201 protein-coding genes, 5 tRNA genes and 5 pseudogenes (2 of these 211 running past the window's edge) are annotated in these 228024 nt (G+C 71.3%); 78 read left to right on the top strand and 133 right to left on the bottom strand.

What is annotated here, in order from left to right; translation table 11 throughout:
* From O1G22_RS28200 to leuS, 4 genes are all read right to left on the bottom strand, one after another.
* On the bottom strand, positions 1-1112 hold the 5' portion of the coding sequence (locus O1G22_RS28200) for a ComEA family DNA-binding protein (RefSeq protein ID WP_270083879.1). It extends 13 nt beyond the left edge of the window; only the first 1112 of its 1125 coding nucleotides appear in the window; it begins with the start codon at positions 1110-1112; the stop codon falls past the left edge of the window.
* 102 nt (positions 1113-1214) lie between these two features.
* On the bottom strand, positions 1215-2060 hold the full coding sequence (locus O1G22_RS28195; RefSeq protein WP_270083878.1) for a DegV family protein: 846 nt from the start codon (positions 2058-2060) through the stop codon (positions 1215-1217).
* A 71-nt stretch (positions 2061-2131) separates the two neighbouring features.
* Positions 2132-2866, bottom strand: coding sequence for a hypothetical protein (locus O1G22_RS28190; protein WP_270083877.1), 735 nt, complete (start codon positions 2864-2866; stop codon positions 2132-2134).
* Between the two features lie 129 nt (positions 2867-2995).
* Positions 2996-5872, bottom strand: a complete 2877-nt coding sequence (gene leuS, locus O1G22_RS28185) for a leucine--tRNA ligase (protein ID WP_270083876.1) — start codon at positions 5870-5872, stop codon at positions 2996-2998.
* 435 nt (positions 5873-6307) lie between these two features.
* On the opposite strand from leuS, the gene O1G22_RS28180 reads away from it, so the two are divergent.
* Positions 6308-7585, top strand: a complete 1278-nt coding sequence (locus tag O1G22_RS28180) for a ferric reductase-like transmembrane domain-containing protein (RefSeq protein ID WP_270083875.1) — start codon at positions 6308-6310, stop codon at positions 7583-7585.
* On the top strand, positions 7582-9192 hold the full coding sequence (locus O1G22_RS28175) for an NADH-quinone oxidoreductase subunit NuoF family protein (RefSeq protein ID WP_270083874.1): 1611 nt from the start codon (positions 7582-7584) through the stop codon (positions 9190-9192). Before O1G22_RS28180 ends, O1G22_RS28175 begins: the two co-directional genes overlap by 4 nt.
* A 119-nt stretch (positions 9193-9311) precedes the next feature.
* On the opposite strand, the gene O1G22_RS28170 is transcribed toward O1G22_RS28175, so the two are convergent.
* The 10 genes from O1G22_RS28170 to O1G22_RS28125 all read right to left on the bottom strand — a co-directional run bounded on the left by O1G22_RS28170 (position 9312) and on the right by O1G22_RS28125 (position 14528).
* Positions 9312-9384, bottom strand: a tRNA-Ala gene (locus tag O1G22_RS28170).
* Between the two features lie 127 nt (positions 9385-9511).
* Positions 9512-9745: a hypothetical protein gene (locus O1G22_RS28165; RefSeq protein ID WP_006136074.1), complete on the bottom strand. Its 234-nt coding sequence runs from the start codon at positions 9743-9745 to the stop codon at positions 9512-9514.
* 3 nt (positions 9746-9748) lie between these two features.
* A complete protein-coding gene (locus O1G22_RS28160) occupies positions 9749-9922 on the bottom strand; it encodes a hypothetical protein (protein ID WP_225100930.1) in 174 nt (57 codons plus the stop codon).
* 237 nt (positions 9923-10159) lie between these two features.
* Positions 10160-10232 (bottom strand) — tRNA-Ala (locus O1G22_RS28155).
* A gap of 116 nt (positions 10233-10348) precedes the next feature.
* Positions 10349-11017 (bottom strand): histidine phosphatase family protein, encoded by a 669-nt coding sequence (locus O1G22_RS28150; protein ID WP_225100929.1) that lies wholly within the window; start codon positions 11015-11017, stop codon positions 10349-10351.
* On the bottom strand, positions 11017-11460 hold the full coding sequence (rsfS, locus tag O1G22_RS28145; RefSeq protein WP_225100928.1) for a ribosome silencing factor: 444 nt from the start codon (positions 11458-11460) through the stop codon (positions 11017-11019). The genes O1G22_RS28150 and rsfS overlap by 1 nt, the downstream gene beginning before the upstream one ends.
* 103 nt (positions 11461-11563) lie before the next feature.
* Complete coding sequence (locus tag O1G22_RS28140; RefSeq protein ID WP_270083873.1) at positions 11564-13297, bottom strand: LCP family glycopolymer transferase; 1734 nt, start codon at positions 13295-13297, stop codon at positions 11564-11566.
* Positions 13298-13313: 16 nt separating this feature from the next.
* Positions 13314-14009, bottom strand: a complete 696-nt coding sequence (gene nadD, locus O1G22_RS28135) for a nicotinate-nucleotide adenylyltransferase (protein ID WP_270083872.1) — start codon at positions 14007-14009, stop codon at positions 13314-13316.
* 56 nt (positions 14010-14065) lie between these two features.
* Positions 14066-14221, bottom strand: a complete 156-nt coding sequence (locus O1G22_RS28130; protein ID WP_270083871.1) for a hypothetical protein — start codon at positions 14219-14221, stop codon at positions 14066-14068.
* Between the two features lie 142 nt (positions 14222-14363).
* Positions 14364-14528, bottom strand: coding sequence for a hypothetical protein (locus O1G22_RS28125; protein WP_270083870.1), 165 nt, complete (start codon positions 14526-14528; stop codon positions 14364-14366).
* A gap of 102 nt (positions 14529-14630) precedes the next feature.
* Between O1G22_RS28125 and O1G22_RS28120 the strand changes: the two genes are divergently transcribed.
* A complete protein-coding gene (locus O1G22_RS28120; protein ID WP_270083869.1) occupies positions 14631-15710 on the top strand; it encodes a M48 family metallopeptidase in 1080 nt (359 codons plus the stop codon).
* Between the two features lie 26 nt (positions 15711-15736).
* Here the strand turns inward: O1G22_RS28120 and O1G22_RS28115 are convergent, their stop codons facing one another.
* From O1G22_RS28115 to O1G22_RS28025, 19 genes and pseudogenes are all read right to left on the bottom strand, one after another.
* Positions 15737-16807 (bottom strand): SCO2583 family membrane protein, encoded by a 1071-nt coding sequence (locus tag O1G22_RS28115; protein ID WP_270083868.1) that lies wholly within the window; start codon positions 16805-16807, stop codon positions 15737-15739.
* 90 nt (positions 16808-16897) lie between these two features.
* A complete protein-coding gene (locus tag O1G22_RS28110) occupies positions 16898-17470 on the bottom strand; it encodes an SCO2584 family spore wall biosynthesis protein (protein WP_487416682.1) in 573 nt (190 codons plus the stop codon).
* Positions 17471-17611: 141 nt separating this feature from the next.
* Positions 17612-18898: a glutamate-5-semialdehyde dehydrogenase gene (locus O1G22_RS28105; protein WP_225100920.1), complete on the bottom strand. Its 1287-nt coding sequence runs from the start codon at positions 18896-18898 to the stop codon at positions 17612-17614.
* An 88-nt stretch (positions 18899-18986) separates the two neighbouring features.
* The gene (locus tag O1G22_RS28100) at positions 18987-19412 is read right to left on the bottom strand and encodes a hypothetical protein (RefSeq protein WP_270083866.1); all 426 of its coding nucleotides are present in this window, start codon (positions 19410-19412) and stop codon (positions 18987-18989) included.
* 120 nt (positions 19413-19532) lie between these two features.
* Positions 19533-20639, bottom strand: coding sequence for a glutamate 5-kinase (proB, locus tag O1G22_RS28095; protein WP_270086566.1), 1107 nt, complete (start codon positions 20637-20639; stop codon positions 19533-19535).
* Positions 20640-21162: 523 nt separating this feature from the next.
* Entirely contained in the window at positions 21163-22611 is a 1449-nt protein-coding gene (gene obgE / locus O1G22_RS28090) for a GTPase ObgE (protein ID WP_270083865.1), read from the bottom strand.
* Positions 22612-22782: 171 nt separating this feature from the next.
* Positions 22783-23037: a 50S ribosomal protein L27 gene (gene rpmA, locus O1G22_RS28085; protein ID WP_030605064.1), complete on the bottom strand. Its 255-nt coding sequence runs from the start codon at positions 23035-23037 to the stop codon at positions 22783-22785.
* 14 nt (positions 23038-23051) lie between these two features.
* A complete protein-coding gene (gene rplU / locus O1G22_RS28080) occupies positions 23052-23372 on the bottom strand; it encodes a 50S ribosomal protein L21 (RefSeq protein ID WP_028422127.1) in 321 nt (106 codons plus the stop codon).
* A gap of 463 nt (positions 23373-23835) precedes the next feature.
* The gene (locus tag O1G22_RS28075) at positions 23836-28236 is read right to left on the bottom strand and encodes an Rne/Rng family ribonuclease (protein WP_270083864.1); all 4401 of its coding nucleotides are present in this window, start codon (positions 28234-28236) and stop codon (positions 23836-23838) included.
* A 262-nt stretch (positions 28237-28498) separates the two neighbouring features.
* Positions 28499-29284, bottom strand: a complete 786-nt coding sequence (locus O1G22_RS28070) for a TIGR03936 family radical SAM-associated protein (RefSeq protein ID WP_225100916.1) — start codon at positions 29282-29284, stop codon at positions 28499-28501.
* Between the two features lie 46 nt (positions 29285-29330).
* Positions 29331-30266 carry a hypothetical protein gene (locus tag O1G22_RS28065; RefSeq protein ID WP_270083863.1) on the bottom strand — a complete coding sequence of 312 codons (936 nt, stop codon included), beginning with the start codon at positions 30264-30266 and terminating at the stop codon, positions 29331-29333.
* Between the two features lie 74 nt (positions 30267-30340).
* Entirely contained in the window at positions 30341-30868 is a 528-nt protein-coding gene (locus tag O1G22_RS28060; RefSeq protein ID WP_270083862.1) for a peptidylprolyl isomerase, read from the bottom strand.
* A 542-nt stretch (positions 30869-31410) separates the two neighbouring features.
* Positions 31411-33957 (bottom strand): amino acid permease, encoded by a 2547-nt coding sequence (locus O1G22_RS28055; protein ID WP_428986514.1) that lies wholly within the window; start codon positions 33955-33957, stop codon positions 31411-31413.
* 378 nt (positions 33958-34335) lie between these two features.
* Positions 34336-34689: a hypothetical protein gene (locus tag O1G22_RS28050; RefSeq protein WP_270083860.1), complete on the bottom strand. Its 354-nt coding sequence runs from the start codon at positions 34687-34689 to the stop codon at positions 34336-34338.
* 152 nt (positions 34690-34841) lie between these two features.
* Positions 34842-35171, bottom strand: a pseudogene (locus O1G22_RS28045) (RHS repeat domain-containing protein); the annotation flags it as partial.
* Positions 35172-35183: 12 nt separating this feature from the next.
* Entirely contained in the window at positions 35184-35699 is a 516-nt protein-coding gene (locus tag O1G22_RS28040; protein WP_270083859.1) for a hypothetical protein, read from the bottom strand.
* A gap of 240 nt (positions 35700-35939) precedes the next feature.
* Entirely contained in the window at positions 35940-37274 is a 1335-nt protein-coding gene (locus O1G22_RS28035; RefSeq protein WP_270083858.1) for a Dyp-type peroxidase, read from the bottom strand.
* A gap of 31 nt (positions 37275-37305) precedes the next feature.
* The gene (locus O1G22_RS28030; protein WP_270083857.1) at positions 37306-38319 is read right to left on the bottom strand and encodes a hypothetical protein; all 1014 of its coding nucleotides are present in this window, start codon (positions 38317-38319) and stop codon (positions 37306-37308) included.
* Positions 38320-38331: 12 nt separating this feature from the next.
* Positions 38332-38865, bottom strand: a complete 534-nt coding sequence (locus tag O1G22_RS28025) for a hypothetical protein (RefSeq protein WP_270083856.1) — start codon at positions 38863-38865, stop codon at positions 38332-38334.
* Between the two features lie 500 nt (positions 38866-39365).
* Between O1G22_RS28025 and O1G22_RS28020 the strand changes: the two genes are divergently transcribed.
* Together O1G22_RS28020 and O1G22_RS28015 are read left to right on the top strand one after the other, a co-directional pair.
* Positions 39366-39812, top strand: coding sequence for a hypothetical protein (locus O1G22_RS28020; protein WP_270086565.1), 447 nt, complete (start codon positions 39366-39368; stop codon positions 39810-39812).
* 372 nt (positions 39813-40184) lie between these two features.
* Entirely contained in the window at positions 40185-42035 is a 1851-nt protein-coding gene (locus O1G22_RS28015) for a hypothetical protein (RefSeq protein WP_270083855.1), read from the top strand.
* Between the two features lie 36 nt (positions 42036-42071).
* Here the strand turns inward: O1G22_RS28015 and O1G22_RS28010 are convergent, their stop codons facing one another.
* The 13 genes from O1G22_RS28010 to O1G22_RS27950 all read right to left on the bottom strand — a co-directional run bounded on the left by O1G22_RS28010 (position 42072) and on the right by O1G22_RS27950 (position 61334).
* Complete coding sequence (locus O1G22_RS28010) at positions 42072-43709, bottom strand: alpha/beta fold hydrolase (protein WP_428986411.1); 1638 nt, start codon at positions 43707-43709, stop codon at positions 42072-42074.
* Positions 43710-43721: 12 nt separating this feature from the next.
* A complete protein-coding gene (locus O1G22_RS28005; protein ID WP_270083853.1) occupies positions 43722-45407 on the bottom strand; it encodes an alpha/beta fold hydrolase in 1686 nt (561 codons plus the stop codon).
* Between the two features lie 511 nt (positions 45408-45918).
* Positions 45919-47880: a TIGR03960 family B12-binding radical SAM protein gene (locus O1G22_RS28000; RefSeq protein ID WP_270083852.1), complete on the bottom strand. Its 1962-nt coding sequence runs from the start codon at positions 47878-47880 to the stop codon at positions 45919-45921.
* 70 nt (positions 47881-47950) lie between these two features.
* Complete coding sequence (locus tag O1G22_RS27995) at positions 47951-49453, bottom strand: CYTH and CHAD domain-containing protein (RefSeq protein ID WP_270083851.1); 1503 nt, start codon at positions 49451-49453, stop codon at positions 47951-47953.
* 91 nt (positions 49454-49544) lie between these two features.
* Positions 49545-50738, bottom strand: a complete 1194-nt coding sequence (rodA, locus tag O1G22_RS27990) for a rod shape-determining protein RodA (protein WP_270083850.1) — start codon at positions 50736-50738, stop codon at positions 49545-49547.
* On the bottom strand, positions 50735-52993 hold the full coding sequence (mrdA, locus tag O1G22_RS27985) for a penicillin-binding protein 2 (protein ID WP_270083849.1): 2259 nt from the start codon (positions 52991-52993) through the stop codon (positions 50735-50737). Before mrdA ends, rodA begins: the two co-directional genes overlap by 4 nt.
* A gap of 155 nt (positions 52994-53148) precedes the next feature.
* Positions 53149-53826: a rod shape-determining protein MreD gene (mreD, locus tag O1G22_RS27980; RefSeq protein ID WP_270083848.1), complete on the bottom strand. Its 678-nt coding sequence runs from the start codon at positions 53824-53826 to the stop codon at positions 53149-53151.
* A gap of 14 nt (positions 53827-53840) precedes the next feature.
* Positions 53841-54782, bottom strand: coding sequence for a rod shape-determining protein MreC (gene mreC, locus O1G22_RS27975; protein WP_270083847.1), 942 nt, complete (start codon positions 54780-54782; stop codon positions 53841-53843).
* 182 nt (positions 54783-54964) lie between these two features.
* On the bottom strand, positions 54965-55984 hold the full coding sequence (locus tag O1G22_RS27970; protein WP_225100898.1) for a rod shape-determining protein: 1020 nt from the start codon (positions 55982-55984) through the stop codon (positions 54965-54967).
* 311 nt (positions 55985-56295) lie between these two features.
* Positions 56296-56709, bottom strand: coding sequence for a nucleoside-diphosphate kinase (gene ndk / locus O1G22_RS27965; protein ID WP_225100897.1), 414 nt, complete (start codon positions 56707-56709; stop codon positions 56296-56298).
* A gap of 54 nt (positions 56710-56763) precedes the next feature.
* Positions 56764-57096 carry a DUF4233 domain-containing protein gene (locus O1G22_RS27960; RefSeq protein WP_270083846.1) on the bottom strand — a complete coding sequence of 111 codons (333 nt, stop codon included), beginning with the start codon at positions 57094-57096 and terminating at the stop codon, positions 56764-56766.
* Positions 57097-57106: 10 nt separating this feature from the next.
* On the bottom strand, positions 57107-58621 hold the full coding sequence (gene folC / locus O1G22_RS27955; RefSeq protein WP_270083845.1) for a bifunctional tetrahydrofolate synthase/dihydrofolate synthase: 1515 nt from the start codon (positions 58619-58621) through the stop codon (positions 57107-57109).
* Positions 58622-58709: 88 nt separating this feature from the next.
* On the bottom strand, positions 58710-61334 hold the full coding sequence (locus tag O1G22_RS27950; protein ID WP_270083844.1) for a valine--tRNA ligase: 2625 nt from the start codon (positions 61332-61334) through the stop codon (positions 58710-58712).
* Positions 61335-61471: 137 nt separating this feature from the next.
* On the opposite strand from O1G22_RS27950, the gene O1G22_RS27945 reads away from it, so the two are divergent.
* Positions 61472-62476, top strand: a complete 1005-nt coding sequence (locus tag O1G22_RS27945) for a hypothetical protein (RefSeq protein WP_270083843.1) — start codon at positions 61472-61474, stop codon at positions 62474-62476.
* Between the two features lie 79 nt (positions 62477-62555).
* On the opposite strand, the gene clpX is transcribed toward O1G22_RS27945, so the two are convergent.
* The 5 genes from clpX to O1G22_RS27920 form a co-directional block, all read right to left on the bottom strand.
* Complete coding sequence (clpX, locus tag O1G22_RS27940) at positions 62556-63842, bottom strand: ATP-dependent Clp protease ATP-binding subunit ClpX (protein WP_225100891.1); 1287 nt, start codon at positions 63840-63842, stop codon at positions 62556-62558.
* A 171-nt stretch (positions 63843-64013) separates the two neighbouring features.
* Positions 64014-64679, bottom strand: coding sequence for an ATP-dependent Clp protease proteolytic subunit (locus tag O1G22_RS27935; RefSeq protein WP_225100890.1), 666 nt, complete (start codon positions 64677-64679; stop codon positions 64014-64016).
* A gap of 67 nt (positions 64680-64746) precedes the next feature.
* Entirely contained in the window at positions 64747-65352 is a 606-nt protein-coding gene (locus O1G22_RS27930) for an ATP-dependent Clp protease proteolytic subunit (RefSeq protein WP_270086564.1), read from the bottom strand.
* A 379-nt stretch (positions 65353-65731) separates the two neighbouring features.
* Positions 65732-67111, bottom strand: a complete 1380-nt coding sequence (gene tig / locus O1G22_RS27925) for a trigger factor (RefSeq protein WP_270083842.1) — start codon at positions 67109-67111, stop codon at positions 65732-65734.
* Between the two features lie 178 nt (positions 67112-67289).
* Positions 67290-67366 (bottom strand) — tRNA-Pro (locus tag O1G22_RS27920).
* Between the two features lie 171 nt (positions 67367-67537).
* Here O1G22_RS27920 and O1G22_RS27915 point away from each other — a divergent pair.
* Both O1G22_RS27915 and O1G22_RS27910 read left to right on the top strand, forming a co-directional pair.
* A tRNA-Gly gene (locus tag O1G22_RS27915) sits at positions 67538-67608 on the top strand.
* A gap of 473 nt (positions 67609-68081) precedes the next feature.
* Positions 68082-68492, top strand: coding sequence for a hypothetical protein (locus tag O1G22_RS27910; protein ID WP_270083841.1), 411 nt, complete (start codon positions 68082-68084; stop codon positions 68490-68492).
* Between the two features lie 422 nt (positions 68493-68914).
* On the opposite strand, the gene O1G22_RS27905 is transcribed toward O1G22_RS27910, so the two are convergent.
* On the bottom strand, positions 68915-69109 hold the full coding sequence (locus O1G22_RS27905; protein WP_270083840.1) for a hypothetical protein: 195 nt from the start codon (positions 69107-69109) through the stop codon (positions 68915-68917).
* A gap of 307 nt (positions 69110-69416) precedes the next feature.
* The gene (locus O1G22_RS27900) at positions 69417-69884 is read right to left on the bottom strand and encodes an HD domain-containing protein (protein ID WP_270083839.1); all 468 of its coding nucleotides are present in this window, start codon (positions 69882-69884) and stop codon (positions 69417-69419) included.
* A gap of 114 nt (positions 69885-69998) precedes the next feature.
* Here O1G22_RS27900 and O1G22_RS27895 point away from each other — a divergent pair, with 114 nt between their 5' ends.
* The gene (locus tag O1G22_RS27895) at positions 69999-70649 is read left to right on the top strand and encodes a GNAT family N-acetyltransferase (protein ID WP_270083838.1); all 651 of its coding nucleotides are present in this window, start codon (positions 69999-70001) and stop codon (positions 70647-70649) included.
* Between the two features lie 19 nt (positions 70650-70668).
* On the opposite strand, the gene O1G22_RS27890 is transcribed toward O1G22_RS27895, so the two are convergent.
* Entirely contained in the window at positions 70669-71841 is a 1173-nt protein-coding gene (locus O1G22_RS27890; protein WP_270083837.1) for a PP2C family protein-serine/threonine phosphatase, read from the bottom strand.
* A 175-nt stretch (positions 71842-72016) separates the two neighbouring features.
* Between O1G22_RS27890 and O1G22_RS27885 the strand changes: the two genes are divergently transcribed.
* Positions 72017-73267 carry a GNAT family N-acetyltransferase gene (locus O1G22_RS27885; protein ID WP_270083836.1) on the top strand — a complete coding sequence of 417 codons (1251 nt, stop codon included), beginning with the start codon at positions 72017-72019 and terminating at the stop codon, positions 73265-73267.
* Position 73268: 1 nt separating this feature from the next.
* Here the strand turns inward: O1G22_RS27885 and O1G22_RS27880 are convergent, their stop codons facing one another.
* Entirely contained in the window at positions 73269-74078 is an 810-nt protein-coding gene (locus tag O1G22_RS27880) for an Fpg/Nei family DNA glycosylase (protein WP_270083835.1), read from the bottom strand.
* A gap of 104 nt (positions 74079-74182) precedes the next feature.
* Positions 74183-74668 carry a ribose-5-phosphate isomerase gene (locus O1G22_RS27875; protein ID WP_270083834.1) on the bottom strand — a complete coding sequence of 162 codons (486 nt, stop codon included), beginning with the start codon at positions 74666-74668 and terminating at the stop codon, positions 74183-74185.
* Between the two features lie 214 nt (positions 74669-74882).
* Here O1G22_RS27875 and O1G22_RS27870 point away from each other — a divergent pair, with 214 nt between their 5' ends.
* Both O1G22_RS27870 and O1G22_RS27865 read left to right on the top strand, forming a co-directional pair.
* The gene (locus O1G22_RS27870) at positions 74883-76310 is read left to right on the top strand and encodes an amino acid permease (RefSeq protein ID WP_270083833.1); all 1428 of its coding nucleotides are present in this window, start codon (positions 74883-74885) and stop codon (positions 76308-76310) included.
* Positions 76311-76386: 76 nt separating this feature from the next.
* Positions 76387-77709, top strand: a complete 1323-nt coding sequence (locus O1G22_RS27865) for an FAD-binding oxidoreductase (protein WP_270083832.1) — start codon at positions 76387-76389, stop codon at positions 77707-77709.
* On the opposite strand, the gene O1G22_RS27860 is transcribed toward O1G22_RS27865, so the two are convergent.
* A complete protein-coding gene (locus O1G22_RS27860) occupies positions 77706-78287 on the bottom strand; it encodes a biotin transporter BioY (protein ID WP_270083831.1) in 582 nt (193 codons plus the stop codon). The genes O1G22_RS27865 and O1G22_RS27860 overlap by 4 nt on opposite strands.
* 427 nt (positions 78288-78714) lie before the next feature.
* Here O1G22_RS27860 and O1G22_RS27855 point away from each other — a divergent pair, with 427 nt between their 5' ends.
* The 9 genes and pseudogenes from O1G22_RS27855 (at position 78715) to O1G22_RS27815 (ending at position 87166) form a co-directional block, all read left to right on the top strand.
* Positions 78715-79914, top strand: a complete 1200-nt coding sequence (locus O1G22_RS27855; protein WP_270083830.1) for an ROK family transcriptional regulator — start codon at positions 78715-78717, stop codon at positions 79912-79914.
* 207 nt (positions 79915-80121) lie between these two features.
* Positions 80122-81165, top strand: coding sequence for an ABC transporter substrate-binding protein (locus tag O1G22_RS27850; RefSeq protein ID WP_270083829.1), 1044 nt, complete (start codon positions 80122-80124; stop codon positions 81163-81165).
* A complete protein-coding gene (locus O1G22_RS27845) occupies positions 81162-82007 on the top strand; it encodes an ABC transporter permease (protein ID WP_270083828.1) in 846 nt (281 codons plus the stop codon). Before O1G22_RS27850 ends, O1G22_RS27845 begins: the two co-directional genes overlap by 4 nt.
* Positions 81983-82717, top strand: a complete 735-nt coding sequence (locus tag O1G22_RS27840; protein WP_270083827.1) for an ABC transporter ATP-binding protein — start codon at positions 81983-81985, stop codon at positions 82715-82717. The genes O1G22_RS27845 and O1G22_RS27840 overlap by 25 nt, the downstream gene beginning before the upstream one ends.
* Positions 82714-84048, top strand: a pseudogene (locus tag O1G22_RS27835) (LLM class flavin-dependent oxidoreductase); the annotation flags it as partial. The gene O1G22_RS27840 and the pseudogene O1G22_RS27835, both read left to right, overlap by 4 nt.
* Before the next feature lie 30 nt (positions 84049-84078).
* Positions 84079-84975 (top strand): TauD/TfdA dioxygenase family protein, encoded by an 897-nt coding sequence (locus tag O1G22_RS27830; RefSeq protein ID WP_270086563.1) that lies wholly within the window; start codon positions 84079-84081, stop codon positions 84973-84975.
* A 121-nt stretch (positions 84976-85096) separates the two neighbouring features.
* Positions 85097-86494: an amino acid permease gene (locus tag O1G22_RS27825; protein ID WP_270083826.1), complete on the top strand. Its 1398-nt coding sequence runs from the start codon at positions 85097-85099 to the stop codon at positions 86492-86494.
* A gap of 5 nt (positions 86495-86499) precedes the next feature.
* A pseudogene (locus O1G22_RS27820) lies at positions 86500-86619 on the top strand (superoxide dismutase); the annotation flags it as partial.
* A 112-nt stretch (positions 86620-86731) separates the two neighbouring features.
* Positions 86732-87166, top strand: a complete 435-nt coding sequence (locus tag O1G22_RS27815) for a DUF3887 domain-containing protein (RefSeq protein WP_270083825.1) — start codon at positions 86732-86734, stop codon at positions 87164-87166.
* Positions 87167-87201: 35 nt separating this feature from the next.
* Here O1G22_RS27815 and O1G22_RS27810 read toward each other — a convergent pair whose 3' ends face one another.
* A complete protein-coding gene (locus tag O1G22_RS27810; RefSeq protein ID WP_225100867.1) occupies positions 87202-87852 on the bottom strand; it encodes a mycothiol-dependent nitroreductase Rv2466c family protein in 651 nt (216 codons plus the stop codon).
* A 136-nt stretch (positions 87853-87988) separates the two neighbouring features.
* Between O1G22_RS27810 and pepN (O1G22_RS27805) the strand changes: the two genes are divergently transcribed.
* The 4 genes and pseudogenes from pepN (O1G22_RS27805) to O1G22_RS27790 form a co-directional block, all read left to right on the top strand.
* A complete protein-coding gene (pepN, locus tag O1G22_RS27805; RefSeq protein ID WP_270083824.1) occupies positions 87989-90595 on the top strand; it encodes an aminopeptidase N in 2607 nt (868 codons plus the stop codon).
* A gap of 194 nt (positions 90596-90789) precedes the next feature.
* Positions 90790-91830, top strand: coding sequence for a hypothetical protein (locus O1G22_RS27800; protein ID WP_270083823.1), 1041 nt, complete (start codon positions 90790-90792; stop codon positions 91828-91830).
* Between the two features lie 161 nt (positions 91831-91991).
* Complete coding sequence (locus tag O1G22_RS27795; protein WP_270083822.1) at positions 91992-92801, top strand: SGNH/GDSL hydrolase family protein; 810 nt, start codon at positions 91992-91994, stop codon at positions 92799-92801.
* 56 nt (positions 92802-92857) lie between these two features.
* Positions 92858-93226: pseudogene (locus O1G22_RS27790) on the top strand (GNAT family N-acetyltransferase); the annotation flags it as partial.
* On the opposite strand, the gene O1G22_RS27785 reads toward O1G22_RS27790, so the two are convergent.
* From O1G22_RS27785 to O1G22_RS27760, 6 genes are all read right to left on the bottom strand, one after another.
* A complete protein-coding gene (locus tag O1G22_RS27785) occupies positions 93176-94567 on the bottom strand; it encodes a glycosyltransferase (RefSeq protein WP_428986410.1) in 1392 nt (463 codons plus the stop codon). The pseudogene O1G22_RS27790 and the gene O1G22_RS27785 sit on opposite strands and share 51 nt — an antisense overlap.
* 127 nt (positions 94568-94694) lie before the next feature.
* Entirely contained in the window at positions 94695-95825 is a 1131-nt protein-coding gene (locus O1G22_RS27780) for a serine hydrolase domain-containing protein (RefSeq protein ID WP_270083821.1), read from the bottom strand.
* 106 nt (positions 95826-95931) lie between these two features.
* Positions 95932-97692, bottom strand: coding sequence for a TIGR03767 family metallophosphoesterase (locus O1G22_RS27775; protein WP_270083820.1), 1761 nt, complete (start codon positions 97690-97692; stop codon positions 95932-95934).
* A gap of 211 nt (positions 97693-97903) precedes the next feature.
* The gene (locus O1G22_RS27770) at positions 97904-98368 is read right to left on the bottom strand and encodes an NUDIX hydrolase (protein ID WP_270083819.1); all 465 of its coding nucleotides are present in this window, start codon (positions 98366-98368) and stop codon (positions 97904-97906) included.
* 9 nt (positions 98369-98377) lie between these two features.
* Positions 98378-99265 (bottom strand): pyridoxamine 5'-phosphate oxidase family protein, encoded by an 888-nt coding sequence (locus O1G22_RS27765; protein ID WP_270083818.1) that lies wholly within the window; start codon positions 99263-99265, stop codon positions 98378-98380.
* Positions 99266-99268: 3 nt separating this feature from the next.
* Positions 99269-99715 (bottom strand): VOC family protein, encoded by a 447-nt coding sequence (locus O1G22_RS27760; protein WP_270083817.1) that lies wholly within the window; start codon positions 99713-99715, stop codon positions 99269-99271.
* 135 nt (positions 99716-99850) lie between these two features.
* Here O1G22_RS27760 and O1G22_RS27755 point away from each other — a divergent pair, with 135 nt between their 5' ends.
* Positions 99851-100393 (top strand): CGNR zinc finger domain-containing protein, encoded by a 543-nt coding sequence (locus tag O1G22_RS27755; RefSeq protein ID WP_270083816.1) that lies wholly within the window; start codon positions 99851-99853, stop codon positions 100391-100393.
* A gap of 276 nt (positions 100394-100669) precedes the next feature.
* Here the strand turns inward: O1G22_RS27755 and O1G22_RS27750 are convergent, their stop codons facing one another.
* Both O1G22_RS27750 and O1G22_RS27745 read right to left on the bottom strand, forming a co-directional pair.
* Positions 100670-101173, bottom strand: a complete 504-nt coding sequence (locus O1G22_RS27750) for a hypothetical protein (RefSeq protein WP_270086702.1) — start codon at positions 101171-101173, stop codon at positions 100670-100672.
* A gap of 601 nt (positions 101174-101774) precedes the next feature.
* On the bottom strand, positions 101775-102257 hold the full coding sequence (locus tag O1G22_RS27745) for an RNA polymerase sigma factor (RefSeq protein WP_270083815.1): 483 nt from the start codon (positions 102255-102257) through the stop codon (positions 101775-101777).
* 307 nt (positions 102258-102564) lie between these two features.
* On the opposite strand from O1G22_RS27745, the gene O1G22_RS27740 reads away from it, so the two are divergent.
* A complete protein-coding gene (locus tag O1G22_RS27740; RefSeq protein ID WP_270083814.1) occupies positions 102565-103584 on the top strand; it encodes an aspartate-semialdehyde dehydrogenase in 1020 nt (339 codons plus the stop codon).
* An 85-nt stretch (positions 103585-103669) separates the two neighbouring features.
* Positions 103670-104557 carry a hypothetical protein gene (locus O1G22_RS27735; protein WP_270083813.1) on the top strand — a complete coding sequence of 296 codons (888 nt, stop codon included), beginning with the start codon at positions 103670-103672 and terminating at the stop codon, positions 104555-104557.
* On the opposite strand, the gene O1G22_RS27730 is transcribed toward O1G22_RS27735, so the two are convergent.
* Positions 104554-105030, bottom strand: coding sequence for a DUF1203 domain-containing protein (locus tag O1G22_RS27730; RefSeq protein ID WP_270083812.1), 477 nt, complete (start codon positions 105028-105030; stop codon positions 104554-104556). The two genes, O1G22_RS27735 and O1G22_RS27730, sit on opposite strands and share 4 nt — an antisense overlap.
* Before the next feature lie 112 nt (positions 105031-105142).
* Between O1G22_RS27730 and pepN (O1G22_RS27725) the strand changes: the two genes are divergently transcribed.
* The gene (pepN, locus tag O1G22_RS27725) at positions 105143-107719 is read left to right on the top strand and encodes an aminopeptidase N (RefSeq protein ID WP_270083811.1); all 2577 of its coding nucleotides are present in this window, start codon (positions 105143-105145) and stop codon (positions 107717-107719) included.
* A gap of 67 nt (positions 107720-107786) precedes the next feature.
* Here the strand turns inward: pepN (O1G22_RS27725) and O1G22_RS27720 are convergent, their stop codons facing one another.
* The 5 genes from O1G22_RS27720 to O1G22_RS27700 form a co-directional block, all read right to left on the bottom strand.
* The gene (locus O1G22_RS27720; protein ID WP_270083810.1) at positions 107787-108500 is read right to left on the bottom strand and encodes a type 1 glutamine amidotransferase; all 714 of its coding nucleotides are present in this window, start codon (positions 108498-108500) and stop codon (positions 107787-107789) included.
* A gap of 64 nt (positions 108501-108564) precedes the next feature.
* Complete coding sequence (locus O1G22_RS27715; RefSeq protein ID WP_270083809.1) at positions 108565-109494, bottom strand: LysR family transcriptional regulator; 930 nt, start codon at positions 109492-109494, stop codon at positions 108565-108567.
* A 16-nt stretch (positions 109495-109510) separates the two neighbouring features.
* Positions 109511-110416, bottom strand: a complete 906-nt coding sequence (locus O1G22_RS27710; RefSeq protein WP_270083808.1) for a DMT family transporter — start codon at positions 110414-110416, stop codon at positions 109511-109513.
* A gap of 33 nt (positions 110417-110449) precedes the next feature.
* Positions 110450-111403, bottom strand: coding sequence for an EamA family transporter (locus tag O1G22_RS27705; RefSeq protein ID WP_270083807.1), 954 nt, complete (start codon positions 111401-111403; stop codon positions 110450-110452).
* Positions 111400-112725 (bottom strand): MFS transporter, encoded by a 1326-nt coding sequence (locus O1G22_RS27700; protein ID WP_270083806.1) that lies wholly within the window; start codon positions 112723-112725, stop codon positions 111400-111402. The genes O1G22_RS27705 and O1G22_RS27700 overlap by 4 nt, the downstream gene beginning before the upstream one ends.
* A 121-nt stretch (positions 112726-112846) precedes the next feature.
* On the opposite strand from O1G22_RS27700, the gene O1G22_RS27695 reads away from it, so the two are divergent.
* Positions 112847-113353 carry a MarR family winged helix-turn-helix transcriptional regulator gene (locus O1G22_RS27695; RefSeq protein ID WP_270083805.1) on the top strand — a complete coding sequence of 169 codons (507 nt, stop codon included), beginning with the start codon at positions 112847-112849 and terminating at the stop codon, positions 113351-113353.
* Here the strand turns inward: O1G22_RS27695 and O1G22_RS27690 are convergent.
* Positions 113350-114795 (bottom strand): FAD-dependent monooxygenase, encoded by a 1446-nt coding sequence (locus O1G22_RS27690; RefSeq protein WP_270083804.1) that lies wholly within the window; start codon positions 114793-114795, stop codon positions 113350-113352. The genes O1G22_RS27695 and O1G22_RS27690 overlap by 4 nt on opposite strands.
* A 128-nt stretch (positions 114796-114923) precedes the next feature.
* On the opposite strand from O1G22_RS27690, the gene O1G22_RS27685 reads away from it, so the two are divergent.
* Complete coding sequence (locus O1G22_RS27685) at positions 114924-115556, top strand: TetR/AcrR family transcriptional regulator (protein WP_270083803.1); 633 nt, start codon at positions 114924-114926, stop codon at positions 115554-115556.
* Positions 115557-115750: 194 nt separating this feature from the next.
* Here O1G22_RS27685 and O1G22_RS27680 read toward each other — a convergent pair whose 3' ends face one another.
* Genes O1G22_RS27680 through O1G22_RS27670 form a run of 3 tightly spaced genes read right to left on the bottom strand, consistent with a single transcriptional unit; the run spans position 115751 to position 118442 of the window.
* Positions 115751-116029, bottom strand: coding sequence for a hypothetical protein (locus O1G22_RS27680; RefSeq protein WP_270083802.1), 279 nt, complete (start codon positions 116027-116029; stop codon positions 115751-115753).
* 58 nt (positions 116030-116087) lie between these two features.
* Positions 116088-118196, bottom strand: a complete 2109-nt coding sequence (gene malQ / locus O1G22_RS27675) for a 4-alpha-glucanotransferase (RefSeq protein ID WP_270083801.1) — start codon at positions 118194-118196, stop codon at positions 116088-116090.
* A complete protein-coding gene (locus tag O1G22_RS27670) occupies positions 118197-118442 on the bottom strand; it encodes a hypothetical protein (RefSeq protein ID WP_270083800.1) in 246 nt (81 codons plus the stop codon). It abuts the gene before it with no gap.
* 342 nt (positions 118443-118784) lie between these two features.
* Between O1G22_RS27670 and O1G22_RS27665 the strand changes: the two genes are divergently transcribed.
* The 4 genes from O1G22_RS27665 to O1G22_RS27650 all read left to right on the top strand — a co-directional run bounded on the left by O1G22_RS27665 (position 118785) and on the right by O1G22_RS27650 (position 121870).
* Positions 118785-119204 carry a hypothetical protein gene (locus O1G22_RS27665; protein WP_270083799.1) on the top strand — a complete coding sequence of 140 codons (420 nt, stop codon included), beginning with the start codon at positions 118785-118787 and terminating at the stop codon, positions 119202-119204.
* A 283-nt stretch (positions 119205-119487) separates the two neighbouring features.
* Positions 119488-120555: a hypothetical protein gene (locus O1G22_RS27660; protein WP_270083798.1), complete on the top strand. Its 1068-nt coding sequence runs from the start codon at positions 119488-119490 to the stop codon at positions 120553-120555.
* The gene (locus tag O1G22_RS27655; protein ID WP_270083797.1) at positions 120534-121130 is read left to right on the top strand and encodes a hypothetical protein; all 597 of its coding nucleotides are present in this window, start codon (positions 120534-120536) and stop codon (positions 121128-121130) included. Before O1G22_RS27660 ends, O1G22_RS27655 begins: the two co-directional genes overlap by 22 nt.
* Positions 121127-121870, top strand: a complete 744-nt coding sequence (locus tag O1G22_RS27650) for an ATP-binding cassette domain-containing protein (RefSeq protein ID WP_270083796.1) — start codon at positions 121127-121129, stop codon at positions 121868-121870. The genes O1G22_RS27655 and O1G22_RS27650 overlap by 4 nt, the downstream gene beginning before the upstream one ends.
* A 91-nt stretch (positions 121871-121961) precedes the next feature.
* Here the strand turns inward: O1G22_RS27650 and O1G22_RS27645 are convergent, their stop codons facing one another.
* Positions 121962-122498, bottom strand: a complete 537-nt coding sequence (locus O1G22_RS27645) for an HNH endonuclease (protein WP_225101471.1) — start codon at positions 122496-122498, stop codon at positions 121962-121964.
* Positions 122499-122833: 335 nt separating this feature from the next.
* Here O1G22_RS27645 and O1G22_RS27640 point away from each other — a divergent pair, with 335 nt between their 5' ends.
* From O1G22_RS27640 to O1G22_RS27570, 15 genes are all read left to right on the top strand, one after another.
* Positions 122834-123940: a mechanosensitive ion channel family protein gene (locus tag O1G22_RS27640; protein ID WP_270083795.1), complete on the top strand. Its 1107-nt coding sequence runs from the start codon at positions 122834-122836 to the stop codon at positions 123938-123940.
* A gap of 133 nt (positions 123941-124073) precedes the next feature.
* Positions 124074-124694 carry a Uma2 family endonuclease gene (locus tag O1G22_RS27635; RefSeq protein WP_270083794.1) on the top strand — a complete coding sequence of 207 codons (621 nt, stop codon included), beginning with the start codon at positions 124074-124076 and terminating at the stop codon, positions 124692-124694.
* Positions 124695-124897: 203 nt separating this feature from the next.
* Positions 124898-126109 carry an ROK family transcriptional regulator gene (locus O1G22_RS27630; protein WP_270083793.1) on the top strand — a complete coding sequence of 404 codons (1212 nt, stop codon included), beginning with the start codon at positions 124898-124900 and terminating at the stop codon, positions 126107-126109.
* Between the two features lie 50 nt (positions 126110-126159).
* The gene (locus O1G22_RS27625) at positions 126160-127503 is read left to right on the top strand and encodes an ABC transporter substrate-binding protein (RefSeq protein ID WP_270083792.1); all 1344 of its coding nucleotides are present in this window, start codon (positions 126160-126162) and stop codon (positions 127501-127503) included.
* Positions 127503-128471, top strand: a complete 969-nt coding sequence (locus O1G22_RS27620; RefSeq protein WP_270083791.1) for a carbohydrate ABC transporter permease — start codon at positions 127503-127505, stop codon at positions 128469-128471. The genes O1G22_RS27625 and O1G22_RS27620 overlap by 1 nt, the downstream gene beginning before the upstream one ends.
* Positions 128472-128474: 3 nt before the next feature.
* Positions 128475-129368 carry a carbohydrate ABC transporter permease gene (locus O1G22_RS27615; RefSeq protein WP_270083790.1) on the top strand — a complete coding sequence of 298 codons (894 nt, stop codon included), beginning with the start codon at positions 128475-128477 and terminating at the stop codon, positions 129366-129368.
* Between the two features lie 7 nt (positions 129369-129375).
* A complete protein-coding gene (locus O1G22_RS27610) occupies positions 129376-130641 on the top strand; it encodes a 6-phospho-beta-glucosidase (protein ID WP_270083789.1) in 1266 nt (421 codons plus the stop codon).
* Positions 130632-131615: an N-acetylglucosamine kinase gene (locus tag O1G22_RS27605; protein WP_270083788.1), complete on the top strand. Its 984-nt coding sequence runs from the start codon at positions 130632-130634 to the stop codon at positions 131613-131615. The genes O1G22_RS27610 and O1G22_RS27605 overlap by 10 nt, the downstream gene beginning before the upstream one ends.
* A 220-nt stretch (positions 131616-131835) precedes the next feature.
* Positions 131836-133227: a hypothetical protein gene (locus O1G22_RS27600; RefSeq protein WP_428986513.1), complete on the top strand. Its 1392-nt coding sequence runs from the start codon at positions 131836-131838 to the stop codon at positions 133225-133227.
* 14 nt (positions 133228-133241) lie between these two features.
* The gene (locus tag O1G22_RS27595) at positions 133242-134273 is read left to right on the top strand and encodes a glutamate ABC transporter substrate-binding protein (protein ID WP_270083786.1); all 1032 of its coding nucleotides are present in this window, start codon (positions 133242-133244) and stop codon (positions 134271-134273) included.
* Positions 134274-134327: 54 nt separating this feature from the next.
* The gene (locus O1G22_RS27590) at positions 134328-135608 is read left to right on the top strand and encodes a coiled-coil domain-containing protein (protein ID WP_270083785.1); all 1281 of its coding nucleotides are present in this window, start codon (positions 134328-134330) and stop codon (positions 135606-135608) included.
* The gene (locus O1G22_RS27585) at positions 135605-138055 is read left to right on the top strand and encodes a serine/threonine-protein kinase (RefSeq protein ID WP_270083784.1); all 2451 of its coding nucleotides are present in this window, start codon (positions 135605-135607) and stop codon (positions 138053-138055) included. Before O1G22_RS27590 ends, O1G22_RS27585 begins: the two co-directional genes overlap by 4 nt.
* 3 nt (positions 138056-138058) lie before the next feature.
* Complete coding sequence (locus O1G22_RS27580; RefSeq protein ID WP_270083783.1) at positions 138059-139441, top strand: PP2C family protein-serine/threonine phosphatase; 1383 nt, start codon at positions 138059-138061, stop codon at positions 139439-139441.
* A gap of 101 nt (positions 139442-139542) precedes the next feature.
* Entirely contained in the window at positions 139543-140919 is a 1377-nt protein-coding gene (locus O1G22_RS27575; protein ID WP_270083782.1) for a vWA domain-containing protein, read from the top strand.
* A gap of 33 nt (positions 140920-140952) precedes the next feature.
* The gene (locus tag O1G22_RS27570) at positions 140953-142653 is read left to right on the top strand and encodes an FHA domain-containing protein (RefSeq protein ID WP_270083781.1); all 1701 of its coding nucleotides are present in this window, start codon (positions 140953-140955) and stop codon (positions 142651-142653) included.
* A gap of 16 nt (positions 142654-142669) precedes the next feature.
* Here the strand turns inward: O1G22_RS27570 and O1G22_RS27565 are convergent, their stop codons facing one another.
* Complete coding sequence (locus tag O1G22_RS27565) at positions 142670-143650, bottom strand: methyltransferase domain-containing protein (protein ID WP_270083780.1); 981 nt, start codon at positions 143648-143650, stop codon at positions 142670-142672.
* Positions 143651-143813: 163 nt separating this feature from the next.
* On the opposite strand from O1G22_RS27565, the gene O1G22_RS27560 reads away from it, so the two are divergent.
* Positions 143814-144218, top strand: a complete 405-nt coding sequence (locus tag O1G22_RS27560; RefSeq protein ID WP_270083779.1) for a globin — start codon at positions 143814-143816, stop codon at positions 144216-144218.
* Between the two features lie 81 nt (positions 144219-144299).
* Here the strand turns inward: O1G22_RS27560 and O1G22_RS27555 are convergent, their stop codons facing one another.
* The 5 genes from O1G22_RS27555 to O1G22_RS27535 form a co-directional block, all read right to left on the bottom strand.
* The gene (locus tag O1G22_RS27555; RefSeq protein WP_270083778.1) at positions 144300-144977 is read right to left on the bottom strand and encodes a DUF8185 domain-containing protein; all 678 of its coding nucleotides are present in this window, start codon (positions 144975-144977) and stop codon (positions 144300-144302) included.
* On the bottom strand, positions 144974-145396 hold the full coding sequence (locus O1G22_RS27550; RefSeq protein ID WP_270083777.1) for an acyl-CoA thioesterase: 423 nt from the start codon (positions 145394-145396) through the stop codon (positions 144974-144976). The genes O1G22_RS27555 and O1G22_RS27550 overlap by 4 nt, the downstream gene beginning before the upstream one ends.
* 6 nt (positions 145397-145402) lie before the next feature.
* Entirely contained in the window at positions 145403-147067 is a 1665-nt protein-coding gene (ettA, locus tag O1G22_RS27545) for an energy-dependent translational throttle protein EttA (protein ID WP_270083776.1), read from the bottom strand.
* 629 nt (positions 147068-147696) lie between these two features.
* Positions 147697-147897 carry a ribosomal protein L7/L12 gene (locus O1G22_RS27540; protein ID WP_270083775.1) on the bottom strand — a complete coding sequence of 67 codons (201 nt, stop codon included), beginning with the start codon at positions 147895-147897 and terminating at the stop codon, positions 147697-147699.
* A 970-nt stretch (positions 147898-148867) separates the two neighbouring features.
* On the bottom strand, positions 148868-149884 hold the full coding sequence (locus O1G22_RS27535; protein WP_270083774.1) for a hypothetical protein: 1017 nt from the start codon (positions 149882-149884) through the stop codon (positions 148868-148870).
* Between O1G22_RS27535 and O1G22_RS27530 the strand changes: the two genes are divergently transcribed.
* Positions 149877-151057, top strand: a protein-coding gene (locus O1G22_RS27530) for an IS3 family transposase (RefSeq protein ID WP_270083773.1) whose coding sequence is annotated in 2 segments (ribosomal slippage) — positions 149877-150161 and positions 150164-151057 — 1179 coding nt in all. Because the reading frame shifts where the segments join, the coding sequence is not laid out codon by codon here. The two genes, O1G22_RS27535 and O1G22_RS27530, sit on opposite strands and share 8 nt — an antisense overlap.
* A gap of 1257 nt (positions 151058-152314) precedes the next feature.
* A pseudogene (locus tag O1G22_RS27525) lies at positions 152315-152854 on the top strand (transposase family protein); the annotation flags it as partial.
* Between the two features lie 357 nt (positions 152855-153211).
* Here O1G22_RS27525 and O1G22_RS27520 read toward each other — a convergent pair.
* The 4 genes from O1G22_RS27520 to O1G22_RS27505 form a co-directional block, all read right to left on the bottom strand.
* Positions 153212-154618, bottom strand: a complete 1407-nt coding sequence (locus tag O1G22_RS27520) for a Cys-Gln thioester bond-forming surface protein (protein ID WP_270083772.1) — start codon at positions 154616-154618, stop codon at positions 153212-153214.
* A 261-nt stretch (positions 154619-154879) separates the two neighbouring features.
* Positions 154880-155368, bottom strand: coding sequence for a single-stranded DNA-binding protein (locus tag O1G22_RS27515; protein ID WP_270083771.1), 489 nt, complete (start codon positions 155366-155368; stop codon positions 154880-154882).
* 277 nt (positions 155369-155645) lie between these two features.
* On the bottom strand, positions 155646-157571 hold the full coding sequence (locus O1G22_RS27510; protein WP_428986512.1) for a YfjP family GTPase: 1926 nt from the start codon (positions 157569-157571) through the stop codon (positions 155646-155648).
* A gap of 639 nt (positions 157572-158210) precedes the next feature.
* On the bottom strand, positions 158211-159818 hold the full coding sequence (locus O1G22_RS27505; protein ID WP_270083770.1) for a dynamin family protein: 1608 nt from the start codon (positions 159816-159818) through the stop codon (positions 158211-158213).
* 273 nt (positions 159819-160091) lie between these two features.
* Between O1G22_RS27505 and O1G22_RS27500 the strand changes: the two genes are divergently transcribed.
* A tRNA-Arg gene (locus O1G22_RS27500) sits at positions 160092-160164 on the top strand.
* 180 nt (positions 160165-160344) lie between these two features.
* Here the strand turns inward: O1G22_RS27500 and O1G22_RS27495 are convergent.
* Both O1G22_RS27495 and O1G22_RS27490 read right to left on the bottom strand, forming a co-directional pair.
* Positions 160345-160449, bottom strand: a complete 105-nt coding sequence (locus O1G22_RS27495) for an integrase (RefSeq protein ID WP_270083769.1) — start codon at positions 160447-160449, stop codon at positions 160345-160347.
* A gap of 452 nt (positions 160450-160901) precedes the next feature.
* Positions 160902-161042: a hypothetical protein gene (locus O1G22_RS27490; protein WP_270083768.1), complete on the bottom strand. Its 141-nt coding sequence runs from the start codon at positions 161040-161042 to the stop codon at positions 160902-160904.
* 380 nt (positions 161043-161422) lie between these two features.
* Between O1G22_RS27490 and O1G22_RS27485 the strand changes: the two genes are divergently transcribed.
* Positions 161423-161797 (top strand): hypothetical protein, encoded by a 375-nt coding sequence (locus tag O1G22_RS27485; RefSeq protein WP_270083767.1) that lies wholly within the window; start codon positions 161423-161425, stop codon positions 161795-161797.
* A 249-nt stretch (positions 161798-162046) separates the two neighbouring features.
* Here O1G22_RS27485 and O1G22_RS27480 read toward each other — a convergent pair whose 3' ends face one another.
* A complete protein-coding gene (locus tag O1G22_RS27480; protein WP_270083766.1) occupies positions 162047-162343 on the bottom strand; it encodes a GYD domain-containing protein in 297 nt (98 codons plus the stop codon).
* An 870-nt stretch (positions 162344-163213) separates the two neighbouring features.
* Between O1G22_RS27480 and O1G22_RS27475 the strand changes: the two genes are divergently transcribed.
* Positions 163214-163474 carry a hypothetical protein gene (locus O1G22_RS27475; RefSeq protein WP_270083765.1) on the top strand — a complete coding sequence of 87 codons (261 nt, stop codon included), beginning with the start codon at positions 163214-163216 and terminating at the stop codon, positions 163472-163474.
* A 69-nt stretch (positions 163475-163543) separates the two neighbouring features.
* Here the strand turns inward: O1G22_RS27475 and O1G22_RS27470 are convergent, their stop codons facing one another.
* From O1G22_RS27470 to O1G22_RS27380, 19 genes are all read right to left on the bottom strand, one after another.
* Complete coding sequence (locus tag O1G22_RS27470) at positions 163544-164065, bottom strand: SRPBCC family protein (RefSeq protein ID WP_270083764.1); 522 nt, start codon at positions 164063-164065, stop codon at positions 163544-163546.
* Between the two features lie 63 nt (positions 164066-164128).
* Positions 164129-164824 carry a 4'-phosphopantetheinyl transferase family protein gene (locus O1G22_RS27465; RefSeq protein WP_270083763.1) on the bottom strand — a complete coding sequence of 232 codons (696 nt, stop codon included), beginning with the start codon at positions 164822-164824 and terminating at the stop codon, positions 164129-164131.
* Between the two features lie 95 nt (positions 164825-164919).
* Entirely contained in the window at positions 164920-166749 is a 1830-nt protein-coding gene (locus tag O1G22_RS27460; protein WP_270083762.1) for an ATP-binding protein, read from the bottom strand.
* Between the two features lie 37 nt (positions 166750-166786).
* Positions 166787-166954: a hypothetical protein gene (locus O1G22_RS27455; RefSeq protein ID WP_270083761.1), complete on the bottom strand. Its 168-nt coding sequence runs from the start codon at positions 166952-166954 to the stop codon at positions 166787-166789.
* A gap of 49 nt (positions 166955-167003) precedes the next feature.
* Complete coding sequence (locus tag O1G22_RS27450) at positions 167004-167213, bottom strand: acyl-CoA carboxylase subunit epsilon (RefSeq protein ID WP_225096438.1); 210 nt, start codon at positions 167211-167213, stop codon at positions 167004-167006.
* Between the two features lie 43 nt (positions 167214-167256).
* Positions 167257-168801: an acyl-CoA carboxylase subunit beta gene (locus tag O1G22_RS27445; protein WP_270083760.1), complete on the bottom strand. Its 1545-nt coding sequence runs from the start codon at positions 168799-168801 to the stop codon at positions 167257-167259.
* Positions 168802-168837: 36 nt separating this feature from the next.
* Complete coding sequence (locus O1G22_RS27440; protein WP_270083759.1) at positions 168838-169818, bottom strand: ACP S-malonyltransferase; 981 nt, start codon at positions 169816-169818, stop codon at positions 168838-168840.
* A gap of 97 nt (positions 169819-169915) precedes the next feature.
* Positions 169916-170416, bottom strand: a complete 501-nt coding sequence (locus tag O1G22_RS27435) for a 3-hydroxyacyl-ACP dehydratase FabZ family protein (protein WP_270083758.1) — start codon at positions 170414-170416, stop codon at positions 169916-169918.
* Positions 170413-170817 carry a 3-hydroxyacyl-ACP dehydratase FabZ family protein gene (locus tag O1G22_RS27430; RefSeq protein ID WP_225096434.1) on the bottom strand — a complete coding sequence of 135 codons (405 nt, stop codon included), beginning with the start codon at positions 170815-170817 and terminating at the stop codon, positions 170413-170415. Before O1G22_RS27430 ends, O1G22_RS27435 begins: the two co-directional genes overlap by 4 nt.
* The gene (locus O1G22_RS27425; protein WP_270083757.1) at positions 170817-171530 is read right to left on the bottom strand and encodes an SDR family oxidoreductase; all 714 of its coding nucleotides are present in this window, start codon (positions 171528-171530) and stop codon (positions 170817-170819) included. The genes O1G22_RS27430 and O1G22_RS27425 overlap by 1 nt, the downstream gene beginning before the upstream one ends.
* On the bottom strand, positions 171527-172264 hold the full coding sequence (locus O1G22_RS27420; RefSeq protein ID WP_270083756.1) for an HAD family hydrolase: 738 nt from the start codon (positions 172262-172264) through the stop codon (positions 171527-171529). Before O1G22_RS27420 ends, O1G22_RS27425 begins: the two co-directional genes overlap by 4 nt.
* Positions 172264-173223 carry an AfsA-related hotdog domain-containing protein gene (locus tag O1G22_RS27415; protein ID WP_270083755.1) on the bottom strand — a complete coding sequence of 320 codons (960 nt, stop codon included), beginning with the start codon at positions 173221-173223 and terminating at the stop codon, positions 172264-172266. The genes O1G22_RS27420 and O1G22_RS27415 overlap by 1 nt, the downstream gene beginning before the upstream one ends.
* The gene (locus O1G22_RS27410; RefSeq protein WP_270083754.1) at positions 173220-174308 is read right to left on the bottom strand and encodes a beta-ketoacyl synthase N-terminal-like domain-containing protein; all 1089 of its coding nucleotides are present in this window, start codon (positions 174306-174308) and stop codon (positions 173220-173222) included. The genes O1G22_RS27415 and O1G22_RS27410 overlap by 4 nt, the downstream gene beginning before the upstream one ends.
* Positions 174305-175561, bottom strand: coding sequence for a beta-ketoacyl-[acyl-carrier-protein] synthase family protein (locus tag O1G22_RS27405; RefSeq protein WP_270083753.1), 1257 nt, complete (start codon positions 175559-175561; stop codon positions 174305-174307). Before O1G22_RS27405 ends, O1G22_RS27410 begins: the two co-directional genes overlap by 4 nt.
* Entirely contained in the window at positions 175558-175839 is a 282-nt protein-coding gene (locus O1G22_RS27400) for an acyl carrier protein (protein ID WP_225096428.1), read from the bottom strand. The genes O1G22_RS27405 and O1G22_RS27400 overlap by 4 nt, the downstream gene beginning before the upstream one ends.
* Positions 175840-175889: 50 nt before the next feature.
* The gene (locus tag O1G22_RS27395) at positions 175890-176927 is read right to left on the bottom strand and encodes a ketoacyl-ACP synthase III family protein (protein WP_270083752.1); all 1038 of its coding nucleotides are present in this window, start codon (positions 176925-176927) and stop codon (positions 175890-175892) included.
* A 1-nt stretch (position 176928) separates the two neighbouring features.
* Positions 176929-178308, bottom strand: coding sequence for an MFS transporter (locus O1G22_RS27390; RefSeq protein WP_270083751.1), 1380 nt, complete (start codon positions 178306-178308; stop codon positions 176929-176931).
* Between the two features lie 78 nt (positions 178309-178386).
* Positions 178387-178746: an acyl-CoA thioesterase gene (locus O1G22_RS27385; protein ID WP_270086560.1), complete on the bottom strand. Its 360-nt coding sequence runs from the start codon at positions 178744-178746 to the stop codon at positions 178387-178389.
* Positions 178747-178790: 44 nt separating this feature from the next.
* Positions 178791-179999, bottom strand: a complete 1209-nt coding sequence (locus tag O1G22_RS27380) for a serine hydrolase domain-containing protein (protein WP_270083750.1) — start codon at positions 179997-179999, stop codon at positions 178791-178793.
* Between the two features lie 179 nt (positions 180000-180178).
* Here O1G22_RS27380 and O1G22_RS27375 point away from each other — a divergent pair, with 179 nt between their 5' ends.
* The gene (locus O1G22_RS27375; protein ID WP_270083749.1) at positions 180179-180703 is read left to right on the top strand and encodes a cysteine hydrolase family protein; all 525 of its coding nucleotides are present in this window, start codon (positions 180179-180181) and stop codon (positions 180701-180703) included.
* On the opposite strand, the gene O1G22_RS27370 is transcribed toward O1G22_RS27375, so the two are convergent.
* Positions 180690-181085 carry a PPOX class F420-dependent oxidoreductase gene (locus O1G22_RS27370; RefSeq protein WP_225096422.1) on the bottom strand — a complete coding sequence of 132 codons (396 nt, stop codon included), beginning with the start codon at positions 181083-181085 and terminating at the stop codon, positions 180690-180692. The genes O1G22_RS27375 and O1G22_RS27370 overlap by 14 nt on opposite strands.
* Positions 181086-181135: 50 nt before the next feature.
* Complete coding sequence (locus tag O1G22_RS27365; RefSeq protein ID WP_270083748.1) at positions 181136-182581, bottom strand: FAD-dependent monooxygenase; 1446 nt, start codon at positions 182579-182581, stop codon at positions 181136-181138.
* A gap of 194 nt (positions 182582-182775) precedes the next feature.
* Here O1G22_RS27365 and O1G22_RS27360 point away from each other — a divergent pair, with 194 nt between their 5' ends.
* Positions 182776-183726, top strand: coding sequence for a UbiA family prenyltransferase (locus O1G22_RS27360; protein WP_270083747.1), 951 nt, complete (start codon positions 182776-182778; stop codon positions 183724-183726).
* A gap of 267 nt (positions 183727-183993) precedes the next feature.
* Here the strand turns inward: O1G22_RS27360 and O1G22_RS27355 are convergent, their stop codons facing one another.
* On the bottom strand, positions 183994-184698 hold the full coding sequence (locus tag O1G22_RS27355) for a helix-turn-helix transcriptional regulator (RefSeq protein WP_225096419.1): 705 nt from the start codon (positions 184696-184698) through the stop codon (positions 183994-183996).
* Between the two features lie 250 nt (positions 184699-184948).
* Between O1G22_RS27355 and O1G22_RS27350 the strand changes: the two genes are divergently transcribed.
* Both O1G22_RS27350 and O1G22_RS27345 read left to right on the top strand, forming a co-directional pair.
* On the top strand, positions 184949-185908 hold the full coding sequence (locus O1G22_RS27350; RefSeq protein WP_270083746.1) for a D-2-hydroxyacid dehydrogenase family protein: 960 nt from the start codon (positions 184949-184951) through the stop codon (positions 185906-185908).
* Between the two features lie 130 nt (positions 185909-186038).
* Entirely contained in the window at positions 186039-186377 is a 339-nt protein-coding gene (locus O1G22_RS27345) for a chaplin (protein ID WP_270083745.1), read from the top strand.
* Positions 186378-186460: 83 nt separating this feature from the next.
* Here O1G22_RS27345 and O1G22_RS27340 read toward each other — a convergent pair whose 3' ends face one another.
* The 8 genes from O1G22_RS27340 to O1G22_RS27305 all read right to left on the bottom strand — a co-directional run bounded on the left by O1G22_RS27340 (position 186461) and on the right by O1G22_RS27305 (position 191704).
* Positions 186461-187327 (bottom strand): tyrosinase family protein, encoded by an 867-nt coding sequence (locus O1G22_RS27340; RefSeq protein WP_270083744.1) that lies wholly within the window; start codon positions 187325-187327, stop codon positions 186461-186463.
* Positions 187311-187811, bottom strand: a complete 501-nt coding sequence (locus O1G22_RS27335) for a tyrosinase family oxidase copper chaperone (RefSeq protein ID WP_270083743.1) — start codon at positions 187809-187811, stop codon at positions 187311-187313. The genes O1G22_RS27340 and O1G22_RS27335 overlap by 17 nt, the downstream gene beginning before the upstream one ends.
* Positions 187812-187930: 119 nt before the next feature.
* The gene (locus tag O1G22_RS27330) at positions 187931-188446 is read right to left on the bottom strand and encodes a hypothetical protein (RefSeq protein WP_270083742.1); all 516 of its coding nucleotides are present in this window, start codon (positions 188444-188446) and stop codon (positions 187931-187933) included.
* A gap of 142 nt (positions 188447-188588) precedes the next feature.
* Complete coding sequence (locus tag O1G22_RS27325) at positions 188589-189173, bottom strand: vitamin K epoxide reductase family protein (protein ID WP_270083741.1); 585 nt, start codon at positions 189171-189173, stop codon at positions 188589-188591.
* Positions 189173-189664, bottom strand: coding sequence for a DUF5949 family protein (locus O1G22_RS27320; protein WP_270083740.1), 492 nt, complete (start codon positions 189662-189664; stop codon positions 189173-189175). Before O1G22_RS27320 ends, O1G22_RS27325 begins: the two co-directional genes overlap by 1 nt.
* 129 nt (positions 189665-189793) lie before the next feature.
* Positions 189794-190084 carry a hypothetical protein gene (locus O1G22_RS27315; RefSeq protein ID WP_270083739.1) on the bottom strand — a complete coding sequence of 97 codons (291 nt, stop codon included), beginning with the start codon at positions 190082-190084 and terminating at the stop codon, positions 189794-189796.
* 170 nt (positions 190085-190254) lie between these two features.
* Positions 190255-191292 carry a hypothetical protein gene (locus O1G22_RS27310; protein ID WP_270083738.1) on the bottom strand — a complete coding sequence of 346 codons (1038 nt, stop codon included), beginning with the start codon at positions 191290-191292 and terminating at the stop codon, positions 190255-190257.
* A gap of 172 nt (positions 191293-191464) precedes the next feature.
* Entirely contained in the window at positions 191465-191704 is a 240-nt protein-coding gene (locus O1G22_RS27305; RefSeq protein ID WP_270083737.1) for a chaplin, read from the bottom strand.
* Positions 191705-191921: 217 nt separating this feature from the next.
* Between O1G22_RS27305 and O1G22_RS27300 the strand changes: the two genes are divergently transcribed.
* The 9 genes from O1G22_RS27300 to O1G22_RS27260 all read left to right on the top strand — a co-directional run bounded on the left by O1G22_RS27300 (position 191922) and on the right by O1G22_RS27260 (position 203104).
* Positions 191922-192992 (top strand): DUF3344 domain-containing protein, encoded by a 1071-nt coding sequence (locus O1G22_RS27300; protein WP_270083736.1) that lies wholly within the window; start codon positions 191922-191924, stop codon positions 192990-192992.
* A gap of 52 nt (positions 192993-193044) precedes the next feature.
* Positions 193045-194196 (top strand): glycosyltransferase, encoded by a 1152-nt coding sequence (locus O1G22_RS27295; protein ID WP_270083735.1) that lies wholly within the window; start codon positions 193045-193047, stop codon positions 194194-194196.
* Complete coding sequence (locus O1G22_RS27290; RefSeq protein ID WP_270083734.1) at positions 194193-195626, top strand: exopolysaccharide biosynthesis polyprenyl glycosylphosphotransferase; 1434 nt, start codon at positions 194193-194195, stop codon at positions 195624-195626. The genes O1G22_RS27295 and O1G22_RS27290 overlap by 4 nt, the downstream gene beginning before the upstream one ends.
* A gap of 3 nt (positions 195627-195629) precedes the next feature.
* Positions 195630-196994, top strand: a complete 1365-nt coding sequence (locus O1G22_RS27285; RefSeq protein ID WP_270083733.1) for an O-antigen ligase family protein — start codon at positions 195630-195632, stop codon at positions 196992-196994.
* A 319-nt stretch (positions 196995-197313) separates the two neighbouring features.
* On the top strand, positions 197314-199347 hold the full coding sequence (gene murJ, locus O1G22_RS27280) for a murein biosynthesis integral membrane protein MurJ (RefSeq protein WP_428986409.1): 2034 nt from the start codon (positions 197314-197316) through the stop codon (positions 199345-199347).
* A gap of 52 nt (positions 199348-199399) precedes the next feature.
* Positions 199400-200092 (top strand): polysaccharide deacetylase family protein, encoded by a 693-nt coding sequence (locus tag O1G22_RS27275; RefSeq protein WP_428986511.1) that lies wholly within the window; start codon positions 199400-199402, stop codon positions 200090-200092.
* Positions 200089-201342, top strand: coding sequence for a glycosyltransferase (locus O1G22_RS27270; RefSeq protein ID WP_270083731.1), 1254 nt, complete (start codon positions 200089-200091; stop codon positions 201340-201342). The genes O1G22_RS27275 and O1G22_RS27270 overlap by 4 nt, the downstream gene beginning before the upstream one ends.
* Complete coding sequence (locus tag O1G22_RS27265; protein WP_270083730.1) at positions 201339-201986, top strand: YveK family protein; 648 nt, start codon at positions 201339-201341, stop codon at positions 201984-201986. The genes O1G22_RS27270 and O1G22_RS27265 overlap by 4 nt, the downstream gene beginning before the upstream one ends.
* Positions 201983-203104, top strand: a complete 1122-nt coding sequence (locus O1G22_RS27260) for a GNAT family N-acetyltransferase (RefSeq protein ID WP_270083729.1) — start codon at positions 201983-201985, stop codon at positions 203102-203104. The genes O1G22_RS27265 and O1G22_RS27260 overlap by 4 nt, the downstream gene beginning before the upstream one ends.
* On the opposite strand, the gene O1G22_RS27255 is transcribed toward O1G22_RS27260, so the two are convergent.
* Positions 203101-204402: a glycoside hydrolase family 26 protein gene (locus O1G22_RS27255; protein ID WP_270083728.1), complete on the bottom strand. Its 1302-nt coding sequence runs from the start codon at positions 204400-204402 to the stop codon at positions 203101-203103. The two genes, O1G22_RS27260 and O1G22_RS27255, sit on opposite strands and share 4 nt — an antisense overlap.
* A gap of 132 nt (positions 204403-204534) precedes the next feature.
* Here O1G22_RS27255 and O1G22_RS27250 point away from each other — a divergent pair, with 132 nt between their 5' ends.
* Entirely contained in the window at positions 204535-205902 is a 1368-nt protein-coding gene (locus tag O1G22_RS27250; protein ID WP_270083727.1) for a carboxylate--amine ligase, read from the top strand.
* Positions 205902-207161, top strand: a complete 1260-nt coding sequence (locus O1G22_RS27245) for an NAD(P)-binding domain-containing protein (RefSeq protein WP_270083726.1) — start codon at positions 205902-205904, stop codon at positions 207159-207161. The genes O1G22_RS27250 and O1G22_RS27245 overlap by 1 nt, the downstream gene beginning before the upstream one ends.
* Before the next feature lie 42 nt (positions 207162-207203).
* Here O1G22_RS27245 and O1G22_RS27240 read toward each other — a convergent pair whose 3' ends face one another.
* From O1G22_RS27240 to O1G22_RS27230, 3 genes are all read right to left on the bottom strand, one after another.
* The gene (locus O1G22_RS27240) at positions 207204-208154 is read right to left on the bottom strand and encodes a chaplin (RefSeq protein ID WP_270083725.1); all 951 of its coding nucleotides are present in this window, start codon (positions 208152-208154) and stop codon (positions 207204-207206) included.
* A 117-nt stretch (positions 208155-208271) separates the two neighbouring features.
* On the bottom strand, positions 208272-208499 hold the full coding sequence (locus O1G22_RS27235) for a chaplin (protein ID WP_270083724.1): 228 nt from the start codon (positions 208497-208499) through the stop codon (positions 208272-208274).
* A 292-nt stretch (positions 208500-208791) separates the two neighbouring features.
* On the bottom strand, positions 208792-209205 hold the full coding sequence (locus O1G22_RS27230) for a rodlin (RefSeq protein ID WP_270083723.1): 414 nt from the start codon (positions 209203-209205) through the stop codon (positions 208792-208794).
* A 261-nt stretch (positions 209206-209466) separates the two neighbouring features.
* On the opposite strand from O1G22_RS27230, the gene O1G22_RS27225 reads away from it, so the two are divergent.
* Together O1G22_RS27225 and O1G22_RS27220 are read left to right on the top strand one after the other, a co-directional pair.
* A complete protein-coding gene (locus O1G22_RS27225; RefSeq protein ID WP_270083722.1) occupies positions 209467-209880 on the top strand; it encodes a rodlin in 414 nt (137 codons plus the stop codon).
* Positions 209881-210104: 224 nt separating this feature from the next.
* Positions 210105-210515, top strand: a complete 411-nt coding sequence (locus tag O1G22_RS27220) for a rodlin (RefSeq protein WP_270083721.1) — start codon at positions 210105-210107, stop codon at positions 210513-210515.
* Positions 210516-210613: 98 nt separating this feature from the next.
* Here the strand turns inward: O1G22_RS27220 and O1G22_RS27215 are convergent, their stop codons facing one another.
* The 8 genes from O1G22_RS27215 to iolC all read right to left on the bottom strand — a co-directional run bounded on the left by O1G22_RS27215 (position 210614) and on the right by iolC (position 222085).
* Positions 210614-211465, bottom strand: a complete 852-nt coding sequence (locus tag O1G22_RS27215) for an ABC transporter permease (RefSeq protein ID WP_270083720.1) — start codon at positions 211463-211465, stop codon at positions 210614-210616.
* Entirely contained in the window at positions 211462-214116 is a 2655-nt protein-coding gene (locus tag O1G22_RS27210) for an alpha/beta fold hydrolase (RefSeq protein WP_270083719.1), read from the bottom strand. Before O1G22_RS27210 ends, O1G22_RS27215 begins: the two co-directional genes overlap by 4 nt.
* Positions 214117-214236: 120 nt before the next feature.
* Entirely contained in the window at positions 214237-215655 is a 1419-nt protein-coding gene (locus tag O1G22_RS27205) for an APC family permease (protein WP_270083718.1), read from the bottom strand.
* Between the two features lie 306 nt (positions 215656-215961).
* Positions 215962-217464 carry a CoA-acylating methylmalonate-semialdehyde dehydrogenase gene (gene mmsA / locus O1G22_RS27200; RefSeq protein ID WP_270083717.1) on the bottom strand — a complete coding sequence of 501 codons (1503 nt, stop codon included), beginning with the start codon at positions 217462-217464 and terminating at the stop codon, positions 215962-215964.
* 17 nt (positions 217465-217481) lie between these two features.
* Positions 217482-219362, bottom strand: coding sequence for a 3D-(3,5/4)-trihydroxycyclohexane-1,2-dione acylhydrolase (decyclizing) (gene iolD, locus O1G22_RS27195; RefSeq protein WP_270083716.1), 1881 nt, complete (start codon positions 219360-219362; stop codon positions 217482-217484).
* Positions 219359-220183 (bottom strand): 5-deoxy-glucuronate isomerase, encoded by an 825-nt coding sequence (gene iolB / locus O1G22_RS27190; RefSeq protein WP_270083715.1) that lies wholly within the window; start codon positions 220181-220183, stop codon positions 219359-219361. Before iolB ends, iolD begins: the two co-directional genes overlap by 4 nt.
* Before the next feature lie 7 nt (positions 220184-220190).
* Positions 220191-221051: a Cgl0159 family (beta/alpha)8-fold protein gene (locus O1G22_RS27185; RefSeq protein ID WP_428986510.1), complete on the bottom strand. Its 861-nt coding sequence runs from the start codon at positions 221049-221051 to the stop codon at positions 220191-220193.
* Positions 221052-221134: 83 nt separating this feature from the next.
* Positions 221135-222085, bottom strand: a complete 951-nt coding sequence (iolC, locus tag O1G22_RS27180; RefSeq protein WP_270086558.1) for a 5-dehydro-2-deoxygluconokinase — start codon at positions 222083-222085, stop codon at positions 221135-221137.
* Positions 222086-222210: 125 nt separating this feature from the next.
* Between iolC and O1G22_RS27175 the strand changes: the two genes are divergently transcribed.
* Together O1G22_RS27175 and O1G22_RS27170 are read left to right on the top strand one after the other, a co-directional pair.
* Positions 222211-223128: a sugar phosphate isomerase/epimerase family protein gene (locus O1G22_RS27175; protein ID WP_270083713.1), complete on the top strand. Its 918-nt coding sequence runs from the start codon at positions 222211-222213 to the stop codon at positions 223126-223128.
* Positions 223129-223342: 214 nt separating this feature from the next.
* Positions 223343-223540, top strand: coding sequence for a helix-turn-helix transcriptional regulator (locus O1G22_RS27170; RefSeq protein WP_225096398.1), 198 nt, complete (start codon positions 223343-223345; stop codon positions 223538-223540).
* Between the two features lie 6 nt (positions 223541-223546).
* Here the strand turns inward: O1G22_RS27170 and O1G22_RS27165 are convergent, their stop codons facing one another.
* Positions 223547-224590: a zinc-dependent alcohol dehydrogenase family protein gene (locus tag O1G22_RS27165; RefSeq protein ID WP_270083712.1), complete on the bottom strand. Its 1044-nt coding sequence runs from the start codon at positions 224588-224590 to the stop codon at positions 223547-223549.
* A 278-nt stretch (positions 224591-224868) separates the two neighbouring features.
* Between O1G22_RS27165 and O1G22_RS27160 the strand changes: the two genes are divergently transcribed.
* The 3 genes from O1G22_RS27160 to O1G22_RS27150 all read left to right on the top strand — a co-directional run.
* The gene (locus O1G22_RS27160) at positions 224869-225819 is read left to right on the top strand and encodes a PrsW family intramembrane metalloprotease (protein WP_270083711.1); all 951 of its coding nucleotides are present in this window, start codon (positions 224869-224871) and stop codon (positions 225817-225819) included.
* A 93-nt stretch (positions 225820-225912) separates the two neighbouring features.
* Entirely contained in the window at positions 225913-226152 is a 240-nt protein-coding gene (locus tag O1G22_RS27155) for a heavy-metal-associated domain-containing protein (protein ID WP_270083710.1), read from the top strand.
* Positions 226153-226237: 85 nt separating this feature from the next.
* Positions 226238-228024 carry the 5' portion of a heavy metal translocating P-type ATPase gene (locus tag O1G22_RS27150; protein WP_270083709.1) on the top strand. It continues 535 nt past the right edge of the window, so the window shows 1787 of its 2322 coding nt (coding positions 1-1787); its start codon is at positions 226238-226240; its stop codon lies beyond the right edge, outside the window.

Raw genomic sequence — 228024 nt, 5'->3', positions numbered from 1 at the left:
AGCTCGCGCAGATCGCTGAAACGGCGGTCGCCGATGCCGTTGACCTCACGCAGCTCGTCCACCGAGCGGAAACCGCCGTGTTGCGTGCGGTAGTCGACGATGTGCCGGGCCAGTACCGGACCGACGCCGGGCAGGCTGTCCAGTTGGTCCGCCGTCGCCGTGTTGAGGGAGAGCGGCGTCGTGGGGCCGGCGCCCGCTGCTCCGGAGGCCGTCGTGTTCATCGGTCCGGGCGGAGCCACCGCTCCGGCCGGCGCGCCGACGACGACCTGTTCGCCGTCGACCAGGAAGCGAGCCCGGTTGAGACCTTCGGTGCTCACGCCCGGACGGACACCGCCCGCCGCGCGCAGCGCGTCGGCCACCCGGGAGCCGGCCGGCAGCCGCCGGATCCCCGGCTGACGAACCTTGCCGCTGACGTCCACGACGATCTCCCCGCCCGGCACCGCCGAGGCAGGCGCACTCGCGCCGGACTTGGTGTTCGCACCCTTCTTGTCGTACGGCAGCTCGGCACGCACCACCTGAGGCGCCCGCACGGTTTCGGTCCGGGCGTTCCAGAAGTGCAGTACCGCGAACGCGGCGGCGGCCACGAGCACCACGGCGAGGGCCACGACTCCGCGCCGCTCCACGCCACACCGGGCCTGCAACCACACCGGCATCCGCTCCCGCAACGCCAGCGCGGCCCGCTCCCGCCGGCCCGGACCGGCGAGGTCCGGCGCCTCCAACGGGCGTGCGGGCTCCGTCGGTTCGGGTTCTGCTTCGGCTTCGGTCGTCGCGGTCGCCGCCGTCCTCGCCTGAATCAGCCTTGTCTCCGGACTCAGCCCTGTCGCCGGACTCAGCCCTGTCGCCGGACCCGTCTCCGTCGCCGTGGCCGCCGTCGCGATCGCGGTGCGCCTGTCCCCGTCCGGCGGGCCGTTGTCCGACTCCCGCCTTCGCAGGGCTCGTTCGCCGAAGAGAAGTTCCGCTCGGCGGCGCAGTTCCTCGGACTGGTCCGGCGGGCGACGACGGGTCCGGCCGTGTTCGGTGTCACGGCGGTGCCGAACTCGCCCGTCCGAGGCGGGCGCACGCCCGGGCCCGCTGCCGGCGGAGGCGATGCGTGTACGTGATCGAAGTGCCATGCGACGAGGATGGAACATCTCGCCGAATCGCGATGATCTTGGTCAATTCCCGGGTATTACCGCCCGGTTGTGGAAAACTCCGCCACCCGCACGAGTGAACGATCAGCGGGGCGAAACCACCGCTCCCAGCAGCCCCGGCCCGGTGTGCGCGCCGATCACCGCTCCGACCTCGCTCACATGCAGCTCGGCCAGGCCCGGCACCCGTGCCCGCAGCCGGTCGGCCAGCGCGGCGGCACGCTCGGGGGCGGCCAGGTGGTGGACGGCGATGTCGACCTCCGCGCTGCCCGCCCGCTCGGCCGTCAGCTCCTCCAGGCGTGCGATGGCCTTGGACGCCGTGCGGACTTTTTCCAGCAGCTCGATACGGCCGCCGTCGAGTTGGAGCAGGGGTTTGACGGCGAGCGCGGAGCCGAGGAGGGCCTGGGCGGCTCCGATGCGGCCGCCGCGACGCAGATAGTCGAGGGTGTCGACGTAGAAGTAGGCGGACGTGCCCTCGGCGCGCTTCTCGGCGGCCGTGACGGCCTCGTCCATCGTGCCGCCGGACTCCGCGGTCTCGGCCGCGGCCAGCGCGCAGAAGCCGAGGGCCATCGCGACCATCCCGGTGTCCACCACCCGCACCGGCACCGGTGCCTCGCGCGCCGCGAGGACCGCCGCGTCGTAGGTGCCGGACAGCTCCGCGGACAGGTGCAGCGAGACGATGCCGCTCGCGCCGGACTCGGCGACCCTGCGGTAGGTCTCGGCGAACACTTCGGGGCTCGGCCGGGAGGTCGTGACGGGACGGCGCTTCTGCAACGCCTGGGCCAGCGAGCGGGTGGAGATCTCGGTGCCCTCTTCGAGCGCCTCGTCGCCGAGGACGACGGTCAGCGGTACCGCGGTGATGTCGTGACGCTCCATCGCCCGTGGCGGCAAGTAGGCCGTTGAATCGGTGACGATCGCGACATGACGGGACATGAGCTGGAGGTTACCTGCCGTAGCGCGCGGACGGCAGCCCGCCCCCGCGGTCCGGGAACGGAGCGGTCCGCTCAGGCGGTGCTCTCGGGGCGCGGTTTCTTCTGCCAGGGGTAGGCGGGGCGCGCCGACGGCGGCGTGATCGCCTGCGTGCCGGGCTTCTCGGCGGGGCGGGAGCCGGGCGTCCATGACGGGGGGCGCTGCGCCGCCGGGCCCTCGGGGTCGGCGGCGTCGGGCCATTGCGGGGGCGTCCGTTCGGGACCGGCCGGGGTCCAGTGGCGCAGGGCGTCGGCCTCGATGTCGATCTGGTCGCTGAGCGCGCCGAGGTCGTCGTCGGTGAAGCGACGGGCCCGGTCGCGGACGGCCCAGCGCAGGGAGTCGGCGGACTTGGTGATCCGCTCGGTGCGCTCGCGCAGCTCGGGCAGCCGGGCGCGGACCTCGGCCCGGTCGGGCTCGGACTCCAGGCGCCTGAGGTCGGCGTCCAGCTGGTGTCCGTGTGCGCTGAGCCGCTCGAAGAGGCCGAGGGACTCCTTGAGCGACTCGTCCTCGGCGACGCCCGTGCGCAGCGCGTCCTGCGTGGCGCGCATGGACGTGCGCAGCGTGAGCCGCAGCTGGGCGATCTCGGCGGCCGGGCCGAGCTTGGCGAAGGTCTTCGCGCGCAGGGTGTGGTCCTCCACCGTGCGCCGGGCCTGCTCGATCGTGCGGTCCACGCCGCGCTTGGCGGCGCCGACCGCCTTCACCGTGGCGTATGCGCCGAGGCCGATGAAGACCAGGAAGAGCAGGGCGAACACGGCGATGACTGCTTCCATGACGCTCCTCCTCGGACCGGTGCGGCACTCGCCGCTGCGCTTTCCACGGTAAACGCGGCGGGCAGGCCCGGAGTTCCGGAAGAACCCCGAGCCTGCCCCGAATCTGCCCGTAGGGGACGCCGGCGAGCGTCAGCCCGTGACGATGTTCACCAGCTTCGGCGCGCGCACGATCACCTTGCGGATGTCCGCGCCGCCCAGCGCCCGGACGACGCCCTCGTCGGCCAGCGCCACCTTCTCCAGCTCCTCCTCGGAGATGGCCGGCGGCACCTCCAGGCGGGCCTTGACCTTGCCCTTGATCTGCACGACGCAGGTGACGGTCTCGTCGACGACGTAACTCGGGTCGGCGACCGGGAAGTCCTGGTGGACGACCGAGTCGGTGTGGCCCAGCTTGCGCCACAGCTCCTCGGCGATGTGCGGGGCCAGCGGGGCCACCATCAGCACCAGCGGCTCGGCGACCGAGCGCGGCAGCGCTCCACCGGCCTTGGTCAGGTGGTTGTTCAGCTCGGTGACCTTGGCGATGGCGGTGTTGAAGCGCAGGCCCTCCAGGTCCTGGCCGACACCGTCGATGGCCTTGTGCAGGGCCCGCAGCGTGTCCTCGACGGGCGCGGCGTCGACCACTGTGACCTCGCCGGTGTTCTCGTCGACGATGTTGCGCCACAGCCGCTGCAGCAGCCGGAACTGTCCGACCACCGCGCGCGTGTCCCACGGGCGGGAGACGTCCAGCGGGCCCATCGCCATCTCGTACAGGCGCAGGGTGTCGGCGCCGTACTCGGCGGCGATCTCGTCCGGGGTGACCGCGTTCTTCAGGGACTTGCCCATCTTGCCCAGCAGACGGGTGACCTGCTCGCCCTGGTAGTAGTAGGCGCCGTCGCGCTCCTCCACCTCGGCGGCCGGCACCGCGATGCCACGGCTGTCGCGGTAGACGTAGGCCTGGATCATGCCCTGGTTGAACAGCTTGTGGAACGGCTCCGCGGAGGAGACGTGGCCCAGGTCGTACAGCACCTTGGACCAGAAGCGCGCGTACAGCAGGTGCAGCACTGCGTGCTCGGCGCCGCCGACGTACAGGTCGACACCGCCGTGCGGCCGGCCCTCGCGCGGGCCCATCCAGTACTGCTCGATCCCGGGGTCGACCAGCTGCCGGTCGTTGTGCGGGTCCAGGTAGCGGAACTCGTACCAGCAGGAACCGGCCCAGTTGGGCATGGTGTTGGTCTCGCGGCGGTACTTCTTCGGCCCGTCGCCCAGGTCCAGGGTGACGTTGACCCATTCCTCGTTGCGCGACAGCGGCGTCTCGGGCTGGGTGTCCGCGTCGTCCGGGTCGAAGGTGCGCGGGCTGTAGTCCTCGACCTCGGGCAGCTCCAGCGGCAGCATCGACTCGGGCAGCGCGTGGGCGACGCCGTCCTCGTCGTAGACGATCGGGAAGGGCTCGCCCCAGTAGCGCTGCCGGCTGAACAGCCAGTCACGCAGCCGGAAGTTGACGGTGCCCTCGCCGATGCCCTTGCCCGCCAGCCACTCGGTGATGCGGGCCTTGGCCTCGGCGACGCCCAGGCCGTCCAGCGAGATCTCGTCGTTGGACGAGTTGATGATCTTCGCGTCGTACGACCCGAAGGCGTTCTCCCAGGTCGAGGTGTCGGTGCCGCGGCCGTCGGTCGGCTCGACGATGCAGTGGACCGGCAGCTCGAAGGCGCGCGCGAACTCGAAGTCGCGCTGGTCGCCCGCCGGGACGGCCATGATCGCGCCGGTGCCGTAGCCCATCAGCACGTAGTCGGCGATGAACACGGGGATCCGCTCGCCGTTGACGGGGTTGGTCGCGTAGGCGCCGATGAAGACGCCGGTCTTGTCCTTGGCCTCGGCCTGCCGCTCGACGTCGGACTTCGAGGCGGCCTGCGCGCGATAGGCGGCGACGGCCTCGGCCGGGCTGGCGTGGCCGCCGGTCCACACCGTGTGCGTGCCCTCGGGCCAGGCCTCGGGGGTGAACTTGTCGACCAGCGGGTGCTCGGGCGCCAGCACCATGTAGGTCGCGCCGAACAGGGTGTCCGGGCGGGTGGTGAAGACCGTGATGCGCTCGCCGTCGATCGGGAAGTCGACGCGGGCGCCCTCGCTGCGGCCGATCCAGTTGCGCTGCTGCAGCTTGATGGCCTCGGGCCAGTCCAGCTCCTCCAGGTCCTCCAGCAGCCGGTCGGCGTAGGCGGTGATGCGCATGTTCCACTGGCGCAGCTTGGCCTTGAAGACCGGGTAGTTGCCGCGCTCGGAGCGGCCGTCGGCGGTGACCTCCTCGTTGGCCAGCACGGTGCCCAGGCCCGGGCACCAGTTCACGGGCGCGTCGGAGGCGTAGGCCAGGCGGTACTCGCCCAGGATGTCGGCGCGCTCGCCGGTGCTCAGCTCGTTCCACGCGCGCGCGTGGTCACCGGGTACGGCGCGCTCGCCGCTCTCGAACTGGGCGATCAGCTCGGAGATCGGGCGGGCCTTGCGGGCCTCGCCGTCGTACCAGGAGTTGAAGATCTGCAGGAAGATCCACTGGGTCCACTTGTAGTAGTCCGGGTCGATCGTGGCGAAGGACCGGCGCCTGTCGTGGCCCAGGCCCAGCCGGCGCAGCTGGGCCTTCATGTTCTCGATGTTGGCCTCGGTGGAGACACGCGGGTGCGTGCCGGTCTGCACGGCGTACTGCTCGGCGGGCAGGCCGAAGGCGTCGAAGCCCAGGGTGTGCAGGACGTTGTGGCCGGTCATGCGCTGGAACCGGGCGTAGACGTCGGTGGCGATGTAGCCCAGGGGGTGGCCGACGTGCAGGCCCGCACCGGAGGGGTACGGGAACATGTCCATGATGAACTTCTTGGGCCGGGCGGCCACCGCGGGGTCACCGGCCAGGTCGCCCGTGGGGTTCGGCGCCGCGTAGGTGCCGTCGGCGTCCCAGAAGTCCTGCCAGCGTGCCTCGATCTCGGCTGCCATGGCGGCCGTGTAGCGGTGCGGCGCGGCCACCTCGGACGTGGCAGCGGGGTTCGTCTCGCTCATGATCCTCAAAGCTCCATCGATCGTCTCTGCCTGCGGCTGACATTCAAAGAAACGAAAAATCCCCTCACACAGGAGGGGACGCCGCGCCGATGCCGACCTCACGGGTACGACCGGGGTCGGTACTGATCAGCGCGGCCCGCTAAGCAGAAGGCGTACGGCACGCATGGCGCTAGGGTACCGCAGGCCCTGAGCGAGCCGCGACGGCCTTGAGCAAGCCGCGACGCGCGTCCGTATCCCTTGTGGACATGCCAGGAGTCCGGCCCGGAACTGAACTGAAGTCAAGAAATACATCGCGTACCGTCCACTAAGGGACACCGCCCAGTCATATTGCCCGTTGATAACAACGCAATAACTGAAACCGCGTACCGATCGGTATGGCGCCGCTTAGAGTTCGGCAGCGGGACCGCTTTCCCGAAACTGCTCGGAGTTGCCCCCATGAACCCTCGTCGTAGTACCAGCTCACTCCCCAAACCGGGCCGCTCGGCCTATGGGGTGGCGACCGCCGTCGCCCTGCTGCTGATACCCGTGGTCGTACTGGTCGGAGGCGGCCCGGTCCGCGACTTCCTGAACTTCGGCGCGGGCGTGCTGTCGCTGGTCTCGCTCAGCTGCTCGGTGATCTGGGGCCTGTTCGCCCAGGACCGGATCTTCCTGAACATCCGGCAGCGGATCGTCGGCCAGGCGGTTCACCGCACTCTGGGAATCGCCTCGATCGCGTTCCTCCTGCTGCACATCGTCACGAAGGTCGCGCTCGGGCACGCGCCCGCGATCGCCGCGATCATTCCGTTCTCGCTCGGCGTCACCGGAATCGGCGGCCTGATCGGACTGGGCTCGGTGGCGGGTCTGCTGATGATCTTCGTGGGTGTCACGGGCGCCCTGCGCAGCAATTTCGCCACCCCGGCCCCGGTCGCCGCCCGCTGGCGCGCGATGCACATGCTGGCCTACCCGGCCTGGTGTGCGGCGCTGATCCACGGCCTGTACGCGGGCCGCGCGGCCAAGCCGTTCTTCGTGATCTCCTACGGCCTGTCGCTGCTGGGGGTGATGGCCGCCCTCGCGCTGCGCTCCGCCCCGCGCCCGGTCAAGCGCAAGGTCGCCGACCGCCTGGTGGCCCTGTTCGGCAGCTCGGAGCGGCCCGGCTTCGAGGAGCTGGACGCGAGCCGCTCCCGGATGGCCGAGTCGGCGTCCGCGGGCTTCGAGCGCCGGCGCGAGCCCGAGGCGGCGCCCGCCCCCGCCGCGCCGCTGTACCAGTCGCCCGTGACCCCCGGGGCGCAGCCCGCGTCGGGCTTCGCGGCCGCCTACCGCGCGGTCTCCCCGCGCGGCGGCGCCCAGCAGCCGTTCGCGGCCGGCCAGACCGCCCGCATGGACCTGCCGCTGGACCTGCAGGCCACGGAGGCCATCCCGCGCGTCGACGGCCCGTCCAGCACCTCGGGCAGCTGGCCGATCCCGTCCCCGCCGCCGGTCGGCGAGGCCCCGCCGTCCGCGTACGACCCGCTCCAGGACACCGGATACACCATCCCGGTCTATGGCAATCCGGGCACGTCCGGATACGGCGGAAGTGACATGTACGACACCGGTGAGACAAACGGCCGCTATGGCACGTACAACGCCAGTGACACGTACAACAACGGTCCCGCTGCCGAAACGCTGCCCGGCGCGTCCTTCGACGCACCGGGTTCGGGCGAATCCTGGAACACGCCGTCCGGAGGCTTTAAGTGAACGAGGCCCTGCCCGACGTCCCCGAGGTCCGCGTCGTCGGCCTTCCCCAGCTCACGTCGGGCTTCGACCTCGTGGAACGTCTCGACCTGCCCATGCACCTGAAGGTGCACGGGCCGCTCGACCCCCTGGGCGGCGAACAGCTCGCGCAGCTCGCCGAGAGCATCAACCTCAAGGGCCGCGGCGGTGCGGGCTTCCCCTTCCACAAGAAGCTGCGCTCGGTCGCCGAGTCGGCGATCAAGCGCGGGGTGCGGCCGGTCGTCGTGGTCAACGGCAGCGAGGACGAGCCGGCCTGCCGCAAGGACACGGTGCTGATCAACCGCGCCCCGCACCTGATCCTGGACGGCGCGCTGCTGTGCGCGGAGGCGCTCGGCGCGCGCACACTCGTGATCGGCGTCACGCGCGAGTCCACGCAGCGCTCCATGGAGGCCGCTCTCGCCGAACGCGGGCTGAGCAACAGCCGTAGATCGGCGCTACGCGCGTGGGTGCAGCGCAACCCGGTGCGCATGGTCACCGGCGCCGCCGCCTCGCTGATCCGCTCGGTCGACGGCGGCCCCGCGATCCCGCCCGGCCGCAAGATCAGCGCCTCGCAGAGCGGTGTCGGCGGCGCGCCCACGCTGCTGTCGAACGCCGAGACGTTCGCCCAGCTGGCCATCGCCGCCCGCATCGGCCCCGAGCGCTACGGCAACACCGGCCTGTACGACGAGCCGGGCACCGTCATGCTCACGGTGTCCGGCGCGGTGGCCCGCCCGATGGTGCTGGAGGTCCCCACGGGTGTGCCGCTGCGCTACGTGCTCCAGCTGGCGGGCGCCCCGCCGGTGCCGCAGGGCGTGCTGACCGGCGGCTACCACGGCAAGTGGATCGACGCGGCGACGGTCAACGAGGCGATCGTCTCGCGCAACTCTCTGGATGCGGTGGGCGGTTCGCTGGGCGCGGGCGCGATCCTGCCGATCAGCCAGGAGACCTGCCCGCTGGGCGAGTCGCTACGGGTGGCGCAGTGGCTGGCCGAGGAGAGCGCCGGCCAGTGCGGCCCCTGCTACCTCGGGCTGCCCGCCGCCGCGCGCGGGATGGAAGACATCCTCAACGGCGGCGGACCGGCCGCCCTGGAGGCGCTGAAGCAGGTCGCGAAGAACGTCAAGCGCCGCGGCGCGTGCTCGCATCCGGACGGCTCGGCGATGTTCCTGGAGTCGACCATCAAGGCGTTCACCGACGACCTGGCAGCCCATGTCCTCGGAAACGGCTGCGGACGGCCCGTGGAGGGCGTTCTGCCGCTCTTCGAGGGGGGCAGGGCCCCGACGGGCATCCCGGGCGGCGGAGAGCCCGAGGAGACCGGCGCGAGCCGCCAGAAGATCTACGTCGACTGGACGCTGTGCCGGGGCCACGGGCTGTGCGCCGACATCCTGCCCGAGGTGTTCGAACTCGGCGCCGACGGGTTCCCGACGGTCGCCCAGGCGCAGGTGCCGCGCTACGCGGAGGCCAAGGCGCTGCGCGCGGTGCGCCGCTGTCCGGCGCTCGCCCTGCGCCTCGAAGAGGACACGCGCGGACAGGCGCCGTCGCGCAACCTTCCGGTCCTCTCCCAGGGCCGCGGCCGGCGGGCGCTGGGCCGCTGAGACACGTCGAGGGGTGCCCCCCCCGGGACCGGGTGGGGCACCCCTCGACGTTCGGACGCCACTCGCGCACAACACGCCGAAGGCGGACCATCCTCGGGATGATCCGCCTTCGACTTCTGTGGAGCTAAGGAGAATTGAACTCCTGACCTCCTGCATGCCATGCAGGCGCTCTACCAACTGAGCTATAGCCCCTTGTTCTGTTGTTTCGCCCGGTTCCCCTGGCGACGTCGTAAACATTACAGGGCCGGGGCCGTAGCGCAAAATCGGTTTCAGGTTCACACAGGTACGTGCGCCTATGTCCGGTTTCGCGCTGGAGCTGTCAGGCCGTCACGAAGGAGTAGAACCGCTTGAGCGTGCAGTGCTCTTCGAGGAGGCGGCCGTAGATCGGTTCGCCCTCCAATTCCCGGTACGTCTCGATCGGGTCGCCTTTTATGATCAGCGCCCGTGCGCATTCCTCGCACCAGTACTGGTAGTCGGGATTGATCGGCTCCATGTCGCGGACAATCGGCGTACCGCTCCCGCACCAGTCGCACTTTCGCCTGTGTGCACCCATCGATCAGCTCCAGCTGTGGCCGCAGGCCGTGCACACGTAGGAGATTCCGCCGTTGTCGCCGAGGACTTGGGCGACATGCGCGGAACCGCAGGAAGGGCAGAGCAGCCGGGTGGTCGTGTTCCGTATCAACGCCGCACCGAGGAGGTCGCCGCCCTCCCCAAGGATGCTCGCAGGCATCGCTACTCCCTCCCGTCGGGCCGCGTCCCCTTCCGGCCGTTTGATTCTGCCACGGCCGGAGCAATACGGTCAGCGACGCCTCAGTACCAGTCCGGACACGGCTGCCGCCGCCGCTGTGCAGAGGTATACGCGCGCGGGGCCCCGACCGACTCAAGCCGCATGCAGAAGATCCCGCCCCCTGGTGGGGACGGGATCTTCATCACCGATCTCTGACGACTCAACCGAGTCATCGATCAGTGGAGCTAAGGAGAATTGAACTCCTGACCTCCTGCATGCCATGCAGGCGCTCTACCAACTGAGCTATAGCCCCTTGCCACGCGGCGGAACCGCATGGTGTCTCGCTTCCCGCTCGGCGGGGCGAACAAGAAGAACTTTAGCCTGTGACCTGCCAGAAAGTGAAATCCGGGGTCCGGGAGGGGTGACGGGTCAGGTGTCGTCGCCGAGGACGGGCTCCGGAAGGGTGCCCGCGTTGTGCTCCAGCAGGCGCCAGCCGCGGGCGCCTTCGCCGAGCACGGACCAGCAGCAGTTGGACAGACCGCCGAGGCTCTCCCAGTGCCGGGCCTCCAGCCCGAGGAGCCGGCCGATGGTGGTGCGGATGGTGCCGCCGTGGCTGACGACGACGAGCGTGCCGTCCTCGGGCAGCTTCTCGGCGTGCCGCAGGACGACGGGCGCGGCCCGGTCGGCGACCTCGGTCTCCAGCTCGCCGCCGCCGCGGCGGACCGGCTCGCCGCGCTTCCAGGCGGCGTACTCCTCGCCGTGGCGGGCGATGATCTCCTCGTGCGTCAGCCCCTGCCACACGCCCGCGTAGGTCTCGCGCAGATTCTCCTCGCGCGTGATGTCGAGGCCGGTGAGGGTGGCCAGCTCGGCGGCCGTGTCCGCCGCCCGCTGCAGGTCGGAGGAGACGATCGCGTCCGGCTTCAGGGACGCCAGCAGCCGGGCGGCACGGCGGGCCTGGCCGATGCCGGTCTCGGTCAACGCGACGTCCGTGCTGCCCTGGAAGCGGCGCTCGACGTTCCAGGCGGTCTGGCCGTGCCGCCACAGGATGATGCGGCGGCCCCGGCTCCTGCGGTCGGTGACCTCACCGGTGGCGCTCATCACCACTCCCCGCCGGGCTCCGCGGCGGCCTCCTGGGCCTGCAGCTCGGCGTGCTCCTTCGCCTTGCCGCGGGTGGCCTTGGCGTCGGCGGGCAGCTCCAGCTCGGGGCAGTCCTTCCACAGCCGCTCCAGGGCGTAGAAGACCCGCTCCTCGCTGTGCTGGACATGGACGACGATGTCGACGTAGTCGAGCAGGACCCAGCGGGCCTCGCGGTCGCCCTCGCGGCGCACCGGCTTGGCGCCGAGTTCCTTCAGCAGGCGCTCCTCGATCTCGTCGACGATGGCCTTGACCTGGCGGTCGTTCGGCGCGGAGGCCAGCAGGAAGGCGTCCGTGATCGACAGCACGTCGCTGACGTCGTAGGCGATGACGTCGTGGGCGAGCTTGTCGGCCGCCGCCTGGGCGGCGGTGTTGATGAGCTCAAGGGAACGGTTCGTGGCGGTCACTACGAAGCTTTCGGTCGGCGGACTTTTGCCATCAAGGGTCTCACGGACCGCACGGGGCACCCCACGTGATTAAAGGATCGCGCAGGGTGCCCCGTGTCCCTCGTCAGGAGGCGGACGGCTTGTAGTCCTGGCCGAGGACCACCGAGACGTCGGCGCCGGAGGAGACCGTGCCCTTGGCCACGGAGCCCGCCGGCAGGCCGAGGGTCTTGGCGACCTCGGTGGCGTTCGCCTTGTCGGAGGCATTCACGTAGAGCACCTTCGAGGCGGCCTGGGTGCCGGACGCGGTGCCGCCCTCCAGGAAGGTGAAGCCGCCGTTGAGAAGCACCACGCGGGCCTTCTCGGTGTCGTCCTTCACACCGGTGGCGTTCTGCACCGAGACCCGGACCGCGGAACCGGCGGGGCTCTTCGCGGTGCCGCCGAGGATGTCCTTCACCACGCTGTCGCTGGTCTGTGCACTCAGGGTGCCGTCCGTCTGCACGGGCAGCAGGGCGGTCTTGTACTGGCCGCTCTTGGCGAGGTCGGCGAGCTTGGCGAGGAAGGCGCCGAGGTCCTTGTCGGTGAGCGGCGGGTCGAGGATCTGCGCCAGGGTCTGCACGGTGGTGATCGCCGAGGACGGGTCGGAGGACAGCTTGCGCAGCACGCCCTGCATGACCTGCCCGAACCGCTCCAGCTGGGCGTTCTCGTTCTCGCCGGAGGCGCGGTAGGTGGCGTAGGCGACGGCCATCTTGCCGCTGAGGGTCTGCTGGCTGCCCTTGTGGACGAGCGGCTCGGTGCCCTTCTTCTTGGCGTCCGGGTCGGGCACGTCCGTGTTGGTGTCGATGTCGATGTTGCCGACCAGGTCGACGAGGTTCTGCAGATACGGGGTGTCGAGGCGCCAGGTGCCCTGGATGCTGGTGCCGAGGACGGTGTCGAGCTGGTCGCGGGTGCCCGAGGAGCCGTCGTCGTCCACCGACTTGGCGAGGGTCGTGGTGGCGCCCGAGTCGTCGCTCAGGGCGAGGTTGTTGGGCAGCAGCACGGTGCTGCCCTGTTTGGTGGTGGTGTTGTCGACCAGCAGTGCCGTGGAGGTGCCGCCCTTGTCGGTGTTGTGCAGGTGGACGACGATCACGTCGCGTTTCTGGGCGCCGACGGGCGTGGCCGCGCCGGGCTTGGCGGCCGCGGAGGACAGGCCGGGCAGCTTTCCGGCGTACCAGAGGTAGCCGACGCCGCCGGCCGCGACGAGCGCGAGGACCACGACCAGGGCGATCAGCCGGCTGCGGGCGCGGCGCTTGGCCTCCTCGCGGCGCTCGGTGCGGTTCTCGGTGAAGTTCAGCCAGTCGATGACGTCCTCGGAGTCGCCGTCCGGCTCCTCGACGAAGGCGAACTGCTCGGTGCGGTAGTCCCGTTCACCCTCGCCTCGGGCTTCCCCGGACCGCTGCCCCTCGCCCCGCGGCTGCTCCGCCGGGCCGGCCTGCTGCGGGATGTAGGCGGTCTGCCCGGCGACGCGGGGCTGCTGCCCGCTGGTCGCGGCCTGCCCGTAGGGGTCGTAGCCGGCGGGGTGCTGGGTGCCGGTCCCGGTCCCGTAGGGGTTGTACGGGCTCTGGGCCGCGTAGGGGTCGTACGCCTGCTGCTGCCCGGAGTCGTAGGAGGGCACCGGCGGCTGCTGGCCGGTGGCGTACGGGTCGTAGCCGTAGCCCTGCTGCTGGGTGTATGGGTCGTAGGCCGGCCGGGGGGTCTGCTGTGTCTGCGGTGCCTGCTGTGCCGGGACCTGTTGGTACACGGGCCGGCCGTACTCGTCGTAGCCGACGATCTCGTACGGGTCGGCGCCGTAGCCGTCACCCGCGTCGTATCGGTCGTTCACCGGTGCCCCTCTCGGCTCACTCGCCGCGGTACAGCTCGCGCTTGTCGATGTAGCGCACGACTCCGTCCGGCACCATGTACCAGATGGGGTCTCCCTTGGCGACTCTCGCGCGGCAGTCCGTGGAGGAGATGGCGAGCGCCGGCACCTCCACGAGGGAGACGCCGCCCTCCGGCAGGCCGGGGTCGGTCAGGTGGTGGCCGGGGCGGGTGACGCCGATGAAGTGCGCCAGGGAGAACAGCTCCTCGCTGTCGCGCCAGGTCAGCAGCTGGGCGAGGGCGTCGGCGCCGGTGATGAAGAACAGGTCGGTGTCGGGGTTGAGGGCCCTGAGGTCGCGCAGGGTGTCCACGGTGTAGGTAGGGCCGCCGCGGTCGATGTCGATGCGGCTGACGGAGAACTGGGGGTTCTCGGCGGTCGCGATGACCGTCATCAGATAGCGGTCCTCGGCCGGGGAGACCTTGCGGTGGGACTTCTGCCACGGCTGGCCGGTGGGCACGAACACCACCTCGTCCAGCTGGAACTGCGCGGCGACCTCACTGGCCGCCACGAGGTGCCCGTGGTGGATCGGGTCAAACGTTCCGCCCATGACGCCCAGGCGTCGCTTGCCCGTGTGCACGGGGCCGCCGAACGGCCGGTACCGCGCATGCTGCGCCCTGTCGTCGGCACTCTCGCGGCCGTCGTACGCCGGACCGGTAGGCATGTCCTGCTCTCCCATGCGTGCAGACCCTACCGGCCCGGCCTCGGGCGTCCCGCCGGGGACGGGGTGCCGGCTCAGCGGTCGCGGTTGAAGCGGGTGGTGATCCACAGCAGGAGCAGCAGGATGATGAAGGCGCCTCCGCCGGTGACCAGCGGGTTGAGGCTGTCGTGGTGACCGCCCCCGGCTTCGGCGAGGGTGACCGTCTGGGCTGCGGCGCTGTGAAGGCTCATCTTCGGCAGGACCTAACGCGTGTGGGCGGGATAAAGATGTCGGCTCATCGTATGCGGGCGGCCTGTCGGCGATCACCCCGACTCCGCCGTTGGGACCCGGAGGGAAGTGCGTCCGGGTCCGGCGGGGAACTTTCGCCGGCCCTCAGTCGTCCTTCCGCTTGTAGCCACGCAGCAGGAACCAGGCGGTCAGCGCGCAGCCCAGCACCATCACGATCAGCACGATACGGAGCAGGTTCCCCGTCCCGTGCTGCTGGACGGCGCTCGCGGCGGCCTCGGTCAGCCGGACGGCTGCGGGGTGGTGATCCATCGGTGGACTCCTTCGGCTGTACTGCCCGTCCACGGTATCTCCGCCTAGGCTGGGCCCTGCCTCGGGGGCACAGTGGGCACTCACACGCACTTGGGGGAAGACATGTCCGACGACGGCCGGCAGGACACGGGGCACGAGCGCGTGCCGAGCAGGCAGCGCAAACGTTTCCCGGGGATCTCCTCGCGCACCTATGAGCATCCGGCGGACCGCTCGGCCCTGGTCGCGCTGCGCAAGCTGAGCGGTTTCGACACGGTCTTCAAGGCGCTCAGCGGGCTGCTGCCGGAGCGGAGCCTGAGACTGCTGTTCCTGTCCGACTCGGTGCGCGTCTCCGAGCGGCAGTTCCAGCATCTGCACGACATGCTGCTGGACGCCTGTTACATCCTGGACCTGGAGAAGGTCCCGCCGATGTACGTCAACCAGGACCCGCAGCCGAACGCGATGTGCATCGGCCTGGACGAGCCGATCATCGTGGTGACCACGGGGCTCGTGGAGCTTCTCGACGAGGAGGAGATGCGCGCGGTCGTCGGCCACGAGGTGGGTCACGCGCTGTCCGGCCACTCGGTGTACCGCACGATCCTGCTGTTCCTGACCAACCTCGCGCTGAAGGTCGCCTGGATCCCGCTGGGCAACGTGGCGATCATGGCGATCATCACGGCCCTCCGGGAGTGGTTCCGCAAGTCGGAGCTGTCCGCGGACCGCGCGGGTCTGCTGGTGGGGCAGGACGTACAGGCCTCGATGCGCGGCCTGATGAAGATCGCGGGTGGCAACCATCTGCACGAGATGAACGTGGACGCCTTCCTGGAGCAGGCCGAGGAGTACGACGCCGCGGGCGATCTGCGCGACTCGGTGCTGAAGATCCTGAACGTGCTGCCCCGCTCGCACCCGTTCGCCGCCGTGCGGGCGGCCGAGCTGAAGAAGTGGTCCGAGTCCCGGGACTTCCAGCGGATCATGGACGGTCACTACACGCGCCGCGACGAGGACAAGGACGCCTCGGTCAGCGACTCCTTCCGCGAGTCGGCGGCCGCGTACGCCAGCGATGTGAAGGGCTCCAAGGACCCGCTGATGAAGCTGGTCTCGGACCTCGCGGGCGGCGCGGGCGAGTTCGGCGGCCGGGTACGGCGCGGCTTCGACGGCTTCCGCAGCCCGCCGCCGGCGCAGGAGGGGCCGCAGGACACGGAGTGACCCCTACTCTGCACTGAGAACGCCGCTCACACCTTCGGCTGAGCCCCGGCGGCCAGCGTCCCGCAGAGCGCCGCCGGGCTGTCCGTCGCGAAGGGGTCGGTGCCCGCGGGGGCGCCGGTGCGGGCCGTCTGGCCGGCCAGCAGGGGCCGAAGGTACGAGGTGGAGTCCTCGGCGCAGGCGAGGGGGCCCGCCTGGATGTACGACGTGAGCAGCTGGACCTGGTGGGTGCGCAGGTCGTCGCGGGTGAAGCGGAACGTCAGCGCGCGGCGGACGGTGAACAGGGAGACCTGCGCCCCGGCCGGGGCTCCTGCGGGGCGCAGCGCGTAGACCAGGGTGTGGTCGGCGCTGACCTCCAGCGTGTCCGGGTCCGCCTCGACGGCCTGCAGATCGCCCTGGACGCGGATCCGGTCGTCGGCGAGCTGGGTGCGGGCGGGGTCGAGGCGTATCAGCCAGCCGGTGGGGGCGTGCCGGCCGTCGGCCGCCGGGTGGGCGAAGCTCTGGTCGAACTGGTCGAGCTGGACGGCGTCGAGCAGGGCGCGGGCGGGTGCGGTCTGGCGGCCGGTCAGCACCTCGGGGTAGAGGGCGGAGCGCACGATGTAGTCCTTGGCGATGATGAGGGCGGCCACGACCTGGCTGTCGGAGAAGTGCGCGGTGCCGCGCGCGGCCGGCAGCGGTATGCCCTCGGCGCCGATGTCGAACTGGGCGGCGGGGCTGTGGGCGTACAGGGTCTCAGCGTCGGCGGCGCCGGGCACGCCGCTCGTCGGGGTGAGCGGGATCACCGTCATCCGCAGGGGCTCGGCGGCGCTCTGGGCCTGCGGGGTGCCGTAGGGATGACGGACGCTCATGTAGACGGCGGTGCCCAGGGCGACGGCGACCAGCACGACGAGGACCAGCAGTTGCCGGGTCAGTCCGCGCTGCAGGGAGGGGCGTCGGCGTACGGCCGGCGTGTGGTCGGCCATCCGCTCCTCGGCGGAGTACTCCTGGAGGCGGGCAGCGCGGACGAACGACTCGTCGAACACGACGGATCGATACTCGTCCTCGCCACCTGCGGGGCCGCCCTCGGGTGTCCCCTCCGGTGGGTCTCCTGGCCCGCCCATACTTTCAGAGTAGGTCTCAGGGGCCTCGGGTAAACGCCCTGGTACACGACAACTTCTGACAGGTACTCAGCAAGGGTTGCGCGGGCGTGTTCAGGGGGTGCGCGGCACGGCGGAGGCGACCGGCCGGTCCGTGTCGGCGGAGACGGAGGGGGCGGCGGCGCTGCCCTGTTCCACGCCGGTCGAGGCGGGTGCCGGCACCCGTTCGCGGGTGCCGGAGGAGCCGCCCCGGTAGACGGCGGCGAAGGCCAGCGCGACCATGCCTATGCCCATCACGACGGCGAGCACCCAGGCCACGGGGCGGTGCCAGCGGACCTGTCTGCCGTGGCCGCCGAAGGGGCCGTGACCGTCGTCGAGGACGTAGATGTCGTCCAGCTCGTCGTCGTCACGATCTTGGCCGAGATCGGTCCCCTCGGGGGCGTATTTGCCGTCGTAGCGCTCGGCGCGGGCGCGGGCGCGGCGGGCCTCCGCCTCGGAGGCCTCGGCTCTGGCCTGCGCGGCAGCCAGGAGGCGTTCCACAGCGGTCGGTTCATGGACCGTGGCCGCCTGTACGAAGGCCTCGTCGAAGACCACGGAGGCGAACTCTTCGTCCGACACCCCGTGGTCGTGGTCGTCGTCGGGCTCCCAGCCGTCAGGGAACGGCGTGCCCCCCACGTCCTCCGGCACGCATCCAGAGTAGACCTGGGGGGTCAATTTGGGCAGACGGTATGGAAATTCATCCGCCTGTTGAGACGATTTCCGGACGCCACCCGGACGCTGCCCGGACACCGGGGCATTCAGCCGAACGGGTGAATTTCGGCGGCGGGCTCAGGGACGTACGTGCCCGTCGCCGGTGACGATGTACTTCGTGCTGGTCAGCTCCGGCAGGCCCATCGGGCCGCGGGCGTGCAGCTTCTGGGTGGAGATGCCGATCTCGGCGCCGAAGCCGAACTGACCGCCGTCGGTGAACCGGGTGGAGGCGTTCACGGCGACGGTGGTGGAGTCGACCAGCTGGGTGAAGCGGCGGGCGGCCTGCTGGGAGGTGGTGACGATCGCCTCGGTGTGGCCGGAGGTCCACAGCCGGATGTGCTCGACGGCCCTGTCCAGCGAGTCCACCACCGCCGCGGCGATGTCGTAGGAGAGGTACTCGGTCTCCCAGTCCTCGGCCACGGCCTCCACGAGCGTCGCCTTGGAGTCCTTGCCGTAGACCATGACCCGCTCGTCGGCGTGCACGGTGACGCCGGCCTCGGCGAGGGCGTCCAGGGCGCGCGGCAGGAACTCGGCGGCGATGTCCTGGTGCACCAGGAGGGTCTCGGCGGCGTTGCAGACGCTGACCCGCTGGGCCTTGGAGTTGATCAGGATGTCGATGGCCATGTCGATGTCGGCGTGGGCGTCGACGTAGACGTGGCAGTTGCCGGTGCCGGTCTCGATCACGGGGACGGTGGACTCGCTGACCACGGTCTGGATCAGGGAGGCGCCGCCGCGCGGGATGAGGACGTCGACCAGGCCGCGGGCCCGCATCAGCTCGCGCACGGAGTCACGGCTCTCGCCGGGCACGAGCTGTACGGCGTCGGCGGGCAGCCCGGCGCCGCCGACGGCGTCACGGATGACCCGGACGAGGGCGGTGTTGGACTCGTACGCGGAGGCGGAGCCGCGCAGCAGGACGGCGTTGCCGGACTTCAGGCAGAGGGCGGCGGCGTCGACGGTGACGTTCGGCCGGGCCTCGTAGATGATGCCGACGACGCCGAGCGGGACGCGGACCTGGCGCAGGTCGATGCCGTTGGGGAGGGTGGAGCCGCGGACGACCTCGCCGACCGGGTCGGGCAGCTTCGCGACGTCCCGGACGTCGGAGGCGATGGCGCGGACCCTCTCGGGGGTGAGGGTGAGCCGGTCGACGACGGACTCGCTGGTGCCGTTCTCGCGGGCCTTGGCCACGTCCTTGGCGTTGGCCTCGACGATCTCGCTCGTCCGGACCTCCAGGGCGTCGGCGATGGCGAGCAGCGCGTCGTCCTTCACGGCGCGCGGCAGCGGCGCGAGGTCGGCGGCGGCGGCCTTGGCACGGTAGGCGGCCTGGGTGACCGGGGACATCGAGTCGTACGGCGAGAGCGTGGTCATGCAGGAAGGGTAGTGCGCGGTGCGGAGCGGTTCAGCGTACGTCCCACACCGCGAGATGAAACCCCCCGATAACGGACCCTGTACAGGCTCAGAAGGGGTGGACCCCTACGGGTGTCGCGGGTGGCGGGCCGTAGCCCTCGGCGATGCGGTGGTGGTAGGTCTCGCGGTCGATGACCTCCAGGCCCACGATCTCCCAGGGCGGCAGGCCGGCGCTCTGCCGGTGCTCGCCCCACAGGCGCAGGGCGACGGCCGCGGCGTCGTGCAGGTCGCGGGCCTCCTCCCAGTACCGGATCTCGGCGTGGTCGGTCGCGTATCTGCTGGTCAGGAGGAAGGGGTGGTCGTGGGCCAGCTGTTCCAGGGCCCGGCGCAGGTCGGGCAGGGGGACCTGCGCCCCGGAGACGCTCAGGGTGACGTGCCACAGCCGGGGCAGGTCTTTCGGCTCCTCGTAGGTGCCCCCGGCCGCGACGCTCGTCAGGCCACCGCGGGATGCCACCCCAGGGCGCGCTCGTCTCACGACGGCCTCCTCAACCCAGCGCTCGGAAACATGCCACGAGACAAAGTTGAGCAGGCCGTATCGCTCTGCGGGGCGGTTTTACGGAACGTCCCCCACCGGGGGCTGTCGTTATGCCCCGTTTTACGAGTGCAGGAGCACCAGGTCGTCCCTGTGTACGACCTCGCGTTCGTACGCCGCGCCGAGCTCGCGGGCCAGCTCCCGGGTCGAACGCCCGATCAGCCGGGGGATCTCCTTGGCGTCGAAGCTGACGAGGCCCCGGGCCACCGCGCGGCCGGCCGCGTCCCGCAGCTCGACGGGGTCGCCCGCGCTGAACTCGCCCTCCACGCCGGCGATCCCGGCGGGCAGCAGCGACTTGCGGCCCTTGACCACGGCCTCGACGGCCCCGTCGTCCAGGATCAGCGCGCCCTGCGGGGCGGAGGCGTGCTGGAGCCACAGCAGCCGGCCGCCGGAGCGCTTGCCGGTGGGGTGGAAGTAGGTGCCGGTGTCGCCGCCGCTCAGCGCCTCCGCCGCGTGCACGGCGGAGGTGAGGACGACGGGGATGCCGGCGGCGGCCGCGATCCGGGCGGCCTCGACCTTGGTGACCATGCCGCCGGTGCCGACGCCGGCCTTGCCCGCGCTGCCGATCTCGATGCCCGTGAGGTCTTCCGGACCCTTCACTTCCGCTATCCGTGAGGTGCCGGGCTTGCTGGGGTCGCCGTCGTAGACGCCGTCGATGTCGGACAAGAGAACCAGCAGGTCGGCGTGGACGAGGTGGGCGACGAGGGCGGCGAGGCGGTCGTTGTCGCCGAAGCGGATCTCGTCGGTGGCGACGGTGTCGTTCTCGTTGACGATCGGGAAGGCGCCCATCGCGAGCAGCTTGTCGAGGGTGCGGGAGGCGTTGCGGTGATGGGCGCGGCGGCTCATGTCGTCGCTGGTGAGCAGGACCTGGCCGACGCGGACGCCGTAGCGGGCGAAGGAGGCGGTGTAGCGGGCGACGAGCAGGCCCTGGCCGACGCTGGCGGCGGCCTGCTGGCGGGCGAGGTCCTTGGGCCGGCGGCGCAGACCGAGCGGCGCGAGCCCGGCGGCGATGGCACCGGACGACACGAGGACGATCTCCCGCTCTCCGCCGCTGCGGATCTTGGCGAGCACGTCGACCAGCGCGTCGACGCGGTCGGCGTCCAGGCCGCCGGCGGCAGTGGTCAGCGAGGAGGAGCCCACCTTGACGACGATCCTGCGGGCCTCGCCCACGGCCTGCCTTGCCCTTGCCACCTTGCCCTCTGTTCCCTCGTGTCCCGCGCGGGATTCCGGCTGCCTGTGCGGCAATCTACGCGAAGTGGATCGGCTCGCGCGCGCCGGTCCAGCCTCCGGACACGCGCTGGGTAGCCACGCACTCACAGTCAGCGCACAGCGGGGGCCGGTACACGGGAGGGCCGGCTCCGAGACCGGCCCTCGCTCAAGACGCCCTCCTCGTGCCAGGCCGGCCACCGCCGCGTCGAACCGGCCGATCGGCTTCGGCTCGTCCGGGCCCGGCAGAGAGCGCCTGAGCTCGGTGCGGCCGGCCGCCGGCGGGCGCCCGCACCGAGCGCGCACGGCGTCCAGCAGGCCGCCCAGCTCGGCGGGCAGTCCATTACCCCGGACGTTGCCGGAGACCGCCCGGTGGCAGCCCCAGCCGGGATCAAGCCGCCGCAGCGAGGGCGGCGGCTGTCGTCAGGCCCCGGTCCAGTCGTAGAACGGTCCAGTCGTAGACACCGGGCCAGTCGTAGACCCTGGTCTACTCGAACGGGTCGAAGTCGTCGTACTCGCGCAGCGACTCGTCCCGCTCGGCCTGCTTGTCCTTGCGGCGCTGGGCGGCCGGCCGGGGCGCCTCGAAGCGGTGGTCCTCGCCGCGTCGGCCGAGCATCTCGGCACCGGCCGTCAGGGTCGGCTCCCAGTCGAAGACGACCGCGTTCTCCTCGGGGCCGATGGCGACACCGTCGCCGGCCCGGGCGCCCGACTTCATCAACTGCTCCTCGACGCCGAGGCGGTTGAGCCGGTCGGCGAGGTAGCCGACGGCCTCGTCGTTGTTGAAGTCGGTCTGGCGGACCCAGCGTTCGGGCTTCTCGCCGCGCACCCGGAACACAGGCTCGCCGTCGACCTCCTCGCGGGTGACTGTGAAGCCCGCGTCGTCCACGGCCTTGGGCCGGATGACGATCCGCGTCGCCTCCTCCTTCGGCTTAGCGGCACGCGCCGCGCCGACCAGCTCACCGAGCGCGAAGGACAGCTCGCGCAGCCCGATGTGGGCGACGGCCGACACCTCGAAGACGCGGTAGCCGCGCGCCTCCAGGTCGGGGCGGACCATCTCGGCGAGGTCCTTGCCGTCCGGCACGTCGACCTTGTTCAGGACGACGATCCGGGGCCGGTTGCCGAGGCCGCCGTACTGGCGCAGCTCCTCCTCGATGACGTCGAGGTCGGAGACCGGGTCGCGGTCGGACTCCAGGGTCGCGGTGTCCAGCACGTGCACCAGCACACTGCATCGCTCCACATGCCGCAGGAACTCCAGGCCGAGGCCCTTGCCCTGGCTGGCGCCGGGGATCAGTCCGGGCACGTCGGCGATGGTGTACACGGTCGAACCGGCCGTGACGACACCGAGGTTGGGCACGAGGGTCGTGAACGGGTAGTCGGCGATCTTCGGCTTGGCCGCGCTGAGCACGGAGATCAGCGAGGACTTGCCGGCGCTCGGGTAGCCGACGAGCGCCACGTCGGCGACGGTCTTCAGCTCCAGGACGACGTCCTGCAGATCACCGGGCTCGCCGAGCAGCGCGAAGCCGGGCGCCTTGCGGCGGGCGGAGGCCAGCGCGGCATTCCCGAGACCTCCGCGGCCGCCCTGCGCGGCGATGTACGACGTGCCGTGGCCGACGAGGTCGGCGAGCACGTTGCCCGCCCTGTCGAGGACGACCGTGCCGTCCGGGACCGGCAGGACCAGGTCCTGGCCGTCCTTGCCGGCGCGGTTGCCGCCCTCGCCGGGCTTGCCGTTGGTGGCCTTGCGGTGCGGCGAGTAGTGGTAGTCGAGAAGCGTGGTCACGGACTGGTCGACGGTGAGGATGACATCACCGCCGCGCCCGCCGTTGCCGCCGTCCGGGCCGCCGAGCGGCTTGAACTTCTCACGGTGGACGGAGGCACAGCCGTGACCTCCGTTACCCGCGGCGACGTGCAGTTCGACGCGGTCCACGAAGGTGGTCATGGTTCAGTGCCTCCTGGGGGTCCCCGGCCGAAGGTCGGGGGGTACGGATGTTTCTCTCTTCAACACGCTTAACACGCGAAAGGCGGACCCGCCTTCCCGACCGGGAAGTGAGGTCCGCCTCGCGAAAGCGTTCGGTGCTGAATCAGCCCTTGATCAGGTCGATCAGGTGGTTCAGGCGACCGGAACGATGTTCACGACCTTGCGGCCACGGTGGGTACCGAACTCCACCGCACCGGCCTGGAGGGCGAACAGCGTGTCGTCGCCGCCACGGCCGACACCGGCGCCGGGGTGGAAGTGGGTGCCGCGCTGGCGGACCAGGATCTCACCCGCGCTGACGACCTGACCGCCGAAGCGCTTCACGCCGAGTCGCTGGGCGTTGGAGTCGCGACCGTTCCGGGTGGACGATGCGCCCTTCTTGTGTGCCATTGCTCAGTCCCTCTTTACTTCGCGGCCGTCGGGATGGACGTGACCTTGATCGCCGTGTACTGCTGACGGTGACCCTGGCGACGGCGGTAGCCGGTCTTGTTCTTGTAGCGCAGAATGTCGATCTTCTGGCCCTTGTGGTGGTCCACGACCTCGGCCTGGACCTTGATGCCGGCCAGCACCCACGGGTCGCTGGTCACGGAGTCGCCGTCGACAACGAGCAGGGTCGAGAGCTCGACCGTGTCGCCAACCTTGGCAGTGGAAATCTTGTCAACCTCAACGATGTCGCCGACAGCAACCTTGTGCTGGCGACCACCGCTGCGCACGATGGCGTACACGCGGATCTCTCTTTCGCTCGTTCAGAACCGGCACCCCCGCAGGCCAGCCGCCCCACAACACAGGGGCGACCTCTCCCGGCCCGCCTTGCGCCCGGGAGGAAGAGGTTTACGGGGATGTGGCGTGCTCAGTGACACGCCGACGGTCAAGGTTACGGGGCCCGGCCGAGGGGGTCAAACCGGGCCCAGCGGGTGTGGGGCCGGTCACGTGGACCCGACCGCACCGGTGTACGGCCGCCGGTCGCAGGGAGCCGGTCCCAGCTGTCCCCACCGGTGTGTCGGCGGTCACGCACGACCGCCTCGGTGTACGGCCGGTCGCACGGAGCCGGTCCCACCGGTGCGATGGCGGTCGCACGGAGCCACCCCCAGCTGTCCCCACCGGTGTGTCGGCGGTCACGCGAAGCCGGTCCCACCGGTTCCCGGCGGTGTGCGGCCGGTCGGGTCGGACCGGCCGCACACCCGGGCGTCAGCCCTCGTCGGCGACGGTGGCGGAGACCGTGGTGGTCTTCTTCGCCGTCGCCTTCGCGGCGGCCGTCTTGACGGTCTTGGCCGCCTTCTTGGCCGTCGTCTTCTTCGCGGCCGTCGTCTTCTTCGCGGCCGTCTTCTTGGCCGCGGTCTTCTTGACGGCGGCCTTCTTCACCGCGGCCTTCTTGGCGGTCTTGCGGGCCGCCTTCTTGGCCGGAGCGGCCTCCTCGGCCGGAGCCTCGGCCGGCGCTTCGGCCGCGGGCGCCTCGGCCGTCTCCTCCGCCGGGGCCGACGGGACGACCACGACGGCCGTCTCCTCGGACGCGGTCGGCGCGGTGGCCTTGCGCACGGCGCGCCGGCGCGGGCGGGCCGGGGCGGCGGCCTCGGCGGGCGCCTCCTCGACCGGCGCCGGCACCGCGGCCTCCGGCTCGGGCTGGGCCACCGGCGCCTCGGCCACGGGCGCGGCCTCGGACACCGTCACCACGGCCGCCTCGGCCCCCGCCGGGGAGCCGGCCGGCGCCGACGCCTTGCGGGTCGCACGACGGCGCGTACGGCCCTTGGGCGCGGCCTCCTCGACGGCCTCGGTCTCGGCCGACGCCGCCAGGACGGCCTGGGCCTCGACGGCCGACGGCTCGGCGACGGGCACCTCGGCGACCGTCTCCACGGCCGTGACCTCCGGGGCGACCGGCGCCACGGTGGTCTCCTCCGCCGGCGCCTCGGCAACCGGCTCGGCGACAGCCTCGGTCTTCTCAGCCCGCTCGGCCCGCGCGGTCCTCTCGGCCCGGGGAGCCCGCTCCGCCTTCGGCGCGCCCGCCGGAGCCGACGCCCGGCGGCTCGCCCGGCGCCGCGTACGGCCACGGGTGGCCGCCGCCTCCGCCTCGGCGACGCTGCTGTACAGCTCCTCGTCGGGGGCGAAGTCGGGCGCGGGCAGCGCGACCGGCACGGCGGCCGCCGCGGCCACCTCGGCAACGGTCTCCACCTCGGGCTCGACGGCCTCACCGGTCTCCACGGCCACGACGGCGGCCTCGTGCACATGCTCGGCGGCGTGCTCGTGCACGTCACCGGCCTTGCCACGCTTCTTGCGCTTGCCGCCACCGCCGACGGCGGCGCTCGGCTGCTCCATGTGCACGATGACACCGCGGCCGTTGCAGTGGACACAGGTCTCGGAGAAGGACTCCAGCAGACCCTGGCCCACCCGCTTGCGGGTCATCTGGACCAGGCCCAGCGAGGTGACCTCGGCCACCTGATGCTTCGTACGGTCCCGGCCCAGGCACTCCAGCAGGCGCCGCAGCACCAGGTCGCGGTTGGACTCCAGGACCATGTCGATGAAGTCGATGACGACGATGCCGCCCAGGTCGCGCAGCCGCAGCTGACGCACGATCTCCTCGGCCGCCTCCAGGTTGTTCCTGGTCACGGTCTCTTCGAGGTTGCCGCCCTGACCGGTGAACTTGCCGGTGTTGACGTCGATCACGACCATGGCCTCGGTCTTGTCGATCACCAGCGAACCACCGCTCGGCAGCCAGACCTTGCGGTCCAGCGCCTTGGCGAGCTGCTCGTCGATCCGGTACGTGGCGAAGACGTCGACCTCGGAGGTCCACCTCGACAGCCGGTCGGCGAGGTCCGGCGCGACGTGCGAGACGTACCCGTGGATGGTCTGCCAGGCGTCGTCACCGCTGACGATGACCTTGGAGAAGTCCTCGTTGAAGATGTCACGCACGACCCGGACGGTCATGTCCGGCTCGCCGTACAGCAGCGTCGGCGCGTTGCCGTTCTTGGCCTTCTTCTGGATGTCCTCCCACTGCGCCTGCAGCCGCTCGACGTCCCGGCGCAGCTCCTCCTCGCTCGCGCCCTCGGCGGCGGTGCGCACGATGACGCCCGCGTCCTCGGGGACGATCTTCTTGAGGATGGTCTTCAGCCGGGCCCGCTCGGTGTCGGGCAGCTTGCGGCTGATGCCGGTCATGGAGCCCTCGGGGACGTACACGAGGTAGCGGCCCGGGAGGGAGACCTGGCTGGTCAGCCGCGCGCCCTTGTGCCCGATCGGGTCCTTGGTCACCTGGACGAGCACGGACTGCCCGGACTTGAGGGCGGACTCGATGCGCCGCGGCCCATTGGCCATGCCCAGCGCCTCGAAGTTGACCTCACCGGCGTAGAGCACGGCGTTGCGGCCCTTGCCGATGTCGATGAAGGCGGCCTCCATCGACGGCAGCACGTTCTGGACCTTGCCCAGGTAGACGTTGCCGACGTACGAGGTCGACTGCTCCTTGTTGACGTAGTGCTCGACGAGCACCCCGTCCTCCAGGACGCCGATCTGCGTGCGCTCGCCGTACTGGCGCACGACCATCACGCGCTCGACGGCCTCACGGCGGGCCAGGAACTCGGCCTCGGTGATGATCGGCACACGTCGGCGGCCCTGCTCGCGGCCTTCGCGACGGCGCTGCTTCTTGGCCTCCAGACGCGTCGAGCCCTTGATGGACTGCACCTCGTCGGACGGCTCGCTGGGCTTGCGCGGCTCGCGGACCTTGACGACCGTACGCTCCGGATCGCCCTCGCCGGGCTCGGTGTCGAGGGCGGTGTCACCGGCGCGACGACGGCGGCGACGGCGCCGGCGGCTGCTGGAGCTGGAGCCGACGGCCTCGTCGCCACCCGCCTCCTCGGCGTCCTCTTCCTCCTGCTCGGCGGTGTCCTCGGCGTCCTGCGCGGCCTGTTCGGCGGCCAGTTCGTCGGCCTCGCCCTCGATGCCTTCGCCCTCGGCGGCCTCACCGCGACGGCGGCGCCGGCCGCCCCTGCGGCGCCGGCGACGGGAGCCGGACTCCTCGAAGCCCTCGGCGCCCTCGGTCTCGTCGGCCTCCTCGCCCTCGGCGAGGTCCTCGACGGACTCGGCGGCCTCCTCGGCTTCCTCCGTCTCCTCCTCCACGGCGGCGGTCTCGACGGCCTGCGGCTCCTCGGCACCGCCCCGGCGGCGCCGACGGCGGCGCGAGCCGGTCTCGGCACGCTCCTCCGCGTACTCCTCCGTCTCCTCCGCCCCGGCGGCCTCGGCAGCAGCCTCGGCGGCGGCGCGCTGCGGGGTCTGGAACCTCGGCTCGGTGAACACCGGCGCCTGGAAGACGGCGACGGCGGGCCGGGCGGGCCGGCGCGGCGCCTCGGCCTCAACGGCCTCGGGCTCTTCGGCCTGAGCGGCCCGCGGGGGCTCGGAGAACCCGGACGCGGCACGCACCACCCGGCGCCGGGCACGACGCGGAGCGGCCTCCTCGGCGGGGGCCGCAGTGGTCTCGGTCCGCGGCTCCTGGGCAGCGGTGGCGGGCTCGGTGGTGTGCGTGGTGACGGGAACCTCCGGGGTGTGCGCCTGGGCGGCGACCGGTTCGGCGGCGACCGGGGCTTCCGCTGCGGCGGACTCGACGGGCGCGGACACCCGGCGGACGGCCCGGCGGCGAGTACGACGCGGAGCGGCCTCCTCGGCGGCACCGCTCACCTCGGCGGCAGCGGCGGCCTCGGCCGCGGGGGCTTCAGCCGCGGGGGCTTCGGCGGCGGCAGGAGCCTCCGCGGGAGCGGACTCGACAGTCTGGGGCGCACCGGCGGGCGCGGATGCGCGGCGGGTCGCACGACGGCGCGTACGCGCGGCGGGAGCGGCTTCTTCGGCAGCGGGCGTCTCGACGACGGGCTGCTCCTCGGCCGTACCGGACACGGCGGTGGCCTGGACCACGGGCTCGGCGGCCTCGGCGGCCGTGGGAGCACCGGCGGGCGCGGACGCGCGACGCGCGACACGGCGACGCGGACGAGCCGCGGGCGCGGCTTCGGCTTCGGCGACGGGCTCGGCTTCAGCGGTCCCCTCGGCCGCTACGGCCGGGGAAGCCTCTTCGGTGGCGGTGGCAGCCGGCGCGGAAACGGTGCGGGTGGCCCGGCGGCGGACGCGGCGCGGCGCGGCCTCCTCGCCGACGACGACCTCGCCGCCCTCGGCCGCGGCGGCGGGCTGCTCGGTCTCGGCGACGGCGGGCGCGGCCGGAACGGCGGTCTCGACAGCCGGTGCGGCGGTCTCGACAGCGGGAACGGCGGTCTCGACGGCAGCAGGCGCTCCCGCCGGGGCGGACGCCCGACGCGTGGCGCGGCGGCGCGGACGGCCGGCGGCCGGAGCCGGCTCGGCGGCAGGCGCCTGAGCAGCGACCTCAGCGGTCTCGGTGACCTCCGCGCCCTCGACGGCCTCTTCGCCGGTCTCGGCGACAAGGGTCTCGTCGGCCTCGGCGTCCTCTTCCGCCGGTATGGCCGGAAGGGTCACCTCGGCGGGTGCCTCGGCCGCAGCGGGCGGGCCCGCCGGGCGGGAGGCGGCACGGCGACGCCTGCGCGGCGGCAGGGTGTCGCTGGGAGTGTTCAGTTCGGAACCCACTACGGGTTCGGTCGGTTCGAGCATGCGGGCGTTTCTCCCGTCAGGCTCCCGGGCGCCGCGCCTGGTCCGGCGACGGCCTCGAAGGGCCGTCCGCCGTTGACGTCCGCGGCCCGCGCGATGCGCGATGGCCGCCGTCCGGGGCGCGGGCGCCGCACGGGAGCACTCTGTGTCCTGTCTCGCCGGTTCCGTACGCCTTGTCGGTACGGCCTGGCGAAAGTCTTCTGGTCGGTGCGCTGCCCGACCCAGGTGGCTCCCGAGTACGAGGGCGGCGCTACGACGTCCGTCCTTACGCGGAACCTTCCGGCGTCGGCGCCGTCGCGGCGGCAGCCGGTGCGGCCATGAGGGCCCCGGTTGCCTCGCGGTCGGGCGCGAGCGGGTCGGTCACCGTGCCGGTCTCTTCATCGAGCAGCCCCTGCGCCAGCCTGGTCACCGCTGCGGGGACCGGCGGCGCCAGGTCGGCCACGGCGCGGAGACCGGACAGGACGTCGTCGGGTCGTACGGCAGGCGTCACGTGCCGAACAACCAGCCGCAGTATCGCACAGGGCTGGTCGCTCGGCCTATCAGCCTGCGAACTGTGTGTTTCTGTTGTTTCCAGGCTCACCACGGCCGGGCGGGCATCGAAGGTGCGCACACCGTTCTTGGTCATGCGCTGCACCTCGACGGTCTCGGCCCCGTTGAAGGCCTCGACCGCGCGCCCGGCGTCGGCGGGGTCCACGCCGTCCAGCCGCAGCTCCCATACGGAGGCCGTCAGCCGGTCGGCGAGGCCCGAGGTCCGCGCCTCGACCGCGTCGACGATGTCGAGCCCGGTGGGCAGCGACTCGTCGAGCAGAACCCTCAGCTTCTCCGGATCCCGCGCCTGGGTGAGCGCGATCTCCAGATACTCCGCCTCACTGCCCGTGCCGGTGGGTGCGGCATTGGCATACGACACCTTCGGGTGCGGCGTGAACCCGGCCGAGTACGCCATGGGCACCTCGGCGCGGCGCAGCGCACGCTCGAAGGCGCGCTGGAAGTCTCGGTGGCTGGTGAACCTCAGGCGGCCGCGCTTGGTGTAGCGCAGTCGGATGCGCTGCACCGCGGGTGCGGGCGGCGGGCCTTCGGGCTGTCGCTTGCCCAGTGTCCTAGTCCTTCGTGAGAGCGGTCGTACTGCTACCAAGAGTACGTGCAGCGGGCTCCTGAGGTTCCCGCCGGTCCACCGCGACCGGTTGCCGGGGTTCGCCGAACAGCATCCGCCGTACGTCGGCCCGGGCCTGCCGGACCACGTCCCGGGCGCTGGTCAACGCGCCGCGGACGGCCCGTCCCACCGCACGCGCGCCCTGCGCGGCGGGCCGCAGGACGACATCGCGGACGACGTGCCCGACGGGCGTGAGAATGCTCCGGTACACCCAGCGCACGGGCTCCACGAAGATCCACCGGAAGGAGGTCGCGAGCACCCGCCCGACCGCCCGCGAGATCCGCCCGGCGATCCGCCACGCATGCCCGAGTGCCTCCCCCACTTCCCGCGCGACGACGGCGAGCACCCGCCCGACAGGCGTGAGCACCCAGCGCCACAGCGCGAGGGCGGGCAGTACGAACAGCACGCGCACCACCCAGTACAGGGCGAGGCCGATGCCGGTGGCGAGGGGTGCGAGGACGCGGGTGTACAGCCACCGCGCGGGCACGACGAACAGATACCTGCCCAGCCAGGCGAGGGCGCGCCCGACGGGGGTGAGCACGTAGCGGTAGAGCCATTGGGCCGGTACGACGACGAGTACGCGCGCGAGCCGGCCGATCACCGTGCCGCCAGGCACGAGCACATACCGCCAGAGAGCCACGACGGGCCGGACGAACAGGACCCGCCCGGCCCACGCCAGGACCCGTCCGGCCCACGCCAGGGCCCGCCCGAGCGGTCGCAGGAGGGCGTCCAGCAGAAACCGTCCGGCGACGACGAGCACGTCCCACACCATCCGCACCGGCACGACCAGCACGAGTACGACGATCCGCACCGGGACACGGATCGCGACGACAAGACACCCTTCGGGCTGCCGGGGCTGGGGCGACGGCTTCTGCGGTTCCATACCTGTCAGGACGCCCCCCGCCCCGGCTGCGGATTCCGCTCCCGGGTTGCGATGGCGTCACGGCGGCTCAGCGCTCAGCGGGTCTCGATGACCACCGAATCGATGCGGACGTCGTTCACAGGCCGGTCCGTTCGCGGGTTGGTCGGCGTCCCCACGATGGCGTCGACGACCTTCTTGCTGTTGTCGTCGGCCACCTCCCCGAAGATGGTGTGCTTGCCGGTGAGCCAGGTGGTCGGGCCCACGGTGATGAAGAACTGGGACCCGTTCGTCCCCGGCCCGGCGTTGGCCATGGCCAGCAGGTAGGGCTTGGTGAAGGCCAGGTCGGGATGGAATTCGTCGGCGAACGTGTACCCCGGCCCGCCCGTGCCGTTGCCCAGCGGGTCACCGCCCTGGATCATGAAGCCGCTGATGACCCGGTGGAAGACCGTGCCGTCGTACAGCGGGTCTGTGGTCTTCTGGCCCGTCTCGGGATGGACCCACTCCCGCTCGCCCTTCGCCAGTTCGACGAAGTTCTTCACCGTCTTCGGCGCATGGTCCGGGAGGAGCCGGATCACGATGTCACCCTGACTGGTCTTCAGCGTCGCGTACAGCTGCTCTGCCACGTCTTGCCCTCTCTGCCTGGTCGTCACATGATCGTGACACGAGCCCGTGTGCCGTATCCGCAGTTGACGGCACGCACGACGGCATTACCGCCGAACGAGTGACTGGTGCTCCGGGGCCGGATCATGACGGGGCGTCAGGGACGGCTGGGGGTGAGTTCGGGGTGATCCCTGATGGCTGGGGAGCCGGGGTGCCGGATTCTCGTGGGTATGACCTTCGAGCCGATTTCCGCCCGCCCTACGACCGCCTCCCGGGCACCCGGGCGACGCCGCCGGGCATGGGCCGTGCTGACGTCCGCCGCTGCCACAGCCGTGCTCGTCGGTGCGGCAGCGCCGGCGCCGGCCACGCCTGCCCCGCATCCGGCGTCCGCACGCCGGTCCGACGTCCCCCCGCAGCCCGAGCTGAACGCCCCGCCGCCTGACGTACTCCTTCAACCCCATCACCGGTGGAGGCAACGACATAGCCCTGGTCAACCAGATCCTCACCGCGGCCTACGCCCCGCCCCAGGTGAACCGGCAGCGGTTCCGCTGCATCAACCGGCCCGTCAGGCGCCGCCGCTCTGCTGCACGTCCTGCTCGGTCCAGATTGTCTTGCCGGCGTGGGTGTAGCGCGTACCCCAGCGATGGGTCATCTGGGCGATGATGAACAAACCCCGTCCTCCCTCCTCATCGCTGGCGGCGTACCGCAGATTGGGCGAGGTGTGGCCGGTGTCGGAGACCTCGCAGATCAGGCTCCGGTCGCGGATCAGGCGTACCTGGATCGGGCCGCCGACGTAGCGAATGGCGTTGGTGACCAGTTCGCTGACGATGAGCTCCGTGGTGAACGCCAGATCGTCCAGCCCCCAGTCACCGAGCTGCTTGCCGGCGGCGGTGCGGATGGCGGCCACCGCCGCCGGGTCCGGGACGACCGCCCACTCGGCGAACCGGTTCCGGTCGAGCAGCCGCGTGCGGACCAGGAGCAGTGTCGCGTCCACGTCCACCGCCCCGGGCAGCAGGGTGGTCACCGCCCTGTCGCACAGCGCCTCCAAAGACGCCCGGTCGCCGGCCAGGACGCGGGACAGCTGCGCGAGCCCGGCGTCACGGTCGTCGGCCGACTGGAGAAGGCCGGCCGTGAAGAGGACGAGGAGACTGCCCGGCGCGAGGTCCAGGTCCATGCTCTGGTAGGGCAGGCCGCCGATTCCCAGGGGCGGCCCGACGGGCAGCTCCGGATAGTCGACGACACCCGTGTGCGCCTGGACGACCGCCAGCACGGGCTCCCCGGCCCGCGCGAGGCTGCACTTCCCCGAGACGGGGTCGTACACCGCGTACAGGCAGCTCACGCCGAGGGCCGCGTCGGCGCGCGGCTTCCGATGGCCCGGGCCTCGGCCGGCTGCTCCGGCCTCGTGCGTCTGCTCCACCAGGTCGGCCAGGCGGGACAGCAGCTCGTCCGGGCTCAGATCCAGTCGGGCCAGCACGCGCACACCCGTACACAGGCGTCCCATGGTGGCCGCGGCACGCATGCCGTGACCGAGCACGTCCCCGACGACGAGGCCGACCCGGGTTCCCGACAGGGGAATGACGTCGTACCAGTCGCCGCCCACCCCGGACCCGCTGTCGGCGGGCAGGTAGCGGCTCGCCGAGTCGACGGCGGCGTGCTGCGGCAGGTGGCGCGGAAGCAGGCTCCGCTGGAGTTTGAGGGCCACGGTGTGGCCACGGGTGACCAGTGGCATCAGCAGGAGACCGATCAGCAGGGCGCCCAGGCCCAGGACGGTGACCCCGCCCGTCCTGCCGATCAGCGGGAGGTCGACGGCGGTCGTGCCGTACTCGGGGTTCGCATAGACGACGAAGGCGGCGTAGAGGAACAGCAAGGCCATGATCAGCCCGCCGAGCCCCGGCAGTACGCCCTTGAAAACCAGGTCCTTGGCGCTGCGGGTGAGGATCTTGCGGTGGTACCAGAGGCAGGCGAAGCCGGTCACTGCGTACTGGAACGCGATCGCGAGACCGACCGAGTCGATCGAGTCGGCCAGGATGTTCCGGCTGTACGACGCCAGCAGGACGAACACGGCGACCGAGACCGCTCCCATGCCGATCGTGCCCCAGGTCGGAGTGAGAAACCTGCGGTGGACCCGGGCGAACCGGGAGGGGAGCGCCTTGTGGACCGCCATGGAGAAGACGGTCCTGGCGAGGGGCAGGATGGTGGTCTCGGCGGAGGCCAGCGCGGAGGTCAGCACCATCAGGATCAGCAGTCTCGACAGGAGCAACCCGGTGTTGTCGCTCCCGAACACGGCCTCGCCCAGCCCGGAGAGCACATCGTCCGAGTTGTGCGCGTTGCCGAGCCCGATACCCGAGGTGCCGACGCCGGCGAACGCCTGTGCAGAAGTGGACACCAGCCCGTAGATGACCAGGAGCAGCACGGTGGACGTGACCGCGGCACGCCCGGGGATGCGCGTACTGTCGACAGTTTCCTCGTTGACCGAGAACGCGGTGTCCCAGCCCCAGTAGATGAAGACCCCTGCGAGGATGCCCGAGGTCAGGGCCCGTGCCGAGGGCACCTCGAACGGGTTGAACCAGGAGGCGGAAACATGGATCGCCGTCGGGGGCGGGTCGGTGTAGACCCTGACCAGCGCCGCGACGGCGAAGAGGATCAGCATCACCGCTTCCAGGCAGAGCAGCCAGCGCTGGACGGTCACCGAGAACTCGATGCCGACGTAACAGATCGCGGTCAGCACGGCGATCCAGACGATGCCCGCCATGGTCGTCCACAGCCGGTTCTCCGCCAGTCCGTCCAGGCCCACCAGCCGGAAGCCGTAGGCAGCGGCGATCTGGGCGAGGTTCGCCATGACGACGATGTCGGCGACGATGAGGCCCCAGCCGCCCATCCAGCCGACGCGCGGTCCGAAGGCGCGTGTGGCCCAGGTGAAGGTGGTCCCGCAGTCGGCGTTGCTCGCGTTCAACTCCCGGAAGGCGTACGCGACCAGGAGCATCGGGATGAACGCCAGCATGGTGACGATCGGGGCCTGCAGTCCGACCCCCGCCACGATGACGCCCAGCGTGGCGGCCATGCTGTACGCCGGGCCTGCGGAGGCGAGGCCCATGGCCACCGAGGAGAACATGCCCAGGGCGTCGCTCTTGAGCCCCTTCCGGCCGGCCCCCGTCCCGGGAGCGGGGCGGTCGGCGGGCACGGCGCCGCCAAAGTGCCTCACACTTGATTGCAACGCCGGGCACTTGCCTCCGCAACAGCGCGGGGGCGGCAGCGCCGTCGCCGGACAGCGCGGAGGGCGGGCGCCGGCGCCACGGGCAACCGACGCTCGGCCCCCTCGACGCGTGCGGCGCCGGCCGTGCACAGCAGCCACAGCAGCTCAAGGGACCCGAAGAAGAGCGCCGCCGACAGGACGTGACGTACCCGCTGCGCGTACGCCTCGGAGGAACCCTCGGCGACATCGACGGTGAAGACCACCAGACCGGCGGGGCCGACTCGGCTGCCGCCCGGATCAGCTCCGACCCGGCTCGGCCGACACCCCGTCCCAGGTGAACCGGTAGCGGTTCCGCTCCCGGTCGAACGTGACACCGATGTCGACGCCGCCGACGCCGTAGTTCTGCTGCAGGCACTCGATGACAGCCGCGGCGGCGACTTCCTCCTGGTAGTCCGTGAGCATGGGTACGTCCCAGTCGTCCACCCGTACCAGCAGGGCGTCGGCTCCGCCGCTCAGGGTGTCGAGTTGCCCGGCCACCAGTCCGAGGCCGAACGCCATCCACTTCTCGTCCGCCGGCATGATCCCCTGCGGAGGCAGCCACCAGACGCCTGAGCCGTCGATTCTGCGCGCCTCATGCGGGGGATCGTCCACGGGCCGGACGTCAAGGGTGACGCGGGCGACGAGCCCCCACGGACCGCTACACCTCTCGTACATGTACCTGACTGCCACGAGTGGGCCTTTCCTGTCACCCTGTCGACGAGTTCGCGCGGCGCGCCGACCAGGTTGGGGACGATCGCGCAGGCGAAATCCACGCGTTCGACGACAGTGTCGCCGTCGGCGGCGAGGCGGAGCTTCGCGCTACGACGGTCGAGCGGGTCGTAGACGGCCGAGCGGGTCGTAGGTGTAGCGCCGGCGGGCGCCGTCCGGAGTGGTCACCTGGACGAGCCGGGCCTCCGCGTCCCACACGTAGCGCCAGGTCCCCGGCTTGCGCGACAGCCGCGTCTTCTGGCGCAGGGTAATCCGCCCCAGGGCGTCGTGCTCGTAGCGGACGTTCCCGGCGCGGGTGATCCGGGGCCGGTGTGGACGCGCTCGCCGGTGGCCTCCTGTCCGGGGTGCGGGGCGGGCCAGGAGGCCGGGTGGCGCTGTCACCCTTCGCCGTGGTCGCTGATCACCCGGAAGCTGCCCACGACACCGTCGTCACCGAAGACGGCCCACTGGCCGAACATGCCCTCGTGGCCGAATGCGCCCTCGTGGCCGGTACGGGTCACAGTGCCGTAGGTGTCGCCGTGGGGGCCCACGGTGGTGACCGGAGCACCGTTGTCGCAGGTGTAGCCCCGGAAGACCTCGACGGTCTTGCGGCTGTCGTTGAACACACTGAAGCTGCTGGAGCCGGTCGCAGTGATGCAGCCATCGCCGGAGGCGGAGTACGTACGTTCGTTGAAGTAGATCTTTCCGTCTGGCTCATGGCCGTAGTCGCGTCCACCACCTTCGCGGCCCTCGTTCTTCTCTCCGCCTGCGCTCCTGCCGCCCACGGGAGCCGCGGGAGCCGCGGGAGGAGCGGCTCGGTGCACCGGCCGGGCCGCGTGGTGGGGAGCAGGGGACGCGGGAGTGGATCCGAGGGCCGAGGCGTAGGTGATGCCGGCGGCCACCAGGACGGTCACGCCTACTCCCGTGCCGACCACAGCAAAGGTACGCGGAGACATGTTGCTTCTCTCTGTCGCACGGACGTCGGCCGGGCGACCGACCTGCGATGAACGTACCGACAGCCCCGATCACCGGCATTTCGGGCAAGTCTCTGGTGTGACGGCTCGCGTCCGAACGGGTAACGGGCAGCGCCCAGGAACGTGACGTTGAGAGCACCGACGCCTTCGGACGGGACCGCGTCGCGCGTTGCCGTCCTGTCAGTCGTGAAGGTCGCCGAGCCAGCGCAGCGCGCTCAGGCTCGGCAGGAAGCAGTATTCGCCGCCCCGGGTGACGACGAACTGCGGCAGTGCCGCAAGGCGCCGTCGCAGCGGCCGGCGCGGAATGGTGAAGCCAGTGACACCGTCCTGGGACCCGGTGACGGGGTCCTTGGCGCTGCCCGCACCGAAGAAGACGCTGTCGTTCATCCACTCCGACTGGACGAACTCGAACTGCCGGCCCAGGTGCGCGCCGATGAAAGCGAACATCAGTCCGCGGTCGGCACCGTCGTCCTCCATGACGCCGTCGGGCAGGGGCGGGCCGTAGACGGCACCCCGTCTGATCATGCGGTGCAGCCGCACCTCTCCGGCCACCGAGGCGTCACGGGGGTTGGCGCGGCGGATATGACAGCCGCCGGGTGTGGTGAAGCCCGCCGGGTCGTCACGCTCGTACAGGAACGTGTTACGGCGGTGCGGGTCGGCCCCGAGCCGGGGATCGTCCGACTGCGGCGCCAGCGCCAAGGGGGCTCCGCTGCGCCAGCGCCCCATGATCTTGGCGGCGATCAGTTCCTCGTCCGCGGGGTCGGTGGCGTTGTCCTTCAGGTAACGCCGGAATTCGGCGACCTTCTGGTGCAGTTTGCGGAAGACGGCGTAGCTGCCGTTGCGCCCCAGTACGGGTGGCTGCGGTGTCCGGGTGCCGCCGAGCTCGTCCGGGTAGCCGAGGACGAACTCGCCTGCCTTCAGGGGGATTTCCAGTTGGTTGGATCCGGCGATACCGCTGCCTTCGACGGCGGGATGGCTGACACCGTCCAGGTAGCCGAAGTGCTCTTTCTCGGTGGGCAGGGCGTAACAGTCCTGCCGCCAGATCGCTGTCACGCCCGGGAGGCGGTCGTAGGCCGGGCGCGCCCGGTCGACAGCCTCCTGCAGGTGCAGCGGGTCGGGCGCGACCGCTGCGATCACCACGTGGACGTCGGGGCTGCCCAGCGGTGTCTCCCAGTTCTCCGGCGCGCTCGCGCCCTCATCGCCCAGGGCTGTGGCGCGGGCAGCCATCCCCTGGCGGAACTCCCACGCGAAGGTGTCCAGAGACGAATCCGGCACGCCGAGTGCCGCCAGGCCGGAACAGGTCACCGCGACACTGACCCAGGTCTCCCCCAGCGGGCTGACCGGGTCCGTCACGGACGTCACCGCCGCGGCCGACCTGCGCATCAACTCCCGTCCCTGGGCCCGGTCGTCGATGCGGAAGGCGAGGTAGGCCGCGGCGTAGGGAGTCGGTCTGGGGCTGAGCACCCCGCGCTGAATGTCGTCCAGTTCCAGCTCGACGTCCGCGGCCTCGCTCATGGCCGGCCTCCCTCAGGTGCTCCTCGCGGTATTACTTCGAGACGAGGTTGCGCCAGAAATTCCGCAGGCTGTCGTCGCCGCCGAACAAGGTGCTGAAGATCGTCGAGTCCGCCAGCAGCACGTCGGCCGCCCGGTCACCGCTCGGAGGCATCCACAGGAACATGTTGAACTCGGTGTTGCCCGCTTCGGTGAAGGGATGCGGCCGGGAGGTGTCTATCGGCTGCCTGGCCAGCACGTGGACGGCGTCCGGCTCGTCGCTCGTGACGTCGTAGTGCGGCAGATGCATATGGAAGTTGAAGGTACTCACCCCGTCCAGCCAGCCCTTGGCGTCCAGGTCCCTGGCCGTGGACAGGGGAGCGATCTGGTTGCCCTCACGCGTCGCGGGGCGCAGGCCGTAGCGGTTCATGACCGGCACGTCCAGGCCCTTCATCACGTCCCTGACGTACGTGGCGAACCGCTGCTGCCGGGGGACCAGCGGATCCCCGTGGTGGCGGTACTCCATCTCCCGTACGGACAGATCGTCCGACGCTCCCACATCGTGGTGCGGCCCCAGGACGAGACGGGCGTCCTCCCGGGCGATGAAGGCCCGCAGGGCCTCGATCTCTCCCGGCTGAGCCTCCTGACCGGTGACCATGTGGTCCAGCCCGAACACGAACAGGACGTCCGTGTCGGCCAGCACCCGTTCATCGAGGGGCGTGTAGAAGCCCGCCTGATCGACGCGCTGGTACACCGGGACGGGATGCCCGGTCACCTCCTCGACGAACTCCTGGAACGGCACCCAGGCACGGAAGAACAGCTCCAGAGAGCCCGCGATGCCCTGCAGGAACCGACCGGGATCCGACCACTGCGGATCTTCGTAGGCCGGCCACGCCACCCGCCTGACCTCGGTCATCGTGGAGAAGCGGTTGTCCAGCCCGGCGACGTCCCGGCCCGCCTCGGCCGGATAGCTCCACGAGACGTAGATACTCACCCGGCGCCGGCCGGGGGTGTACTCCCGCGGGACGTGGTTCTGGTTGTACGTCCGCGCCGTCCTGACCTCGCTCATCTCAGCAAGCCCTCACTGAAGCTGGTCGAGCATGTCCGACAGGGCGCTCTTGATCCGCAGAGCCTTCTTGATCTCGTCTGCCGACACGTACGGATACTCTCCGTACTCGATGAAGCTCGGACACTGATGCTCGCGCACGAACCTGACGAACGCCTCGGGGTTGGTCCGCCAGTCCTCGGGGAACCCTTCGAGGTTCTCGAAGACCGTGGTCACCCCCGCCTTCCTGAACAGTGCGATGGCGTCCTCGGTGTACTTGTCGAAATCGGTGTCGAAGATCCCCTGATACATGAACCGCGTGTCGTCGTCGAAGAGCACCCAGCGCAGGTAGTGCAGCTTCAGCGGCGCGAGCAGATACGGATCTTGCTCCAGCGCCTTGGCCAGCGTGTAGCCGTACTCGCGTACCGCGTCGGCTCGGCCCGGCTTGACGTTCGCGATCACCGTGAACCCGTAGCACGCCGGGGTCTTCGGGAAGACGGGCCCGTACTTCCCTTGTTCGAGATGCCCGGTCTCCTTGGGGATGACGGCTGCCTGCGGCTTGATCTCCATGCCTGTTCCTCCCGCCAGCCCGTGGTCGGAACCCGCTCATATCGTCCCACGCAGCCTCTGAATGTTCCTGGTGAGCGGCACGCTGTCGAACACCGATGGGCCCCGCTCCCAACCGGGGAGGAGGCCCAACCGTCGTGCCCGAGCCGCGAACTGACCCTCGGACCCACTCCACCTCGGAGACGATCTGCGAGCCGCCGCCTCCAGGGCCGGGCAGCGGCGTCCGAGAGCTGCCAGCGGTGGTGCGCTGTGCCGAAAGGGTTCAGCATGAAGAGGGCAGCGATATCACAAGCCACACGGTGATCACCGGTATCACCAGCCACACGGTGTTCATGCGGTGGGACTGGTCATCGTCACGATTCAGAGCGCCTTCCCCGCCGCTGCCTGAGCTGGTTCCCTGGTTGGGCGCTTTCCGAGCAGACGTTCACTGAGTGTGCCTGGCGGGCCGGTTGTGTGCAGACCAGTCCACGACCACAAGGGTTGCGGGGCCGAGGAAGATCGTGATGACGACAGAAGCTGAGCTGCTCAAGACCGACGATCAGAAGCTTGAGGAACTGTTTCGCAGGAGTCCGGCCGGAGAGATCCCGAAAGGCCCGATGGAAGGCCGGGCGATCTTCCCCGGTGCAGGGCCCGAAGGGGCGTGGCTGCTCGCCGGCCTGGTGCATCTGTTCGGGTGGCGCGGCAAGGTTTTCAGCCCGGACGGCTACCTCAGCAACCGGCTCACACCGATGGACATCCTCTCCATCGTCGCCATGGTCGCTCCCGGCCCGAGCCTCCTGGACGACCAGGAGTGCATCGTCATCGACTACTCCAACACGTCCCTGGTGTTCGGGGGCGTGCGCGATGAGATCCGCCAGGTCGGCCCGCACCTGTACTTGGGTCTGATCTGGCTGTCCGGCCGCAAGGTCGGATGGTTCACGCTGCGTGACCCGAACAACGCCGAAACATAGGGCGGATGACGCCGACACCCCGACACCCCGACACCCCGACGCCCCGACGCCCCGACGCCCTGGTCACGATCACACAGAGCGCGCGCCCCGCCCTCTACGGCACGGCGCCCTGCGAACGCTCAGCAAGACCCGTCGGCGCGTCAGACGTCCGGCCTGTGGGCGGAGGTTCTGCACCGTGCCGCATGACGAAAGGCCCCGATCTTGCTTCCCCTCACCATTCGCCTCCGCAGAGCAACACGGCGATTCTCGTGCGGCGTTGGAAGGACGGAGTTCTCGCGGCACCGCTCAGGCATCGCCCTCGCGGCATCGGGCACCTTGGCCCTGGCTCTGACGGGACTTCCCTCAGCCACGCCCCCCAGCACACCGGCCCCGTTGCACGGAACAGTCACCAGCGCGGGAAAGCCGCTGCCCCACGCCACCATCACCCTCTTCGCCGGTGACCGGCAAGGCGTCCGGACGCTGGGGCACGCCACGACCGACGCCAACGGAGCCTTCCAGATCCGGCCCGGCCGGGGCACGGCTTCCGTGCTGTACGTCGAAGCCGCACCCCAGGGCGACAGGTCGTTGCGTCTGCGCTCCGTCGTGGGATTCGGCCCCGGAGGCGGCGTCGCCCAGCACTCCGAATCCGCGGTCACGGTGAACGAGTTCACCACCGTCGCCGCCACGTACGCACTGGCCCAGTTCACCGACCAGCATGGCGTGAGCGGGCCGAGCCCCGGCCTGGAGAATGCCGCGGCCACGTCCTACAACCTCGCCGACCCGGCAACGGGCAAGCCCGGCAAGGTCGTCACCGACCAGAACAACGGCAGCAAGAACGACACCCTGGCCACCCTGGGCACCCTGGCGAACCTTGTCTCGCTCTGCGCACCGGGAGCGGACACCGGGCGATGTCACGACATGCTGCACCTGGCAACTCCGCAGCGCGGCAGCGCTCCCGGTGACACGGCGGGGGCGGTGCTCAACCTCGCCCGTAACCCGAGGCTGGCCACCAGCAAGCTGTACGCCCTCGCCGGAGCTGCGCACACCTACAGCCCTGCGCTCACCGCGGCCCCGGCGGCCTGGGTTCTGGCGCTGCACTACACCGCTCCGAAGGTCTACGCCCCCGGCCGGATCGCCGTCGACGCCAAGGGCAACATCTGGGCCGCCGACAACTGGCTGCCCGGGACGCGAAACCCCAGCCCCTATGTCACCGTGCAGGACCCCGTGGGCAACCCGATTTTCAACAGCCCCATCAGCGGTGGCGGCATGAAGGCGGGCGCCTGGGGCCTCGCCATCGACCATCAGGGCTCCGTCTGGGTGCCCAGCTACGCCGGCGACGCCATGGCGAAATACTCGCCGTCCGGGAAACCGCTGTCACCCAGCACGGGATTCAAGAACGGCGACCTGAACCACCCCCAGGGCACTGCGGTCGACCAGAAGGGCAACATCTGGATCGCCAATTTCTACGGCCTCAAGGGCAACCCCGGCAAGGGAAGCGTGATCGTCTACCCCCACGGTGACCCCGCCAAGGCGATCACCATCACCGGTGGCGGACTCGACCACCCGTTCGCCCTCCAGATCGACGGCTACGGCCGGGCCTGGGTCTCCAACGCCCGCTTCAACGGGGCGAAACTCCTGGACACGCGCGTACCCAAGGGGCACGCGGGCGGAAGCGTCACCGTCATCGGTCCCGACTTCAAACCGACCTCGTTCTCCCCCATCAAAGACGCCTCACTCGACTGGCCACTCGGACTCGCCGTCGACTCCAAGAACAACGTGTGGGTGCCCAGCTTCGTCAGCAACTCGGTCACCGAACTCGGGCCCGACGGCACGGTCACAGGCGTACACAAACTGCCCACGGCCATCGCACCCTGGTCCATAGCCATCGACGGATCCGACCGCGTATGGGTCGCCGGCTTCGGCGCCCCCTCCGTCTCCGTCCTGTGCGGAGTGAACACCGGCGCCTGCCCGGCCGGTTCCTCCACCGGCTCCGTGCTGTCACCGCCCGACGGCTTCCGGAGCCCATCCATCCAGCACCTCACCGCCGTCCAGCTCGACCAGTCCGGCAACGTCTGGCTGGCCAACAACTGGTCCAAACTCGCCCCACCCACCGGCGGCAACGGCCTGGTCGAACTCATCGGCGTCGCCACACCCGTCTGCACGCCCCTGAACCCCCTACCGGCCCGCCCGACAGCCACCGGCACAACCGCCTGCCCAACCCAGACCAGCGTCCAGTCCAGATGACCATGGCCCACGCGTATCGCCATCGAGTGCCAAAAGTCAGGAACGTCCCGTAACTCGGCCGGGTTGAACCCTCCACGCCGCCAGGCCCATGGACTCACGCGCCGGGGCGATCTCGAACTTCGGGGGCTTGAGGTCCTTGAGGCAGCCGGTGTTCGGGGACGTCGGGGTGTCGAAGAAGGAGAGGGCGATGGACTGGGCGCACTTCGACTTGGCGAAGACCACGTGGGGTTCGTATGGGACCGTGACGACGGTGGCCCGGGGCAGGGTGCGAGCCACGTACGGGCCGTTGTCGGCGCCGGTCTGGGAGTCGAAGCCACCCGACAGGGCGAGGGTGGGAATGTCGCTCCGTGTGACGTCCCGTACCGGGCGTGGGGCAGCGGGAACGCGCCAGGCTTCGCAGTCCGACCGGAGAAAGGTGAGCTGCGGGGCCTGGGCCAGGACCGAGCGGGGGAACGTCGGGAACGTTGCCTGGCCGCCCCGCGCGGCTTCCGCCTCGGTCTCGTACGGCACCCACTGGCTGCAGAAGACGCCGTAGGCGAGACCGTGGGAGATCCGGCCGAAGATCTGCGGGTTGATCCTGCCGCTCGCCCACTGTTCGGCGATCCGCTGCGGTTTGCCGTGGGCCAGCTCGTCGATGGAACGGGGGACGCTGGGGGCCACGTGGGTGGCGGACGTCATCCAGTTGACCAGCGCTCCGCCGTCCAGTACCACCTTGACCGGTTTGGGGCTGCCGGGGGGCGTGACGGTGGTGGTGACCGGCTTGGATTCCAGGTCGCGGACCAGGCGATCGAAAGTGGCGGACAGGTTCGGGTAGCGGCGGTTGCAGGCGGGCTGCTCCGCGCAGGCCTTGAACAGGCCGTCGAAGCCCTGCTTGGCACTGCTCCAGGCCAGTGCCGATCCAGCCCGGGACGGTGGCAGGATGCCGTCGATGCCGACCGAGCGGATTCCCTCCGGGTGATCGCGCATGTAGACGAGAGCCAGGTGGGTGCCGTAGGAGATGCCGTAGACGTTCCAGTGCGGGATGTTCAGCGTCCGGCGCAGGTCGGCGTAGTCGGCCGCGCTCTCGATGTCGTTGTAGGCGGCGAGATCGACGCCGCGGTCGGCCAGTCGGTCGCGGCAGCTACGGGTCGCCGCGACGTGTCGGCGCTCGGTGGTCCGGGCGTCGTAGACGAGGCCGACGACACGTGCGTTGAACTCGTCGATGGTGCGGCACGTGAGGACCGGGTCGGCCGAGTACGTTCCCCGCTGGGACATGAAGATCACATCCCGGTCGCGGTTCAGACCGCCGTCGATGGCCATCTTGGCCTCGCCCACGGCGTCGTCGCCGGGTCCGCCGGCGAGCCACACGATCGGGTCGCGCTTCGGGTTTCCGACCGCCGCCGGGACGATCGCGACCCCCAGGGTGATCCTCCGGCTGTTCGCCTTGGCACGGTTCTCAGGCACGCTGAGCGTTCCGCACCGGGCCCCTTTCAACACGGCTGTCGGCTCCGGCGTCTTCGGGCAGGGACCCGGCTCGAAGCGGGCGTCGCCCACAGTGCGGGCGACCGTGCCGCTCGCTCCGCCGGGCGTCTCCTCTTGCGGGCTCGCCGGCGCCGCCAGTAGACCGGTGACAAGGATCCCGGTCGCCGCTGCGACCGACCTGGTACGCAACCGTCGCACGTGTGGCCCTGCCATCTGTCCTCCCGGTCACTTCGGGGTGATCGTGAACGGTTCCCATCTCAGGCTCGCCACGCAGCCGGTGTCGGGCGCGGTCGGGCGGGTGAAGAAGGATGCCAGCACTTTCTGGGCGCAGGGCGACTGCGGGACCACCCAGTGCCCGATCCCGGGCACCTCGACGGTCGTCGAGCGTGGCAGCGTGCGGGCCGTCTTCTGCGCCCAGCTCGCCCCGGTCTTCATGTCGAACGTCCCGTTGAGAAAGAGCGTCGGCACCGAGCTGACGGGAGCGACCCGCTGTGTGGCGGTGCGGTCCGGGACGTTCCAGAGGCGGCACACCTGGTTCTGGAAGGTCAGTTGAGGCGCCTGGGCCAGGACGGAGTCGGGCCAGTCGGGGAAGGCCCGGCGGCCCGCGTTCAACACGTCGGACGCCGGGTGACCCGGCACCCACTCACTGCACACCACCGAATTCGTCAGACCGTAGGCCATCTGACCGACGACCTGGACCGAGCCGGAGGCGCGGGCCCGGGCGAAGCGCTCAGGATGTCCGCGGCCGAGTTCCTCGATCGCCGCCGGCACATCTACGAGCGGGATCGCCTTGGCGACCAGCACGTTCACCAGTGCGCCGCCGTCGAGGACGACCTTCACGGGGTCTCCGCCCTGTGGTGGTCGGACATTCAGTGTCAGGGGCTTGACCTCCAGCTTGGTCACCTGCTCGTTCAGGGTGCGCGCGAGGTTCGGGTAGCGGCTCTTGCAGCGGGGCTCGGCTGCGCAGGCTTTGAAGAGGTTGTCGAGGCCTTCCTTGGCGCCGGCCCAGGCGAACGGCAGGGAGACGGACTGCGGAGGGGTGAAGGAGTCGAGCGCCACCGCGCGGATTCCCTGGAGGTGCAGGCGCAGGTAGGTCGTAGCCAGGTCACTGCCGTAGGAGTGGCCGTAGACGTTCCACTGCTTGATGCCGAGCGCCGTGCGCAGGTCGGCGAAGTCGGCGGCGTTCTCGGTGCTGTTGTAGGCACTCAGGTCGATTCCGCCGGACGTCAGGTGGTCCCGGCACCGCTTCACCGCCTTGAGCATGAGCTGTTCAGTCTGCGGCGCATAGGAGGGAAGCCCCACGGACTTGGCGTAGAAGCCGTCCAGCTCCGGGCAGGCGAGGTTGGGCTTGTCGTACAGATTGCCGCGCTGGGCCATGATGATCAGGTCGCGATCCCGGTTCAGGCCGGAGTCGACCAGGAAAGGGATGTCGCCGAACGTTTCGCCACCGGGGCCGCCCGACATGAACACGACGGGGTCCTGGGCCGGCTTCGCCGAGGTGGCCGGGATGACCGCCACGGCCAGCCGGATGGTCCGGCCCCTGGGACGTGCACGGCTCTCCGGAACCTCCAGGACACCGCACCGGGCGGTGGTCAGCGCTTTGATCGGTTCAGGTGTCCGGGGGCAGGGGCCCGGCAGGAAGCGGGACGCGTCGGTCGTGCCGGGCCCGGTGACATCGCCGGGAATGGTGTGCCGTGATGCGGCGCCCGCCGACACCGGGCCGAGTACTGCCAGAAGGGCCAGCGCCGCCCCGGCAGCTGCCGCCCCGTTACGGAGGCCATGCTCTGCCATATGATCCTGTTCCTCTGCCGAATCGACGGCTGCCTCCCCGGGCGACGCCGCGGCGATCTTGGCGGAACGCGCGTAATTGACGGTACCGGGTGGTCCGAAGACGTGCATGCCGACGGCCACCGGCTGATCCCCGCGGAGGGCTCGTAGCAGCTCGGCGGATAGCGGGTGTGGTCGACCGCACGGCCTTGGCCCATCCAAGTGTGGGCGGGCGTCGGCGCAGTCGGGGTGGAGCGGGCCGACGCAGGAGCGGCGCCGGGGGGAGCCCACCCGGCGGAGCAGAGCGCAACCGGGTGCTTGAATCCAGTGCAAGCAGTTGTCACTCAGCTGAGTTGAAGGCCTTACAGATCCAATCGAGTCGGCCCCTGCCACCGCACACCCACGAGCCCTCATCCCATCAGGAAAGGAGGCTCGGGGGTCGACCCCTCCCGCAAGCCGGCATGTCCCTCAGACCCACTCCGCCTCGAAAACGATGTACGGGGTACTTCCAGGACCCGGCAACAGCGTCCGAGAGGACGCCATCGGCACCGGCGAGCAAGGGACAGAAGCGCCGACCGCAGCCAGCGCAACTGCCACCTCCTCCTCGCTCACCCCCGCCAGCGCCTCGGTCACCCGATCGAGTGCCTCGCCCGCCTCAGTGCGCGTGACCGCTCGAAGCCGGCGCCGGACCGGCGTTCTTGACCGTCAACGGCAGCAGCTTCTTGCCTGTGGGGCCGATCTGGATATGGGTGTCCATCTGCGGACAGACACCACAATCGAAGCACGGCGTCCAGCGGCAGTCCTCGACCTCTGTCTCGTCGAGGGCGTCCTGCCAGTCCTCCCAGAGCCAGTCCTTGTCCAGGCCGGAGTCGAGGTGGTCCCAGGGCAGGACCTCCTCGTAGCTGCGCTCGCGGGTGGTGTACCAGTCGACGTCGATGCCGAACGGAGCCAGCGCCTTGTCGGCGCAGGCCATCCAGCGGTTGTAGGAGAAGTGCTCGCGCCAGCCGTCGAAGCGGCCGCCGTCGTCGTAGACCGCGCGGATGACCGCGCCGGTGCGGCGGTCGCCGCGGGAGAGGAGGCCTTCGACGATGCCCGGCTTGCCGTCGTGGTAGCGGAAGCCGATCGAGCGGCCGTACTTCTTGTCGCCGCGAATCTTGTCCCGGAGCTTGGCCAGGCGCGCGTCCGTCTCCTCCGCCGAGAGCTGCGGGGCCCACTGGAAGGGAGTGTGGGGCTTGGGGACGAAGCCGCCGATCGAGACCGTGCAGCGGATATCGTTCGAGCCCGAGACCTCGCGGCCCTTCTGGATGACGTGCGTCGCCATGTCGGCGATCTGGAGGACGTCGTCGTCGGTCTCGGTGGGGAGGCCGCACATGAAGTACAGCTTCACCTGGCGCCAGCCGTTGCCGTAGGCCGTCGCGACCGTCCGGATGAGGTCCTCTTCCGAGACCATCTTGTTGATGACCTTGCGCATGCGCTCCGAGCCGCCTTCGGGAGCGAAGGTCAGGCCGGAGCGGCGGCCGTTGCGCGTCAGTTCGTTGGCCAGGTCGACGTTGAACGCGTCGACCCGGGTGGAGGGGAGAGACAGGCCGATCTTGTCGTCCTCGTACCTGTCCGCCAGGCCCTTGGCGATGTCGCCGATCTCCGAGTGGTCCGCCGAGGACAGGGAGAGGAGGCCCACCTCCTCGAAGCCCGTCGCCTTCAGGCCCTTGTCGACCATCTCGCCGATGCCCGTGATCGACCGCTCGCGCACCGGGCGGGTGATCATGCCCGCCTGGCAGAAGCGGCAGCCGCGCGTGCAGCCGCGGAAGATCTCCACCGACATGCGCTCATGGACCGTCTCGGCCAGGGGGACGAGGGGCTGCTTGGGGTACGGCCACTCGTCCAGGTCCATCACGGTGTGCTTGCTGACCCGCCAGGGGACACCGCTCTTGTTCGGTACGACGCGGGCGATACGGCCGTCCGGCAGGTACTCGACGTCGTAGAACGCCGGGATGTAGACCCCGCCGGTCCTCGCCAGGCGGAAGAGGACCTCCTCGCGGCCGCCCGGGCGGCCTTCGGCCTTCCACTCACGGATGATCTTCGTCATGTCGAGGACGGCCTGCTCGCCGTCGCCGATGATCGCCGCGTCGATGAAGTCCGCGATCGGCTCGGGGTTGAAGGCCGCGTGGCCGCCCGCCAGGACGATCGGGTCGTCGAGGCCGCGGTCCTTGGACTCCAGGGGGATGCCCGCCAGGTCCAGCGCCGTCAGCATGTTGGTGTAGCCCAGCTCCGTGGAGAAGGACAGGCCGAACACGTCGAAGGCCTTCACCGGGCGGTGGGTGTCGACCGTGAACTGCGGGACGCGGTGCTCGCGCATCAGCGCCTCCAGGTCCGGCCACACGCTGTAGGTGCGCTCGGCGAGGACGCCCTCCTGCTCGTTGAGCACCTCGTAGAGGATCATGACGCCCTGGTTGGGCAGGCCGACCTCGTACGCGTCCGGGTACATGAGGGCCCAGCGGACGTCGCAGCTGTCCCACTCCTTGACGGTGGAGTTCAGCTCGCCGCCCACGTACTGGATCGGCTTCTGCACATGCGGGAGCAGGGCTTCGAGCTGCGGGAACACCGACTCGACAGACATCGGGGGAACCTTTGTGAGCTGACAGGGGTGACCATCAAGCCTAACCCGCCCGGAGGGCAGACCCGCACGCTCAGCCGGACGCCCGCTGCGTGATCTCCCGCCACAGCGCCGGCAGCTCCGCCTCCGCGGCCGCCGCCCGCGCCTCCTCCCTGCCGTACAGCAGCCCGTAGGTGAACGTGCTCTCCCCCGCCGCGTGCGCCACCGCGGACAGCTCCAGCAGGGTCAGGCGGGCCATGACGCTGTCCTGGTGGTCGCCGAGGAGTGTGGTCAGGGTCTTCATGGACGCGGTGAGCGCGCGGGCGGGTTCGCCGAGGGCCTTCGTCGCCGCCTCGGCCGCGTACCGGGTGCGCTTGGCCTTCTTGCGGGCCTCGTGCACGGCGGCGTCGCGTTCCTTGCCGGGTGGGGCACCCAGGGCCTCCTCGACCAGGGCGGACAGGGTCGCCAGGTCCTTGCGTACGGCCTTGCCGAGCACCTTCTCCGGCCGCTTGCCGCCCGCTTTCCGCAGCGGCGGGTCGGCGAGGAGCCTGTCCAGTGTGTCCAGCAGGGTCAGATAGCGGCGTGAGTCCAGGACGCCGGCCAGATGGCTTTGCGCGCTGCCGTGCCCGGTCTCGGACCAGGACACGAGGCGTTCGCGGACCGGGCCGGTGATCAGGGCGGGCGGGACGGTGTCGAGGGCGGTCGTCAGGCGCTCGGCCAGCACTTCCTGGTCGCGGCCGACCCCCAGCTCGCCGGCGAGCCATTTCAGCTCCACGCCGATGGGGTCGGTGACGGTCCGGTCGAGGACCGGGCGGAAGCTGCGCAGGGTGCTGCGGGCGCGGCGGGTGGCGACCCGCATGCGGTGCACCGCGTCGGGCACGTCACGGCGGACGGCGGGGTCGAGTTCGACCAGCACATCGCGTTGGGCGCGGAGGTAGGCGAGGACGTGGTCGCCTGCCGTCACCGGCCGCGTCGGCTTGTCCTTCCTGCGGCGCTTGCGGCCGGCCGTCTGCTCCAGGGCCCGGGCGAGCTTCGACGGCGAGCGCGAGGGGTGGACGCCCGCTCTGCGCAGCCGCTTCTCCACCAGGTCCAGGAAGGCGGGGTCGCCGCCGTCGGCCAGCTCCACCTCGATCTCGGTCCACTGGGCGGCACCGCCCTTGCCGCCGAGCCGCTCGGCGGTCACGGCGTCCACGCTCGCCTCGGCCAGCAGCACGCCGTCGGCGTCGACCAGGTGGCGCACATCGCGGGCGGAGCGGAGGCGGACCAGCGGAATCAGCTCGGTGTCCCGGACGCGGGAGCGGACCAGGGCGGCGATCTCCTCGGGGACGGTGTCGGAGAGCGGGGCGCGGATCTCGTCGCGGATTCCGGGGGCGACCGGGAACTTCAGATGCCAGCCGGCGTCCGCGCCGCCGGTGCGGCGGCGCAGGGTGAGGGAGTCGGCGGCCAGGCGTTCGTCGGCGGTGTCGTAGTACGTGGCGTCGAGTTCGACCACGCCCTTGTCGAGTACGGCCGTCACTCCGCCGACGCCGGTCAGGTCGGGCAGGCCGCTGTCGTCGGATTCGTACTTGCGCTCGATCTCGCGTTTCTCATCCGCCATGAACCGAATCTAGTGCGAAGCGGGCCGATCCGGCAGGGGCCGTTCCGGGTGAACGGCGAGAAAACGCCGGTCGAGGACCCGGAGAACGGCCTCACGCGGACATGGGTCTCTGCACCTTGATCGACTGCAGCAGCCCCACCGCCACCCACACCGCGAACATCGACGAGCCGCCGTACGACACGAATGGCAGCGGCAGACCGGTGACCGGCATGATGCCGAGGGTCATGCCGATGTTCTCGAAGGACTGGAAGGCGAACCAGGCGACGATCCCGGCGGCCACCACCGTGCCGTACAGCTCGGTGGAGTCGCGGGCGATGCGGCAGGCCCGCCACAGGATGAGCCCGATCAGCGCGATGATCAGGCCCGCGCCGGCGAAGCCCAGTTCCTCTCCGGCGACCGTGAACACGAAGTCCGTCTGCTGCTCCGGCACGAACTGGCCGGTGGTCTGCGAGCCGTGGAAGAGGCCTTGCCCCATCAGGCCGCCGGAGCCGATGGCGATCCGGGCCTGATTGGTGTTGTAGCCGACGCCCGCCGGGTCCAGGTTCGGGTTGGCGAAGGCGGCGAAGCGGTTGATCTGGTACTGGTCCAGGATGTGCAGCTGCCAGATGGCGATGCAGCCGGCCACGCCGACGGTGAGCAGGCCGAAGACCCAGCGGTTGGAGGCGCCGGAGGCGAGCAGGACGCCCAGGATGATGGCCACCATGGCGAGCACCGAGCCGAGGTCCGGCATGAGCAGCAGGACCAGGCAGGGCACGGCCGCGAGGCCCAGGGACTGGGCCACGGTCCGGTGGTCCGGGTACGGCTTGTCGCCCGCGTCCACCCGTGTGGCCAGCAGCATCGCCATGCCGAGGATGATCGCGATCTTGAGGAACTCGGCGGGCTGGATCGAGAAGCCGCCGATCACGATCCAGTTGCGCTGGCCGTTGATGGTCGCGCCGAGTGGGGTGAGCACCACCAGCGCCAGCAGGACCGACAGGCCGTAGAGGACCGGCACGGCGTTGCGCAGGGCGCGGTGGCCCAGCCAGATCGTGGCGGTCATCAGGGCGAAGCCGATGCCGAGGTTCATCAGATGGCGTTCGAGGAAGTAGTACGGGTCGCCCTGGTTGATCTCCGTGCGGTTGCGGGTCGCCGAGAACACCAGCAGCGAGCCCAGCAGGGACAGCGCGAGGGCGGCCAGCAGTATCGGCCAGTCGAGCCGGCGGGCCAGCGAGTCGCGGGCGAAGATCCTGGTCCAGCCGGCCCGCGCCGGGCCGTACCCGGAGACGGAGAAGCTGTTGCCGGTCATGAGGGCATCCTCCGGCTCCCGCGCCTGGGAATCCTGCGTGGCCTCCTGCGGGTGTTGCGGTTGCCCGTCGTGGGCGAGGGCGAGGTGGCGGGCTGCTGGTCGGTGCCGTTGCTGGGGTTGTTCTGCTGCGAGGCCTCGGCGTCCTTGCCCGGGTCGCCGGTGATCTTCGGGGCGGCGATCGTGCCGTCCGTGCGGACCTTCGGCAGGGTCTTCTGCGGTTCGGGCAGCAGCGCCTTCCTGGTGTCGATGGAGCCGTCTCCCTGGACGCCGTAGAGCGCGCTGTAGATGTTGCGCACGGCCTCACCGGCGGACCCGGAACCCGTACCGGCCTGGGAGATCGTCATGATCACCGAGTAGTCCTTGGAGTACGTGGCCAGCCAGCCGGTGGTCTGCTTGCCGTAGACCTCCGCCGTACCGGTCTTGCCGTGCAGCGTGATCTTATCCTGCGGCCAGCCGTTGAACTTCCACGCCGCCGTACCGCGCGTGATGACGCCCGCGAAGGCGTCGTCCATGCCCTTGAGGGTGGCCTGGGTGACCGGCAGTTTGCGCGCCACCTTGGGCTTGATCTCCTGGACGGTCTTGCCGTCGGGGCTGATGATCGCCTTGCCGATCGTCGGGACGTACTCGGTGCCGCCGTTGGCGACCGCGCCGTAGATCATCGCCTCCTGGATCGGCGTGACGAGTGTGTCGCCCTGGCCGATGGAGTAGTTGATCTCGTCACCCTCGCGCATCTTGTTGCCTTCGAGGCAGTTCTCGTAGGCGATCTTCTCGACGTAACTGCCGTCCTTCTTGCCGGACTTGCACCAGGCGTCCTTGTTGGCCTTCCAGTAGTCGAGCTTCCACTGGCGGTCGGGGACGCGGCCGCGGACCTCGTTGGGCAGGTCGATGCCGGTCTCCTTGCCGAGGCCGAACTGGTGGGCGGTCTTGAAGAACCAGTCCTTCGGCTGGCCCTTCTTGGGGTTGATGCCGCCGTCCTTCTTCCACTCGTTGTCGCCGAGGCCGTAGAAGACGGTGTCGCAGGAGACCTCCAGGGCGCGGCCCAGGGAGATGTCGCCGAAGTTCTCGCCCTCGAAGTTCTTGAAGACCTGGCCGCCGACGGAGTAGGAGCTGGTGCAGGGGTAGCCGCCGTCCCAGGCGTAGCCGGCGTTGACCGCGGCGGCCGTGGAGACCACCTTGAACGTCGAACCGGGGGCTGCCTGACCCTGTATGGCCCTGTTGAGCAGCGGGTAGTCGGAGTCCTTGCCGGTGAGGGCCTTGTAGTCCTTGGCGGAGATGCCGCCCACCCACACGTTCGGATCGTAGGTCGGCGCCGAGGCCATCGCGACGATCCGGCCGGTCTTGGCCTCCATCACCACGACGGCACCGGAGTCGGCCTTGAAGTTCTCACCGGTGTTCTTGTCGAACTGCTGGCGGGCGGCCTTCATGGCCTTGTCCAGCTCGTACTCGGCGACGCGCTGCACCCGGGAGTCGATGCTGGTGACCAGATTGGAACCCGACTCGGAGGGGGTGGACTTGGCCTTGCCGATGACCCGGCCGAGGTTGTCCACCTCGTAGCGGGTCACGCCGGCCTTGCCGCGCAGGTCCTTGTCGTACTCGCGCTCCAGGCCGGAGCGGCCGACCATGTCGGAGCGCAGATAGGGCGAGTCGGTGTCCTTGGCCTTCTGGATCTCGGCGTCGGTGACGGGCGAGAGATAGCCGAGCACCTGCGCGGTGTTGGAGTTGCCCGGGCCGGGATAGCGGCGCACGGCCTCGGGCTCGGCGCTGATGCCGGGGAAGTCCTCGGAGGCCTCGCGGATCTGCAGGGCCTGCTTGGGTGTGGCCTTGTCGGTGATCGGGATCGGCTGGTACGGCGAGCCGTTCCAGCACGGCTGGGGCGTCTTCGCGTCGCACAGCCGGACCTTCTGCATGACCTCGTCGGGCTTCATGCCGAGGACGCCGGCCAGCTTGGTGAGGACGGCCTTGCCGTCGTCCTTCTGCTTGAGCAGGTCGGTGCGGGAGGCGGAGACGACCAGGCGGGTCTCGTTGTCCGCGAGGGGCACGCCCCGGGCGTCCAGGATGTCACCGCGCACGGCGGGGTCGACGACCTGCTGGACGTGGTTGCCCGACGCCTCCTTCTGGTACTGCGCGCCCTCGCGGATCTGCAGATACCACAGGCGGCCGCCGAGGGTGCCGAGGAGGGAGAGGACGAGGATCTGGATCACGACGAGCCTGATCTGGACCCGTGGGGTCCGACCGGTCTCGGGGATGTTGGTCACTGCGGCTGTCTCCCCCTCTCAGAGCACTGATGCGGATGCGCGTACGAATGATGAACGACCAGCCTGTGAACCCGCGTTCCGCGAAAGCTGACCCGTTCGGGTGAACTCCGCGGGCCCCACAGGTGCTTGACCGTGCGGCACGGCGACCTGACCCCTCACAGCCGCTTGACCCCCTTGATCCGGCCGACCCGGGCCGAGCGGGTGCGGGCCTTGGCCTTCAGGGCGCCGAGGCCGCCGCGCTGGTCGCCGATGCGCAGGCCGGTGCCCGAGGAGAGCCAGCCGGAGGAGATGTCCGTGGCCTTGGCGGCGGGGCCGGACTCGGTCAGCGGGTCGTTGTCGGAGCGGCGGGCCAGCCACATGATCACGGGGACCACGAACGGGGCGAGCAGCAGGTCGTACAGGGCGGCCGAGATGAGCAGGCCGGGCAGGCCGACATGGCGGGCGGCGGTGTCCCCGACCAGGGCGCCCACGCCCGCGTACAGCAGCGTGGAGCCGATCGCGGCGGCGACCACGACGGCCATCGGACCGGTCGCCGACTTCAGCCGGCCGTGGTCCGGCTTGATCAGGCCGGCGAAGTAGCCGGTGACGCACAGCACGAGCGCGTAGCGGCCGGCCGCGTGGTCGGCGGGCGGGGCGAGGTCGGCGAGCAGGCCGGCGCCGAAGCCGACGAGGGCGCCGCCGACATGGCCGTACACCATGGCGAGGCCGAGGACGGTGAGCAGCAGCAGGTCGGGGACGGCGCCCGGCAGATGCAGGCGGGCGAGGACGCTCACCTGGATCACCAGGGCCACGACGACCAGCGCGCTGGAGAGCAGGATCCGGTTGAGGCGCATGGGGAAGTCAGCTCCTAGTGCTGCTGGCCGGTCGAGTCGGTCGCGTTGGCCGAGGGGGTCACCGTGACGGTGACGGTCGGCGTCGGGGTCGGCTTGGACTGGGCCGGGAGCACGGTGTCCCGCGGGTCCTTCTTCGGGGCCTCGACGACCACACCGACGATGTCGAGCTTGGTGAAGCTGACGTACGGGGTGACGTAGAGGGTGCGGGTCAGGCCGCCGCCGGAGGGGTCGACCCGGGAGACCACGCCGACCGGGACACCCGGCACGAACGGGCGGTCGTTCTGCGAGCCGAAGGTGACGAGCCGGTCGCCCTTGTGCACCTCCGCCTTGCCGTTGAGCAGTTCCACGCGCAGCGGGCGGTCGCCCTGGCCGGAGGCGAAGCCGAGTTCGTCGCTGCCCTCCATGCGGGTGCCGACGGTGAAGTCGGGGTCGTTGGCGAGCAGCACGGTGGAGGTGTCCGGGCCGACGGTGGTGACACGGCCGACCAGTCCGTCCCCGTTGAGCACGGTCATGTCGCGCTTGATGCCGTCGTTGGCGCCGACGTCGATGGTGACGGTCCAGGAGAAACCCTGCGCCGACCCTATGGCGACGACCTGGGCGCCCTTGATGCCGTACTGGCCCTCGCCCGCGATCTTCAGCATCTTGTCGAGCTGGTTCAGCCGGCTGCGGTTGCGGTCGTCGCTGCCGAGCTTCGCCTTGAGGGCCGCGTTCTCCTTCTCCAGCGCGGCCAGCCGGCTGTGCCGGCTGCCGGAGTCACGGATCGCGGAGACCGCGTTGCCGACGGGGTCGACCGCCGAGGACAGCCCGTTCTCGACGGGCCCGAACACCGCGGCCGCGGCCTGCCGGGCGCCGTCGACCGGGGAGTTCCGGCCCCCTCGGATATCCACCGTGATCAGTGCGAACGCGATGGCGATCAGCAGGACCAGGAGCAGCCGGCTCTCTTTCGTGTCCCTCACGTGCGGCGGCCGTGCCCTTCCTCGATAGGAATTCGAAGAGCCCCTGCGCGGCGCGGTAGCGAACCCGGCACGGTACGCGAAACGCACACCGAAGGGACCCATTTGTGGGAGCTTATGCCTCTATATCAACGATCCGCCGCACGAGAGGAGAACGTCTCGTACGGCGGAATCGAAGAGTTGCGTCATCTGCGCGGAGCCGCGTCCAGCACCTGCTGGAGCGCCTCGAACTCCTCGACGCACTTGCCGGAACCGAGCGCGACGCTGTCCAGCGGGTCCTCGGCGATGTGGATCGGCATGCCGGTCTCCCGGCGCAGCCGCTCGTCGAGGCCGCGCAGCAGGGCTCCGCCGCCGGTCAGAACGATTCCTCGGTCCATGATGTCGCCGGACAGCTCCGGCGGGCACTTGTCGAGGGTCGTCTTGACCGCGTCCACGATCGCGTTGACCGGTTCCTCGATCGCCTTGCGGACCTCGGCGGCCGAGATGACGACGGTCTTGGGCAACCCGGACACCAGGTCCCGGCCGCGCACTTCGGTGTGCTCGTCAGCGTCGAGGTCGTACGCCGAACCGATCGTGATCTTGATCTGCTCGGCCGTGCGCTCACCCAGCAGAAGGCTGTACTCCTTCTTGATGTACTGGATGATCGCGTTGTCCAGTTCGTCGCCCGCGACGCGGATGGACTGGGCGGTGACGATGCCGCCGAGCGAGATGACCGCGACCTCCGTGGTGCCGCCGCCGATGTCCACCACCATGTTGCCCGTGGCCTCGTGGACCGGCAGGCCGGAGCCGATGGCCGCGGCCATGGGCTCCTCGATGATGTGCACCTGGCGGGCGCCGGCCTGGGTGGACGCCTCGATCACGGCGCGGCGCTCGACGCCCGTGATGCCCGAGGGCACACAGACGACGACCCGCGGCCGGGCGAGATACCGCCGCTTGTGGATCTTCAGGATGAAGTAGCGGAGCATCCGCTCGGTGATCTCGAAGTCGGCGATCACGCCGTCCTTCAGCGGACGCACGGCCACGATGTTGCCCGGCGTCCGGCCGATCATCTTCTTCGCTTCGGCACCGACCGCGAGGATCCCACCCGTGTTGGTGTTGATCGCGACGACGGACGGCTCGTTGAGTACGATCCCGCGACCCCTGACGTACACCAGCGTGTTGGCGGTCCCGAGGTCGACAGCCATGTCACGGCCGATGAACGACATTGAGTTCCCCATCCGGATTCATCTGGCCTTCCTGTGCTTTTGAGGGCATATCAGGTCGGCGAGGCGGGTGCTGTGACGTGAAGGCTTCCATCGTAAACGCGCCTGCACGGCCACTGCGCGAGGGTCTCCGCCATTGTCACCAGATGGCGGGCCGCCTCGCCTGTGGAGACGGTCCATCGGAGGCACGCGTTCCCCCGATCGGCAAGGCATATGCCAAGGGACGGCCGGAAATGTACGGCCGTCCCTGGTCAGGCGCCGCCGCATACGGCTGACGCCCCCTCAGAAAAATTGGCGAAACCTCCGCCCGGGATTCATGCCCGGCCGGGGAAGAAGATCTTCACCTCGCGCTCGGCGGACTCCTCGGAGTCGGAGGCGTGGATCAGGTTCTCGCGGACGATCACGCCGAAGTCACCGCGGATGGAGCCGGGCGCGGCGGCGATCGGGTCCGTCGGACCGGCGAGCGCGCGCACGCCCTCGATGACCCGCTCGCCCTCGACGATCAGCGCGACGACCGGGCCGGAGGACATGAACTCCACCAGCGGCTCGTAGAAGGGCTTGCCGACGTGCTCGCCGTAGTGCTGCTCCAGCGTGGCGCGGTCCAGGGTGCGCAGCTCCAGCGCGGTGATCTGCCAGCCGGCCTTGCGCTCGATACGGCCGATGATCTCGCCGGTCAGGCCACGACGGACGGCGTCGGGCTTGAGCAGGACGAGGGTGCGCTGGGTCACGAGGTACTCCTTACGACTGACATGTGCGGTGGCACGAGGTTACAAGAGGCGTGCTCAGCCCTCTGCGGCGAATCTGGCCTTCGCCTCGTCCACCTTCCGGCCGAAGTGCACCGACGCCCACCACAGGCCCGCGAAGACCGCGCCCATGAAGTACATGGTCGGGACGAAGACACCGGAGGCGATCAGCGCGATCTGCAGCGCCCAGCCGAGGGCCACCCCGCCGGGACGCGTCACCATCGCGCACATCAGCACGCACAGCAGCATCGCGACACCGCTGACCAGCCACACCGTCGACACCGACAGGCTCGGGTCCTTCATGGCGACCAGTCCGGCGAAGCCGATGATGAAGAACTCGCCGATCAAGGTCGAGGAGCACAGCGTACGCATCGTAGGAGCCTCAGCCCTTCCCCAGCAGCAGCCGGGCCTCGCCGACCGTGATGACAGAACCGGTGACCAGCACGCCGCCGCCCGCGAACTCGCCCTCCTCCTCGGCCAGCGTGATCGCGGCCTCCAGGGCGTCCGGCAGCCGCGGCTCGACCTGCACCCGCTCCTCGCCGAACACCTCGACGGCGATCCCGGCCAGCTCGTCCGCGTCCATGGCCCGCGCGGTGGAGTTCTGGGTGACGACGACCTCGGCGAAGATCGGCTCGAAGGCCTCCAGCAGCCCCCGTACGTTCTTGTCGCCGCTCGCGCCGACCACACCGATCAGCCGCGTGAAGTCGAACGCCTCCTGGACCGCCTCCGCGGTCGCCACGGCGCCCGCCGGGTTGTGCGCGGCGTCCAGCACGACGGTCGGGGAGCGCCGTACGATCTCCAGCCGGCCCGGGGAGGACACGGCCGCGAAGGCCTTGCGGACGGTGTCGATGTCCAGCCGCTCCGCGCGCGCGGCGCCGACGCCGAAGAACGCCTCCACGGCGGCGAGCGCGACGGCCGCGTTGTGCGCCTGGTGGGCGCCGTGCAGCGGGAGGTACACCTCCTCGTACTCACCGCCGAGGCCGCGCAGGGTGAGCAGCTGCCCGCCGACGGCGACCTGCCGCGCCACGACCCCGAACTCCAGCCCCTCACGGGCCACGGTCGCGTCGACCTCCACGGCCTTCTTCAGCAGCACCTGCGCCGCGTCGACCGGCTGCTGGGACAGGATCACGGTCGCGCCCTGCTTGATGATCCCGCCCTTCTCGCCCGCGATCTCCGCGGGCGTCTCACCGAGCCGGTCGGTGTGGTCCAGGTCGATGGGCGTGACCACGGCGACGTCGGCGTCGATGACGTTCGTGGCGTCCCAGGAGCCGCCCATGCCGACCTCGACGACGGCCACGTCGATCGGGGCGTCCGCGAAGGCGGCGTACGCCATGCCCGTGAGCACCTCGAAGAAGGACAGCCGGTACTCCTGCGCGGCATCGACCATCTCGACGTACGGCTTGATGTCCTGGTACGTCTCGATGAACCGCTCGGCGGAGATCGGGGCGCCGTCCAGGCTGATGCGCTCGGTGATCGACTGCACGTGGGGGCTGGTGTAGCGGCCGGTGCGCAGCTCGAAGGCGCCGAAGAGGGCCTCGATCATGCGGGCGGTGGAGGTCTTGCCGTTCGTGCCCGTGATGTGGATCGAGGGGTACGAGCGCTGCGGCTCGCCCAGCACGTCCATCAGCGCGGAGATGCGGGCGACCGAGGGCTCCAGCTTGGTCTCGCCCCAGCGGGTGGCCAGCTCCGCCTCAACCTCGCGGAGAGCCTTGTCGACCTCTGGGTCCTCCGGTCGCCCGGGTACGTCTGCCTGCGGCGGGCCGCCCTGGGTACGCAGGGTGCGGCTGCCGGCCTCGATCACCGCGAGGTCGGGGTCGCGGGTGGTTTCGGCCTCGATGAGTTCGTCGAAGCTGTCGAGGGGGTCGGGCTGGTCGTTTTCGTGCGGGAGGTCGCTCACAGGGCCAGTCTACGGAGGCCCGGTGACATGGGTAGGCGAAGGCCCCCGGAGCTGTACGGCTCCGGGGGCCTGCGTCACGCACGACCGTTTACGCCGGCGGCAGCTTCTCCAGCTGGGCCGTGATGCGGGCGATGTCCTCCTCGGCCTTGGAAAGACGCGTGCGGATCTTGTCCACCACGTTCTCCGGGGCCTTGGCCAGGAAGGCCTCGTTGCCGAGCTTGGCGGTGGCCTGGGCCTTCTCCTTCTCGGCGGCGGCCAGATCCTTCGCGAGGCGCTTGCGCTCGGCCGCCACGTCGATCGTGCCGGAGAGGTCGAGGGCGACCTCGGCGCCGGCGACCGGGAGGGTGGCCGTGGCGGTGAAGTTCTCGCCCTCCGGCTGGAGGCGCAGGAGCTGGCGGATGGCGGCCTCGTGCGGGGCGAGGGCCGTACCGTCCAGGGTCAGGCGGGCCGGGACCCGCTGGCCGGGCTGGAGGCCCTGGTCGGCGCGGAAGCGGCGGACCTCGGTGATGACCGACTGGAGCGACTCGATCTCCCGCTCGGCCGCCTGGTCACGGAAGCCACTGTCCTGCGGCCAGTCGGCGATGACGAGCGACTCGCCGCCCGTCAGCGTCGTCCACAGGGTCTCCGTGACGAACGGGACGACCGGGTGGAGGAGCTTCAGCGTGACGTCCAGGACCTCGCCCAGGACGCGCTTGCTGACCTCGGCCGGCTCGCCGCCCGCCTGGAACGTCGTCTTGGACAGCTCGACGTACCAGTCGAAGACCTCGTCCCACGCGAAGTGGAACAGGGCGTCGGACAGCTTGGCGAACTGGAAGTCCTCGTAGTACGCGTCGACTTCGGCGACGACCGAGTTCAGGCGCGAGAGGATCCAGCGGTCGGTCGCCGACATCCGCGACGCGTCCGGCAGTTCGCCCTCCACCGTCGCGCCGTTCATCAGCGCGAAGCGGGTGGCGTTCCAGATCTTGTTGGCGAAGTTGCGGGAGCCCTGGACCCAGTCCTCGCCGATCGGGACGTCGACGCCCGGGTTGGCGCCACGGGCCAGGGTGAACCGGAGCGCGTCGCTGCCGTACTTGTCCATCCAGTCCAGCGGGTTGACCGCGTTGCCGAAGGACTTCGACATCTTCTTGCCGAACTGGTCGCGGACCATGCCGTGCAGGGCGATGGTGTGGAACGGCGGAGTGCCGTCCATCGCGTACAGGCCGAACATCATCATCCGGGCGACCCAGAAGAAGAGGATGTCGTAGCCCGTGACCAGGACGGAGTTCGGGTAGAACTTCGCGAGCGACTCGGTCTGCTCGGGCCAGCCGAGGGTGGAGAACGGCCACAGGCCGGAGGAGAACCAGGTGTCGAGGACGTCGGTGTCCTGGTGCCAGCCCTCGCCGGTCGGGGCCTCGTCGTCGGGGCCGACGCAGACGACCTCGCCGTTCGGGCCGTACCACACCGGGATCCGGTGGCCCCACCACAACTGCCGCGAGATGCACCAGTCATGAAGGTTGTCGACCCAGTCGAAGTAGCGCTTCTCCATCTCCTGCGGATGGATCTTGACCTTGCCCTCGCGGACGGCGTCCCCGGCGGCCTTCGCGAGCGGGCCGACCTTGACCCACCACTGCATCGACAGGCGCGGCTCGATGGTGGTCTTGCAGCGCGAGCAGTGGCCGACGGAGTGGACGTACGGCCGCTTCTCGGCGACGATCCGGCCCTCGGCGCGCAGCGCGGCGACGATCGCCGAGCGGGCCTCCAGGCGGTCCATGCCCTGGAAGGGGCCGTGGACGGTGATGACGGCGTGCTCGTCCATGACCGTGATGGACGGCAGGTCGTGACGCTGGCCGATCTCGAAGTCGTTCGGGTCGTGCGCCGGGGTGACCTTGACGGCGCCGGTGCCGAACTCGGGGTCGACGTGCTCGTCGGCGACGACCGGGATGGAACGGTCGGTCAGCGGGAGCCTGATGAGCTTGCCGACGAGGTGCTTGTAGCGCTCGTCCTCGGGATGGACGGCGACGGCCGTGTCACCGAGCATCGTCTCGGCGCGGGTGGTGGCGACGACGACGGAGTCGTCCCCGTCGCCGTACTTCAGCGAGACCAGCTCGCCGTCGTCGTCCTGGTACTCCACCTCGATGTCCGAGATGGCCGTCAGACAGCGCGGGCACCAGTTGATGATGCGCTCGGCGCGGTAGATCAGCTCGTCGTCGTAGAGGCGCTTGAAGATGGTCTGAACGGCCTGCGAGAGCCCCTCGTCCATGGTGAAGCGCTCACGCGACCAGGCGACGCCGTCACCGAGGCGGCGCATCTGCCCGGAGATCTGCCCGCCGGACTCGCCCTTCCACTGCCAGACGCGCTCGACGAACGCCTCACGGCCGAGGTCGTGCCGGGACTTGCCCTCCTTGCCCAGCTCGCGCTCGACGACGTTCTGCGTGGCGATACCGGCGTGGTCCATGCCGGGCTGCCACAGCGTCTCGTAGCCCTGCATGCGCTTACGGCGGGTCAGGGCGTCGATGAGGGTGTGCTCGAAGGCGTGGCCCAGGTGCAGGCTGCCGGTGACGTTCGGCGGCGGGATGACGATCGTGTACGGAGGCTTGTCGCTCTTGGCGTCCGCCTCGAAGTAACCGCGCTCTACCCAGCGCTCGTACAGCGGGCCCTCTACATCGGCCGGCGCGTACTGGGTCGGCAGTTCGGAGTCGGGCGCGGGTGGCTGCTGCTGAGCGTTCTCGGTCACGGGGGTCAGTTTAGAGGTGTCACGGGGTGGTCCCGAAACGCGTTTGTTCTGTAACGGTACGGCCCCCGGTGCCATGCGTTTCCTATGGCTGGTTCAGGATGTGTGGAACACATAAGCATCTGGAGGGGAACCCAGAGATGAGCAACAACCAGCCGGGCCCGTACGGCCAGCCGCCCCAGCAGCCGGGTCCCTACGGCCAGCCGGGGCAGCCTGGTCCGTACGGACAGCCGGGGCCCTACGGCCAGCCGGGCCAGCCGGGCCCGTACGGCCAGCAGCCGCAGGCTCCGCAGCCCGGCTACGGCTACCCCCAGCAGGCCCCGCCGGCCGCCCCGCCGCAGCCGGGTTACGGCTACCCGCAGCAGGGCGTACCGCAGCAGCCGAACCCGTACGGCCAGCAGCCGGGCCCCTACGGGCAGCAGCAGCCGTACGGCATGCCGCAGGCGCCGCAGGCGGGCGGTGGCAAGAAGAAGACCGGCCTGATCATCGTCGCGGTGGCCGTGGTGGCGGCCGTGGCCGTGGGCGCGTACTTCGTGATCGGCGGGGGCGGCAGCAGCGTGGCGGACGACGGACCGCACAAGCTGGTCGCACCGCAGCAGGTGATCAACGGGACCTACACGAAGTCCGCCGACTCCGGGTCCTCATCCGACACCCTGACCGACTCCGACCGCGCGGACTTCAAGAAGTGGGGGGTGGACAACCCCACGCAGGTGACCGGCGTCTACGAGAGCGGCACGGGGCTCACCAAGAAGGGCCTCAACTTCAAGGGCGTGTACGGGACCATCAAGGACCCCGAGGCGGTCATCGACGCCATGTTCGCCAAGGCCAAGGCGGGGTCCGAGAAGGATCAGAGCAGCTCCGACTTCAAGGGCAAGCTGATCGGCAGCCCCCAGACCGTCAACCCGGCGGGCCTGTCCAACGGCATCATGAAGTGCCAGATCGCTCAGCTGGACACCACCGGCTCCGGCGAATCCGGGGTGCCGAAGACCTTGAAGATGCCCGTGTGCATCTGGGGTGACCACAGCACCGTCGCCCTGGTCACGGCGTACAGCGTCGCTTCCATCGCCTCCGGTGACGGCGGCTCGATCGACGACACGGCGGGGATCGCGGCCAAGCTCCGCAACGACGTGCGTGTGAAGGCCTGACGCCCGCAACTCCAGCACGGAACACGAAGGGGCCCCGGTCGGACGACCGGGGCCCCTTCGCCGTCGTATGCCCTGGGCGTTACGCCGACTTCTGCTCGCCGGACCCCCGCCCCCGGGCATCCCGCGGGATCAGGGTCGGGTTGACGTTGGAGAGGACCACGTCGGCCGTGATGACCACGCGGGCCACGTCCTTGCGGGACGGGACCTCGTACATCACGCCCTGGAGGACCTCCTCCATGATGGCGCGCAGGCCGCGGGCGCCGGTCTGGCGGAGGATGGCCTGGTCGGCGATGGCCTCCAGGGCCTCGCGCTCGAAGTCCAGCTCCACACCGTCGAGTTCGAAGAGGCGCTGGTACTGCTTGACGAGCGCGTTGCGGGGTTCGACAAGGATCTTGAGGAGCGCTTCGCGGTCCAGGTTGTGGACCGAGGTGATCACCGGCAGGCGGCCGATGAACTCGGGGATCATGCCGAACTTGACGAGGTCCTCCGGCATGACGTCCTCGAAGACGTCCTTGGACTCCAGCTCCCGCTTGGACAGGATCGTGGCGCCGAAGCCGATGCCCTTCGCGCCGGCCCGCGCCTCGATGATCTTCTCCAGGCCGGCGAAGGCACCGCCCACGATGAACAGGACGTTCGTCGTGTCGATCTGGATGAACTCCTGGTGCGGGTGCTTGCGGCCGCCCTGGGGCGGGACCGAGGCCGTGGTCCCTTCGAGGATCTTGAGCAGGGCCTGCTGGACGCCCTCGCCCGAGACGTCGCGGGTGATCGAGGGGTTCTCGCTCTTCCTCGCCACCTTGTCGATCTCGTCGATGTAGATGATCCCGGTTTCGGCCTTCTTCACGTCGTAGTCGGCCGCCTGGATCAGCTTCAGCAGGATGTTCTCGACGTCCTCGCCGACGTAGCCCGCCTCCGTGAGCGCCGTGGCGTCGGCGATCGCGAAGGGCACGTTCAGCATGCGTGCCAGGGTCTGCGCGAGGAGGGTCTTGCCGGAGCCCGTGGGGCCCAGCAGGAGGATGTTGGACTTCGCCAGCTCGATGGCGTCGTCACGGCCGCTCGCGCCGCCGTTCTCGCCCGCCTGGACCCGCTTGTAGTGGTTGTACACCGCGACGGAGAGGGCCTTCTTCGCCGCCTCCTGGCCGACCACATAGCCTTCGAGGAACTCGTAGATCTCGCGGGGCTTGGGCAGCTCCTCCCAGCGCACCTCGCTGGTCTCCGCGAGCTCTTCCTCGATGATCTCGTTGCAGAGATCGATGCACTCGTCGCAGATGTACACACCGGGCCCTGCGATGAGCTTCTTGACCTGCTTCTGGCTCTTGCCGCAGAACGAGCACTTGAGCAGATCGCCGCCGTCACCGATGCGTGCCACGGTGTGCTTCCCCTTCGCCTGGGAGCCGCCTGGACGCTTTCGAATCCAGCGGCTCCTGGTGCTGCCTTATGTCCGACGGTACCTTGCCGGGCCCGGTGTTAGGGCCCCCCTTGGCAGGGTTCACTTTGACGTGCGCCCTGCCAAGGGGGGCCGGGAATCCTGCGCTCCGGGTCAGCGGACCGCGGAGTTGTTCAGCTTGCGGGTGGAGATGATCTGGTCGACGAGGCCGTACTCCAGCGCCTCCTCGGCCGTGAGGATCTTGTCGCGCTCGATGTCCTCGCGGATCTTCTCGATCGGCTGGTTCGAGTGCTTGGCCAGCATGTTCTCCAGCTGCTCACGCATCCGGGTGAACTCGTTGGCGATGATCTCCAGGTCGGAGAGCTGACCGCGGCCGGTCGAGCCCGCCGGCTGGTGGATCAGGACGCGCGAGTTCGGCAGCGCCATGCGCTTGCCCGGGGTGCCGGCGGCGAGCAGGATGGCCGCGGCGGAGGCCGCCTGGCCCATGCAGACCGTCTGGATGTCGGGCTTCACGAACTGCATCGTGTCGTAGATCGCCGTGAGGGCGGTCATGTCGCCGCCGGGGCTGTTGATGTAGATCGAGATGTCCCGGTCCGGGTCCATCGACTCCAGGCACAGCAGCTGCGCCATGACGTCGTTGGCGGAGGCGTCGTCGATCTGGACGCCCAGGAAGATCACGCGCTCCTCGAAGAGCTTCGCGTACGGGTCGTACTCGCGGATGCCCTGGGAGGTGCGCTCGACGAAGCGCGGGATGACGTAGCGGTTGTCGGGCCGGGGCCCTTCGTACATGCCGCTGGCGGCGCCGGGGAAGTTGCTCATGGGGTTCACCGTCCTGGTGGCGTTCGGGGGGCTGGGGTCTCGGCGGTGCGTGGCGTGGCCGGGCCGGTCAGGCACCGGTGCCGCCGCCTCCCGGAACACCCGAGGCGTGCGTGATGATCTCGTCAATGAGACCGTACTCCTTGGCCTCTTCCGGGGTGAACCAGCGGTCGCGGTCCGCGTCGCGGAGGATCGTCTCGACGGACTGGCCGGAGTGCAGCGCGGTCAGCTCGGTCATGGTCTTCTTGGTGCGCAGCAGGTACTGGGCCTGGATCTTGATGTCCGAGACCGTACCGCCCAGGCCCGCGGAGCCCTGGTGCATCATGATGTCCGTGTGCGGCAGGGAGAAGCGCTTGCCGGCGGTGCCGCCGGTGAGCAGGAACTGGCCCATCGAGGCCGCCATGCCCATGCCGATCGTCACCACGTCGTTCGGGATGTACTGCATGGTGTCGTAGATCGCCATGCCGGCCGTCACCGAGCCGCCGGGGCTGTTGATGTAGAGGTAGATGTCCTTGTCGGGGTCGGCCGCAAGGAGCAGCAGCTGCGCGGTGATCTTGTTGGCGATGTCGTCGTCAACCTGCTGGCCGAGGAAGATGATCCGCTCGCCGAGCAGCCGGTTGTAGACCTGGTCGCCGAGGCCACCACCGATGGAAGGCTCGCCGGCGGCGGCGGGCATCAGATTCGTCACGTATCCACCTGCTCGTCTACGACGGCGCCGGGCCGTCTCATTGTTCTGCCTTTCATGGACCCTAACGCGATGGTCCCCTCGGAGAATCCCGCAGATGACGGTGTTCGCCGGGGGCGTAGCGCTCCGCCGGGGGGCCGGGTGCGGTTCCGGGGAGGGTGGTTCGGCTGCCGTCGGGCTGCGGGTGCGTGGGGTTGTTCGCTCCCCCAAGTTCCCGACTTCGCCCGAACCCGGGCCCCATCGCGACGGAGCCGCACATCGATACAGCCCGCGCCCCTCGGGTCGGCTGCCCCTCGCGGAGACGACGCAGGCCCCCGGGAGACACTCCCAGGGGCCTGTGTACGCGCTTCAGAGGCGCCGTGGGGCCCGCTCAGCCCTCGGCGTTCTCCTCGGAGGTCTCGGAGGCCTCCGGCGCCTCGGCGGCCTCGGTCTCCTCCTCCTCGTCGTCCAGGTCGACGATCTCGCCGTTGGTGTCCTTGACCGTGGCCTTCTCGACCACGACGGCCAGGGCCTTGCCCCGGGCGACCTCGCCGACCAGGAGCGGCACCTGGCCACCCTCGACGACGGCCTGGGCGAACTGGTCGGGGGACATGCCGGAGGAGGCCGCGCGGCGCATGAGGTGCTCGGTGAGCTCCTCCTGGCTGACGTTGAGCTTCTCCTGCTTGACCAGCTCGTCGAGGACGAACTGGGTCTTGATGCCCTTGACCGCGGCCTCGCGGGTCTCGGTCTCGAACTCCTCGGCGGTCTTGTCCTGGATCTCCAGGTACTTGTCGAGGGTCAGGCCCATCTGGGCGAGCTGGTGGTGCTCCAGGTTGTGCTTGCGGGTGTTGATCTCGTCCTCAAGCAGCTTCTCCGGGACCGGGACCTCGACCAGCTCCAGCAGCTTCTCCAGGACGCGCTCCTGGGCCTGGGTGGCCTGGTCGAACTGCTTCATGTTGGCCAGGCGCTTGCGGCTGTCGGCCTTCAGCTCGTCCAGGGTGTCGAACTCGGAGGCGAGCTGCGCGAACTCGTCGTCCAGCGCGGGCAGTTCACGGGCGGCGACCTGGGTGACCTTGACGGTGACCTCGGCCTCCTTGCCCGCGGCGGAGCCGCCCTTCAGCTCGGAGGTGAAGGTGGCCTCCTCGCCGGCGGACTTGCCCGTGACGGCCTCGTCGATGCCGTCGAGCAGCTCGCCGGAGCCGATGGTGTAGGAGACGCCGTTGGCGATGCCGTCCTCCAGCACCTCGCCGTCGACCTTGGCCTCCAGGTCGACCGTGACGACGTCGCCGTCCTCGGCGGCGCGCTCGACCGGCGAGGTGGAGGCGAAGCGCTCACGGAGCTGCTCGACCGACTTCTCGACGTCCTCGTCGGTGACCTCGACGGCGTCGACCTCGACCTCGATGCCGGAGTAGTCCGGGATCTCCAGGGCCGGGCGGATGTCGACCTCGGCGGTGAAGTTCAGCGTCTCGCCGTCCTTCAGCTCGGTGATGTCGACCTCGGGCTGGCCCAGCGGGCTGAGCTCGGCCTCGTTGACCGCTTCGGTGTAGAACTTCGGGAGCGCGTCGTTGACCGCCTCCTCCAGCACCGCACCGCGGCCGAACCGCTGGTCGATGACGCGGGCCGGGATCTTGCCCTTGCGGAAGCCCTTCACCGTGACCTGCTGGTTGATCTTCTTGTACGCCGCGTCGAGGCTGTCCTTGAGCTCCTCGAAGGGCACCTCGACAGTGAGCCGAACCCGGGTCGGGTTCAGGGTCTCCACGGCGCTCTTCACGGTTCGGTCTCCTTGTGGCTGACTTCTTGGATTCTGCCGGAGCCAGACAGGTCCGGCGGATTCGCCGCCCGGAGGAGTCCGTAGGCCGTGAGGGCCGGGGCACACGGGCGCGCAGCTTGCATAGTAACCGCAGCCGCTCAGCGCCCCAAAAGGCGATCATCACGGTGACGTGAGTCGGTGGTCGGGGTGGCGGGATTTGAACCCACGGCCTTCCGCTCCCAAAGCGGACGCGCTACCAAGCTGCGCCACACCCCGTCTGGTGCGACACGTAGGGTACATGCCCGGGACGCTCGCGTCGGCCGTATTCTCCTCGGCGATGCGCGCGAGGGCGCGTGGCGACTCCCGGGGCGAACTCGTTGGCCTCGGCGCCGGGCGACCCGCTACGATGCCTCCAGTGCCGCGGTCACCGACCTGCGGCGCGCTGCTGCGGGCGTAGCTCAATGGTAGAGCCCTAGTCTTCCAAACTAGCTACGCGGGTTCGATTCCCGTCGCCCGCTCTGATTGCCGAAGGCCCAGGTAAGAGGTTGGTTTCCTCTCCCTGGGCCTTCAGCCGTTCCAGGGACCGATCAGCCCTCCGTGCCCCAGCTCCGTCACCGAGCCGCGCACCCGGATCATGCCCGTGCTGCGCACCCTCTTCGCAGTCACGGGAAAGAAAGATCTGGTGCGGGCTGCATGCCAAGAAGGGCAATCGGCTCTGCAGGCGACCTATGCCGTTATGGCGATGCACAGAGGATCCCCGGCAGAGCCGAGGAGTGATCGAACTCCTCAAGGACGTGTCGCAGGTTCGAATCCTGCCGGGGGCACCAGGCGAAAGGCCCCGCACCGATCACGGTCGCGGGCCTTCTCCATCCGTCTCTGACGCCGACGGAGTTGCCTTCCAGTGGCCGTCACGGGTCCCGACGCCGGCATCAGGCCACCAGCGCACTATGTTGAACGCGTTCAAATCTGGGGCTCGGACAGGGGGACGGGGATGGCGACGGAGATGGGAGCCGCCCGCAGGCTTGGTTTCATCCTGGGGCGAATGGGGCGGTGTGCGCTTACCTACGTGCTCCTCCACACCGCAGCGTGGGTGGCCATCTCGCAGACCGTCTGGTGGAAAGAGGGCTTCCTGGAGATCATGACGCTGGGGATGGGCATGCTGCTGATCATCGGTATTCCCACCCTGTTCATCGCCGTTTTCGCGGTCTGGGTCCACAACCAGATGGAGACGGTCCGGTTCCGTGTGCTCCTTGCCCTTCCGCTGATCGTCTGCGCTTGGCCGCTCCTTGCGAGCAGCGCCGGCGAACCTCTGGTGTTCCAGGTCATGGCTCAGATCGCATTCGCGGCACTGATCCCCACGCCGTTCTTCCCCTCGGGGTGGCTCGAAGAGGCCGCGCGATGAATCCCGGCACTCCCTGATCGCCAAATGAGGCTAAATCGCGACCTACTGGGACCCCATCAGGTTCGCCCACACTCGGGCACATGGGGGCGACGCGGGATGGTGACCAGTCCACATGTCTGCGCTGCGGAGAGACCGGCGGCTGCGTACGCGAGCGCGGGCGGATCAGCCTCATAAGGACGTCCCAGAGGCCTTCAGATGGCGTTTGACGAGACTTCCGGCCGATCCCTCATCCCGGCCGATATCGTGGCCGTACGGGTCCGCGGAATCGATCCGTTGCCGAGCGAACCGGTGGTGCCGGCTCACAGAATGATGTGCGTCCCCGAGTGGGGTGAGCCGTAGATCAGGCAGCAGCGACCGGCGCGCATGCACCGTCGCCCGCTCCGATCCCTCCAGAGGCCCGGCCTCCGCGGTCTGCGCCGGGGTCAGAACTTGATCGAGTCTATGGACTGGGCTATCGAGTCCAGGAAGCGGTTGATCGACGGGGCCATGCCCGTCGAGGCGAGGAAGAAGCCGAAGAGGGCGGCGATGACGGCCGGGCCCGCCTTGATGTTGCCCCCGCGGATCATGACCACGAGGATGATCGCCAACAGCAGCACCACAGACAGTGAAATGGCCACAACTGATCACACCCTAGGTCGGTCCGCTCTCCCGGCCCGGAGGTACGGTCCGCGCACCCCCCGCCAGAACCATCGTGCCACCAACCGGGCCGCCGTATGCGACCCGTGACACAACGTCGGGGATACGTCAGGGATACGACGTAGGGCATCGCAGCCGTACGGGTGCGGTACCGGCGGTGCTCCGCACGGCGATTCGGCGGGCTCGTGCGCGACTTCCCATGGAATTGCGCGCGTTCGTTTCCGCCCCCAGGACGTGATCGGGTGCCGGGCCGCGAAGAAGGAGCGCGAGCGTGGGCCGAGCGCCCGCTCACCCCTGTCCGAGACCGAGGAGTGCGCGCATGCCGGCGTACTTCTCGGTCAGCCGCTTCCGGGTCGGCTCGTCCAGGACCGCCAGCCGTCGTGGGTCGGCGTTGTGCGCGAGGTCGGCCTCCTTCACCAGCCGGGCGCCCGGGGTGTCGAGGATCCGCCGCGCGTACGCCTCCGGTTCCTCCCCCGCCCGCTTGGTGAGGGCGTCCACGATGGCCTTGGTGCGCGGGGTCAGGGCGGCCGCCGCCAGCCACTCCCGGGTGAGCGCGTCGTCCTCCACGGCGTCGTGCAGCCAGGCCGCCGCGATCTGCTCGGCGTCCCCGCCCCGGGCACGCACGCCCGCGGCGACAGCGGCGAGGTGCTCGGCGTACGGCCGCCCCGCCTTGTCGGTCTGGCCCTGGTGCGCGGCACGGGCGAGGGTCTCGACCTCGGCGAGCGTGAGCAGGGGCGTGGCTTCGGGCGTGGGCATGGACCGTGTCATCGCCCCAGTGTCCCCCGTCCACCGCTGAAAAACCCCGCCTTCAGCCCGATCTGCGTAATAATCACTTACGCCGGTCACTCATTACATCGCCTGGAGGCCGCCTTGCCGTTCGAGAGCACCGAAGACGCCGTACGAGCCTGGGTCCACGGGTGGGTCGTATCCCGCGGAGCCGCCGAACCGGCGGATCAGCCCTGGGGATTCACCGTCGAGGTCGGGCAGCCCAAGGAGGTCGCCCGGCATGTCCTGACCGCCGCCGACGAGGCGACCGTGCGGAAGCTGGCCGAGAGCAGCCCCGCCGGTGTCGCGCTGAAGGCGTGCGTTCCGGCACCGGTGCTGGCGGCGTGGCTGCCGGACGGGTGGCGGCTGCTGGACGGTCACGACTCCCTCATGGCCGTCTCCCTCGGCCGCCTCGCGGCTCCGCCCGCGCCGGCCGACGGCTACCGGCTGAGCCGCTGGCACCGGGCCGGGGTCACCCGGGTGCTGGTGCGGGCCGCCGACGGGGGCTTCGCGGCGCGTGGGCAGATCGCCGTCGCCGGGGCCACCGCCACCGTCGACCAGGTGGAGACCGATCCGGCCCACCGGCGCCGGGGGCTCGGGCGTGTGGTGATGGGGGCGCTCGCCGAGGCCGGGGCCGCGCAGGGCGCGAGGGCCGCGGTGCTGGGCGCCACCGCGCAGGGACGGGCGCTGTACGAGAGCCTGGGCTGGCGCGTGCTCGCCCCGCTGAGTGCCGCCGCGATACGAACCGACGGCTGAGGGCACCGGCGAGGACGGCTCAGCGGGGCGAGGCGGTTGCCTGGCGGCAGATCAGGAGGAGGGCGCGGTCGTCGTTGACGTCCTTCGCCACCGCCTCGATCAGATGCCAGGCGGCGCCGTGGAAGCCGCCGGCGACATAGCGGTCGGCCTCGCCGGTGAGCCGGTCTATGCCCTCGACGATGTCCCGGTCGGAGGTCTCCACCAGGCCGTCCGTGAAGAGCATCAGGACGTCGCCCGGACGCAGCGAGCCCTTCACGGGATCGAACTGGGCACCGTCGTACACCCCGAGCAGCGGGCCCTCGGCGGCCTTCGCCTCCCAGCGTCCGCTGCCGGCTGAGAGCTGGAGCCCCGGCGGATGGCCGGCGGTGTACAGCTCGTAGTCCCCGGAGTCCAGGTCCAGGACGAGGTGGATGGAGGTGGCGAAGCCCTCGTCCCAGTCCTGGCGCAGGAGGTAGCCGTTCGCGGCGGGGAGGAAGGCGTGCGGGGGCAGGGAGCCGAGCAGGCCGCCGAAGGCGCCGGACAGGAGCAGGGCGCGGGAGCCCGCGTCCATGCCCTTGCCGGAGACGTCCGTGAGCACGACCTCCAGGGTGCGGCCGCCGTTCGTACGGGCCGCGACGACGAAGTCGCCGGAGAAGGACTGGCCGCCGGCCGGCCGCAGTGCCATCTCCTGGTGCCAGCCCTGCGGCAGTTTGGGCAGCTTGCTCTGTACCCGGATCCGCTCGCGCAGGTCGAACAGCATGGTGCCGCCGCGCCGCCAGGGCACGCCGACCCGGCTGCGGAACTGGGCCGTGAGCAGGCCGAAGAAGCCGCAGGCCGCCACGACGAGGACCACGCCGGGGGTCACGCGCGACGGCCCTTCCGTGTACGGGCCGAGGCGTACCGACTCCACGATCAGGGCCGTGGCCCCGGCCGCGTACAGGCCGAGCAGGCTCGCCGGGCGCAGCAGCAGGCCGCCGGCGATGATCGGCAGCACCAGGGTGGCCGGGGAGCACCACACCGAGTCGACCAGGGTCATGCCCATGAGGACGGGGATGGTCAGCAGCAGTCCGGCGAAGGCGATCCAGTCGGAGCCGTCGCCGCGGAAGTAGTCCACGGCGCTTCTGCGCAGGCCGGTGCGGACCCGGTGCCACTGCATCTTCCACCGGGCCGTGAACGTCTCGGCCTTCGCGCGCCGCTCTCGTCCTGCTGCCATCAGTTCGGGACCCTATCCATCGGACCGGCTGCTTGGCACGGGAGGTCCCACTTGTCCCCCGTGCGGGGCTGCACTTCACAGCCGGTCCTCACAGTGAACGGCACGCGCGGCCGCCGCGCTGCCGCCCCGGACAAATTCGCTGGCTCGTCCCGCACCGCCTTGATAGGCATGGCTCATGGGGACAGAGCGGACTGAAAGCCCTTCCGAGTTGACGGTGTTGCGGCCGGCGGACTTCGACCGCTGGTGGGACGGCCTGATCCGGGCCTTCGGCGGGGTCGCCGCGGGCGAGGAGCGCGAACTGGACCGCTCGCTCACGGAGTTCGACCGCTCGCTGGCCGTCCGGGACGGGGACGAGATCGTCGGTACGGCGGGGGCGTTCAGCTTCCGGATGACCGTGCCGGGCGGGGCCGGGGTGCCCGCCGCGGGGGTCACCATGGTGAGCGTGGCCGCGACGCACCGGCGGCGCGGGGTGCTGACCTCGATGATGCGGCGCCAGCTGGACGACGTGCGGGAGTGGGGCGAGCCGCTGGCGGTGCTGACCGCCTCCGAGCCGGCGATCTACGGCCGTTTCGGATACGCCGCCGCGATCCACCAGCTGCACGCCGAGATCGACACGAGCCGCGTGACCCTGGACGTGCCGGCCGGCACCGACGACGTACGACTGCGGTACGCGAATCCGGCCGACGTGCTCGCCGAGTGCGAGGCGGTGTTCGCGGAGCTGGTGCCGCGGCGGCCCGGCATGCTGGCCCGGCAGCCCGGCTGGGAGCGGGTGGGGCTGCTCGACCCGGAGAGCGAGCGGGACGGGGCGTCGGCCCTGCAGTGCGTGGTCGCCGAGCGGGAGGGGCGGGTCACGGGGTACGCCCGGTTCCGTACCAAGCTGGGCTGGTCGCCGAGCGGACACGACGGCACGGTGTCGCTGGACGACCTCGCCGCCCTCGATCCCGCGAGCGACGCGGCGCTGTGGCGGTTCCTGTTCGGCATCGACCTGATGTCGACGCTGCGGACGGTACGGGGGCGGCCGCTCGACGACGCCTGGCAGCACCTGGTCTCCGACATCCGGCGCTGCCGGACGCGGGTGCGGGACATGGGGTACGTCCGTCTCGTCGACGTCGGTACGGCGCTCGCGGCGCGCACCTATCAGGCGCCGGTGGACGTGGTGTTGGAGGTGGACGACGCCTTCTGCCCCTGGAACGCGGGGCGTTGGCGGCTGAGCGGGGACGCCAAGGGGGCGTCCTGCGAGCGTACGACGGATGCAGCCGAGCTCGCCCTGTCCGTACGGGAGCTGGGCGCGGCCTATCTCGGCGGGGTGACCCTGCTGTCGCTGGCGGCGGCCGGGCGGGTGCGGGAGCTGCGGCCGGGCGCGCTGGCGGCGGCGTCGGTGGCGTTCGGCTCACCGGTGGCCGCGTGGCTGCCGCACAGCTTCTAGATCACCGCTGCTGACAGCCGGGGCACCAGAAGAGGTTGCGGGCGGCGAGATCGGCGGTGCGGATCTCGTCGCCGCAGATGTGGCAGGACTGGGTGGCCCGGCGGTAGACGTACACCTCGCCGCCGTGGTCGTCCACGCGGGGTGGCCGGCCCATGGCTTCCGGGGTGTGCTCGGGCCGGACGGTGTCGATGCGATTGTTCCTGACGCCCTCGCGCATCAGCGCGACGAGATCGCCCCAGAGGGCGTCCCACTCGCTGGGGGTGACGTCCTTGCCCGCCCGGTACGGGTCGATGCCGTGCCGGAAGAGGACCTCGGCGCGGTAGACGTTGCCGACGCCGGCGACGATCTTCTGGTCCATCAGCAGGGCGGCGATCGTCGTACGGCTGCGGGAGATCCTCCGGTACGCGGCGCTCGGCTCGGCGTCCTCGCGCAGCGGGTCGGGGCCGAGGCGGTCGTGTATGGCGCGCTTCTCCTCGTCCGTGATCAGCGCGCAGGTCGTCGGGCCGCGCAGGTCGACGTAGGCCGTGTCGTTGACGAGGCGGAGGCGGACGGTGTCGGTGGGCGGGGGTGCGGGGGTGCCGCCGAAGCCGACCTTGCCGAAGAGGCCGAGGTGGATGTGGACCCAGTCGGTGTCGCGGAAGCGGAGGAAGAGGTGCTTGCCGTGGGCCTCGGTGGCCGTGAGCTCCGCGCGGTCCAGGAGGGCGGCGGCGTCGGAGAACTTGCCCTGCGGGCTGCTGACGCGGGGAGCGGTCCCCTGGAATCGCCGGGCGTAGTCCTGCGCCAGCCGATGGATGGTGTGCCCTTCCGGCAACGCTGAGCTGTCCTTTCGTACCTGTCGCCCGCTCGTACCGATCGCCCGCCCGCCCGCCTGACTCGGCGAGTGGGCGGGCGGGCCAGGCCGGGGCCGGGCCCGGGCTAGTCCTGCGGGTGGTGGGCCGGGATCGGGGGGAGGTCGCCGGTCGTCTCGTACGCCGAGAGCATGTCGATGCGGCGGATGTGGCGCTCGTCACCCGAGAAGGGGGTGTTGAGGAAGGTCTCGACGAACTTCGTCGCCTCCTCCTGCGTGTGCATGCGCGCGCCCACCGCCACCACGTTGGCGTTGTTGTGCTGGCGGCCCAGCGACGCGGTCTCCTCGCTCCAGGCCAGCGCCGCCCGCACGCCCTTGACCTTGTTCGCGGCGATCTGCTCCCCGTTGCCGGAGCCGCCGATCACGATGCCGAGGGACTCGGGGTCCGCGGCCGTACGCTCCGCCGCACGGAGGCAGAAGGGCGGGTAGTCGTCCTGGGCGTCGTAGATGTGCGGCCCGCAGTCGACGGGCTCGTGGCCCGCCGTCTTGAGCCACTCGACGAGGTGGTTCTTGAGTTCGTAGCCCGCATGGTCGGAGCCGAGATACACGCGCATGCCATGAGTGTGACACGCCTGATCCAGGGCAGCAGCCTCGGGTGTCGGCGCATGAGAGACGGCCTGAAACTGTGAGGGAGACCATAGAACCTCAAGGGAACCTCAAGTAACGATCCCGTTTCAGAGGTTCCCGAATCCGTTCGCCTCGGATTCACTGGACCGACTCGTACACCGCTCGTGCGAGCCGCTCCACCTGGCGTAAAGGAAACCGTCCATGACCCCTGGTTCGGGCCTCCAAGCAGGACTCAAGAACCGCCACCTGACGATGATCGCGATCGGTGGTGTGATCGGAGCCGGCCTCTTCGTCGGTTCCAAGGCCGGTATCGCTACCGCGGGACCGGGCATCCTCCTGTCGTACGCACTCGTCGGCACGCTCGTCGTCCTCGTGATGCGGATGCTGGGCGAGATGTCCGCCGCAAACCCCACCTCCGGCTCCTTCTCCGCGCACGCCGACCGTGCCCTCGGCAGCTGGGCCGGCTTCTCCATCGGCTGGCTGTACTGGTTCTTCTGGGTCGTCGTGCTGGCCGTCGAGGCCACCGCCGGCGCCGGGATCCTCGCGAGCTGGGTCCCGGCCGTCCCCCAGTGGGGCTGGGCGCTCATCGTGATGACCGTGCTCACCGCGACCAACCTGGTCTCCGTCGGCTCCTACGGCGAGTTCGAGTTCTGGTTCGCCGGGATCAAGGTCGTGGCGATCGGCGCGTTCATCGTCGTCGGCCTGCTCGCCATTTTCGGCGTGCTGCCGGGTGTGCACGCCGACAAGGCGTCCTTCGGCAATCTGACGAGCCACGACGGTTTCCTGCCGCACGGTCCCGGCTCCATCCTCACCGGTGTGCTGCTCGTCGTCTTCTCCTTCATGGGCAGCGAGATCGCGACCCTGGCGGCCGGCGAGTCGGAGGACCCGCAGCGCGCGGTCACCAAGTCCACCAACAGCATCATCTGGCGGATCGGCGTCTTCTACCTCGGCTCGATCCTCGTCGTCGTCTCGTTGCTGCCGTGGAACGACCCCTCCATCAAGAAGGAGGGCTCCTACGTCGCCGCGCTGGACTCGCTCGGCATCGCGCACGCCGGCGAGATCATGAACGTGATCGTGCTGACGTCGGTGCTGTCCTGTCTCAACTCCGGCCTCTACACGGCCTCCCGCATGGCGTTCTCGCTGGGCGAGCGCGGTGACGCCCCGAAGGTCTTCGCCCGCACCACCGCCCGCGGTGTGCCGATGGCGGCGATCCTGGCGTCGGTCGTCTTCGGCTTCGTGGCGGTCTTCTTCAACTACGCCTACCCGGACACCGTCTTCCTCTTCCTGGTCAACTCCTCCGGGGCGGTGGCCCTGTTCGTGTGGCTGGTCATCTGCTTCTCGCAGCTGCGGATGCGGAGGATCATCCTGCGGGAGGCGCCGGAGAAGCTCGTCGTGAAGATGTGGCTGTACCCGTACCTGACCTGGATCACGGCCGCCTTCATCGTCTTCGTCCTCGGCTACATGCTGACGGACACGGAGGGCGCGAGCAGCGGCCGTACGACCGTGCTGCTGTCGGTCGGGGTGGCCGCGGTCGTGGTCGTGATCGCCCTGGTGAAGCAGAAGGTCGAGGCGGGCCGTGGGGCGGGCGCGCCCGCCGTCGAGGCGGCCGAGAAGGTCACCACCGGCTGAGGCGGCGGACCGAACCGCGCGACATGGCCGCATAGCCTGACGGAACCTGTCAGGATATGCGGCCATGGTGCATTCCATGACCTACACGGACGACGAGCCGGATCCGCCCTTCCTGCGTCCCGGAGAGACCGGCTACGACGACGAACGCGCCGGTTTCCAGCTCGGTTTCACCCAGCGGCCCGCGCTGATCGCACCGGTCCGATCGACGGCCGGCGTGGTCGCCGCCGTACGTCACGCGGCCGCCGCGGGCCTGCCCGTCGGGGTGCAGGCGAGCGGGCACGGGCTGCCCGGGGGCTCCGCGGGCGGGCTGCTCGTCTCCACCCGGCGGATGGACGGGGTCCGCGTCGATCCCGAGGCTCGTACCGTGCGCGTGCAGGCGGGGGTGCGCTGGGGGCAGGTGGCCGCGGCGGCCGAGCCGTACGGGCTGGCGCCGCTCAACGGATCCGCCCCCGGCGTGGGCGCGGTGTCGTACACCCTGGGCGGCGGACTCGGCATCCTGGCCCGCGAGTTCGGGTACGCGGCCGACCATGTGCGGTGGCTGGAGCTCGTCACCGCCGACGGCGAGCCACGCCGGGTCGCCCCGGACTCCGACCCCGAGCTGTACTGGGCGCTGCTCGGCGCCGGGCACACCCTCGGTGTCGTCACGGAGCTGGAGATCGGGCTCGTCCCGGTGCGCACGCTGTACGGCGGTTCGCTCGCCTTCGACGGGCGGGTGGTGGACCCGGCGGCCGTGCTGGAGGCGTACGAGGCCTGGACGCGGACCGTGCCGGACGGGCTGACCTCGTCCTTCGCCGCCGTACCGTACCCGGATCTGCCCGCGCTGCCCCCGCATCTGCGCGGTACGTACGTCGTCTCGGTCCGGGTCGCCTACACGGGTGACGACGGGGAGGCGCTCGTCGCTCCGCTGCGACGGCTCGGGCCGGTGCTGTCGGACTCGCTGCGCGTGATGCCGTACGCCGAGAGCCACACCATCCACAGCGATCCGGACACCCCGCACGCCTACTACGGCGACAGCGCTGTGCTGGCGAACCTGGACGTCGGGCGGGCCGGTGAGCTGCTGCGGATGACCGGGCCGGGCGCGGCGGACGCGATGTGCGTCGTGCAGATCAACCATCTCGGCGGGGCGCTCGCCCGGCCGGCGCCGAACGCGGTGCCGTGGCGTGCGGGCCGGTTCCTGGTGCGGCTGCTGACCGTCGGGGAGCGGGAGCCGGCGCGGGCGCTGCTGGACCCGGCGTTCGCGCTGCTGGCCGAGGACACCCTCGGGCGGTCGCTCAACTTCGCCTTCGGGGCGGGCGACCGGAGTGCGGGGCTGTACGACCCCGATACGGCGAAGAGGCTCGCCCGGGTCAAGGAACAGTACGACCCGGCGAACCTCTTCCGCAGGAACTACGGCGTCTAACGCTTGTTCGCGAACTTCCAGGCGGTGGGCAGCGCGCCCATCGCCAGGGCGGCCTTGAGGGCGTCGCCGATCAGGTACGGGGTGAGGCCGGCGGCGACGGCCTGGGAGGCGGACAGGTGGGCCGCCAGGGCGAGGTACGGCACGCCGACCGCGTAGATGATCGCCTCGCCGAGGATCATCGCGCCCGCCATGCGCCACGGGGAGCGGTCGGCGCCGCGCCGGGCCAGGGCGCCGACGGCCGCCGAGGCGAGCAGCATGCCGATGATGTAGCCGAAGGAGACCATGCCGGCACCGGAGGCGCCGCCCGCGAACCACGGCACCCCGGCCACGCCGGCGAGCGCGTACAGCGCGAGCGAGAGGAAGCCGCGGCGGGCGCCGAGCGTGGTGCCGACGAGCAGCGCGGCGAAGGTCTGGCCGGTCACCGGCACCGGGGAGTGCGGCACCGGGACGGCCACCTGGGCCGCGATGCCGGTGAGCACGGCGCCGCCGATGACGAGGGCCGCGTCGCGGACGCGGGACGCGGGGAGCAGGTCGGCGAGGACTGCGCCGGGGCGCGCGACTGCGGTGGCGGTGCTCATGGGGACTCCGCGGGTGACGGGGACATGCTGGGACACGGTGACGCTATCCCAGCCGACCCGGGCCGATCACCGTCAGCGCTCGACAAATGACGGAACGAGGGCTTGGTGGGCTTCAGACAAACAGTGTGGGTTACACCGATCGGGGCGTGACACTGGTCACTGAGGCAGGGACGCGCAGCTCACTCGATGGGGGCGCCGGGGGACTGTGGGGTCCGACCAAATGAATCCTGGTCGTCTGGTCGGATTCACCTTTCCTGCCCTACCCTTCCAGCCATGGTTGCCCAGGCCCGGTTCCTCACCTCGCGTCGCTACGTCGACCTGCGACGCCAGGGCACGGCCACCTGTCGCCGCACGGGGTAGGGGCGGGCTCTTCGGCACGCTCCGCCTTCCGAGACGTGTCGGCCCCGTTCCTCAAGGACGGTTCTCCATGCCCCGTACCGCGGTGTCCACCCTTGACTCGCCCGTTCCGCGTGCCGCCGACAGCGACCGGCGGCGCACCAGCGCCAGTGTCGTCCTGCGGTCCGTGCTGGAGCACGGACCGGTGGCGCGCAGCACCATCGCCCGGCTGACCGGGTTGTCGCCGGCGTCGGTGACCGAGCACTGTGCGCGGCTCGCCGGGCTCGGCCTGATCCGGGAGTCCGCGGCGCCGCGCCGCTCGAACGGGGTCGGCCGGCCGCATGTCCCCGTCGACCTGGACGAGGCGGGCTTCCTGGTCGGCGGGGTGCATGTGGCCGTGCCGTACACGACGGTCGCGCTGCTGGATCTGCGCGGCCGGGTGGTGGCCCGGCGCGAGCTGAAGCACGAACACACCGAGCCCGGCCGGGTGCTGGCGCGGGCGGCCGAGGGGCTCGCGGGGCTGCTCGCCGAGGTGCCGGGCCGCCGGGCGCTCGGGGTCGGGGTGGCCGTCGGCGGCTGGGTGGACCGGGAGACGGGCAGCGTGGTCGAGCACGAGCTGCTGGGCTGGCGGGAGGTGCCGGTGCGGGAGCTGCTCGGCGCCCGCACCGGGCTGCCGGTCCATGTGGACGGGCACGCGCGGGCGTTGGTGAACGGGGAGCGGTTGTTCGGGCGGGCCCGGGGCAGCGGGAGCGTGCTGCATCTGTTCGTGGGCAATGTGGTCGACGCGGCCTTCGCCACCCATGACGAGGTGCACCACGGGCCGCGTTCGGCGGCCGGGGCGATCGCTCATCTGCCGGTGCCGGGCGGCACCGAACCGTGCCCGTGCGGCCGCACCGGCTGCCTTCAGGCGGAGCTGAGCGAGCGGACGTTGTGCCGGCGGGCCCGGGCGGCCGGGGTGATCGACTCGGTGAATCCGATGCATGTGGTGGCCGCGGCGGCGGCCGGGGACGCGGTGGCCCGGCGACTGCTGGTGGAGCGGGCCCGGATGACCGGGCGGGCCGCCGGGCTGCTGCTGGACGTGCTCAATCCGGAGACCGTCGTCGTCACCGAGGTCGGGATCATCCACTTCGAGGACTGCCTCGCCGCACTCAGGGAAGCGGCGGGAATACGGCGTGCTGCGGCCGTCATGCCGACGAGTTTCCCGGATTCCGTGCTGGCGGTGGCGGGCGGTTCGGTGGCGCTCGACGTGCTGTACCGGGATCCGCTGGGCGCGTCACCTGAGGGTATTTAATTCAGAAACTCCGAATGTTGACAGGAATCAGTCGCGGACAGGAACATCCTGGTCATGAGCCTTCTTACGAGCTGTCGCACCCTTTGTTGCTGACGCGTTGCCGCGCGTGAAGCGCGTGTTTCCGGCTCACTGCTCTTCTCTTTCGTCCGGCCTGTGACTCCGGAATTCCTCCTGCCTTCCCCCTCTTTTCCTTCGGGGAGATCTCGCATGCACCGTCGTGTTTTTCTCACTTCTTTGCTGGGCACGTCCGCCGCGGCCGTGGGCCTCAGCGGCTGCGCCAAGGGCGATGCCTCCGCCGCCGTCAAGGGCGCCGCCACCAAGCCGCTCGCCGACAAGGTCCCGGCTGGGACCAGTCTGAAGATCGCCTCCTATCTGGGGCAGCAGCAGCTGCAGTTCAGGCTGGCGAAGCTGCCCGAGCTGCCGTTCACCGTGTCGAACTGGCTGAACATCGGCGCCGGTCCGGATGTCATCAACGCCTTCCGTGCGGGGTCCCTGGACCTCGCCAACAATGCGGGCATCCCGCCGATCCAGGCGCACTACCAGGGCTACGCCGCGAAGATCGTGGCGATCGACATCACCCGCAAACCCAACTACCTCTTCGCCACCAGGCCCGGCAGCGACATCCACACCGTCGACGACTTCAAGGGCAAGCGGCTCGCCTTCTCGCAGGGCCAGGCGCAGGGTGTCGTCCTGCTGCGCGCCCTGAAGCAGGCGGGCCTGAAGTACGACGACGTGAAGCTGGTCCCGCTGACCAGCAACCAGTTCTTCACCGCCCTGCAGTCCGGGCAGGTCGACGTGGCCCCGCTCGCCATCAGCCAGGCCCCCGCCTATCTGAAGCAGTACGCGGCGAAGGGCGCCCGGAGCATCCCCACCGACGTCGTCGACCTGCTCAATCTGCTGTGGGCCCCGCAGTCCGTGCTGAACGACCCCGCGAAGGCCGCCGCGATCGCCGCGTACATCCCGCAGTGGGCCCAGGGCCAGGTGTGGACGTACGAGCACCCGGACGTGTGGAACGAGGAGTTCTACGTCAAGACGCAGAACCTGACCCTCCAGCAGGCGCAGGGCATCTCCAAGCTCGCCAACAAGCCGCTGTTCCCGCCCAGTTGGGGCGAGGCGATCACGTGGGAGCAGGAGACGGCCGACCTGCTCGCCGAGGGCGGCTTCGTGAAGAAGTTCGACGTCTCCTCGCTCTTCGACCACCGCTTCGAGGCGATCGCCGCCCGGGCCGTACCCGAGGAGTACCGGAAATGACCGCCGTGACCACGACGACCGCCGTCCCGGCAGCCCGGGCCGGAGAACTTCCCCAGGTCCGGCGGCGCCGCCGGCTCTCCCCCGGCCGCCGGCTGCCCGCCGCCCGGCTGGTCGGCCCGCTCGTCGTCCTCGCCCTGTGGGCCGCCGCCTCCGCCGCCGGAACCCTCGACACGGGTGCCATCCCGGCGCCCTGGACGGTGCTGCGCACGGCCGGTCATCTGTGGACCGACGGCACGCTGCCCACCGACGTCCTGACCTCCCTGAAGCGGGCCGGGTACGGCTTCGCGATCGGCCTGGCCGCCGGGGTGCTGCTCGCGCTCGTCTCCGGGCTCAGCCGGACCGGGGAGGCGCTGATCGACGGGACCGTGCAGCTCAACCGGGCGATCCCGACCCTCGGACTCATCCCGCTGTTCATCCTCTGGCTGGGCATCGGCGAGACGTTCAAGGTCGCCATCATCGCGATCGTCGTCTACATCCCGGTCTATCTGAACACCCATGCCGCGCTGGCCGGCATCGACAGCCGGTATGTCGAACTCGCCGAGGTGCAGGGCCTGTCGAGGCTCTCCTTCGTCCGGCAGGTCGTGATCCCCGGCGCGCTGCCCGGATTCTTCGTGGGACTCCGGCTCGGCGTGACCAGCTCCTGGCTGGGCCTGGTGGTGCTGGAGCAGATCAACGCCACCAGCGGCCTCGGCTATCTGATGTTCCAGGCGCAGAACTACGGCCGGACCGACGTGATCCTGGTCGGTCTGCTGATCTACGGCGTCTTCGGCCTGGTCTCCGACAGCGCGGTCCGGATCGTCGAACGGAGGGTGCTGTCGTGGCGCCGCACACTGAGCAGCTGACCCGGCCCGCCGTACAACTCGCCGGTCTTACAAGGTCGTTCGGCGACCGTACGGTCCTCGACGGCATCGATCTCGAACTGCCCGCCGGACAGTTCACGGCCCTGCTCGGGCACAGCGGCTCGGGCAAGTCCACGCTGCTGCGGGCGATCGCCGGGCTGGACCACGGGGTCGCGGGCGGCGGGCGGCTCACCGCGCCGGAGCGCGTCTCGGTCGTCTTCCAGGACTCCCGGCTGCTGCCCTGGCGCCGGGTGCTGGACAACGTGCTGCTGGGCACGGACGGCACAGACGCCGAGGAACGGGGCCGGGCCGCGCTGGCGGAGGTCGGGCTGAAGGGGCGCGAGCGGGCCTGGCCGGGCGAGCTGTCCGGCGGCGAGGCCCAGCGGGCCGCACTGGCCCGCTCCCTGGTCCGCGAGCCCGAACTGCTGCTGGCCGACGAGCCGTTCGGCGCTCTGGACGCGCTGACCCGGATCAAGATGCACAACCTGCTGCGCGACCTCTGGCAGCGCCACCGCCCGTCCGTGCTGCTGGTCACCCACGACGTGGACGAGGCGATCGTGCTCGCCGACCGTGTCCTCGTCCTCGACCGGGGCCGCATCGGCCTCGACCTGACCATCGACCACCCCCACCCTCGCTCCTACCGCGAGCCGGTGCTGGGCGAATACCGCGAGCGGCTGCTGGCCGCGCTGGGCGTCACGGAGGACCACGCATGACGGAGAGACGACTCCACCTCAACGCGTTCCTGATGAACACCGGGCATCACGAGGCCTCCTGGCGGCTGCCGGAGAGCGATCCGTACGCGCACGTCGATCTGCGCCACTACGTGCGGCTCGCCGAGATCGCCGAGCGCGGCACCTTCGACTCGCTCTTCCTCGCCGACGGCCCCCAGCTGTGGGGCAACCTCGCGCAGCGCCCGGCCGGCGCCCTGGAACCGCTGACCCTGCTGACCGCGCTGGCGACGGCCACCGAGCACATCGGCCTGATCGCCACCGCATCCACGTCCTACAACTCGCCCTACAACCTGGCCCGCACGTTCGCCTCGCTGGACATCATCAGCGGCGGCCGGGCCGGGTGGAACATCGTCACCACGGCGGGCGCCGAGGCCGCCCGGAACTTCGGGCTCGACGCCGAGCCGGCGCACGCGGAGCGGTACGCCCGCGCGGCCGAGTTCCTCGACGTGGCTCTGAAGTTGTGGGACAGCTGGGAGGACGACGCGATCGTCGCCGACAAGGCGGCCGGCGTCTGGGGCGACGACAGCAAGATCCATCCGCCCCGGCACCGAGGCACGTACTTCGGCGTCGCCGGTGCCCTCAACGTCCCGCGCACACCCCAGGGGTACCCGCTGCTCGTGCAGGCGGGGTCCAGCGAGGACGGCAAGGCCTTCGCGGCCCGGTACGCGGAGGCGGTCTTCACCGCGCAGCAGACCCTCGCCGACGCCCAGGCCTTCTACGCCGACCTCAAGTCCCGTACGGAGCGGGCGGGCCGGAACCCCGAGCACCTCAAGGTGCTGCCCGGGATCGTGCCCGTACTCGGCTCGACGGAGGTCGAGGCGCGGGCGGCGGAGCGGCTGCTGGAGGACCACATCGTGTACGACCACGGGGTGGCCAGGCTGGAGAGCCTGTTGCAACTGCCTTCCGGAACCCTGGAGTTGGATGCCCGGCTCCCCGCCGAGCTGCCGCCCGAGTCCGCGATCGAGGGCGCCAAGAGCCGCTACACGCTCGTGGTCGAGCTGGCCCGGCGCGAGCGGCTCACCGTCCGGCAGCTGATCGGGCGGCTCGGCGGCGGGCGCGGCCATCTCACCTTCGCCGGGACGCCCGAGCAGGTCGCCGACCAGATCGAGACCTGGTTCACGCAAGGAGCCGCCGACGGCTTCAACATCATGCCCGCCGTGCTGCCCTCGGGCCTCGACGCCTTCGTCGAGCACGTCGTACCGCTCCTGCGCGCCCGCGGCCTGTTCCGCACGGAGTACGACGGCCGCCGCACCCTCCGCGAGCGCTACGGCCTCCCCCGCCCCGCCAACCAGTACCTGACCCCGGCCCCCGCCCTCGTCCGACCTCATCCGAAAGGAACTGCCATGTCCATCGAGATCACCAAGGTCACCGCCCGCATCGGCGCCCGCGTATCCGGCGTCGACATCACCCGGCCCCTCGCCCCGGAGGAGGTCACCGCGATCCGTGAGGCGCTGGGCGTCCACAAGGCGCTCGTCTTCGAGGCGGGCGATCTGGACGACGCCGGCCAGCAGGCCTTCGCCCGCCACTTCGGCGACCTGACCACCGCGCATCCGACGGTCGGCGCGGTCGACGGCGCGCCGAACGTGCTGCCCGTGGACAGCGAGCGGGGCCGGGCCAACCACTGGCACACCGATGTCACCTTCGTCCTCAACCCGCCGCAGGCCAGCACCCTGCGCTCGCTCACGATCCCGCCGTACGGCGGCGAGACCCTGATCGCGAACGCGGCCGCCGCCTACCGCGATCTGCCCGAGCCGCTGCGCCGCTTCGCCGACACCCTGTGGGCCGAGCACACCAACGACTACGACTACGCGGTGCCGGACGAGGAGGTCGACGAGGAGCGGGCGGCCCAGCGCGCCCAGTTCACGTCCATCACGTACCGCACCGCGCACCCGGTGGTCCGCGTCCACCCGCTGACCGGCGAACGCGGCCTGTTCATCGGCGGGTTCGCGCAGCGGATCGTGGGCCTGTCCACCGGCGAGTCCCGCAAGGTGCTCGACCTCCTCCAGGCGTACGTCACCCGCCCGGAGAACGTCCTGCGCCACCGCTGGGCGGAGCGCGAGCTGGTCCTGTTCGACAACCGGATCACCCAGCACTACGCGATCGACAACTACGACGGACAGCCGCGCCGGCTGCACCGGGTGACCGTCGCCGGTGACGTCCCGGTGGGCATCGAGGGCAAGGAGAGCTACTCGATCGAGGGCGACGCCTCGCACTACACACCCGTACTCGCGGCCGCGTAACCGATCATTCACCCTGCGTACGACAGGTGTCCGGATAGTGGGCGGCTCGTCGGCCTGAGCGGACGGGCCGCCCACACTGGCGGGGTTTTTACCCACCCATGACAGGGGGAGAGCCGCGCCCATGCCCGCACCGGAACCGACGACCGAGACGCCGCCCCAGCAACAGCCACAGGACGGCGCCTCCCTCTCGCACGGCCTCAAGCAGCGCCATCTGTCGATGATCGCCCTCGGCGGGGTGATCGGCGCGGGCCTGTTCGTCGGCTCGGGTGCGGGCATCGCCGCCGCCGGCCCGTCGATCGTGATCGCCTACACGGTCTCCGGCCTGCTGGTGATGCTGGTGATGCGGATGCTGGGCGAGATGTCGGCCGCGTACCCGTCCTCGGGCTCCTTCTCGGCGCACGCCGAGCGGGCGATCGGCCCCTGGGCGGGCTTCGCCGCCGGCTGGTCCTTCTGGATCCTGCTGTGCACGGCCGTCGGCCTGGAGGGCATCGGCGCGGCCCACATCGTCTCCGGCTGGGTGCCCGGCACGCCCGAGTGGCTGTGGGTGGCGCTGTTCATGGTCGTCTTCTGCGGCACGAACCTGGCCGCCGTCCGTAACTTCGGCGAGTTCGAGTTCTGGTTCGCCACGCTGAAGGTCGGCGCGATCTCCCTCTTCCTGGTCCTCGGCGTGCTGGCCATCGCAGGCGTCCTGCCCGGCACGGACGCGCCCGGCACCGCCAACCTGTCCGACTTCTTCCCGCACGGCAGCAACGGCCTGATCATCGGCCTGCTCGCGTCCGTCTTCGCCTACGGCGGCCTGGAGACGGTCACCATCGCGGCGGCCGAGTCGGAGAACCCGGTGCGGGGCGTGGCGTCCGCCGTCCGCACGGCCATGTGGCGCATCGCCCTCTTCTACATCGGCTCGATGGCGGTCGTGGTCACCCTGGTCCCGTGGAACTCGGCGGAGGTCGTCGCCAAGGGCCCGTACGTCGCCACGCTCGACCACCTGGGCATCTCCGGCGCGGGCCGGCTGATGAACGTGGTCGTCCTGGTCGCCCTGCTCTCCGCGATGAACGCCAACATCTACGGTGCCTCGCGCATCGCCTACTCCCTGGTCGACCGCGGCCAGGGCCCGAAGGCGCTGGCGAAGCTGTCCGGCGGGGTCCCGCGCATCGCGGTCCTGACCTCCTCCGTGCTGGGCTTCGTGTGCGTGCTGCTCAGCTACTGGCGGCCGGACGACATCTTCAAGTGGCTGCTGAACATGATCGGCGCGGTCATCCTGGTCGTCTGGATCTTCATCGCGGTCTCCCAGCTCCTGCTGCGCCGCCGCATCGAACGCGAGAGCCCCGAGAAGCTGGTCGTGCGCATGTGGGCGTTCCCGGTCCTCACCTGGGTCGCCCTGGCGGGCATGGCCGCGATCTTCGTCCTGATGGCCCGCGAGGCGGACACCCGGGTGCAGCTGTACTTCACCGGCGGGATGACGGCGGCCCTGGCGGCCGTGGGGTACGGATGGCAGAAGGTGCGGGCCAAGAGCGGCTGACGCCCACGCTGGAGCAGCCGGCGAAGGCGCGGGACAAGGAGAGCTGGGGCTCGGTCAACGGGCTGGAGAAGAACCTGGCCTTCCATCTCCCCGGGCACATCCTGCACAGCATCCGCTGGCAGAACCCTTCACGACGGCAGGCGGAGGAACGGAGAGGCCCGTGAGGACGTGACTCACGGGCCTCTCCGCTCGTCCGCCCGGCAGGCGAGGGACGGGCGCGGGGCGCACGATGAACGTATGTCTGCCAACGACATCGCACCCGGCGGCAAGCGGCGACTCGTCCGGGCTGTGGCCACGCTGGCGCTGGCCGCATCCGCACTCCTGCCGGCCGCCGGTTACGCACCGGCCGCGCCTCAGGACGACGCGATCGCCCTGCAGACGCTCAATGACATCGTCAAGGGCGACTACACCGCCGCCACCGCCCACTTCGACGCCACCGTGCGCAGGCAGCTGCCGCCGGAGGCACTGAAGCAGGCATGGAGCAACTACCAGGAGCAGTTCGGGCGTTACATGTCCCACCAGCGACCCGAGGACGCCAAGGCCGACGGGTTCACCGTGGTCAGCGTGCCCCTTCGCCTGGAGCGCGGGCCCGGTGAGTTCCGCGTGAGCTTCGACAACGGCGGCGCCGTCTCCGGCCTGTTCTTCCTCAGGCCCGGCGTGCCGCTCTCGTAGTCACCGGTCTCGCATCCGGACCCGCCCGCCACGGGCTACAGGTTGCTGAAGTCCGGCCCCTGGGTCCGGGTCCGCTTGATCTCGTAGAAGCCCGGCACCGACGCCACCGCGAGCGTGCCGTCCCACAGGCGGGCCGCCTCCTCGCCCTTCGGGGCGGGGGTGACGACCGGGCCGAAGAAGGCGATCTGCTCGCCGTCGGCGCCCGGGACCGCGATGACAGGGGTACCGACCTCCTGGCCGACCTTGTCGATGCCCTCCTTGTGGGAGGCGCGCAGCTCGGCGTCGAACTCGAAGTCCGTCTGCTCGGCGTACTCGATCAGCTCGGCGGGCAGGCCGACGTCCGCGAGGGCGCCGGCGATGGCCTCCAGGGTCGGGCCCTCGCCGTTGTTGTGGATGCGGGTGCCGAGCGCCGTGTAGAGCGGGCCGAGGATGTCCTCGCCGTGCTTCTGCCAGGCGGCGGTGACCACGCGGACCGGCTGCCACGCCTTGGTCGCGAGCATGTCCCGGTACTGCTCGGGCAGCTCGTCCAGCTTGTCCTCGTTGAGGACGGCGAGGCTCATGATGTGCCAGCGGACCTCGATGTCGCGGACCTTCTCGACCTCCAGCACCCACCGGGAGGTCATCCAGGCCCAGGGGCACAGCGGGTCGAACCAGAAGTCGACGGGGGTCTTGCCGGACTCGGACATGGTTCTCCTCAGGGAACGACTCTTTTGAAACGTCAACGACAGCCGCGCGGCCATGATTCCCTGCTGCCCGCTGTCAGGGGCACATGGCAGGATCGGCCCTGTCCATATGCCGAACACCACCCGAGGAGTGCCGCCCGTGCCCGGTGAGAATCTGTCCCGCGACGAGGCCAGGGAGCGGGCCGCCCTGCTGTCGGTCGACGGATACGACGTGTTCCTGGACCTCCGGTCCGCCGTCGGCGAGGGGGACGGCGAGCCGCGCACGTTCCGCTCGGTGACCACGATCCGCTTCCGCAGCAACGAGCCGGGCGCCACGACCTTCGCCGACCTGATCGCACCGAGCGTGACGTCGGTGTCGCTCAACGGGCGGGACCTGGACCCGGGCGAGGTCTTCGACGGCGCGCGGATCACGCTGGAGGACCTGGCGGCGGAGAACGAGCTGGTGGTGGACGCCCAGTGCGCCTACTCCCGCACCGGTGAGGGCCTGCACCGCTTCGTCGACCCCGAGGACGGCGAGGTCTACCTCTACACCCAGTACGAGCCGGCCGACGCCCGCCGCGTCTTCGCGAACTTCGAGCAGCCGGACCTGAAGGCGCCGTACCGCTTCGAGGTCCAGGCGCCCGAGGGCTGGACGGCGTGGAGCAACGGCGCGGGCGAACTGGCCGACGGGGTGTGGAAGTTCGCCGAGACCAAGCCCATCTCGACATACATCACCTGTGTTGTGGCGGGGCCGTACCACTACGTCACCGACTCCTACACCCGTACCTTCGAGGACGGTACGAAGCTGGAGATCCCGCTCGGCGCGATGTGCCGCAAGGGGCTGGCTCCGCACTTCGACGCGGACGACGTCTTCCTGATCACCAAGCAGGGCCTGGACTTCTTCCACGACCACTTCGACTACCCGTACCCGTTCGGGAAGTACGACCAGGCCTTCGTGCCGGAGTACAACCTGGGCGCGATGGAGAACCCGGGGCTGGTGACCTTCCGCGAGGAGTACATCTTCCGCGGGAAGGTGACGCAGGCGTCGTACGAGGCGCGGGCCAACGTCGTCCTGCACGAGATGGCGCACATGTGGTTCGGCGACCTGGTCACCATGGAGTGGTGGGACGACCTGTGGCTGAAGGAGTCCTTCGCGGACTTCATGGGCTCGTTCGCGAACGTGGGCGCGACCCGCTTCACCGGCGCCTGGATCACCTTCGCCAACCGCCGCAAGGCATGGGCGTACCGCGCGGACCAGCTGCCGTCCACGCATCCGATCACGGCGGACATCCGTGATCTGCAGGACGCCAAGCTGAATTTCGACGGCATCACCTACGCCAAGGGCGCCTCGGTGCTGAAGCAGCTGGGGGCGTACGTCGGCCAGGAGGCGTTCCTGGAGGGCGCCCGCCGGTACTTCAAGCGGCACGCGTACGGCAACACACGCCTCGGCGACCTGCTGTCGGTGCTGGGCGAGACCAGCGGCCGGGACATGTCGGCGTGGGCCGGCTCCTGGCTCCAGACGGCCGGGGTGAACTCGCTGACCCCGCAGGTACTGCTGGACGCCGACAGCGGCCGGGTCGCCGAGCTCGCGGTCGTGCAGGAAGCCCCGGAATCCCACCCCGAGCTGCGTCCGCACCGGATCGCCGTGGGTCTGTACCGGCGTACGCCCGAGGGCTCCCTCGAACGGTACGGGCGCGTGGAGACGGACGTGGAGGGCCCGCGTACGGTCGTCGCGGAGCTGGCGGGTGCCGAGGCGCCGGACCTGGTGCTGGTCAACGACGACGACCTGACGTACTGCAAGATCCGCTTCGACGCGACCTCGCTGGACACCCTGCGCACGCACCTGGGCGCCCTGACGGATCCCCTCGCCCGGGCCCTGTGCTGGTCGGCGCTGTGGAACATGACGCGGGACGCGCTGCTGCCGGCGCGGGACTTCGTCGCCCTGGTGCTGACGTTCGCGGGCCGGGAGTCGGACATCGGTGTGCTGCAGATGCTGCACGCGTGGGCGGAGTCGGCGCTGACCCACTATGCGGCGCCCGAGTGGCGGACGGCCGGCGGTGAGCTGCTGGCGGAAGGTGCGCTGCGGGAGCTGCGGGCGGCCGAGCCGGGCAGCGAGCACCAGCTGGCCTGGGCTCGGTTCTTCGCGCGCGTGGCCTCCGCCGAGCCGGACCTGAAGCTGCTGACGGACCTGCTGGACGGCACGTCGGCGATCGACGGGCTGGTGGTGGACCAGGAGCTGCGCTGGGCGTTCCTGGAACCGCTGACCGCGCACGGCGCGGCCGACGAGTCGGTGCTGGCGGCCGAACTGGCCCGGGACGACACGGCGTCCGGCAAGCGTCACCAGGTCCGCTGCCTCGCGGCCCGCCCGTCGGCGGCGGTCAAGGCGCAGGCGTGGGCGCAGGTCGTGGAGTCCGACGTGCTGTCGAACGCCCTGGTGGAGGCGACGATCGCGGGCTTCGACCAGGCCTCGCAGCGGGAGCTGACGGCGCCGTACGCCGAGAAGTACTTCGCGGTGATCGAGCGGGTGTGGGCCGAGCGGTCGATCCAGATCGGCATGGACGTCGTACGGGGCCTGTTCCCGGGGTACCAGGACCGGCCGGAGACGCTGGCGGCGACGGACGCGTGGCTGGCGGAGCACGCGGACGCGGCGCCGGCGCTGCGCCGCCTCGTGCTGGAGGCACGGGACGACCTGGCGCGGGCACTGCGCGCACAGGAGTGCGATGCGACGGCCGGCCCGGCGGCCGACGGCAGCCGAGCTTTGGCCTGAGTTTGCCCGGTAGGTGACCGTTACGAAATTCGGTCAAACATAGCCGTAACCCCTGGTCCACCCCGTTCGGACCAGGGGTTTTCGCTGCCTACTCGGCATCCGAACACCTGACCTTTAGTCCCGTCTTGTCCGCATTCCTCAACGGCCGTGTAACAGCGGTTAAAGGAGGGACGGGGCGCGGGAATCCCGACGCCATGACGCACAACACCCCGCTCTCCCCCCGCCCCCTCCGCCACCTCTCCGAGGTCCACCGCCGCGTCCTGACGACGGCTCAGCTGCGCGCCCACGGCCTGACAGCGGCCGAGGTGACCGAGCAGTGCCGCCCCGACGGCCCCTGGCAGCAGCTGCTCCCGAACGTGGTCCTCCTCCACCCCGGCCCGCCGACGAGCGAGGAGCGTCTGCACGGGGCGCTGCTGTACGCGGCCCGCGAGTCGTCGGCGCCCGGCGTCCCGCCCCAGCCGACGGCGGAGACCCCGCACGCCCCGGTCTACGCGGAGGCGATGATCACGGGCCTGGCGGCGCTGACCCTGTACGGCTTCTCGGCCACCCCGCCCCTGCTCTCCCTGGACCACATCGACGTCCTGGTCCCGCGCCAGCGCCGGCTGCGCCCCACGGGCTACGTCCGCGTCCTGCGCACCCCCGCCCTGCCGACACCCCGCACGGTGACCGGCCTGCCGGTCGCGCCCGTGCCCCGGGCCCTGGCGGACGCGGTCGCGGAACTGACCGACGCCGAGGCGGTACGCCGGCTGCTGACCGAGGCGGTACGCGCGGGCCACTGCGAACCGGCCTCCGTGGTACGGGAGTTGACCCAGGCCAAGCTGCTGAACCGGCCGCACGTGGTCGACGCCGTGGACTCACTCCTGGCCGAGGGCCGCTCGATCGCCGAGGACCGCCTGTACCGGATGGTCGCCGAGTACGGCCTGCCCGACCCGGTCTGGAACGTCGACCTGCGCCTGCCCGGCGGCCCGCACCTGGGCGGCCTGGACGCCTACTGGCCCGACCAGGCGGTGGCGGTCGAACTCGACACCCGCGCCCCCCGCCAGGACGAGGACGCCCTCTGGTCCGAGTACGCCCGCAAGCGCGAACACCTGGAACGCCTCGGGATCACGGTCGTGTACATCACCCCGAAGAAGCTCCGGGACTCCCTGGAACAGCAGGCGGCGGTGGTCCGTACGGCCCTGATGGCGTCCGCCGACCGGGACCCGGCCGCCTATGTCGTGGTGCTTCCCCGGTAGTGACGGACCGGCGGAGCACCAGCGGGGGAAGCAGGAGGGGAGAGGAGGGGCCACCGGGACGATTCCGGTGGCCCCTCCTCGTGCCTTCGTCACGCTGTGCTCTCACCCGGACGGCCGGGACCGGCGGGCGGCGCCGGCCGGGCCACGGTAGACCGAGACGTATGCGACACACCCGGATGGCCGTGTGCTCGGCCGCCTTCCTGCTCGCCACGGCCTGCCTCGCCACCGCCCCCGACACGGCGCAAGGGGCGCCCCGCACGGCCGCCATGGGCTATGTGGCCCTCGGCGACTCCTACTCCTCGGGTGTGGGCGCCGGCGACTACCTCCCCGGCCCCGCGCACTGCAAGCGCAGCAGCCGGTCGTACCCCATGCTGTGGGCGGCGGCCCACCACACAGCGGCCTTCGCCTTCCCCGCGTGCAACGGCGCCCACGCGAGCGACGTGCTGAAGGACCAGCTCACCGCGCTCGGGCCGGGCACCCGGCTGGTCACCCTCACCGTCGGCGGCAGTGACGCGGGCTTCGCCGGCGTCATGACCACCTGCGCGCTGGGCGGCACCGACCGCTGTCTGTCGGCCGTCTCCCGGGCGCGCGCCGCCATGGACGGCGCCCTCCCGCGCGACCTGGACCGGCTCTACTCGGCCATCCGGGACCGGGCTCCCGCCGCGCATGTCGTGGTGCTCGGCTATCCGCACCTGTACCACCTCATGGGCACCTGCCAGGCCGGCCTCCAGGACACCGAACGCGCCGCCATCGACCGGGCCGTGGACCGGCTCGACACCATGATCGCCGAGCGCGCCGCCGACCACGGGTTCGCGTTCGCCGACGTCAGGTCCGCCTTCACCGGCCACGAGATCTGCTCTCGCGCCCCCTGGCTGCACAGCGTCGACCTGCTCAGGCTCACCGAGTCGTACCACCCCACGGCCCTGGGCCACTCGTACGGCTACCTGCCGGCACTCGATCGGGCTTCCTGAGGCCGCTTTCCCGGGGTTCCCGCTCGGCGGCTCGATGTCATGGCAGCATCAGCCTCATGTCCGCCGAACCCACAACCCTCCGCCCCGTCGGTGAGGAGGACCTCCCCCTGCTGGAGCGCTTCCTCACCGACCCCACCGCCGCCGGGCCCTTCCAGTGGTACGGGTTCGCCGACCCCCGGCGGTTCCGGCAACGCTGGGAGGAGGACCGGATGCTCGGCGCGGACGGTGGCCAGTTGGTCGTCGCCGTCGGTGCCGAGCCGCTCGGGTTCGTCGCGTGGCGGAAGGTCGTCGTCTCGGCCTCCACCTACTGCTGGAACATCGGCGCACAGCTGCTCCCCGAGGCCCGGGGCCGGGGCATCGGCAGCCGGGCTCAGCTAAAGCTCGTCCGCTACCTCTTCGCGCACAGCCCCGTGATGCGGATCGAGGCCGACACCGAGGCCGAGAACATCGCCGAACAGCGGGCCCTGGAGAAGGCCGGCTTCACTCGCGAGGGCGTACTGCGCGGCATCGTCTTCCGGGACGGGCAGTGGCGCGACGGCGTCGCCTACAGCGTGCTGCGCGACGACCCGCTGCCCGCCGACGTGTGAGGCGTACACCTCGTCGAGCAGGGTCGCGTAAGCCGCGATCATCCGCGTACGGCTGAACCGCTCCCGGCTCAGCTCCAGGGCCGGGGCCAGATCCGCGCGGCTGGTGATCGCGGCGCTCCAGGCGAGGGCGATCGCGTCCGGGTCCGGCGGGGTGACGAAGCCGAGGCCGTCGACGATCGACGCGCTGTCGCCGATGTCGGTGGTCACCGGGACCGCGCCGCACATCATGCCCTCGATCAGGCACAGCGGGGCCGCCTCCCCGGAGACGGAGGTCAGGGCGACGGCATCGGCGCCGGCGTACACGGTCTCCATGTCGTGCCGTACGCCGAGCAGCCCGATCCGCTCCGCCAGGTGCCGGTCCGCGCCGAAGGCGGCCTCGATGTCGGCCCGCAGGGCGGGGTTCTCGTCGCTCATGCCCGCCCCGCACATCAGGACGTGGCCCTCGGGTTCGCGGGCCAGCCAGGCGCGGGCCGCGCGGAGCAGCAGCGGCACGTTCTTCATCGGGGCGTACCGGGCCGCGAAGACGACCACCGGGGCCGTGGGGGCGATGTCGAGGGAGGCGCGGAAGGCGAGCCGGGCCGCCGCGTCCGGGCGGAAGCGGAGCAGGTCCACGCCGTTGGGGATCACGTGCAGCAGCTCGGCCGGGATGCCCGCCGCCTCGTACGCCGCCCGGGTCGACTCGGCGCAGCACACGCACGCCACCACCGTGCCGTCGGCGATGGCGGCCTTCAGCTCGTCGAGGGCGGGGCCCTGGTTCTCCGGGTCGGAGCGGTGCAGGCAGACCACGACCGGGCGGCGGGGCAGGCCGCCCTGGTTGAGCAGGGCGAGCGGCTGTTCCTTCAGGGAGAGGATCACGTCAGCGCCGGCCATGGACCGGGCCGTTCCGGCCAGCTCCGGGCCGCTGAAGGCGTCCGCGGCCAGCGATCCGTCCACCAGCCCGGCGCTGCGGCCGAGCGAGGTGACGCCGACCCCGGCGGCCGTCAGCGCCCGGTAGCAGGCGTCGTCCTCCATGCGCTGCGAGGTGGCCTCGCGGCGGACCTCGCCGTGGATGCTGAGCACCTGGTGGGACTGGCCGCCCTCGGCCAGTCCCAGGACGACGTCGCTGTGCACGATCCGGGCTCCTCCGGAGAAGAAGCCCTCGTAGACCGACAGCACACGCAGTTCGTGCGAAGCGCGCACAGCACCACCCGCCTTGCATAAATGATCGAGAAGATCGAGCCATCCCCGTCCACAGCGGGTTAGCCGTTATGAGGCGGTACGGACATTGCGTGCGCGTTAACAGGGAATGACGCGGGTGAAACGGTGCCTAACAGAATTCCCCATCCAGCACCGCGTCCGAGTCACCCGACCAGTCACCGTTGAAATTGAACGCCAGGGAATGCCGGCCGTCGGCCGTCGTCACCGCCTCCGAGACCGATCCGTGGATGCCTCCGCCGTGCCCCCAGACATGAACACCACAGGTCAGCCGGGTGTCCATGAGGCCGAGGCCATAGCGTGCGTGCGGGATGCCGGTGGCCTCGACCGTGGTCTTCATTTCCTTCAGCCGCTCGGGCGGAAGGAGTTTTCCGCCGAGCAGGGCGCGGTAGAAACGATCGAGGTCGGCGGATGTCGAGATCATTTCACCGGCGGCGGAGGCGAGGGAGGGGTTGAGGTTCGTGACGTCGTACGTCGAACCGTTCGGATCGGTGAATTTCGAGTAAGAATTACTGCTCGGTCGGGGCAGGGTGACCTTCGTGCCGGGCAGGGACGTGCCCGTCAGGTGCAGCGGCCGGAGAATGCGGCGCTCGATCTCGGTGGCGTACGGGTGTCCGGTCACCTTCTCGATCACCATGCCGGCGAGGACGTAGTTGGTGTTGGAGTAGTGCCAGGCCGCGCCCGGCGCGAAGTCCGGCGCGTGCCGCATCGCGATCGCCACCAGCTCGCCCGGGGTGACGGTGTCGTAGCGGTGCCGTTCGAAGCCCGCCTCGGTGAAGTAGTCGCGGGCGAAGTCCGCGTCCTCGGTGTAGTTGAAGATGCCGCTGGTGTGGTTGAGCAGCCGGCGGACGGTGATACGGCTGCCGTCGTGGCCGTGGCCCCGGACCACCCCCGGCAGCCACTTCTCCACGCTGTCGTCCAGGGAGATCCGGCCCTCCGCCTCCAGCTGGAGCAGGACGGTGGACACGAAGGTCTTGGTGATGCTGCCGACGCGGTAGCGGTCGGCGACGGAGCGCGGCGCGCCTGTGCGCAGGTCGCCCACGCCCGCCGTGGTGGACCAGGTGCCGTGGGAGTCCTTCGCGGTGGCGGTCACCCCGGGCACCCCGGAGGCGACGGCCGCCTCGATGGCTTTCCGGGTGGCGGAGTGGGCGCCGGTGCCGGTGCCGGCTGCCACGGCCGGTGCCGCGAGGGCCGCCGAGACGAGCAGGGCGGTGGCGCCCACCAGGGTCGTACGTACGCGCATGCCTTCCCCCAACCTGTGGTGTCACCCGTGATGCGGGTGCGGTCGGGGGGAGAAACCGGTGCCGGATGCGTGAAGGTTGCTTATCTGTACGCCAGTTGGGTGAGTTTCAGCCCTTCTTGAGCACCAGTTCCGTGTTCCGGTGAACCGCGGTGTTCGCGAGGGTCTTGCTCGCGCCGGGGGTGTTGAAGGCCAGCTCACGGTAGAGGGCGGCGAGACCGGTCTGGGAGAGGTCGGTGAAGTCGGTGCGGTGCGGGGCGGCGGACTCGATCAGCGTGGTGAACAGGGAGACCGTGCCGTCCTTGTTGTCGGTCAGCTCGATGATCCGCGCGAGGTGCGGGAAGTCGACATGTGAGGCGGTGGAGATCTCCCAGAAGGAGCGGCCGCCGGAGACCTGGTGCGGGGTGATGACGTTCTGGTGGACGTGGCCGTTCACCCAGGCCAGGACGTTGGCGTGGGCGGACAGGACCGAGAGCACCTCGGCGCCGGTGTGGCGCTTCTCTGCGGGGCGGGCCGGGTCGGGCCAGGTGTTGGTCATCGTCGTACTGGTGTGGTGGCTGAAGACGACGGCGTAGGAGTCCTTGTTGTCCGTCAGCGTCTTGTCGAGCCACTTCAGCTGGGCGGTGCCGAGGGAGCCGTTGGGCATGCCGCAGGCGTCGGTGGTGTCGAGGCTGATGCCGATGACGTCGGCGGAGATGCGGAAGGTGTAGTACTGGGTGCCCGCGTCGAGGTTCGCCGAGGAGTAGCCGTGCCCGGTCGGACCGTGGCCCCGGTAGGCGGGGTCCAGGTGGGCCTTGAGGTAGTCGGCCGGGGTGTAGGGGGCCCGCTTCTCGTCCGGGGTGACCGAGCGCATCTCGCGGGCGTGCGCCTTGAGCAGGTCGCGGTAGCCGACGCCGTGGGGGTCCTTGTTGTCCCTGATGGCGTCCTGGAGCTTCTTGCCCTCGGCGGCGGAGAGGCTCATCAGCTTCTTGCCGCCGATCGCGAACTCGGCGAGGTAGGGGTCGCCGTGGATGCCGAAGCAGCCGAGGGCGAGGCCGTCGTGGTTGCCGACGGTGGAGTACCAGGGCAGGTTCAGGCCGGGGCTGTTCACCTCGCGGATCGCGGCGGCCAGGAAGCCGTTCAGATGCGGAAGGCCCAGCGCCTTGTCGTTGTCGCGGACGGTGGAGTCCGGCTGCCAGTACAGCTTCAGGCCGCTGTTCTGCACACCCTCGTAGTGCCTCGGGTCCCCGGTGTTGGGGCTGATGCGGCCGCCGCTCATCACCTGCAGGAACCACTCCAGTTCGGAGTGGGCGTTGTTGTCGGTGTTGTCGCCGGTGGTCATGACGAAGCCGAGCGGGGCACCGGTGACGGGGGCGCCCTTCAGGGCGTTGACCCGCTCGACGAGCGAGACGGCGCCCTGCACGGTCAGCGCCTCGTGCGGGCGCCAGGCGTGGACGCCGTTGGAGCGCAGGAACTCCGCGCGCAGCGGGTTCTGGACGTCCTGCAGATGCAGGTCGGTGAACTGGACGAACGCGGCGAGCGTCCTGCGGCGGCTCGCCCGGCCGGACTTGGGCGTGGCCAGCTCGCCGCGCACCACCCGCTGCCAGCCGGGGCCGTCACCGAGGCGCTGGTAGCCGGAGCTGTTCCGGGGCGTCGCGACGGAGGCGAGGGTGGTGCCCTTGGTGTAGGGGGCGAGGGCCGGCTCGGCGATGGCCTGCCGGGAGTCGGCTGCCGGTGCCTGGGCGTCGGTGGCGGCCTCGCTGTCGGTGGGGTGCAGGGCGTAGCCGATGCCCGCGGAGAGCGAGACCGCTCCGGCGGCGGCGAGGACGGAACGACGGTGGACCCCGCGGCCGGAAGCCGCGGAAGTGGCGACAGAGCGTGTGCGCGACATGGCGCGATCTCCCCGAGTGCGAACGCGTCGGCAGTGGTCGCGGGCCGTACGCAGGCGCGAACGCCCCGCTCGCTCTGGATGCTTGGCACCGGGAATGACCTGCGCGTGAACGCGGTGGCAACGCGCAGCGCCGATCACCGTACGTGGATCACGGGGCGGGCGGGCCGCCATGGAGTGGACGGGGAGCGGATCGCGGACGGCCGGGGGGCGGTCACTCGTCGTTCATCCCGCTGGGTACGGGAGGGTCCTCCAGCCGGCCGTGGGGCGGGCGTTCGCGCCAGAGCCGCAGTGCGGTGTCGACCAGGGGGATGCGGTTCAGTCCGGGTACGGCGTCCAGGTCCTGCCAGGCGGCGAAGTCGGTGGAACCGCCGATCTCGTAGCGGAGTTCACCGCCGACCACTTCGCCCTCGTAGACGAGCCGCAGGGCGTGGTGGTCGGTGCGCCGCACGGTCAGCCGGTGCGAGTCCACACCGAGGAGACCGGTCACCTTGATCCGGTAACCGGTCTCCTCCGTCACCTCGCGGCGGACGGTGTCGTACGGATCCTCGCCGTGCTCCATGCCGCCGCCGGGCAGCACCCACTCCGGAGTGCCGTCGGGGGCCGGCGAGCGGGCGAGCAGAAGCTGTCCGTCGCGGACGCACACGGCGTAGGCCGCCACCCTCAAGTTCTCGCGCATGCGCGGACGTTAGCGCGCGATGTCCGGGTTCGCCGGGGAATATTCGGGTGCGGACCAGCGCAGGGGCAGGGCGGCCGGGGTCCACAGGGCCGCGCCGAGGGTGAAGCGGACTCTGCGCTCGCCTCCGTCGGTGAACTCGGTGTGCGCCTCGCCGGTGAGCTGGAGGGTGGTGCCGGTGGTCCAGTCGAGAAAGAGCAGTCCGGCGCGGGGGTCGGTGCGGAGGTTGCCGAGGGTGAGGAACATGGCGTTGCCGGAGTAGTCCGGCCAGGTCAGCTCGCCCGCTGAAGTGACGGTCACGAAGCCGGGGTTGCCGCCGCGGTGACTGACGTCGGCTCCGCCGGGGTGGACCGTGGCCAGGAAGAAGGTGTCGGCGACGCGGATGAACTCCTGCTGTTCCGGGCCGAGTTCGTTCAGCCGGAGCGGGCTGCCCGGCAGACGGTCGGCGACCGTCTCGTACGACTCCCTGCGCTGGATGTATTTGGGGCAGTTGGAGAAGACCTGGTCGGCCTCGACGGCGAAGCCCCTTGCCGTGGGCCGCAGGCGGCCGTTCAGGCGCATGCGCCGGCGGGTCCGGGGGTCGAGGGCGATGGTGCCGAGGTGAGTACCGGGGGCGGTGAGGGCTGTGGTGAGCGGGTCGCCTTCGGCCGTTCCCCCGGCCACCGACATCTGCCTCGGACCCGTCGCCCGTACGAAACCCGGGCTGCCCGTGAGCGCCGACGCCCACACCCGCCCCGTCCCCGGGTCCGCCGCGCCCGCGATCAGCAGGGGCTGCAGCTCCAGGAAGGCCGCCGCGACCGGCTTGATGTCCTGGCCCAGGGAGCGGCCCACGTGGTCGGCCCGGTCGCGGACGCCCATCAGTTCCTGTACGGCGAGCGAACCGGCGTGATAGGTGCCCATGGTTTAGAAGAAGCCGCAGGTCGGAGCGGAGTCGTGCGGGGCGGGGGCGCCGTCCGGGCCGAGCGGGGCGTTGATCTCCAGGCGGATGCCGTCGGGGTCGTGGAAGAAGATGCCGCCCGAGGTGCCGCCCTCCCGGTGGGCGACCACGCCGTCGTAGGCGAAGTCGAACCCGGCGGCCCGCAGCGCGGTCTCGTACGCGCGGACCTGGTCGATCGAGTCCACGGTCAGCGCGAGGTGGTGCAGTCCGGGACGGCCGCTGTCGTACGACCCCCGCGCCTGCTGCCAGAGGGTGACGAGCGGGGCGCCGCCCGGCTCCCCCAGCATCGCCCAGCGCTGGTCGTCCTCCTTGCCCTCGGCGAGGACGGCAAAGCCGAGAAGGTCGCGGTAGAGGGCGAGGGAGCGGTCGAGGTCGGTGACGTTCAGGCCGGTGTGCGCGAGGCGCGGAGCCATGGCGGTTCTCCTTCGGGATTGCTGGGGTCCGGGACATCCAGGATGCCTAACCTTCGTAATTCACGTTAGAGGGTTAGAGTCGAGGGAGTCAACCAGTCACGTACCCTTGAGTGGTTAGAGGAGAAGGAGAGCCCGATGTCCGCCGCCCGCGACCCCCGCCCGCTCACCGGCGAGCCCCTCGCCCTCGACCTGCTCAACACCCGGTGGAACCGGGAGGGCGTGACCCAGGACCTGCTGGACGGCACCGAGGGGCTGGAGGTGTGGCTCGGCGGCAACGGGCTGGCCGGCACCTACCCCGCCGACGCGGCCGTACTGCGTCATCTGCGCCAGGCCCGTGAGGCACTCCGGGCCGCCGTGCACGGCTCACCGGACGAGGCGGCGCCGCTCGTGGACGCCGTACTGGCCCATGGGCGGATCCGGGCCCGGCTGACCGCCGCCGGCCCCGGCGAGGAGCCCGAGTTCGCCGACCCGGCGTGGGGCCCGGCCTGGCTCGCCGCCCGGAACTACCTGGAACTGCTCACCCGGGACCCGGAACGGATCCGCACCTGCGCCGGCGGCGGCTGCATCCTGCACTTCTACGACACGTCCCGGAACGGCACCCGCCGCTGGTGCTCGATGGCCGCGTGCGGCAACCGCGCGAAGGCGTCCCGGCACTACGCGCGCTCGAAGGAGAGCTGATCGAATCATCGGTGGCCTCGGTGCGGGGCGGGGCCCATGGCCGGCGCCCGCCCCTCGGCTCCGCCGGATCAAGGCGCCTCGCCCGACGAGCACGTGGCATGCCGGGCGATCCCCAGCGGCGCCGATGCCGGGCAGGCCCGCTACCGGACGCCCACGCCGCGGCTCCACCGGATCAGGACGCCTCGCCCGACGGGCAGGTGGCATGCCGGGCGATCCCCAGCGGCGCCGATGCCGGGCAGGCCCGCTACCGGACGCCCACGCCGCGGCTCCGCCGGATCAGGGCGCCTCGCCCGACGGGCAGGTGGTGTGCAGGGAGTCGGGCAGAGCCTCGGTGATCCACGCCCGGTCGGCGGCGACCCGGGGGTCTCCCACGGCCCACAGGCTCGCGTGCTGCTGACCCGTGCGGACCGTGACGAGCACGTGCTGTCCCGTGCGCGGGGCCGGCCGCGCTCCGCCGTCCAGCAGGAAGCTCACCTCGGCCGGGCCGTGGGTGGGCTTGTAGGAGTGGGTCACGGTGAGTGTGACCCGGTTCCGGGCCGTCCCCTGCTCCGGCTCCACCCGGGTCACCGTGCCCTCCACGACCAGCCGGGAGCAGGCGAGTTCGAGCGCCGGGTCGGCGGGCCGGCCACTGTCCGCCCCCCGGACCGGGGCGCTCTTGGCGTCCGAGGTTGCACGCGCGCCGCTGTCGGCGCTGCCCGGGCTGTGCGTCACCATCCAGCCGAACCCGACGACCAGCGCGAACGCGGCAGCACTGGCGAGCGACCCGAGCGCGATCCGCACGGCCCGCCGACGACTGGAGGGGCGGCCGGGACTGGCGGGACTAGCGGGGCCAGTGAGGCGAGTGGGCCTTGGCGGACTTTCCGGCCGACGGTCGGAGAAGCGGCCGGAGCGACTGGGGCCTGGCAGGCTTTCCGGCCGACGGTCGGAGAAGCGGCCGGGGCGGCTGGGGCCTGGCGGACTTTCCGGCCGACGGTCGGAGAAGCGGCCGGGGCGACTCGGGCCTGGCAGGCTTTCCGGCCCGCGGCCGGGGCGAGCGGAGCCCGTCGGACCCTCCGGACGACGGCTGACGCTGCGGGGGCGGCCGGGGCCAGCCGTGCCCGCGGGGGCCTCTCCTTTCGCCTCTCCCTCCGCCGTCCCTTCTGCCTCCCCCTGCGCCGTCCCTTCCGTCTCCCCCGCCCTCACCTCTGTCTCTCCGGTCAACGCCTCGGCCAGCCATGCCAGTTGCGCCTTCAACACGGCCACGTCGGCCTCGGCCGCACGGTGTTCGGCGAGGAAGGCGGGGTCTTGGCGGGCCTCCTCCGGGAGGGGGTCCCCGGTGATGGCGGCCATCAGCGCGTCCATACCGCCGTACTCCCCGACGCCCTCGTGCTCGGCGGTCACGTCACACCACCTCGTCCTCGTGCAGCCGGTCCCGCAGTGCGCGGACCGCCGTGTGGAGCCTGCTCTTGACCGTGCCCTCGGGGACGCCCAGCTCCTCGGCGATGGCCCGCACGGGCAGGTCGGCGAAGAAGCGCAGGACCAGGACCTGGCGCTGGGCGTCGGTCAGCTCGTCCAGCCCCTGGGCGACGGTGAGCGAGAGCAGGCTGGTCTCCTCCCCGGAGGGGTGCGCGGGCTCCCGCAGGGACGCCAGTCGCTCCCCCAGCCGCTCCTGGCGCCGCCTGGCCCGGTGCCAGTCGACGGCGAGGCGGGAGGCGACGACCGCCGCCCACGCCGACACGTCCCGCGGCGCCTCCTGACCGCTCGCGGTCCGCTCCAGCAGCCGCAGCCGGACCTGCTGCACCCCGTCCGGCAGGTCCGACTGCGGCACCCCGCCGAGCGCGAGCACCGCCCGCACCCGGCGTTCCTGGGCCGCGTCCAGCAGCACAAGCCACCCCCCTCACGCGTTTTCTCTACGACGCGCCAGCGGGCGGAAACGTTCGGCGGGGCCCGAGAACACGGTTCAGAGGTGTACGTCACACCGGCGCGCCGAGGCAGCACGGCTTGCGGCACGAGACCGCCGTAGGGCGAATTTCTCCAGCTCAGCAGGGGTGTCGGCGGAGTTCCGCAACCGTTGATCGCAGCGGGGCGTCCCACCCCTCGGGCATGGAACGCAAAAAATTGGACAGGTGGACCGGGGTCGGCCGCATGATGGAAACGCCGCAGACATGCAAGGACACACAGAGGGAGTCGCTGTGAGGGTCGGAATCGTCGGAGCCACCGGTCAGGTCGGCACGGTCATGCGCAGGATCCTCGCGGAGCGGAACTTCCCGGTGACGCAGCTGCGTCTGTTCGCCTCGGCGCGCTCGGCGGGCACCGTGCTGGACGGCGTGACGGTGGAGGACGCGGCGACCGCCGACTACACCGGCCTCGACATCGTCATCTTCTCCGCGGGCGGCGCGACCTCCAAGGCGCTGGCCGAGAAGGTCGCCTCCCAGGGCGCCGTCGTGATCGACAACTCGTCGGCCTGGCGCAAGGACCCCGAGGTCCCGCTGGTGGTCTCCGAGGTGAACCCGCACGCCATCGCCGACCGCCCCAAGGGCATCATCGCCAACCCGAACTGCACCACGATGGCCGCGATGCCGGTCCTGAAGGTGCTGCACGAGGAGGCCGGCCTGGAGGCGCTCGTCGTCGCCACCTACCAGGCGGTGTCCGGCTCGGGCCTCGCGGGCGTGGCGGAGCTGCACGGCCAGGTGCAGAAGGTCGCCGCCGACGCCGACAAGCTCACCCACGACGGCCAGGCCGTCGACTTCCCCGAGCCGAACATCTACAAGCGCCCCATCGCCTTCAACGTGCTCCCCTTCGCCGGCAACCTCGTCGAGGACGGTCTGAACGAGACCGACGAGGAGCAGAAGCTGCGCAACGAGTCCCGCAAGATCCTGGAGATCCCAGGTCTGAAGGTCTCCGGCACCTGCGTCCGCGTCCCGGTCTTCTCCGGCCACTCCCTCCAGGTCAACGCCCGGTTCGCCCGCCCGATCTCCCCCGAGCGCGCGACCGAGCTGCTCGCGGCGGCGCCGGGCGTGGCCCTCTCCGACATCCCGACCCCGCTGCAGGCGGCCGGCCAGGACCCGTCGTACGTCGGCCGCATCCGCCGCGACGAGACGGTGGACAACGGCCTCGCGCTGTTCGTCTCCAACGACAACCTCCGCAAGGGCGCCGCGCTGAACGCGGTCCAGATCGCGGAGCTGGTGGCGGCGGAGCTGTCCGCGAAGTAAGCCACGCGCAGGGCAGGGGCGGTCACGGTCACGTGGCCGCCCCTCACTATGATCCGCTTCTTCGAGCGAGGGGGATCTGGTGGGGATGTTCCGGCGTGGAGTACGGCGTGACGGCGCGGACGTGCCGCGCGACGGGGAGTTCACGTTTCTGTCCGAGGCGGAGGCCGCCCGGCTGCGTGCCTTCGTCCGCGAGGCCTTCGCGGAGCGCGGCATCGAGGTGACGGTCGAACCGGGACGCGTGACCACGGACTCGGGCTGGCGCTTCGGCCTCACCAACCTCGCGGCCGTGTGCCACAACGACAGCCGCGGTCCCCGGCGCTGGCGGACGCTCGTGGACCAGCACGTCGACCGGGTCGTCCGTTCGCTGGACGGCCCGCAGGCGCTCAGGGCGCTGCCGCGCGAACGGCTCCTGGCCCAGCTCTTTCCCCGGTTCATTCCCGGTGGTGATCCCGCGCTCCTGAAGGCCTTCGGGTACGGTCCCCGATCGGTCCCGGGGCTGCTGGAAGTGCTGGCACTCGACCTTCCGGAGACCGTCGAGATGCTGACCGCGGACTCCGTCGCCGAGCTGGGTGAACCCACGGCCCTGCGGGACCGCGCGCTGCAGAACCTGCGGGCCGTCCGTGCCGACCGGCACAAGGTGGTCAGGGACAAGGAGGGCTCCCACGTCGACGTGCTGATGGGCGGCTCGTACTTCATCGCGAGCCTCGCCCTGATCCTCGACGAGGTCGTACACCGCTACACCAAGGACGCATCGGCGCCGGACGGAGTCCTGGTCGCGCTGCCGCACCGGCACCAGCTCGCCTTCCACGTCGTCCGCGGCGGGGACGCGGGCCCCTCGCTGCACACCATGGCCCGGTTCGCCACCGTGGGCTTCGAGCAGTCACCGGGCGCGCTGAGCCCCTCGGTGTTCTGGTGGCGCGAGGGTGAGTTCACCCGGGTCGCGACCGACCAGGCCTGGCCTCCTGGTCCCTAGCCCCGCCGCACCTCGTACAGAAAGCACCCGTACTCCACCGCCCGCACATGCACCACCGCCACCTCCGGGTCGGCGAACGCCTCCGTGAGGGTGGCGGGGAAGCCGGTGTCCACCAGGTGGCCGCCCAGGATGTGGCCGTCGGCGGAGTAGCGGCGCAGGACGCGGTGGGCGTTGGTGAAGGGCAGAACCGCCGGGTTGGCCGGCCCCGGGCAGTCGTCGGCGTGGACGAAGACCGGGCCCTGTTCGTCGTAGGCGCCGGGGCGGGCGCCTGTTTCGGCCGCCCAGCGGCGCAGGGGGGCGTAGGAGACCAGGGCGATCCGCTCGCCCGGCGTGCTGTGGCGCAGGCAGCAGCGCAGCGGGGCGCCGCCCTCCTCGTCGGTGAAGGGGGCCGGGGCGCGGCCCGCGTCGTCGGCGGTCCGCAGCTCCTTCAGCACCCGGGGCGGAATCGGGCGCGGCGTGTATGTCGTCGTCATGGGTCCAGCCTGCGTGCCCGGCCCCGGAGGCACCGGCGGGATGCGGACATCGCGTTCCCCGCGGCTCCCATGGAAGGATGGCGTAACCGACACATAACGAGGAGATGACCGCGTGCCTGGCACAAACCTGACTCGCGAAGAGGCGCAGCAGCGGGCCGAGCTGCTCACCGTTGACTCGTACGAGATCGATCTCGACCTCTCCGGCGCGCAGGAGGGCGGCACCTACCGGTCCGTGACCATGGTGCGCTTCGACGTCGCCCGCGGCGGTGCCGAGTCCTTCATCGACCTGGTGGCGCCCACCGTCCACGAGGTCACCCTGAACGGCGACGCGCTCGACCCCGCCGAGGTCTTCGCGGACTCACGGATCGCGCTGCCGGGGCTGCTGGAGGGCCGCAACTGGCTCCGCGTGGTCGCCGACTGTGCGTACACCAACACCGGCGAGGGACTGCACCGGTTCGTCGACCCCGTCGACGAACAGGCGTACCTCTACACCCAGTTCGAGGTGCCGGACGCCCGCCGGGTCTTTGCCTCGTTCGAGCAGCCGGACCTGAAGGCCACCTTCCAGTTCACCGTGCGGGCGCCCGAGGGCTGGACGGTCGTCTCGAACTCGCCGACGCCCGAGCCGAAGGGCAACGTCTGGATCTTCGAGCCGACCCCGCGCATCTCGTCGTACATCACCGCGCTGATCGTCGGCCCGTACCACTCCGTGCACAGCGTGTACGAGAAGGACGGCCAGAGCGTGCCGCTCGGCATCTACTGCCGCCCCTCGCTCGCCGAGTTCCTGGACTCGGACGCGATCTTCGAGGTGACCCGGCAGGGCTTCGACTGGTTCCAGGAGAAGTTCGACTACGCGTACCCCTTCGCGAAGTACGACCAGCTGTTCGTGCCGGAGTTCAACGCGGGCGCGATGGAGAACGCCGGTGCCGTCACCATCCGGGACCAGTACGTCTTCCGGTCCAAGGTGACCGACGCGGCGTACGAGGTGCGGGCGGAGACGATCCTGCACGAGCTGGCCCACATGTGGTTCGGCGACCTCGTCACCATGGAGTGGTGGAACGACCTGTGGCTGAACGAGTCGTTCGCCACCTACACCTCCATCGCCTGCCAGGCCGCCGCGCCCGGCTCGCGCTGGCCGCACTCGTGGACGACGTTCGCCAACTCCATGAAGACCTGGGCGTACCGGCAGGACCAGCTGCCGTCGACGCACCCGATCATGGCGGACATCCGTGACCTGGACGACGTCCTCGTCAACTTCGACGGCATCACGTACGCCAAGGGTGCCTCCGTCCTCAAGCAGCTCGTCGCGTACGTCGGCGAGGACGAGTTCTTCAAGGGCGTGCAGGCGTACTTCAAGGCGCACGCGTTCGGCAACACCCGCCTGTCCGACCTGCTGGGCGCGCTGGAGGAGACCTCCGGGCGCGACCTGAAGACCTGGTCGAAGAAGTGGCTGGAGACGGCCGGCATCAACATCCTGCGCCCGGAGATCGCCACGGACGCCGACGGTGTCGTCACCTCCTTCGCGGTCCGCCAGGAGGCCCCGGCGCTGCCCGCCGGCGCCAAGGGCGAGCCGGTGCTGCGTCCGCACCGCATCGCGATCGGCGTGTACGACCTCGACGCCGCGAGCGGCAAGCTGGTGCGCACGGACCGGATCGAGCTGGACGTCGACGGCGAGCTGACGGCCGTACCGCAGCTGACGGGCCGGGCGCGCCCCGCCGTCGTCCTGCTGAACGACGACGACCTGTCGTACGCCAAGGTCCGCCTCGACGAGGACTCGCTGAAGACGGTCACCGAACACCTCGGCGACTTCGAGCAGTCCCTGCCGCGCGCGCTGTGCTGGGCGTCGGCCTGGGACATGACGCGGGACGCGGAGCTGGCGACCCGCGACTACCTGTCCCTGGTCCTGTCGGGCATCGGCAAGGAGTCGGACATCGGTGTCGTGCAGTCGCTGCACCGCCAGGTGAAGCTGGCGATCGACCTGTACGCCGACCCCACCGCCCGCGAGTCCCTGCTGACCCGCTGGACCGACGCCACGCTGGCGCACCTGCGGGCCGCCGAGCCGGCGAGCGACCACCAGCTGGCCTGGGCCCGTGCCTTCGCGGCGACGGCCCGTACGCCCGAGCAGCTGGACCTGCTGGAGGCGCTGCTGGAGGGCACGCACACCGTCGAGGGCCTGGCCGTGGACACCGAGCTGCGCTGGGCGTTCGTGGAGCGGCTGGCGGCGGTCGGGCGCTTCGACGAGGCGGAGATCGCGGCCGAGTACGAGCGGGACAAGACCGCGGCCGGTGAGCGGCACGCGGCCACCGCCCGCGCGGCCCGCCCGACGGAGGAGGCCAAGGCGGAGGCCTGGTCCTCGGTGATCGACTCCGACAAGCTGCCGAACGCCGTGCAGGAGGCCGTGATCGGCGGCTTCGTGCAGACCGACCAGCGTGAGCTGCTGGCGCCGTACGCGGACAGGTACTTCGAGGTCCTCAAGGGCGTCTGGGACTCCCGTTCGCACGAGATGGCCCAGCAGATCGCCGTCGGCCTCTACCCGTCGGTCCAGGTCTTCGAGGCGACCCTCGCCAAGACCGACACCTGGCTCGCCACGGCCGACCCGAACGCGGCCCTGCGCCGCCTCGTCTCCGAGTCCCGCGCGGGCGTGGAGCGGGCGCTGCGGGCGCAGGCGGCGGATGCGGCGGCGGCCGGGTAAGCACCGCTCACCGATACGGCGACGAGGGCGCCCGGCATGTGTGCCGGGCGCCCTCGGCCTTGCTCGGCTACCGCTGGTCCCGTACGCGTGCCGCGAAGCGCAGGGCCACTTCCCGCCATGTCGGGGCGGCAGCCGGATCCTCCAGCACCGCGCGGCGGTACAGCTCCGCCGGATCCACTCCGTAACGCTCCAGCCGGCCGGCGGGCCAGTGGGGAATGCGGTCCGGGCCGATCTCGGGGTGGAACTGCACCCCCCAGGCCGCTTGCCCGACCCGGAAGGCCTGGTAGGGGCACCGCTCGCTGCTGGCCAGCCACCGGGCCCCGTCGGGCAGCCGTACGATCGCGTCGACGTGGTTCTCCATCGCCGTCGGCCGGGTGGGCAGCCCGGCGAACAGCGGGTCCTGCGCCGCGTCCGGCAGCAGCGTCAGCGCGGTGCTCCCGAACTCGGGTTCGCCGTGCTCCGCCGCCACCCTTCCGCCCGCCACCTGCGCGAGCATCTGTCCGCCGAGACAGATCCCGAACACGGGCACGTTCCGGTCCAGGGCCTGGCTCATCAAGGCCCGGACCGCCGGCAGCCACGGCGCCCGCTCGTCGTCGTCCGGCAAGTACGCACCGCCCAGCACGATCAGCGCGTCATGTGCCAGCCGGGCCGGCAAGGCCTCCCCCACGTCCCCCCGGACCACCTCGACCCGGACCCCGCCCTCGGCCAGCCAGTCACCCCACCGCTCAGGACCCCCGTACGGGGTGTTCTGCACCACCAGCGCCGTGACCGCACTCTCCATGGCTCGATCCCCCTTCACCCGCACCGCCCGGCGGTCCTGTCCGCCGTCCAGACCGTTGTCTTCCCTACGGCCGCGCATCCGAGTCGACACCTGAGCGCCCGTCGGCCGCCGCCTCCCGAAGCGCCCCCAGCACCCGGCTCACCGCCCGCCCCGTCTCCCCGCCCCTGCGGACCGCCGCCGTCACATGCCGCACCGGGCCGTCCGCTCCCAGGTCCCGCAGCACCACCCCGGCACGTCGCCCCGCCGCCATCCGCGGGACCAGGGCCACGCCCATGCCCGCCTCGACCATGGCGAGGATGGCGGTCCAGCCGGAGGCCGAGTGGCCCTGGTGGGGGCTGAAGCCGGCGGACTCGCAGGCGCGGCGGGTGATGTCGGACCAGGGGCCGCTGCCGCCGAAGATCCAGGGTTCGGCGGCCAGGTCGGTCAGGGACAGGGCCGGCGTGCGCGCGAGCGGGTGGCCGGGGGGCAGGGCCACGTCCAGGGGGTCGGCCAGCAGCGGGACTTGGGTGAAGCGGGGGTCGGCCGCGCTGGGGGCCGACGCCGCCAGGGACAGGGCCACGTCCACGTCGCCCGCGGTCAGGAGGTCGTAGGCCTCGGCCGCCTCCGCCTCCCGTACCCGGACGGTCACCCCTGGGTGCGCCTCCCGCAGGGCCCGTACGGCCGGTACGACGAGGGCGGGGACCGAGGTCGAGAAGGCGCCGACCCGGACCTCTCCCGCCTCCCCCTCGGTGTACGCCGCCAACGCGGCCTCCGCACGCTCCAGTTGCTCGAAGAGCGGCTCCGTGTGGGTCAGCACCAGGCGCGCCGCGTCGGTGAGACGTACCCGGCGGCCCCGGGCCTCCAGCAGGGGGACGCCGAGTTGCCGGGCGAGGTTGGTGAGCTGCTGGGAGACCGCGGACGGGGTCATGTGCAGGGCCTCGGCCGTCGCGGTCACCGTCTCGCGCTCGCGCAGGGTGCGCAGGATCTGCAGCTTCCGGATGTCCCACTCGGCCATGCCGGAAAGCTACACGTCAGCGCCGTGACCCCGCGCCCAGCACCACCCCTCCCAGGATCAGCGCCATCGACAGCAGCTGCGGCCAGGTCGTCCGCTCGCCCAGGACGAGCCAGGACAGGACGGCCACGCAGACCGGCTGAAGGTAGTAGACGACGCCCGCGCGGGTCGCGCCGATCAGGGCGATGGCCTTGTTCCAGGCGAAGAAGGCCACCGCCGAGGAGGCCACGCCGACGTAGAGGAGTGGGGCGATCGTGCCGGGGGTCGGGGTGAAGCCGCCCTGCACCGCCAGGCTCGCCGCCTGGGCGGGGAGGAGGAGGACCGTGCCGATGACGAAGGTGGTGAACAGGAAGGCCACACCCGTCAGTTCGGCCGGCGTGCGGCGCAGCAGCGCGCTGTAGCCCGCGAAGCAGCAGGCGGCCGCGATCATCCACAGGCCGCCGGCCGAGAAACGCGCGGCGCCGCCCACCAGCAGTGCCACGCCCGCGCAGGCGATCAGCAGCCCGGTGGTGCGCCGCGCGCCGAGCCGTACGCCGCCCAGCCGTTCGAACGCCGCCATCAGCACCGGCGAGGCGGCCATGATCATGCCCATGGTGGCGGCGGAGGTGGTGAGGCCGGCCTGGTTGACGAGCGTGTTGTAGACGGCCACGCCGAGGAGGGAGGCGAGGACGACATGGCGGGCGTGCCGGCGGAACAGCGCCCGCTGCCGCCAGGCCTGCCGGGCGCCGAACGGCGCCACGGCGGCCGACGCGATCACCCAGCGCCAGAAGGCGTGCTGGACGGGCGGGACGCTGTCGTGCAGGCCTCGGGAGGTGACGAAGCTGCCGGACCAGACGACCGTCGCCACGGCCGCACAGGCGAGGCCGAGCAGAGGGGCGACGGCGGTCGGGGGGCGGGTGGTGGTCCGGTCCAGGGTGGCTGTCACTCGGGTCCTTTCGGCGGGAGCGGATGCGTGCTCCTACCGTCGCAGCGAGTGATCTTCCAGGTCCATCGAAACTTTACGACCATTCTCTTCAGAGAAACTGAACGATCGGCCGACGCCCCTACCGCCCGCCACCGCCCCTCCCCCGAGCTGTCCCCCCAGCGTCGCCCCGAACGCCAGCGCCATCCCCGCCACCTGCACCGGGGTCAGCGACTGTCCGAGCGCCGCCCAGCCGACGACGGCCGCGGTCAGCGGGGACAGCGGGCCGAGGAAGGCGACCTGGGTGGCGCGGAGCCGGCCGATGCCGCGGAACCAGAGCCAGTACGCCACCGCCGTGTTGGCCAGCGCCAGGTAGACATAGCCGCCCACGGCTCGGCCGTCCAGGGCCGGCGGGGCGCCCTCCGCCAGGAATGCGACCGGCGCGATGAGCAGGCCGCCGGCGGTGAGCTGCCAGCCGGTGAGGGCGAGCGGGCCGACGCCGTCCGGGCGGCCCCACCGCTTGGTCAGCACCGTACCGGCGGCCATCGAGGCGGTGGAGGCCACGGCCGCGAGCACGCCTGTCGCGTCGAGGGCTCCGGCTCCCTGGAGGACGACGAGGCTGACGCCGAGTGCGGCCACGGCACCGGTGACCAGCGTGCGCGCGGCCGGCCGCTGCCCCAGCAGCAGCGCCGAGAGGCCTACGACGAACAGCGGCTGGACCGAGCCGACGACCGCGGCCATCCCGCCGGGCAGCCGGTACGCCGAGACGAACAGCAGCGGGAAGAAGGCGCCGATGTTCAGCGCGCCGAGCACCAGCGCCCTCCACCACCAGGCGCCCTTCGGCAGCACCCGGGTGACGGCGAGCAGTAGCAGGCCGGCGGGCAGGGCGCGGGTCAGGGCCGTGAACAGCGGGCGGTCCGGCGGGAGGAACTCGGTGGTGACCGCGTAGGTGGTGCCCCAGGAGACGGGGGCGAGGGCGGTGAGCGCGATGGTGGCTGCGGAGCGTTTCACGGCCGGGATCCTTCGGGGACGGGGGTGGCTTCGAGGGTTGTCGCAGGGGTGAGCGGAGCACGGCCGCCGGTCACCGTCACCGTCACCGTCACCGGCAGCGGCCGTACCGCCTCCGCCGGGAGCCGGTGCTCCACCCGGATCAGGAGCGTGGCGGCGAGCGCCGACGTCAGGACGAGGACCGCCCACGGAGCCCGGCCGTCCAGCGCGAGCAGGGCCGTGAACAGGGACGGCGCCACCGCCTTCGCCAGCGACCAGGACATCTGGTAGGCCGCCAGATACCGGCCGCGTACTGCCCCGGGCGCCGCCGAGACGGCCAGCACCTCGGCGGCGGGGCTGTGGATCAGCTCGCCGAGGGTGTAGACGACGGCCACGGCGGCCAGGGCCGTGCCGAGGACCGCGGCCGAGCCCGGCCGCAGCGTGCCGAGCACGATCTGTGCGGCGAACGCGGCCGCGAACAGGGAGCCGCCCAGCGCCGCCGCCCGGGTGCGCCGGGCACCCGTACGCCGGACCCGCGCGCCGACGGCGACACCGGCCACCGCGCACAGCAGGGTGTTCAGGGTGAACGCGGCACCGGTGAGCACCGCGGGCCCGCGCAGCCACTCCACCATGAACAGCGGGAAGAGCACCGAGAGGGCCGAATAGTTCAGCGCGTTCAGGAAGTTGGCGCCGGTGACGACCAGGAAGGGCCGGTCGGCGAGGACCAGCCGGTAGCCCGCGCCCGCCCGGCGCACGGTGGTGGCTCCACCCGCCGTGCGCACCGGCCGCAGCGGGCGCAGCAGCAGTGCCGCGAGTGCGAAGGCGAGGGCGTTGCCCCAGGCCGCGTAGGTGTAACCGGTGCTGCCCGCAAGGGAGATGACCAGCGTGGCCAGCAGTGCGCCGGCGCCGCTGCCGGCGTTCTGCAGCGCGCGTGTCGCCGCCTGCAGCCGGTCCCGGCCGGCCCCGCGCGCCACTTCGCCGATCAGGGACTGCTGGGCGGCGGGGAAGGCCCGGTCGGCCGCTGCGGTGACCAGGGCCACGGCGGCGAAGGCGGGGAGGGAGTGGGCGAAGGGATAGAGGGCGAAACCGGCGACCCGAACGCCGTAGAGCACGTGGAGCACCCGCTTCGCACCGTACCGGTCCACCGCCGTCCCGGCGAGCGGCAGTACGGCTATGCCCGCGAGGCCGGTGGCGGTGAGCACGGCGCCGACGACCGGGAAGGACAGTCCGGTCACGGCGTGGAAGAAGACCAGCGTGAACGGCACGTACATGCCGGTGCCGACGCCGTTGACCGCGGCGGTGACGGGCAGCACCCACTCCGCCGGGAGCTGTCGCTGTCTCTTCATCTGCCGACCCCCTGTAAGTAGCTTGGCGGGAACTAGCTTAGCTCTAAGCTACTTTTTTACAAGCTACTTTCCGCAAAGCTACTTTCTTGCGAGTGATCGGCCGCCGCGCGATACTCGGCGCATGACCGAAGACCGCCCTCAGCACAGGGATCCCGTCGACGCGATCATCGATCAGTGGGCGGCCGTCCGGCCCGACCTCGACACCAAGGCGATGGAGGTCTTCGGGCGGATCTACCGCCTCTCCCGCACCATGGGCGACCGCATGGAGAAGGCGTACCAGCCGTACGGCGTCTCACGCGGCGAGTTCGACGTGCTGGCGACCCTGCGCCGGGCCGGTGAGCCGTACACCCTCTCCCCGCGCCAGCTGTCGGCCACCCTCATGCTCACCACCGGCGGCATGACCGGCCGCCTCGACAAACTGGAGAAGGCCGGCCTGCTCCGCCGCTCCCCCGACCCCCACGACCGCCGCGGCCTCCAGGTGACCCTCACCGACAAGGGCCTGGACATCATCGACCAGGCGGTCGGCGCGGGTCTCGCGGTCCAGACGCAGGCACTGGCCTCCATGGACGCCGAACAGGCCGACCAACTGGCCGACCTGCTGCGGGAGTTGCTCCGGGAGTCCGACTAGACACCCGCCTGCGCCGTCAGTGCCGTCTCGATCTGCGCCGCGTCGGCCGAGTCCGCCGCCCAGGCCGCGTAGCCGTCGGGGCGCACCAGCACGGTCGTACGGCGTCCGCTCGCCCAGTGGGCCACGGTCAGCCGGCCGGCGCGGCCCGGTCCCGTCTCGTACGGCTCCGGGGTGAGCAGCACGAACCGGCCGCCGCGCAGGGCCTCGTAGAGGCGGCCGCCGCCGGCGAGGGCGACGTCCGGGACGCGGGTGCCGGTGAGGCGGTGGGCGCCGCGGGGCGCGGGGTAGCGGTAGCCGATGCCGGTGACCTGGGCGGCGACGGCGCGGCGGGCCGGGCCGACGGCGTTCAGGAACGCGGTGAGCGCGGCGCGCGCCGCGAGCGTCCAGGGGCGCTTGGCCATCGCGAGGCGGACGATCCCGCCGCTGCTGCGCAGTACCGTCCTGCCCACGGGGTGCCGTTCGGCCTGGTAGGTGTCGAGCAGCGCGGGGTCCGCGTGGCCGGCGACGACCGCGGCCAGCTTCCAGCTGAGGTTCGCCGCGTCCTGCAGGCCGGTGTTCATGCCCTGGCCGCCCGCCGGGGTGTGCACGTGGGCGGCGTCTCCGGCCAGGAAGACCCGGCCGACCCGGTAGGCCGGCGCCTGCCGTTCGTCGCTGTGGAAGCGGGACATCCAGCGGGCGTCGTGCATCCCGAAGTCCCGGCCGAGGGCGAGGCGGGTGATCTCCTTGACCTCGGCCAGGTCGAGCGGCTCGCTGTCGGGGACGTCACGGCCGCGGTGCCAGCCGATCACCCGGTGGTAGCCGTCGCCGAACGGTGCGAGGAAGGCGAACGCGTCGCCGACGGCGTTGACGGTGAGCAGGGCCGGCGGCTCCTCGGCGAGCCTGACGTCGGCGAGGACCACGGACCGGATCACCGACGTGCCCGGGAAGGGCAGCCCGATCGCGTCCCGTACGGCGCTGCGCATGCCGTCGGCACCGACGACGTACGCCGCCCGCAGGCTCTCCGTACGCCCCTCGGGCCCGCGCACCTCGACCGTGACTCCGTCCGCGTCCTGGGCGAGCCCGGTCAGCTCGGTCTCGTACCGGAAGTCCGCCCCCGCCTCGACCGCCCGCCGCTTCAGCACCTTCTCGACCTCGTACTGCGGGAGGACGAGGAGGTGGTTGAAGCGGGAGGGGAGAGCGGAGAGGTCGATGCCGAGCCGGCCGAAGAGGCGGAGGCGGTCGAGCGGCCGGCCCACGGCCTCCAGGTCGTCCGCAAGCCCGCGGGCGTCGAGCTGTTCGAGGGTGCGGGCGTGCAGGACGAAGGCGCGGGAGAGGTTGCTGGTCTTGTGGGGGCGCTTTTCGAGGACGGTGACCGGGACGCCGGCGCCGGCGAGGTCACCGGCAAGCAGCAGGCCGGTGGGGCCGGAGCCTACGACGACGACGGTGGCGGGGGTGCCGTTCATGGTGACCTCCTGATACCAACGAATGTTTGCCAACATGTGTTGGTCAACGCTTGTTGGCAACGGTAGAACCGGGTCACGGCGGGAGTCAACACTTGTTGGCCCACGCACGTTGGCCTACGCTCGTTGGCATGAACGGCAGCACGCAGAAGCACCAGGAACCAGGCCAGAGCACATGGGGCGCAGGCCAGGGCACAGGGAGCACAGGCCCGGCGCGGCGCTCCGACGCCACGCGGTCCGCCATTCTCGGCGCCGCCCGCGAGCGGTTCGCCGCAGACGGCTACGAGCGGGCCACCATCCGGGCGATCGCCAAGGACGCGCGCATCGACCCGTCCATGGTGATGCGGTACTTCGGCAGTAAGGAGGGGCTGTTCGCGGCGGCCGTCGCGCTGGATCTGCGGATGCCCGACCTCGGGCAGGTGCCGAGGGAGGAGGTCGGGCGGGCGCTCGTGGGCCACTTCCTCGACCTGTGGGAGGACAACGAGGAGCTGCGGGCCGTCCTGCGGGTAGGTGTCACCAACCAGGCCGGGGCCGAACGGATGCAGGGCATCTTCCGGGACCAGCTGCTGCCGGCGGCCCGGCAGGTGTGCCCGGACCCCGAGCAGGTCCCGGTGCGGGCCGCGCTCTGTGCCGCGCAGGTGCTCGGGCTGGCCCTGACCCGTTACGTGCTGCGGCTGCCGCCGGCGACGGCACTGACCCGAGAGGAACTGGTGGCGTGGCTGGGCCCGACCGTCCAGCGCTATCTGACCGCGCCCAGCCCCTGAACGGGCATGGGACCCGGCCTCCGAACAGGCATGGACCCCCAGCCCCTGAACAGGCACGGACCCAGCCCTGAACAGGCACCGATCCAGCCCTGAACAGGCACGAAAAACGCCGGGGGCGCCTGCTTCACCCCGGTACGGCGGATGCGCGTACCGGCGGGAGGGCAGGCGCCCCCGGCGGAAGAACCCGGGTGCGGTCAGGCCTTGGCGTCGGCCTTCGCCTTGGCGCCGGTGGCGGTGGGCTTGACGGTCCTGATCTTGGACTTGTCCAGTGCCATCACCAGACCGGCGATGACGGCGAACAGGGCGAGCGGGATCAGCACATAGAGGCCCAGCGTCTGGATGACGCTCAGGCCCTTGCCGGGGTCGTCACCGTCGTCGCGGGTCAGCGCGAGCGCGGGGGACGACATGAGCAGCATCATCAGCGTCGTACCGGCGGCCAGGGCGCCGGCGCGCAGGGCGTTCTTCTTGTCCACGATCTCAAGTTAGCGAACCACCCGGACGGCCGCGCGCCCGGGGTCCCATACGCCCCGCTCACCCGTCCCTGACCTGCGCGAAAACGGAGAGCAACGCGCGCATTCGGGGGGCGGCCGTCAGGTCCTCCAGCGGCACCGGGCGGCCCTCGCTGTCCGCGATCGGCTGCCGCCAGTTCGGGTACTGGTCCCAGGTGCCCGGCAGGTTCTGCGGGCGGCGGTCGCCGACGCCGTCCGGGAGCCAGATCCCGATCAGCCGGGCCGGGGTACGCAGCAGGAAGCGGTGGACTGCGCGGATCTCCTCCTCCTCGTCGGAGCCGGGCGGTCCGGCCGCCGGCCGGTCCAGCAGACCGAGGCTGCCGAGCAGGGCGAGCCACTCGGCGGTGTCGGCGTCGGCCTCCGCCCGCTCCTCGGCGGCCGGGCGGGCGAGCAGGCCCAGGCGGTCGCGCAGGCCGACGTGTTCGCCGGTGAGGCGGGCGGCGGTGGGCGGGAGGTCATGGGTGGTGGCGGTGGCCAGGCAGTCGGCGCGCCAGCGCTCGGGCGGCAGCGGGCGGCCGTCGCCCTCCCAGTCCCGTTCGAACCACAGCACCGAGGTGCCGAGCACCCCGCGCCGCTGCAGGGTCTCGCGCACGCCCGGCTCGACGGTGCCCAGGTCCTCGCCGATGACGACGGCCCCGGCACGGTCGGCCTCCAGGGCGAGGATCGCGAGCATGGCGTCGGCGTCGTAACGGACGTACGTGCCCTCCGTGGGCGCGCTGCCCCGGGGCACCCACCACAGCCGGAACAGGCCCATGACGTGGTCGATGCGCAGGGCGCCGGCGTAGCGGAAGAGGGCGCGCAGCAGTTCGCGGTAGGGGGCGTGGCCGGTGGCGGCGAGCCGGTCGGGGCGCCAGGGCGGCAGGCCCCAGTCCTGGCCGCGGGCGTTGAAGGCGTCGGGCGGGGCGCCGACGGACATGCCGGCGGCGAAGACGTCCTGCTGCGCCCAGGCGTCGGCGCCCTGCGGATGCACGCCGACGGCGAGGTCGTGCACGATCCCGACCGCCATCCCGGCCTCCGCCGCGACCCGCTGGGCGGTGCGCAGCTGGCCGTCGGTGAGCCAGGCGAGGCGGGTGTGGAACTCGACCCGGTCGGCGAGGTCCGCGCGGGCCCGAGCGGTCGCGGCCGAGCGGGGGTCGCGCAGCCCGTCCGGCCAGGCGTGCCAGTCGGAGCCGTGGATCTCGGCGAGGGCGTACCAGGTGGCGTGGTCGGTGAGGGCCTGGCCGTGGGCGGCGCGGAAGGCGTCGTAGGCGGCCTGGCGGCCGGGGCCGAGCGGGACGGCCACCACCGCTTCCAGGGCCTCGCGCTTCAGTTCCCACACGGCGTCCCGGTCGATGAGGGCGCCCTTGTCGAGCACGGCGGCGCGCAGCCGTCCGGCCCGCTCCAGCAGCCCGGTCAGCCGCTCGCGGTCCGCGGCGTTCTCGACGTACGCGTACTCGGGGATGTCCTCGATCCGCAGGTGCACGGGGTCGGGGAAGCGGCGGGAGGAGGGGCGGTACGGGGAGGGGTCGGTGGGGGCGCCCGGTACGGCCGCGTGCAACGGGTTGACCTGCACGAATCCGGCGCCGGCGGTCCGCCCGGCCCAGCCGGCCAGCTCGGCCAGGTCACCGAGGTCGCCCATGCCCCAGGAGCGGCGCGAGAGTAGGGAGTACATCTGGACGAGGAGGCCGTGGGAGCGGCCGGCCGGGGTGGGCAGCCGGTCGGGGGCGACGACGAGGTGGACGCGGCCGGTACGTCCGTCGGGGGCGAGGGCGGTCAACCGGTGGACGCCGAGCGGGAGTTCACCGACCCCGTCCCACTCGCGCTCCTCCCCCTGCTCGGTCTCGACGGTGAGCCGGGTGCCGGCGGGCAGTGCGGCGAGGGCGGCGGGTGGCGGGGCGCCGGTCCAGTGGACCAGCGTGGGTGGCAGCAGGCGCTCGCGCAGCTCGCGTTCCCGGGCGGCGAGGGCGGTGCGTACGACGTCCGGGGCGCCCGCGCCGATGTCGGCGCCGAGGGCGGCCAGCGCGGCGGCCACGGCGGAAGCGGGGATCGGGACGGTACGACCGGGGGCGGGGCTGTAGGAGACCGCGACCCCGTGCAGCTCGGCGAGCCGGGCCAGCTGCGGCTCGGCAGGCTCGTCGTGCGCCTCGGTCATCTACAGCCCCGGGCCGAAGGAGTCCGGGACGGGGTCGGACTCGCTGGTCAGCGGGGCGGTCTCGGCGAGCGGGGGTTCGCTGGTCAGGGGCTCGGCGTCGGGCAGCGGCGGTTCGCTGGTGAGCGGTGCCTGGGCGCAGGTGCTCTCCGAGCTGAAGACGCACGCGGGCGCCTCGCCGGTCGCGGCGGCGGGCTCCGCCAGGGGTTTCCACTGGGCCGGGAGCGTCAGTCGGGCCGGTGCGGGCACGGGGGTCTCCTTCGTGTTCGGCAGGCCGGTCGGATGGTGGGGCTTTGAACGGGTTACGGCAGGCCTACCCCGCGACGGCGTCCGCACACCTTGGTTATCAAGGGCAATATGGGTCAACTTGATGCACTCTCTTGACAACAAAACAGGCAAAATGCCGCGCGCAAAAAACAAAGAACATGACGGTCGAGCAAACGAAAACTTGACCTTCCGTGGAAGGAGTCGATACCTTTCCGTCGCGGGTCAAGAGCCCTTAACCGCACGGGGGATGGGGGGTGTGGGGGGTGTGTTTTCCTGTCTTCACGAGCGCCTGCCCCGTGCTTCGAAAGAGAAGGAACGGAAAAAATGAAGCGCAGCGCGCGTATTTCCATGGTCACCGGCATGACGGCGATGATCACTCTCGCCCTGGCTCCCATCGCCGAGGCCAACTGGAGCAGCTCCATCACCGGCGCCAGCGTGGGCTTCGAGTCCCGGCGCTGGTCGGACGAGCTGTACTCGCAAGTCCTCTTCACCGGCTGCACCACCGACGGCTCGAAGAGCACTGACGTGCAGATATGGAACGACATCGCGTTCCAGCCCGACGAGTCCTACGACAACAAGACGTTCACCGCCTGCTTCAGCGGCGGCACCAGCAACGGTGAGTGGACCGACCTGCCGTCCGGCATGCGGGACTACTACTTCCAGATCATGAAGATCGGGGGCTCCACCTTCGGCCCGCAGCTGAGCGTGCGCTCGGTTTCGGTGGACACCACGAAGGCCGACTGACGATGCAACCCGGAGGGATGCCCCGTCGAGGGCATCTCTCCTCGGCCGACAAGTGGCTCGGTGAGACTCGATGAATTTCAGCACCGCCCTGCGCAGCGGAAGCGTACGGTGGGCCGCACTGCCCGTTCTCCTATTGACAGCTCTTTACTATGTCGTCGGTGAAACGGCCCCCCTTTCAAGTTATTACCATTACGCGCCGACCATTGTCGCAGAGCCGCTGAAGACTCTTTATGCACTGGCCTACGCGGTGGCCGCCGCACTGGCCTGCTGGGAGAGCGGCCGCTTGAAAAGCGCACGGGTATGGGCGCTGGCACCGGCCCGGTCGCGCTACCGGATCGCGGCGAATGCCCTCGCTCCGGTGATCGTGCTCGCGTGGCTGGTTCTGCTGCTCCCCGCGGCGGTCTCCCTCGCGCGGTCGGCGACGATGCCCAGCCTCGACAGCCTGCGGCTGCCCCTCGCCGCGATGGTGTTGTGCGTCGCGCACGCCGTCCTCGGATTCGCCGTCGGCTGCTGGGTCCCCCGGATCATCGCCACGCCGATCCTGGCCGTGGCCGACTGGATCGCCGTCGCCTTCACCAGGTCGGTACTGCCCTACTGGCCTCGCCATGTCTCCGGGCAGTTCGGCACCTTCGGTTTCGGAGAGGTGCCCGACTTCGTCACGGTGGCAGTGCCCGTGCTGCTGGCCGGCGGCACAGCCGTCGGGCTGATCATCCTCTGGCTGCCCTACGGATGGCGGGTGCTGCGGATCGCGCTCGCGGCCGTGGTCGCCGTGGGCGGTGCCCTCGGGGCCTACCGCATGTCCGCCGACTGGCCGGCGACGCCGCCCCTCACCACCGGGAACGTGGCGATGACGTGCGCGGGCAGCGCGCCGCGCATGTGTGTACCGGAGTTCAACGCGCCGTATCTGCCCCAGGTCCAGCGCGACACCGCGAAAGCCCTGACGGAGCTGCGGGCAGCCGGGGCGACCTCGGCGCGGCCCCGTCTGATCACCGACGCCTACGTCGACGGACGCCGGCAGAAGCCGTCCACGGACGCGGTGTGGCGCATGATGCTGACCCGTCCGGTGCCGCGGGGTGATGCCGTGTACCAGGTCGTGGTCCGTGCCCTGCATTTCCGCTGCAAGCAGGTCGACGTCCGCACCGCCCACACCGCCTGGTTGTGGGGAGCCGCGAGGACCGGCCAGGAGAAGGCGTACGAGATGCGCCGGGTGCAGGAGGGCCTGGACCCCGTGGCCCGGCAGGTGGAGAAGCAGGTCCGGGCGGATGTCGACCGCGTGCTGGCCGAGCCGCGGGCCGAGCAGGCCGAGTGGATCAGGCGGACGCTCGACACATGCGAGGCGAAGACGTCGTGAGGTGGTGGTTCAAGGCCCGCAAGGGGCACACGCTGCTGCCGCTCTCCCTGGCCGTCTTCGCCGCCGCCCTGTACGCGGTGCAGGACACCACGGTGCTGCTGCCGTCGATCGTCGGCAGCCCCCGGGTCGCGCTGTCCCTGTTCGTCCCCGTGCCGCTGCTCGCCTTCCTGATGGCGATGCTGGAATCACGGCTTCCCGCGGCCGAGACCTCCGGTGTGCGCTCCACGACCCTGCTCGACAACACGCTCGTGATCGCGGTCATGGCCGCGGCGGTGCTGTGCAGCGGTGCCGTCGCCGCCGTGCAGGGAGCGGCCGCTGCCATGACCGGGGGCCGCAACGCCCTGTTCCTGACCGGCCTGATGCTGCTCGGGCGGGCATGGGCCGGCCAGGCGGCGGTGATGTTCCCCGTGGGTTGGCTGGTCACCGTCGTGGTCGTCGGGTTCCGCGGGAACGTCCCGCACGTCTGGACCGTCATCGCGCTGCCCGCGGACGACCCGTTCGCGGCAGGCGCCTCACTGGTGGTGTTCGCCGTCGGCCTCGCCGCCCAGATCCGCTCGTCGAGGAAAACAGCGTGACACTCACACTCGCCAATTGCACCTACGGCTACCGGCGCTGGAGGCAGCCGGTCCTGCGGGACTTCTCCTACGCCCTGCCGGAAGGCCTCACGGTGCTGCTCGGCCCCAACGGTGCCGGCAAGTCCACGCTGCTGAAGCTCGCGGCCTCGGTGACCCGGCCGCAGAAGGGGCAGGTGGCCCTGGACAGCGCGCCGGCGGGCACAGCGGCGTACCGGCGGGCCGTGGCCTGGATGCCGCAGGACATCGTGCCCGTGCCCACGCTCACCGCGCGTGAGTACGTGGCCTACATCGGCTGGCTCAAGGGCATGAACCGCGCCGACGCCTGGAAGCAGGCCCGCAAGGCCCTGTCGCGCGTGGATCTGGCCGACAAGTCCGACGCCCGTACGAGCCGGCTCTCCGGCGGCCAGCTGAGGCGCGTCGGTGTCGCGGGGGCGCTCGTGCACGGAGCCCGGGTCCTGCTGCTCGACGAGCCCACCGCCGGGATGGACCCGTACCAGCGCCGGGTCTTCCGCGACATCCTGCGCGGACTCACCGGCGACGTACGGGTTCTGCTGTCCACGCACGACGTCGCCGACCTCGCGGAAGAGGCGGACCACGTCACGGTCATGCACGGGGGTGCGATCCTGCACCACGGGAACACCGACGCGTTCCTGACCCACACCCCGCCCGGAACCGTCGAAGGACGCGCGGCCGAGGCGGCGTACACCGCACTGCTGAGAAGCCGCGGCGTCGCCGCCTGACCTCGCGTGGGCACCGTCGGGGGGCCGTCCGGGCCACATGTCCACGACATGCGGCCCAGCACGGTGAGGGCGTACGCAGAGGCCCGGATCGTCAGGCTGAGATGCCGTCGATCCGGGCCATGGCATCGTCCGCGCCGTACGGCTGCAAGTAGGGCAGCCAGCGCGGGTCCCTATGCCCGGTGCCGATGATGCGCCAGGCCAGTCCGGTGGGCGGAGCCGGTTTGTGCCGCAGTCGCCAGCCCAGCTCGACGAGGTGGCGGTCGGCCTTGACGTGATTGCAGCGGCGGCAGGACGCCACCACGTTGTCCCAGACGTGTTTGCCCCCGCGACTGCGCGGGATGACGTGGTCGACGCTGGTTGCGACGCCACCGCAGTACATGCACCGGCCCCCGTCGCGGGCGAAGAGCGCACGGCGGGTGAGAGGAACGGGCCCCCGGTAGGGAACCCGTACGAATCGCTTGAGCCGGACCACGCTGGGTGCGGGGACTGTGACGGTCGCGCTGTGCATATAGGCGCCAGATTCCTCCAAGGCGACTGCCTTGTTCTCCAGTACGAGGACGAGCGCGCGGCGGAGCGGTACGACGCCGAGCGGCTCGTACGACGCGTTGAGGACCAGGACATGCGGCACGGGGGCCTCCTTGGGCGTCGGCGGCGCGTGGCTCGCGCCGGGACGATCTGCAGTCAGTCTCCCCTCATGCCTGGTGAACGCGCCACCATGTCCCGGTAACGGGCTGGGAGTGTTTTCGACCACACCCGATACATCCCCAGGCGCACGCCCTGTTCAAGCCAGGGTGAGCCCGGTCTCTCCTGTGCCTCTCCTTGGCGGATCCGGAGGGGTCACACACAATGCCCCGTTAGTGTGGTGGTCATGTCCGTCCGGTGATCTTTTCGTGACCTTGAAAGTCCGTGAACCCCTTGACCGCCCCGCCGGTACGGACCGCGCAGCACCTGGAGGTACCTGCCGTGTCGTCCTTGCCCGTCGTCCTGCTGGCCGCCGGTGCGTCGCCGACCCCCTCTCCCTCGGGGTCGACGGAACCGGCCGTTCCCTCGCTCCAGGACGCTCAGCAGAGCGCGACGAACGCGGCGAGCTGGGTCGAGCAGAACTGGTCGACGTGGCTCGCGATGGGTCTGCAGATCCTGCTGATCGTGGTCATCGCGGTCGCCCTCAGAGCGGTGGTGCGACGGGCGATCACCAAGCTGATCGACCGGATGGCCCGGACCGCGCAGGCCGTGGACGGCACCGCGCTGGGCGGGCTGCTGGTCAACGCCGAGCGGCGCCGGCAGCGGTCGGCGGCGATCGGCTCCGTGCTCCGCTCGGTCGCCAGCTTCCTGATCATGGGTACGGCGGCACTGATGGTGCTGTCCACCTTCAAGATCAACCTGGCCCCGCTGCTGGCGTCGGCCGGTGTGGCCGGCGTGGCGATCGGTTTCGGCGCGCGGAACCTGGTCACGGACTTCCTGTCCGGCGTGTTCATGATCCTGGAGGACCAGTACGGCGTCGGTGACGTGATCGACGCGGGCGTCGCGACCGGCGAGGTGATCGAGGTCGGGCTGCGCGTGACCAAGCTGCGCGGTTCGGACGGCGAGATCTGGTACGTCCGCAACGGCGAGGTCAAGCGCATCGGCAACCTCTCGCAGGGCTGGGCGACGGCCGGGGTCGATGTGACCGTGCGCTCCGGTGAGGACCTGGACAAGGTCAAGGAGACCCTGGACGTGGTCGCCGAACACATGAGCAAGGAAGAGCCCTGGAGCGAGCTGCTGTGGGGCCCGATCGAGATCCTCGGCCTGGACTCGGTGCTGATCGACTCCATGGTCGTCCGGGTCTCGGCGAAGACGATGCCGGGCAAGGCGGTGTCGGTCGAGCGCGAGCTGCGCTGGCGGATCAAGCGGGCCTTCGACGAGGCGCGGATCCGCATCGTGGGCGGTGCGACCTCGGTGGAGGACGCGGAGGACACCCCCGACCCGACGGCGTCGGTCGCGGCCCCGTCGGCCTTCTCCAACGCGGACTCCGCACAGGCGAAGGCGACGGCACCGATCGCTCCGCAGCAGTCGGCTCCGCCCGGGAAGTAGCGGAACGGTTCAGCACGCTCGTTCGAGTGAACAGGTGGGGCATTCCGGCGCGGAGGGCGTCCGGGGTGCCCCATCGTTCTGCCGGGGCGCCCCACGCGGGCTTAGCCTGGCATCAGTGCGACAAGGAGAAGCGATGAGCGCCGAACCGATCATGGAGCCGGTCATGACGCAGGTGGACCCCATCGACCTGTTGAACGCGATCGAAGAGGCGTCGCCGATGCCGATTCGACCCGAATACATCGAGGGGGTGGCCGTCGTGCCGCCGTTCCCGAACGACGATCACAACGACGGCGTCGGAGAGTTGCACTACCAGCTGCGCGCGGCCGGATTCCGCCTCGTGGGCTTTGGCAACGGCTATCGTGCCGCTCATCCCGATGGCACAACCATGGCCCTCCTCGGCCCAGACTTCTACGTCCGCCGACGCAGGCCGACGGATCTCGACAGGGCATACCTCGCGGCCCACGGAGGCTGGTACCCCATCGACATGCTCGCCCTCGCCGGCGAAGTCACCTCCACCAACCACAAGACCGACACCGGCCCCAAGTTCCGCGCCTACGCAGCCGCCGGTGTCCCGGTCTACGTCCTGATCAACCGCCACTCCAAGACGGCCCACTGCTTCACCGACCCCGTCCTCCCCGGTGACGACCCCACCGAGGCCTACTACGCCACCGACACCAAAGTCACCCTCGGCGACCCCCTCCCCCTCCCCGCCCCCTACCCCACCCTCGACACCGCCCCGTTCCTGGACCGCTGAGCCCCTCCCGTCGCTCCCGAGACAACGACTCCGTCGCCTCGGGGGCGTTGTCTATTGACGCCCCCTTCGTCCTGGGCTTACCTTCCTCGCACCGCGATAGGAAACTTTCCTAACAGTGATCTTCCGGCGGCCGGTGATCAAGGCTGGACGCCACGCCCGGGTCACTGGGAAGCTGGGCGGCTGGAGAGGCAGGTGTGGACCCCATGGCAGGAACCGCCGGTACGCCGGGCACCCCGCGCGTCCTGCGCGCCATGAACGACCGCGCCGCCCTGGACCTCCTGCTGGAGCACGGGCCGCTGTCGCGCACCCGGATCGGCAAGCTCACCGGACTGTCCAAGCCCACCGCCTCCCAGCTGCTGGCCCGCCTGGAGGCGGCCGGACTGGTCCGGGTCACCGGCACCAGCGAGGGCCGGCCGGGCCCCAACGCCCAGCTGTACGCGGTCGACCCCGCCGCCGCGTACGCCGCCGGGCTCGACGTCGCCCCGCACCGCATCCGCGCCGCCGTCGCCGACATCACCGGCCGGACCGTGGGCGAGTACGAGCTGCCCACCCCCGGGCGGCATCCCGCGCGTCCCGTCGTCCAGCAGGTCACCGACGCGCTCGACGGGGCGGTGAAGGCGGCCGGGCTCGCGCGGGCCGACGTACACCGGCTCGTCATCGGCACCCCCGGCGCCTTCGACCCCAACACCGGGCGGCTGCGCTACGCCTCCCACCTGCCCGGCTGGCACTCCCCCACGCTGCTGGACGAGCTCGCCGCCGCGCTGCCGATGCCGGTGGAGTACGAGAACGACGTCAACCTCGTCGCCCTCGCCGAACAGCGGCTCGGCGCCGCCAAGGGCCACGGGGACTTCGTGCTGCTGTGGAGCCAGGAGGGTCTCGGCGCCGCCCTGGTCCTCGGCGGCCGGCTGCACCGGGGCTGGACCGGCGGCGCCGGCGAGGTCGGCTTCCTGCCGGTGCCGGGCACGCCCCTGGTGCGCCAGGTGACCAAGGCCAACAGCGGCGGCTACCAGGAGCTGGCCGGCTCCCAGGCCGTGCCCGCGCTGGCCCGCGAGCTCGGCATCACGGACGTACCGCCGGGGCCCCACGCCGAGGCCGCCACCGCACTCGTGGCCCGCGCCGCCGATCACGCCTCCGGCCCCTACCGGGAGCTGCTGGAGACCTACGCGACCCGGCTGGCCACCGGTCTCGCCTCGCTCGTCTCCGTCCTCGACCCCGAACTCGTCGTCCTCAGCGGCTCCATCCTGACAGCCGGCGGCGAGGTGCTGCGCGCCCTCGTCCAGGCCGAGCTGGCGGAACTGGCGGCGGCCCGGCCCCGGCTGGTCGTCGGCGACGTCCACGAACACCCCGTCCTGCGCGGCGCGTTGGAGTCCGCGCTCGGCACCACCCGCGACGAGGTCTTCGACACCTCGCGCTAGAGCGCCCCCCACCCCCCGTTTTCCCGACCCCGTCCCTGGGAGACCTCGTCATGCCCGAAGTCATACCCTCAGCTGCCCGAAAAGCGGCTTTCGCCCTCACCGCCTCCCTCGCCCTGCTCACCACCGCCTGTACGGGGCAGTCCGGCTCCGGCGCCACGGACGACGCCTCGAAGGACACGACGATCAACTTCTGGCACGCCTGGAGCGCGCCGAACGAGGTGCAGGCGGTCAGGAAGCTCGTCGCCGGTTTCGAGAAGGCGCACCCCAACATCCATGTGCACATCGTCGGCGACATGACCGACGACAAGATCAATCAGGCACTGCGCTCCGGCGGCAGCGACGCCCCGGACGTCATCTCCTCCTTCACCACCAACAACGTGGGCAAGTTCTGCTCCTCGGGCGCACTGGTCGATCTCAACCCCTTCTTCAAGAAGTCCGGGATCGATCCCGCCGCGACCTTCCCGAAGACGATGAACGAGTACACCCAGTTCGAGGGCAACCGCTGCACGGTGCCGCTGCTCGGTGACGCGTACGGGCTCTACTACAACAAGACCGCCTTCAAGAAGGCCGGCATCGCCGGACCGCCCAAGACGTGGAGCGAGTTCGAGGCCGACGCCAAGAAGCTGACCGTTCCCGACGGGGATTCCTACAAGCAGCTCGGGTTCATGCCGGACTACCACGGCTGGGAATCCACCACCGAGCACTACTTCGCGCAGTTCTCGCCGACGTACTTCGACAAGAACGGAAAGTCGAACCTCGCCAAGGACCCCGCCTTCGAAAAGGGATTCACCCTGCAGAAGCGGCTCGTGGACGAACTCGGCGGATTCCAGCGGCTGGAGAGGTTCCGGTCGACCCTCGGTGACGAGTGGGGCCCGAAGCACCCCTTCCACACCGGTCAGGTCGCCATGCAGCTCGACGGCGAGTGGCGGCTCGGGATGGCGCTGGCCGCCAAGCCGAGCTTCGACATCGGGGTCGCCCCGCTGCCCGTGCCCGACGACCAGGCCGCGCAGTACGGCAAGGGCTACATCACCGGCACCATCGCGGGTATCGCCGCCACCAGCCACAAGCAGAACGCGGCCTGGGAGCTGGTGAAGTACATGACCACGGACACGGACGCGGTGGTGAACTTCTCCAACGCCATCCACAACGTGCCCTCGACGCTGGCCGCCCTGAAGTCCCCGAAGCTGACGTACGACCCGCGCTTCAAGACGTTCCTGGACATCGCCGCGAACCCGGACTCGACCACCTCTCCGGCGTCCATCAACGGCGGCGTGTATCTCACGACGATCCAGAACTTCGGCTACGACTACGAGAGCGGAAAGGTCACCGACCTCAAGGCGGGCCTGATGAGGACGGCCGCGCAGATCGACACGGACATCGCGCAGGCGAAGTAATGGCCACGATCACCCTTGCGTCGAAGCGCCGCCGGTCTGGCCTCGCTGCGAAGCGGCGGAAAAAGGCACTGCGTACGGCCGCTTTCATGTCACCCTGGTTGATCGGCTTCGCGGTCTTCTTCGCCTATCCGCTGATCTCGACGGTCTATTTCTCCTTCATGCACTACGACGGCTTCAAACCGCCGACGTGGAGCGGGACGAAGAACTGGACGTACGTCTTCGAGCACTACCCCTACTTCTGGCCGGCCCTGCGCAACACCCTGTGGCTGGTGGTGGTCACGGTGACCCTGCGGGTCCTCTTCGGACTGGGCATCGGCCTCCTCATCACGAAGATCAAGACCGGCACGGGTGTCTTCCGCACCCTCTTCTACCTGCCCTACCTGGCCCCGCCGGTGGCGGCCACGATGGCCTTCGCCTTCCTCCTCAACCCCGGTACCGGCCCGGTCAACTCGATCCTGGAGAAGATCGGCATCCCGGCCCCGGGCTGGTTCAACGACCCGAACTGGTCCAAGCCGGCCCTCACTCTCCTCTTCCTGTGGGGCGTGGGCGACCTGATGGTCATCTTCATGGCCGCGCTGCTCGACGTACCGAAGGAGCAGTACGAGGCGGCCGAGCTGGACGGGGCCTCGGCGTGGCAGCGGTTCCGGTTCGTCACGATCCCGAACATCTCGCCGATCATCATGTTCGCGGTGGTCACCGGGGTGATCGCGGCGATGCAGTGCTACACCCAGCCGCTGGTCGCCGGAAAGGTCGCGTCGGGCGTGATCCAGGGCGCGGGCACCATGTTCGAGCCCGGCTACCCCGAGAGGTCGACGCTCACCCTCCCCCAACTCGTCTACAACCTGGGCTTCCAGCGCTTCGACTACGGCTCGGCCTGTGTGGTCGCGCTCGTCCTGTTCGCCCTCTCCATGGCCTTCACCGCGTTCCTGATGCGGCGCCGCGGCGGACTCATCCAGGCAGGTGACTGACAGATGACCCAAGTACTGGACCGGCCGGTGGAGTTGAAGACCCCGGCCTCCCCCGCCGAACGCACGGCCCGCCGCAAGGCGCTCCTGGAATGGATAGCCATCCACTCCCTCGGCATCGCCGCGGCCCTGTTCTTCACCCTCCCCTTCGTCTTCGTCTTCCTGACCTCGCTCATGAGCGACGACCAGGCCCTCAGCCGGGACCTGATCCCGCACACCTGGGAGTGGGCCAACTACCGCAAGGTCTTCGACACCCCGGGCTTCCTGACCTGGTGGAAGAACACCCTGATCTACGCCGGCGCGGGTACGGTCCTCGTGGTCCTGTCCTCGATCCCGGTGGCGTACGCGCTGGCCAAGTTCCGCTTCCGGGGCCGCAATCTGTCGCTCATGCTGGTGATCTCGATGATGATGCTGCCGCCCCAGGTGGTGGTCATCCCGATGTACCTGTTCTGGGCAAAGCAGCTGGACCTGTCCGGCACCCTGTGGCCGCTGATCATCCCGCTCTCATTCGGGGACGCGTTCTCGATCTTCCTCCTCCGCCAGTTCCTGATGACGATCCCCAACGAGTACCTGGACGCGGCGAAGGTGGACGGCTGCGGCGACCTGCGCACCCTGCTGAAAGTCGTCCTCCCGATGGCGAAGCCCGGCATCGCAGCGGTGGCCCTCTTCCAGTTCTTCAACGCCTGGAACGACTACTTCGGCCCCCAGATCTACGCCTCGGAGAACCCGGCCGCCTGGACCCTCAGTTACGGCCTGGAGTCCTTCAAAGGCGCTCACCACACCGACTGGAACCTCACCATGGCCGCGACCGTGCTGGTCATGGCCCCCGTGATCCTCGTGTTCTTCTTCGCCCAGAAGGCGTTCGTGGAAGGCGTCACCCTCACCGGAGTAAAGGGTTGATCTGACTGTGAAACTCACCGTGGTCGGCGGCGGCTCGACCTACACCCCCGAACTCATCGACGGCTTCGCACGGCTCAGGGACACCCTTCCCATCGAGGAACTGGTCCTGGTGGACCCGGACGCCGAGCGCCTCCGCCTGGTCGGCGGCCTGGCCCGCCGTATCTTCGCCAAGCAGGGCCACGACGGCCGTATCGTCACCACCGGCGACCTGGACGCCGGCGTCGAGGGCGCCGACGCCGTCCTGCTCCAGCTGCGCGTCGGCGGCCAGGCGGCCCGGCAGCAGGACGAGACCTGGCCGCTGGAGTGCGGCTGCGTCGGACAGGAGACCACCGGCGCGGGCGGTCTGGCCAAGGCGCTGCGGACGGTACCGGTGGTGCTGGACATCGCCGAACGGGTCCGTCGTACCAACCCGCGTGCGTGGATCGTCGACTTCACCAACCCGGTCGGCATCGTGACCCGTGCCCTGCTCCAGGCCGGGCACCGGGCGGTCGGGCTGTGCAACGTGGCGATCGGCTTCCAGCGCACATTTGCAAACCTGCTGGGTGTGGCCCCGGCCGACGTCCACCTCGGGCACGTCGGCCTCAACCACCTCACCTGGGAGACGGGCGTCCGGCTGGGCGGGCCGGAGGGCGCGGACGTGCTGCCGAGGCTGCTGGCCGAGCACGGCGACGCGATCGCCGGCGACGTCCGCCTGCCCCGCCCCCTGCTGGACCGCCTCGGCGTGGTGCCGTCCTACTACCTGCGCTACTACTACGCCCACGACGAGGTCGTGAACGAGCTGCGCACGAAGCCCTCCCGGGCCGCCGAAGTGGCGCAGATGGAACGGGAGTTGTTGACGATGTACGGCGACCCGGCCCTGGACGAGAAGCCCGCGCTGCTCGCCAAGCGGGGTGGTGCCTTCTACTCGGAGGCGGCCGTGGACCTGGCGGCGGCCCTGCTCGGCGGAGGGGGCAGCCCGTACCAGGTGGTGAACACGCTCAACAAGGGCACGCTCCCCTTCCTCCCCGACGACGCGGTGATCGAGGTCCAGGCGGCGGTGGGCCCGGCCGGCCCCGCCCCGCTGCCCGTCGGCGACCTCGACCCGCTCTTCTCGGGGCTGATCGCGAATGTGACGGCGTACGAGGAGCTGGCCCTGGAGGCGGCGCTGCGCGGCGGCCGCGACCGGGTCTTCCGCGCGCTGCTCGCCCACCCGCTGATCGGCCAGTACGACTACGCCGACCGCCTCACCGACCAGCTGATCGCACACAACCGGGAGCACCTCGCGTGGGCCTGACCTCACCTGTTCCCGCAGCGGTACTCGCCATCGACGCGGGAAACAGCAAGACCGACGTGGCCGTGGTCACCGCCGCCGGGGAGGTCCTGGCCACGGCCCGCGGCGGCGGCTTCCGACCGCCCGTGGTGGGGGTGGCGGCGGCGCTGGAGGCGCTGGCCGACCCGGTGGGGCGGGCCTTCGCCGACGCGGGCGTCACCTCCGTCGCGCATGTCTCGGCCTGCCTCGCCAACGCCGATCTCCCGGTGGAGGAGGAGCGGTTGGCGGCCGCGCTGGAGGCACGCGGGTGGGGCTCGTCGGTGGAGGTCCGCAACGACACCTTCGCGATCCTGCGGGCGGGGGTGGCCGAACCGCGGGGCGTGGCCGTGGTGTGCGGCGCGGGCATCAACTGCGTCGGCATGCGCCCCGACGGCCGTACCGCCCGCTTCCCGGCGCTGGGCCGGATCTCCGGTGACTGGGGCGGGGGTTGGGGCCTGGCGGAGGAGGCCCTGTGGCACGCGGCCCGCGCGGAGGACGGCCGGGGCGGCCCGACGGCCCTGGCCCGGACCCTGCCCGGCCACTTCGGCCTGCCGACGATGTACGCGCTCATCGAGGCCCTGCACCTGGAGCACGTCGACCACGACCGCCGGCACGAACTGACCCCGGTCCTCTTCGCCACGGCCGCCGAGGGCGACCCGGTGGCCCGTGCGATCGTCGCCCGGCTCGCCGAGGAGGTGACGGCGATGGCCACCGTGGCGCTGACCCGCCTGGACCTCCTCGGCGAGGAGACGCCCGTACTGCTCGGCGGCAGCGTCCTGACGGCCGGTCACGCCCTCCTCGACGACGGCATCCGCGACCTGCTGACCACCCGCGCCCCCAAAGCAGGCGTCCACGTCGTGACGGCGAGCCCGGTCCTGGGCGCGGTCCTGCTGGGGCTGGACCGGCTGGGGGCGGACATTCGGGCGCAGGAGCAGGCGCGGGCGTACTGGGAGAGGTAGCGGACCCCGGCGGAACCGAACAGCTGCACAGGGCGTATTCATGGGGGGCGCGCACGGCGCTTCATGTGAGGCGCACACTGCGATCCAATCAAGATCCAGTGAAGGCCGGTGCGGATGCCGGTGCGTGCCGCGATACTGGGCGGCGACGAAGGACCCTGGGGGAGGTCGAGTGACACACCCGCCGAGAAGCAGCACGGCGCCACCACCGGCGGGCCCCGGCATGCCCGCCGCCGCTCCCGGCATCCCCCCGCAGCCCGGCCGTCCGGCGTCCGAGGGCGCCGGTCCCGCCGCGTCCGCCCGTCGGACCGCCTTCGCCGAGGGCGTCGACCGGCTGCGGACCGCGGCCACCACCGAGCCGGGCCGGCTGCGGATCATCGGGGCCGTCCTGGCGCTGCTGGTCGTGGCGTTCGGGGCGAGTGCCGCCTGGCAGGCCGACACGCGTTCGGCCGCCGCCGACGACGTGCTGCACCGCAGCCAGCCGCTGAGCTCCGGCGCGGCCGACATCTACCGCTCGCTCGCCGATGCCAACACGGCCGCCTCCAGCGGGTTCCTGGCCGGCGGCCAGGAGACGGCGGCCTCCCGGGACCGGTACGAGAAGGACATCGACGCGGCCGCCTCCGGCCTGGTGACGGCCGCCGCGAACGCCGAGCCCGGCTCCTCCTCCGAGGCGACGATCGCCAGGCTGAACCGGCTGCTGCCCGAGTACAAGGGACTCGTGGAGCGGGCCCGGACCTACAACCGGCAGGGCTATCCGGTCGGCGGCGCCTATCTGCGCTACGCCAACGAGAAGATGCAGAAGGAGATGCTCCCGGCCGCGGAGGATCTCTACACCACGGAGAACGGGCGGCTCGACGCCGACTACGGCGACGCCACGCCGTACCCCTGGGTCGCGATCGGGCTCGGTGTGCTCGCGCTGGCCGCGCTCGGCTGGGCCCAGCACCGCACCTACCGGCGCACCCACCGTGTCCTCAACCACGGCCTGGTCGCCGCCTCCGCCGCCACCACGGTCGCCCTGCTGTGGCTGGTCGTCGGGCACACGGTGGCCCGCACCGAGCTGAACGGCTCCTACGACCACGGCATCCGCTCGCTGACCGTGCTGCACGACGCCCGGATCGCCTCCCTGAAGGCGCGCGGCAACGAGAACCTGAGCCTGGTGGCGCGCGGCGCCGAGACCGTCACGGTCGACGGGCAGACGTACGACGCCTACTACTACGACTTCGACAAGGACATGGCCGTGCTCGGCAAGGGCCTGGGCCAGGCGGCGACGCTCGCCGACGACCAGGGCGGCAGCGCCCCGGTGAAGGCGGCCGAGAGCAACATGGCGGTGTGGAAGCAGCGGCACACGGCCGCCCGCACCGAGGACGAGAACGGCAACTACGAGCAGGCGCTGGACAAGGTCATCGGCGCCAAGGGCGCCACCGGCGAGTGCTTCGACAGCGTGGACAGCAATCTCGCCCAGGCCATCGGGCATGAGCAGGCGGAGTTCCAGCAGGCCGCTTCCGACGGGCGGGACGCGCTGGCCGGGCTGCCGGCGGGCGTGGCCGTGCTCGCGGTGCTCGGCGCGGCCGGCGCGGTGGCCGGCATCGGGCGCAGACTCTCGGAGTACCGGTGACAGGGGGCAGGACGATGTACGCGAGCCGTGTACGGGCCTCCCTGCGGGGCTGGGGCGGGGTCGGCGCGATGATGGTGGCGTGCGCGCTGGCGCTGGCCTTCGTCCTGCTGCTGCCGTGCACCCAGCGGGCCCCGGACCAGGCGCCGCGCACCGGTCAGCCGGTCGCGGACGGTGTCCAGGCCCGCGCCGGGAGCTGCCAGGACTCCGCGGCGCAGGACCAGACCCTGTCGCCGTCGGGCGCGGACGGGCCGACGATCGACGCGATCAAGGCCCGTACGGGCGAGCGGCGCAAGCTGATCGTCGGCGTCGACCAGAACAGCTACCACTGGGGCTACCGCAACCCGAACACCCAGGGCGCGGAGCTGGAGGGCTTCGACATCGACCTGGTGCACCGGATCGCGCAGGACATCCTCGGCGACCCGGACGCGGTGCAGTTCAAGGCGATCCCGACCAGCCAGCGCATCTCCGCGATCCAGGACGGCCGGGTGGACATGGTCGTCCGGACGATGACGATCACCTGCGGCCGGCTCTCCCAAGTCGCCTTCTCGGCGCCCTACTTCAAGACCGGCCAGCAGGTCCTCGCGCCCAAGTCGTCGTCGATCACCGGCTACAACTCCACGCTGGCCGGGAAGAAGGTCTGCACGGCGGCCGGTTCGACGGCGTACACCAAGCTTGACGCCGACAAGAAGGCCGGCACCCTGCCCGCCACGACCGACATCTCCACCACCGTGCCGAACCAGCTGGACTGCCTGGTCCGGCTGCAACTCGGCGAGGTGGACGCGGTGGTGACGGACGGCGCGCTCGCCGCCAGCCAGGCCGCGCAGGACCCGACCGTCGAACTGAAGGGCGGGGCGTTCACCACCGAGTACTACGGCGTGGCGATGAAGAAGGACGCCTCCGATCTGGTACGCCGGGTCAACCGCGTCCTGGTGGACTACCGCGCGAGCGGCTGGCAGCAGTCGTACGACACCTGGCTGTCGGCGACACTCGGAAAGGACTCGGCGGCCTCCGAGCCGCCCGCACCGCGCTATCTGCGGACCAGTTGAACCCACACGGCATCGGAACACATGGAATACCGGGAACGAAGCGAGAGGTGATCGATGGGCGTCACGGACCCCGCCGGGCCGGTGATGGACCGGGACGAGGTGGACCGTGCGCTGGCGCGGCTCGGCCAGGAGCACGAGGCGATCGAGACCTCGCTGCTGGCCCTCCAGGACCACGCGGGCCGCAGACTCCTCGAAGGCGCCGCGCTGACCGGTGTGACCAGGGAACGCTGGCAGACCACCGAGGCCCGGATCACCCTGCTGTGGACGTACTTCGACGCCTACACCGCCGCGCTGCGCGGTGCCCGTGAGATCCGGGCCCGGCGCCGCTGGTCCAGCCGCGAGGACCTGACGGAGCTGACCGGGCTGCTGCGCGGTGACGCGGTGACCGTCGCCGGCAGCGAGGTCGGCAGGCTCAGCGAGACCTTCTCGCTGGCCACCCTGGTGGACCGGATGAACGAGCTGTACGCGACGAGCCTGGACCTGGTCGTCGCCGCCGACGCGGTGTGGTCGGCGCTGCCCGCCCGGATCGATTTACTCGCCGCCGAGCTCCAGCGCACCCGCACGCTCGCGCACTCCGTCGGCGTACGCCCCGGCGAGCACCCGGCGGGCGACGACCTGGAGCGGATCACCCGCACCCTGACCAAGCTGCGCGAGGACGTCGTCTCCGACCCGCTCGCGTTCTGGGTGCCGGCCGAGGGCAGTTCGGCGCCCGGCGGCGGCCGGCCGGACACCACGGTGTACGACCGTGAGGCGCGCGCCCTGGAGGACGTGCGCCGGGAGATCGACGCCGTGCTGACGGTCCGGCAGGACGCCGAGCAGCGGCTGATCCGGCTGCGGGACGTGCTCTCGCGCGCCGACCGCACCCTCGCCGAGGCCCGCACCGCGCGCGGCGAGGTGCTGGCGAAGATCGCCGCGACCGAGGTGCCGGTGGTCAGCGGCCCGCCGACCGCGCTCCAGGAGCAGCTCGCGGCGGCCGCCGAGTACCGCAGGCAGGCGCAGTGGCACCGGCTCTCCCCGCTGCTGGAGTCGCTGGAGGAGAAGGCCGAGGACGAACTGCTGCGCGCCCGCGAGTCGTTGACCGCCGTCACCGCGCCGCTCGCGGTCCGCGCCGAGCTGCGCGGCCGGCTCGACGCGTACAAGGCGAAGGTGGCCCGGCACGGGCTGGCCGAGGACCCGTTCCTGGTCGAGCGGTACGACGCGGCCCGGCGCATGCTGTGGAGCGCGCCCTGCGATCTGCGGGTGGCCGAGCAGGCCGTGCTGCGCTACCAGCAGCTGGCGGCCGATCTGCTCGCCGGGCAGGGCGCGCCTGAGGACCGTAAGGGGGACCAGTCATGAGTCAGCCGGGGCAGAGCTGTCAGCGGCCGGGCTGCGAGGGGACGTACGAGGACGTCGGCGGCGGTGAGCTGTACTGCGACACGTGCGGTCTCGCGCCGGTCGTCTCGGCGAGCGGCATGGTGGGCTCGACGCCGACCGGGATCACCAAGGGCGCGGTGGAGAGCGGCGGTTCGCGGTCCTCCTCCCAGTCCGCCAGGTCGCGCCGCTCGGTGTCCGGGCGGCTGTCGCGGTCCGCGTCGGGGCGGTCCACCAGCCGTTCGGTGTCGGTGCGCAGCTCCGGTTCGTCGTCGGGGGCGTCGGCGCGCGGGCGGCTCGGCGCCGGGCTGGTGAGCGTGCCGGGGGTGCCGCGGCCGGACCCGCGCGCGATGGTGCTGGAGAACCCGGAGGTGCCGGAGCGCAAGCGGTTCTGCTCGCGCTCGGACTGCGGGGCGCCGGTCGGGCGGGCCCGGGGTGAGCGTCCGGGCCGCACGGAAGGTTTCTGCACCAAGTGCGGGCACCCGTACTCCTTCGTGCCGAAGCTGAAGGCCGGGGACGTGGTGCACGGCCAGTACGAGGTCGCGGGCTGTCTCGCGCACGGCGGGCTCGGCTGGATCTACCTCGCCGTGGACCGGGCCGTGTCCGACCGCTGGGTGGTGCTCAAGGGTCTGCTGGACACCGGCGACCAGGACGCCATGGCGGCGGCGATCTCCGAACGGCGCTTCCTCGCGGAGATCGAGCACAGCAACATCGTGCGGATCTACAACTTCGTCGAGCACCTCGACCAGCGCACCGGCTCCCTCGACGGCTACATCGTCATGGAGTACGTCGGCGGCAAGTCCCTGAAGGAGATCGCCAACGCGCGCCGTACGCCGGACGGCCGCCGGGACCCGCTGCCGGTGGAGCAGGCGTGCGCGTACGGCATCGAGGCCCTGGAAGCCCTCGGTCACCTCCACAGCCGCAACCTCCTCTACTGCGACTTCAAGGTCGACAACGCCATCCAGACCGAGGACCAGCTCAAGCTGATCGACATGGGCGCGGTGCGCCGGACGGACGACGAGGAGTCGGCCATCTACGGCACGGTCGGCTACCAGGCGCCGGAGGTCGCCGAGGCCGGCCCGTCGGTGGCGAGCGACCTGTACACGGTGGGCCGCACCCTGGCCGTGCTCACCTTCGACTTCCAGGGCTACACCAACGTCTACGTCGACTCCCTGCCCGACCCCGACACCATCGAGGTCTTCCGCCGCTACGAGTCCTTCTACCGCTTCCTGGTCCGCGCCACCGACCCCGACCCGGCCCGCCGCTTCGGCTCCGCCCAGGAGATGGCCGAGCAGCTCACCGGGGTTCTGCGCGAGGTCGTCTCCCTCCAGACGGGCCAGGCCCGCCCCGCGCTGTCGACCCTGTTCGGCCCCGAGGTGAAGGTCACGGACCGGGAGTTGTTCCCCCGGCTGGACGGGGACGTGTCCCGGCTGGGGGCGCGGGAGGTGCGCAGGTCCGCGCCCGCTGCGCCCGCACTGCCCCCGGCCGCCCTCGTGAAGCCCGTCGACACCCCCGCCGCCGCGCTCGCCCTGCCCGTGCCGCTGGTCGATCCGAGCGACCCCAACGCCGGTTTCCTGGCCGGACTGATGACCTCCGCCCCTGCCGAGCTGATCGCCGCCCTCGACGCGGCGCCGACGCGGACCGTGGAGACCCGGCTGCGGCAGATCCGGGCCCGGCTGGAGAGCGGTGAGCGCCAGAGCGCGCTGATGAGCCTGGCCAAGCTGGACGAGGAACGGCCGGACGACTGGCGGGTGGTGTGGTACCGGGGGCTGGCCGCGCTGGTCACCGGTGACTTCGAGGGCGCCGCGCTCGCCTTCGACGCGATCTACGACGCCTTCCCCGGCGAGGCCGCGCCCAAGCTGGCGCTCGGCCTGTGCGCGGAGGTGCTGGGCCAGCTGGACAACGCGGCCGAGTACTACCGGCTGGTGTGGGCGACCGACCCGAGCTTCGTCAGCGCCGCCTTCGGCCTCGCCCGGGTGCGGCTGGCGGCCGGGGACCGGCACGGGGCCGTACACACCCTGGAGTCGGTGCCGGAGTCCTCCATCCACTTCACGGCCGCCCGCGTCGCCGCCGTACGGGCCCGGCTCAGACACCGTACGGCGAGCGCGGGCGACGTACCGTTCCTGGACGACCTGACCGCCGCCGCCGGACAGGTCGAGGAGCTCGACGCGTACGGCCTGGACCCGGCGCGGCGCGAGCAGTTGGCGGCGGAAGTCCTCGGCTGCGCGCTGGACTGGATACTCTCCGGGGGCCAGGGCACACCGTCGGTCGCCGGCGGACGGGTGCTGCTGGGCAGCGGTCTGGACGAGCGGGGCCTCCGCTTCGGCCTGGAGCGCGCCTACCGCACGCTGGCCCGGCTGGCGCCGGGCGGCGAGGAGAGGATCGAACTGGTGGAACGGGCCAACCGTTACCGCCCCCGGACGTGGGTGTAATCGATGTCGCAGATGCCCCAGCAGGCCGCACTGCCGAAGTGCCCGAGCTGCGCGGAGCCCGTGGAGTCGGGTGACCTCTTCTGCGGAGCCTGCGGGTACGACCTCTCCGTCGTACCCGCGCCGCCGCAGGACCATCCGACGCTCACCATGACCGGTGTCGCCGGGGACGGGGACGACGGCGGAGGCGACGGGGACGGTGTGGCCTGGCCCGCCCCCGAGCAGGAGGGCTCCGCAGCGCCGGACGCGGTGCATCTGCCGAGCGATCTGCCCGGCACGGACTCCGGCGACACGCCCCTGCACGGAAGCGGACACGGGCAGGGACGCGGGCACGGACACGGACACGGACACGGCGCGCAGGATCCGCGGGCCGGTTCCGGGGTGCGCTTCGACCGGCCCGAGGAGCCCGAGGAGTACCCGTTGCAGGCGCCCGACCCGCGGCCGGCCGCCGAACCCGCCGTACCCGAGGAGCCCGCGCAGGTGTGCGTGGCCTGCCGGGCGGGCCGGGTGGACAGCGACGGCTACTGCGAGAACTGCGGGCACGCCCAGCCCCGCGAACGCGACCACGTGGAGCGGGAGTCGGGCCCGGTCGCCGCCGTCAGCGACCGCGGGCTGCGCCACCACCGCAACGAGGACGCCTTCGCCGTCGGCCACACCGCGCTGCCCGACGGCACCCCGGCGGCCGTCGCGATCGTCTGCGACGGCGTCTCCTCGGCCACCCGCCCCGACGACGCCTCGCTGGCCGCCGCCCGGACGGCCGGGGACGCGGTGCTGGCGGCCCTGCCGCGCGGCACGCACCCGCAGGCGGCCCTGCACGAGGCGATCGTCGCCGCCGCGCAGGCCGTCAACGCCCTGGCCGACGAGCCCGCCACGGCCCGCGAGCACGCCCCGCACCAGAACGCCCCGGCCTGCACGATCGTCGGCGCGGTGGTCACCTCCGGGCTGCTGGTGGTCGGCTGGGTCGGCGACAGCCGCGCCTACTGGGTGCCGGACGACCGTACGGCCCCGGCGGCCCGGCTCACCGAGGACGACTCCTGGGCCGCGCAGATGGTCGCCGCCGGGCTGATGAACGAGGCCGAGGCGTACGCCGACGAGCGCGCCCACGCGATCACCGGCTGGCTGGGCGCGGACGCCTACGAACTGGAGCCGCACACCGCGTCCTTCAAACCGGACCGCCCCGGTGTCGTCATCGTGTGCACCGACGGCCTGTGGAACTACGCCGAGACGGCCGGGGAGATGGCCGAGGCGGTGCCCGCGGACGCGGCCGAACGCCCGCTGCACAGCGCCCGGGTGCTGGTCGGTCACGCCCTGGACGGCGGGGGCCACGACAACGTAACAGTGGCCGTCGTACCGTTCCCGATGCCGCCGCAGGGGGCAGGATCGGCCTGAGGGCGCGGGCCGGAGGGGACCGGCCGGGCCCGAGGGGACGGGCTGTCCGTTCACAGTCATGCCCTGCATCAACAGGGTGGTCAAGGGGGATTTGAGTACGTATGGCCAATTTCTCGAAGTCGAGCGTGCCTCAGTTCTCGATGGACGTCTACCAGAACGCGTATCTGCCGGAAGGCGGCCGTGAGGTCAACGCGATCGTCACGGTGACGGCGACCGGCGGGGGCACGATCGGCAGCGCCGTGTCCCAGGTGTATCCGCAGGGCCACGGTCCGTCCGCCGCCGTGGCGCTCATGGTCGACTGCTCCGGCTCGATGGACTACCCGCCGACCAAGATGCGCGGCGCCCGCGACGCCACGGCCGCCGCGATCGACGCCCTGCGCGACGGCACGCACTTCGCGGTGATCGGCGGCACGCACGTGGCCCAGGAGGTCTATCCCGGCGCCGGACGGCTCGCGATCGCCGACGCCACCACCCGCGAACAGGCCAAGCAGGCGCTGCGCAGGCTCAGCGCGGGCGGCGGTACGGCGATCGGGACCTGGCTGCGGCTCGCCGACCGGCTGTTGTCCTCGGCGGACGTCACCATCCGGCACGGCATCCTGCTCACCGACGGCCGCAACGAGCACGAGTCCCCGGAGGATCTGCGGGCAGCGCTGGAGGCGTGTGCCGGACGGTTCACCTGTGACGCCCGCGGGGTGGGCACCGACTGGGAAGTGAAAGAAGTCACAGGGATCGCCTCCGCGCTCCTCGGCACCGCCGACATCGTCGCCGACCCGGCAGGCCTCGCGGCCGACTTCACGCGGATGATGGAGACGGCGATGGGCAAGGAGGTCGCCGACGTCGCCCTGCGGGTGTGGACGCCGGTCGGCACGAGCATCCGGTACGTGAAGCAAGTCGCGCCCACCGTCGAGGACTTGACCGTCCGGCGCACCGAGGCCGGACCGCGCGCCGGCGACTATCCGACCGGCTCCTGGGGCGACGAGTCCCGCGACTACCACGTGTGCGTGGAGGTCCCGCCGGCCGGGATCGGCCAGGAGATGCTGGCCGCGCGGGTGTCGCTGGTCGTGCCACAACCTGGGGGCACCTCCCGCGCGAGCGAAGCCGAGCGTGGGGGAGGATCGGTACAGAACCTCGGCGCGCAGGGCCTCGTACGGGCGGTCTGGACCGACGACATGACGGCCTCCACCTCCATCAATCCCCAAGTCGCCCACTACACCGGGCAGGCCGAACTGGCGCAAGCCATCCAGCAAGGCCTTGACCTTCGCAAAGCGGGCGATTTCGATGGAGCAACGGCCAAACTGGGGCGGGCGGTTCAGCTCGCCAGCGCCTCTGGGAACGCGGATACTGCGAAACTGCTTGCGAAGGTGGTGGACGTGGTCGACGCCGCGACAGGTACTGTGCGGTTGAAGACGAAGGTCGCGGAGGCGGACGAGATGACTCTGGAGACCCGGTCCACAAAGACTGTTCGTGTAAAGAAGTGACCCTGGAAACGTAGGAGAAAGGGAAGCGCCGACATGCCGACCTGCCCGAACGGACACCAGTCGGGTTCCGACGACTGGTGCGAGGTCTGCGGTCACCGCATGGCCGGTGCCGTACCTCCGCCCCCTCCCCCGCCGCCCCCGCCCGCGGGCGGTTACGGCTTCCCGCCGCCCGCCGGGCCCGGCGGCCCCGGTGCCCAGGCCGGCGCACGCCCGCCGGCCGGGTCGGCTCCGGAGCCGGAGCTGTGCCCGCAGTGCCGCACGCCCCGCGAGGGCGGCGCGCCCTTCTGCGAGGAGTGCCGGTGGAACTTCCTGACCAACACGGCCACGTCGTACACCCCGGCCGCCCCGCGCCCGCCCCAGCCCCGTTTCCAGCCGCCGAGCGCGACGTACGGCGGCGGTGACGGGTACGAGTACCAGGGCTCGCGGCCCTCGCAGATGAACCGCCCCGCCGAGCCGATCCCGTCCTTCGGCAGCGAGCCGTCGGGCCCGACCCCGTTCGGCACTGAACGCCCACCGGCCGGCCCGCCGACGACCCCGGGCCCGGGTGGCCCGGGTGGCCCGGGTGGCCCGGGCGGTGCTGGTGGTCCTGGCGGTCCTGGTGGTCCGTCCGGCTTCGGTAGCGGTCCCGGGCAGGGTCCGGGCGGCTTCGGTGCCGGTCCGGGGCAGGGTCCGGGCGGGTTCGGTGGCGGTCCGGGGCAGGGTCCCGGCGCCGGTGGTCCTTCCGGTTCCTCCGGGTTCGGTGGCGGTCCGGGGCAGGGTCCTGGTCAAGGTCCCGGTGGTCCCGGTGGCCCCGCCGGTCCCCCGTCGTTCGGGCGAGAGCCGTCGTCCCGTCCCGGTGGCCCCGCCGGTCCGCCGTCCTTCGGGCGTGAGCCGTCGCCGGCCGGTCCCGGCGCTCCCTTCGGTCGTGAGCCCTCCGCTCCCGGCGCGCCTCAGGGCGGCCCCTCCGGCTTCGGCGGCGACCCGTCGCGTCCGGTGCCTCCGCCGCCCGGGCCGACCCCGCCCGCCGGTCCCGGTGCGGGCCCCGGCGGTGCGCCGCAGGCGTTCCAGCAGTCGGGTCCGTCCGCACCGCCCGCGCCGCCCGCGTTCCCGCGCGAGAGCGGCCGGCCCCCGGTGGGCGGCCCGCCCGGCGGCGGTCCCTCGTTCGGCGGCGGTGACGACGACTGGGTGATCTCCCCGCCGTCGTCCACCGGCCCCGCCGGAGGTCCTGGTGGTCCCGGAGGTCCGGGCGGTCCGGGCGGTCCGGGCGGTGGTTACGGCTACCCGCAGCCCGGCTCGACGCAGGCCCCGCCCCCGCCCGGCCCCGGCTTCCCGCAGCAGCCCGCGGGTCCGGTCACCTGGACGGCGACCATCGGCCCCGACCGCGAGTACTTCATGGCGATGATGCAGCGCTCGGGCCCCGAGGCCGCGGGGCTCAACCTGCCCGCGTACTCACCCGAGCAGCAGCGCACGCTCAGCGGCAACCAGGTCAGCATCGGCCGCCGCCGGCACTCCACCGGCGACACCCCCGACATCGACCTGTCGGTGCCGCCGGAGGACCCGGGCGTCTCGCACCAGCACGCGATGCTGGTCCAGCAGCCGGACGGCAGCTGGGCGGTCGTCGACCAGAACTCGACCAACGGCACCACGGTCAACGGCTCCGACGAGCCTATCCAGCCGTTCGTGCCGGTCCCGCTGCAGGACGGTGACCGGGTGCACGTGGGCGCCTGGACGACGATCACCATCCGCCGGGGCTGAGCCGGTCCGGAGCTGTTCAGGGGAGGGGCCAGACGTACGGCCCCTCCGGGTCGTCCAGCCACGCCCAGGCGTGCTCGCCGCCGACCGTGACGCCGTAGCGCTCGCGCCCCGGCATGCCCTCGCGCTCCCACAGCGCCCCGGCCTCGCGCGGATCGAGGGTGTGCCGGGTCAGGGTGAGCAGGAAGCGGAACGTCTCCTGCTCGCGGACCCGGCCCGGCAGCACGGCGAGCGACACCCCCAGCGGCTCCGGCCTGACCTCGCCGCGCAGCGGGACGAAGTAGGCGGCCGTCGGCAGGAAGCGGCCCTCGGCGTGTGCCGGGTCCCGGACCGTCAGCGCCAGCACGCCGGTCGCCAGCGGGGTGAGGATCCGGGCGCCGGGGCGGCACTGGGCGAGCCAGGCGCGCGGGACCGTGGGCAGCGCGCAGGTGGCGATGATCCGGTCGAAGGGGGCGCGTTCGGGCACCCCGCGCGCGCCGTCGCCGGTGACCACGACGACCGGGCGGTGGCCGGCCGCCTCCAGATGCCGGCGGGCGGACTCGGTGATCTCCGGTTCCAGGTCGATCGTGGTGACGAGGTCGTCGGCGCCGAGCCGGTGGGCCAGCAAGGCCGCGTTCCAGCCGGTGCCGGCGCCGACCTCCAGGACCCGGTTCCCGTCCTCGACGCGCAGCGCGACCAGCATGCGGGCCATCAGGGAGGGCTGGCTGCTGGAGGAGACCAGTTCGCCGTCGCGCAGCCGGGTGGCCAGCGGGGCGTCCGCGTAGGCGCCGCGCACCCAGCGCTCGCGGGCCCGTGGATCGGGGCTCTCGCCCCAGCGGCGTTCGTAACCGCGCGGCCCGGCGACGTAGTAGTACGGCACGAACAGATGCCGGGGCACGGCGGCGAACGCCTCCCGCCACACCGGGGCCTCGTCCCAGATCCCCTCGGCGTCGATCTCCCGCACCAGCCCGGCCCGCGCGTCGGCGGCCAGCGCGTCGGTCTCGGTGTCGTAGGCGCCCATGGCTCCACAGTAGGGGCGGGACGGCCGCGGGGTCCTAAGCCTTGAGTCCTGGGTCACCCGGTCTGAGACGATAGACAGGTACTGCAATTCCCGGGGGACAACCCCCGGACCCCCGGCCGAACAGCCTCGGGGTGGACCGGCAAGAGAAGTGAGGCAATCCAACGTGACCGAGATTCGGCGCGGCACGCTTCAGGAGCAGACCTTCTACGAGCAGGTCGGCGGGGAGGAGACCTTCCGTCGGCTGGTCCACCGTTTCTACGAGGGGGTCGCCGAGGACCCGCTCCTGCGGCCCATGTACCCCGAGGAGGACCTGGGCCCGGCCGAGGAGCGGCTGGCGCTGTTCCTGATGCAGTACTGGGGCGGCCCCACGACATACAGCGAGAACCGCGGCCACCCCCGGCTGCGCATGCGGCACGCCCCGTTCGTGGTGGACCGGGCGGCGCACGACGCGTGGCTGAAGCACATGCGGGCGGCCGTCGACGAGCTCGGGCTGTCCGAGGAGCACGAGCGGACACTGTGGAACTACCTGACGTACGCCGCCCAGTCGATGATCAACACCCCGGAGTGAGCCGGCGGATTCCGTAGGTTCAGCGGGACGCTGCTCCGCAGTGCAGGTTGAGCGGGACGCTGTTCCGTAGTTTCCGCAGGTTCAGCGGACGCTGATGCCGAGCGGGCCGAGTCCGGCCCGCCGGACGACGACGGAGCCGTACGGGGTGCGCAGCCGCAGCCACGCGCCGGACGAGAACAGCCCGGTGTCGGCGGCCTCGGTCCCCGGCCGCAGGAAGCCCAGGGACTGGGCCGCGTGCACGGCCCGTACCGGGAGGCCGGTCCGGCCGATCTCCCGGGACCAGATGTCCCGCCCGATCCGGTCGAGTTCGGCGCGGGTACGACCGTCCGGCGCCAACTCCTCGGTACGGGACCGGAATTCGCTGACCGCGGCGGCCACGGTCGCCCGCAGCGCGTCCGGGGCGGGCAGCCCCGGCTCGGGCGTCCAGCCGCCGCGCGGCGGCAGCACCCCGGCCCACGGCGGGCCGGTGACGGCGGCCGGTACGGCGGCGGTGGCCGCGCGCTCGTCCACGGACTCCAGCAGCTCACCGGCGGAGACGGTCACGTCGAGGGTGACGTCGAGCCCGTCCTCGTACGGCTTCGCCAGCCGCACCGCGCGCACGGCCAGCACCTCGAAGGAGGGCGGCCGCCCGAAGACGGCGAGCGCGGTGCCCGCCGCCTGGAGCCGTACAGCCGCTCCACGGTCGTAGTGGAGCAGCCGGGAGAGGAAGGCGGCGAGGTCGGCCGCCTCCGTCTCGTCGACGAGGTGCAGCACGGTCATGCCGCGGCGGCCTCCTCGTCGGCGCCGTCCGCGTCGTCGGTGTACTGCTGGAGGAACTCGCGCTCCCCGGCGGTGATCCGGCGCGGCGCTTGCGTCTCGAAGTCGAACGGCACGACCACGGTGGAGGCCCGGACGTAGATCACCTCCGCGTCCTTCACCTCGTAGGAGACGGTGAAGGACGCGGCCCTGATCTGCGTGACCCACAGCTCGATGTCCACGGGCGTGGGCCGGTGGACGAGCTGGCGCTTGTAGTCGATCTCATGGCGCGCCACCACGGACCCCTGCTTGGACTCCTTGCCCCGCAGGGACAGGAAGTCGATGCGGGCCTCCTCCAGGTAGCGGAGGAAGATCGCGTTGTTGACATGGCCGTAGGCATCCATGTCCGACCAGCGCAGTGGGCAGCGATAGATGTGGCGCAAGATCGATCAGCCCCGGGTCAGCTTCTTGTAGGTGGCACGGTGCGGACGCGCGGCGTCCGGACCGAGGCGCTCGATCTTGTTCTTCTCGTACGACTCGAAGTTACCCTCGAACCAGAACCACTTGGACTCACCCTCGTACGCGAGGATGTGCGTGGCGACACGGTCGAGGAACCACCGGTCGTGGGACACGACCACGGCGCACCCGGGGAACTCAAGAAGCGCGTTCTCCAGGGAGGAGAGGGTCTCCACGTCGAGGTCGTTGGTGGGCTCGTCGAGGAGCAGCAGGTTGCCGCCCTGCTTCAGGGTCAGCGCCAGGTTGAGACGGTTGCGCTCACCGCCGGAGAGGACACCGGCCGGCTTCTGCTGGTCCGGACCCTTGAACCCGAAGGCGGAGACGTACGCGCGGGACGGCATCTCGACCTGGCCGACGTTGATGTAGTCGAGCCCGTCGGACACGACCTCCCACAGCGTCTTCTTCGGGTCGATGTTCTCGCGGCTCTGGTCGACGTAGGAGATCTTGACGGTCTCGCCGACCTTGATGTCACCGGCGTCCGGGGTTTCGAGCCCCTGGATCATCTTGAAGAGGGTGGTCTTGCCGGCGCCGTTCGGCCCGATGACCCCGACGATGCCGTTGCGCGGCAGCGTGAAGCTGAGGCCGTCGACGAGGACCTTCTCCCCGAAGGCCTTGTTGAGCTTGTCGACCTCGACGACGACGTTGCCCAGCCGCGGCCCCGGCGGAATCTGGATCTCCTCGAAGTCCAGCTTCCGCATCTTGTCGGCCTCGGCAGCCATCTCCTCGTACCGCGCGAGACGGGCCTTGGACTTGGCCTGACGCCCCTTGGCGTTGGACCGGACCCACTCCAGCTCTTCCTTGAGCCGCTTCTGCCGCTTGGCGTCCTTCTGGCCCTCGACCTTGAGGCGGGAGGCCTTGGTCTCCAGGTACTTGGAGTAGTTGCCCTCGTAGCCGTGCAGCCGGCCGCGGTCGACCTCGCAGATCCAGCCGGCGACGTTGTCGAGGAAGTACCGGTCGTGGGTGACGGCCACGACGGTGCCCGGGTACTTGGCGAGGTGCTGCTCCAGCCAGTTCACCGACTCGGCGTCGAGGTGGTTGGTGGGCTCGTCGAGGAGCAGCAGGTCGGGCTGCTCCAGCAGCAGCTTGCAGAGCGCGACGCGGCGCTTCTCACCACCGGAGAGGTTGGTGACGTGCCAGTCGCCGGGCGGGCAGCCCAGCGCGTCCATCGCCTGCTCCAGCTGAGCGTCGAGGTCCCAGGCGTTCGCGTGGTCCAGCTCCTCCTGGAGCTTGCCCATCTCGTCCATGAGGGCGTCGGTGTACTCGACCGCCATCTGCTCGGCGATCTCGTTGAACCGGTCGAGCTTGCCCTTGATCTCGGCGACACCCTCCTGGACGTTCTCCAGGACGGTCTTCTCCTCGTTCAGCGGGGGCTCCTGGAGCAGGATGCCGACCGTGTACCCCGGCGACAGGAAGGCATCGCCGTTCGACGGCTGCTCGATCCCCGCCATGATCTTCAGCACGGTCGACTTACCGGCACCGTTCGGACCGACGACGCCGATCTTCGCCCCCGGCAGGAAGTTCAGGGTGACGTCATCGAGGATCACCTTGTCGCCGTGCGCTTTGCGCGCCTTGCGCATGGTGTAAATGAACTCAGCCAAGAGAAACCGTCCGGCAACTTGAAATCTGGCAGTGGGCAGATACACCCCATCTTGCCTGAACGCCAGGCTTGGGTGTTAACCCGTTTGGTTGGGGGGCTGTGACCTGGGGTTTCGTGGGTTGCGGCGGTGGCTCGTCTGTCGCTGTCGGTCGCCATTGGGTGGCCTCGGGTGCCCTCGCACGACCCAGGGACGGCCCGGGAGCGATCACTCGCCAGCTGCCGGCCACTCATCGAGCCGGACTCTCACCTGGTGGCTGTGGGCGTGCCGGCGGACCTCCCCCTCGACGGAGACCCCGAGGGCGGGCAGCTCCATCCCGTGCGGCATGGCCGTGATCTCAGCCAGGGCGACAGCGTCACATACACCGTCTAGTCACGTACACCGTCTATTCGCATGAAGACACCGAAGGGCTGGCGGCCGATGACCTCTCCGGTAACCCAGGTCCCTACCGGCAGAGCCGCGACAGTCGCCGCCCAGCTACGCCGGACCGCGTCTGCTGCCGGCACACTCGGGCCCGCGGGCCACGCGTACCCACCCATCGCCAGACCACGACGCCGTACATCGCCAGACCACGACGCCGTACATCGCCAGACCACGACGCCGTACATCGCCAGACCACGACGCCGTAGCGACTAGCGGCCGCCCATCCGGTCCACCGCGTCCTTGGCTTCCTTCAGGTCAGCACCGGTCATCTCTCGGTACGCCTTGATCGCCGCAACCTGCTTGCCCTCGCGCACCAGCGCCTCGACCCGCTCCCGCTGCGCGCGCTGTTCGTCCGACTCCTCCAGCCCCAACCGGTCGGCGATCAGAGCGAGTCGGCCCTCAATGCGCACCAGTCACTTGTCCATGCCGGAGAGACGGCTCTGAACGCTCGCGATCCCCGCGAAGAGGCCCAGTATGAGGAGAAGCTCCACGATGTCCATGACAGAAGATCCTAGGCCGATCCGGGAGGCGGACGGCTCTTCGGGCGACCGAGCTGCTGGAGCATGCCTCGGACACCCTCGACGACCACGACCAGGGCCCGGAGGACCTCCGGCGGCTGGCCAAGGAACTGACCGGTGCATTGCGAGACGTACTCCGCGTTGCAACCAGCCGCGGTTACCTTCTGGCAGTGGGCGATCCTCATCACTCTTGAAGGGGACGGCGCGTTCAGCGGCTACAGCCTGCTCAGTGCGGCCTGACTCGCTGGCCCATAGCCGGCCCTTCAGCTGGCAGCGGGCCTGAGGAAGCCCACGACTCCGACCGCTCAGATGCCGTGGGCTTCTGTCGTTATCGGTCGGCGTCGGGTGACCTCGTGCGGCCCAGGGACGGAGCGCCCGCAGCCGATCGCGCGGGCCGGCGTGGTCTACGACGGCCACCCGCACGATCTGGCGCGGCCTGGGCCCGCACAACCTGACCTTGCTGGCGACCAGGCGCCTGGAAGATGCGGGCACGCCCCAGTGGCGCAGCCCGGCAGCCACGTGCCGTTTCCGCGACAAGCGCCCGGGGACCGCCGTCGTCCGCGCGCGTTGCCGTCAGCGTTGCCGTCTCGACCGTCGGTGCTTTGGTCGCGGCCTGGTGGCTGCACAGCCGTGGCGCTTGCACAGCTACCTCTTGCAGTGTTGGCAGGCCCTGAGCCCCTGCTTCTTGGCCTCGTCCTCGGGCATCGATTCCCGGCCCATGTATGTGTCCTGCTTTCCGTTAAGCGAGGGACAGTCAAGGTCAGTGTGGTACGCGGACCGGTTGTTCCCGATGCGTACATAGACAGGGCTCATAGGGCTTCCTCAATTGCTGGTGCAAGGGTCGGTAGACACGGCTCTTTACTCAGGCAGAGGCTCCGCTCTGTCCGTCGAACGGTGACGAGATGTGTCCAATGGGCGTGGGGCCGTCGGCTGCGACGTCGCAGTTCCCGGCTTTCGAGGCATCTGCCGCATATCCGTACGCGGTTTCCACGGTCGCGTTCTCTTGGTCAATATCATGGTTTGCCCCCTTCACGTCTTCGGAGGCTGCCGATGAGGCCCCGAACACAGCGCGCTGGACATCGCTTGGTGACGGGTTGCTTCCGTCGCCCGCATAACTCGGTTCAACCTTGAGCAGCGCCTGAAGATCACTGCTGAGTTTGGTGGCTTCGTCGTGCAGCGTGGACAGGTCGGTGGTAATGCCCTGCAGGTCCCCTGAGAAGCTTGAAGCATCGCCAGAGACACCAGAGGCGTCTCCGCTGACGCCTGAAGCATCGCCGCACACGCTGCTGTTGTCCGTACCGCTTCTTGCCTCCGTGAGCACGTTCTGCTCATCGGTGTGCTCGCTCGTGAGGTCGGTTTCCGCGCTGGTGACGTCATTACCCAAGTTAGTCAAGTCGCTGCCCAGACTGGACTCATCGGCGCTCACGGCCTGGTAGTCCTTGGCCACCGTCTGCACTGCGCCGGCCTGGCTCTCGGCGAGGTTCTCCTGGGCATTTGCCTGGCTGACCGAGCCCTTCAGCTTGGCGAGAGCTACGTTGTACTCGCCGTCGGAGGCTCGGTGATAGGTCAACGGCCGGATGGTGCCATCACGGGTGACGACGTTTATGGTCAGCGTGTCACCGGACAGGACGCCGTGGGCGCTGTTCCCCATATATGACAGCGTGACTGTGGAGGCGTTGAGCCGCCCGTCGAAGTTGCTTCTGCTGATGGACACTTGCTCGTTCGGAACGCTGCCCGTGACGGTGGCATCCAACCCAGTGCCTTGAAACGTGCCCATCGCATCCGACTGCCACTCCAGATAGTCGGGACTGCTGCAGGGTTTGGTGACACCTGACCTGGCTTGCTGAGAAGCGGCCTGGAAGGATGTTGCAGTGCCCAAGCCGTATCCGAAGGAGTTCCGCAAGGACGTCGTGCGGGTCGCGCGCAACCGCGAGCCCGGCGTCACGCTGGAACAGATCGCCGCCGACTTCGGCGTCCACCCGATCACGTTGTCGAAGTGGCTGCGCCGCGCCGAGACCGATGAGGGCGTCAGGCCCGCAACGACGTCGGGTGAGTCGGCCGAGCTGCGCGAGGCCCGCAAGCGAATCCGGTTGCTGGAGCAGGAGAACGAGGTGCTCAGAAGGGCTGCGGCGTATCTGTCGCAGGCGAACCTGCCGGCAAAATGATGTACCCGCTCGTCCGCGAGCTGGCCGCCGCCGATGCCCCTTACCGGGTGCCGGTGGCGGTGACGTGCCGGGTGCTCGGGCTGGCCCGCCAGCCCTACTACCGGTGGCTGGCCCGGCCCGCCACCGACGCCGAACTGACCGAGGCATACCGGGCCAACGCCCTGTTCGACGCGCACCGCGACGATCCCGAGTTCGGGCACCGCTTCCTTCTCGACGAGGCCCGCGCCGCTGGTGAGGTGATGGCAGAGCGGACCGCCTGGCGGATCTGCCGGGACAACGGCTGGTGGAGTGCCTTCGGCAAACGCAGGGGCCGCGGGAAGAACGCCAAAGCCGGGCCACCAGTCCACGATGACCTGGTACGGCGGAACTTCACCGCGGACGGGCCGAACCGGTTGTGGCTCACGGACATCACCGAGCACGCGACCGGCGAGGGCAAGCTGTATCTGTGCGCGGTCAAGGACGTGTACTCCGGCCGTATCGTGGGCTATTCCATCGACGCCCGGATGAAGTCCCGCCTCGCGGTGGCCGCGCTGGAGTCCGCCGTCGCCCGCCGCGGCCCCGCTGCTGAATGCATCGTGCACTCCGACCGCGGATCGCAATTCCGCTCCCGCAAGGTTGCCGCAGCCCTCACCCGGCACGGCCTGGTCGGCTCAATGGGCCGGGTCGGGGCCGCCGGCGACAACGCCGCAATGGAGAGCTTCTTCGCACTGCTGCAGAAGAACGTCCTCGACCGCCGCGTCTGGGCCACCCGCCAGGAGTTGCGGATCGCGATCGTCACCTGGATCGAGCGGACCTACCACCGGCGCCGACGGCAACGACGCCTGGGCCGATTGACCCCCGTCGAGTACGAGACCATCATGACCCCACCCGCAGCTGTGGCTGCATAAACCCCGCTGTCACCCGATCATGCAGCAGTCCCGTCGACTTCGCTTCCGTCTGCGTAGAGATAGCCGACTGTGCCGGGTACGTTCGCGGGCGTTGGCGTTATGCCCCTGGCGGCAATGTTCGGGAGACTACTGGTCTTATGCGAGCCGCTGCTGCAACCGGCGAGCGTGCAGGCAAGAAGAACGTACAGCGAAGCGATCGCTGAACGCCGTGCAGGTTTCATGGGCGAAGCGTGCCCGACATGTGACGGTCTGTAAAGATGCTTCAGGTGTCAACTCACGCTCTTAGAGGTGATCGCCAGGTCTGCGGTGGCACTGTGGGAACTGGAACGCAGGCACTGGCGGTTGGCGGACTCCCGTGCTGCGCCGCCGTACAGCAGGCACGGGGCACGTCTCGGTCGGAGGGCACGGCGTGTACGCGGCACAGCAACATCTGGAACGGGTGGCGCAACGGACGCTCGTCGATAAGGCAGGCCGCGCCACCCTCAGCGTGCTCGATTTCCATGACACGGTGGTTGCTGGACACGCCCCAGACTCCTCGGAGTACGTCCGGGCCTGGCGAGCTGCCCGCCAGGCCCGGACAGCCTTGATCGAAGAGATGCGGATTCATCTACAGCGAACCTGAGACGCTGGGTAGAGCCGGACTCTCAGCTCGGGAAGCTGCGATCCTTCGGGGGCGGATCGGGCACTGACCTGGGCGAACGGTCAGGGCGGGCCTCATAGGGCTTGACCGCGTTCACCGTGATTCCCCGCTGTTCCCGTCCGATCTGGTGCGCTCGTGGTGCGAGCCGCACAGTGTCAGAGGTTGTGCTCGTAGGGGCGCGTTGTCAGTGCGCATGGCTAAGGTCTCAGACGCGCGGCCGGCTTCCGAGGTGTCCAGCTCTAAAGAGCAGCTGCATCCCCGGCTCTGTCTGGGGGCGGCCCGGGTACAGTCCGGGACCTAACCAACGGTCGGGCTTCGTCGATGGCCAAGGAGAGACCTGCCTGCGTCGGCCGCGCACTGAGTACGGCACTACCGCAGGAGCAGGCCCACGCTTTCCAACTGAGGTGATGGCTCTGAGGGCCTCGGACGGGGGCGTTCATGGGCGACCGATCCTATGGGGCGGCTACCGCCTCCGGTCCCGTCTGAACGGTCAACGACGTTGAATGAGCTTCTTCGAGCTGGCCACCGATCAGGTGACGGTCCACGAAGCGCAACGAGCGAGGCCCCCGAGCTGTTGATCGAGATGTCTGACGACTCAACCACGATGCTCGGGGGCCTCGTTGGTCATCCACCTGCTCGCCGAACGTGCGCCGGGTCTGCTGAAGGTCCTGCGCGAGGCCGATGTGGACTTCGTCCTACTGGACGGCACTCTCGCCGAGTGCGACCGGGTCGGTGACAGCCGGGCCGACTCCTCCCACAAGCACCGTCGGCACGGCGTGAACGTGCAGGTGGTCACCGATCCGGACGGCCGACTGCTGTGGCTGTCACCCGCATTGCCGGGCCGAGCTCACGACCTGACCGCTGCCCGCACCCACCGGATCATCCGCATCTGCGAGCGCCAGGGCGTCCCCATCCTGGCCGATCTCGCCTACCAGGGCGGCGGCCCCTGAGTTTGTACCGCCATCAAACGCAGGGCCTTGCAGGAACTCACCCCCACCGAGAAGACCGTCAACCGGGCCCTGGCCGCGGCACGGGCATCGGTCGAGCGCGGCGTGGCGTGCCTGAAGGCATGGCGGATCTTCCGCAGATCCCGATGCGATCCAATCCGCATGACGTCAATCGCCAAAGCCGTCCTCGCCCTGGAGCGGCAACGCTGAAGAAGCTCATTCAACGAAATACGGGCAGACTTCGTTCGGCTTTGGCAGCGTTGGGAAGGTATGCGCGCCGTGATGCGCGCCGACCTCGGCCTCGGAAGCCCGGCCGGCGAGCCACCCGCAATCGGTTCCTGAAGCGCTCCTCCCCCGCCGACGGCCCACAGACGGGCCAAGCTGCCCAACACGGCCCCTCATCGGCAAGGAAACTGCTGGTGAGGGGCCTTTTCATGCCCTCCCCTGGCAAGTAACACCCCATCTTGCCGTACGGCCGCCCCTGGGCGGAAAACCGTTAGGTGGCTGACGCCTGACCTGGGGCTTCGTGGCTGGTGAGGGTGGCTGGTCCGGCGCTGTCGGGGATGGTCATGAGTCGTTCCGCTGTTCGCGCTGGCGCAGGATCACCAGGACCGCGCCGCCGATGACGACCAAGCCGATGGCCGCGCCGGCGATCAGGGGGGTGATCGCGGAGCCGCCTGTCGCGGCGAGGTTGGTGTCGGGGGCCGTGGTGCCGCCGATCGTGGCGGGGCGGGGGTCGTTGTGGATCCTGGCCTGCTCGGTCGTGATCGCGCCCTGGGTCTTGCAGTCGAGGACACCGGTGAAGCGGTGGGCGAAGCCGTTCGGGCCGGTGATCGTGAAGTCGTAGGCCTGGTCCTCCTGGAGCGGGACCGTCACCGTGCGGGTGGCGCCCGCCGGGATGGTGTGCTCGGCGCCCATCAGCTCGAAGGTGAAGGGCTTGTCCCCGCTGTTGGACGCGGTGATGTCCACGCCGTCCTTGGCGCAGTTCTTGCGCGCCGACACCGCCGGTATCGCGCCCTCGGCCGCCCAGTTGGCACTCGCGGTCGCGGACACCGTGGACTCGCTGGAACCGGCCAGGATCTGGGTCTGGCTGCGGCTGTCGGAGGTGAAGGCACGGCCCGTCGGGACGGTGGTGGATGCTTGCACGGTCAGCTGGGCCGTGCCGTCCGCCGCGTCCTCGGGGATGTCGAAGTACAGCCGGCTGCCGTTCTTCGCGGTCGTCATCACCTTGCCGGTCTTGTCGATGATCCGCACCCCGGTGGTCGCCGCGTCCGCCGGCCCGCTGACCGCGACACCGGACGCGTTGGTGTGCACCGTCACCGGGCCCAGCAGATCGCCCGGCCGGCCGGAGACCGCCGGCGGGTCCAGGGTGAGGGAGGCCTGCGGCTCGGCGAGGTCGCGGGCGCTCTTCTCCAGGTAGTCGGCGAGTTTCTCGGCCTGCGGATCGACGGCGTCGACCTTCGCACCGTCGGAGTAGCGCCAGATCGCCACCTGGGTGCCGGCCGCCGCGTCCTGCTCGGTGAGGTTGCCGGCGCCCGCCTTGCGGGCCAGCGCGGCGAGGTCGTTGACCTGGGGGTAGGAGTTCTGCAGGATCCAGCGGATCTTGCCGGCCTTCTTGTTGGTGCCCAGCGAGGTGCCGCTCCAGGGTGTCTCCTGGTAGTGGGCGTCGCGCTGGGTGGGGTTGTGCAGGTCGACGCAGTACGTCTGCAGGGTTCCGCCGCCGTCGACGGACATCTCGAACAGGCCCGCCGCCACCCGCTGTTCGCCGCCGGCCTCGTGGACCACGGCCTCGCCGTAGGTCTTCAGGCCGTTGATCGTGGCCGTCGCGCCGCCCTCGGCCTGCGATATCCCCTCGGCCACGGCCGTGCCGGCGCCGGACAGCACACCGGCCGCCGCGATGCCGGACACCGTCGCGGCGGCGGCCAGGCGGGCCACGAGGGCGGACCGGCGGAACCCAGAGAACGCAGGAAGCACAGAATTCCCCTTCGAGCAGGACCCGTTGGACGTGGGGGACGGTCCCACCAGCAGAATCGGCGGCCCCGAGGGGCATGCCCGGCATCTTATGGATCACGCGGAGCCTCTCCTGCCGGTCGGATGATCCGATGGCCGATCCGATCCGGAATCGTTATCGCCGGGACCGTCCATGAGCTGCGCATATCGACAAATCCACCGGTTCGGGCGGGGTGTTGGGTGGTCGGACGGCGTCCCCACACCTGCCGGGGCCGACCACCGACATCACGTCACCAACGCCGGCTCCCGCGTCCGTTGGGGCCGCGGCTGTTCAGCGGCTTCGGCCGCGGGGTCCGCCGGGCGCGGTGTCTCCCAGTTCGGCTCCGGCCTCGGTGCCGTCGGCTGCGTCTCCGGCCTGGCCGCGCGCTGGAAGGCCGCCGTACCGCGCGAGAGGTCGTGGCCGATCGCCACGGCGTCGATGTCGGCGGAGGCCCACTGCTGCTGCCCGTCACGCACCTCCGTGCGCACCTTCAGCCGGCCCTGGACGACGACGGGCTGGCCCACCTCCACCGACGCCTTCACGTTGACCGCGAGCTGCCGGTTCGCCCACACCGTGAAGAAGTTGGTGTGCCCGTCCGTCCAGGCGCTCTTCTCCCGGTCCCAGTAGCGGGCGGTCACCGCCAGCCGGAACCGGACCGAGGGGCCCGCCGCCAGCTCCCGGTACACCGGCTGGGTCGCCACGTTCCCCACCACGCAGACGATGGTCTCGTTCATGTCCTCGCTCCCCTCCCCCGCCCGGCGCGCTCCGGCCGGCGGGCGGCACGCGTACGGGCCCGCCCCGTACGGCTGTGTCTGGTACGTCCGGCGACCGCACCGCGATCGCCGCCACCCCCAGACTGCCGCCGCCGGGCCGGGCCCGCTGAGCTCTGTGGACGACCACCCCACCTGTGGAAAACTCCGTCACCCGGACGAGTGATCCTCGTCCACAGCTCCCTCACTCACACCCCGGAGCAGGGGAAACGCCGTTCACCCCACGTCAATGGACACCCCCTCACCCGACCCCCACCCCGGTCCGCATCACCCGCCCGTACTGCTCGCGCACCTCCCGGTAGCGCAACAGCTCCGCCGCCACCGGATCCAGCACCCGGGCCCGGCCGCAGCCCGCGGCTGCCTCCCGCAGGCGCCGTTCCGCGTCCTGGCCGTAGCGCCGGGCCGGGCCTCTCGCGGCCATCCGGCAGCCCCACTCCACCAGCGGCCCGCCGATGATCCCGCACACCATCAGCAGCACCGGAATCCCCAGGTTGGGCGCCATGACACCGGCGATCTGGCCCGTCAGCCACAGGCCGCCCACGACCTGCAACAGCGTCATCGCCGCCTGCACCAGCACCGCCGCCGGCCACCACCCCGGCCGCGGCGGGCGCCCCGGCGGCAGACCAGCCCGCCCGGCCAGCTCGTCCAGCGCCTCGGACAGCCCCTGGGAGCCGCGTACGGCCGCCTCGCGCACCGCCTGCGCCCAGGGCGTCGGCAGCCCGGCCGAGGCCCGGTCGGACACCGTACGGACCGCCTGTTCCACGCGCTGGCGAGCCGTGGCCTCCTCGTCGGTCTGGGTTCGCACCAGGTGGCGGCCCGTGGCGGACTCGCCGCGGCGCCGGTACCAGTGCCACAGCCGCAGCCAGGGCGTGCCGCAGGCCCGGTTGGCGTTGCGCAGCCAGGCGCGTTCGGCGGCATCGCCCGCCGCGGTGGCGCCCACCGCGTCCGCGAGCCGCGCGGCGAACTCCTCGCGCGCGTCCTCGCTCAGGCCTGCCCGGTGCCCGGTCACGTAGACGGGCCGTAGTTCGGCCGCGGCGGCGTCGACGTCGGCCGCGACCCGGCGGGCCGCCGCGCCGCGCTCCGCCACGAACTGACCGAGCGACTCGCGCAGTTCGTCGACGCCCTCGCCGGTGAGCGCGGACAGCGCCAGCACGGTGGCGCCGGGTTCGCCGTGCTCGCCGAGGGCGATGCCGTCCTCGTCCAGCAGCCGCCGCAGATCGTCGAGGACCTGGTCGGCGGCCTCGCCGGGGAGCCGGTCGACCTGGTTGAGGACGACGAACATGATCTCCGCGTGGCCGGCCATGGGCCGCAGATAGCGCTCGTGCAGCACGGCGTCGGCGTACTTCTCCGGGTCGACCACCCAGATCATCGCGTCGACCAGCTTCAGGATCCGGTCGACCTGCTTGCGGTGCTCCACGGCGGCGGAGTCGTGGTCGGGCAGGTCGACCAGGACCAGCCCGCGCAACTGCGCCTCGGCCTCCGGGCTCTGCAGCGGACGGCGGCGCAGCCGGCCCGGGATACCGAGGCGGTCGATGAGGCTCGCGGCGCCGTCGCTCCAGCTGCACGCGATGGGCGCGGCCGTGGTCGGACGCCGTACCCCGGTCTCCGAAATGGCCACTCCGGCGAGGGCGTTGAACAGCTGTGACTTGCCGCTGCCGGTCGCGCCCGCGATGGCGACGACGGTGTGGCGGCCGGACAGCTTGCGACGGGCGGCGGCCTCGTCCAGGACCCGGCCGGCCTCGGCGAGGGTGTGGCTGTCCAGCCGGGTGCGGGAGAGCCCGACCAGTTCGCGCAGGGCGTCCAGGCGGGAGCGCAGCGGGCCGTCGTACGCGAGCGGGGCGGGGGTCTGGTGGCCCGGGCCGCGGCCCGCTCCGTCCAGCACGGAGGCGCGTTCGGCGGCGAGGGCGGCGGCGGTGGCCTCCGTGACCCGTCGGGCGATGAGCCCGTCGTCCCACGCCTCGGCCGACTCCGCCGCGTCCGGTGAGTCTGATGAGTCTGGTGAGTCTGGTGAGTCCTGATGTGAGTCCTGTGGATCTGGTGAATCTCGTGGGTCTAGTGAATCCGGTGAGTCCGGTGAGTCCGCCGAATGCGGCAATCTGGCTGACTCGGCCGAACCGGCCGACTTCGGCGATCCGAGCGACTTCGGCGATCCGGCCCGTTCAGGCAACCCGACTGATCCAACCGCTCCAACGGCTCCAACGGCTCCAACCGATTCGGCGGGTCGGACCGATTCGGCCGATCGGACCGACTCGGCCGCCCCGGGGCCGGGTTCGGCCTCCGTGGCGGGCTCGCGGGGGGTGAGGCCGACGGGGGTACGGGGGTGCGGGGGCGGGAGTGGGAGCGGGAGCGGGCGCGTGGGGACGGCGGCCTGATCCGGGGTCTTCGACAGGCTCGGACGCCAGGCCGGGTCCGAGGTCGGGAGCCAGGTCGGGGCCAGGTCCGGACGTCGCGACAGGTCAGGGCGGGCGCCATCGCCGGTTTCCGGGTCCTCGTCCTCCTCGCCCCCCTCGTCCTCCTCATAGCCGTCGTGCTCGTAGATGTCGTGCTCGTAGATGTCGTTGTCGTACAGGGTGTCCATGGCGTCCCGCACGCGCGCGTACGGCTCACTCACCGCGTTCTCGGCCCCGGCCCCAGCCCTGGTATCCGTACTGTCCGCACCGGCGCGGCGGTCCCCCACGGTGTCCGTGCCCTCGCCCTGCTCCACGCGGCCGTTGCTGTCGTACTCCATGCCGTACTCCATGCGCTCCATGCGCCCCATGTGGTCGGTGTGATCCGTGTGGTCCTGGTCAGTGACGGCGGTCACCGGTCACCTCTCCTTCTGCAGTACGGACAGCGCGGCGATGAGCTCGGCCTGGGGCTCGGGATGGACGTCGAGGGCGTCGAGCGGGGCGAGGCGCCGCTCGCGTTCGGCGTGCAGGACGCGGTCCACGTGGTCATCCAGAAGCCGGCCGGCCCGGTCGCGCAGCCGCAGCGCGCCATGGGCGCCGAGCCGCTCGGCAAGCCCCTCGCCGGCGGTGCGCGCCCGGCGCCCGCCCAGCAGCGCGGTGGCGACCAGGGCGGCGACCGCCTCCGGATCGGGGGTGGTGGAGCGCTCCAGGTCGCGCGACTCCTCCTCGGCGTACTCCTCCAGCTCGCGCCGCCAGCGCCGTACGGCGATACCGATGCGGTGCTCCGCGCTCTCCACGGTGGACTCGCCGGCGGTGAGGGCCGGGTCGGCTCCGGCGGGCTCGCGCCGCCAGGCGTCGTCGACGCGCTCGTCCGCTGCGGTGACGGAGCAGAGCAGCAGGGCGGCCAGGCTCTCGACGAGCGCGTCGAGGAGTTCCCCGGCGGTGCAGTCCAGCGGGAAGGCGCGCCAGCGCTTGAGGGCGTCTCCGGCGAGTACGGCACCGGCCTGGAGTCGGCTGTGCACGCGCGCGTGCTCGCTGTCGTAGGCGGAGTCGACGGCGGACGTGAGCCTGAGGGCGGCGGCGTACTGTGCGGCAGCCGCGCCGGCCAGCTCGGGCATGCGGAACTTGAGCGAGTCGAGCAGGCCGTAGGCGGTACGGGCCATGACGTGCTGTCGGGCGGCGGGCTCCTGGGCGTGGTGGACGAGCCAGTTCTTCAGGGGCGCGACGGCCGTGGCGGGCAGCAGTCCGGCGCCCCAGGCCGACTCGGGCAGCTCGGGCACGGTGAAGCGGGGTACGTCGCCGAGCCCGGCCTTGGTGAGCAGGGCGCCGTACTGCCGGGAGACCTCGGAGACGACCTGGTGGGGGACCCGGTCCAGGACGGTCACGAGGGCGGCGTCGTACTCCTTGGCGGTGCGCAGCAGGTGCCAGGGGACGGCGTCGGCGTAGCGGGCGGCCGTCGTCACCATGATCCAGATGTCGGCGGCGCAGATCAGCTGGGCGGCGAGGACCCGGTTGTCGGCGATGAGGGAGTCGACGTCGGGGGCGTCGAGGAGGGCGAGTCCGCGCGGGAGGGTCTCGGCGGTCTCGACGCGCAGCACGCGCGCGGGGTGCGCGCCGGGCAGCAGGAGGTCGTCGGCGGCCTCCTGCTGGGCCGACCACACGCGCGTGAGATCGGGCAGCACGCGCATGCCGCTGAACCAGTGATGATCCTCCGGATGACAGACGAGGACCGGCGTCCGGGTCGTCGGCCGCAGCACGCCGGCCTCACTGACCTTGCGGCCGACCAGGGAGTTGACGAGCGTCGACTTGCCGGCGCCGGTGGAACCGCCGACGACGGCCAGCAAGGGCGCCTCGGGTTCCCTCAGGCGGGGTACCAGGTAGTCGTCGAGTTGCGCGAGGAGTTCGTCGCGGTTGGCACGCGCGCGTGGCGCTCCGGCCAGGGGCAGCGGAAAGCGAGCGGCGGCGACACGGTCGCGCAGCGCGGAGAGTGTGTCGAGCAGCTGAGGCCGTACGTCCAAGGTCACCACATGCGAAGAATGCCCAATTTTAGGGGAATTCTGAAGCATATGGACATGTCTGCGTGCCGACCGAGTGGAACGGACAGAAGGGACTACTGGGACGCAGGCACAGTCCAGGCATAACGAGTGCACAACACCCGGTGCGTCGGACGCCAAAAGCGGTGCACGATTCGTACCTGCCTGCGATTATCAGGACCGCTTCACCGAACCTCCACATCGAGCCACGGAGGCGAAGCGACAGGGTCGAGGAACAGGGAGCTTTATCCTTGGTCCCGCCACCAGGCCCCCGTAGCTCAGTGGATAGAGCAGGCGCCTTCTAAGCGCTTGGCCGCAGGTTCGAGTCCTGCCGGGGGCGCACGCGCACAGCCCTCCCTCTGGGAGGGCTTTTTGCTGGTCAGGGTGGGGTGGGGGGTCGGCACGGGTGCGCCTCGGGTGCCGTCTTGGTGATCAAGGGCTGAGCCCGGGGTTGTCCGGCTGTGACCGTCGTTTCGCGGGTGGCCGTGTCGGATGCGTGTCGACGTTCTGGACCTGAGGATCAGCCGGCCGGGTGCTGCTCGGAGAGATCACCGTCAGCTTCAAGCCGCTTCTTCAGGTCGGGCAGCTGCCCGTGGATGCAGCGGGCGTAGGTGGCCAGGAGCACGGCGACACTGTTCCCGGCCCACTCCGGGACCTGGGCGGGCGGGATGCCGTCGTTGAGCCACTTGGTCAGGCGCGTGTTCCGGTTGTCGTACGTCAGCCGCCTGGTGGGCGACTCGGGGACGTGCGGGGGCCGTACGAGCTTCTGCGCGCTGCGCCACGCCCGACGGATGACGGATCCGGCGAGGATGCCGCCGAGCTCACCTTGGAACGGCAGATCACCCAGCTGGAGCTGTTCGTCCCCGATGACCTGCCGCAGGATGAGCGTCAGGGCAGGATGCCCCGCGCGGTGCGCACCTCACCCTCCACACGGCCTTTCGGGTCGCGTTGTTCGTGGATCTCCCCGGTGTCGGTCCACTGCTTGCCAAGCTTCGAGTCGCCGTGTGGATCAGCAGCTCGCACCGCTGGTCATCGGCGTCGGGCTCGGGCAGGGTCTCACGTCCTCCATACATATGGCTACGGCCTCCTCGGGCCGGGGCCGCAGTAGTACAGCGTGGCGAAGAAGGCGTAGAGCCGCTTGCCGCCGCGCGGCCAACGTCGTATCCAGTCGAGGATCGTCGCCGCCTGCTCGGGAGTCAGCAGGGACCGCTTGTCCACAGCGTGGTCTTCGTGGCGGCCGTCGAGTCCAGGATCCGCCGGTTGCACTTCCAGGCGGCATCCGCGAACCGACGTGGCTCAGGGGTCTCTTCTGAGCCACCCCCCTTGGTCGCGAGGTCTCCATACCGAGACAGCAGACCGCCCCAACTCTCCGCAACGCACGGGCAGCCACTGACAACGCCCGTGCACCACAGGTGCGCCAGATAAGGCGAGGAACAGCGGGGAGTTGGGAAAACGGCCCGGCCATACGAGGTGGCAGACCCACCCTTCGCCCAGGTCATCGCCCCAGCTGCACTCAAAATGCCTCAACTTCCCAAGCTGGGATACCCCGCGCCAGCGGCCGCAGCCTCCCCCACCGGTCCACGTGACATGCTCTCCACATGGCTGATTCACCATGGGCAGCACTCTCTTCGGTGGAGCGCGATCTGATGGTCAGCGCCAGCGAGGCGTGGGGCATCCTTGCCTACGCGACGAGTGGCAAGGACGAAGACGGCCACGCTGTCGATCTTCCGTCCATTGTGCTCGGCCTCGTCGACCACGGCTGGGCGCACGTCCATCGAATTGAGCGCGCACCGGACGGACAGGCAGGCGCGGCGTACGGTCCGCCGATACCCCGCGCGGAGATCCCTGAGGTCCTCAAGGACCCGGCGATCTGGGACGACCCTGACGATCCGGATTGGATCGGCGCAGTCACGCTGTCAGCCACGGAGACGTGGCGAGCGCTCGATCGGCAGCACGGGTACACCGCCGAATAGTTGCAGCGAGCGCCGCGTTTCCGTCGCATTCAGCCTCGTTCAGCCTCGTTCATGGCCGCTCGGACGAGACCCCGAGCCGTCCCCGCGTCGGCGGCCAGCCGACCATGGACGCAGGTGAACGTCCCTGCACGTCGCGCCGCAAGCCACCAACAGACCTGGAAAGCGTGCGCCTGCACTCGTCAGCTCCCCGCCGCAGGTCGCCTTGCCCTTCGGTGTGCGCTGAACGTCCAGATATGCGCGTGGTGGTCGTCAGCCGGCCGCCTTGGCGATGATGTGCTCCATCTCCTCTGTGCCGAAGGCCCGCAGAGTCGTGGAACGGACGTTGCCCACCCCGTCGAGCTGCAGAAGTGCCGCCGCCCCTGTTTCGTCGTCGGGCGCCTCAACAATGGCCACGAGGTCGTACGGACCGACGGTCCAGTAGATGCTCACGAGCTTCGCACCGAGTTTTTGTACCGCTGAGGCGAAGCTCTCGGCGCGCTTCGCGGTGTCCTTGTAGTTCCGGATCCCTTGATCAGTCCAGCTCAGCAACGCGACGTACGTCGGCATGATCTTCCACCTCCACCAGGGGACACATCGCGAGTTCAAGCCTGGGCACCCGGGCCGGAACCTGCGCGAGATACGCACCCGAACGAGCAGGGCGGGCGACCTCAGGTGTCGAGGGGCCGGCTGACATCCACGACTCCCGATGCGGGTGCCGCGGGTCGAACCCTGCCGGGGTCTTTGCCGATGCCCTACGGCTGCAGTCGTGTAGCGCCCTGAAGCCCTGACACCCGGTTGGCCTCACAGCGTCACACCTTGGACAGGCCCGGAATGCCGGTTATCTGAGCTATCGGTACGTTCATCGCAGGTCGGTCGTCCGTCCGGCCGACGCACATGAGAAAGAGAGAAGTGCCCATGCCCTCGCGTGCTTTCGCTGTGGTCGGCGCCGGAGTAGGCGCGACCGTCCTTGCAGCCGCCGGCATCACCTACGCCTCGACCGTCGAGTCCACCCCGGCCTCCCCCTCTGTCCACCGGGCAGCCCAACCGCTCCACCACCCCGCCCAACCGGCCCACCACCCGGCCCAACCGGCCCCCCACGCCGCCCAGCCTGCGCAGCACGCCGCATCAGCAGCTTCTGCCGCTTCTGCCGCTTCTGCCGCTTCTGCCGCAGCTCCTTCGGGCGCCAAGAACGGGGGCGGAGGCGGGGGCGGAAACCGGGGCCGCGACGAAGGGGGCCGTGACGGCGGTGGGCGCGACGGCGGCGGTGGACGCGACGGCGGCGGTGGACGCGACGGTGAGGGTGGACGCGACGGCGGTGGTTGGCGCGACGGCGGTGGACGTCACGGCGGCGGTGGACGCGGTCACGGCCACAGAAGATTCGGAAGGATCTTCATCAACGAACGTTCGTTCCCCGGCTCCATCGAGGGGTGCATCACCGTGGCCAGCGGACTGGGCGCGAAGAGCTTCAATGTGCTCAATGAAAGCAGGAGGACCGTCGAGGTCTTCCGGGGCTTCAACTGCGACGGGGGCGCTCCGGTCGCCATCGTGGGACCCCGCAGCGCGACCTTCGGCGTGAAGCCCCATGGCCACGACGGCGAATTCGGCTCCGACCGTGACGGCGACGGCGACGGCAAATTCGGTCACCACGGCGTCGTGGGCAGCTTCCGGGTGATCTGCGACGACGACGGGTGGTGGTGACAGCACCACCCGACGCACGGAAGGAAGTCCCCGGACCGGACACCGGCCGGGGACTTCCCCATCCACCCCTCAGGGCAGCGGAACTCCCTCCGCCTCCGCCTTCACCCCGGCCAGGGTCCGCTCGATGCCCGTGCGCAGCAGGGCGAGGCGGCCGTCGATGATCTGTTCCTCGCGGTCCGGGTACCGCTCGACGACCTCGTGCATGGGGCCGTGGGCCGAGCCGAAGCGCATGCCGTGTCGCAGGCGGGTGCCGGAGCCGTCGGTGAGCGGTTCCAGGGTGTACGTCCAGACGGCCAGCGGTTCGCCGTGGCGGCGGTCGTTGTAGTGGACGACCTCCCACTCGAAGACGCGCTGCTCCGCCATCCGCGCGACCCGGCTGACCGTGCGCCACTCCCCCAGCCCGCTGTTGCGGTTGCGGCCGGAGAAGCAGGCGCCGACCGCGGGGCCCTCGGCCCCGTCGAGCCACTCCACCTCCTGCAGTTCCGGGCTGTGCCGGGCCGAGGTGGAGATGTCCGAGACCAGCTCCCACACCCGCTGCGGCGCGGCCGCGATCTCGGTCACGCACTCCACACGGGCATCGGCGAGACGCATCGTTTCTTCCTCCTGGACGTCGTTGGTTGAAAAAGAGACAGGATGGGCACAGGGCGCTGCGGATCAGGCCGCCGGTGGCTGGGCAGATTTCCAGGCCGCGGCCGCCTCCGCCACCACCGCGGTCGCGATCACGCCATCGGCGACCCGCCAGTGGCCCGAGACCACGGTGAACGGGCCCGGCCGCCGCACCTCGGCCGTGACACCACCGGAGGAGCCGTCGCCGTTCACCTGGAACGCCACCTCCGCCTCCAGGAAGCCGAGTTCGGTGTGGGCCAGCGGGTACCACGCCTTGAAGACCGCCTCCTTCACACAGAACAGCACGCGTCCCCAGTGCACCCGCGGCCAGCCGTCGGCCAGCATCGCCACATGCGCGCGCTCGGCGGGGCTCGCGACCATGTCCAGCACATCCGGGGAGAGCGGGGCGTGCGGCTCGGCGTCGATGCCGAGTCCGGCCAGGCCCGTCTCGGGGCGGGCCACCACCGCCGCCCGGTAGCCCGCGCAGTGCGTCATCGAGCCCACGACACCCGCAGGCCAGCGCGGTTCTCCCCGCGGACCCGGCAGCACGGGCACCGGCCCGAAGCCGAGCACCCGCAGCGCGCGCCGGGCGCACACCCGCACCCCGGCGAAGTCCCGCCGCCGTTTGGCCCCCGCGCCCGCCATGAGCCGCGCCTCGGCGGGCAGCAGCGCTCCCCACCACTCCTCGTCCCCGTGTCCGAACACCTCCGCCGCCGCCACCCGGGGCGGGAGCAGTGAGGCCATCAATCCCGCGCCATCATCGGGGAGTTGAGGTCCGGTCGGCGACGGGCGCAGCAGTACAGCAGTCTGTTGATACGTCTGGTACGTCGTCATCGCCGTCACGCCCTGATCGCGCAGATCGCGGCGTCGGCGGTGAGTGCCGCGCCGGGCCGGACCAGGAGGTCGGCGACCGTGCCTGCCTTGTGGGCGGTGATGGGCTGCTCCATCTTCATCGCCTCCAGGACGACGACGAGGTCACCGGCGGCGACCGTCGCGCCCTCCTCCACGGCGACCTTGACGATCGTGCCCTGCATCGGCGAGGTGAGCGTGTCGCCCGAGACGGCGGAGCCAGTACCGCGGCCGCCGGGGCGGCGCCTGGCCTGACGCGCGCCACCGAGCGCCGTACGCGCCCCTGCCACGCCCGGCGCCGTGCGCCCCCACGGCATGCCCGGTGCCGTACGCGCCCGCGGCACACCCAGCGAGGCGGGGACCCGGACCTCGATCCGCCTGCCGCCGACCTCGACCGCCAGGGTCTCGCGGCCGTCCGGCCCTTCCTCCCCGCCCTCCGCCGCGGGGACGAAGGGCTTGATCTCGTTGACGAACTCGGTCTCGATCCAGCGGGTGTGGACCGTGAAGGGGCCGTCCGAGCCGGTGAGTTCGGGGGCGAACGCCGGGTCCTTCACGACCGCGCGGTGGAAGGGGATGGCGGTGGCCATGCCCTCGACCTGGAACTCGTCCAGGGCGCGGGCGGCCCGCTGAAGGGCCTCCTCGCGGGTACGGCCGGTCACGATCAGCTTGGCCAGCAGGGAGTCCCACGCCGGGCCGATCACGCTGCCGGACTCCACGCCCGCGTCCAGGCGGACACCGGGGCCCGAGGGGGCGTCGAACCTCGTCACCGTGCCGGGGGCGGGGAGGAAGTTGCGGCCCGGGTCCTCGCCGTTGATGCGGAACTCGAAGGAGTGGCCGCGCAAGGGCGGGTCGTCGTAGCCCAGTTCCTCGCCGTCGGCGATGCGGAACATCTCGCGGACCAGGTCGATGCCCGCGACCTCCTCGGTCACCGGGTGCTCCACCTGCAGGCGGGTGTTGACCTCCAGGAAGGAGATCGTGCCGTCCTGCCCGACCAGGAACTCACAGGTGCCCGCACCCTCGTAGCCGGCCTCCCGCAGGATGGCCTTCGAGGCGCGGTACAGCTCGGCGACCTGCTCCTCGGACAGGAACGGCGCCGGGGCCTCCTCGACCAGCTTCTGGTGGCGGCGCTGCAGCGAGCAGTCACGCGTCGATACGACGACCACGTTGCCGTGCTTGTCCGCCAGGCACTGGGTCTCCACGTGCCGGGGACGGTCCAGGTAGCGCTCCACGAAGCACTCGCCCCGGCCGAAGGCCGCCACGGCCTCGCGGACCGCCGACTCGTACAGCTCCGGGACCTCCTCCAGGGTGCGGGCGACCTTCAGGCCCCGCCCGCCACCACCGAAGGCCGCCTTGATCGCGATCGGCAGGCCGTGCTGCTCGGCGAACGCCACGACCTCCTCGGCACCCGAGACGGGGTCCGGGGTACCGGCCACCAGCGGGGCGCCGGCACGCTGGGCGATGTGCCGGGCGGCGACCTTGTCACCCAGGTCACGGATCGCCTGCGGCGGCGGACCGATCCAGACCAGACCCGCGTCCAGCACCGCCTGCGCGAAGTCGGCATTCTCCGACAGGAAGCCGTAGCCGGGGTGGATCGCGTCCGCACCGGACTCACGCGCAGCGTTCAGGACCTTCTCGATGTCCAGGTAGCTGGTCGCCGGTGTGTCACCGCCCAGGGCGAACGCCTCGTCGGCCGCGCGGACGTGCAGCGCGTCCCGGTCCGGGTCGGCGTATACGGCCACGCTCGCGATCCCGGCGTCCCGGCAGGCCCGCGCGACCCGGACCGCGATCTCGCCGCGATTGGCGATCAGTACTTTGCGCACCGCGCCTCCGCTGCCGATGAGAGTGGCTTCAGCGGTCTCAGTCGATCCCGCGCTGGATGTGCGGCTCATCGCCACCGTCCTCCTCTCCTGCCAGCAGCGCACGCGGCGGCGAGGGCCGCTCCGTGGGCTGGTTCCGCGTTCCGCCGCGCGTCGCGTCGCCACGGTGTGTTCCGGCCATGTCCATCTCCTCCAACTCCCCCTCCATGACGCTCCCTTGGGATGTACTCGTCCGGGATGTACTCGTCTCCCCCGCGCTAGCGCCGCCAGCCGATGGGGCGGTACGAAGCGTGGCGCTCCGGGCGGTCCCACAGGGGGACGGGCGGGGCGGCGGGGGTGCCCGGGCCGGCGATCATGGCCCTGGAGAGCAACGCCACGGTCAGGGCGGCGAGTTCGTCGTCGGAGGGCAGGCCGCGTTCCACGCGGACCAGGGGGGCCGGGGCGGTGCGCTCGATGGCTGTGGTCACCTGGATCAGCTCCGTTCGGGTGGGGCGGGCAGGACTGGTGGGGTCACTGGGGCGGGTTGCCGTGCTTGCGCGAGGGCAGCTCGGCGTGCTTGGTCCGCAGCATCTGCAGGGAGCGGATCAGCACCTCGCGGGTCTCGGCGGGGTCGATCACGTCGTCCACCAGGCCCCGCTCGGCCGCGTAGTACGGGTGCATCAGCTCGGCCTTGTACTCCTTGACCATGCGGGCCCGCATCGCCTCGGGGTCGTCGGCGCCGGCGATCTGGCGCCGGAAGATGACGTTCGCGGCGCCCTCGGCGCCCATCACCGCGATCTCGTTGGTAGGCCAGGCGTACGACAGGTCGGCGCCCACGGAACGGGAGTCCATGACGATGTAGGCACCGCCGTACGCCTTGCGCAGGATGAGCTGGATGCGGGGGACGGTGGCGTTGCAGTACGCGTACAGCAGCTTGGCGCCGTGCCGGATGATGCCGCCGTGTTCCTGGTCGACGCCGGGCAGGAAGCCGGGGACGTCGAGGAGTGTCACGAGCGGGATGTTGAAGGCGTCGCACATCTGGACGAAGCGGGCGGCCTTCTCGGACGCGTTGATGTCGAGGACGCCGGCCAGCGACTGGGGCTGGTTGGCCACGATGCCGACGGTCTGGCCGTCGAGGCGGGCCAGGGCGACGATGACGTTGCCGGCCCAGCGCTCGTGGATCTCCAGAAAGTCGCCGTCGTCGACGAGCGACTCGATCACCGCGCGCATGTCGTAGGGGCGGTTGCCGTCGGCGGGGACCAGGTCGAGGAGTTCCTCGCAGCGCCGGTCGGCCGGGTCGTCGGGCGCCGTCGCCGGGGGCCTCTCGCGGTTGTTCTGCGGGAGCAGCGAGAGGAGGTAGCGGACCTCGGCGAGGCAGGTCTCCTCGTCGTCGTACGCGAAGTGGCACACGCCGGACGTCTCGGCGTGCACGTCGGCGCCGCCCAGGCCGTTCTGGCTGATCTCCTCGCCGGTCACGGCCTTGACCACGTCCGGGCCGGTGATGAACATCTGCGAGGTCTCGCGGACCATGAACACGAAGTCCGTGAGGGCCGGGCTGTACGCCGCGCCGCCCGCGCACGGGCCCAGCATCACGCTGATCTGCGGGATCACGCCGGACGCCTTGGTGTTGCGCTGGAAGATGCCGCCGTAGCCGGCGAGGGCGGTGACGCCTTCCTGGATGCGGGCGCCGGCACCGTCGTTCAGGGAGACCAGGGGCGCGCCGGCCGCGATGGCCATGTCCATGATCTTGTGGATCTTCTCGGCGTGGGCCTCGCCGAGCGCGCCGCCGAAGATGCGGAAGTCGTGGGCGTAGACGAAGACCGTACGGCCTTCCACCGTGCCCCAGCCGGTGATCACACCGTCCGTGTGCGGCTTCTTGGCCTCCAGGCCGAACCCGGTCGCCCGGTGCCGGCGCAGCTGCTCGACCTCCTGGAAGGACCCCGGGTCCAGGAGCAGCTCGATCCGCTCCCGGGCCGTCAACTTGCCTTTGTCACGCTGTCGTTGGGTGGCGGCCGGGTCCGGGCCCTCGGCGATCTCGCGCCGGAGACTCGCCAGCTCCTCGACACCACTACGCATCGGATCCTCCGTTGTCGTCCGCACAGGCCGTCGTCGTCATCGCGCGCCCACCAGCTCGCGCTCCTCCGGCATGCCCGCCACCGCGGGCAGGCCGCTCCCGGCGGCCTCGGCCAGTACGCGGTCGAGGTCTTCCGGGACGCCCAGCGCGACGGCGCGCGCCTCGGGGCGGGCCCGCTGGAGCAGGCGGGTGAGCGGTCCCGCCGGTGCCAGCTCGATGTGCAGGGCGCCGGGGGCCCGGCGGGCTATCGCCTGCGCGCACAGGTCCCAGCGGACCGGCGAGGTGATCTGGGTGATCAGCCGGCGCCGCAGGTCCTCCGGGCCGGCGACCGGCTCGCCCTCTCCGTTGCCCAGCAGCGCCGAGGCGGGCTCCGCGAGCCGTACGTCCTGGATGGCGCGGGCGAACTGTGCCACCGCGGGTGCCATGGCCTCGGTGTGGAAGGCGCCGGCGACGGCGAGCGGCGAGACCCGGATGCCCGGCGGCGGCGCGTCGGCGAGGGCCTCGACCCGGTCGGCCGGTCCCGCCGCCACGAACTGGTGGCTGCCGTTGAAGTTGGCCACCGTAAGGCCTGCCGTACCGACGGCGGCGACGATCTCCTCGTCCGAGGCGGGGTTCCGCCTGGCCGGCATCACCGCGGCCATGCCGGTCGGCGCCACCGCGCACGCCGCCGACATCGCCGCGCCGCGCACCCGGGCGAGGGCGACCGCGTCCCGGGGGCTGAGGTAGCCCGCGCCCGCCGCCGCGGCCAGCTCGCCGACCGAGTGGCCCGCGAACAGCACCTCATCGGCGGCCGACGGCAGCCTGTCGCGCAGCAGTTGGTGGGCCAGCAGGGACGCGGCGACGATCAGGGGCTGGGCGTAGGCCGTGTCGGCCAGCAGGGCCTCGTCACGGCCGGCCTCGACCAGGTCGAAGCCCGCGGCCCGCGACCAGTCGGCGACGAGGGCGGGTGCCCCGGGGACGGCGTCCAGCCAGGGATCGAGCATCCCGGGCCGCTGGACTCCCTGTCCCGGGGCGGTCACGACATAGTGGTACACCACCGGATCCTCCGTTTCGGAAATCTTCGGAAATCTTCGGGAATCTTGAGAATGTTGGGAATCTTGAGAATCGTGGGACATCTCAGCTGCCGCTGACGTAGCCCTCGAACGAGTCGGCGGGGCGCAGCAGGGTGATGGCGCGTTCGACTTCGAGGACGGTACGGCCGTCCCCGGCCCGGGAGACCCCGGCGAACGTGGCCGTCTCCTCGTCCCGGTCGACCAACTCCACGGTGTGTACGAGCAGTTCACCGGCGCGCGCCGCGTCGGGCACCCGCACGCCGCGCGCCGATCCGAAGATCAGCAGCTGACGGTCGTCCGGGTCGGTCTCCCGCATCAGGAGCAGCCCGCAGGCCTGGAGGAACGACTCCAGGGTGAGGCTGGCGGGGAACCGGCCCGGCCGGGAGCCGCCCAGGTGGGCGTCCAGCTCGTGGTAGGTCACGGCCTTGGTGGCCTCAAGGGCGCCCGGCGTGTGCCGGACGATCCGGTCGACCTGGAGCGCCGGGTAGCCGTAGGGCAGCAGGTCGCCGGGGTCGGGCAGCCCGTCGGAAAGGGCCTGGGCCTGGGTCTGCGTCGGGGTGGTCATGTCCGGCTCCTCCACGTCGCGGTGATGCGGGCGATGCGCCGGCCGCCGCTGCTGCACGTGGCCTTGGTGACCAGGCTCGTACGGTCGCCGCTGACCGCGACCTCGAACGTCACCTCGTCGCCGGCCAGCGCCGGGCGGCTGAACCGGGCCGAAGCGAGCTCCACCAGCTCGATACCGCCCAGGGCGCCGTCGAGGTGCAGTTCGAGCATCTGCTGGAGGCTCTCGATGAGGAACACACCCGGATACACCGTCAGAGACGGGAAGTGCCCGGCGAGATAGGGGTCGTCGGTGGTGATCGTCTTGCGGCCGATGAAGCCTCCGTCGACCGCTTCGACGCTGTCCACGGCCACCAGCGGCATCCGGCGCGCGTCGGGCCGTACGGGAATCGTCGCCGCGCCCATCAGACGCCCATGCCGACGCCGCCGCCGATCGGGATCGAGGCGCCGGTGATGAAGCCGGCGTCCTCGGAGACGAGGAAGGAGACCAGTGCGGCCACCTCCTCGGGCCGGCCGGTGCGGCGCAGCGCCGTCTGGGAGACGATCTCCTTGCGTCGCCGGTCCGACAGGTCGGCGATCATGTCGGTCTCGATCAGGCCCGGCAGTACGACGTTGGAGGTGATCCCGGCCCGGCCGAGCTCCCAGGCGAGGGAGCGGGCGACACCGATCAGGCCGCTCTTGGAGGCCGAGTAGTTGACCTGGCCGGGCGATCCCCACAGCGCGACGATGGAGGACACGAAGACGAAGCGGCCCCACTTGTTGGCCAGCATGTCCGACACGGTCTCGCGGGCCACGTTGATGGAGCCGGTGAGGTTGGTGTCGAGGACCTCCTGGACGCCCTCCTGGGTCTGGGTGAGCAGCAGGCCGTCGTTCATGATGCCGGCGCAGTTGACGACGATGTCGATCTCGCCGACGATCTCACGGGCCTGCTCCACCGCCGTGCGCACCGACTCCGGGTCGCGCACGTCGCACTGGACGAAGGAGACGCCTTCGAGTTCGGGCCGGGTGGTGCGGGCGGTGCCGACCACGCGGTAGCCCTGCTTGTTCAGGTCGCTCGCGATCGCCGCGCCGATACCCCGGCTGGCTCCCGTGACGAACACCGATCGACTGGTCATCATGCTGCTCCTTGGTGTGGTGCGCCTGCGCGCACGAGGTGGTGGGGTGCGCCGGAGCGCACAATCGCGTCGATCCGCTCGATGGCGGCACGCGTGGACCCTCCGCCGCCGAGCACGCCGACCCAGCCCGCGCGCCGCGCACCGGCGACGTTGTCGTCCAGGTCGTCGACGAGGACGTTGGACTCGGGGGGCAGGCCGGAGCGTGACTCGGCGTGGCGGAACATCCCGGCGTCGGGTTTGCGGGCCTGGAGGTCGCAGGAGAGCAGGACCTCGTCGAACAGCTCGTCCCAGTCCAGGAAGTCCGTGAAGTGGTCCTTCCAGTCGACGGGGAGGTTGGAGATCACGCCCACGAAGGCGCCCGCCTGCCGCCATGAGCGCAGGGCGGCGAGCCACTCGGGGTCGATCCGGCGGTCGCTCCACCACTCGGGGCCGAGCCCGGACAGGTCGGCGCGCACGCCGAACCGGGCGGACAGCTCCTGCTCGATCTCCGCCGCCCACTGGCGCTCCGAGAGGATCCCGGAGTCCAGTACGGCCATCCCGTCCGGGCAGCCGTGGCGGTCGGCGATGACGCGCAGGCACTGCCCGAGCTGTTCGGGAGTGAACGGCTTGCCCTCGCAGTAGGCGCGCAGTCCCTCCCGCAGCGGCGGGGTCATCACCCCGCGGAAGTCGGTCCAGATCGCCGTCCCCGTCGCGGTCCTCGTCGCCGTCTTCGTCGCGGTCCCCCTCGCCGTCCTCATCACGCCTGCCTCTTTCCGCCGGGGACGGGGGCCAGTGCGAACGACATCCGGGTGACGACCAGGTCGCCCTGCACGCAGTTCACGTCGACCCGCTGCTCGCCGGGCCGGGCCACGAGCCGGATCGGCGCGTCGAGTTCGGCGAAGTTGTCGAAGCCGGCGCGCACCGCGGTGACCAGGTGCCCGGCGGGGTCCGGCGTGCCGGACAGCGCCAGCTGCCGGCCGGCCTCGATGAGCACCATCGCCGGATAGTGGTCGTAGTCGTGGTCGAAGAGGCTGCCGTTGCCGAAGTCCGGGGCCAGGTCCGCGACCAGGGTGCCCGCCTCACGCCGTACGCCGGCGATCGCCACGTCGGCGGCCTCGGTACGGGCCACGCTGGCCGGTGTGCTGAGGGCGGTCCGGGGGCCGGCGGCGGAGCGCAGGGCCGCCGTGGTCGGGGCGGGCGAGCCGCCCCGCTGGTAGGCCCGCAGCTCCGGGTAGCGGCCCTTGGGCAGGCCCTGCACCGCCATGGACGTACGGACCACGGTCCGGCCGGAGCCGTCCGTGCCGCGCTGGTGGTACGTGATCTGCTTCGGCGAGCCGTCGCCGCGCAACCGGAGTTCCTCGAACTCCGACAGGATCGTCAACTCTCCTTCGAGGCCTGCCAGTTGTGCGGGCTCGGTGATCTCCATGTCGATCGAGTTGAAGAAGAACGCGATGTCGGACGAGAGGTCCTCGAACTCGTGTGCCGCGCTGAGCGCCGCCTGGCGGCAGGCCTCGATCAGCAGCAGGGCGTCCAGCCAGTGGGTTCCCGGGTGGTCGCGGTAGTAGGGGCTGAGGTCCGTGGTGACCGTCGTACCGCCGTAGCCGCCGTCCTCGGCCCGCCAGGGCGGGGAGACCAGGATCTCCTGTTCGTTGGCGCGGTGGACCAGCTCCCGGCGGACGCGGGTGCCGGGCGCCGTCGCCACGGGGGTGGGGCTCATGCGTGCTCCTCGATGGTGAGCACGGCCGCGGCCACCGCCCCGGACTCGTCGACCCCTGTGATCAGCACGCCGGTGCCGGGCCGGCCGAGGGCGACCGCGGCGGCGAGCTGCATGGCGCCCAGGGCGCCGCCGCACTCGCCGACCGCGGCCCGCACGTCCACGCGTTCGGCGTCGACGTGGTCGAGGGCCGACTCCTCGGCGGTCTGCAGAGCCGTTCCGACGTTGCCGGGCAGGACCAGGTCGATGCCGGTGCCGGCGGCTTCGGCCGCCGCCCGCGCCCGGTCGACCGCGCGGCGCAGGGCGGCGGTGCGGCCGGCCTGGGTGCGCTCGGGGGCGAACATCACCTCGCAGGCGGTCACCGTGGCCACGGCCGGCGAGGCGTCCGCTCCGGCGGGTTCGAGGGCGACCAGGGCCGCGCCTTCGCCGATGAAGACGGACTCCTGGACCTCCTTCTTCAGCCGGATCCCCCACGCGGTGTGGGGCGACAGCTCCTCGACGCCGCCGACGAGCATCCGCTCGGCGTGACCGCAGCGGATCAGCCGGGCCGCGTAAGCCAGCGCGGACAGGGCGCTGACGGTGCCGTTGGCGAGGGTGGAGTTGGGGCCGCGGAAGCTGTGCCAGATCGCTATCTGGCTGGCGCAGCAGTTCATCGTGGTGTTGGGGAAGACCGCCGGGTTGACGAGGTCGGTGCCCTTGCCCTCGATGATGTCGATGTCCAGGTCGACGCTGCTGCGCAGGCTGCCGACGACCGTGCCCATGGCGATCCCGGTGGACGCCCAGGACGCCTCGCCGATCTCGGCCCGCTCGTCCAGCGACCGCTTGAGCAGGGTGGCGGCGGCGAGGCCGAGCTTCGTGGTGCGGTCGAGGTTCTTCGTGCCCTTGCGCGGCACATAGTCGGTGATCGTGAAGTCCGGTACGGCCGCGACCTGGCCGGGCAGGCCCTCGTACTGGGTGATGTCCTCGGCGGGCGCGCCGCCGGGGGCCGCGCCCGGCTCACGGAGCCGGGCGCGCAGGGCGTCCAGGCCGACACCGGCCGCGGACAGCACCGACACATCGGAGATCTGGAGTTCTGCTGCCGCGCTCATCGCGGTCCCTCCCCCGCGCCGACGGGCTCGCCGTCGGCATAGGCGCCGAAAATGGTGATGGCGTTGTTGCCGCCGAAGGCGAAGCCGTGGTTCTGCGCGACGCGTACCGCGGCTCCCTTGGCGCCGTTGCCGACGAAGTCGATGCCCTCGCCGAACGCCGGGTCGACGGTGCGCAGGTTGATGGTGGGCGGCAGGAAGGCGTCCTCGATCGCCTTGCAGCAGGCGATCGCGCCGAATCCGCTGGCCGCGCCCATCGTGTGGCCCAGCATCGACTTGATGGAGCTCATCGGCGGGTGCTCGTCGCCGAACACCAGCCGGGTCGCCGTGACCTCGGTGATGTCGTTGGTCGGCGTGCCGGTGCCGTGGGCGCAGATGTAGTCGACGTCCTCGGCGACGATGCCCGAGTTGGCGTGCGCCCGCCGGATGCAGGTGGCGATGGACTCCGCGTCCGGGTGGACGATGTGGTGGGCGTCGCAGCTGAGCCCGTAGCCGAGCAGTTCGGCGTAGATGTGGGCGCCGCGCCGCTTGGCGTGCTCCAGTTCCTCCAGGACCAGCACCGCGCCGCCCTCGGCGGTGACGATGCCCGAACGGTCCTGGTCGAAGGGCCGGGGCACCCCGTCGGCGACCGCGCCGAGGCTGAGGAAGCCGGCGTGGGTGAAGCGGTTCACACTGTCCGCGCCGCCGGCCACCATCACGTCGGCCTCACCGGCGATGATCTTGTCAGCGGCGCTGCCGATGGCGTAGTTGGCGGCCGAGCACGCCGTCGGGATGACGACGGTCTCGCCGTACAGGCCCAGTTCGGTGGCCGCGGCGGCGGCGATGTTGCCGGCCGAGATCCGGTGGGCCACGTCGGCGGAGAGGGTGCTCGGGCCGCCGTCCAGCCACTGGTGGGTCAGGGTGTCGACGGAGGGTGCCTCACCGTTGGTGGTGCCGATGATCGCGCCCGCCGTCGCCCGGGTCTCCTCGTCGAGTTCGAGCCCGGAATCGTCCATCGCGAGCCGGGCCGCGGCAGCCGCGAAGTGGGCCGTACGTCCCCAGTCGTCGAGGTCGATGGTGCGGACGATCGCGGCGGGGTCGAAGCCCTGCACCTCGCCGGCCAGCCGGACCGGGAAGTCACCGGCGTCGAAGGACGCGATCTCGGAGACTCCGCTCAGACCGGCCTTGATGCCCTCGGTGAACTCCTCGACGCCGGTGCCGATGCTGCTCACACATCCCATGCCGGTGACGACGACCCGGCGTGCCGGGCGCGTCACTGGTCGCCGCCCTTGCCGTCGCGGATGTCGATGATGCGCTGCACGAGGAGCTCGACGGTGCGCAGGTCGACGGCCTGCTCGCGGGGCACGCGGATGCCCAGCTGCTTGTTGACGCGGGCCAGGACCTGGATGAGGCCGAGGGAATCGGCGCCGTAGAACTCGATCAGGTCGGCGGCGCCGTCGACCTCGTCGGGCTCGGCGTCCAGCTCCAGCTCGTCGACGATGATGTCGAGGGTGGTCTCGCGGATGGTCTCGTCGGAAACGAAAGCAGTGGTCATTTTTCTTCTTCCTTCGGTGGGTGTGTCTTCTTCGTGGAGGGGTGGGTGGGTCAGGCGACGGACTCCAGCACCAGGCAGGACCAGGTGTAGCCGCCGCCCGCGTTCACCACGACGGTGATGTCGCCGGGTTCCAGGGCGTGTTCGTCGTGGGTGTCCTCGATGTTGGCGCCGACGTCGGCGACGCCCAGGTGGGCCGTGCGGTCGCCCCACCAGACCAGCTTCTCGGCGCCGAAGAGCGGGGCGAGCTGGGCCCGGTAGACGGTCTCGAAGATCTTTCCGCTGAGCCGGGGCACCGAGACGACGCGGATACGGCTCTCGCCGCCGTCGAGTCCGGCGTCCTGCAGGGCCTGGCGCACGCACCCCGTGAGGGCCTCACGGGAGCGGCCCATGAACCCGTCCATGCCGTACTGCGTGAGGTACGCCTTCTTGGCCGCCTTCAGATCCACCCGGCCGCCGTCCCGCAGGGCGGGGCCGGGGGTCGCGGTGTATCCGGACCGGTTCATCTCTTCGAGCTCGGGGGCCGCCTTGCTGGCGATCGAGACGATACGGAAGGCGCCCCGCGCGGCCGGCTCTCGCGAGACCAGCATCGCGGTGCCCGCGTCGCCGTGCACACAGCCGTAGTTGAGGTTCCAGCGGTCGACCTGCGGGAACTGCATGGCGTCGGCCGCCGTGACGGCGCCGGTCCGGATGGTGTCGTCGGCCCGCATCGCCCGGACGGTGAGTTCGAGCGCCGCCATCGGGGCGTTGCACCCCTGCGAGAGATTCATCGGTACGGCGCCCAGGGCACCGGTCCGGTGGGCGACGTAGTGCGCCGCGCTCCAGATGTCGAAGCCCTGGTGCCACCATCCGCAGTGGATCAGCAGGTCCACGTCCGAGGCGTCCGTGCCGGTCGACTTGAGCGACTGGCGCAGGGCCTCCACGGCCATGTCGGCGGCCGGTGCGTTCTCGTCGAAGACGGGTACGTCCGGGTTGCCGATGGTCTCGTCGAAGTCGCGGACCAGCCCCTGCGCCAGCGCCTCGGCCACCGGGACACGCGTGGCGGGATAGGACACCGCGCAGCCGTTGAGGTACAGGTCGCCGATGAACATGTCAGTCCCCGGTCTTCTGCGTGAGGGCCGCGCCGCCGAAGAGCAGGAGCAGGGCGCCGACCACGAGGTAGGCCGCGGTCACGGTGACGAACCCGAGGTTCATGTCGCCGCCGGCGGCGAAGCTGATGAACACCTGGCCCAGGACCGCCGTGCCGACGGCGACCGAGGTCTGCTGGGTGGTCGACATGATCCCGCTGCCCGCGCCCGCCTGGTCCGGCGGCAGGGCGGTGAGGATCGTGCGGAACACCGGCGGGATGAACAGGCCGTTGCCGACACCGATGAGGAACATCGCGAGGATGAGCTCGTAGAAGTGCAGGTGCGGCCACCACGCCTTGGCGGCGACGATCAGCAGGGCCAGACCGGCGACGAGGAAGCCGCCGCCGACGTTCACGGTGCGCATGCCGAACGTGCCCATGACCTTCGGTGCCCGCAGCGAGCCGAGGAAGGCGCCCACGGCCAGCGGTGCCACCGACAGGCCCGACTCCACCGCGCTCATGCCGTTGCCGTCCTGGAGGGCGAGCGGGACCGCGAAGGAGAAGCCGCTGAAGACCAGGAAGCCGGAGCCGAGGACGAGCAGACCTCGGTTGACCGGACGCAGCCGGACCAGCGACGGCGGGATCAGCGGGGTGCGCCCCTGCTGTTCCAACTTCCGCTCGTAGCGCCACAGTACGACGCCGGCGACGACCGCGAGCGCGATCAGCGCCCAGCACCACACGGCCCAGTGCACCTGCCGGCCGACGCTGAGCGGGATCAGCAGCGCGAGCACGCCGACGCCGAGGAGGACCGTGCCGCCGAGGTCCATGGGCTGGTTGGCGGCGGCCTTGGTGTCGGGCACCTGGGCCTTCGCGCCGATCAGGGCCAGGATGCCCAGCGGGACGTTCACCAGGAAGATGGGCCGCCATTCCAGGCCCGCGATGTTCGCCCAGACGAGGACGCCGCCGAGCAGCTGGCCGGCCGCGGCCGACAGGCCGCCGATCGCACCGTACAGGCCGATGGCGCGGGTCTTGGCCGAGTCGGCCAGGGAGGTCTGGATCGTGGAGAGCGCCTGCGGGAGCAGGAAGGCGGCCGATCCGCCCTGCAGGACCCGGGCGACGATCAGGGAGTCGATGTTCGGTGCCAGCCCGCAGGCCAGCGAGGTCAGGGTGAACGCCAGGACGCCGATCTGCAACAGGCGCCGGCGGCCGTAGCGGTCACCGAGTTTGCCGCCCAGCACCAGGAGGATGGCGTAGGCGATGACATAGCCGCTGACCACGAACTGCGACACCGAGGCGTCGGTGTGCAGGGTCGACTGGATCGACGGCAGGGCGACGTTGACGATCGACGCGTCGATCATCGTCAGGGCCGCGGCGACCAGGACGATGGTCAGGCCCAGCGTGCCCATGGTCGATTGTGCTGGGCGTGGGGGGGCTTTCGACACCACGGTCGACATGGAGGATTCCCTTTCTTGGGGGGACGGGAGCTACAGGCGTTCTCCGCTGGCGGCGGCGAGATGTTCGCGCAGCCGCGGACTCATGGCGTACGCCTCCTGCTTGACGAGGTCGAACATCACCATCCGGCTGACGGCCTTGACGCTCACCTGCCGGGCGTTGTTCAGAACCCGGAAATTGAATTCGAAGCTGGACCGCCGGACATTCGAGGTCCACACCTCGACGTTGACCGGGTCGAGCGAGTACTGGAGCGGACGCAGATATCCGATCTCATGGGCCGCGACGACCGCGGTCTCCCCGTCGAAGACCCCGCTCGTCATGAGCCATCTCATACGGGCTTCTTCGATGATCCGGACGACTTCACAGTTGTTGACGTGACCGTAGGAATCCATGTCGCCCCATCTGAGCGGGATTTCCACGGGCAGTGATCTCGTGTTCATCGGCAGGCCTGGTAGACGAACTGCCGCAGGCGATTGGTGACCGGCAGGGTGCGGGACGGGAACAGCTGCGGTGAGACCAGGGCGGCGACGCCCGACGCGGGGTCGATGAAGAAGTTGGCGCTGCTCATCGAGAGCCAGAAGTACTCGCCCTGACGCGTCAGCAGATGGGTCTCGCGCGGTGACTCGACCGTCATGAAGCCCAGTCCGAAGCCGGCGCCGGGCATCAGTTCGTTGACGGCGGGCACGGCCCAGTTGCCGAATCCGGCGCCCAGCGTGATGTTTCCCGGCAGATGGTTGCCGCGGATCGACTCGACGGTCAGCGGCGACAGATAGAAGTCGGAGCCGCCGGCGATCCTGCCGCCCGCCGCCAGCATGCCGAGGAACTTCATGTAGTCGGCGACCGTGGTGTAGATGCCGCCGCCGCCCGACAGGAAGACCGGCTCCTCGGTGGGGTAGACGCTCGCCTGCGGGTTGTGCTCGATGCCGCCGTCGGCGGTGGGGCTGTAGATCTCGGCGTACCGGTCCTTGTTCCGCGGGTCCACGCGGAAGCCGGAGTCCGTCAGGCCCAGCGGCTCGAAGAACGACTCGCGCATGAAGACGTCGAGGCGCTTGCCGGAGACCACCTCGATGACCCGGCCCAGGACGTCGGTGCTCACGCCGTAGTTCCAGCCCGTGCCCGGCTGGAAGCGCAGCGGGAAGGAGGCCCAGGCGTCGACGGCCTCGGCGAGGCTGGTGCCGGCCGGCGGTTCCACCGTGTAGCCCTGGCCCACGTACAGGGTGTCCACGGCGTGCGACTGGTGGGCGCCGTAGCCGAGGCCCGCGGTGTGGGTCAGCAGGTGCCACATCCGGATCGGCTCCAGCAGGCCCTCGGTGACGGGGGCCGCGGGCAGTCCGGTGCGGTAGACGCGCTGGTCACGGAAGGCCGGCAGATAGTCGGCCAGCGGGTCGTTCAGACCCACCAGGCCGTCCTCGACCAGCTTCATGAAGGCCACCGAGGTCATCGGCTTGCTCAGCGACCAGGTGCGGAAGATGCTGTCCGCCGTCATGGGAATTCCCTCGGCTATGTTCGCCATTCCGCCGGAGGATTCGTACTTCACCTCCCCGTGCTGCGACACCATGGCCGAATATCCGGGGATCTTTCCCTCGGCGGTCAGCCGGCCGAAGTACTTCCCCAGACCGTCCAGACGATCCGCCCTGAGCTCCATGTCTTTTCATTTCCTTTCCGAGGACCGGGAATTGTGTTCTCGACCGCGAGCTCTACATTACGAGGGGTTCGGGCCCCCTGGTTCGGAACTGCACCCTAGGGTGCAGTGGAAATCTCGTTGATCATTTCTGCTAGCCTTCCGGCCCGAACTCAACTGCTCTGGGGGAGAACATGCAGAACATGACCGAGACCCGTGCCGCGCTGATACTCGTCGACCTGCAGCACTGGATCCTGGGAATGCACCCGTGGGAGCCGACGCCCGCGGCGGCGCTCGTCGATGCCTGCGCCCGGCTGCGCGAGGGCTTCACGGAGGTGGTGCTGGTCCGTCACCTGCATGCCGACGGCTCCGACGGCGGGCCCGAGGCCCCTGCGGGCCGGCTGCACGAGCGTGTCGCACCGGGACCGGGCGACCTGGTGGTCGTCAAGCACGGCCTCGACGCGTTCGAGGGGACGGATCTGGGGGCGCGGCTGGCCGCGCGGGGGATCACCGACGTGGTGATCGCCGGCCTGTCGACGGCGCACGCAGTGGCCGCCACGGCCCGGACGGCGCTGGCATCGGGCTACCGGGTCACCCTGGTCTCCGATGCCACCACCACGGTCTCGGCCGCCGAACAGGACCGGGTCCTCGGTCAGTTGGCCGCGGCGGGTGCCGCGGTCCGCACGACCGAGGAGATCCTGTCCGGACGGCTCGTCACTGGTAGCTGACGGCCGTCGGCCGGACCACGTACACCACGCGGTCCTTGACGTCCTGGGGCAGCCGGCCGTTCAGCTCCCTGCTGTAGCGGTCGGCCAGTTCCACGAAGAACGCGCCGGAGGAGTCGTCGTCGACGCGTTCGACGACACCGCGGATCTCCAGATAGCGGTACGGCTCGTCCGGATCGTTGATGGACACGGCGACCCGCGGATCGGCCGTCACGTTCCGGTACTTGACGCGGGTCCTGGTGCTCGTGAAGCGCAGATGGGTGCCGTCCCAGGAGCACCACATCGGATTCACCTGCGGGCCGCCCTGTCCGGCCCGCGTCGTCGCCAGGTGGGCGAAGAGCGGCCGCTCCAGGAGGTCGCGGTGGCTTTCGGGTATGAGACTCATCAAGTGCCTTTGTTTTGTTGCTGGTCGGGTGAGTGATTCGGCTTGGAGCGTCAGCGCGCCGGGCCGAACCAGGTGGTCAGGGCGTGAGGCAGGGTCACATCGGTCGGGGCCGCCCAGGCCACATAGCCGTCGGGGCGCACCAGCACCGCGTCCACGCCGTCCAGGCGCGCGTCCGTGTGCCGGGCCGGTACGAGGTCGACACGGCCGGCCCACCCGGCCGCGGCGGAGCGCAGCGCGGGGTCCTCGGTCAGGTCGAGCAGGACGCCCCGGCCGGAGTGCAGCAGCCGGGACATACGGGTGTCGCCGTCGGCGGTCTTGAGGTCGGCGTCCGGCATGCGCGCGCCCGTCAGCGGGTGGGCGCCGTCGACCGGGTAGCGCACGTCGAGCGCGCTGACCAGGCCGGTGAGCCGGCGGTTGACCTCCTCGGCCCGGATCAGCTCCGCGAACAGCTCGCGCAGGGCGTCCACCGCGTGTCCGGGGCGGCTCAGCGCGACCTGGGCGTGGGTGTTCTGCAGCACGCGCGCGCCGACCGGGTGGCGCTCGGTGTGGTAGCTGTCCAGCAGGTCCTCGCCGGCGTGTCCGTGGACGGCGGCGGCCAGCTTCCAGCCGAGGTTCACCGCGTCCTGCACACCGAGGTTCAGGCCCTGTCCGCCGGACGGGTTGTGGATGTGCGCGGCGTCCCCGGAGAGGAACACGCGGCCCACCCGGTACCGGTCGGCCTGCCGGGCGGCGTCGCCGAACCGGGACACCCAGATCGCGTCCCGCATGCCGTGGTCGGTGCCGGCGATCCGCCGGAAGGTGGCCTTGAACTCGTCGAAGGTCACCGGGACGTCCGGGTCGGCCACCGTGTCGTACTCGATGGTCATCGCCCGGTACATCCCGGACTCGTACTCCAGCACCCCGGCCTGCCCGCCCGGGTGCCGGGCCAGCAGCGCCGGTGTGGCCGGGGGGTCGTCGAGGGTGACGTCGGCGATCATCGCGGTGAGCGTGGCCGGGGTGCCGGGGAAGTCCACGCCGAGCAGCCGGCGCACGGTGCTGCGGCTGCCGTCGCAGCCGACCAGGTACCGGGCCCGCAGCGGCGCGCCGCCGGCCACCTCGATGTCGACGCCGTCGGCGTCCTGGGCGAGACCGGTGACCTCGGTGCCGTACCGGATCTCCACGCCCAGTTCGGCGGCGCGCTCGGCGAGCAGTCGTTCGGTGTGCGCCTGCGGGATGAGCAGCATGTACGGGTGCCGCGTGGCGGAGGCGTCGAACTCCAGCGGCCGCAGCCCGGCGAAGTGCGTGGTGGGCGCCCGCTTGTGACCCTCCAGGAAGCGCTCGGCGAGGCCCCGTTGGTCGAGCACCTCCAGGGTCCGCGCGTGCATGCCGAGCGCCTTCGAGTGCGGTACCCGCTCGGTGAGCCGTTCCAGCACCAGCACGTCCACGCCGGCCAGCCGCAGCTCGCACGCCAGCATCAGTCCCACCGGGCCGCCGCCCGCGATGACCACGTCCGTCATGGCCCACCTCCCAAACCTTCGTCGGTCCAATGGCGCAAGGCTTCGGTGCCTGCCTCGGACGGTCATCGTGACGGCTTCCCGGGCCGGTGCACGGCCGGAACGGGGGCGACTGCAACCAAGGAACCATGCGGGAAATTCGGGGGGATGCACCCTAGGGTGCAGATGCCTCACCCGGCGCCGGAGAGCCTCGTAACGTGATCGTCGTGGCCGAGATAACCGACGGAATACTCATCTCCAAGGCGCGACCCAGCCTCGTCTTTCGTTACGCACGTCTTTCTCTGGTGGAGGCGCGCCCGACCGTTCAGATCGTCTTCCTTCTGCGGTACGCATTGGGCACCGCATTCACCTCGCGTCAACACGGGCCGAACCCGGAGCAGTTGGTCGTCGGCGCTCTCGCCTGGTGGCTGGCCGTGGTCGCCGCCTACCTCATCAATGGCGTCATGGACGTCAAGGAGGACCGCGCCAATGGGTCCGTCCGGCCGATCGCACGGGGGGATCTGCCGGAAAGGACGGCCGCTTTCCTGACCGCGGGCGCCACCGCGGGTTCCCTTCTCCTTTCGCAATTCGTTCCCGGACTCACGATCTGGACTGCGGCATTCCTCTTGCTGGGCTGGATCTATTCGGCGCCGCCTTTTCCCGCGAAGCGCTGGAGCAGTGCGTGCGCGGTCGTGGTGTTCGGTCTCGGCTGGACCTCGTTCGCGGGCGGTGCTGCCACCGCCGGCGGCGGGCTGGACACGGCCGGACTCGTCTTCGCCACCGTCATGAGCGCCTGGATGGCCCTGGTGGGATCGGTGGTCAAGGACCTCAGTGACGTCGACGGGGACGCCACCGGCGGGCGCCGTACCGTGGCGGTACGCCATGGCGCCTGGCTGGCGCGGGCGCTCGGTGCGGCGGGCGCGCTGGCCGTCGGTACGGGCGGGGTCCTGGCGGCGCTGCGCTGGGCGCCGTTGACGCTCGCGGCGATGGTCCCGGTGGCCGTCGGAGCCGTCTGTGTGGTGGTGCAGATCGTGCGCACCGCCCGGATCGAGGGCGCGGACAAGCACACGCGCCGCAGCGCCTACCGCGCCTTCATGCGCACCCAGTACACGGCGAACCTCGTCATGGTCGCGGCCCTGGTGCTGCACGCGACGACGACGATGCGGTGAGCCACGGACCCGAAGCCGGGCACACACCGACGGCACGGACGTCAGCCGGGCCGGACACGCCGGAGCCCCGGCCGGAGCGAGGGACATGACCCCGCGCCCGGCCGGGGCCCGGCCGTTTCGGAACCCGGTGCCACCGTCGGCCACGGGCACCCGGGCCCAGCCGACTCGGACCCGGCGCCGCGCCCACCCGCACCACGGCACCCGGGCCCAGCCGGGCCGGAACTCGGTGCCGCCGGCCACCCCGACGACACCTCGGAGCGGAGCGTCTCAGCGCCGCCCGTAAGCCTTGTTGATGGCGTCGATCCGGGATTCGGCCTGGAGCTTGGCGTAGATGTTGTTGAGGTGCCGCTTCACGGTCGCCGTCTCGATGCCGAGGTCACGGGCGATCTGGCTGTTGGTCATGGCTCTCGCCACCCTCTCCAGCACCTGTCTCTCACGCTGCGACAGCCCCGCGCAGGCGGCCGACTGCACCGGGGTCTCGCCGGAGGCGTCGGAGCGGGCCTCCTCCTCCGCCGGCTCCTCGGGCAGCGGGGGCGGCGCGGCGTCGTACCCGACGGCTCCGGCGTAGAGCCGGCTGCCCGAACTGGCCCGGAACGCCGTGCTGATCACCAGCAGCGCGGCGGTGCGCCGGGCCGCCGCCTCGCAGCTCACGGCACTGCGCACGGCCGGCTGCATCGCGCTCCACAGGATGTCCACGGCACGCACCGACTCGGCCACCGCGATCCCCTGCGTGGCCCGGTCGACGCCCACCAGATGCGAGTACCTGCGGGCCTCGGCGGGCGGCGACGGCTGCTCGCCCATCAGCGCCGTGACACAGTCCTCGACGATCGCCTGCGCCTGGTCGCGGCACTTCGGCCACGCCTCCTTGCGCGTCGCCAGCGGACTGCGGACCGCCCGCAGCGCGCTCTGATAGGAGCGGACGATGTCGGGAATCGCTGTGCGCAGAAACTGCGCTGCAGCCGGATAAGGCACGGGTCCCCCTGTCTCGATGCCCCACCCCAGACGGGGCATTTTTCTTCATGGCGCCGCATTCCCGCGCATCGCTGGGCCGGAGGCGGCAACCCCCTAAGGTAGCGCCGCACAGTTCGTCTTGATATCGCCTTGTGATCCGCCTCACGAACGAAATGGGGATGCACGTTCCGCATCCCCACGAACCCACCCGCCCTCCGCATTGCCCCTGCCCCGCGGGTTAGAGTCCCCGAACGGGGAAGGGAGAATCGACGTGCGACTTCGCTGTGCGGTACTGGACGACTTCCAGGGCGTGGCCACCGAACTGGCGGACTGGTCGGTGATCGAGGACGAGGTCGAGGTCGTCGCGCTGCGCGAGCACCTCGCCGACGAGGACGCCCTCGCCGAGGCCCTCGGCGGCTACGACATCGTCGTCACCCTGCGCGAACGGGTCCCCTTCCCCGGCACCCTGCTCGCCCGCCTGCCCCGGCTCAGGCTGCTCATCGCCTCCGGCATGCGCAACAGCGTCATCGACTACGCCGCCGCCGAGCGCCACGGCGTCACCGTGTGCGGCACACAGAGCTCGGGCATCCCGCCCGCCGAGCTGACCTGGGCGCTCATCCTCGGGCTGGCCCGCGGGATCGTCCAGGAGAACACCGCGCTGCGCACCGGCGGCCCCTGGCAGTCCACCGTCGGCGCCGATCTGCACGGCGCCCGGCTCGGCATCCTCGGCCTCGGCCGGATCGGCGGCCGGGTGGCCCAGGTCGGCCTCGCCTTCGGCATGCGGGTCAGCGCCTGGAGCCCCCGCCTGACCAAGGAGCGCGCCGCCGGGCAAGGGGTCGAACTGGCCAACTCCAAAGAGGAGTTGCTCGCCGGCAGCGACTTCGTCTCCGTGCAGGTGCCCGGCGGGGACGCCACGCGCGGCCTCATCGGTGCCGCCGAACTGGCCCTCATGAAGCCGACCGCCTATCTGGTCAACACCTCCCGGGCATCGGTGGTCGACCAGGATGCGCTGCTGGCCGCGCTGCACGAGGGCCGGATCGCGGGCGCCGGCGTCGACGTCTTCGACATCGAGCCGCTGCCCGCCGGCCACCCGATGCGCACCGCGCCCCGCCTGCTCGCCACGCCCCACCTCGGCTATGTCTCACGGTCCAACTACACGACGTACTACGGCCAGGCGGTGGAGAACATCCAGGCCTTCCTGGCCGGTGCGCCGGTACGCCGGCTGCCCTAGAGACGTCGCGGGGAGGGTGAAAAGGGTGATCCCCCGGCGATCACCGTGACCAGCTCCGCGCGGCGCCGTTGAACGGGAAGTGCGGTGGCTCCCTGCCGCCGCCCTTACCGAGCAACAAAAGGAGAACGTGATGTCTCGCATCGCGAAGGCAGCCGCTGTCGCCCTCGGCACCGGTGCCGTGGTGGTCAGCGGGGCCGGACTGGCCCTGGCCGACGCGGGCGCCCAGGGTGCGGCCGTCGGCTCGCCGGGTGTCGTGTCCGGCAACACCGTCCAGGTCCCGGTGAACATCCCGGTCAACGTGTGCGGGAACACGGTCGACGTCATCGCCCTGCTGAACCCGGCCTTCGGCAACACCTGCGTCAACAAGGGCGGCGAGGAGGAGAAGCCCGGCAAGCCCGGCAACCCTGGCCCCGGCGGCTACGGCGACCACGGCGAGGGCGACCACGGCGAGGGCGGCTACGGCCACTGAGCCGACCGTGACAGGCGAGAGCCCCGGCACTCCGAGCGCCGGGGCTCTTCCCCATGTCCGGGGTGGTCACATGTCCGGGGTGGTCAGGCGTACCGGTAGATCCGGCTCAGGTCCTCCAGCTGGTCCGGGGTCTCGTCCCACGGCGGGAGCTTCTCGTAGCGGGCGACGACCCGGTCGTGCTGGTCGTCGTCGGCGCCGGGCTGCTCGGCCGGCAGATAGCGGTGCTCGCGGTGCGCCCACTGCCAGCGCTGCCACTGCAGGTCGAGAAAGGCGTGATGCAGCCAGAAGACGGGGTCGTTGACCGACGCCCCGCCGAGCATCGCCCCGCCGACCCAGCGGTGCACCCGGTTGTGGTTGCGCCAGGAGGCGCTGCCGCTACCGTTCCCCCAGCCCTCCAGCTTGTTGCGGAAGCCTCGGGTGGCCGTGGAGTCCCAGGGCCGGACGTCGTAGACCGGATCGTCCAGCGCCCACTGCAGGTCGCTCCTGGTCGGCAGCTGGATGGGGGCGGCGGCGCGGCCGAGGTCCCGGGTGAGGAACGCGCCGTCGGTGATGCCCTCCTTGAGGGGCCAGTGGCCCGCCGCGTAGGCGAACGGCCCCGTCATCACCTGCCGGTCGGAGCGCCGCCCGTTGCCGCCGAGGAGATCCTGCGTCCAGGGCACGGAGGTCGTCGTACGGTCCCGGGTCCAGTCCCAGTACGGCACCGTCACCGAGGAGTCGACCCGGCGCAGGGCCCCCTCCAGCTCCAGCACGAAGCGGCGGTGCCAGGGCAGGAACGACGGTGCCATGTGCGCGGTGCGCAGGCCGGTCTCGCCGTCGGGGGTGTAGTAGTCGAGGTGCATGCGGACGAACTCGTCGTACTCGCCACGCCGTTTGAGCTCCAGCAGCGCGTTCACGAACCGGCGCCGCTCGCTCGCGGTCAGCGTGCTGACGTCCTTACGCACGTACGCCATCGGAACCCCCCATCCGACACCCCGTCCGATGCCCCTGGTGCGCCCCGGCCATCGGCGCCGACGCCGGCTCACGCAGCCTCTGCCCGGGCCCCATCTCGTCCACGGCGGCCCGGGTCGCCTCCAGCGGTGTGCGGTACGACGTGTAGTGGTCGACCATGCTCAGCCAGGTGCCGTCGGCCCGCCGCATCAGGTGCAGCGGACGTCCGTCGACGGTGATCCGCCAGTCGCCCTCGGCCGCCCCGCGCCCCGCGACGGGCACCAGCGCACCCTGGATGCGGCGGCCCCGGTGGGTCTCGTCGAAGGAGCCGCCGCCCTGGGCCTGTGCCGGCGGGTCGGACCGTGAGGCGGCGGCGACCGGGGCCAGCGCCAGCGCGGCGACGGAGGCCAGCAGCCCCCGCCCCGCCTCTCTCCGTGACGCCCCCGCCGCCCCCGCTCTCCCCTGCCGCCTCGCACCCGCCGCCACCGCGTCGACACCGACGACCATCGCGCACTCCTCCCACCGGTCCGGACGCCCACGACCGGGCGCCCGTACCGGCTAACCGGAAGAACCCGCCGAGGGTCACCGCGGCAGAGCCATCCGGTGGGGAAAGGTGAGATGCGGTTCTACAGACCGGGCCCGCTGGACAGGTCCCCGCCCGCCGCCGTCTGGAGCACCGGGGCCAGGACGCCCGCCTCGGGGAGCTTCAGGTCCGGGAGGCCGAAGTTGTCGGGGTCGGGCTGGGTCAGGGGGGCGTCCACGTTCAGGCCGGGGCCCAGGGTGCGCAGGTCGGAGGCCGGGGCGTCGACGCCCACGTGGTCGAACTGGTCGCCCAGGAGCCGCGGGAGCGGGGCACGCAGGTCGGCACCGGGAAGGGCACCCGTCACCGGCAGCTGGGGCAGGGTGCGGTCGGGCAGCAGGCGGCCGGTGGCGTAGCGGGGCCCGTCGGGGGTGCCCGGCGTCAGCAGGGGCAGCTCCAGACCGGCCTTCGGCACCTCCATGCCGAGGGACTCGGAGACGCCCTCCAGCGGCACGGGAATGGGGACCGCGCCGACCGCGGCGGCGGGGGTGGCCGCTGCCCCCACGGCGGCCGCGACGCCCGTGATGACGGCGGCAAGGGTTCCTCGGGTGGTCGACTTCATGTCAGGTACGGTCCCTTTCAGGATGCGGGAGTTCGACGTCCGTACCGCGTAACGAGCCGGAAAACCGCTTCACTGCACAATTCCCCCGGCTGCCGTAATTGTCGGCTCGTCACTCTTCAGCTGGTCTCTTCAGCTGGTCTCTTCAGCTGGTCCAGAAGTCCCACCAGCGGGTCAGGACGAGCATGCCGATCACGCCGATGTGCACCACCGGGAGCACCCAGGTGAACTCGGCGAAGAAGCGCTTCAGCCAGCCGGGCGCGGGCACGTAACCGGTTCTGACGATCAGCGAGGTGGCGTACCAGAACATCAGGATCGTGGCGACCCATGCGAGACAGCACCACAGGCACAGCGCGTTGATCCGGTACAGGGACTCGAACTGCAGCCAGGAGACGAACCCGACGCCGAACAGGCAGCCGGCCTCGAACAGCAGCCAGTACCAGCCGGGGAAGCGGGCCCCGGCCAGCAGGCTCATGCCGACGCACACGACGACGCCGTAGGTCACCAGACCCAGCATCGGATTGGGGAACCCGAACACCGAGGCCTGGGCGCTCTTCATCACGCTGCCGCAGGACACCACCGGGTTCAGGCTGCACCCGGGGACGAAGTTCGGGTTCTTCAGCAGCTTGAACTCGTCGAGGGTGATGACCCAGGAGGCGAGCAGGCCGGCCGCCCCGGTGAGCACCAGCAGCAGCCCGAACCCCCGGCCGCCGGCCAGGGCCCTGACCATCAGCGGCGCACGCTGCCAGCCGGCAGGACGACGTGCGCGGCGGCCTTCAGGGTCTCGTCGGCACCGGCGAAGGCGGCCAGGTCGGCCGGCTCGACGGTCTTGCCGGGCTCGCCCTCGGGCCAGGCGCGGGTCGTGAACACGAGGTAGGCGTAGCCGCGCTCGGCGATGGCGGCGAGCCACTCCTCGGGCGCGTCGGCCTGGGCGACCAGCTGCGGCATCCGTACGACGGCCTGGCCGGCCTCGACCAGCAGGCTGACGGGGAGGCTGGGCCGGCCGTTGCCGTCGACCAGGTCGCCGCCGACCGGCAGCCCGTTGCTGGTCAGCAGCTTCTCGACGGCGGCCGCGGTGGTCTGCGGGCCGCCCTCGGCGTCACCGAGGGAGTAGGCCAGCAGGTAGGGCATGTCGGCGCCGTCGGGGGCCTCGCCGCTCCAGGCCAGGAGGACGAGCGTGCCGAGGTCGGCCGGGCGGAGGTCGCTTGAGGTTGAGGTCACCGCGCGACCTTATCGACGCGTCCGCGCGCCACCGGGCGGCTTCTCACCCTTCCGGACCAGTGCCCGGCCCCGCTCCACACGAACGAGGGAAGCGGGGCCGGAACGTCGCGCGCGGGGGCGAACGGGGTGTCAGCTCTGCAGGGGCAGTCCGCCGAGCAGCGGGTTGTGCTGGTTCACCGCGCCGGTCACGCGCTTGACCGTGTTGAGCACGGAGTGCTTGTTCTCGGTGTTGAGCGCGTCCGACTGGTGCTGCAGCGGCATCGCGTCGTCGAGGGTGAGCGGAGCCTTGGTGAGCTGGTTGACGGCGCCGTTGAGGCTGGTGGGCGTCACGTCGGCGGCGTTGTAGGCGAACGCGGGCGCGGCGACGCCCGCGAGGGCCACGGAACCGGCAACGACAGCGGCAGCCTTCAGGGACTTCATCGTGTTCCTTTCTTCGGCAACTCACGTCACCCCAGGGAGTTCTGACGCCGTGCCTAACGAGACCCGGCCGGGCCGGAAACCCCGCGCCGAGAAGACATATGAGCGGGAAAAGCGCTCAGCCGCCGCGCCCGCACGGGGCACGGCGGCTGAGACGGTGGTGACGGCCGGGGTCAGCTGGTCGCGGGCAGAGCCGCCAGCGACGGCGCGGACGGCAGCGAGGCCAGGGAGGTCAGGCTCGGAGAGGGCAGGCCGCTGCCGAGGAGCGTGGTCGTCAGCAGGTTGACCAGGCCGGACACCACGCCGGTGGCGGACGAGAGCACCGCGGACAGGTCGGAGGTGACTGCCTTCACCAGGCTGTCGACGGCCTTCTCCAGATTGGCCAGCGCGTCGGAGGTGAGGTCACGGGACGAGGGCGGCTTCCCGTCGTCGAGGTACCTCGCGGCCACCGGAACGGCCGGGGCCGCCGCGGGGAGCTTGGAGGTGGCGGCGGAGGGGAGCGCCGACGTCCCGGCGGACGTCGAGGGGACGGCGGACGTCGAGGGAAGGGTGGACGGTACGGCGGACGTGGACGGGACGGCGGGGGTCGAGGGGACCGCCGTAGCAGTGGGCTTCGCAGGCTTCGACGGCTTCGCGGCGACCGACGGCACGGCGCTCGGGACGGCGGGAGCCGTGGGAGCCGCGGTCGCCGTGGGGACGGCCGGCTTGGACGCGGCCGATGCGGTCGGCTTGGCGGCTGAGGGTACGGCGGACGCCGACGGCTTGGCCGCGGCAGGCACGGTGGAAGTCGACGGCTTGGCCGCCACCGGCACTGTCGAAGTCGACGGCTTGGCCGGGGCGGTGGGTTTCGCGGCTGTCGTGGGGGTGGCGGGCGTCGTGGGCTTCGTCAGCGAGGCCGGGTCGGACTTCGCCGCCTCGGCGATGGCCTGGTGGGCAGCATCGCCGAGCTTCCTGGCCTCGGCGGCCGGCAGCTTGCCCTTCTGCAGGGACACTTTGAGCAGGTCGACGACCGGCTGGAGAACGGAACCGGAGTTGTCCAGGGCTCTGACCTGGGCGAGCAGCTTCTCCGCGCCCGGCACGGCGGGCTGGGAGGAGCTGTGGGCTCGCTCTCCGGCCGAATCGGCGGCGACGGCTGCCGGGCCGGTGATACCGACCAGGACGGCGGCGCAGAGAGTGGTGGACGCAAGGCGCCGCGCGGGCAGACCACGCATAAGGGTGTTCCTTTCGGTGTACATCGGGACCTGATGCCCACCGTCTGTTGACCGATCGCGCTCCGCAACCGCTCGAACACTCTTTGTGATCCGTCCGGAGCCCAAAACCAGCCGTCCGCCCCCCGACGGGGGCGCGGGGCGGCCGGCCGGCCGAAGGGTTGCGCCCCCGCCGTCAGCCGTTGACGCAGGTGTTGCCGAACGCCGGGTTGAGCAGACCGATGAAGTTCACGGAGTTGCCGCAGACGTTGATCGGCACGTGGATCGGGATCTGGAGGACGTTGCCCGAGATCACACCCGGCGAGTGGGCGGCGACGCCGCTGGCGTCGGAGTCGGCGGAGGCCGCACCGGCACCGCCGGCGACGACCGCGACGGCGGCGGAGGTCAGGACCAGACCCTTCGCGATACGCGACATGGAGAGGTACTCCTTGGGATTCGAGACAAACATCCGGGCGGATGCCCGGCGCTGTGTCAACGCGCCCCGGCGCCGGGAGTTGTGCCGCCAATGGGGTGATGTGCTCGAAGGTCTCCCCTTCACACTTCGGACACACTTATCCGGTTTCTCCGGATTAATCCGCATGCCCACTAGAGTTGCGGGCCTCTGCATTCCGTGCGAAAGGGCACCGCCGCTCATGCGCAAGCTCCTGGGTCCCCTGCTGTGCACCACGGCGGGTGCCCTCGCCCTCGCCTCCCCGGCCCTCGCCCGGCCGACCGCACCACCCTCCCCCGAGACCCCGCGCCTGGCGTTCGCCGAGCGCTATCACGCCGTGCTGCACGGTGGGTTCGTCCGCGCCGCCAACGCCGGTATCGGCTGCCGCGGTCCCAAGACACCCTCCTGCGACGCGGCACGGCAGGGGCGCGCCGGGACCAACGAGAGCTTCGACATGTCCTACGTCGACGTCGACAAGGACCCCAACACCTACAACTCCTCCCGCGCCGAGGTCCGCGTCCCCAGGGGCGGCCGGGTGACGTACGCCCGGCTGTACTGGGGCGGCAATCTGCTCGCCGGGGAACAGAAACCGGCGCGCGACGACGGGCGGGTGCTGGTCGCCGAGCCGGGCGGGGCGTACAAGGAAGTCCTCGCCGACACGGTCGTGGGCCATCAGGTGGCGCACGGCGCGGACGCCTACCAGGCCTCGGCCGACGTCACCGGCCTGGTCCGGGCGAGCGGTTCGGGGCTGTACACCGTGGCGCAGATCGACATCGCCAAGGGCCGGTCGGCGGCCGGGGCATGGGGCGGCTGGACGCTGGTGGTGGCGTACGAGAACCCGGCGCAGCCGCTGCGGGACCTGTCCCTGTGGGACGGCTTCGACGCCCTGGACTCGCCGGTCGAGGTCCGGCTGAACGGCGTGCGGGTGCCGACCGGCGGGGGCGGCACAGTCGGCATCGTGGCGTACGACGGCGACCGGGGCAGCGTGGGCGACCGGCTCACACTCTCCCCCGGGCCCCGGCGTGCGCCCGTCGCTCTGGGCGATTCCGTCAATCCGCCGGACGACGTACTGAACTCCACGATCAGCGAGCCGGGTGCCGCACCCGCCCGGCGGATCCCTGCCTACGCCAACACCCTCGGTTACGACTCCGACGTGTTCGATCTCGGCCCGGCTCTGCGGGGCGGTGGTGACCAGCCGGGCTTCCGGCTCGTTTCCCAGCAGGACGCGGCGTGGGCCGGCGTGCTCTTCGCCGCCGTGGACGCACAGGTGTGAGGCGCGTTCCCGACCGCTGTCCCGAGCGCCCCTGTGAGCGAGGTATCCGTCGATGCACCAGTCAGCACCCGCCCCCCGGCCACGGATCCTGCACCTCGCGCAGCCCGTCGACGGCGGGGTCGCCCGGGTCGTCCTGGACCTGGCCCGCGCCCAGCTCGCGGCGCGTCTGCACGTGGTGGCGGCCTGTCCGGGCGGTGAACTGGCCGCCGGGCTGCGGGCGGTGGGCGCCGAGGTGCACCACTGGCAGGCCGGCCGCTCCCCCGGGCCGGGGCTGCCGGGCGAGGTGCGGCGGCTCGTACGGCTGATCGACGAGGTACGGCCCGAACTGGTGCACGCGCACAGCGCGAAGGCGGGTCTGGCCGCCCGGCTCGCCGTCCGCGGCCGGATCCCGACCGTGTTCCAGCCGCACGCCTGGTCCTTCGAGGCGGTCGGCGGCCCCACCGCGGCACTCGCGCTCCGCTGGGAGCGCTGGGGGGCGCGCTGGGCCGACCGGGTGGTGTGCGTCAGCGAGGCGGAGCGCGAAACGGGCCTGCGCGCCGGGGTACGCGCCGCGTACGCCGTGGTCCCGAACGGCATCGACACGACCCGCTTCTCACCAGGGCCCGCCACCCCCCTCGTACCCGGCCCTCTCGTCGTGTGCGTCGGCCGCCTGTGCCGTCAGAAGGGCCAGGACGTCCTGCTGCGGGCCTGGGAGCAGGTGCTCGCCGCCGTACCGCGGGCGCGGCTCGTCCTCGTCGGTGACGGTCCGGACCGCGAGGTCCTACGGCAACGCGCCCACCCCTCCGTCCAGTTCACCGGCGCGGTCGCCGACGTCGTGCCCTGGTACCGGGCCGCCGACCTGGTCGTGCTCCCCTCCCGCTGGGAGGGCATGGCGCTCGCCCCGCTGGAGGCGCTGGGCTGCGGCCGGCCGGTCGTGGTCACCGACGTCGACGGCGCCCGCGAGAGCCTGCCGCCCACCCTGGCCGACCGCTGTCTGGTCCCCCCGGAGGACCCCGCGGCGCTGGCCGGGGCGGTCGCCGGGCTGCTGTCCGACCCGCCCCTGCGTGCCGCGCTCGGCGACCGGGGGCGCCGGCACGTCCTGTCCACGCACGACGTGCGGCACACCGCCGAGCACATCGCGGCCCTCTACCGCGAACTGCTCGGCGCCGCCGGCGAAACAGCACCGTGCGTGCCCTCCGAGTGCAGGGAGTCCATCCACCCGTGACCGCGGAAAGCACCGTCCCCTCCCCCGGCGCACAGCCCTGGGACCCCGGATTCCCGACCGGGTCCGTCTCGGTCCTGCCGGCCCGCACGGCCGGCGGCTTCCGGTTCCCGCTGCGCCGCCCGCCCGGCCGGCCTGCCTCGCCGCTGCCCCTGCTCACCGCCGACCTGCTCGCGGCGCTGGCCGGCGCGCTCGCGCTGGAGGAGCCCGCGCGCCGGCCGGTGCTGGTCGCCGCGCTGGTCTGCGCCGCGCTGCTGCTGCGCCCGCACACGGCGCGGCTCGTGCCCGGTGTGCTCGACGAACTGCCCACGGTGTGCGGGCGGATCGCGGTGGCCTGGCTGGCCCTCGCCGCGCTGCTCGCCGCCTACGACCCCGAACGCGCCCTGACCGCCCGCACCCTGCTGCTCGGCTGGGCGCTGCACGCGGCCGCGGCCTGCGCGGGCCGCGGCGCGGTGCACTGGCGGCGCCGGGTCGCGACTCTGCGCCGGCCGCGCACCGCCCTGGTGATCGGGCCCGCCGCGACCGCGCAGCGGGTGTCCGCCGCGCTGCTGCGCCACCCGCGCTGCGGAGTGCGGCCCGTGGGCGTGGTGGCCGACCACCCCGACGGCGGCCACGGTGCCGGCCTGCCCGTGCTCACCAGCGGCGAGGAGGTCGAGCGGGCGCTGATCCAGAACGGGGTGCGGGCCGTGCTCACCGTCGATCCCGCCGTACGCACCGCGAAGGGCCCGCTGCTGCGGGCGCTCGCCGAGTCGGGCTGCACGGTGTGGGAGCTGGACGCGGACTCACCGTCGTACGAGATGCGCGACCAGCTCGCCGGGTTCGCCGTACGGCGGCTCGACCTCGGCTCGCGGCGGCGCGGCGGCACCGCCAAGCGGCTGCTGGACGTGCTGGTCTCCGGAACACTGCTGGTGCTGGTCAGCCCGGTGCTGCTGGTGTGCGCGGCGGTGCTGCGGCACACCGACGGACCCGGGGTGGTGTTCCGGCAGGAACGCATCGGCATGGACGGCCGCCCCTTCACCCTGCTGAAGTTCCGCACCCACCGCCCGGTCGACGCGCACGAGGCGGCCACGCGGTGGAGCGTGGCCGGCGAGCTGCGCATGAGCCCCTTCTGCCGGTTCCTGCGCAAGGCCTCGCTCGATGAACTCCTCCAGCTGTGGAACGTGCTGCGGGGTGACATGAGCCTGGTGGGCCCGCGCCCGGAACGGCCGTACTTCGTCTCGCAGTTCAGCCAGGCCTACCCGGGCTACGCGGCCCGCCACCGGATGCGGACCGGCATCACCGGGCTCGCCCAGGTCCACGGGCTGCGCGGCGACACCTCCATCGAGGACCGGGCCCGTTTCGACAACGCCTACATCGACAACTGGTCGCTGTGGCAGGACATCTGCGTGCTGCTGCGCACCGCCGCCGCGCTCGTGCGCTCTACAGGGAGCTGACCGATGGCCCTCACCCTGCCCCTGCGCCACCGCCCCGTACGCTTCTCCCCGGTGCTGCCGGTGGCGGCCGTGATCGCGCTGCTCGCCCTGCCGGTCGCCCCCGGCGGCGAGGGCGGCGCGGGCCCCGCCGACGCGCTGTCCGCGCTGGTGGTCGCCTACTGCGCCGTACGCCTCCTGCGCACGCGAAGCCGGCCGCTGACCCGGCGAGCGGCGCTGATCCTCGCCCTGCCCGTGCCCGGTCTGGCGCTGGCCGCACTGCACGCGGTCTCGCCGGGCGCCGGGATCGCCGGCCTCGGCCGCTATCTCCAGATCTTCGTCCTGGTCCCGGCCGCCGTGCTCCTGCTCATCCGCGACCGCCGCGACTTCCGCCTGCTGGCCTGGGCGTTCGTGGCACTCGCGGGGTGGCAGGGCGCGGTCGGCGTGCACCAGTACGTCACCGGCACCGGCGCCTCGTACCAGGGCGAGGACATCCGCGCGGTCGGCACCTTCGGGCCGTCGGACGTGATGGGCATGGCGACGGTGGTGTCCTTCGGGCTGGTCTGCGCGGTGGGCCTGGCACTGGGCCGGGGCCAGGCACGCACCCGCCTGACGGCGACCGCCTGCGCTCTCGCCCTGCTGCTCCCGCTGGCGGTCTCCTTCAGCCGGGGCGCCTGGATCGCCACCGTCGTGACGCTCACGGCGCAACTGGTGCTGGCGGGTGTGCGCCGGGCGCTCAAGACAGGCGCGGTGGTGGTGGCCGTGTGCGTGGTGCTGGTGGGTGGTTTCGGGGCGGGTACGGCGATGCTCCAGGAGCGGATCGACAGCATCACCCAGGTCACCGACGCGCCCGACCAGTCGGTCACCGACCGGTACACGATGTGGGCGGCGGCGGTCGACATGTGGCGCGGGCAGCCGCTGACCGGCGTCGGTCTGAAGGGCTTCCCCGAGTACCGGGACGGACACGCCTCCCTGGCCCTGTCCTCCGGCAGCGACACGGAGGGCGCGGGCGCCGCGTACCGCCGCCAGCCCCTGCTCTCCCCGCACAACATGTACCTGCTGGTCCTCGCCGAACAGGGCCTGACCGGCCTGCTCTGTCTCGCCGGCGCCTGGCTGGCCCTGCTGGTGTGCGCCCTGCGCGGCCTGTGGCGTTCCCGGGCCCCCGGCGCCCGTGGCCTGGACTGCGCCCTGACCGCCTGCGGCCTGCTGATCTGGCAACTCGTCGACTTCGCCTACGCCGACATCGGCGGCCCCTCGACCGTACTGACGGCGGTCTGCTTCGGCCTGATCGCCTGGTGGTCCCTCCCCACCACCGACACCTCCGACACACCGGCCGCGTCGTGCGCACCGGCGGCGCGGGGGGCGGTCACGGAGAAGGCGGCACTGCGATGAGGCCGACGTCGAGAATGCTGGCGCCTTGCCGGGGGCGTGGGCGGGCGGGGGTACGGGCACTGCGCCTGGTGCCCTTCGGGCCACGGGCCCGGATGCGAGTGCGGCGTCCGGAGCCCTGCGGGCAGCGGGGCCAGGTGGGGGTACGGCGCGCTGTGCCCTACGGGCCGACCATGCGGGTGCCCTGTGGGCCTCGGGGCCGGATGCGGGTGCGGCGTCCGGAGCCCTGCGGGCAGCGCGGCCGGGTGCGGGCACGGCGCGCCGTGCCCTGCGGGTCGCGAACCCGGGTGCGGGTACGGCGTCTGCGGCCGGGGCGGGTCGGATGACGAGCCCGAGGACCGGTGCGGTGCCGGGTCAGGAAGAGGGAACGGGAGTCGGCGATACCTCGGTGCCGGTGGCCCGCGCGTCCGTGCCCGTCGAGCCCGAGCCACGCACACACTCCGCCGCTGCCGAGCCCGGATGCGCCGCATCTGCCGAGTTCGGGTCCGTCGCAGGTATCGGGCCCGGATCCGTCACGCCCGCGGAGCCCCGTCCGGTGGCGCCCTCCGCTGACGAGCCGACCGCGGCGCTCGCCGATGCCCGGTCCACCGACTACGCCCACCGCACCAGGGCCGGCGCCCCCACCGGCACCGAGCCGGTCACCCTCGCACCCACCGGCACCGAGCCGGTCACCCTCGCACCCACCGGCGCCCGAGCTGCCGCCCACGCGCCGGACCTGACCACCCCCCGCCGGCCCCCTGGCGAACCCCCCGGCCGATCCTCCGACCGCCACCCCCCGCCCACCCGCCGTTTCCTCGCCCGGGCCGCGCTGGTCACCGCCTCGCTCTCGGTCATGGCCGCCGTGCTCGGGCTGGTGCGGGATCAGTCGCTGGCGCGGTTGTTCGGGGCCGGGCGGGACACCGATGCGTTTCTCATCGCCTGGACCGTGCCGGAGTTCGCGGCCACGCTGCTGATCGAGGACGGGCTGGCGTTCGCGCTGGTCCCGGCGTTCAGCGGGGCGTTGGCCCGGCGGGCGCAGGGGGCTGTCGGGGACCCGGTGCGGGCGCTGGTCGCCGGTACGCTGCCCCGGCTGACGCTGGCGTTCGCAGCCGTGGGCGGTCTGCTCGCGCTGGGCGCCCCGCAGTTCGTGGCGGCGCTCGCGCCGGGCCTGTCCGACCCCGGGCTCGCCGTGGACTGCACCCGGCTCACCGCGACCTGTGTGCTCAGCTTCGGCCTCGCCGGCTACTGCAGTGCCGCCCTGCGCGCCCACCGCCGCTTCCTCGCCCCGGCCGCCATCTACATCGCCTACAACCTCGGCATCATCACGGCGATGTACACGCTCGGCACCCACTGGGGCGTACGCGCCGCCGCGTTCGGGGTCGCCGCGGGCGGGCTCCTCATGGTCGCCGTACAACTTCCAGCGCTTGTAAGAGAGTTGCGCCCGCATCACCGCGCGGCCGGCACCGCGCCCGGGACCGGGACCGGGGCGGCAGCCGAACCCCGCGCGATGGACGTGACCCTGCTGGCGACCGTCCTGCTGTTCGCGCTGTGCCGGCAGTCCCAGGTGCTGATCGAGCGGTTCCTCGCCTCCGGCCTGCCCGCCGGGGCGATCTCGCACCTGAACTACGCCCAGAAGGTCGCGCAGATCCCGATGTCCCTGTCGCTGATGCTGTGCACGGTCACCTTCCCGGTGGTCGCGCGGGCGCTCGCCGAGGGCGACACCGAGCGGGCCCGGGCCCGGGTGGAGCGGGATCTGGCGGTGGCCGCCACGCTGGTGCTGCTCGGCACCGCCGCCGTCACGGCCTGCGCCCCGCAGCTGGTCCAACTCCTGTTCCAGCGCGGCGCGTTCACCGCCCAGGACACCGCCGCGACCGCCGGAGTGATGCGGGTCTACGCGCTCGGGCTGCTCGGCCAGACGCTCACCGGCGCCCTGGTCCGCTCCTACTTCTCGGCGGGCCGCGCCACCTGGTACCCGGTCGGCGCGATGGCCGCCGGGATCGTCGCGACGTCCTGGATGGGTGCCTGGACGGTCGGTTCCTGGGGCGTCACCGGGATCGCCGCCGCCAACGCCACCGGCATCACCGTCACCGCCGTTCTGCTGCTCGCCGGCATGGGAGCCCGCAGTGTGCCGATCCGGACCCCGGGCGTGCTGCGCGAGCTGAGCCGGCCGCTGCGGGCGGCCACGGTCGCCGCCCTCGGCGGTGCCTACGTCGCCGAGTCGTTCGCGTCACCGCTCGCCGGTCTGCTCGCCGGCGGCACCACCGTGATCGTCATGTTCGTCGTGCTCGGCCGGGCCCTGGGCGACCGGGGCTGCGCCGCCGCCCTCCGTACCGTACCGACCCTGACCCGAAAGCTCGCCCATGTCCTCCATCGCTGAGACCCCCGCCCCGCCCCGGCTCTCCAGATCCGGCCCGGCCCCCTGGATCGCCATGTACCACTCGGTCGGCGACTGCTCCGACGACCCGTACCTCGTCACCGTCACCCCCGACCGGCTGGACCGGCAGCTGCGCTGGCTGCGCCGGCGGGGGCTGCGGGGTGTGTCCATGGCCGAGCTGCTCGCCGCCCGCGCGCGGGGCGAGGGCCGCAACCTGGTCGGCCTCACCTTCGACGACGGATACGCCGACTTCCTCACCAACGCCCTTCCCGTCCTCACCCGTTGGGGATGTACGGCCACTCTCTTCGTGCTGCCCGGCCGGCTCGGCGGCCGCAACGACTGGGACCTGCTCGGCCCGCGCAAGCCCCTGCTGACCGCCGACGGGATCCGGCGGGCCGCCGCCGCGGGCGTGGAGATCGGCTCGCACGGCCTCACCCACGTCGATCTGACGCGCGCGGACGACAGCCTGCTGGCCGCCGAGACCGCCGAGAGCCGCGCCGTTCTGGAAGAGTTGACCGGTACCGAGGTCACCGGCTTCTGCTACCCGTACGGCACCGTCGACCGGCGCGCCATGGACGCCGTACGGGCGGCCGGGTACGGCTACGGCTGCGCCGTCGACCCCGGCGAGCTGAACGGCCCGCACGTCCTGCCGCGCGTGTACATCGGGCAGAACGACAACGCCGTACGGCTGTTCCTGAAGCACCGCCTGCACCGGCTGCGCCGGCGTCCCGTCGAGGGGCTGCGATGAAGGCGCTGCACATCATCACGGGCCTCGGTGTCGGCGGAGCCGAGCAGCAACTCCGGCTGCTGCTACGGCACTTGCCCATCGACTGCGACGTGGTGACGCTGACCGACCCCGGCCCGGTGGCGGACGGGCTCGCTGCCGACGGGGTCCGGGTGACCCATCTCGGCATGACCGGCAACCGCGACCTGGCCGCGCTGCCCCGCCTGACCCGCCTGATCCGGCGCGGCCGCTACGACCTCGTGCACACCCACCTCTACCGGGCCTGCCTGTACGGCCGGATCGCCGCCCGGCTGGCCGGGGTCCGCGCGGTCGTCGCCACCGAACACTCCCTCGGCGACACCCAGATGGAGGGCCGGCCGCTCACGGCGGGGGTGCGCGGGCTGTATCTGCTGGGCGAGCGGCTCGGCCGGTCCACGGTCGCCGTCTCCCCCACGGTCGCCGCCCGTCTCACCCGCTGGGGCGTGCCCGCGCCACGCGTCACGGTCGTGCCCAACGGCATCGACCTGGCCCGGTTCGCCTACGACCCGGCGGCCGGGCTACGCGCCCGCGAGGCCCTCGGCCTGCCCGCCGACGCCTTCGTCATCGGCGCCATCGGCCGCCTCACCCCCGGCAAACGCTTCGACGTCCTCCTCCACTGCCTGGCCCGACTCCCGGAGGACTGCCGACTGTTGCTGGTGGGCGCCGGCCCGGAGGAGCCCGCACTGCGGCGGACGGCACGGGCGGTGGGGGTGTCCGACCGGGTGGTTCTCGCGGGCGAGCGGCCGTACATCGCCGACGGGTCGCCCGGCGCACCCGGCGGACCGGACCTGCCCGCCCTGGCCTCCGCGATGGACGTACTCGCCGCGCCGTCGGCCGAGGAGGCGTTCGGGCTCGCGGTCGTGGAGGGGCTCGCGGCCGGACTGCCGGTGCGGTACACCTCCTGCCCGGCGCTGGAGGACCTGCCGCCCGAGGCCGCCCCGGGCGCGGTGCGTGTCCCGTGCGACGCCGGTGCCTACGCCCGTGCCCTCGCCGGGGTCCGCGCCGCCGGTCCCGGCCCGCGCACCGCGCCCGAGGCCGCCCGCCACTACTGCATCACCCGCAGCGCCGCCCGGCTCATGGACGTCTACGCCGCGGCGCTCACGGCCTCTCACCCCGCCCCCACCGTCGAGGTCCCCGTACACGCCCCCGTCGAGGTCCCCGCACAGGGCCCCGCTCAGGCCCCCGTACCGGCCCTCATCCACGTCCCTGTCCAGCAGAGAGCGAAGTCCTCATGACCGACAACCACCGCACCTCCCGTCCCTTCCGTCTCCGCGCGCTCCCGGCCTGGTCGCTGGTGGCGGCCGGGGTCGTCGCGGGCGGGCTGCTCGGCGTCGAGTACGGCGTCGTGAAGCCTCCGGCGTACACGGCGACCAGCTATGTCATCGCCGTCCCCACCAGCAAGGCGGACACCGCCTCCGCCCTCGGCTTCGCACAGGCCTACGGCCGGGTCGCCACCCAGCTCGCGGTGCTCGCCGACGCCCAGGTGTGGGCCGGGGTGCCGGTGAACACCCTGCGCGACAGCGTGCGCAGCGAGACCTCGCCGGACGCCCCGATGGTCGCCGTCTCCGCCACCGCCGACCGGCCCGCCCTGGCCGCCGACATGGCCAACGCGGTGGCCCGCGCGCTCACCCGGCACGCCGACGAGGCCAAGGACGAGACGCACGTCGAACTCCTGCAGTTCTCCCGCGCGGTGAAGCCGACCGCGCCGAGCTCGGCCTCCGTGAAGGTGACCGCACTGGTCGGGGCGAGCGCGGGCGGGCTGGTCGGCGCCCTCGCGCTGCTCGTACGGCCGCGCCGCCGGCCGGAGGAAGAGGAGCCCGTGCGCCCGGCCCCGGTGCCCGCCCCGGCCGCCGCCGCGGACGCGCACAGCGCCCGGTGACCGCGACCGACACGGCGCGCACCGCACACCCCGCCCACACCGTCGACCTCGTCACCGACGAGCAGGCCTTCGCCGCCCTGGCACCGGCCTGGGAGCGGCTGCACGGGCGGTGCGCCGCCGCGACCCCGTTCCAGAACCACGCCTGGCTGCACTCGTGGTGGCTGTCGTACGGCACCCCCGGCCGGCTCCGGCTGCTGCTGGTGCGCGCCGGCCGCGACCTGCTGGCCGCCGCACCGCTGATGCTCGTCCGCCGGCCGCTGCCCGCGCTGGTGCCGCTCGGCGGGGCGATCTCCGACTACGCGGACGTCCTGCTGGACGACACCGACGACGGACGCGCCGCCCTCGCGCTCACCACCGCCCTGGCGGACGCGGCCCGCACCGCGCTGGTCGACTTCCGCGAGGTCCGTCCGGGCGCCGCGGTGGAGCGGATCTACGACCGCTGGCGCGGCCCGCGCCGCATGGTGCGGGACTCCCTGTGCCTGGAGCTGCCGGCCGTACCCATGGACGGGCTGGTGGCCCGACTGCCGTCGAACAAGGCCCAGCAGCGGGTGCGGGCCAAGCTGCGCAAGCTGGACTCCCTGGGGGTCGAGCGGCGGACGGTCGCACCGGAGGAGGTGGACGCGGCGCTCGACCGGCTGCTGGAGCTGCACCGGCTGCAGTGGCGGGGCCGGAAGGTGACGACCGAGCACCTCCAGCCCCGCTTCCGTGCCCATCTGGTGCGCGCGGTCGGCCCGATGGTCCGCTCGGGTGACGCCGCGGTCACCGAGTTCCGGATCGACGGCGAGGTCGTGGCCGTGGACCTGACCCTGCTGTCCCGCAGCCTGGCCGGCGGCTACCTCTACGGCGCCCACCCGGGCCTCAGGGAACGCAAGGCGGACGTGGCGGTGATGCTGCTGGACGCATGCACCGGTCAGGTGAGCGGACGCGGCGCGCTGAGCCTGCTGCGCGGCGACGAGCCGTACAAGCACCACTGGAAGCCCGAACCGGTGGCCAACCGGCGCCTGTTGATGGCCCGGCGCCGCACCGCCCCGCTGCTGACGACCGCCCTGTACGACGCGGCCGCCCGGCAGCGGGGCAAGGAGGTGCTGCACTGGTGGAGACAACGCCACCAGGGCTAACGCGTCCTGGACCACCAGTCGAAGCGGATGCACAGCTTTCCGCCGAGCCAGTACTCCACCCAGTCGCCGAGGTCCAGCGGCGAGCAGTTGGCCGGAGGCTTGTACGGAGTCGGGTTCGGGGTCGGAGTCGGCTTGGGTGTCGTGGGTACCGGCACGGTCGGCTGCTCGTGGATGCCGGACAGGGCGGCACGGTAGATCCGCGCCGCCACGGGGTTGGTCCCGCACTGCCACACGCCGTGCGGGCAGTAGTCGGTGAGCGTGTTGTACAGCGGCTTGTGCTCGTCGAACCAGGCGAGCATGCGTTTCATGTACTCGGCGTTGTCACCGTTGCGGAAGAGCCCCCATTCCGGGTAGGAAATGGGCTTGCGGTGGGCTTTCGCGAAATCCACGTGCTGTTGCAGGCCGTAGGGCTCTTTCACCTGCTCGTCGAAGGACTCCCCGGCCGGCTGGTCGTAGGAATCCATGCCGATGATGTCGACGGTGCTGTCACCCGGATAGCACTCCGTCCAGGGCACGGCGTCCCGGCCGCGGCTCGGCGCGAAGTCGAACCGGAATTTCTGTCCCGGCACCGCACGCATGGTGGTGACGATCCTGTTCCAGTACTTCTTCCAGCTCTCCGGATCCGGTCCGCAGCGATGGGTGTAGGTGGTGCCGTTCATCTCCCAGCCGAGCACGATCACCGTGTCCGGCACCTTCAGCGCCACCAGCCGCTCGGCCAGAGCCCTGAAGTGCTGGTCGAACGCGCCGGCCGCGCCCTGCCACAGCAGCCGGCGCACCTCGGCGTCGGACACGCCTTCCTCATTGCGCTCCTGCATCGGCACGTTGAGGACGAGCGTCCGGTCGGGCTTGTCGCGCCGCCAGTGCGCCCAGACGTCCAGGAAGCCGGGCGGGCCCTCGATGTCCCGCCAGCGGTCACCGGGCAGATAGGTGTGGGCCACCTTGAGCTCCGATCCGCCCAGCCAGGCGCTCAGCTCGGCCATCCGCGCGACCCCGAGCGGCCCGGAGTCGAGAAACACCCCGAACGGCGGTACGGCGGCCTTGGCGGGCGGACGGGGTGAGGTGACCGGCGCCGGGGTGACCTGGGGCGACGCCACCGGTGCCGGGGCCATCGGGATCGGCGGCATCGGCGGCATCGCCGGGGGCATCGGGATCGCCGGGGCCGGGGCGGGCGGAGCCGGCGCGACCGGGCCCTTCCCCACCGCGAATCCGGGACCGGCCGCCAGGGTGACCGACGCGACGACCGCCGCCGCCGTCACGATCAGCCGCCGGGAGCGGTCCCGTCGCTGCTGTGGAGCCATGCCTGCTCCTCTCTCCACTGGGATTCGTACACACCTTGCTTTCCCAGTTATTGACACACAGTCATATCGATATGAATTTCGCCAGCTCGATTGCTGCTTACCGGTGAACCGAACGAGAAGGAAAACATACCCGTGTCGCTCCTGGACATCCGGATTCCCGCAGTATTGCTGCGGATCGACCGGAATCCCTTTCATCACGGCACCCTGGGTGCCGTGCGTTCGCTCGGCAGAGCGGGAGTGGAGGTGCACGTCGTCGCCGATTCCACGGGAAGTCCCGTCCGCAGGTCGCGTTTTGTACGCCAACTGCATCCCCCGCCGCCGCCCGGCGCGTCCCCCGACGACATCGCCGCCGTGCTGCGCCACGTCGCGGCCCGCCTCGCGCGTCCGGCGGTGCTGATCCCGCTCGACGACGCGAGCGCCATCGCGGCCGGCCGGCTGCGCGAGGAGCTGGCCCCCGCCTATCTGCTGCCCGAACAGCCCGGCACCCTGCCCGAACGCGTCGCCGACAAGGCGGAACTGGCCGAGGTGTGCGCTGCCGCCGGCGTCCCGCACCCGGTGACCCTGGTCCCGGACAGCGCCGACGAGGCGGCGGCCGCCGCCTGGCGGCTGGGGCTGCCGCTGGTGGCCAAGTGGAGCCGGCCCTGGCTCGTGCCGGCCGGCAGCGGGCTGCGCTCGACCACGCTGGTGCGCTCGGCGCGCGAGGCACGGGAGCTGTTCCTGCGCACCGCCGAGGCGGGCAGCACACTGCTGCTCCAGGCGTTCCTGCCGCCCGGCCCGGACCGCGACTGGTTCTTCCACGGCTACGCCGACCGCACCGGCACCCTCCGGGCCGGCGGCCCCGGCCGCAAGCACCTGGCCTGGCCGCGCGGGGCCGGCCTGACCGCGGTCGGCCAGTGGACGCCCAACCCGCAGCTGTCGGCGCTGGCCGCGCGCATCACCGGCGAGCTGGGCTACCGGGGCATCTTCGATCTGGACTTCCGCCGCTGCGGCAGCACCGGCCGCTACCACCTGCTGGACTTCAACCCGCGCCCCGGCGCCCAGTTCCGGCTGTTCGCCGACAGCACCGGCCTGGACGTCGTACGCGCCCTGCACCTGGACATGACGCACCGGCCGCTGCCGGACGGGGTACCGCTGGCCGGGCGGGAGTTCGTGGTGGAGAACTACGCGCCGCTGACCGCGCTGCGGCCCGCGCCCGGGGGCCGGGAGCTGGCCTGGTGGGCGGCGGACGACCGGGCGCCGGGCCTGGCGATGTGGGCCCTGTGGTGCCGGCACGCGGCGGGCCGCCTCACCCAGCGCCTCGCGAGCCGCGTCGTCGGCCGGCGGCACCGCGCCTCCCCCGCACCGGAACCGGCCCGGCGCCTGGTGCACCAGGCGGGCCTCCGGGGCCGCCCCCTCAGCCCTCCCGAAGCCACCACCGACCTGACCCGACTCACGCACCTCGCCCACTTCACTCACCTCACCGACGACTTCCGCGACGACGAGAAAGCGAGCAGCTGCTGATGTACGACCTGCTGGTGGTGGGCGCCGGCCCGTACGGGCTGTCCATCGCGTCGCACGCCGCGGCGGCCGGCCTGAACGTCCGCGTCCTCGGCCGGCCCATGGCGTCCTGGCTCGACCACATGCCGCGCGGCATGTTCCTCAAGTCCGAGCCCTGGGCCTCCAACCTCTCCGACCCGGAGGGGCGTTGGCGGCTCGACGTCTTCTGCGCCTTCCGCGGCCTCACGGCCCGGCACGCCGAACCGCTCCCGCTGAAGGTGTTCGCGGAGTACGGACTGTGGTTCGCGCGCAACGCCGTACCCGCGGTCGACGAGCGGATCGTGACCCGGGTGGCGCCCCGCACGGGCGGCTTCGAGGCCGTCACCGAGGACGGCGAGACGCTCAGCGCCCGCACGGTCGCACTCGCCGTGGGCGTCCTGCCGTTCACCGAGATCCCGAAGCCCCTGCGTCATCTGCCCCCCTCCCTGGTCTCGCACAGCAGCCACCACGCCGACCTCGACCGCTTCCGCGACCAGGACGTGACCGTCGTCGGCGGCGGCCAGGCGGCCCTGGAGACGGCCGCGCTCCTCGCCGAACAGGGCACCCGGGTGCGGATCCTGGCCCGCGCGGACCGGCTGAGCTGGAATGACGTGCCACCGCCCTGGGTACGCCCCTGGTGGCGCTCGGCCCGCTCCCCGCACAGCGGTCTGGGCCCCGGCTGGCGGAACTGGTTCTACGCCGAGCGGCCGGGCCTGTACCGACGGCTGCCGGAACACACCCGCACCCGCATCGCGGCCGGCGCGCTCGGCCCGGCGGGCGCCTGGTGGGTGCGCGAGCGGGTGGAGCCCCGGGTGGAGGTGCTGCTCGGCCGGGAGATCGTGGCGGCCCGTCACGTCCCGGACGGGCTGCGGCTGGAGACGGCCGGCCTGCACGGCGGGGTGCACTCCCTGCGCACCGGGCACGTGATCGCGGCGACCGGCTTCAGGGCCACCCGGAGCCGGCTGCGGCTGCTCTCCCCCGAACTGCGCGAGCTGCTGGCGACGGGCGCCGACGCGGCGCCGGAGGTGGGGCCGGAGTTCGAGTCGTCGTACCCCGGCCTGTTCCTGGCCGGTCTGATCACGGCCGCGGGCTTCGGCCCGGCGATGCGCTTCGTGCACGGCGCGACCTTCACGGCGGGCACGCTGGTACGAGGGGTACGGCGGCGGTTGCGCACGGGCCCGGCGGGCTGGCGGATCCCGGCCGGGCGAAGCGCCGAGGCTCCGCTGGGAGTGCCGCTGCCGTAAGGGGCGTCACGGCCTCGCGCCCCTCCGGGGCGCGAGGGGCTGCTACCTATGGGCGGCGGACCGGCCGCGCCGGTACAGCACCGCTCCGGCCGCGATCAGCGCGGCGCTGGCGGCCGAGGTCGCGAACATGGCCCGGGCGTCCCCACCGGTGTGCGGAAGGGTGGGCGGCTTCCCGGGGTGGTGCTCGCCGCCACCGTGGCTCGGCGGAGTGGTCTCCCCACCGCCGGACGGGGGCGTGGTGTGACCACCGCCCGACGGGGGCGTGGTGTGACCACCGCCGGGAGGCGTGCTGTGCTCGCCACCGGGGGGCGATGACGGGCCACCGCCGGGAGGCGTGGTCTGTCCGCCACCAGGATGCGTGCAGTGCTCACCGCCGGGAGGCGTGCTGTGATCACCGCCCGGAGGGGCACTGTGCCCGCCCCCGTACGGGGGTTGGGTGGTCTCGCTGCCGCCGTACGAGGGCGGGGTGGTCTCGCTGCCGCCGTAAGGGGGTTGGGTGGTCTCGCTGCCGCCGTAAGGGGGTTGGGTGGTCTCGCTGCCCCCGTACGGCGGGGTCGTCTCGCCGCCGCCGTACGGGGGAGGGGTGCTGGTGCCTGGGCCCGGGTGGTCGCCGTAGCCGCCCGTGTCGCCGTGACCGGAGTCACCGTAGCCGCCGGAGTCGCCGTAGCCCGGGCCGCCGTGTCCGGATTCGTCGTCGGAGTCGTCGTACGCGTGCCGGGGTTCGTCGGTGTGCCGGTCCTGGGAACCGTGGTGGTTCACACAGGAGTTGCCGAAGGCCGGGTTCAAAGCGGCGGCCGCGTCCACGGAGTTGCCGCAGACGTTGACCGGGACGTTCACCGGGACCTGGACATTGTTGCCGGACAGGACGCCGGGCGAGCCCTGGGCGGCGCCCTGTGCGTGCGTGTCGGCGAGTGCGTAACTGCCGCCGTACAAGGACAGCACGCCGGTCGCGGCGGCGGCCACGACCATGCCCTTGCTGAGGGTCTGTCGCAATCTCGTGGTCTTCCTGCTCGAAGAAGTGGGAAGGCCGGCCCCGGGACGAAAGATCGACGGATCGCTGTCCGGGGCCGGCCAGAACGCAGCCGGTGGGCTGGGTGAGGGCGCGGAACGTCAGTGGTTCACGCAGACGTTGCCGAACGTCGGGTTCAGCAGCGCGATGACGTTGACCGTGTTGCCGCAGACGTTGATCGGAATGTGGATCGGGACCTGGACCACGTTGCCGGAGATGACACCCGGGGAACCGATGGCCTGGCCTTCCGCTTCGGAGTCGGCGAAGGCGGGGACAGCCCCGCCCAGGACCAGGATCGCGCCGGCGACGACGGCAGCGCTCTTCTTCATGGGATTTCCCTTCTCTGCGGTCATGCCCCTATGACGGCCGAAACCGAGCGAGCACAGCTTCAACGGCTCGCACCATGACCGGCAGGCTGTAAAACGAGGGATAGACAGCCGAAGAAACTATGGAACACGTGCCGTCCCGGAATTCACTCGAACGCCTTCACAGAATTGACACCTCGACGGAAGGCGTGCAGGCCGGGCAGAGAAACGCTTCTTCGGCAAGGCGGGCAAAAGCCGCCCGGGCGACGGCACGAGAATCGGCGCGCCGCCCGGGCGGTGGTGGGACCGGCGTGGGTCAGCCGTTGTTGGTGCCGTTGCCCGACAGCGCCGAGATGTCGTCCAGGATGTGCGAGAGCGGCTCGTCGCCCTTGGCCTGGGTGGAGTTCTCGGTGCACTGCTGGTTCTGCGGCGCGGACAGGATCGGCACGTCCTGCAGCACACCGACGGCGCCGACGCCCACCAGACCCTGCAGGTTCGCCTTCGCCGGCAGGCCGACGCAGAGCTTGTTGAGCGAGCTCTGGACCAGCGTGGCCTGCGGGCTGAGGTCGCCCCCGGTCACGCTGTTGCCGAACGCCTCGCTGGCGTTGTTGCCGCTGAACGACGTGGTGCCCGTGTCGTTGCCGATGGCAAGCGCCTGGGGGGCTGCCGCCGCCGACACACCGATGACGGACGCGGCGACCGCCGCCGCGGCCATTGCCTTCTTCAGCATTTTCGCTTTCCTTCCCTGGCTCCTCGCCAAGACGCACGTTCCTGCCCCCGCATCAACCGGCTCCTGGCGGTTTGGTTGCGGGGCATCACCCGATCGGATCGTTCGGTTTGACGGCATCGGTGGAATTCCTCGACCAGCGCACCGGGCATGTTCGCACGCCCCTATGTGGGCCATCGGAGTGAACCGGAGCAACCCTTCACGGGATGGGCAGTTGAACCAGGCGCTCCGGTGGACGGGGTTTCTTCAGAAGGGAATGCGCAAGTGATCAAGAAGGTTCTGGCTACCGCCGCGGTAGCCGCCTCCGTCGTCGGTGCTTCGGCCGCCGTCGCGTCGCCGGCCCTGGCCATCGGCAACGACACGGGCACCACGTCCTTCAGCGGCAACGGCGCCGAGCAGGCGTTCGGCAACTCCGCGACCTACGGCAACATGAGCCCGCAGATGGCGCTCATCCAGGGCTCGCTGAACAAGCCGTGCATCGGCCTGCCGGCGAAGCTGAACCTCCAGGGCCTGGTCGGTGTCGCCGCCGTCGGCGTGCTGCAGGACGTGCCGATCCTGTCCGCGCCGCAGAACCAGCAGTGCACCGAGAACTCCACCCAGGCCAAGGGCGACGAGCCCCTGTCGCACATCCTGGACGACATCTCCGCCCTGTCCGGCAACGGCACCAACAACCACTGATCCGGACATCCCCGGGCCCGCACGGGCCCGTCCCGAAGGGCCGTCGGCTCCCCGGCGGCCCTTCGGTCTACCCCCGGGGCACACCCCCTGAACCAAGGGGGCATTCATGAACTCATCGGACTGCACTGGTCCGATCGAGGCAAAGAGCGCAACCCGGGGCGAGTCGGCAGCGTTGACGATCACGCAGCTCCTCCCCGGAGTCCGCCTTTCGAAAGGGAACGAACATGAAGAAGCTGTGGGCAACCGCGGCCGTCGCCGCCTCCGTCGCCGGTCTCGCCGGTACGGCGGCCCCCCAGGCCCTCGCCATCGGTGACGACCACGGCACCACGTCGTTCAGCGGCAACGACGCGAAGCAGTCGTTCGGCAACTCGGCCACCTTCGGCAACATGAGCCCGCAGCTCTCGCTGGTCCAGGGCTCGCTGAACAAGCTGTGCATCGGCCTGCCGGCGAAGCTGAACGCCCAGGGCCTGGTCGGCGTCGGCGCCGTCGGCGTGCTCCAGGACGTGCCGATCCTGTCCGCGCCGCAGAACCAGCAGTGCACCGAGAACTCCACCCAGGCCAAGGGCGACGAGCCGCTCTCGCACATCCTGGACGACATCTCCGCGCTGTCGGGCAACGGCACCAACAACGGCTGATCGAGTCCTTCCGCGGCGGCGGGTCACCGGTTCCCCCGGTGGCCCGCCGCCGTTTCTGCTTCACCTTCGGCGAGCAGGACGTCCTCGTGGTCGGCCCGCTAGGAGACGATGTCCTTGCGGGCGAATCCCCGGAAGGCCAGGGCGAACAGCACCAGGGCGTACGACACGGAGATCGCGGCGCCCTGGATCATGCCGGACCACTCTGCGTGCGGCTGGATGGCGTCGGCCCAGGCGAACTGCCAGTGCGCGGGCAGGAAGTCGCGCCAGTGGCCGAGGGCGGTGACGGCGTCCAGGACGTTGCCGACGATCGTCAGGCCGACCGCGCCGCCGACCGCGCCGAGCGGGGCGTCCGTCTTCGTGGACAGCCAGAACGCGAGCCCGGCGGTGACCAGTTGGGACACGAAGACGTACGCCACGACCAGCACGAGCCGCTGGGCCGCCGTGCCGGTGTCCAGCGCGCCGCCGGTGGGGATCTGCAGCGGGCCCCAGCCGTAGGCGGCCGTGCCGACGGCGAGCGCCACGACCGGGAGCAGCACCATCGCGGCGAGGCTCATCCCGAGGGCCACGACGAGCTTGGACCACAGCAGCCGGGCCCGGGGCACGGGCGCGGCCAGCAGATAGCGCAGCGAGGACCAGCTGGCCTCGGAGGCGACGGTGTCCCCGCAGAACAGGGCGACCGGGATCACCAGCAGGAAGCCGGCCGAGACGAACAGGTTCACCGCGGCGAAGTTGGCGCCGGACGCGGTGGCCGTGTCCATCAGGGTGATCTGGCCGCCCCGGTCGTGCGGGGTGCCGATCGCGAAGGCGATCAGCAGGACGAACGGCAGCAGGAACAGGATCGCGCCCATGACCAGGGTGCGGCGCCGCTTGAGCTGGCGGACCAGCTCGACCCGCAGGGGCAGGGTGTGCCGGGTCTGATAGCCGGAGGCGACCTCGGTGAGCGTGCTCATGCGGAACCTCCTATCAGGGTCAGGAAGGCGTCTTCCAGGCGACGGTGCGGGCCGACCGAGGCGACGGGCACATCGAGGCGCACCAGCTCCACGACCAGCCGCTCGGCCGTGCCGCCCGGCTCCAGCCGGACCAGCAGTCCGTCGTCGGTGCGTACGGCGGAGGCGATGCCGGGCAGCGCGCCCACCTTCTCCACGACCGGGTCCTGCACGGGCAGGGCGGTGCCGACCAGCAGGGTGTCGCCGGAGCCGACGATCTCCCGGACCGGGCCCGCCTGGACGAGCCGGCCGCGGTCCATCACCACCAGGTGGGTGCAGGACTGCTCGACCTCGGCGAGGAGATGGCTGGAGACGATCACCGTACGGCCGGCGGCCGCGTAGCGGATCATCACCTCGCGCATCTCGCGGATCTGGGGCGGGTCGAGGCCGTTGGTGGGTTCGTCGAGGATGAGCAGGTCGGGCAGGCCGAGCATGGCCTGGGCGATGGCGAGGCGCTGGCGCATGCCCTGGGAGTAGGTGCGCACCGCGCGGGCGAGCGCGTCGCCGAGCCCGGCGATCTCCAGGGCCTCGTCCAGGTGGGCGTCCTCGGGCGGGCGGCCGGTGGCCCGCCAGTACAGCTCCAGGTTCTCCCGGCCGGACAGGTGCGGCAGGAAGCCCGCGCCCTCCACGAAGGCGCCGACCCGGGACAGCACGGGCGCGCCGGGCCGGATGGCGTGGCCGAAGACCCTGATCTCGCCGTCGTCCGGGGTGATCAGGCCCATCAGCATGCGCAGGGTGGTGGTCTTGCCCGCGCCGTTGGGGCCGAGCAGGCCGAGCACCTGGCCGCGTTCCACCCGGAAGGACAGCTCGCGCACGGCGTACCGGTCGGTGGACTTGGCGTACCGCTTGCTCAGGTCCTTGATGACGAGCGGGACGTCGGTGAGCTCCGGGTCGGGTGCGGGGGCGGTCGTCCGGCGGCGGCCGGTGAGCAGCAGGGCGAGCGCGGCCGCGGCGCCGGCCGCGGGCAGCCACCAGACCCAGGCGGGCAGGGGTGCGGCGGCGGTGGTGACGGCGGGGGCCGTCGGCACGCTCAGCGCGCCCTTCAGGGAGACGGTGTAGGTGGCGGGGGCGGCCGGGGAGGCGTAGCCGAGGTCGGTGGAGGCGAGGACCAGGCGGAGCCGGTGGCCCTTCTGCACCTGGTGGTCGATCGCCGGGAGGGTGACCGTGACGTCCTTGCCGGCCTTGGCTCCGGTCACCCGGAAGGGCGCGACGAGCTGGGAGGGCAGCACCTGCTGGGTGCCGTCGGGGCCGACGTCGTAGACCTTGCCGAACAGGACGGCGTCGTCGCTGGTCGAGGTGATGTGGACGGTGGCCGTGGGGGCGCCGGTGATCTGGAGGTCGTGGGTGAGCCGGGCGGAGTCGAACCTGGCGTACTGGCCGGGGAAGTCGAGGGAGACGCCGACGCCGAGCGCCGACAGCTGGCTCAGGCCGCCGGAGGCGCCGAGGCCGGGCAGCGCGGAGACGCCGGGCGGGCTGGCGCCTGCCGGGTTGGCGACCTGCTGGGCGCCGCCGGTCAGGGCGACGGAGCGCTGGTGGTCGTGCAGGCCGGGGTAGGCGGCGGCACTGGCGCCGCGCAACTGGGCGGTGCCGTCGCGCGAGTCCACGCCCCCGGTCCGGGTGATCCGGAAGGCCGGTCCGGTGTCGGCGCTCTTCTCACCCTTGAGATAGCGGTCGAACCACACGCGCACGCGTGTCTGGACGCGGCCGTTCTCCATGTCGCCGCCGTCGTGGCCGCCCGCGATCCAGTCGACGTCCACGGGGGCGCCGTTGGCACGGATCGCCTTCTGGGCGGCGTCGGCCTGGCCGAGGGGGAACAGGGAGTCCGTCTGGCCCTGCATCAGCAGGGTGGGCACCTTGATGCGGGCGGCTACGGCGGACGGCGAGCGCTCCTGCAGCAGCGTGCGGGCGGCCGCGTCCGGGGTGCCGGACTCGGCGACCCTGTTGTACATCTGGCACAGCTCGGGCTCGAAGTGGGCGCATCCGCCGCCGGTGTTGAAGAAGATGCCGGCCCACAGCTTCTTGAACACGCCGTTCGGGAAGAGGGCGTCGGCGAGGTTCCAGTACGTGATGGCCGGGGCGATGGCGTCCACCCGGTCGTCGTATCCGGCGGCGAGCAGGGAGATCGCGCCGCCGTAGGAGCCGCCGGCCACGCCCACGCGCGGGTCGCCGGGTTTGTCGAGCTGGACCTGGGGCTTCTTCGCGAGCCAGTCGATGAGCCGGGAGACGTCGGCGACCTCGGCCTTGGGGTCGTTGAGCCCGATCTTCCCCGTCGACCTGCCGAAGCCGCGCGCGGACCAGGTCAGGACCGCGTACCCGTCCCGTGCGAGGTCCTCGGCCTGGCCGCGCATGTCGTCCTTGCTGCCGCCGAAGCCGTGCGCCAGCAGGACGGCGGGGTGGCGGCCGGAGCCGGCCGGGGTGAAGTACGAGGTGTCCAGACGGGCGCCGCCGGGCATGGCCATGACCTGGTCGGTGCGGTGCACCGCGGGCGGGCCGTCATCGGCAGCGGCGACCGTCCACGTCCCGGCGCCGGCGAGCACCACGACAGCGGCCGCGGCGGCCGTCAGCCGCCGCGGTCCTTTGAGCAGCCCTCGCACCGAGAGCCGGCGAAGATCCATGCCCCAACGGTACGGGCCCGCACTGACATCCGATGGATCCCCCGGGCTGAACCCGGGCCCCTCCTTGGGGCGTACGGACCCGCGCCGCCGTACTTCGGGCGCGGTACGAAAGGGCCGGCGTCAGGCCTGGGCGTTCTCCGGCACCCGGACGTCCTCCGGCAGGGACACCAGCCAGCGGGTCTCGCGGCGCGGGCGGAGGTAGAAGACCCAGTAGAGGGTGGCGACGGCGGTGATGCCGCCGGTCCACCACAGGTACGACGGGTCCTGCTCGACCAGGATGTAGAGGAGGACGGCGATCAGCAGGATCGGCATCGCCGGCCACAGCGGCATCCGCCAGGCCTGCCGGGTGCCGTGCGCTCCGCGCCGGGCGAGCAGCGCGGCGATCGCGACCAGCAGATACAGGCCGGTGACGGCGACGCCGGTGACGCCGTAGAGGGTGTCCAGGTTCACGAAGCAGAGGAAGGCGCCGGGGACGCCGACCACGAGGGTGGCGACCCACGGGGAGCCGAACCGGCCGAGCTTGGCGAGGGCGTTGTTGACCGGGGCGGGCCAGGCCTTGTCACGGGCGGAGGCGAACAGGACGCGGGAGTTCTGGATGACCATGACGATGCCCGCGTTGATGATCGCGAGGGCGACGCAGAGGCTGACGAAGGTGCCGACGGCCGAGTTGCTCCAGGCGATGACCATGCTGGAGATGTCGCCGCCGGTCAGGGTCTTGAGGTCACCGGCGCCGAGGGTGATCGCCACGACCGGCACCAGGATGACGACGCTGGAGATGGCGAGGGTGGCGAGGACGGTGCGGGCGACGCTGCGACGCGGGTTCTCCAGTTCCTCGGAGAGGTAGATGGCGGTGGAGAAGCCCTGGGTGGCGAAGAGGGCGATGGCGAGCCCGGAGAGGACCATCATGGCCGTGACCGGGTTGACGTGCGCGTGGTCACCGGCCACCTGGAGCGAGCTCACGAGGCTGCCCGCACCGCGGTGGGAGTGGCTGAAGCCGAGTACGGCGACGACACCGGCGGCGACGACCTCCAGGACCAGGAAGATGCCGGTGATCCAGGCGTTGGCGCGCAGGTCCAGCAGGCCGGCGAGGGTGGCCGCGATCATCACGCCGGCGCCCGTCCAGGCCGGGTCGAGGTGGACGACCGGGGCAAGGTAGTCGGCGGTGCCCATCGCGATGACCGGAGGGACGATCATCACGACGAGCAGCGACATCACGAAGGCCAGCCAGCCGGCGAGCCGCCCGGCCAGCGTGGAGACGATCGCGTACTCGCCGCCGGCGCTGGGGATGAGGGTGCCCAGCTCCGAGTAACAGAAGGCCACGGGGATGCAGAGCAGCGCGCCGATGACGAGGCACAGGGCGGTCGCGGTGCCGAGGCTGGAGAACAGGTCGGGCACGATCACGAAGAGCGTCGAGGCGGGCGTGACGCAGGACAGCGTCAGCAGGGTGCCGCCGACCACGCCGATGGAGCGCTTGAGTTGCCGGGGACTGTGCGAAGCGCCCGGGGCGGATGTCTCGGCAGGGCTGAACGTGTCGGTCATGCGGCGGTTCCGATCGACTCGTGTGACATGAGGGTGGGGCTCGGGAGCGCGCTATCGCCTCCGGCGGATCGTGGTGCGTGTGTGTCTCGTCCGCTCCCGGCGGTGCATAGGGAACCCCGACGAAAACCGCCGCGTCAATGGGTGTTCACCTACGGAATCCGTAGCGAATAAGCGATCAACAACGGATTCCCGCATCAACCATCCACATTCTCGGGCTGTTGCGGCTGTACGAGAATCGCAGCGCCCCGGCCCAAAAAAACAGGGCCGTCCGCATAGCGGACGGCCCTGTCAGGCCCTGTCGGTCGTTCAGTGGTTGCGCGGGAAGCCCAGGTCCACGCCCGCCGGGGCGTCGGCCGGGTCGGGCCAGCGGGTGGTGACGACCTTGCCGCGGGTGTAGAAGTGCGTGCCGTCGTTGCCGTAGATGTGGTGGTCGCCGAAGAGCGAGTCCTTCCAGCCGCCGAAGGAGTGGTAGCCCACCGGCACCGGGATCGGCACGTTCACGCCGACCATGCCTGCCTCGACCTCCAGCTGGAAGCGGCGGGCCGCGCCGCCGTCCCGGGTGAAGATCGCGGTGCCGTTGCCGAACGGCGAGGCGTTGATGAGGGCCAGGCCCTCCTCGTACGTCTCCGCGCGCAGCACGCACAGCACCGGGCCGAAGATCTCGTCCTGGTAGGCCTTGGCGCTGGTCGGCACCTTGTCGAGCAGCGAGATGCCGATCCAGTGGCCGTCCTCGAAGCCCTCGACCGTGTACCCGGTGCCGTCGAGCACGACCTCGGCGCCTTCCGCCGCCGCGCCCGTCACGTACGACGCCACCTTGTCGCGGTGGGCGGCCGTGATCAGCGGGCCCATCTCGGACGTCGGGTCGTTGCCGGGACCGATCTTGATCTTCTCGGCGCGCTCGCGGATCTTCTCCACCAGCGTGTCGCCGATCGAGCCGACCGCGACGACGGCCGAGATGGCCATGCAGCGCTCGCCCGCGGAGCCGTAGGCCGCCGAGACCGCCGCGTCGGCGGCCGCGTCCAGGTCGGCGTCCGGCAGGACCAGCATGTGGTTCTTGGCGCCGCCCAGGGCCTGTACGCGCTTGTGGTTGGCGGAGGCGGTGGTGTGGATGTAGCGGGCGATCGGGGTCGAGCCGACGAAGGACACGGCCTTGACGTCCGGGTGCTCCAGCAGCCGGTCCACGGCCAGCTTGTCGCCGTGCACGACGTTGAAGACGCCGTCGGGGAGACCGGCCTCGGCCAGCAGCTCGGCGATCTTGATCGACGCCGACGGGTCCTTCTCGGACGGCTTCAGCACGAAGGTGTTGCCGCACGCGATGGCGATCGGGAACATCCACATCGGGACCATCGCCGGGAAGTTGAACGGCGTGATGCCCGCGACGACACCGAGCGGCTGGCGGATGGAGGAGACGTCCACCCGGCTGGCGACCTGCGTGGACAGCTCGCCCTTGAGCTGGACGTTGATGCCGCAGGCCAGGTCCACGATCTCCAGACCGCGCGCGACCTCACCGAGCGCGTCGGAGTGCACCTTGCCGTGCTCGGCGGTGATCAGCTCCGCGATGGCGTCCCGGTTGGCGTCCAGCAGCGCGCGGAACGTGAAGAGGATGTTCGTGCGCTGGGCCAGCGAGGACTGGCCCCAGGTGACGAAGGCCTCCTTGGCCGCCGCCACCGCCGCGTCCACCTCGTCGACCGAGGCGAACGCGACCTTCGTGGTGACCGCGCCGGTCGCCGGGTCGGTGACCGGCCCGTACGTGCCCGACGCGCCTTCGACGGTCTTGCCGCCGATCCAGTGGTTGACGATCTTCGTCATGACCAGAGACTCCTTACTCACAGATGGCGGCGTCGGGTCGAGACGTGCCGTTCGTACAGCTCACGTGCCTTGACCGCCGACGGTCGCGTCGCGGTCTCGGCCACAGGAACATCCCACCAGGCCTGCGCCGGAGGCGCGCCCGACACAGTGTCGGACGTTTCGGTCTCCACGTAGACACATGTGGGAGTGTCGGCGGCCCGCGCCTCGGCGAGTGCCTCGCGCAGGTCCCGTACGGTCTTCGCGCGCAGCACCCGCATGCCCAGGCTGGCCGCGTTGGCGGCGAGGTCGAGGGGCAGCGGGGCACCCGTGAGCGTCCCCTCGTCCGTCGGGAAGCGGTAGGCCGTGCCGAACCGCTCGCCGCCCACCGACTCCGACAGCCCGCCGATGGACGCGTACCCGTGGTTCTGCACCAGCAGGATCTTGATCGCGATGCCCTCCTGCACGGCCGTCACGATCTCCGTCGGCATCATCAGATACGTGCCGTCGCCGACCAGCGCCCACACGTTGCGCTCCGGCGCGGCGAGCTTCACGCCGATCGCGGCCGGGATCTCGTAGCCCATGCAGGAGTAGCCGTACTCCAGGTGGTACTGGTCGTACGAGCGGGCCCGCCACAGCTTGTGCAGGTCGCCGGGGAGCGAGCCGGCCGCGTTGATGATGATGTCGGACTCGTCGGCCAGGGCGTCCAGGGCGCCGAGGACCTGCGGCTGGGTCGGCCGTACGTCCAGTTCGTCGGCCTCGTAGCAGGCGTCGACGCGCTGCTCCCAGCGCTCCTTGTCCTCGGTGTACTCGGTGACATAGGAGTCCTCGACCCGGTGGCCGTGCATCTGGAGGGCCTCGGTCAGCTCGCCCAGACCGCTGCGGGCGTCCGCGATCAGCGGCAGCGCGCCCAGCTTGTGGCCGTCGAAGGGGGCGATGTTGAGGTTCAGGAAGCGGACGTCCGGGTTCGCGAAGAGGGTGCCGGAGGCGGTGGTGAAGTCGGTGTAGCGGGTGCCGACGCCGATCACCAGGTCGGCGGTGCGGGCCAGTTCGTCGGCGGTCGCGGTGCCGGTGTGGCCGACCCCGCCGACGTCCTGCGGGTGGTCCCAGCGCAGCGAGCCCTTGCCGGCCTGGGTGGAGGCGACCGGGATCCGGGTGGCCGACGCGAACTCCGCGAGGGCCTCCTCGGCGCGGCTGTGGTGGACCCCGCCGCCCGCGACGACGAGGGGCCGCTTCGCCGCGCGGATCGCCCGGACCGCCTCGGCCAGTTCGACGGGGTCCGCGCCCGGCCGGCGTACGGTCCACACGCGCTCGGCGAAGAACTCCTCCGGCCAGTCGTACGCCTCGGCCTGCACGTCCTGGGGCAGCGCGAGGGTGACGGCGCCGGTCTCGACCGGGTCGGTGAGGACCCGCATGGCCTGGATCGCGGACGGGATCAGCTGCTCGGGGCGGGTGATCCGGTCGAAGTACTTCGACACCGGCCGCAGCGTGTCGTTGACCGAGACATCGCCCGCGTACGGCACCTCCAGCTGCTGCAGCACCGGGTCGGCGGGGCGGGTCGCGAAGACGTCGCCGGGCAGCAGCAGGACCGGGAGGTGGTTGATGGTGGCGAGGGCGGCGCCGGTGACGAGGTTGGTCGCGCCGGGGCCGATCGACGTCGTCACCGCGTGCGTGGACAGCCGGTTCGCCTGGCGGGCGTACCCGACGGCCGCGTGCACCATGGACTGCTCGTTGCGGCCCTGGTGGTACGGCATGACGTCCGCGTACTCGATGAGCGCCTGGCCGAGGCCGGCGACATTGCCGTGCCCGAAGATGCCCCAGGTCGCGCCGATCAGCCGGCGGCGCTCGCCGTCCCGCTCGGTGTACTGGGCGGCGAGGAAACGGACGAGTGCCTGGGCGACGGTCAGCCGGGTCGTCGTCATCGGTACCCCCCTGTGGTGTCGGTGTGGTCCGGGTGGAAGCAGATCCGCCACTCGCGGGTGGCGCCCGGGCCCGCCATGACGTTCAGGTAGTACATGTCGTGGCCGGGCTGGGCGATCGACGGGCCGTGCCAGCCGTCGGGGACGAGGACGGCGTCGCCGGAGCGGACCTCGGCGAGGACGTCGGAGCCGCCCTCGCGCGAGGGGGACACGCGCTGGTAGCCGAGACCGTTCGGGCCGTCGATCTCGAAGTAGTAGATCTCCTCCAGCTCGGACTCCTCGCCCGGCCGGTGCTCGTCGTGCTTGTGCGGCGGGTACGAGGACCAGTTGCCGCCGGGAGTGATCACCTCGACGGCGATCAGCTTGTCGCAGTCGAACGAGTCGGCCGAGGCGAAGTTGCGCACCTGGCGGGCGCAGGTGCCGCTGCCGCGCTGCTCGACGGGGACCTCCGGCGCGGGGCCGTAGCGGGCGGGGAGTCGTCGCTCGCACTTCGCTCCTGCCAGGGCGAAGCGGCCTCCCGCGCCGGAGGCGATCTGGACCCGGGCGTCCCGGGGAACGTACGCGAAGTCGGAGACTGCCGCGAACACGCTCTCCCGACCCAGGAGTTGGAACTCTTCTTCCTCGATGTGGACGGTACATCCGCCTTCCAGCGGAAGCACGATCCACTCACTGTCACCGGTGGTGAACATATGCGTGCCACCAGGCGTCAACTCGACGACACGCAAGCTGCTGTGCGTCCAGCCGGCCGCCTTGGGATCGATGTCGACGACGTACTGGCCGTTCCGGGTCGCGCCCTTGGCCAGATGCAGATCGGTGCTGGTCATGCGGCCCTCACAACAGTCCTACGGCGGTGTCCACGGCGGCGGCCACATCGCCGTCCGCCGGGTACAGCAGCGAGCGGCCGACCACCAGGCCGCGCACGGTGGGGAGTTGGAGCGCGCCACGCCACTTCTCGTAGGCGGCGACCTGGTCCTCGGGCGAATCGCCGATGTCACCGCCGAGCAGCACGGCCGGCAGGGTCGACGTCTCCATGACCTGGGCCATGTCGTCGGGGTCGTCGGTGACGGGCACCTTCAGCCAGGTGTAGGCGGAGGAGCCACCGAGGCCGGAGGCGATGGCGATGGACCGGGTGACCGCCTCGGCCGACAGGTCGTTGCGCACCTTCCCCTCGGGGGTGCGGCGGCTGATGAACGGCTCGACGAAGACCGGCAGCCGGCGCGCCGCCATGGCGTCGATGGCGCGGGCCGTGGACTCCAGGGTGGTCAGCGAACCGGGGTCGTCGTAGTCGATCCGCAGCAGCAGCTTGCCCGCGTCGAAGCCGAGCCGCTCGATGTCCTCGGGCCGGTGGCCGGTGAAGCGGTCGTCCAGCTCGAAGCTGGCGCCCTGCAGTCCGCCCCGGTTCATCGAGCCCATGACCACCTTGTGGTCGAGGGCGCCGAGCAGCAGCAGGTCGTCCAGGATGTCGGCGGTGGCGAGGACGCCGTCGACGCCAGGGCGGGACAGCGCCAGGCAGAGCCGTTCCAGCAGGTCGGCACGGTTGGCCATGGCGAGCTTGCGGTCGCCGACGCCGAGCGCGCCCCGGGCGGGGTGGTCGGCGGCGACGATCATCAGCTTGCCGCTCTCGTTGAGCAGCGGCCTGCGGGCCCGGCGGGTGGCGGCCTCGGTGATCGCCTCGGGGTGGTGGGTGCGGATGCGGACGAGCTCGGCGACATCGACCCGCGGCTGCCGTCCGGCGTCCCCGCCCTCGGTGTGGGTGCCCGTGACGCGGCCGGCCCTCACAGCACCGCTCCGGCGTCCAGGGCGGCGGCCACCTCGTCCGGGGTGGGCATCGCGGAGGAGCACTCCAGCCGGGAGGCGACGATGGCGCCGGCCGCGTTGGCGTGCCGCATGATCGTCTCCAGGTCCCAGCCTTCGAGGAGGCCGTGGCACAGGGAACCGCCGAAGGCGTCCCCGGCGCCGAGCCCGTTGAGGACGGTGACCGGCAGGGGCGGCACCTCGGCCGAGTCGCCGGAAGCGCTTACCGCGAGGACGCCCTTGGGTCCCTGCTTGACGACGGCGATCTCGACCCCGGCGTCCAGCAGCGCGCGGGCGGCCGCATGCGGCTCGCGCACCCCGGTCGCGACCTCCACCTCGTCCAGGTTGCCGACGGCGACGGTGGTGTGCCGCAGGGCCTCGGCGTAGAAGGGGCGGGCCTGGTCGGGGTCGGACCAGAACATGGGGCGCCAGTCGAGGTCGAAGACCGTCGCAGCGGACTTGGCGCGGTGGGCGAGGGCGGCGAGGGTCGCCGTACGGCTCGGCTCCTCGCTCAGGCCGGTGCCGGTGACCCAGAAGATGCGGGCGTCGCGGACCGCGTCGAGATCGAGCTCGTGGGCGTCGATCTCCAGGTCGGGCGCCTTGGGCTGCCGGTAGAAGTAGAGCGGGAAGTCGTCCGGCGGGAAGACCGCGCAGAAGGTGACCGGGGTCGGCAGGCCCGGGACCGGGGTGACCCAGCGGTCGTCGACGCCGAAACCGCGCAGCGCCTCGTGCAGATAGGCGCCGAACGGGTCGTCGCCGGTGCGGGTGATCACGGCGGTGCGCCGGCCGAGCCGCGCCGCGGCGACCGCGACGTTCGTGGCCGACCCGCCGAGGAACTTGCCGAAGGACGACACCTGGGCGAGCGGGACACCGGTCTGGAGCGGATAGAGGTCCACTCCGATCCGCCCCATGGTGATCAGGTCGTAGGCCATCGGCTTCCCTTCGTCACGGCTCTCCACGGCTTTGTAGTCCCGCACGCCGAGCCCTGTCAATGTTTTGTCCAGACATTCGGACCAGCTCTTGACACCGCTTTCCACGCACCCGCACGCTGACGCCCATGACGTCGTTGTCACCCTCCTCCTCACTCTCCCGTATCCGGATCGGATCGGCGCCCGACTCCTGGGGCGTGTGGTTCCCCGACGACCCGCGGCAAGTTCCCTGGCAGCGCTTCCTCGACGAGGTGGCGGACTCCGGCTACGAGTGGATCGAGCTGGGCCCCTACGGCTATCTGCCGACCGACTCGGCCGTACTCGCCGAGGAGACCGCCCGGCGCGGCCTGAAGGTGTCGGCCGGCACGGTCTTCACCGGCCTGCACCACGGGGACGCGGTCTGGGACAAGACCTGGGCACACGTGTCGGACATCGCCGCGCTGACCCAGGCGATGGGCGCCCGCCACCTGGTCGTCATCCCCTCCTTCTGGCGGGACGACAAGACCGGCGAGGTGCTGGAGCCCGACACGCTGACCGCCGGGCAGTGGCGGAACCTGACCTCGCTGACCGAGCGGCTCGGCCGGGAGGTGCGCGAGCGCTACGGCCTGACGATCGTCGTCCACCCGCACGCCGACACGCACATCGACAGCGAGGAGAACGTCACGCGCTTCCTCGACGGCACGGATTCCGACCTGGTGTCCCTGTGCCTGGACACCGGGCACTACGCGTACTGCGGCGGGGACAGCGTGAAGCTCATCGAGACCTACGGCGAGCGCATCGGCTATCTGCACCTCAAGCAGGTGGACCCGGAGATCCTGGCGGACGTGCGGGCCAAGGGCACGCCGTTCGGGCCGGCCGTGGCACAGGGCGTGATGTGCGAACCTCCCAGCGGAGTACCGGAGTTGGGGCCGGTGCTGCAAGCGGCCCAGCGGCTGGACGCCGACCTTTTCGCGATCGTCGAGCAGGACATGTACCCCTGCGAGCCGGACAAACCGCTGCCGATCGCCAGGCGAACCAGGGCGTTTCTCCGGTCCTGCGGGGCGTAAGGGCCGCTTTGCGGTAGCTGTGTCACAAACGCACCGCCTGTGTCACATGTGTCTCGTGTACGCGGGTTGTGCGTCACACCCGGTCGACAAGCACTGTCCCCTGCTCACTCCGCGTCGTTCACCGGACGCAGGCTGGTGATCGCCAGCGCAGCGCCCGGCTCCCCCGACGGCCGTCCCAGGCCGCCGCCGTGGCGTGCGCAGGGAGGTGCAACTCATGACCGACCGCAGGCTCTGGTCCTACAAAGAGATCGCGGCGCACATCAACGTGCAGCCCGACACCGTACGGTCCTACCGCAAGCACGGGCTGCTGCCCGCACCCGACCATGTGGAGGGCGGCAAGCCCTACTGGTACGCCGACACCGTCCGCGCCTGGGTCGCCTCCCGGCCGGGCAACCGCGGCCGCAGAGAGTGAAATCCCTCAGCGCCACGGCTCGATGACGGTGACCCCGGCACCCGGTGCCGTCCCCATCGCCGCGAGGGCCGCCGGTGCCGCGGCCAGCGGGATCGTGGACGTCACCAGCAGGTCGGGCCGCAGCACCCCGGAGCGGACCAGGCGGAGCATCCCGGGGTAGGCGTGGGCGGCCATGCCGTGACTGCCGATCAGTTCCAGCTCCAGGGCGATGGCGCGGGCCAGCGGGACGGGGGTGGTGCCGTCGGCCGAGGGCAGCAGGCCGACCTGGACGTGCCGGCCCCGGCGGCGCAGGCCGTTCACCGAGGCCGCGCAGGTGGCCGGGGAGCCGAGTGCGTCGAGGGAGAGGTGCGCCCCGCCGCCGGTCAGCTCGCGGACCGCGGCGGCCGTATCGGCCGCACCGGTCGCGTCCACACACTCCGCCGCCCCGAACTTCCGTGCCAGATCGAGGGCTTGGGGTGCTACGTCGACGGCGACCACCCGCGCTCCCGAGGCCGCCGCGACCATCACCGCCGACAGTCCGACCCCGCCGCAGCCGTGCACCGCGACCCACTCCCCCGCCGCCACCCGGCCCTGCTGCACCACCGCACGGAAGGCGGTGGCGAAGCGGCAGCCGAGGGCGGCGGCGGTGGCGTACGCCATGTCGTCCGGGATCGCGACCAGGTTGACGTCGGCGTGGTCCAGCGCGACGTACTCGGCGAAGGAGCCCCAGTGGTGGAAGCCGGGCTGGGTCTGGCGCTCGCACACCTGCTGGTCGCCCGCCGCGCACGCCGGGCAGGTGCCGCAGGCGCAGACGAACGGCACGGTGACCCGGTCGCCGGGCCGCGCGCGCCGCACCAGGGGCCCCACCGCCTCGACGACACCGGCGAGTTCGTGCCCCGGCACGTGCGGCAGCCTGATGTCGGGGTCGTGGCCCATCCAGCCGTGCCAGTCGCTGCGGCACAGGCCGGTCGCCTCGACCCGGACGACCACCCCGTGCGGGGCCGGGTGGGGGTCGGGCAGCTCACGTACCTCGGCGGGGGCGCCGTACCGCTCGAAGACGACCGCTCGCATGCGCGCTCCTTTCGGGGACCTCCGCGAAGACTAGGCGCTCCGCGCGAAGTGCCGCGATGGGCCGTCGGTCGTCTGCGGGCCCGTCGTAGCCGGCGCCCCTTCGGGGCGCTGCCGAACCGCAGCCGACTTCGCCAGGACCGCTCAGAGGGCCCGGGGTACGCCCGGATGGCCGCAGGTGACTCCGGGGAGTCACCCGGACTGCGGCAACCGGCACATATGCCTAGAGTGCGGATAAATCAGCGCGGATACATCGCCCAGCAGCAGTCGAGGGGACGCCCGTGACCCACTCCCCGCCGCCCGGCACGCCCAAGGCCCGCATCCCCGGCCCGCAGCAGCCCCCGCCGCCGTACCCCCGCATCCGCACGGGGCTGTGGCGGCGCTGTCTGGGCGGCGGGCTCGCCCTGTGGGCGCTGACGGCGTGGGTGACGTACGAGACGCGCGACAGCACGCTGCTGCCGACGCTGATCCTGCTCGGCAGCTTTCTGGCGCCGGTCGTCTTCGTGCTGTGGGCGTACGAGCGGCACGGCCGGGACCTGGGCGTCAGCGCGATCCTCGGCTGTTTCCTGACCGGCGGCACGCTCGGGGTGCTCGGCGCCTCGCTGGTGGAGTCGTATCTGCTGCATCCCTCTCTCGGGATGTTCCTCGGTGTCGGCCTGATCGAGGAGGCGGCCAAGCTCGCCGCGCTGGTGTTCGTGCTGCGGAGCCAGCCCGGTGTCCGCGGCACGCGCGCGGGGCTGGTGCTCGGCGCGGCCGTCGGCTTCGGCTTCGCCGCCCTGGAGAGCGCCGGGTACGCCTTCGACACGGCCGTCTCCTCCGCGGGCGTCGACCTGCGCGCACTGCTGGAGACGGAGATCCTGCGCGGGGTCCTGGCGCCCTTCGGGCACGGCCTGTGGACCGCGATCGCCGGAGCCGCCCTGCTGTCCCGGCGCCGGCCGACCGGCCGCTTCCGCGTCACCGCCCCCGTCGTCGGCACCTACCTCGGCGTCGCCCTGCTGCACGCCCTGTGGGACTCGACGCACGGCCTCGCGGTCTGGGCCACGGCCCGGCTGACCGGGGCCGGTCTGGACCGGCTGCTGTTCGCGCAGGAGTACCTCGCCCGGCCCAGCGCCACGCAGGAGCATCTGTTCACTCTGTTCTCGGTCGGCGGGCTGGCCCTGGTGGCGCTGGCCGGGATCGGCTGGGTGCGGTCGCTGGCACGCCAGGACGCCCCTTGGGGGAATACCCCCTAGGGGTATAGTGTGAGGAGCATGAGGGGTTCTCCCGTGGCCCAACGGCCCTCGCGGACCCCACTGGCCCCCTACGCCTCGACGAGGAGTAACGACATGACCGCCCACACCGACACCTCCGGTTCCGTCACCACCGTCTACAAGGTGACCGGCATGAGCTGTGGCCACTGCGAGGGCGCCGTCTCCGGCGAGGTCTCCCAGATCCCCGGCGTCACCTCGGTGAAGGCCGTGGCGTCCAGCGGCGAGGTGACCGTCGTCTCCGAGGCCCCGCTGGACGACGAGGCCGTGCGCGCCGCTGTGGACGAGGCCGGCTTCGAGCTGGCCGGCCGGGCCTGAGCAACCCCCTCGATCCCCCGACCGGGCCGTGCCGACCAGCTGATACTGGCTCCGTGCGGTCCGGTCCGATGTCTGGAGTCCGGACATGACCAGCACCACCCGTACAGGGAAAGCCCCCGCGACAGGCGGGACCTCCTCCGAAGCCGACGAGGTCGAGCTGCTCATCGGCGGGATGACCTGCGCCTCCTGCGCCGCGCGCGTGGAGAAGAAGCTCAACCGGATGGACGGCGTCAGCGCCACCGTCAACTACGCCACCGAGAAGGCGAAGATCTCCTTCGGCACGGGCGTCCGGGTCGCCGACCTGATCGCCACCGTGGAGAAGACCGGCTACACCGCCGAGGAGCCCGCCCCGCCGCAGCCCGAGGCCACGGCCGAAGACACTCCCGGCGACGACTCCGAGCTCGGCGCCCTGCGCCGGCGGCTGCTGATATCCGCGCTGCTCGCGCTGCCCGTCGTCCTGCTCGCGATGATCCCGGCGCTCCAGTTCGACAACTGGCAGTGGCTCTCGCTCACCCTCGCCTCACCCGTTGTCGTCTGGGGTGGCCTGCCCTTCCACCAGGCCGCCTGGACCAACCTCCGGCACGGCGCCGCGACCATGGACACGCTGGTCTCGGTCGGCACGCTGGCCGCGTTCGGCTGGTCGCTGTGGGCCCTGTTCTTCGGCGACGCCGGCATGCCCGGCATGCACGACGAGTTCCGGCTCACCATCTCCCGGATGGACGGCGCCTCCACCATCTACCTGGAGGTCGCCTCCGGAGTGGTCGCGCTGATCCTGCTCGGCCGCTACCTGGAGGCCCGCTCCAAGCGGCGGGCGGGCGCGGCCCTGAAGGCCCTGATGGAGCTGGGCGCCAAGGACGTGGCGGTGCTCCGATACGAGGAGGGCGAGCCCGAAGGGCTCTCGGTTGAGGGCGGTGGTGGGCGACGGGCGGGCGGCCGTGAGGTACGCGTCCCGGTGGCATCTCTGTCCGTCGGGGACCGGTTCGTCGTACGGCCCGGCGAGAAGATCGCCACCGACGGCACGGTGACCGAGGGCATCTCCGCCGTGGACGCGTCCATGCTGACCGGCGAATCGGTGCCGGTGGACGTGGGACCGGGCGACCGGGTCACCGGGGCCACGGTCAACGCGGGCGGGCGACTGGTCGTCGAGGCGACCCGGGTCGGGGCCGACACCCAGCTCGCGCGGATGGCGAAGCTCGTGGAGGACGCCCAGAACGGCAAGGCCGAGGTGCAACGGCTCGCCGACCGCGTCTCCGCCGTCTTCGTGCCCGTCGTCATCGGCATCGCGCTCGCCACGTTCGGCGGCTGGCTGGGCGTGACCGGGGACGCGGTCGCCGCGTTCACCGCCGCCGTCGCCGTCCTGATCATCGCCTGCCCCTGCGCGCTGGGCCTCGCCACGCCGACCGCGCTGATGGTCGGCACCGGCCGCGGCGCCCAGCTCGGCATCCTGATCAAGGGCCCCGAGGTGCTGGAGTCCACGCGCCGCGTCGACACGATCGTCCTCGACAAGACCGGCACCGTCACCACCGGCCGGATGACCCTCCAGGCGGTCCACGTCGCCGACGGCGAGGACGAGAAGGAGCTGCTGCGGCTCGCCGGCGCCCTGGAACACGCCTCCGAGCACCCGGTCGCCCGCGCGATCGCCGCCGGCGCCGAGGAACGCGCCGGAGCACTGCCGGGGGTCGAGCACTTCGAGAACGTCCCCGGCCGGGGCGTACGCGGACGCGTGGACGGCCGTGAGGTGGCCGTGGGCCGCCTGTACGACGAGCTGCCGCACCCGTTGGCCCAGGCGGCCCGCGAGGCCGAGGAGCAGGGCCGTACGGCCGTCGTGGCCGGCTGGGACGGGCGGGCGCGCGGGGTCCTCGCCGTCGCCGA

Origin of the sequence: Streptomyces camelliae (genome assembly GCF_027625935.1) — a bacterium.
GTDB classification, from domain to species: domain Bacteria; phylum Actinomycetota; class Actinomycetes; order Streptomycetales; family Streptomycetaceae; genus Streptomyces; species Streptomyces camelliae.
The sequence above is the reverse complement of the archived record's forward strand: the minus strand, read 5'-3'. Positions and strand labels throughout refer to the sequence as shown.

What these genes read in the sequence shown, in the direction of transcription:
- O1G22_RS28195 (WP_270083878.1), bottom strand. Translation starts at nt 2,060, where the DNA reads ATGTCCCGTCATGTCGCGATCGTCACCGATTCAACGGCCTACTTGCCG.
- O1G22_RS28190 (WP_270083877.1), bottom strand. Translation starts at nt 2,866, where the DNA reads ATGGAAGCAGTCATCGCCGTGTTCGCCCTGCTCTTCCTGGTCTTCATC.
- leuS (WP_270083876.1), bottom strand. Translation starts at nt 5,872, where the DNA reads ATGAGCGAGACGAACCCCGCTGCCACGTCCGAGGTGGCCGCGCCGCAC.
- O1G22_RS28180 (WP_270083875.1), top strand. Translation starts at nt 6,308, where the DNA reads ATGAACCCTCGTCGTAGTACCAGCTCACTCCCCAAACCGGGCCGCTCG.
- O1G22_RS28165 (WP_006136074.1), bottom strand. Translation starts at nt 9,745, where the DNA reads ATGGGTGCACACAGGCGAAAGTGCGACTGGTGCGGGAGCGGTACGCCG.
- O1G22_RS28160 (WP_225100930.1), bottom strand. Translation starts at nt 9,922, where the DNA reads ATGCCTGCGAGCATCCTTGGGGAGGGCGGCGACCTCCTCGGTGCGGCG.
- O1G22_RS28150 (WP_225100929.1), bottom strand. Translation starts at nt 11,017, where the DNA reads ATGAGCGCCACCGGTGAGGTCACCGACCGCAGGAGCCGGGGCCGCCGC.
- nadD (WP_270083872.1), bottom strand. Translation starts at nt 14,009, where the DNA reads ATGGGAGAGCAGGACATGCCTACCGGTCCGGCGTACGACGGCCGCGAG.
- O1G22_RS28130 (WP_270083871.1), bottom strand. Translation starts at nt 14,221, where the DNA reads ATGAGCCTTCACAGCGCCGCAGCCCAGACGGTCACCCTCGCCGAAGCC.
- O1G22_RS28125 (WP_270083870.1), bottom strand. Translation starts at nt 14,528, where the DNA reads ATGGATCACCACCCCGCAGCCGTCCGGCTGACCGAGGCCGCCGCGAGC.
- O1G22_RS28120 (WP_270083869.1), top strand. Translation starts at nt 14,631, where the DNA reads ATGTCCGACGACGGCCGGCAGGACACGGGGCACGAGCGCGTGCCGAGC.
- O1G22_RS28115 (WP_270083868.1), bottom strand. Translation starts at nt 16,807, where the DNA reads ATGGGCGGGCCAGGAGACCCACCGGAGGGGACACCCGAGGGCGGCCCC.
- O1G22_RS28105 (WP_225100920.1), bottom strand. Translation starts at nt 18,898, where the DNA reads ATGACCACGCTCTCGCCGTACGACTCGATGTCCCCGGTCACCCAGGCC.
- obgE (WP_270083865.1), bottom strand. Translation starts at nt 22,611, where the DNA reads ATGACCACCTTCGTGGACCGCGTCGAACTGCACGTCGCCGCGGGTAAC.
- rpmA (WP_030605064.1), bottom strand. Translation starts at nt 23,037, where the DNA reads ATGGCACACAAGAAGGGCGCATCGTCCACCCGGAACGGTCGCGACTCC.
- O1G22_RS28075 (WP_270083864.1), bottom strand. Translation starts at nt 28,236, where the DNA reads ATGCTCGAACCGACCGAACCCGTAGTGGGTTCCGAACTGAACACTCCC.
- O1G22_RS28065 (WP_270083863.1), bottom strand. Translation starts at nt 30,266, where the DNA reads ATGGAACCGCAGAAGCCGTCGCCCCAGCCCCGGCAGCCCGAAGGGTGT.
- O1G22_RS28055 (WP_428986514.1), bottom strand. Translation starts at nt 33,957, where the DNA reads ATGTTCTCCTCGGTGGCCATGGGCCTCGCCTCCGCAGGCCCGGCGTAC.
- O1G22_RS28035 (WP_270083858.1), bottom strand. Translation starts at nt 37,274, where the DNA reads ATGAGCGAGGCCGCGGACGTCGAGCTGGAACTGGACGACATTCAGCGC.
- O1G22_RS28030 (WP_270083857.1), bottom strand. Translation starts at nt 38,319, where the DNA reads ATGAGCGAGGTCAGGACGGCGCGGACGTACAACCAGAACCACGTCCCG.
- O1G22_RS28025 (WP_270083856.1), bottom strand. Translation starts at nt 38,865, where the DNA reads ATGGAGATCAAGCCGCAGGCAGCCGTCATCCCCAAGGAGACCGGGCAT.
- O1G22_RS28020 (WP_270086565.1), top strand. Translation starts at nt 39,366, where the DNA reads ATGACGACAGAAGCTGAGCTGCTCAAGACCGACGATCAGAAGCTTGAG.
- O1G22_RS28010 (WP_428986411.1), bottom strand. Translation starts at nt 43,709, where the DNA reads ATGGCAGGGCCACACGTGCGACGGTTGCGTACCAGGTCGGTCGCAGCG.
- O1G22_RS28000 (WP_270083852.1), bottom strand. Translation starts at nt 47,880, where the DNA reads ATGTCTGTCGAGTCGGTGTTCCCGCAGCTCGAAGCCCTGCTCCCGCAT.
- O1G22_RS27995 (WP_270083851.1), bottom strand. Translation starts at nt 49,453, where the DNA reads ATGGCGGATGAGAAACGCGAGATCGAGCGCAAGTACGAATCCGACGAC.
- rodA (WP_270083850.1), bottom strand. Translation starts at nt 50,738, where the DNA reads ATGACCGGCAACAGCTTCTCCGTCTCCGGGTACGGCCCGGCGCGGGCC.
- mreD (WP_270083848.1), bottom strand. Translation starts at nt 53,826, where the DNA reads ATGCGCCTCAACCGGATCCTGCTCTCCAGCGCGCTGGTCGTCGTGGCC.
- O1G22_RS27970 (WP_225100898.1), bottom strand. Translation starts at nt 55,984, where the DNA reads ATGTCGTTCATCGGCCGTGACATGGCTGTCGACCTCGGGACCGCCAAC.
- O1G22_RS27960 (WP_270083846.1), bottom strand. Translation starts at nt 57,096, where the DNA reads ATGCGTACGCTGTGCTCCTCGACCTTGATCGGCGAGTTCTTCATCATC.
- O1G22_RS27945 (WP_270083843.1), top strand. Translation starts at nt 61,472, where the DNA reads ATGAGCAACAACCAGCCGGGCCCGTACGGCCAGCCGCCCCAGCAGCCG.
- O1G22_RS27935 (WP_225100890.1), bottom strand. Translation starts at nt 64,679, where the DNA reads ATGAGCAACTTCCCCGGCGCCGCCAGCGGCATGTACGAAGGGCCCCGG.
- O1G22_RS27930 (WP_270086564.1), bottom strand. Translation starts at nt 65,352, where the DNA reads ATGCCCGCCGCCGCCGGCGAGCCTTCCATCGGTGGTGGCCTCGGCGAC.
- O1G22_RS27910 (WP_270083841.1), top strand. Translation starts at nt 68,082, where the DNA reads ATGGCGACGGAGATGGGAGCCGCCCGCAGGCTTGGTTTCATCCTGGGG.
- O1G22_RS27900 (WP_270083839.1), bottom strand. Translation starts at nt 69,884, where the DNA reads ATGCCCACGCCCGAAGCCACGCCCCTGCTCACGCTCGCCGAGGTCGAG.
- O1G22_RS27890 (WP_270083837.1), bottom strand. Translation starts at nt 71,841, where the DNA reads ATGGCAGCAGGACGAGAGCGGCGCGCGAAGGCCGAGACGTTCACGGCC.
- O1G22_RS27885 (WP_270083836.1), top strand. Translation starts at nt 72,017, where the DNA reads ATGGGGACAGAGCGGACTGAAAGCCCTTCCGAGTTGACGGTGTTGCGG.
- O1G22_RS27875 (WP_270083834.1), bottom strand. Translation starts at nt 74,668, where the DNA reads ATGCGCGTGTATCTCGGCTCCGACCATGCGGGCTACGAACTCAAGAAC.
- O1G22_RS27870 (WP_270083833.1), top strand. Translation starts at nt 74,883, where the DNA reads ATGACCCCTGGTTCGGGCCTCCAAGCAGGACTCAAGAACCGCCACCTG.
- O1G22_RS27865 (WP_270083832.1), top strand. Translation starts at nt 76,387, where the DNA reads ATGACCTACACGGACGACGAGCCGGATCCGCCCTTCCTGCGTCCCGGA.
- O1G22_RS27860 (WP_270083831.1), bottom strand. Translation starts at nt 78,287, where the DNA reads ATGAGCACCGCCACCGCAGTCGCGCGCCCCGGCGCAGTCCTCGCCGAC.
- O1G22_RS27855 (WP_270083830.1), top strand. Translation starts at nt 78,715, where the DNA reads ATGCCCCGTACCGCGGTGTCCACCCTTGACTCGCCCGTTCCGCGTGCC.
- O1G22_RS27850 (WP_270083829.1), top strand. Translation starts at nt 80,122, where the DNA reads ATGCACCGTCGTGTTTTTCTCACTTCTTTGCTGGGCACGTCCGCCGCG.
- O1G22_RS27845 (WP_270083828.1), top strand. Translation starts at nt 81,162, where the DNA reads ATGACCGCCGTGACCACGACGACCGCCGTCCCGGCAGCCCGGGCCGGA.
- O1G22_RS27830 (WP_270086563.1), top strand. Translation starts at nt 84,079, where the DNA reads ATGTCCATCGAGATCACCAAGGTCACCGCCCGCATCGGCGCCCGCGTA.
- O1G22_RS27825 (WP_270083826.1), top strand. Translation starts at nt 85,097, where the DNA reads ATGCCCGCACCGGAACCGACGACCGAGACGCCGCCCCAGCAACAGCCA.
- O1G22_RS27815 (WP_270083825.1), top strand. Translation starts at nt 86,732, where the DNA reads ATGTCTGCCAACGACATCGCACCCGGCGGCAAGCGGCGACTCGTCCGG.
- O1G22_RS27810 (WP_225100867.1), bottom strand. Translation starts at nt 87,852, where the DNA reads ATGTCCGAGTCCGGCAAGACCCCCGTCGACTTCTGGTTCGACCCGCTG.
- O1G22_RS27800 (WP_270083823.1), top strand. Translation starts at nt 90,790, where the DNA reads ATGACGCACAACACCCCGCTCTCCCCCCGCCCCCTCCGCCACCTCTCC.
- O1G22_RS27795 (WP_270083822.1), top strand. Translation starts at nt 91,992, where the DNA reads ATGCGACACACCCGGATGGCCGTGTGCTCGGCCGCCTTCCTGCTCGCC.
- O1G22_RS27780 (WP_270083821.1), bottom strand. Translation starts at nt 95,825, where the DNA reads ATGCGCGTACGTACGACCCTGGTGGGCGCCACCGCCCTGCTCGTCTCG.
- O1G22_RS27775 (WP_270083820.1), bottom strand. Translation starts at nt 97,692, where the DNA reads ATGTCGCGCACACGCTCTGTCGCCACTTCCGCGGCTTCCGGCCGCGGG.
- O1G22_RS27770 (WP_270083819.1), bottom strand. Translation starts at nt 98,368, where the DNA reads ATGCGCGAGAACTTGAGGGTGGCGGCCTACGCCGTGTGCGTCCGCGAC.
- O1G22_RS27765 (WP_270083818.1), bottom strand. Translation starts at nt 99,265, where the DNA reads ATGGGCACCTATCACGCCGGTTCGCTCGCCGTACAGGAACTGATGGGC.
- O1G22_RS27760 (WP_270083817.1), bottom strand. Translation starts at nt 99,715, where the DNA reads ATGGCTCCGCGCCTCGCGCACACCGGCCTGAACGTCACCGACCTCGAC.
- O1G22_RS27755 (WP_270083816.1), top strand. Translation starts at nt 99,851, where the DNA reads ATGTCCGCCGCCCGCGACCCCCGCCCGCTCACCGGCGAGCCCCTCGCC.
- O1G22_RS27735 (WP_270083813.1), top strand. Translation starts at nt 103,670, where the DNA reads ATGTTCCGGCGTGGAGTACGGCGTGACGGCGCGGACGTGCCGCGCGAC.
- O1G22_RS27730 (WP_270083812.1), bottom strand. Translation starts at nt 105,030, where the DNA reads ATGACGACGACATACACGCCGCGCCCGATTCCGCCCCGGGTGCTGAAG.
- O1G22_RS27720 (WP_270083810.1), bottom strand. Translation starts at nt 108,500, where the DNA reads ATGGAGAGTGCGGTCACGGCGCTGGTGGTGCAGAACACCCCGTACGGG.
- O1G22_RS27715 (WP_270083809.1), bottom strand. Translation starts at nt 109,494, where the DNA reads ATGGCCGAGTGGGACATCCGGAAGCTGCAGATCCTGCGCACCCTGCGC.
- O1G22_RS27700 (WP_270083806.1), bottom strand. Translation starts at nt 112,725, where the DNA reads ATGAAGAGACAGCGACAGCTCCCGGCGGAGTGGGTGCTGCCCGTCACC.
- O1G22_RS27695 (WP_270083805.1), top strand. Translation starts at nt 112,847, where the DNA reads ATGACCGAAGACCGCCCTCAGCACAGGGATCCCGTCGACGCGATCATC.
- O1G22_RS27690 (WP_270083804.1), bottom strand. Translation starts at nt 114,795, where the DNA reads ATGAACGGCACCCCCGCCACCGTCGTCGTCGTAGGCTCCGGCCCCACC.
- O1G22_RS27685 (WP_270083803.1), top strand. Translation starts at nt 114,924, where the DNA reads ATGAACGGCAGCACGCAGAAGCACCAGGAACCAGGCCAGAGCACATGG.
- malQ (WP_270083801.1), bottom strand. Translation starts at nt 118,196, where the DNA reads ATGACCGAGGCGCACGACGAGCCTGCCGAGCCGCAGCTGGCCCGGCTC.
- O1G22_RS27665 (WP_270083799.1), top strand. Translation starts at nt 118,785, where the DNA reads ATGAAGCGCAGCGCGCGTATTTCCATGGTCACCGGCATGACGGCGATG.
- O1G22_RS27655 (WP_270083797.1), top strand. Translation starts at nt 120,534, where the DNA reads ATGCGAGGCGAAGACGTCGTGAGGTGGTGGTTCAAGGCCCGCAAGGGG.
- O1G22_RS27635 (WP_270083794.1), top strand. Translation starts at nt 124,074, where the DNA reads ATGAGCGCCGAACCGATCATGGAGCCGGTCATGACGCAGGTGGACCCC.
- O1G22_RS27630 (WP_270083793.1), top strand. Translation starts at nt 124,898, where the DNA reads ATGGCAGGAACCGCCGGTACGCCGGGCACCCCGCGCGTCCTGCGCGCC.
- O1G22_RS27625 (WP_270083792.1), top strand. Translation starts at nt 126,160, where the DNA reads ATGCCCGAAGTCATACCCTCAGCTGCCCGAAAAGCGGCTTTCGCCCTC.
- O1G22_RS27620 (WP_270083791.1), top strand. Translation starts at nt 127,503, where the DNA reads ATGGCCACGATCACCCTTGCGTCGAAGCGCCGCCGGTCTGGCCTCGCT.
- O1G22_RS27615 (WP_270083790.1), top strand. Translation starts at nt 128,475, where the DNA reads ATGACCCAAGTACTGGACCGGCCGGTGGAGTTGAAGACCCCGGCCTCC.
- O1G22_RS27600 (WP_428986513.1), top strand. Translation starts at nt 131,836, where the DNA reads ATGCCCGCCGCCGCTCCCGGCATCCCCCCGCAGCCCGGCCGTCCGGCG.
- O1G22_RS27595 (WP_270083786.1), top strand. Translation starts at nt 133,242, where the DNA reads ATGTACGCGAGCCGTGTACGGGCCTCCCTGCGGGGCTGGGGCGGGGTC.
- O1G22_RS27590 (WP_270083785.1), top strand. Translation starts at nt 134,328, where the DNA reads ATGGGCGTCACGGACCCCGCCGGGCCGGTGATGGACCGGGACGAGGTG.
- O1G22_RS27585 (WP_270083784.1), top strand. Translation starts at nt 135,605, where the DNA reads ATGAGTCAGCCGGGGCAGAGCTGTCAGCGGCCGGGCTGCGAGGGGACG.
- O1G22_RS27580 (WP_270083783.1), top strand. Translation starts at nt 138,059, where the DNA reads ATGTCGCAGATGCCCCAGCAGGCCGCACTGCCGAAGTGCCCGAGCTGC.
- O1G22_RS27575 (WP_270083782.1), top strand. Translation starts at nt 139,543, where the DNA reads ATGGCCAATTTCTCGAAGTCGAGCGTGCCTCAGTTCTCGATGGACGTC.
- O1G22_RS27570 (WP_270083781.1), top strand. Translation starts at nt 140,953, where the DNA reads ATGCCGACCTGCCCGAACGGACACCAGTCGGGTTCCGACGACTGGTGC.
- O1G22_RS27565 (WP_270083780.1), bottom strand. Translation starts at nt 143,650, where the DNA reads ATGGGCGCCTACGACACCGAGACCGACGCGCTGGCCGCCGACGCGCGG.
- O1G22_RS27555 (WP_270083778.1), bottom strand. Translation starts at nt 144,977, where the DNA reads ATGACCGTGCTGCACCTCGTCGACGAGACGGAGGCGGCCGACCTCGCC.
- O1G22_RS27515 (WP_270083771.1), bottom strand. Translation starts at nt 155,368, where the DNA reads ATGAACGAGACCATCGTCTGCGTGGTGGGGAACGTGGCGACCCAGCCG.
- O1G22_RS27485 (WP_270083767.1), top strand. Translation starts at nt 161,423, where the DNA reads ATGGCTGATTCACCATGGGCAGCACTCTCTTCGGTGGAGCGCGATCTG.
- O1G22_RS27480 (WP_270083766.1), bottom strand. Translation starts at nt 162,343, where the DNA reads ATGCCGACGTACGTCGCGTTGCTGAGCTGGACTGATCAAGGGATCCGG.
- O1G22_RS27470 (WP_270083764.1), bottom strand. Translation starts at nt 164,065, where the DNA reads ATGCGTCTCGCCGATGCCCGTGTGGAGTGCGTGACCGAGATCGCGGCC.
- O1G22_RS27465 (WP_270083763.1), bottom strand. Translation starts at nt 164,824, where the DNA reads ATGGCCTCACTGCTCCCGCCCCGGGTGGCGGCGGCGGAGGTGTTCGGA.
- O1G22_RS27455 (WP_270083761.1), bottom strand. Translation starts at nt 166,954, where the DNA reads ATGGAGGGGGAGTTGGAGGAGATGGACATGGCCGGAACACACCGTGGC.
- O1G22_RS27445 (WP_270083760.1), bottom strand. Translation starts at nt 168,801, where the DNA reads ATGCGTAGTGGTGTCGAGGAGCTGGCGAGTCTCCGGCGCGAGATCGCC.
- O1G22_RS27435 (WP_270083758.1), bottom strand. Translation starts at nt 170,416, where the DNA reads ATGACCACCCCGACGCAGACCCAGGCCCAGGCCCTTTCCGACGGGCTG.
- O1G22_RS27430 (WP_225096434.1), bottom strand. Translation starts at nt 170,817, where the DNA reads ATGGGCGCGGCGACGATTCCCGTACGGCCCGACGCGCGCCGGATGCCG.
- O1G22_RS27425 (WP_270083757.1), bottom strand. Translation starts at nt 171,530, where the DNA reads ATGATGACCAGTCGATCGGTGTTCGTCACGGGAGCCAGCCGGGGTATC.
- O1G22_RS27420 (WP_270083756.1), bottom strand. Translation starts at nt 172,264, where the DNA reads ATGAGGACGGCGAGGGGGACCGCGACGAAGACGGCGACGAGGACCGCG.
- O1G22_RS27415 (WP_270083755.1), bottom strand. Translation starts at nt 173,223, where the DNA reads ATGAGCCCCACCCCCGTGGCGACGGCGCCCGGCACCCGCGTCCGCCGG.
- O1G22_RS27410 (WP_270083754.1), bottom strand. Translation starts at nt 174,308, where the DNA reads ATGAGCGCGGCAGCAGAACTCCAGATCTCCGATGTGTCGGTGCTGTCC.
- O1G22_RS27400 (WP_225096428.1), bottom strand. Translation starts at nt 175,839, where the DNA reads ATGACCACTGCTTTCGTTTCCGACGAGACCATCCGCGAGACCACCCTC.
- O1G22_RS27395 (WP_270083752.1), bottom strand. Translation starts at nt 176,927, where the DNA reads ATGTTCATCGGCGACCTGTACCTCAACGGCTGCGCGGTGTCCTATCCC.
- O1G22_RS27390 (WP_270083751.1), bottom strand. Translation starts at nt 178,308, where the DNA reads ATGGGCACGCTGGGCCTGACCATCGTCCTGGTCGCCGCGGCCCTGACG.
- O1G22_RS27385 (WP_270086560.1), bottom strand. Translation starts at nt 178,746, where the DNA reads ATGGATTCCTACGGTCACGTCAACAACTGTGAAGTCGTCCGGATCATC.
- O1G22_RS27380 (WP_270083750.1), bottom strand. Translation starts at nt 179,999, where the DNA reads ATGGAGCTCAGGGCGGATCGTCTGGACGGTCTGGGGAAGTACTTCGGC.
- O1G22_RS27375 (WP_270083749.1), top strand. Translation starts at nt 180,179, where the DNA reads ATGACCGAGACCCGTGCCGCGCTGATACTCGTCGACCTGCAGCACTGG.
- O1G22_RS27370 (WP_225096422.1), bottom strand. Translation starts at nt 181,085, where the DNA reads ATGAGTCTCATACCCGAAAGCCACCGCGACCTCCTGGAGCGGCCGCTC.
- O1G22_RS27365 (WP_270083748.1), bottom strand. Translation starts at nt 182,581, where the DNA reads ATGACGGACGTGGTCATCGCGGGCGGCGGCCCGGTGGGACTGATGCTG.
- O1G22_RS27345 (WP_270083745.1), top strand. Translation starts at nt 186,039, where the DNA reads ATGTCTCGCATCGCGAAGGCAGCCGCTGTCGCCCTCGGCACCGGTGCC.
- O1G22_RS27340 (WP_270083744.1), bottom strand. Translation starts at nt 187,327, where the DNA reads ATGGCGTACGTGCGTAAGGACGTCAGCACGCTGACCGCGAGCGAGCGG.
- O1G22_RS27335 (WP_270083743.1), bottom strand. Translation starts at nt 187,811, where the DNA reads ATGGTCGTCGGTGTCGACGCGGTGGCGGCGGGTGCGAGGCGGCAGGGG.
- O1G22_RS27330 (WP_270083742.1), bottom strand. Translation starts at nt 188,446, where the DNA reads ATGAAGTCGACCACCCGAGGAACCCTTGCCGCCGTCATCACGGGCGTC.
- O1G22_RS27325 (WP_270083741.1), bottom strand. Translation starts at nt 189,173, where the DNA reads ATGGTCAGGGCCCTGGCCGGCGGCCGGGGGTTCGGGCTGCTGCTGGTG.
- O1G22_RS27315 (WP_270083739.1), bottom strand. Translation starts at nt 190,084, where the DNA reads ATGAAGTCCCTGAAGGCTGCCGCTGTCGTTGCCGGTTCCGTGGCCCTC.
- O1G22_RS27310 (WP_270083738.1), bottom strand. Translation starts at nt 191,292, where the DNA reads ATGCGTGGTCTGCCCGCGCGGCGCCTTGCGTCCACCACTCTCTGCGCC.
- O1G22_RS27305 (WP_270083737.1), bottom strand. Translation starts at nt 191,704, where the DNA reads ATGTCGCGTATCGCGAAGGGTCTGGTCCTGACCTCCGCCGCCGTCGCG.
- O1G22_RS27300 (WP_270083736.1), top strand. Translation starts at nt 191,922, where the DNA reads ATGCGCAAGCTCCTGGGTCCCCTGCTGTGCACCACGGCGGGTGCCCTC.
- O1G22_RS27295 (WP_270083735.1), top strand. Translation starts at nt 193,045, where the DNA reads ATGCACCAGTCAGCACCCGCCCCCCGGCCACGGATCCTGCACCTCGCG.
- O1G22_RS27285 (WP_270083733.1), top strand. Translation starts at nt 195,630, where the DNA reads ATGGCCCTCACCCTGCCCCTGCGCCACCGCCCCGTACGCTTCTCCCCG.
- murJ (WP_428986409.1), top strand. Translation starts at nt 197,314, where the DNA reads ATGACGAGCCCGAGGACCGGTGCGGTGCCGGGTCAGGAAGAGGGAACG.
- O1G22_RS27275 (WP_428986511.1), top strand. Translation starts at nt 199,400, where the DNA reads ATGTACCACTCGGTCGGCGACTGCTCCGACGACCCGTACCTCGTCACC.
- O1G22_RS27270 (WP_270083731.1), top strand. Translation starts at nt 200,089, where the DNA reads ATGAAGGCGCTGCACATCATCACGGGCCTCGGTGTCGGCGGAGCCGAG.
- O1G22_RS27265 (WP_270083730.1), top strand. Translation starts at nt 201,339, where the DNA reads ATGACCGACAACCACCGCACCTCCCGTCCCTTCCGTCTCCGCGCGCTC.
- O1G22_RS27255 (WP_270083728.1), bottom strand. Translation starts at nt 204,402, where the DNA reads ATGGCTCCACAGCAGCGACGGGACCGCTCCCGGCGGCTGATCGTGACG.
- O1G22_RS27245 (WP_270083726.1), top strand. Translation starts at nt 205,902, where the DNA reads ATGTACGACCTGCTGGTGGTGGGCGCCGGCCCGTACGGGCTGTCCATC.
- O1G22_RS27235 (WP_270083724.1), bottom strand. Translation starts at nt 208,499, where the DNA reads ATGAAGAAGAGCGCTGCCGTCGTCGCCGGCGCGATCCTGGTCCTGGGC.
- O1G22_RS27230 (WP_270083723.1), bottom strand. Translation starts at nt 209,205, where the DNA reads ATGCTGAAGAAGGCAATGGCCGCGGCGGCGGTCGCCGCGTCCGTCATC.
- O1G22_RS27220 (WP_270083721.1), top strand. Translation starts at nt 210,105, where the DNA reads ATGAAGAAGCTGTGGGCAACCGCGGCCGTCGCCGCCTCCGTCGCCGGT.
- O1G22_RS27215 (WP_270083720.1), bottom strand. Translation starts at nt 211,465, where the DNA reads ATGAGCACGCTCACCGAGGTCGCCTCCGGCTATCAGACCCGGCACACC.
- O1G22_RS27210 (WP_270083719.1), bottom strand. Translation starts at nt 214,116, where the DNA reads ATGGATCTTCGCCGGCTCTCGGTGCGAGGGCTGCTCAAAGGACCGCGG.
- O1G22_RS27205 (WP_270083718.1), bottom strand. Translation starts at nt 215,655, where the DNA reads ATGACCGACACGTTCAGCCCTGCCGAGACATCCGCCCCGGGCGCTTCG.
- mmsA (WP_270083717.1), bottom strand. Translation starts at nt 217,464, where the DNA reads ATGACGAAGATCGTCAACCACTGGATCGGCGGCAAGACCGTCGAAGGC.
- iolD (WP_270083716.1), bottom strand. Translation starts at nt 219,362, where the DNA reads ATGACGACGACCCGGCTGACCGTCGCCCAGGCACTCGTCCGTTTCCTC.
- iolB (WP_270083715.1), bottom strand. Translation starts at nt 220,183, where the DNA reads ATGACCAGCACCGATCTGCATCTGGCCAAGGGCGCGACCCGGAACGGC.
- iolC (WP_270086558.1), bottom strand. Translation starts at nt 222,085, where the DNA reads ATGGCCTACGACCTGATCACCATGGGGCGGATCGGAGTGGACCTCTAT.
- O1G22_RS27175 (WP_270083713.1), top strand. Translation starts at nt 222,211, where the DNA reads ATGACGTCGTTGTCACCCTCCTCCTCACTCTCCCGTATCCGGATCGGA.
- O1G22_RS27170 (WP_225096398.1), top strand. Translation starts at nt 223,343, where the DNA reads ATGACCGACCGCAGGCTCTGGTCCTACAAAGAGATCGCGGCGCACATC.
- O1G22_RS27165 (WP_270083712.1), bottom strand. Translation starts at nt 224,590, where the DNA reads ATGCGAGCGGTCGTCTTCGAGCGGTACGGCGCCCCCGCCGAGGTACGT.
- O1G22_RS27155 (WP_270083710.1), top strand. Translation starts at nt 225,913, where the DNA reads ATGACCGCCCACACCGACACCTCCGGTTCCGTCACCACCGTCTACAAG.